Genomic DNA, 230686 nt, shown 5'->3' with positions numbered 1-230686 from the left:
CAGCATCTGTTGGGAGAAGAGCGATACCTGGGCGCTGGACCGGGTGCTGAACGAGCTGGGATATCAGCGTAATATCGCCCTGAGCCTGCCAGGATTCGAGCAATCCATGTTTATGGCCGCCCAGCCGGATCACACGCTGCTGGCAACGGCCCCCTTCTACTGCCAGCACTACAATCAGCAGCACGGCCTGAAGCTGGTGACGCGCCCCGTCCCGCTGGAAGAGAGCCTGCTGCAAAAGATTGCCGTCCCTTTTACCCTGCTGTGGCATAAGCGTAACGGCCATAATCCTAAAATCGTCTGGCTGACGTCGATGATAAGGCAGCTGTACGGCGAAACCTTCAAGGCCCAGGTACAGCGGGAATAAGCCGATAAATTCGTGAACGAGCAGGCTATTGCGTCTAAGGAAATGTAAATGTTCTGCTCCGGGGCTTTTCAGCGCCGCTTTTCCGCATTAAAACCTCAGTAGTTTACGCGATAATGAGGTTATCGTTTTACACGTCTGACCATTAATCATGGAGAGAAATAATGGCAACGCACTTTGCAAGAGGGATCTTTAACGACGGGCAGCTCATTTCGGTACGCCTGCCCGCATCCTGCCATAACGACGCGCGCCGCATGCCGTCACATCGCCGCACCCGCTTCCTCGCTTCGCGCGCGCTGCTCGCTGAACTGATGAGCATGCTGTACGGCGTCAGCGAACTGCCGGATATCATCACCCGCCCGGATGGCAAACCGGTGTTCCGCGACAGCGACCAGCCGCGTTTTTCTATTGCCTACGCCGGAAATATCGTCGGCGTGGCGCTTTGCACCGAGGGCGAATGCGGCCTCGATATGGAGCTACAGCGCGCGATGCGCAGCTTCCATAGTCCGAAAACGCCCGATAGCTACCCGTTCAGCAATAACGAAACGCTGTGGATAAACAACCAGAGCGACCCTGACGAGGCGCGCGCTCAGCTGGCGACGCTGCGCCAGAGCATCCTGAAGCTCACCGGCGATGTGCATAACGATTGCGCGCAGAACCTGCAGCTGCTGCCGGGTTCGGGACGTCTGCGCACCACCCGCGTTCAGCAGATCGAGGCGATTTGCGACGCCGAAGATGTGCTGGTGTGGTCGATAGCCGCCAGTCCCTCGATAGAGAAGCTAAAATTCTGGGAATTTGACGCCCAGCGCGGCTGGCGAAGCCTGCCGGATATGAACGCCCGCGCCAATGCGCCCGCCGGCTGTCTGATGCGTTTTACCAGCTTACCTGCAGAAAAAGCCCTTATACTCAACCAGGCCGTGTCCTGCGATGAAAAGGAGTAATCATGTCTGAAGCACTGAAAGTTGTTACGTTACTGGGAAGCCTGCGCAAAGGTTCATTTAACGGTATGGTCGCCCGTACCCTGCCGAAGGTAGCGCCTGCCGGCATGCACGTATCGCCGCTGCCGTCGATTGCCGATATTCCGCTGTACGATGCGGACATCCAGCAGGAGGAGGGATTTCCGCAAAGCGTTGAGGCCCTCGCGGCGCAGATTCGCGACGCCGACGGCGTGGTCATCGTTACGCCGGAGTATAACTATTCGGTGCCTGGCGGCCTGAAGAACGCCATCGACTGGCTGTCGCGTCTGCCAAACCAGCCGCTTTCCGGTAAGCCGGTGCTGATTCAGACCAGCTCAATGGGCGCAATCGGCGGTGCCCGCTGCCAGTATCACCTGCGCCAGATCCTCGTGTTCCTGGATGCGATGGTAATGAACAAGCCGGAGTTTATGGGCGGTGTGATTCAGAATAAGGTCGACCCGCAGTCGGGTGAAGTGATTGACCAGAGCACGCTGGATCATCTGGCCGGTCAGCTGACCGCATTTGGCGAGTATATTCAGCGGGTGAAAGCATAAGCCTGAGCGGCCTGTTGCCCTCACCCTAACCCTCTCCCGACCGGGAGAGGGCGCTTGATACGTACGGCTTTAGTGTGCGTCGATAAACACAATCTTCAGCACAAACAGCAGCGCTACGACGATAACGCACGGGCTGAGGTCGCGGAAACGACCGGTACCGATTTTCATCACGCAGTAAGAGATAAAGCCCAGCGCAATCCCTTCGGTGATCGAGAAGCTGAACGGCATCATCACCGCGGTGATAAACGCCGGAACGGCCTCCGTCAGGTCTTCCCACTTCACGCGGGCCAGGCTTGAGGTCATCAGCACGCCGACGTAAATCAGCGCGCCTGCGGCCGCATACGGCGGCACCATACCGGCCAGCGGCGAAAGGAAGATAACCAGCAGGAACAGCAGGCCAACGACCACCGCGGTCAGACCGGTACGCCCGCCCACAGACACCCCGGAGGACGATTCAATATACGCGGTAACAGAAGAGGTGCCGATAAAAGAACCGGCAACCGAGGAGATACTGTCGACAAACAGCGCCTGCTTCATGCGCGGGAATTTGCCTTTCTCGTCGGTCAGGCCCGCTTTATCGGTCACGCCGATCAGAGTGCCGGAGGAGTCAAAGAGGTTAACCAGCATAAAGGAGAAAATCACGCCCGCAAGGCCGATATTCAGGGAACCCGCGAGATCGACATGGCCGATTACCGAGGTAACGTCCGGCGGCGTGGAAACAATCCCGGTGTAATGAACATCGCCCAGCATCCAGCCCAGCAGCGTGGTGACCACAATAGAAACCAGCACCGCCGCATGAATGTTGCGGGAGGCCAGAATCGCGATGATAAAGAAGCCCAGTACGCCCAGCAGCACGCTGTGAGACGTCAGGTTGCCAATGGTCACCAGCGTGTCTTTGTTCGCCACGATGACCCCGGCGTTTTTCAGCCCCATCATGCCGATAAACAGGCCGATCCCGCTGGTAATCCCCACGCGCAGGCTCATCGGGATATTGGCGATCATCCAGTAGCGGACGCGGAAAATCGTCAGCAGCAGCAGGCCGATGGCGCCCCAGAAAATCGCGCCCATACCAATCTGCCACGGCAGGCCCATTGCGCCGACCACGACGAAGGCGAAGAAAGCGTTAAGGCCCATTGCTGGCGCCAGCGCAACCGGCAGATTAGCAAAAAGACCCATCAAAATGCTGCCAAATGCGGCGATAAGACAGGTTGTCACGAAAACCGCGCTGGTATCCATGCCTGCCGCGCCCAGAATCTGCGGGTTAACGAAGACGATATAAACCATCGTCAGGAACGTAGTAAAACCGGCGATCACTTCGGTGCGTGCCGAGGTGCCGTGGTCGCGCAGTTTAAACACGCGCTCAAGCAGTCCCTGACCCGAAGCCTGGGTTGTGTGTTGTTGGCTCATCATCTGGTTCCAAACAAAGGAGGGGAAAATTCGTCGCTATCCTATACCAAAATGCGACAATAGGGGTGCCTGAGACACATTTTTTTTCATTGAATTTGCTTATACGGCAACGATTGCGTCAGGCGAAATGCGGTGAGTAAACGTTAAACTTGTTAAGACAGGAAACGGCATGTCCAGTATTGAGGCGGTATTTTTCGACTGCGACGGAACGCTCGTCGACAGCGAGGTTATCTGTTCGCGTGCCTATGTGCACATGTTCCAGGAGTTCGGCATTACGCTTGAACTCGACGAAATATTTAAGCGTTTCAAAGGGGTAAAACTCTACGAAATCATTGATACCATCAATGAGGAATACGGCGTCAACCTGCAAAAAGCCCGCCTTGAGCCGGTCTATCGCGCCGAAGTGGCGCGCCTGTTCGATACCGAACTTGAGGTGATTGCCGGCGCGAATGCGCTGCTGAACGCCATGACGGTGCCGATGTGCGTGGTGTCGAACGGGCCGGTGAGCAAAATGGAGCATTCGCTAGGAAAAACCGGCATGTTGCACCATTTTCCGCAGACGCTGTTCAGCGGCTACGACATTCAGCGCTGGAAGCCCGACCCGGCACTGATGTTCCATGCGGCGACAGCGATGAACGTGAACGTTGAAAACTGCATTCTGGTGGATGATTCAACGGCAGGCGCGCAGTCAGGCATTGCGGCAGGGATGGAGGTGTTCTATTTCTGTGCCGATCCGCACAACCGGCCGATCGATCATCCAAAAGTGACGACCTTTACCGATCTGGCGCAGCTGCCGGAGCTGTGGAAGGCGCGCGGGTGGGATATCACGCGTTAGTCTGTCAGGGCGGGTAAGCGTAAGCGCTACCCGCCACAAACGTCACTCGGTGGGATCTTTATCCGCCAGCAGTTTGTCCAGCTCATCGCCGTTGACGTGACGGAAGTCCTGGCCTTTGACGAAGTAGAAGATATATTCGCAGATATTCTGGCAGCGGTCGCCGATACGCTCGATTGAACGGGCGCAGAACAGCGCAGTCAGCACGCTTGGGATCGTACGGGAGTCTTCCATCATGTAGGTCATCAGCTGACGCACAATGCCTTCATACTCCTGATCCACCTTCTTATCTTCGCGATAAATACGCACCGCTTCATCAAGATCCATACGCGCAAACGCATCCAGCACGTCGTGCAGCATCTGGACGGTATGACGGCCCAGCGATTCCAGGCTCACCAGCAGAGGCTGGTGCTGCTGAGAGAACTTCTCCAGCGCCGTACGGCAGATTTTGTCCGCCACGTCGCCGATACGCTCCAGTTCAGCGATGGTTTTGATAATCGCCATCACCAGACGCAGGTCGCTCGCCGTAGGCTGACGCTTGGCGATGATGCGCACACAGGCTTCATCGATCGCTACTTCCATCATGTTGACCTGTTTGTCGCCGTCGATGACGCGTTTCGCCAGTTCACTGTCCTGGTTATGCATGGCGGTGATCGCATCGGATAACTGCTGTTCCACCAGCCCGCCCATGGTCATCACCTGGGTGCGAATATGCTCCAGTTCTGCGTTGAACTGGCCGGAAATATGCTTATTAAGGTTAAGGCTGTCCATCATTAACTCCAAATCAACCGTAGCGGCCAGTAATATAGTCTTCAGTCTGCTTCTTAGCGGGCTTGGTAAACAGATCGTCTGTATTGCTGAACTCAATCAGCTCGCCAAGATACATAAACGCCGTATGGTCGGAGCAACGGGCAGCCTGCTGCATGTTGTGCGTAACGATAACGACGGTGTAATCCTCTTTGAGCTCGGTGATCAGCTCTTCGATACGACCGGTCGAGATAGGGTCAAGCGCTGAACACGGCTCATCGAGCAACAGCACTTCCGGGCGAATCGCAATACCGCGCGCGATGCACAGACGCTGCTGCTGACCACCGGAGAGAGAATACCCGCTCTGGTGCAGCTTATCTTTGGTTTCGTTCCATAATGCGGCCTTGGTCAAGGCCCACTGCACGCGCTCGTCCATATCGGCGCGGGAGAGCTTCTCAAACAGACGCACGCCAAAAGCGATATTGTCGTAAATGGACATCGGGAACGGCGTCGGTTTCTGGAAGACCATACCGACTTTCGCGCGCAGCAGAGCGATATCCTGGGTATTGGTGAGGATGTTGTCGCCATCCAGCAGGATTTCACCTTCAGCACGCTGCTCCGGGTACAGTTCGAACATTTTGTTGAACGTACGCAGCAGAGTGGATTTACCGCAGCCAGACGGGCCGATAAACGCCGTCACCTGGTTTTTCGCGATATTCAGGTTGATGTTCTTCAGGGCATGGAATTTACCATAGTAGAAGTTCAAATCACGAACCGAAATTTTACCTGGGCCGCTATTCGCCATACTCATCTCAATCTCTTCCTCATTCGACGCCGCTATCGCCGCGCCGTAAAAATTAACCGTGTTTACGTTTCGCGAAAATCACGCGAGCCAGAATGTTCAGCAACAGGACGCAAAGGGTAATGATCAGCACCCCGGCCCATGCCAGCTGCTGCCACTCAGCAAACGGGCTCATTGCAAATTTGAAAATGGTCACCGGCAGGTTGGCAATCGGCTGCATCATGTCGGTGCTCCAGAACTGGTTCGACAGCGCGGTAAACAGCAGCGGCGCGGTTTCGCCCGCAATACGCGCGACGGCCAGCAGCACCCCGGTCATGATGCCGGATATCGACGCTTTCAGCGTAATCGCGGAGATCATCTTCCACTTCGGCGTACCCAGCGCGTAGGCCGCCTCGCGCAGGCTGTCCGGCACCAGCTTCAGCATGTTCTCGGTGGTACGAATAACGATAGGCACCTGCAGCAGCGCCAGCGCGATCACGCCCGCCCAGCCGGAGAAATGCTCCATCTGCATGACCACGATGGTGTAAACAAACAGACCGACAACGATGGACGGCGCAGACAGCAGAATATCGTTGATAAAACGGATAACTTCCGCCAGCCAGGATTTACGACCGTACTCCGCCAGGTAAACGCCCGCCAGAATCCCCAGCGGCGTACCGAAAACCGTCGACCACAGGATTAACAGGCCGCTACCGGCCAGGGCGTTCGCCAGACCGCCGCCCGCGGTGTTTGGCGGCGGCGTCATTTCGGTAAACAGCGCCAGCGACATACCGTCGATGCCGCGTACAACGGTAGAAAACAGGATCCACACCAGCCAGAACAGACCGAACGCCATGGTCGCCATTGAGAGCGTCAGCGCGATACGGTTTTTGGTACGGCGCCGTGCCTGCATTTTGCGGCGGGATTCCGCCAGTTCAGCCGTCGTTTGCATTTCAAGAGTCGCCATTAACGTGCCCCCTCGTTTTTCGCGAGGCGCAGGATCATCAGTTTAGAAATCGCCAGGACGATAAAGGTGATCACGAACAGGATTAAGCCCAGTTCCATCAGCGCCGCAACGTGGAGGCCTGATTCAGCTTCGGCAAACTCGTTGGCCAGCGCCGAGGTAATGCTGTTGCCCGGCATATACAGCGAGGCGCTGTCGAGCTGGTAGGTATTACCGATGATAAAGGTGACCGCCATGGTTTCACCCAGCGCGCGGCCAAGGCCGAGCATCACGCCGCCAATCACGCCGTTTTTAGTAAACGGCAGCACGATGCGCCAGATAACTTCCCAGGTGGTGCAGCCGATGCCGTAGGCCGACTCTTTCATCATCACCGGGGTTTGTTCGAACACGTCGCGCATAACGGCGGCGATGTACGGAATGATCATAATGGCGAGGATCACGCCAGCGGCCAGCAGGCCGATACCAAACGCCGGGCCGGAGAACAGGGTGCCAACAATCGGAATGGCCGACAGCACATTCCCGACCGGTTCCTGAAAATAGGTGGCAAACAGCGGAGCAAAAATAAACAGGCCCCACATGCCGTAAACGATGCTCGGAATGGCCGCCAGCAGCTCAATCGCAATACCCAGCGGACGTTTCAGCCAGTTTGGCGCCAGCTCCGTCAAAAACAGCGCAATGCCGAAACTCACCGGAACGGCGATCAGCAGAGCAATCAATGAGGTCACCAGAGTACCGTAGATAGGTACCAGCGCACCGTAGATATCATTCGGCGCATCCCACTCTTTCGTCCACAGGAAGGAGAAACCGAACTTCTGGATGCTAGGCCAGGAGGAGAAAATCAGGGAGACGATAATGCCGCCGAGCATAAATAGCACAATCAGCGCAGCCAGTTTTACCAGCGCGCCGAAAAGGAGGTCGCCCTTTTTGCTCGGGGGATTAAATGCAGGCTTGATTGCCGCCATAAATTACTCTTCAGTTAAGACGTTTCACGAAATTGACAGATAGCATGACTGCTACCCGTCATTTTCGTCAATATTTCCAATTAGTACAGCGCTTTACCGCTGCTGTCTTTCACGTTGGTCTTCCATGCTGCGCGAACCTGCTCAATCACGCTTTCCGGCAGGGTAGCGTAGTCCAGCGCATTCGCTTCTTTACCGCCTTTTTTGTAGGCCCAGTCAAAGAATTTCAGCACTTCAGCGCCCTGCTCAGGTTTCTTCTGCTCTTTGTGCACCAGAATGAAGGTGGTGGAGGTGATTGGCCACACGTCCGCGCCTTTCTGGTTGGTCAGGTCCTGAGCGAAGGATTTGTTCCAGTCAGCGCCTTTCGCCGCGTTGGAGAAGCTCGTTTCGGTCGGGCTAACGTCGGCGCCATCAGCAGACTTCAGCTTGGTGTAGGTCAGGTTGTTCTGCTTCGCGTAAGCATATTCAACGTAGCCGATGGAACCCGGCAGACGCTGTACGAACGCCGCGATACCGTCGTTACCTTTGCCGCCCAGACCGGTCGGCCAGTTAACGGTAGAGCCAGCGCCGATTTTGGACTTCCACTCTTCGTTTACTTTAGCCAGGTAGCTGGTGAACACGAAAGAGGTACCAGAACCGTCAGCGCGACGAACAACGGCGATGTTCTGAGAAGGCAGCTTCTTGCCCGGGTTCAGCTTAACAATCGCTTCGTCGTCCCACTTTTTAATTTTGCCCAGGTAGATATCGCCCAGGGTTTTACCGTCGAGCACCAGCTCACCGGATTTGAAGCCAGGCAGGTTCACCGCCAGCACCACGCCGCCAATCACGGTCGGGAACTGGAACAGGCCTTCCTGGGAGAGCTTATCGTCGCTCAGCGGAGCATCAGACGCGCCGAAGTCAACGGTATTTGCTGTAATTTGTTTAACGCCACCGGAGGAGCCGATACCCTGATAGTTAACCTTGTTGCCGGTTTCTTTCTGGTAGGTATCCGCCCATTTGGCATACACCGGCGCAGGGAACGTTGCACCAGCGCCAGTCAGGCTTGCTTCTGCAAATGCAGAGAAAGCGCTCATCGATAAGGTCGCGGCGACAACAGTTGCGACAGTGGTACGCATAACTTTCATAATGTCTCCTGCAAGAATTCGTAAATCGTTGTTTAAGTGGCTACGGTGAGCAAAATAGGACAAACAGGTGACAGTTAAATGTACGAATTATGACAGTTTTATGACAATCGAAGAGTGCGATATAACTCATTGATTTATAATGATGCGCATACATTGCACTGTCATTATTTTGTCATATTGCATGAAAGATAGTCTGGTACAGAATAGCTAAAATGACAACGGCTGCCTGAGACAACCGTTGCGTATAGACGTTAATCAGTTTGAAAACTCAATAACCAAAGTGGCCCAGGCATCAAACGTGTTGGGGGTTGGCTTGTTTCCCGTGAGGCTTGCCGGTGCGGAGTAAAACGTAACGCTGCCATTCGTATTACCCACAAGGCTGATCGCTGACATGTCCGCGGGCATTAATGAACTCCCATCAACGCGAACGGGGCTTCCATCTCGATCGTAGATTTTGACGCCAACATCGGGGTTGCTGGTGGTTACCATGGACGCATCCGCGCTCGGAGCCTGGGCAACAAACGAAGCGTTAATCTTTGCCGTGTTGCGCACCTCCGACATTCCAGTACAGGATACCGCTACATCCGTTTTTATCTTTCTTCCTGATACAACGGCGCCTGGCGTTGAGGAAAACTCGCTGGCATAAATTTTACCTAAGTCGATATCAATAACTTGCCCCTGGTTTATTTCACAATTTTGCGGGGCAATAAGCTGTCCTTTAATCGTAACTTTTGAAACCGGTGTTGTGCGGGGAAAGTCATCGGACATTCCGGCATAAAGCCACGCTACTTCAGTTTGCGGGATATCTATCGTCCCCATAACCGGATGACGAAGATAAAAAGAGAGTTTAGCTGAACGACCGGAATCCAGGTTAATAGTACTACCGTCATTACCCGCACCGCACGTATGTGAAGGACTAGTTGACTGGTTTGATAAATGATCAAAAGGTATTGCTGCATACTGATTATTTATAATAAAAACCTTCACACCAACAGAAAGCGTTTCAGATCCAGATGTATCTTTTAATATATAGTAATTTAACCCACCCATAGCGCGATCGAGAATGAGTCCAGGTGCTGGATCGCCAATATAGTAAATAGGATAAAAAGTGGTATCTGAATAAGGTGGTTGTCCGCCATGCTGATCGTCGCAATGACACCGCACCGGATAGGTTCCCGTCGTGTTCGTTAACGCATCTACCACGGTATAGCCCGTCTGATTATTTGCCGACGAAATGGTTATTGGTCCAAATGATAAGTTTAACATGTGCGTTGACCCATCCGAATTATGACAAACGCCATCGCCTGCGGCGAAGCAGTCGTAGCAAAAAAACAGCATAATTAGCCCTGACAATATTTTTTTCATTCTCTATTCCTTTAGCGACAAGATGCTGGTGTCTGAATTAGCCCATCTTTTAATTGTTTTTCATCCAGACGGTATGAAACATGGCATGTTTTTGCGCTACTTTCTCCCCAACGCAAAGAGAGTGTTCCTTCGATTGGCATACCAGAAAGATACAAATCGCCGTTATCTCCCACAATGCCCGTTACGGTGCCCGATTCAAGCTCAGCGGACGCCATCGCACCAAAAGGTACGGAGGCTCCATCAGGCAGATGCACATTAAACAGCACACGATAGCCAACGTGGGTGACAAATTCCGCTCTCACCACCGCGCCTCGCGTAGGTACAATATTCACTACGCTGTTTTCCAGCTCGACGTTGGCTTTTTCAAAGTAATCGCTGCTGATGGACACCCGGTTCTCATCATACGGCGTCATTTGCGTTTTTACCGTATAGCCGCGCCAGTCGGTGGAAACCCCCGTCGCGTTGTCGATCCCCATCCCTTCTGCGCCAGGCGCTTTAATCAGCGCGACCGTTTCCCCCAACTGCTGCGAGAAGGTCACACCATCCGCATGTACCAGAACACCGCCCTTCACGCCGTAATTCAGACGCTGCGAACCTCGGCTGTAATCATACGAACCATTCACCGAGCCATAGGTTCCGTCATAGCTCAGCCCGGCGCTGCCGCTGTAGGTATCCTCCGGCGAACTTATCCACGATTCCTGAAGGTTGTAGCTCAGATTATGCCCCTCCAGCAGCGTACCGTTCAGACCCGCCTGCATGGTGCTTTCGTTGTGATTGTTTTGCGTTAATGAATAGTTCACATAGCTGTTTTCCATCCACCCGGATAACGGGATAGACACGGACAACATGAAAATCTGTTCGCCGTCATAATTACTATCATCATGATTATTATGGCCATAATAGCCGGAGCTATGGTTGATAGAATCGGTATAGTTCCAGGAGATATTCCACGAAATCCGGTGCCAGTAATTGCTGTAGCCTAACTGCACCAGGCGTTCAACCTCATCCGTTTTCCAGTATTGCTGACGACTGACCGTCAGATAGAGGTTTCCCCAACCATTGCCAAAGGATTGCGTCCAGGTTCCCTCGAGCCGGCTGCGGCGGTTACCGCTAATCCAGAAATCGCTGGCGTCATCCTGCCGCTGCGCCCACTCGTTCATGCTGTAGTAGCCCTGCGTCGAGTAGCGATAGCCTACCAGGCGGAAATTGGTGTCCGTTTCATCAAAACGCTTAGAGTAGAGAAAGCGATAGGATTGCCCGCTTTCATCATCACCGTCGTCAAAACGGGCCCGTGCATGCGTGACGTCAAAAGAAATGGCGCCAATATCCCCTAAATCCTTCCCCATCCCCAGCGCAAGGGAATCATAATCTTCTGCCGCCTGTACGCCGCCATATACCGTCATCCCCCACGGCAGGCCATGCAGGATCTGCGCCTGCAGCACATTTGGCGTGAAGTGATCCTGATTACGCAACTCACCGACGCTGATATCAACGTCCGTCTGCCCTTCACGCTTTAATATCGCCAGCGACGCATACGGCTGGGTAAAGTGCTGCTCGCTGCCGTCCTCTTCCTTAATAGTGACATCCAGATCGCCACCCGAATTGGTGGTATTCATGTCCGTTATCGCAAACGCGCCTTGCGGCACAGCGGACTGATAAATGACGTAGCCATTTTGCTTAATAATGACCGTGGCATTGGTTCTGGCTACCCCACGCACCACCGGCGCAAAACCATTCTGACTGCTGGGGAGCATGTCATCATCGGTATACAAACGGGCGCCACGGATTTGCGTGCTATCGAAAACGTCGCTGGCCGTCCAGGTATCACCCAGCATGACCTGGCTGCGCAGCACGGCGATATCGCGCTGGACATAGGAGCTTATTGAGTGGTAATCCGTTCGGCCATCAGAGTGGTTGAGCGTACTGTAATTACGTAAACGCCAGGCGCCAAGGTTGAAACCGTTCTGCAGGTTCAGGTAGTAATAGTCGCTCTCATCGTAGTCCGATTTGACCGTATGCGTCCCGGAGAGATCGTAATTCATCATCAGCGCGGTGATCCCTTCATCCCAACGCGAAGGGGGGATGGTGTCGCGCGCGGCGATATCCAGATATATCTGTGGAACAGAAAGCGCTAGCGTCAGTTTATCCGCATCCAGCGTCCAGACGGCGCCGTCAATTAAAGGTACCGGGTTGATGCAGGCTTTATCATCGACATTTTCCAGCGTTTTTAGCGCATCCACTTTTACGCCAAAACTTTTCAGCGTCTCCTTTACCTCCGTAAAGCAGGGATGCAGTTCGCCATCAGGTTTATCCTGTACAAAGGTGACCATCCGCCGATCCAGCAGTTTGCCGTTAATATAAAGATCCACCTTATATTCACCGGCCGGCAACGTATTCGTCCTGTTGAACTGACGAATATCAATATTCATCGGGTGATCGATTTCCAGCAACGCCGGGTTAAATACGCTGTCGCGAGCATGAGCATTAGACCCGACGCCCAGCGCAACGCCTGACGCCAGCGCCAGAGCAAGACGTACCTGTGTCATGTATTACGTCCTTACCGTCACAGGGACAATGTCAGCGGCGCGCTGACGGCGCCATAGTCATTAATAAAACGCCAGACCAGCTTATGCCCCGCCACTCCGACCGGGAGCGGTAACGTCAGCGTTTCAAATGGACGAACCATATTGAGTGCGATGTCTTTACCATCCACGCTGATGTCCATCACGTTGATATGAACAGGCGTGGGGTTTTCAACCACCAGCTGATTTCCCTGCCGACGCCATTTCACCTTCGGGGCAGCACCTTCCGGGATAATTTTTATCGACGCCGGGCGCCAGAACAGCTTAATACGGGTTTTAATTGCGATTTCGAGCGTGCTGGAATCTGTTTTCGTACTGGCCGGGGGGATATTTTTTACATTCAGCCAGAATACGGATTCCCGATCCTGCGGTAAGTCACCCTGGGTTTTAATAATACGCAGGATTTTTTCCTGCCCTGGTTCCAGACGAGAAACCGGAGGAATAGCCGTAAACGGTGGTTTCACGCTATCTGTTTTATTAAAAGGGTCAATCCATACCTGAATCAGATAAGGAATTTTCACCTCTTTATTAAACACCGAGATAGTCGCATCAGATTTGTCACTGGCATAAATTAATCGAGTGCCGCCAATAACAATCCCGGCATTCACCATTGATGAATAAAAAAACCACAGTGCAACAATTAAACTGCTTAACAGACGCCAGACCATAGAGATCATCCCTGCTGAATTTTCTAAAAAGAACCTGTTTATTATGCTGGAATTACGGCAAAACAACGCCTTACCCCAAAAGGTAAACAGGTTCTCGTTTCACAGAAAAATAATGGGGATTATTTTTGATACTCGACGGTAAACTGGGAATCGGCGTTACCGGTACCGGCAGTGACCTGAGCTGTCGTCTGAATATAGCGGGCGATAAATTTCAAATCAGCGCCATGCGATGTTGGATCAATATCAGTCCACGCGGAATCATTATACAGCTTAACAATGCTATTATCGCTCTTGTTATGGATACGAATAGCCACACCGCTTGCTGCAATTGCGGACGGCTGGTCACCGGTATAATCACCCGGTGTACCGGTTTCCATTGGGTTGCCGATAGCCAGATCGCCCGCGCTGTTGTTGTCTTCAGTACCATCAAAGCGGATAGCCGCTTTGGTATAGGTATCCGGACAGTTTTGCAGGCTGATCGTAAAGTCTTTTGAAGACGCTTCGCTGGTCACCCCAGTAAACGCCGTTTTGTTCACTTTCCCTAAATCAACGTTTTGCTCCTGAGTGGCTGGCGTCACTTCACAGGTGCTATCAATAATCTCCCCGCGAAAATGAACGGTACCATCAGCGGCCAGTACCTGACCCACGGTTAACAATGAGGAAAGCGCCAACGCACCGGTAATTAAATTACGTTTCATTAAACAACTCCATTAATTATTAAGGTAAATCCTTTCTTTTTATACATATCAAAGATGTATAAAAAGCCACGCTAACGATGCAACGTAGCGCGTAGGGAATATTACATTAGGAGAATAGAGTTAAATATTATTTATACTTAAATACAAAGAAATAAAAACTTAAAAACCATCAATAGAGTAGCGCTTAATAATATTATTAAGCGAAAAACAAAAGCAACCATGTTATTTTATTTTCAAGAATCGTGGTTATAAATACAATACCAACGACTATATTGCAATAATATTAATTGATTTTAAGACTCTGTTTAGTCACAAACAGTAACAAGAAAAAGGGCTGCCAAATGGCAGCCCTTACCGTACAACGGCAAATGTTATTCAACCGTCACCGATTTCGCCAGGTTACGCGGCTGGTCAACGTCGGTACCTTTGATCAGCGCCACGTGATAGGCCAGCAGCTGCAGCGGAACGGTGTAGAAGATAGGCGCAATAGCCTCTTCCACATGCGGCATCTCAATGATGTGCATGTTGTCGCTGCCGGAGAAGCCGGCATCGCGATCGGCAAAGACATACAGATGACCGCCGCGGGCGCGAACTTCTTCGATGTTGGATTTCAGTTTTTCCAGCAGCTCGTTGTTCGGCGCCACCACGATAACCGGCATATCGGCGTCAATCAGCGCCAGCGGGCCGTGCTTCAGCTCGCCAGCGGCATAGGCTTCCGCGTGAATGTAGGAAATCTCTTTAAGCTTCAGCGCGCCTTCCAGGGCGATCGGGTACTGATCGCCGCGGCCAAGGAACAGCGCGTGATGCTTGTCGGAGAAATCTTCAGCAAGCTGCTCAATGCGTTTGTCCTGCGACAGCATCTGTTCGATACGGCTCGGCAGCGCCTGCAGGCCCTGGACGATATCCTGCTCAATGGCGGCATCCAGCCCTTTCAGCTGCGACAGCTTCGCCACCAGCATCAGCAGAACGGTCAGCTGGGTGGTAAACGCTTTGGTGGAAGCTACGCCGATTTCGGTTCCCGCTTTGGTCATCAGCGCGAGATCAGACTCACGCACCAGCGAGGAGCCTGGCACGTTGCAAATCGCCAGCGAGCCGAGGTAGCCCAGCTCTTTAGACAGGCGCAGCGCCGCCAGCGTATCCGCCGTCTCACCCGATTGCGACAAGGTGATCATCAGGCTGTTGCGACGTACGGCGGACTTGCGATAGCGGAACTCGGAGGCGATTTCGACATCGCACGGCACTCCGGCCAGCGCCTCAAACCAGTAACGGGAAACCATACCGGAGTTATAGGACGTACCGCAGGCGACAATCTGGATATGCTCAACCTTCGCGAGCATATCATTGGCATTCGCCCCCAGCTCGCTGAGATCCACCTGGCCGTGGCTGATGCGCCCGGTCAGGGTGTTTTTAATCGCGTTCGGCTGCTCGTAAATCTCTTTTTGCATGTAGTGGCGGTAGATGCCTTTATCACCCGCGTCGTACTGCAGATTGGACTCGATATCCTGACGCTGTACCTGCGCGCCGGATTTATCAAAGACGGTGACCGAACGGCGGGTCACCTCCGCGATATCACCCTCTTCGAGGAAGATAAAGCGACGGGTTACCGGCAGCAAAGCCAGCTGATCGGAGGCGATAAAGTTCTCGCCCATGCCAAGACCGATAACCAGCGGGCTACCGGAGCGGGCCGCCAGCAGAGTGCCAGGGTCGCGGGTATCCATGATAACCGTGCCGTAGGCGCCGCGCAGCTGCGGGATCGCGCGCAGTACCGCTTCACGCAGCGTACCGCCCTGTTCCAGCTCCCAGTGCACCAGGTGAGCAATCACCTCGGTATCGGTTTCCGACACAAAAACGTAGCCGCGAGACGCCAGCATGTCGCGCAGCGGCTCATGGTTTTCGATAATGCCGTTGTGAACCACAACGATGTGTTCTGACACGTGAGGGTGCGCGTTGCCTTCGGACGGTTCTCCGTGCGTCGCCCAGCGCGTATGCGCAATACCGGTACCGCCATGCAGCGGATGTTCTTCCGCCGCCTGAGCCAGCATCTGCACTTTTCCGAGACGACGCAGGCGCGTCATATGCCCTGCGCTATCAACGACGGCCAGTCCCGCAGAGTCATAGCCACGGTATTCCAGACGACGAAGACCTTCGAGAAGGATTTCAGCAATATCACGCTGCGCGACTGCGCCAACAATTCCACACATAGTTAAATTTCCTGAATATGGCGTTATGCCATGCGTTGTCGCCGACCTGTATTTGCCCTTTTCCGGGCGCCCCGAGCCTTGTAGAGAGTGGGGTTATTTTTATGGGTACTGCTTGTGGGGGGAGGATTATATTATCCCCTCACCCCGGCCCTCTTCCCAGTGGGGAGAGGGTTAATCCGTTACTTTTTCTTCACCGGACGCAGCCAGCCCTGCTTATGGGTCTGCGGCACGCGGCTTAATACCAGCTCATTATCGGCGATATCGCGCGTCACCGTCGTCCCTGCGGCAATGGTTGCGCCTTTACCGACGCGGACCGGCGCCACCAGCTGGGTATCGGAACCGACAAACACGTCATCGCCGATAATGGTTTTGAATTTATTCGCACCATCGTAGTTGCAGGTGATCGTCCCGGCGCCGATATTCACGTTGTCGCCAATTTCCGCATCGCCCAGATAGCTCAGATGGCCCGCTTTAGAGCCCTTACCCAGACGCGCTTTTTTCATCTCGACGAAGTTGCCGACGTGCGCCCCTTCCAGCAGCTGTGCGCCAGGACGCAGGCGGGCAAACGGGCCGATCGTGCACGCGGCGTCAAGCTGCGCGTCCTCAACGACCGAATACGGGCTGATTTCACAATCATCGCCAATGACGCTGTTTTTAATCACGCAGCCAGCGCCGATTTTGACGCGATTGCCGAGCGTAACGTGACCTTCAAGAATAACGTTAGTATCAATTTCCACATCGCGCCCGTGAGAGAGGACGCCGCGGAGATCAAAACGTGAGGGATCGCGCAGCATCACGCCCGCCAGCAGCAGCTTTTCAGCCTGCTCGCTCTGGTAGACGCGCTCAAGATGGGAGAGCTGCAGGCGGTTGTTAACGCCTTCCACTTCACTCAGACGGTCAGGATGCACGGCGGCGATTTCGCGGCCTTCCTGATACGCCATGGCGATAATATCGGTGATATAAAACTCGCCCTGGGCATTATTGTTGTTGAGCTGCGCCAGCCAGCGTTTTAAATCCGCCCCGCCGGCAATCAGAATACCGGTGTTGATCTCTTTAATCTGCAGCTGCGCCTGCGACGCGTCTTTCTGCTCAACAATGCCGTTGACGCTGCCGTTTTCGCGCGTTATGCGGCCATAGCCGGTCGGGTCATCCAGCTTCACCGTCAGCAGCCCGATGCCGCCCTGCGGCTTTGCATCGCGCAGCCGCTTGAGCGTTGCAACGGAGATAAGCGGCACGTCGCCGTACAGCATCATGATGTCTTCGTCGTCGGCGAAGTACGGCGCCGCCTGCTGCATCGCATGGCCGGTACCCAACTGTTCAGCCTGAAGCACCCAGTTAAGCTTATCTTCACGCAGCGTTTGCTGAAGCAGCTCGCCGCCGTGGCCATACACCAGATGCACCTGTGCTGCGCCTAAATGTTTCGCAGCATCAATGACATGCTGAACCATCGGCTTTCCTGCCAAGGTGTGCAGCACTTTCGGAAGATCGGAATACATGCGGGTACCTTTGCCAGCGGCAAGGATAACCACGCTCATCGCACTGTTTGACATACGCATCCTGACGGTAGTTTGAGTGGGAAGTAAAAACCTTTCGCGTTGAAAATTCTACATATTTTGCATCATGAAATGGAATGTAGGAAAAACGCTCAACGCCCGGGCATAAATCGGCTTAATCCGGCTATTTTCAGTCATCGTAAACCGATTTGTCCCGCAATAAATGCCGGTAATCTGAAGTTTAGCGGCTATGCTTCTGCTTTCGCTGTTTTTTTGTCATCTGAATAAAGCCTGCGCGCAGGGCATAAAAAAAGCCAGTCTGGAAACCAGACTGGCTTTTGTGCTTTCAAGCCGGTGTTACATCGCTTTTTTGGTCAACTCGATAACGCGCAGTTTCGCGATAGCTTTGGCCAGTTCCGCAGATGCCTGAGCGTAATCCACGTCGCCGTGAGAGCTCTTAATGTGCTCTTCCGCTTTACGCTTCGATTCCAGGGCTCGCGCTTCGTCGAGATCCTGACCACGAATCGCGGTATCAGCCAGAACGGTCACGGTGCCAGGCTGCACTTCAATAATGCCGCCGGACAGATAGATAAACTCTTCATGACCGAACTGTTTAACGATGCGGATCATACCAGGCTTAATGGCGGTGAGCAGCGGGGCGTGACCCGGGTAAATACCCAGTTCACCTTCGCTACCCGTTACCTGGATTTTCTCGACCAGACCAGAGAACATCTGTTGCTCTGCGCTGACGACATCCAGGTGGTAAGTCATTGCCATATCACCCTCCGATTAAGGCGTTAAAGTTTTTTGGCTTTTTCCACAGCTTCGTCGATGGAACCAACCATGTAGAACGCCTGCTCCGGCAGGTGATCGTATTCGCCGTCCATGATGCCCTTAAAGCCACGGATGGTGTCTTTCAGCGCGACGAATTTACCCGGAGAACCGGTAAAGACTTCTGCTACGAAGAACGGCTGGGACAGGAAGCGCTGGATCTTACGCGCGCGTGCTACCACCAGTTTATCTTCTTCAGACAGTTCATCCATACCCAGGATGGCGATAATGTCTTTCAGTTCCTGATAACGCTGCAGGATGGACTGAACGCCACGCGCGGTGTCGTAGTGTTCCTGACCAACAACCAGCGGATCCAGCTGACGGCTGGTGGAATCCAGCGGGTCAACGGCCGGGTAGATACCCAGGGACGCGATCTGACGGCTCAGTACCACGGTTGCGTCAAGGTGCGCAAAGGTGGTTGCTGGTGACGGGTCAGTCAAGTCATCCGCAGGTACGTATACCGCCTGAACGGAGGTGATAGAACCGGTTTTGGTGGAGGTGATACGTTCCTGCAGAACGCCCATCTCTTCCGCCAGCGTCGGCTGGTAACCTACCGCTGAAGGCATACGGCCCAGCAGTGCGGATACTTCTGTACCGGCCAGGGTGTAACGATAGATGTTGTCGACGAACAGCAGAACGTCACGACCTTCGTCACGGAATTTCTCAGCCATGGTCAGGCCGGTCAGCGCAACGCGCAGACGGTTTCCCGGCGGCTCGTTCATCTGGCCATACACCAGGGATACTTTATCGATAACGTTGGAGTCGGTCATTTCGTGGTAGAAGTCGTTACCCTCACGAGTACGTTCACCCACGCCCGCAAACACAGAGTAACCGGAGTGCTCGATCGCGATGTTACGAATCAGCTCCATCATGTTTACGGTTTTACCTACGCCCGCACCACCGAACAGACCGACTTTACCGCCCTTCGCGAACGGACAAATCAGGTCCATAACTTTGATGCCGGTTTCCAGCAGTTCCTGAGAGTTGGAAAGCTCTTCATAGGACGGCGCTGCGCGGTGAATCGCCCAACGCTCTTCTTCGCCGATTTCGCCTTTCATGTCGACCGGTTCACCCAGTACGTTCATGATACGACCCAGCGTTGCTTTACCTACCGGGACTTCGATCGGGTGTTCGAGGTCGTTTACTACCAGACCGCGACGCAGACCGTCGGAGGAACCCATCGCGATGGTACGTACGATACCACCACCGAGCTGCTGCTGAACTTCCAGCACCAGGCGCTCTTTACCATTCTGAACCTCAAGAGCATCGTACACGCGCGGTACGGCATCCTGAGGGAATTCGACGTCCACTACGGCGCCGATTACCTGGACAATTTTTCCAGTAGCCATCTTGAATCCTCTACGAATTAACCTGGTTATACCGCGGATGCACCACCGACGATTTCGGTGAGTTCCTGAGTAATGCTGGCCTGACGAGCTTTGTTGTATACCAACTGCAGCTCTTTAATCAGGCTGCCGCCATTGTCGGTTGCGGCTTTCATCGCCACCATACGTGCGGCCTGCTCGCTGGCCAGGTTTTCTACCACGCCCTGATAAACCTGAGATTCGACGTAACGACGCAGCAGGGTGTCCAGCAGCGGTTTCGGATCGGGTTCATATAGGTAATCCCAGGCTTTGTGCTTCAACTCTTCATCTTCTGATACCGGCAGCGGCAGCATTTGAGTGATGGTCGGAACCTGAGTCATGGTGTTAATAAATTTGTTGCTGACAACGTAAAGCTTGTCCAGACGACCTTCATCGTAGGCCTGCAACATCACTTTTACCGGGCCGATCAGTTCGGACAGGGAAGGGTTGTCCCCCATACCGGTTACCTGAGCGACCACGTTGCCGCCAACGGAACTGAAGAAAGAGACGCCTTTAGAGCCGATCATTGCGAGTTCGCACTGAACGCCTTTATCGGACCACGCTTTCATATCCGCCAACAGCTTTTTGAACAGGTTGGTGTTCAAGCCACCGCACAGACCACGGTCAGTCGACACTACCAGGTAGCCCACGCGTTTTACGTCGCGTTCTTCCAGGTAAGGGTGCTTATATTCCAGATTACCGCTGGCAAGGTGACCAATCACTTTGCGCATGGTCTCTGCATAAGGACGGCTGGCCGCCATGCGATCCTGCGATTTACGCATTTTGGAAGCGGCGACCATCTCCATCGCTTTAGTGATCTTCTGCGTGTTCTGGACGCTTGCGATCTTACTACGTATCTCTTTTGCGCCGGCCATGAGCTTCTCCTCAATGCCTCGCGGCCCACCCTAAGGCAGACCGCCAGACGTTACCAGGACTGGGTTGCTTTGAAGGAATCGAGGATGCCTTTCAGCTTGCCTTCGATTTCGTCGTTATAGCCACCGGACTGGTTGATCTCTTGCATCAGCGGAGCATGGTCACGGTCAACGTAAGCCATCAGAGCGGCTTCAAAGCTACCGATTTTCGCCAGTTCAACATCCGCCAGGTAACCACGTTCAGCTGCGAACAGAACCAGAGACTGATGCGCAACGGACATCGGCGCATACTGTTTCTGCTTCAGCAGTTCGGTCACTTTCTGACCGTGATCGAGCTGTTTACGGGTTGCATCGTCAAGGTCGGATGCAAACTGGGAGAACGCCGCCAGTTCACGATACTGCGCCAGCGCGGTACGAATACCACCGGACAGTTTCTTCATGATCTTGGTCTGGGCTGCGCCACCAACACGGGATACGGAGATACCCGGGTTAACCGCCGGACGAATACCGGAGTTGAACAGGCTGGTTTCCAGGAAGATCTGACCATCGGTAATGGAGATTACGTTGGTCGGAACGAACGCGGAAACGTCACCTGCCTGCGTTTCGATAATCGGCAGCGCGGTCAGAGAACCGGTCTGACCTTTCACTTCACCTTTGGTGAAGGCTTCGACGTATTCGGCGTTAACACGCGCAGCACGCTCCAGCAGACGAGAGTGGAGGTAGAATACGTCGCCCGGGAATGCTTCACGTCCTGGCGGACGACGGAGCAGCAGGGAGATCTGACGGTATGCAACAGCCTGTTTGGACAGGTCATCGTAAACGATCAGCGCATCTTCGCCGCGGTCGCGGAAGTATTCGCCCATTGAGCAACCCGCGTATGCCGCGAGGTACTGCAGCGCAGCGGATTCAGACGCGGTAGCCACCACAACGATGGTGTTAGCCAGCGCGCCGTGCTCTTCCAGCTTACGAACCACGTTCGCGATAGTAGACGCTTTCTGACCGATAGCGACGTACACGCACTTAATGCCGGAGTCGCGCTGGTTGATGATGGCGTCGATAGCCAGAGCGGTTTTACCGGTCTGACGGTCGCCGATGATCAGTTCACGCTGACCACGACCGATTGGGATCATGGCGTCAACGGATTTATAACCGGTCTGAACCGGCTGATCGACGGACTGACGTTCGATTACGCCCGGCGCGATAACTTCGATTGGGGAGAAGCCGTCGTGCTCAACCGGACCTTTACCGTCGATTGGCGCACCCAGGGTGTTCACCACGCGTCCCAGCAGGCCGCGGCCAACCGGAACTTCAAGAATACGGCCAGTACACTTCACCTTCATGCCTTCGGCGAGGTCAGCGTACGGACCCATCACCACCGCACCCACGGAGTCGCGCTCCAGGTTCAGTGCGATAGCGTAACGGTTACCCGGCAGGGAGATCATTTCACCCTGCATACAATCGGCCAGGCCGTGAATGCGGATAACACCGTCACTTACAGAAACAATAGTACCTTCGTTGTGCGCTTCGCTCACAACATTGAACTGAGCAATGCGCTGCTTGATCAGTTCGCTGATTTCGGTGGAATTCAGTTGCATGCTCCAGTCCCCTTAAGACTGCAAGACGTCTGCAAGGCGCTCAAGACGGCCGCGTACGCTGCCATCAATGACCATATCACCCGCTCGGATGATAACGCCCGCCATTACAGACTTATCGATATTGCAATTCAGCTTCACTTTGCGTGACAGACGTTTTTCCATCGCGGCGGTGATTTTCGAAAGCTGTTCTTCACTCAGCTGGGTCGAAGACGTTACGTCAACTTCCACGGTAGCCTCGCTAAGGGCACGTAAGTGCGCAAACTGCTCAAGAACATCCGGGAGCACTCTCAGACGACCATTTTCCGCCATCACCCGAATCAGGTTCTGGCCGTTGGTATCCAGTTGCTCACCGCATACGGCGATGAACGACTCAGCAAGCGTTTCTGGCGCCAGCGCGCCGGAGAGAAGCTCGGCCATTTGGTCGTTCTTCGTCACCTCGGCGGCAAACGCCAGCATATTCTGCCAGCGGTCGACGTTCTGGTGTTCGACGGCAAAGTCAAAAGCTGCTTTGGCGTAGGGGCGAGCTACCGTAACAAATTCAGACATCGGCCCCTCCCTCCTTACAGTTCAGCGACAAGTTTATCCACGATGTCGCTGTTAGCAGCTTCATCCACGGAACGTTCGATGATCTTCTCGGCACCAGCAACAGCCAGAATCGCGACCTGCTTACGCAGCTCTTCGCGAGCACGTTTACGCTCGGCATCAATTTCTGCCTGTGCTTGCGCAACGATTTTGCTACGTTCCTGTTCTGCTTCCGCTTTGGCTTCGTCCAGGATCTGAGAGCGACGTTTGTTCGCCTGCTCAATGATTACCTGGGCTTCCGCTTTCGCTTTTTTCAGCTGGTCGGTCGCGTTGGCCTGTGCAAGGTCCAAATCTTTCTTAGCGCGTTCAGCAGAAGCAAGGCCGTCAGAAATCTCTTTTTGACGCTTTTCAATGGCTGCCATTAACGGCGGCCATACATACTTCATGCAGAACCAGACAAAGATAACAAACGCGATGGCCTGGCCGAGGATTGTTGCGTTCATGTTCACAGCACAATACCTCTTAAAATTAACAACTGTGGCTTAGGTTTATTCCGCGCAACTTACTACGCGACAGCAAACATCACGTACAGACCCAGACCTACAGCGATCATCGGGATAGCATCCACCAGACCCATAACGATAAAGAACTGAGTACGCAGCAGAGGAATCAGATCCGGCTGACGCGCTGCGCCTTCCAGGAATTTACCCCCGAGGATGCCGATACCGATCGCAGCACCGATTGCCGCCAGACCCATCATCACAGCGGCAGCCATGTACAGCAGATCCATATTCAGGTTTTCCATGACAGTCTCCAGTTTGTTTCAGTTAAAACGTAGTAGTGTTGGTAAAGAATCAATGCTCTTCAGACGCCATCGACAGATAGACAATCGTCAGAACCATGAAGATAAAGGCTTGCAGCGTAATGATCAGGATGTGGAAAATGGCCCATGGCACATTAAGAATCCACTGTGACCACCACGGCAGAAGGCCCGCGATCAGAATGAAAATCAGCTCACCCGCATACATGTTGCCGAACAGTCGCAGACCGAGAGAAATCGGTTTGGACAGCAGGCTGACGCCTTCCAGAATTAAGTTAACCGGAATGAACGCCCAGTGGTTGAATGGCTGCAAGGTCAGCTCTTTCACAAAGCCGCTTACGCCTTTCATTTTGATACTGTAGAAAAGAATCAGGATAAATACGCCCAGCGCCATAGACAGGGTGATGTTCACGTCGGCAGACGGCACCACGCGCAGTGCAGGCAGACCGAAAATGTGCTCACCGATGTATGGAATCAGGTCGATAGGCAGCAGGTCCATCAGGTTCATCAGGAAGACCCAAACAAACACGGTCAGGGCCAGTGGAGCAATCAGCTTGCTCTTGCCATGGTACATGTCTTTCACGCTGCCATGGACAAAGCCGATGATCATTTCGATGAACGTCTGGAATTTCCCTGGAACACCGCTGGTCGCTCTTTTAGCAACACCGCGGAACATGGCCAGGAACAGAAGACCCAAAACCACCGAGAAGAACATGGAGTCGATGTTGATCGTCCAGAAGGTGGCCGGGGGGTTATGCGGATCCACCAGCGAGAATGTACGCAGGTCCAGCTGAAGGTTGTTCAGGTGGTGACCTATGTAATCCTGCGGCGTCATATTTTCTGAAGCCATGATGCCTTTTACCCTTTGTTGTTGATTACAGCTGGCGCCAGAACTTGTACCACCAGCACCAAAACCCACGTCACAATCAGCGGCACAAAGGCCGCTTTGACAACCGCCAGCGCCATCACCAGGAGGGCAAAGGTCAGCAACACCTTAAACACTTCGCCGAACGCGAAGGACCAGGCCACGCGGCCTTTGGCAGGTGTATGCGCCTGATGACGCCAGGCAAAAATCATAAACAACATATTTGGCACTACGACCGCCAAACCTCCGCACGCGGCGGAAACGCCCCAGAAGGGGTCTTTGAGGCAAAACAGCAGTCCACTTGCTATTACTGCCAGAAACTGAATGAACAGAAGCTTACGAGCAACGTTTCTACTCAAGAGCGACACAGACATCACGTTTTTACTCCTGCTCCCTTCGAGGTATGCCGCGTGTCGTATAAAACGTTCTTTAAGGCTCAGAGTCAAGCATCAAAAAGCGGACAAATTATACGGTGACGCCTCGTTAATTCAAACAATAAGTAGCGAAAAGGTGAATAAATGTTTAAATATTTTTCGGGACCACGGTTCTCACACTTTTACTGAAAGTGTGAACGATCAGTCAAAACTGCAAACAACGCGAAAACACCAACTTTAAAGCGTGCATCCGATCACAAAAAAAACATTTTGGTGTTTATCGAAATGACGCATATAAATAATTCCTGGTTTTCATCATTCTGAAATTTATAACAAATTTTCCGAACTATTTTTAAAACAGCCCAATACAAGACAAAAACCATTCATTGACATTTATAATAAAATTTTAACAACTATGTGCTGTACCCCAGACAGACTTTTAGCATGCTGATATTTTCATGGTTGACTATTCCTTGTGTTAACAAAAAATGACTAGTTAACAAAAAGCAAAAAAGCAGTAAGTACGAGGTTAAATACAACCTGACGCATCGCTGCTTTTATCGTCAGATTTTAACACTTAATCACAGGGCTAAAATTCACATTTTTTGATAAAAATTAAATTTTGGTTGGTTTAATCATCACCAGATGACGCTCGCCTTCCAGCCGCGGAACCCGAAGTTTTACTATCTGTTCAACCGTATATCCCGCGGGGAGCATCGCTATCTCGTCATCCGGCAGCTGCCCCTTCAGCGCATAGAAGCGGCCGTTTTCTCCCGGAAGGTGGTGGCACCAGCTCACCATATCATTGAGCGAAGCGAACGCCCGGCTAATCACGCCGTCGAACGGAGGCTGCGCAGGAAAGTCTTCTACGCGGCTTTGTACCGGCGTCACGTTTTCCAGCTTAAGCTCGTGCTGCACCTGACGCAGAAAGCGTACGCGCTTGCCCAGGCTATCCAGCAGCGTAAAGTGCGCCTCTGGACGAACGACAGACAGCGGAATCCCCGGTAGCCCAGGTCCAGTCCCTACGTCGATAAAACGTTCACCCTGCAGGTGCGGCGCCACCACGATGCTGTCGAGGATATGGCGGATTAACATCTCGTTAGGGTCGCGTACGGAAGTGAGGTTGTACGCTTTGTTCCATTTGTTCAGCATATCGACATACGCCACCAGCTGATTTTTCTGGTGATCGGTGAGCGAAATACCTGCTTCATCCAGCAGACGAGAAAGTGTGTTGAGCACGGTGAATACCTGTTCGAAATGTTGTAGAGCGGGTAAGCAAAGCGCTACCCGCCAAAATGGTACTGATAGCCTGACGTTACGCGCTGCGGCGCAGCATACCCTGTTTTTTCAGCCAGACCAGCAAAATTGAAATCGCCGCCGGCGTGATCCCGGAGATGCGGGACGCCTGGCCGATGGATGACGGTTTGTGATCGTTCAGTTTGGCGATCACCTCGTTAGATAAGCCCGTCACCTGGCGGTAGTCCAGGGTTGCCGGCAGCAGCGTGTTTTCATTGCGCTGCTGTTTTTCGATCTCATCCTGCTGGCGCGCAATATACCCTTCGTATTTAACCTGGATCTCAACCTGCTCAGCCGCCTGCACGTCCTCAAGGCCCGGCGCGAACGGTGAAAGCTGCACCAATTGTTCGTAGGTCATCTCCGGGCGACGCAGCAGATCTTCGCCGCTGGCCTCGCGGGATAACGGCGCGGTCAGGTGAGCATTCACTTCCGCCGCCGCCTCAGCGGATGGCGTCACCCAGGCCGATTTCAGACGCTGACGTTCGCGCTCGATGCTTTCCAGCTTCTCGTTGAAGCGCGCCCAGCGAGCATCGTCAACCAGACCAAGCTCGCGCCCCATTGCCGTCAGGCGCAGATCGGCGTTGTCTTCGCGCAGCATCAGGCGGTATTCCGCACGCGAGGTGAACATGCGGTACGGCTCTTTGGTGCCGAGCGTACACAGATCGTCCACCAGCACGCCGAGATAGGCCTGAGCGCGCGATGGCGCCCACCCCTCTTTTTCGGCAGAGAAGCGCGCGGCGTTCAGACCGGCCAACAGCCCCTGAGCGGCGGCCTCTTCGTAGCCGGTAGTGCCGTTGATCTGTCCGGCGAAGAACAGACCGTGGATAAATTTGCTCTCAAGCGTTGGCTTCAGGTCGCGCGGATCGAAGAAGTCGTATTCGATAGCATAGCCTGGGCGAACGATTCGCGCGTTTTCCATGCCCTGCATGGAGCGAACAATTTGCATCTGCACGTCAAACGGCAGGCTGGTGGAGATGCCGTTCGGATAAATTTCGTTAGAGGTCAGCCCTTCAGGCTCAAGGAAAATCTGATGCTGGTTGCGATCGGCAAAGCGCATCACCTTGTCTTCGATAGACGGGCAGTAGCGCGGGCCGATCCCTTCGATCACCCCGGCGTACATCGGGCTGCGATCGAGGTTATTGCGGATCACATCGTGCGTTTTTTCATTGGTGTGCGTGATGTAGCACGGAACCTGCCGCGGGTGCTGCGCGGCATTGCCCATAAACGAGAACACCGGCAGCGGGGTATCGCCATGCTGCTGGGCCAGCACACTGAAATCGATAGTCCGGGCGTCAATGCGCGGCGGCGTACCGGTCTTCAGACGGCTGACGCGCAGCGGCAGCTCGCGCAAACGGCGGGACAGGGAGATGGACGGCGGATCGCCTGCGCGACCGCCGCTGTAGTTATCCAGCCCAATATGGATTTTGCCGTCAAGGAAGGTCCCCACGGTGAGCACCACGGCTTTCGCACGGAATTTAAGCCCCATCTGGGTTACCGCGCCAACGACGCGATCGTTTTCGACGATCAGATCCTCAACCGCCTGTTGGAAAATCATCAGGTTCGGCTGGTTTTCCAGCGCGGTGCGCACCGCCTGGCGGTAGAGCACACGATCGGCCTGTGCGCGAGTAGCGCGAACCGCCGGACCTTTGCTCGCGTTTAGTATCCTAAACTGGATGCCTGCCTGGTCGATAGCGGTTGCCATCAGGCCGCCAAGCGCATCCACTTCTTTCACCAGGTGTCCTTTCCCAATACCGCCGATCGCCGGGTTGCAGCTCATCTGCCCGAGCGTGTCGATATTGTGTGTCAAAAGCAGGGTCTGTTGCCCCATACGTGCTGCGGCCATCGCGGCCTCAGTACCTGCATGACCCCCGCCAATGATGATGACGTCAAAAGGATCCTGATAAAACATGTGGTCTGCCTCGCATAACGCGGTATGAAAAATGGATTGAAGCCCGGGTCGTGGATTCTACTCAACTTTGCGCGTCGGAGAAAGCACCCGGGATCCTGGGTATTTAAAAGAAGATCTTTTTATATAGAGATCTGTTCTATTGTGATCTCTTATTAGGATCGACCTTTGCTGTGGATAAGTGGGATCCTGCTTTTAGGATCAAACGCTTAAGGAGGATCACATTCTGTGAATGATCGGTGATCCTGGTCCGTATAAGCTGGGATCAGAATGAAGGGTTATACACAACTCAAAAACTAGCCAAACCTTATTAATTGGATAACTACCGGTTGATCCAAGCTTTTAACCAGAGTTATCCACAGTTGATCGCACGATCTTTACACTTCTCAGAGCAAATTTTTCCAGGATCCGAGCCAGATTTCCGCCGGATCTTCCGGAATGTCGTGTTCCAGGATGTTGATTCTGAGCATTTCGCCGAGCTGTTTTGCGCCGCAGGCCTTCAGTGCATCGTCGATTTTCTCGATGGCGCCGCAAAAGGTGTCGTATTCCCGGCTGCCAATACCCACTGCGCCAAAGCGCACGGCGGACAGGTCCGGTTTTTCTTCCTTTATAGCATCGTAGAACGGCTGCAGATTGTCCGGGATATCTCCTGCACCGTGGGTGGAGCAGATAACCAGCCAGATCCCTTCTTTATTAAGATCGTCAAGCAGCGGTCCGTGCAGGGTCTGCGTCGTAAAACCCGCATCTTCCAGCTTTTCCGCCAGATGCTCCGCTACATATTCGGCGCCGCCCAGGGTGCTGCCGCTGATAAGGGTTATATCTGCCATGATCGTCCACTCAACCACTCTGAGTGGCGTATTGTACGCTGTGTGCGAGCTGGGATCTACCTGTGGAAAGATGTGGGATTAAAAAGCCCGATCACGGGCGGATGGTGCGCATGATCGGGTTCTGTAGGGAGATCAGCGTCTCGGTGGACTGAATTTCATCGATTGTTTGGATCTTGTTGATAAGTACCTGCTGCAGCGCGTCGATAGAGCGACACATCACCTTAATAAAGATGCTGTAGTGGCCGGTGGTGTAGTAGGCCTCGGTTACCTCATCGAGACTTTCCAGTTTCGCCAGCGCGGAGGGATAGTCTTTGGCGCTTTTCAGGATAATGCCGATGAAGCAGCAGACATCGTAGCCCAGCTGCTTCGGGCTCACGTCGATACGCGCGCCGGTGATAATACCGGCCTGCTTCATTTTTTCTACCCGGACGTGAATCGTGCCGGGGCTGACGCCAAACTGCTTCGCCAGTTCGGCATAAGCGGTACGGGCGTTGGCCATCAGCGCCTCAAGAATGCCGCGGTCCAGATTGTCGATCTGATAATTTTCCATCGCTTTTTCTTATGAAGATTAATGATTCTCTCTATTTTAGCGCTTCGTATTGATGAATTAAAAGTGAAGTGGGCTTTTTATTGTTTGATTATTGAATTGGTTGCCAGTTTTGTTGCTTAATCAATGGCACAGGACGCAGGAGTATAAATATGAAAACCGCTTATATCGCAAAACAACGCCAGATCAGTTTCGTTAAATCCCATTTTTCCCGCCAGCTTGAAGAGAAGCTTGGCCTGATTGAAGTCCAGGCGCCGATCTTAAGCCGCGTAGGAGACGGGACGCAGGATAACCTTTCTGGCTGCGAAAAAGCGGTGCAGGTTAAAGTGAAAACACTGCCTGACGCCCAGTTCGAAGTGGTTCACTCACTGGCGAAATGGAAGCGTCAAACCCTGGGACAACACGACTTCAGCGCGGGCGAAGGGCTGTACACGCACATGAAGGCCCTTCGCCCCGATGAAGACCGACTTTCCGCCATCCATTCCGTATACGTCGACCAGTGGGACTGGGAGCGCGTGATGGGTGACGGCGAACGCCATACCGGTACGCTGAAAGCCACCGTAGAGTCGATTTACGCGGGGATCAAAGCGACCGAAGCGGCGGTCAGCCAGGAATTCGGCCTGACGCCGTTCCTGCCTGAGACGATCCACTTTGTTCACAGCCAGGAGCTGCTGAGCCGCTTCCCGGATCTTGACGCCAAAGGCCGCGAGCGCGCGATCGCGAAAGAGCTGGGCGCCGTTTTCCTGGTCGGGATCGGCGGCAAGCTGTCGGACGGTAAGCGCCACGACGTGCGCGCGCCGGATTATGACGACTGGAGCACCATCGGCGAACGTGAGTTTGCCGGGCTCAACGGCGATATTCTGGTGTGGAACCCGGTTCTGGAAGATGCCTTCGAACTCTCATCTATGGGGATCCGCGTGGATGCCGATGCGTTAAAACGTCAGTTAGCGCTCACTGGGGACGAAGACCGTCTGCAGCTCGAATGGCACCAGGCGCTGCTCAGAGGTGAAATGCCGCAGACCATCGGCGGCGGTATCGGCCAGTCTCGTTTAACGATGCTGCTGCTGCAGCTGTCGCATATCGGCCAGGTGCAGTGCGGCGTCTGGCCGCAGCAGGTACGCGAAAGCGTTGGTTCGCTGCTGTAATTAGCGCTGCCAGCGGCGGATAAGACGGCTGCGTAACCCGGTGTCGAAGCGCCAGATATGATCGAAGATGCGCATGATGCCGGGTTTGCCGTGCGCTGACATCGCCACCGCATGAAAGCGGTGCTGGTGATGGCGCTGCAGTTCCCCCACCTTACTCACGACGTCGTCCGGCAGCCGCTGGGCGATAAAATCGGAAATGACCACCGCATCGGCGTCGTGCCACTCCGGGCTTTGCAGCCGTTCGATAATGGCGCGAAAGCAGCTGGCGATATCCGTACCGCCACGAAAGCGCTGGCTTAAGAAGCGGATCGCCTGCTCAATGCCGTGCGGCCCCGTCAGCTCGTAGCGCACCACTTCGCTGGAGAAAAGCATAATAAAGCAGCGCCGGTTGTCGGCGAGGGCAACCCGCATCAGCGCCAGGCAGAAGGCCTTGGCGCACTGCTCGTTAAAACCGCCCATTGAGCCTGAGGTATCTACGCAGACGATAAACGGCCCGCGCGGCTGTTCATCAACATCCTGGTGCACCACCGGGCGTTCGCTGATTTTCTCCCGCCAGGCGTCGCCGTGCAGCCGGTAGGTGAGCAGCTGTTTTTCCACCAGCCGGCGGTAAAACTCATATTCCAGTTCGGTAATGCCGAGGGTTGCCAGCTCCGGCGGCAGCAGGCGCAGGATATCGTCGCTTCGCTGCAGGCCGTCCACCTGTTCCGGCACCGTGGCCGGTTCCCGCACCAGCGTACGGAAGGTTTCCATCGGCGCGTCTTTCTTCGGTACCGATTTTGCCTCTCTGGAGCGGCCGAGCTGCTCCGCCAGCTTCATCAGTTCGGGCTGCTGGCTGAGGAAATCGCCGTATTTAACGATAAGCTGCCAGTCGCCACGCCTGAGCTGGCCCGCGCTCATATCCCACAACCGCCCGGCGGCGTTCTCGTTTTCGACCAGAATAGGCTCCAGCTGACCGCTAAGCGTCATCCTCTCCTGCACTTCGCTGAGCAGTTGTTCGCGCTCTTCTTCCAGCAGCTGCTGGTTAAGCGTGGTGGCCTGCACCACGAGGCTTAACCGCCAGCGCTGCAAAAACAGCGTATGCATGGCGGCGGTGAAGGTGGCGTTGTCGTCCACCAGCTGCTGCGCCTGGGCGGCAAACGGCGAGTGGACCTGATGCAGCAGCGCCAGAATTTGCGGCAGCTGCACGATAAACTGGGTGGTCGACAGCGCCTGAGCGCGCTGGAAGCAGGCGACCTCCTCGCTCAGCTCCTGAGGCACCGGAACCTCTTTGAGCCGTCGCCGGAGCCCCTCCCGCCAGCGGGGAATATCTTCTGAGATGGCATTTTTCAGCCGCGGAAATTTTTCAAAGAACACGGCCAGCTGCGGGGAAGCCAGCAGGGCCAGGATCATCTCTTCGATCAATCCCTCCTCGCTGACCGCCAGCATCACATTGAGCGTGTCCAGAGTGAGCATTATTGTCGCGCCTGTTTGATCTGTGCGCCCACGTCCTGCAGGCTTGCCTCAATACGACCTAACCAGTCGCCCTGAATAAACAGGCACTTTTGCTGTTCGCTAAAGCGGTTGTGCTGCTGGTGCCACTCTTCTTCGAGCGCGTCCAGCTGCTGTTTTATCTCGGCGGGCATGCTGCCAGACGATGAGCTTCCCGGCAGCGACAGGCGGGAGCCCTGCAGGCTGACGTCCCTGACCACCAGGTGCTGGCCGCCGTCGACGTCCATATTCAGCACCTGCGCAAAACCGATGCCGTTGAGCTTGCCGCGGATCTCGCCGCCTTTTTCCAGCCAGTTTGCCAGCGGCTGGCGCTCAATAGTGATGTGCACAACGTTCATATCGTGCAGCCTGAGCGGCTGTTGCAGGAGCAGGGTCAGCGTAGCATCCTGCAGGTCCGCCGGTAGCTCATAGTGCGGTTTGCGGCTGAACATTCCTCCGAGCTTAGTCACTTTCAGCGCTGTTTTATCGCTTTGCTGCTGCTGAAGCTGCAGCCGGCGCTGGGTAATGGCGCCCAGGCGGGTGAGCATGGCCTGCTGCTGCCAGGCGTGCCCGGTCATCAATATGTCTATCTGCTGCTGCATCAGATTCATGCTCTGCGCATCGTGCCACAGGCAGTCTTTCAGCAGGATCAAATCCACGGGCGCAATGGCGTCGCGTCCGCTAAAGAAGGCGCTGGCCTGCAGCAGGCGGATCGCTTTTTTCCAGCGACGGTCTGACACATAGGGGGCGTTGGGAAGCGTATCCAGCTGCTGACGCAGCTGATAGATAAGCTCAAAGACGCTGTCGGTGAGCTTCACGGCGCCGATTTGCGTCTGCCACTGGTAAAACTCTTCGTCGGTCACCTGGAGGCTTTCCGGCACCGGGTTGCTGGTCTCATCCTGCTGGCTTATCAGCATCGACCGAAAATTCCCCTTCTCCTGGACCTTGTCCAGCCACAGGCGAATGAGCATACGGTCATACAGCGCTTCAAGGCTGCTGTCGGCTTCCGGTAATTCATTGGAGGCCGCCACCAGCAGGCGCATCGGGATTTTCGCTTCGCTGGCGCCGTTGCGGAAGTGGCGTTCGTTGATGGCGGTAAGCAGGGTGTTAAGGATAGCCGGGCCCGCTTTCCAGATTTCGTCAAGAAAAACGATTTCGGCCTCTGGCAAATACCCCTGGGTCAGACGCTCATAGCGCCCTTCATCTTTTAACGCCTGAATGGAGAGAGGACCGAAAACTTCTTCAGGGGTGGAAAAGCGGGTCATCAGATATTCAAAGGCGCGGGCGTGCCGGAAGGCGAATTTTAAGCGGCGGGCGATAAGGCTTTTCGCGATGCCGGGCGGCCCGAGGAGAAAAACGCTCTCGCCGCTGAGCGCCGCCAGCAGACAGAGCCGGATGGTGTGGCTACGCTCGAAAACGCCCTTTTCCAGCGCGCCGCTGAGCCGGGAAATTCTTTCTGCTAATAAATGTGATTGCGCCATAATAGAGTGGTATCCCTCCGCTTTTTATCCAGCTATCAAGCGATTATAGCCGCTAGTACAGGACGGGTAATAGAGCGGGGAGTGCCGGAATTTTCTTTGAGCCAGGTTAATTTGCATTGAGTTAGGGGTACGATTTCGCATTTAATCGTGCATACTGTGCGCTTTTTGTGGGCCAAGGGACTAAGCACACATTTGTTTTATAATGTTTTATAAACGAAAGACTAGTCTATGAGCACTGATAATAAGCAATCGTTGCCGGCGATAACCCTCGCGGCAATTGGCGTGGTTTACGGCGATATCGGGACCAGCCCACTGTATACGCTTCGTGAATGTTTGTCCGGCCAGTTCGGTTTTGGTGTTGAACGTGATGCGGTGTTTGGGTTTCTGTCACTGATTTTCTGGCTGCTGATTTTTACCGTTTCCATCAAGTACATTACCTTCGTGATGCGCGCGGATAACGCCGGGGAAGGCGGGATCCTGACGCTGATGTCGCTGGCGGGTCGCAACACGTCGGCGAAGATGACCTCGGTGCTGGTGATCCTCGGGCTTATCGGCGGCAGCTTCTTCTATGGCGAGGTGGTTATCACCCCGGCCATTTCGGTCATGTCGGCGATAGAGGGGCTCGAAATTATCGCGCCGCAGCTCGACAGCTGGATAGTGCCGATATCTATCTTCGTCCTCACGCTGCTGTTCGCCATCCAGAAGCACGGTACCGGCATTGTGGGGAAATTGTTTGCCCCAATCATGCTTATCTGGTTCCTGCTGCTGGCGGTGCTGGGCGCGCGGGGCATCATCGCTAACCCGGAAGTACTGCAGGCGCTGAACCCTTACTGGGCAGTCCACTTTTTCCTCGAGTACAAAACGGTTTCCTTTATCGCGTTAGGCGCGGTAGTGCTGTCCATTACCGGTGTGGAAGCGCTGTATGCGGATATGGGCCATTTCGGCAAGCTGCCGATTCGCGTCGCCTGGTTTACGGTGGTGCTACCGTCGCTGGCGCTTAACTATTTTGGCCAGGGCGCGCTGCTGCTGAAAAATCCGGAAGCGATTAAGAACCCGTTCTTCTTACTGGCGCCGGAATGGGCGCTGATCCCGATGCTTATCATCGCCACCCTGGCGACGGTTATCGCGTCGCAGGCGGTTATCTCCGGCGTATTCTCCCTGACCCGTCAGGCGGTTCGTCTGGGCTATCTGTCGCCAATGCGCATCATTCATACGTCGGAAATGGAGTCCGGGCAGATCTACATTCCGTTCGTTAACTGGATGCTGTACGTGGCGGTCGTCATCGTTATCGTGAGCTTTGAGCACTCCAGCAACCTGGCGGCGGCATACGGTATTGCGGTGACGGGGACGATGGTGCTGACCTCCATTCTTTCTACAACGGTGGCGTTCAGAAACTGGCACTGGAACAAGTATCTTGTGGGATGCATCCTTGTCGCTTTCCTGTTCGTCGATGTACCGCTGTTCTCGGCGAACCTCGATAAGCTGTTCTCCGGCGGCTGGCTGCCGCTGAGCCTGGGTCTGGTGATGTTCATTATCATGACCACCTGGAAAAGCGAGCGCTTCCGCCTGCTGCGTCGTATGCATGAGCACGGTAACTCACTGGAGGCGATGATCGCCTCGCTGGAGAAATCGCCGCCGGTGCGCGTGCCGGGAACCGCTGTGTATATGTCCCGCGCCCTGAACGTGATTCCATTCGCCATGCTGCATAACCTGAAGCACAACAAGGTGCTGCATGAGCGCGTGATCCTGCTGACCCTGCGTACGGAAGATGCCCCTTATGTGCATAACGTCCGCCGCGTGCAGATTGAGCAGCTGTCGCCGTCGTTCTGGCGCGTGGTGGCAAGCTACGGATGGCGTGAGACGCCAAACGTGGAAGAGGTCTTCCACCGCTGTGGGCTGGAGGGGCTGAGCTGTCGGATGATGGAGACATCGTTCTTTATGTCCCACGAGTCGTTAATCATCGGCGACAGACCGTGGTATCTGCGCCTGCGCGGCAAGCTGTATCTGATTCTGCAGCGTAACGCCCTGCGCGCGCCTGACCAGTTTGAGATCCCGCCTAACCGCGTGATTGAGCTGGGAACGCAGGTCGAGATTTAATCTCCTCTGCGGAGTGAGAGCGCAAACAAAAAAACGGTAACCTCCTGGTTACCGTTTTACATTTACCTTCCCCGCATTTCACTTAGCGAAACGTTTCGACGTTGATCACAATTCTGTTACGTCATGATGGTTTTCTGAGCACTCTTACGGCTACACTTATTTCAGCGAAACGTTTCGCTAGTGGAGCAGAAAGATGAAGAAAGGTGCGGTACTTAATTCTGAAATTTCCTCGGTCATATCCCGTCTTGGGCATACCGATACGCTGGTGGTGTGTGATGCAGGTTTACCCGTTCCTCACAGCACGCAGCGTATTGATATGGCGCTAACCCAGGGGGTGCCTTCATTTATGCAGGTGCTGGACGTGGTAACCGCGGAAATGCAGGTTGAGGCGGCCATTCTCGCAGCGGAAATCAAACAACATAATCCGCAGCTTCACGAAACGTTGCTCAGCCATATTGAGCAACTGCAACAACACCAGGGAAATACCATAGAAATTCGTTACACCACCCATGAGCAGTTCAAAAAACAAACCGCAGACAGTCAGGCGGTAATTCGCAGCGGGGAGTGTTCCCCGTATGCGAATATCATTCTCTGTGCTGGCGTCACGTTCTGAGGCCATCATGGACGCATTACTGCAGCTTAAAGGCATCGACAAATCATTCCCGGGCGTAAAAGCCCTTTCCGGCGCGTCGCTGAATGTCTATCCGGGGCGCGTAATGGCGCTGGTGGGCGAGAACGGCGCCGGTAAATCCACCATGATGAAAGTGCTGACCGGCATCTATACCCGCGATGCCGGTTCGCTGCTGTGGCTGGGAAAAGACACCACCTTCACCGGCCCGAAGTCGTCGCAGGAAGCCGGGATCGGCATTATTCACCAGGAGCTGAACCTGATCCCGCAGCTCACGATTGCGGAGAATATCTTCCTCGGCCGCGAATTCGTTAACCGCTTCGGCAAAATCGACTGGAAAACCATGTACGCCGAAGCCGACAGGCTGCTGGCGAAGCTGAACCTGCGCTTTAAAAGCGACAGGCTGGTGGGGGAACTGTCGATCGGCGACCAGCAGATGGTGGAAATCGCCAAGGTGCTGAGCTTCGAGTCGAAGGTCATCATTATGGACGAGCCGACCGACGCGCTCACCGATACCGAAACCGAATCGCTGTTCCGCGTTATCCGCGAGCTGAAATCGCAGGGGCGCGGCATCGTCTATATTTCCCACCGTATGAAAGAGATCTTCGAGATTTGCGACGATGTGACGGTCTTCCGCGACGGACAGTTTATCGCCGAGCGTGAAGTGGCATCGCTTACCGAAGATTCGCTGATTGAAATGATGGTGGGTCGTAAGCTTGAAGATCAGTATCCGCATCTCGATAAAGCGGTGGGCGATGTTCGCCTGAAGGTGGATAACCTGTGCGGCCCGGGGGTAGAAAACGTCAGCTTTACCCTGCGAGAAGGCGAGATTCTCGGCGTATCTGGCCTGATGGGCGCGGGGCGCACGGAGCTGATGAAGGTGCTGTACGGCGCGCTGCCGCGCGCCAGCGGCTACGTTACGCTGGATGGCCATGAGGTGGTGACCCGTTCTCCGCAGGATGGTCTCGCCAATGGCATCGTCTATATCTCTGAAGACCGCAAGCGCGACGGCCTGGTGCTGGGCATGTCGGTAAAAGAGAACATGTCCCTGACCGCGCTGCGCTACTTCAGCCGCAGCGGCGGAAGCCTGAAGCACAAAGATGAACAGCAGGCGGTGAGCGATTTTATCCGTCTGTTTAACGTTAAAACGCCCTCAATGGAACAGGCGATTGGCCTGCTTTCCGGAGGCAATCAGCAGAAAGTGGCGATTGCCCGCGGTCTGATGACCCGGCCAAAAGTGCTGATCCTTGATGAGCCGACCCGCGGCGTCGACGTTGGGGCGAAAAAAGAGATTTATCAGCTGATTAACCAGTTTAAAGCTGACGGCCTGAGCATAATTCTCGTCTCGTCTGAGATGCCGGAAGTGCTGGGCATGAGCGATCGCATCATCGTGATGCACGAAGGGCATCTCAGCGGTGAATTCACACGCGAGCAGGCCACTCAGGAAGTATTGATGGCTGCCGCTGTGGGCAAGCTTAATCGTGTGAATCAGGAGTAAAAAAGATGACTACCCAGGCTGCTACTGGTCGCCGTTATTTCACTAAAGCATGGCTGATGGAGCAAAAATCGCTGATTGCCCTGCTGGTGCTGATTGCGATTGTTTCGACCATGAGTCCGAACTTTTTTACCGTCAACAACCTGTTCAATATCCTGCAGCAAACCTCCGTTAACGCCATTATGGCGGTGGGAATGACGCTGGTCATTTTGACCTCGGGGATCGATCTGTCCGTCGGTTCTCTGCTGGCGCTGACCGGCGCGGTAGCTGCATCCATTGTCGGCGTTGAGGTGAATGCGCTGGTCGCTGTTGCTGCCGCCCTCGCATTAGGAGCGGCCATTGGCGCCGTGACCGGCGTGATTGTCGCGAAGGGGCGCGTTCAGGCGTTTATCGCCACCCTGGTGATGATGCTGCTGCTGCGCGGCGTCACCATGGTGTACACCAACGGCAGCCCGGTGAATACCGGCTTTACCGATAATGCCGATCTGTTTGGCTGGTTTGGTATCGGCCGCCCGCTGGGTATCCCGACGCCGGTGTGGATCATGGCGATTGTCTTCCTGGCGGCATGGTACATGCTGCACCATACTCGTCTCGGCCGCTATATTTATGCGCTGGGCGGTAACGAAGCGGCGACGCGCCTGTCCGGTATTAGCGTCAACAAAGTGAAAATTATCGTTTATTCGCTGTGCGGTTTGCTGGCGTCGCTGGCGGGCATCATTGAGGTGGCGCGCCTCTCCTCGGCGCAGCCAACGGCGGGTACCGGCTATGAGCTGGACGCTATCGCGGCGGTGGTGCTTGGCGGCACCAGCCTTGCGGGGGGTAAAGGTCGCATTGTTGGGACGTTGATCGGCGCACTGATTCTTGGTTTCCTGAATAATGGTTTGAATTTGTTAGGTGTTTCCTCCTATTACCAGATGATCGTCAAAGCGGTGGTGATTTTGCTGGCGGTGCTGGTAGACAACAAAAAGCAGTAACTGACGACACTACAGGACATCTCTGATATGAACATGAAAAAACTGGCTACCCTGGTCTCTGCTGTTGCGTTGAGCGCAACCGTAAGCGCAAATGCGATGGCGAAAGACACCATTGCGCTGGTCATCTCTACCCTGAATAACCCGTTTTTCGTTTCCCTGAAGGACGGCGCGCAGAAAGAAGCGGACAAACTGGGCTATAACCTGGTGGTGCTGGATTCCCAGAACAACCCGGCGAAAGAGCTGGCAAACGTTCAGGACTTAACCGTTCGCGGTACCAAAATTCTGCTGATCAACCCGACCGATTCCGACGCGGTAGGTAACGCCGTTAAGATGGCGAACCAGGCGAAGATCCCGGTGATTACGCTTGACCGCGTCGCCGCTAAAGGCGAAGTGGTAAGCCACATTGCGTCTGACAACGTGCTGGGCGGTAAAATTGCGGGCGACTACATCGCTAAAAAAGCCGGTGAAGGCGCCAAAGTTATCGAACTGCAGGGCATCGCCGGAACGTCTGCGGCACGCGAGCGTGGCGAAGGCTTCCAGCAGGCCGTTGCGGCGCACAAATTTAACGTACTGGCCAGCCAGCCGGCAGACTTCGACCGTACTAAAGGTCTGAACGTCATGCAGAACCTGCTGACCGCGCATCCGGACGTGCAGGCCGTATTCGCCCAAAACGATGAAATGGCGCTGGGTGCGCTGCGCGCGCTGCAGACGGCAGGTAAATCCGATGTGATGGTTGTCGGATTTGACGGCACGCCGGATGGTGAAAAAGCGGTAAATGATGGCAAACTGGCGGCGACCGTTGCCCAGTTGCCGGAGCAGATTGGCGCGAAAGGCGTTGAAACTGCGGATAAGGTACTGAAAGGCGAGAAGGTTCAGGCCAAGTATCCGGTTGACCTGAAGCTGGTCATCAAGCAGTAACTCGCGATTCAGATCTGATAAGGTCTGAGGGACAACGTAAAAAAGAAAAGCAGGGCATGCGCCACCGGAGCTCACTTCGGTGGCGCACTTTACGGACTGACTTAACATGAAAAACACAGGCAATCTCGTCGTCCTTGGCAGTATCAATGCCGATCACATTCTCAACCTTGATGCTTTCCCGACACCCGGCGAAACCGTCACCGGGCACCATTATCAGGTCGCGTTCGGCGGTAAAGGCGCAAACCAGGCCGTCGCGGCCGGGCGCAGCGGCGCGAAGATTGCGTTTATCGCCTGTACCGGTGATGACGACATCGGCGAGCGTATCCGCAAGCAGCTCGCCTGCGACAACATTGACGTTGCGCCAGTGCGGGCGGTGAAAGACGAATCGACCGGCGTTGCGCTGATTTTCGTCAACGCGGAAGGGGAGAATGTTATCGGCATTCATGCCGGCGCAAACGCGGCGCTCTTACCCGCGCAAGTGGCCGACGAGCAGGCGCGCATCGCCAGCGCCGATGCGCTGTTAATGCAGCTGGAATCTCCGCTGGAAAGCGTCATGGCGGCGGCGAAAATCGCCCACCAGAACAAGACGACCGTGGTGCTTAACCCGGCCCCGGCCCGTGCGTTGCCGGATGAACTGCTGGCGCTGGTGGATATCATCACGCCAAACGAAACCGAAGCAGAAAAGCTGACGGGCATTCGGGTGACGAACGATGACGACGCGGCGAAAGCGGCGCAGGCGCTGCATGCCAAGGGTATCGACAGCGTGATTATTACGCTCGGCAGCCGCGGCGTGTGGGCCAGCCAGCAGGGCAAAGGCCAGCGCGTTGCAGGTTTTCGCGTAAAAGCGGTTGATACTATCGCCGCCGGTGATACCTTCAACGGCGCGCTGATGACCGCATTACTGGAAGATAAACCGTTGCCAGAGGCGCTGCGTTTTGCCCATGCGGCGGCGGCAATCGCCGTGACCCGCAAAGGGGCGCAGCCCTCCGTTCCATGGCGCGAAGAGATTGATGAATTCTTACGTCAGCAGAGGTAATGCTTGGCTACCATGAAGGATGTAGCCCGCGAAGCGGGCGTTTCCACTTCAACCGTTTCTCACGTCATTAATAAAGACCGTTTTGTCAGCGAGGCTATCACTGACAAAGTGCAGGCGGCGATCAAAAGCCTCAACTATGCGCCGTCCGCGCTGGCGCGCAGCCTCAAGCTCAACCAGACCCGCACAATCGGCATGCTGATCACCGCCAGTACCAACCCGTTTTATTCCGAACTGGTGCGCGGCGTTGAGCGCAGCTGCTTTGAACGCGGCTACAGCCTGGTGCTATGCAACACCGAAGGCGATGAGCAGCGAATGAACCGTAACCTTGAGACGCTGATGCAAAAACGCGTCGATGGTTTACTGCTGCTGTGCACCGAAACCCATCAGCCGTCGCAGGAAATTATGCAGCGCTATCCGTCGATTCCGACGGTGATGATGGACTGGGCGCCGTTTGACGGCGACAGCGATCTGATTCAGGACAATTCCCTGCTGGGCGGTGATATGGCGACCCAGTATTTAATCGACCAGGGATATACCCGCATTGCCTGCATCGCCGGTCCGCTGGATAAAACCCCGGCCCGTCTGCGGCTGGAAGGCTATCAGGCGGCGATGCAGCGCTGCGCCCTGCCGATCGCGCAGGGCTACATTATCACCAGCGATTTTGAATTCGGCGGCGGGTTTACCGCGATGCAGACGCTGCTTGCGCTTCCCGAGCCGCCTCATGCGGTTTTTGTCGGTAACGACGCCATGGCCGTGGGCGCCTACCAGGCGCTGTATCAGGCCGGTTTGCGGATCCCGCAGGATATGGCGGTTATTGGCTATGATGATATTGAGCTCGCCCGCTATATGACGCCGCCGCTGACGACCATCCATCAGCCGAAGGATGAGCTGGGAGAGCTGGCCATCGATGTGCTTATCCATCGGATGGCGCAGCCCGGGCAGAAGCAGCAGCGTGTACAGCTAACGCCCGAGCTGGTGGTGAGAGGTTCCGCTTAGCGTTTGTGCCGCTCCTTAATCATGTTGCGGCCATCCTTTGGCTTCAGCAGCATAAACATCACAGCCGACACAATGGTGATCGCCCCCATCGTAATAAAGGTGTAGTGGAACTGCTCAACGGTGTTCGTACCGTCGATGCCTTCGTAGAAGCGCAGCACCGCCGCGCTGATTGCCACGCCAAGGCTGATGGACAGCTGCTGCGTTACCGCCAGCACGCTGTTGCCGCTGCTGGCGTTTTCGTCCGTCAGGTCGGCAAGGGTAATGGTGTTCATCGAGGTAAACTGCGTCGACATCGCCATCCCCAGCACAAACAGCGGCAGGATTAGCATCCAGACCGGCATCGACGGCGTCTGCAGCGAGAACTGCGCAATCATCAGCCCGATAAACAGGGTGATCCCAACCAGCGTTTTCCGGTAACCGAACCAGTTAAGAACCTGCGTCACCGTCGATTTGGCGATAATCGAACCGACGGCGGTCGGCGCCATCATGCAGCCGGCAATAATCGCCGGATACCCAAAACCGACCTGCAGCATCAGCGGCATCAGGAAGGGAACGCAGCCGGTTCCCAGACGGGTGGCCAGGTTACCGGCAATACCGACGGAAAAGGTGCGTGTTCTGAACAGCGGCAGCGCGATAAGCGGGGTGGGATGGCGGCGCGCGTGGAAAATGTAGGCTGCCAGCAGCGTCAGGCTGATGGCGACGATAGCCAGCGCAAGCCAGGTTGATACGATTTTTTCCCCGAACAGCTCAACGCCGCTGGAAAACAGCACCAGGCTTAAGCCAAACAGCAGAAAACCGGTCGTATCAAAACGGCGACGAGGGGTAGTGAAATTCGGCATATATTTACGCGCGTAAATCAGCCCGGCCACGCCAATCGGAATGTTGATGAGGAAAATCCAGTGCCAGGTTGCCCAGGTGACCAGGATGCCGCCGAGTACCGGGCCCAGTATCGGACCGACGAGTCCTGGCATCGTTACAAAATTGAGTACCGGCAGCAGCTCGCTTCGCGGATAGGCGCGTAATAAGGCCAGGCGGGCAACCGGCATCATCATGGCGCCGCCAATGCCCTGAATCACGCGAAAGACGACCAGCTCCAGCAGAGAATTAGACAGGGCGCAGGCAAGGGAGCCGAGCGTAAACAGGCTCACGGCAACCATAAAGACGCGGCGGGTGCCGAAGCGATCCGCCAGCCAGCCGCTCACCGGGATCAGCATTGCGACCGTCAGGGTATAGCTGATAATGGCGGACTGCATGGCCAGCGGCGAACGGTTCAGGCTCTGCGCAATGGCTGGTAGCGCGGTATTAAGGATGGTGGCATCCAGCGCCTGCATAAAGAAAGCCATCGCGGCGATCCACGGCAGACCGGCCATACTGCGTGCTTTTTTTTCTGTCATCCCGTGCTCTTTATTCCTTAGCTGGCGTTTGGCGCAAGCAGCAGCGCCTGGCACGCGGCGTATGCGCGGGGGCCATCGCTCTCCTGTATCGCATCCACAATGGCCTGATGGAGCTCCAGTTTGACCACGTCATTTTGGGTGATGGCGGCAAAGTAGGTCTGATAAACGGAGTGAAACAGCGAGGCGAAGGAGGTCAAAAACGGATTGGCGCTCATTTCGTAAATCTGTTCATGCCAGGCCATGTCGACTTCAATCCAGCGCGGGCGGTTGAAGACTCTCTTCAACTGCACCATTTCTTCCATCAACGTGTTGAGCTGCGCTTTTTGCTCCGCGCTGCCAAACGTCGCCGCCAGCATACAGGCCTGCGGCTCGAGGCTGCTGCGCATAACGAGAAAATGCTGCACAACATCTTCAAAGTTATCTTCGGTCAGCCACCAGGAGAGCAGCTCTTTATCCAGGAAGTTCCAGTCGCTGCGGGGCATCACCCGGGTGCCGATACGTGGGCGCGGTAAGACCATACCTTTCGCGGTTAATGTCTTCACCGCTTCGCGAACGGCGGTGCGGCTCACGCCGAACTGCTCACCTAACTCTATTTCTCCGGGGAGAATGCTTTCCGGCGGATATTCCCCGGTTAATATTTTCTGAGCCAGCTTCTCCGCCAGAACCCAGGATATGTTTTTTTGAGCTGCAAGCTGCTGCGCGCTTAAGGACATAAATGTCATTCCTTTCTTTATTTTCCATTTCTAGTATGCCACTCAGCGCGGTTTTGCGGTGTTTAAAACAGCAGATAGCGCAATTAATGGTACTTTCCGGGCTGTTTTGGTGAAAAAAAACACGAACGGTAAAATTTTTCAAATTTCCTCTTGTCACTTCAGAATTACTCCCTATAATGCGCCTCCACTGACACGGAACAACGGCATACAGGCCGCCGGGTCAGCGGGGTTCTCCGGCGAAAGCCAGCGGGAACGCCGCAGAGAAAAGTAAAAATAAATGCTTGACTCTGAAGCGGGAAAGCGTAATATGCACACCCCGCGCCGCAGCGAAAAACAACGCGGCACTGCTCTTTAACAATTTATCAGACAATCTGTGTGGGCACTCAAAGTGACATGGATTCTTAATGTCCTCGGACACTAAATGAATACCAAGTCTCTGGAGTGAACACGTAATTCATTACGAAGTTTAATTCTAAGAGCATCAAACTTTTAAATTGAAGAGTTTGATCATGGCTCAGATTGAACGCTGGCGGCAGGCCTAACACATGCAAGTCGAGCGGTAGCACAGAGAGCTTGCTCTCGGGTGACGAGCGGCGGACGGGTGAGTAATGTCTGGGAAACTGCCTGATGGAGGGGGATAACTACTGGAAACGGTAGCTAATACCGCATAACGTCGCAAGACCAAAGTGGGGGACCTTCGGGCCTCATGCCATCAGATGTGCCCAGATGGGATTAGCTAGTAGGTGGGGTAACGGCTCACCTAGGCGACGATCCCTAGCTGGTCTGAGAGGATGACCAGCCACACTGGAACTGAGACACGGTCCAGACTCCTACGGGAGGCAGCAGTGGGGAATATTGCACAATGGGCGCAAGCCTGATGCAGCCATGCCGCGTGTATGAAGAAGGCCTTCGGGTTGTAAAGTACTTTCAGCGAGGAGGAAGGCATTGTGGTTAATAACCGCAGTGATTGACGTTACTCGCAGAAGAAGCACCGGCTAACTCCGTGCCAGCAGCCGCGGTAATACGGAGGGTGCAAGCGTTAATCGGAATTACTGGGCGTAAAGCGCACGCAGGCGGTCTGTCAAGTCGGATGTGAAATCCCCGGGCTCAACCTGGGAACTGCATTCGAAACTGGCAGGCTTGAGTCTCGTAGAGGGGGGTAGAATTCCAGGTGTAGCGGTGAAATGCGTAGAGATCTGGAGGAATACCGGTGGCGAAGGCGGCCCCCTGGACGAAGACTGACGCTCAGGTGCGAAAGCGTGGGGAGCAAACAGGATTAGATACCCTGGTAGTCCACGCCGTAAACGATGTCTATTTGGAGGTTGTTCCCTTGAGGAGTGGCTTCCGGAGCTAACGCGTTAAAATAGACCGCCTGGGGAGTACGGCCGCAAGGTTAAAACTCAAATGAATTGACGGGGGCCCGCACAAGCGGTGGAGCATGTGGTTTAATTCGATGCAACGCGAAGAACCTTACCTGGTCTTGACATCCACGGAATTTGGCAGAGATGCCTTAGTGCCTTCGGGAACCGTGAGACAGGTGCTGCATGGCTGTCGTCAGCTCGTGTTGTGAAATGTTGGGTTAAGTCCCGCAACGAGCGCAACCCTTATCCTTTGTTGCCAGCGGTTAGGCCGGGAACTCAAAGGAGACTGCCAGTGATAAACTGGAGGAAGGTGGGGATGACGTCAAGTCATCATGGCCCTTACGACCAGGGCTACACACGTGCTACAATGGCATATACAAAGAGAAGCGACCTCGCGAGAGCAAGCGGACCTCATAAAGTATGTCGTAGTCCGGATTGGAGTCTGCAACTCGACTCCATGAAGTCGGAATCGCTAGTAATCGTGAATCAGAATGTCACGGTGAATACGTTCCCGGGCCTTGTACACACCGCCCGTCACACCATGGGAGTGGGTTGCAAAAGAAGTAGGTAGCTTAACCTTCGGGAGGGCGCTTACCACTTTGTGATTCATGACTGGGGTGAAGTCGTAACAAGGTAACCGTAGGGGAACCTGCGGTTGGATCACCTCCTTACCTTAAAGAACCTGCCTTTGTAGTGCTCACACAGATTAGTCTGATGAAAAGTAAAAAAGCAAGGCGTCTTGCCGAAGCAGACTTCAGTGTCCCCTTCGTCTAGAGGCCCAGGACACCGCCCTTTCACGGCGGTAACAGGGGTTCGAATCCCCTAGGGGACGCCACTTGCTGGTTGTGTGAGTGAAAGTCGCCTGCCTCAGTATCTCAAAACTGACTTCCGAGTCATGTTTGAGATATTTGCTCTTTAAAAATCTGGATCAAGCTGAAAATTGAAACGACACATCTTTAATGGTGTGTTCGAGTCTCTCAAATTATCGCAAACCGGTGATGAATCGAAAGAAACATCTTCGGGTTGTGAGGTTAAGCGACTAAGCGTACACGGTGGATGCCCTGGCAGTCAGAGGCGATGAAGGACGTGCTAATCTGCGAAAAGCGCCGGCGAGGTGATATGAACCTTTGACCCGGCGATGTCCGAATGGGGAAACCCAGTGTGTTTCGACACACTATCATTAACTGAATCCATAGGTTAATGAGGCGAACCGGGGGAACTGAAACATCTAAGTACCCCGAGGAAAAGAAATCAACCGAGATTCCCCCAGTAGCGGCGAGCGAACGGGGAGGAGCCCAGAGTCTGAATCAGCGCGTGTGTTAGTGGAACGGTCTGGAAAGTCCGGCGATACAGGGTGACAGCCCCGTACACGAAAATGCACACGCTGTGAACTCGAAGAGTAGGGCGGGACACGTGGTATCCTGTCTGAATATGGGGGGACCATCCTCCAAGGCTAAATACTCCTGACTGACCGATAGTGAACCAGTACCGTGAGGGAAAGGCGAAAAGAACCCCGGCGAGGGGAGTGAAAAAGAACCTGAAACCGTGTACGTACAAGCAGTGGGAGCCTCTTTAATGGGGTGACTGCGTACCTTTTGTATAATGGGTCAGCGACTTATATTCTGTAGCAAGGTTAACCGAATAGGGGAGCCGAAGGGAAACCGAGTCTTAACTGGGCGTTAAGTTGCAGGGTATAGACCCGAAACCCGGTGATCTAGCCATGGGCAGGTTGAAGGTTGGGTAACACTAACTGGAGGACCGAACCGACTAATGTTGAAAAATTAGCGGATGACTTGTGGCTGGGGGTGAAAGGCCAATCAAACCGGGAGATAGCTGGTTCTCCCCGAAAGCTATTTAGGTAGCGCCTCGTGAACTCATCTTCGGGGGTAGAGCACTGTTTCGGCTAGGGGGTCATCCCGACTTACCAACCCGATGCAAACTGCGAATACCGAAGAATGTTATCACGGGAGACACACGGCGGGTGCTAACGTCCGTCGTGAAGAGGGAAACAACCCAGACCGCCAGCTAAGGTCCCAAAGTCATGGTTAAGTGGGAAACGATGTGGGAAGGCACAGACAGCCAGGATGTTGGCTTAGAAGCAGCCATCATTTAAAGAAAGCGTAATAGCTCACTGGTCGAGTCGGCCTGCGCGGAAGATGTAACGGGGCTAAACCATGCACCGAAGCTGCGGCAGCGACGCTTAGGCGTTGTTGGGTAGGGGAGCGTTCTGTAAGCCGTTGAAGGTGTGCTGTGAGGCATGCTGGAGGTATCAGAAGTGCGAATGCTGACATAAGTAACGATAAAGCGGGTGAAAAGCCCGCTCGCCGGAAGACCAAGGGTTCCTGTCCAACGTTAATCGGGGCAGGGTGAGTCGACCCCTAAGGCGAGGCCGAAAGGCGTAGTCGATGGGAAACAGGTTAATATTCCTGTACTTGGTGTTACTGCGAAGGGGGACGGAGAAGGCTATGTCATCCGGGCGACGGTCGTCCCGGTTTAAGCGTGTAGGTGTGTGTTCCAGGCAAATCCGGAGCACTTTAACACTGAGGCGTGATGACGAGGCACTACGGTGCTGAAGTGACAGATGCCCTGCTTCCAGGAAAAGCCTCTAAGCATCAGGTAACACGAAATCGTACCCCAAACCGACACAGGTGGTCAGGTAGAGAATACCAAGGCGCTTGAGAGAACTCGGGTGAAGGAACTAGGCAAAATGGTAGCCGTAACTTCGGGAGAAGGCACGCTGATATGTAGGTGAAGCCCCTGCGGGTGGAGCTGAAATCAGTCGAAGATACCAGCTGGCTGCAACTGTTTATTAAAAACACAGCACTGTGCAAACACGAAAGTGGACGTATACGGTGTGACGCCTGCCCGGTGCCGGAAGGTTAATTGATGGGGTTATCCGTAAGGAGAAGCTCTTGATCGAAGCCCCGGTAAACGGCGGCCGTAACTATAACGGTCCTAAGGTAGCGAAATTCCTTGTCGGGTAAGTTCCGACCTGCACGAATGGCGTAATGATGGCCAGGCTGTCTCCACCCGAGACTCAGTGAAATTGAACTCGCTGTGAAGATGCAGTGTACCCGCGGCAAGACGGAAAGACCCCGTGAACCTTTACTATAGCTTGACACTGAACATTGAGCCTTGATGTGTAGGATAGGTGGGAGGCTTTGAAGTGTGGACGCCAGTCTGCATGGAGCCAACCTTGAAATACCACCCTTTAATGTTTGATGTTCTAACGTGGACCCGTAATCCGGGTTGCGGACAGTGTCTGGTGGGTAGTTTGACTGGGGCGGTCTCCTCCCAAAGAGTAACGGAGGAGCACGAAGGTTGGCTAATCCTGGTCGGACATCAGGAGGTTAGTGCAATGGCATAAGCCAGCTTGACTGCGAGCGTGACGGCGCGAGCAGGTGCGAAAGCAGGTCATAGTGATCCGGTGGTTCTGAATGGAAGGGCCATCGCTCAACGGATAAAAGGTACTCCGGGGATAACAGGCTGATACCGCCCAAGAGTTCATATCGACGGCGGTGTTTGGCACCTCGATGTCGGCTCATCACATCCTGGGGCTGAAGTAGGTCCCAAGGGTATGGCTGTTCGCCATTTAAAGTGGTACGCGAGCTGGGTTTAGAACGTCGTGAGACAGTTCGGTCCCTATCTGCCGTGGGCGCTGGAGAATTGAGGGGGGCTGCTCCTAGTACGAGAGGACCGGAGTGGACGCATCACTGGTGTTCGGGTTGTCATGCCAATGGCATTGCCCGGTAGCTAAATGCGGAAGAGATAAGTGCTGAAAGCATCTAAGCACGAAACTTGCCCCGAGATGAGTTCTCCCTGAGACTTTAAGTCTCCTGAAGGAACGTTGAAGACGACGACGTTGATAGGCCGGGTGTGTAAGCGCAGCGATGCGTTGAGCTAACCGGTACTAATGAACCGTGAGGCTTAACCTTACAACGCCGAAGATGTTTTGGCGGATTTGAGATGATTTTCAGCCTGATACAGATAACAGAATTTGCCTGGCGGCAACAGCGCGGTGGTCCCACCTGACCCCATGCCGAACTCAGAAGTGAAACGCCGTAGCGCCGATGGTAGTGTGGGGTCTCCCCATGTGAGAGTAGGGAACTGCCAGGCATCAATTAAAATGAAAGGCTCAGTCGGAAGACTGGGCCTTTTGTTTTACGTGTTGCTTGTCGGTGAGCGCTCTCCTGAGTAGGACAAATCCGCCGGGAGCGGATTTGCACAGCACGGAGTGCTGCCCGCAGGGTGCCGGGCAGGAAGCCCGGCATACAACTGCCAGGCATCAATCAAGTGAAGAGCCCATCCTGACGGATGGGCTTTTTGCGTTTTTGTCCTTTTCTTGCGAAAAAGAGCATCAGGCCGTATTTGCTGCGGCGATCCACGTTTTAATAAACAACGCGATAGCGGCAGGATTGTTGAGATCCAGTACCGGCACGCTCAACGGTAAAGCAATGTCGCTGGCGACGGCGATGACGTGCGCATCAAGCGTCAGTTCTTCGATGCGATGACCCGTACCCGATCGGAACAGCAGGATCTTGGGCACCGCTTCGTGTTTAAACCCTTCTACCAGCACCAAATCTAACGTCGATGGATCCAGACGGCTTACCAGGTAATGCAAATCCAGTTCATTTTCTTCCGGCGTTTCCGTCATCAACGCCCAGCGCTGCGCGCTGGCCACAATAGTTTGTGCGGCGCCTGCTTTACGCAGCTCGTAGCTGTCTTTCCCGGGAATATCGACGTCCATATTATGGTGGGTGTGTTTAATTAACCCCGGGCGAATACCCTGCGCACATAGCAGCGGGATCAGGGCTTTCAGCAGCGTTGTTTTGCCTGTACCGCTCCAGGCCGCTACGGCTAACAGTGGGATCACGACTTCTCCTGCATATGCTGTAAATCGCCCAGCGTATTCACATTAATAAAGGCATCATGGTTGTCGCTAAAATCAACCGGATGCCCACCGGCCTTTCGCATAAAAACCATTACCCGACGTTCGCCCTGCGTAAGATACTCCAGCAGCTGCGGTATGATACTGCGGTTAACCAGCGCAATGGCCGGGTGATCGCGCTCGCCGTCATGGGCCCATACCACCGGTGCTGCGTCCTTTTGCTGCCAAAAGCGTTCGGCCAGCGTAGCGGGAATAAACGGGGTGTCGCAGGGGCAAAACAGGAACCATTCGCCATCGGCCTGCTGCATGACGGAGAGCATTCCCGCCAGCGGGCCTGGATAGTTTGCCACGCTGTCCGGATAGACGGCGAAACCGCTCTCCCGGTAGATAGCAAGATGTCGGTTGGCGCTAATGGCGAGTTGTCCTACCTGCTTTTGCAGAGCATCAGCGACATGGCGCCATAACGGTTTCCCATTAAGCGGCTGTAATCCTTTATCTTTACCTCCCATGCGCGTCGCCCGGCCGCCAGCCAGTATCACCCCGGTAATTGCCCGATCCTGATTCACCAATATCGCCTCTTTTATTGTGGGTTTGACCCTGTTAACGTGTGCCTATCAAGCGTAAGGAGCATGACAATGAAATGTAAACGTCTTAACGAAGTGATTGAACTCCTCCAGACGGCCTGGCAGAAAGAGCCAGATCTGAATCTTATGCAATTTTTGCAGAAACTGGCGAAGGAGTCAGGTTTTGACGGTGAACTGACCGACCTTTCTGACGATATCCTGATCTACCATCTTAAGATGCGTGATTCCGCGAAAGATGCGGCGATCCCTGGCATTCAGAAAGACTATGAAGAGGATTTCAAAACCGCGCTGCTGCGCGCACGCGGCGTAATTAAAGAGTAAAAGCTTGTAAGCGGCGCAACCGAAATCGTCGTGAAATGATATCCTGAATCATTCGTAGTAATTTCCGGATAATCGGATGAACGACAAGGCTTTTACTTTCCAGACATTACACCCGGATACCATCATGGATGCGCTGTTTGAGCAGGGGATCCGGGTGGATTCGGGGTTGACCCCGCTTAACAGCTATGAAAACCGCGTCTGGCAGTTTCAGGATGAAGACAGGCGTCGTTTCGTGGTGAAGTTCTACCGCCCACAGCGCTGGTCAGCCGAACAAATCAACGAAGAACACCAGTTCGCTCTTGAGCTGCAGGCGGATGGCGTACCTGTTGCCGCTCCCGTGGTTTTCAATAACCAGACGCTGCTCTCTCATCAGGGCTTCTTTTTCGCGGTCTTCCCAAGCGTCGGCGGTCGTCAGTTTGAGCCGGATAATCTCGATCAAATGGAGTGGGTGGGGCGCTACCTGGGCCGTCTGCATCAGACCGGGCGTAAAAAAAACTTTGTTGCGCGTCCGGGTATTGGGGTGAAGGAGTATCTGCTTGAACCTCGCCATGTGTTTGAAAACACATCGCTTATTCCATCATCCCTTAAAGGTGAGCTTCTTGCCGCAGTAGATAAACTGATCGACGCGGTGATGGGGCTGTGGCACAACCGCTTTACCCCTCTGCGTCTGCACGGTGACTGCCATGCCGGGAATATTCTGTGGCGTGACGGTCCGCTGTTTGTCGATCTGGACGACGCGCGTAACGGTCCGGCGGTTCAGGATCTGTGGATGTTGCTGCATGGCGATAACGCCGAGCGCCGCATGCAGCTCGATATCATTCTTGAAGCCTATGAAGAGTTCAGTACCTTCGACACCGCTGAGCTAGCCTTCATCGAACCGTTGCGCGCCATGCGGATGGTGTATTACCTGGCGTGGTTAATCCGCCGTTGGGATGACCCTGCGTTTCCGGTGAACTTCCCCTGGCTTGCCGAGGAAGATAGCTGGCGCAACCAAATAAAAATGTTTTTGGAACAAGCACGGGTTCTTCAGGAACCTCCGTTACAATTAACGCCAATGTATTAACTGACATATTCAGGAGAGAGTTGACCATGAAGAAAATTTGGCTGGCGCTGGCAGGAATGATTCTGGCATTCAGCGCATCGGCTGCGCAGATCACCGATGGTAAGGAATATACCACCCTTGATAAGCCGGTTGCCGGTGAACCACAGGTGCTTGAGTTCTTCTCATTTTATTGCCCGCACTGCTACCAGTTTGAGGAAGTGCTGCACGTTTCCGATACGGTGAAGAAAAAGCTGCCGGAAGGCACCAAAATGACCAAATACCACGTGGAGTTCCTGGGACCGTTGGGTAAAGACCTGACTCAGGCCTGGGCAGTGGCAATGGCGCTGGGCGTGGAAGACCAGATCACGGCGCCGATGTTTGAAGCTGTGCAGAAAACACAAACCGTTCAGACCGTTGCCGATATTCGCCAGGTCTTTGTTAACGCCGGCGTGAAAGGTGAAGACTACGACGCGGCCTGGAACAGTTTCGTAGTGAAATCGCTGGTCGCGCAGCAGGAAAAAGCGGCAGCCGATCTGCAGCTGCAGGGCGTGCCGGCCATGTTTGTTAACGGTAAATACCAGCTGAACCCGCAGGGTATGGACACCAGCAACATGGACGCTTTCGTTCAGCAATATGCTGATACCGTGAAGCAACTGGTTGAGAAAAAATAAAAAAACGCCGGTCACTGACCGGCGTTTTCATTTCTGGTATCTGCTTTTCAGGCTCGCTTTTTCTCCGCCGCCCGTCCCGCTTTAATGTCTTCAATCAGCACATCTTTATCGTTCCACAGGACGTTCAGCCACTGCTGGAATCCGCGCTTAAAGTTCTTATCGTTGACGTAATCGCCGTGCAGCTCATCGTTGACGGACACCAGGTTGATGCGCACCACAATGCGCGTCAGTTTACCGCTCAGCATGTCATAAAACGGAGTCTTGTCGTTTTCCGGGTAGCACAGCGTGACGTCCAGCAGCTTATCGAACTGGGTACCCAGCACGTTTAGCGCCATCGCAATACCCGCCGCTTTTGGCGGCAGCAGGTTTTTGAACGGGGAACGCGTCTGGCGGCGCTTTTCTTCGGTAAAGCGGGAGCCTTCGACAAAGTTAACGATAGTCGTCGGATGCGCGCGAAACTTCTCGCAGGAGCGACGGGTGGTTTCGACATCTTTTCCGCGACGTTCCGGGTGGCGGATAAGGTAGCCGCGGGAATAGCGGCGCATAAACGGCATATCCAGCGCCCAACATGCCAGGCCGATGAAAGGCACCCAGGCAAGCTGTTGCTTCAGAAAGTACTTATTCATTGGGATATGTTTACGGAACAGTACGCACAGCACCACGATGTCTGCCCAGCTGTGATGGTTGCATATCAGCAGGTACCAGTTCTTTTTATTGAGTCCTTCCAGCCCTTCAACATCCCACTGTAGCCGCGGGTTCAGGCGCAGCAGTACCGCAAGCCCGGCGCACCAGCAGTACATCATCAGATTGCAGAAGACGGAGATTGAGCGCCAGACCGCAGGAACGGGCAGCAGCAGCTTAATGATCCCGGCGATAATAATCGGCACCGAACAGATCACGGTGACTACAATGGTAAGAGCGATACTCAGCAGAAGCGTTATCGCAGCGAGCAATCTCGACATAATCAATTTATTCAGATAGTTAATTGTAAATTGTGCGTGCTTTACGGGCGCAAGGCGCTGATTTTATCAGAAAACGCGTCAAATGACGGGTCATACCAGAATAGAAAAATAGACATTGTGAATATCCACATAGCACAAAATGTCGACACGAAGGTAAAAGATGATATTGATGTTTTATAACACAATGAAATATAAGAAAAATGAAATCTAAAAGATCTTTCCGTTATTAGCATTTACTCGCCGGAATAAATCTATACACAAACTTATCCACAGGTGCTTTTTGCGAGAGATCCAGAGGATCTGTAAATCTTTTGCCGCAATAATGGTGAAAAATTCATGTTTTACCTCCGTCTGTGGCATTCTTTAACCCTAATCTGATAAACAGGCACGGAAATTATGGTTCAGATCCAAGAAAATCCCCTCATCCTGGTTGATGGCTCCTCCTATCTCTACCGCGCGTATCACGCGTTTCCTCCGCTGACCAACAGCGCCGGGGAACCGACGGGAGCGATGTACGGCGTGTTGAATATGCTGCGCAGCCTCATCCTGCAGTATCAGCCTACCCATGCGGCGGTAGTGTTTGATGCCAAGGGGAAAACCTTCCGTGATGAACTGTTTGAACATTACAAATCCCACCGTCCTCCGATGCCGGACGATCTTCGCGCGCAGATTGAACCGCTGCACGCGATGGTCAGAGCGATGGGGCTACCGCTGCTGGCCGTTTCCGGCGTGGAAGCGGACGACGTTATCGGTACGCTGGCGCGGGAAGCGGAAAAGGTCGGCCGCCCGGTGCTTATCAGCACGGGCGATAAAGACATGGCGCAGCTGGTGACGCCGGGTATTACCCTGATTAACACCATGACCAACACCGTGCTTGGGCCGGATGAGGTGGTGACCAAATACGGCGTACCGCCGGAGCTTATCATCGATTTCCTCGCACTGATGGGCGACTCGTCGGACAACATTCCTGGCGTGCCTGGCGTCGGTGAGAAAACGGCGCAGGCGCTGCTGCAGGGGCTTGGCGGTCTTGATGTTCTGTATGCGCAGCCGGAGAAAATCGCTGAGCTGAGCTTCCGCGGCGCGAAAACGATGGCCGCGAAGCTTGAGCAAAACAAAGAGGTCGCCTACCTCTCCTACCAGCTCGCCACCATCAAAACCGATGTTGCTCTGGAGCAGAGCTGCGAGCAGCTTGAAGTGCAGCCGCCAGCCGCCGACACGCTGGTGGAGCTGTTTAAAAAGTATGAGTTTAAGCGCTGGACGACGGACGTTGAGAGCGGTAAATGGCTGCAGGCGAAAGGCGGCAAACCCGCGGCGAAACCTGTGGCCGCGCCGGTTGTGGAAGAAGACGCGGAAGAGGTCGTTTCCGCGCTGTCGGCGGAGCACTACGTCACCGTTCTCGATGAGGAGACGCTGAAAAGCTGGATCGAGAAGCTGAAAAAGGCGCCGCTGTTTGCGTTTGATACGGAAACGGATAGCCTCGACAACCACTCCGCCAACATGGTGGGGCTGTCGTTCGCCTGCGAGCCGGGCGTTGCGGCCTACGTGCCTGTCGCGCATGACTATATCGGCGCGCCGGAGCAAATTTCCCGTGAGCGGGCGCTGGAGCTGCTTAAGCCCCTGCTGGAAGATGAAAAGGCGCTGAAGGTCGGGCAAAACCTGAAGTATGATCGCGGTATCCTGGCGAATTACGGTATTGAGCTGCGCGGGATTGCCTGGGACACCATGCTGGAGTCCTATACGCTGGATAGCGTCGCCGGTCGTCATGACATGGACAGCCTTTCCGAGCGCTGGCTGAAGCATAAAACCATCACCTTCGAAGAGATTGCCGGTAAGGGTAAGAACCAGCTGACCTTCAACCAAATCGATCTTGAGCAGGCCGGGCGCTATGCGGCGGAAGATGCCGACGTCACTCTGCAGCTGCATCTGAAGATGTGGCCGAAGCTGCAAAAGCGCGAAGGTCCTCTCAACGTTTTCCGCAATATCGAAATGCCGCTGGTGCCGGTGCTCTCCCGTATCGAACGTAACGGCGTGAAAATCGATCCGCAGGTGCTGCAAAAGCACTCGGAGGAGATTACCCTGCGCCTGGCGGAGCTTGAGCAAAAAGCGCATGACATTGCCGGCGAGCCGTTTAACCTCTCGTCGACCAAGCAGCTGCAGACCATTCTCTTTGAGAAGCAGGGGATTAAACCGCTGAAGAAAACCCCTGGCGGCGCGCCGTCGACGTCGGAAGAGGTGCTGGAAGAGCTGGCGCTGGACTACCCGCTGCCAAAAGTCATTCTGGAGTATCGCGGGCTGGCGAAGCTGAAATCGACCTACACCGATAAGCTGCCGCTGATGATTAACCCGAAAACCGGCCGTGTACATACGTCTTATCACCAGGCGGTTACCGCAACGGGACGTCTGTCGTCGACCGACCCGAACCTGCAGAACATTCCGGTTCGCAATGAAGAAGGGCGCCGCATCCGCCAGGCGTTTATCGCTCCGGAAGACTATCTCATCGTTTCTGCGGACTACTCGCAAATTGAACTGCGCATCATGGCGCATCTGTCACGCGACAAAGGGCTGCTGAAGGCGTTTGCGGAAGGCAAAGATATCCACCGCGCGACGGCGGCGGAAGTGTTTGGGCTACCGCTGGAAAGCGTTTCCGCGGAACAGCGCCGCAGCGCGAAAGCGATAAACTTCGGTTTGATCTACGGCATGAGCGCGTTTGGCTTGTCCCGCCAGCTCAATATTCCACGCAAAGAGTCGCAGAAATACATGGATCTCTACTTCGAGCGCTATCCTGGCGTGCTGGAGTATATGGAGCGCACCCGGGCGCAGGCAAAAGAGCAGGGGTATGTCGAGACGCTCGAGGGCCGTCGCCTGTACCTGCCGGATATCAAGTCCAGCAACGCCGCGCGCCGCGCCGCGGCAGAGCGTGCTGCGATTAACGCGCCGATGCAGGGTACCGCCGCAGATATCATTAAGCGGGCGATGATCGCCGTTGATGCCTGGCTGCAAGAGGAGCAGCCGCGCGTGCGGATGATCATGCAGGTACACGATGAACTGGTGTTCGAAGTGCATAAGGACGCGCTGGACGCGGTCTCGAAAAAGATCCATGAGCTGATGGAAAGCAGCATGGCGCTTGACGTGCCGTTGCTGGTGGAAGTGGGGAGCGGTGATAACTGGGATCAAGCGCACTAACCGTACGAAGAACGTCGCGTGCTTTTGTAACTAAGCAACATAACTTATCGCTTTTTGTGATGGCTATTAGATTTTGCTATGTAAAGAGTGAAAAAAAACTACAAAAAGTACTTTGTACGCTGAGAAAAAAAGAGTAGAGTTGTTCGCGTAGGGTACAGAGGTAAGATGTTCTATCTTTCAGACCTTTTACTTCACGTAATCGGATTTGGCTGAATATTTTAGCCGCCCCAGTCAGTAATGACTGGGGCGTTTTTTATTGTGGCAAAAAAAAGCGCGGACTGTGCCGCGCCTGAGATTATGCTTCCGCCTCTTCCTGCGGAGGGATCTCGCTGAACCACGTATCCAGCTTCTCGCGCAGCTTATCCACACCCTGCTTCTTCAGCGATGAAAACGCTTCAACCTGCACATCGCCGTTAAACGCGGTGGCGGCTTCACGCACCATATTCAGCTGGGCTTTACGCGCGCCGCTGGCGAGCTTATCGGCTTTGGTCAGCAGAACCAGTACCTGAATACCGCTGTCGACGGCCCATTCGATCATCTGCTGATCGAGGTCCTTCAGCGGATGGCGAATGTCCATTAATACCACCAGGCCCTTCAGGCACAGGCGTTTTTCCAGGTATTCGCCCAGCGCGCGCTGCCATTTGCGCTTCATTTCTTCCGGCACTTCCGCGTAGCCATAGCCCGGGAGGTCGACAAGACGCTTACCGTCGGCGACTTCAAACAGGTTAATGAGCTGAGTACGGCCCGGCGTTTTTGAGGTGCGCGCCAGGCTTTTCTGGTTGGTCAGCGTATTCAGCGCGCTGGATTTTCCTGCGTTGGAGCGGCCGGCGAACGCCACTTCAATACCGCTGTCGGCAGGCAAGTGGCGAATATCAGGCGCACTGGTGACAAAATGCGTCTGTTGGTAATTCCAGTTAGTCAAAGGGTCGTCTCCATGAAATCGGATAATGTCAGGGATTATACCTGAACATTGGCAAAAGGCGCCTTTCCGCATCGTTTCGCCTGTAAGTTATAACCTTGCTCCGTGTAAGACATTTGCCATCTGGACTATGCGAACTTTCAGAGAAATTGCAGGCGACATTTTTTGTGATTTAAGTTAAATCAATGGCTTATTTGTGAGCACAATTCTGAATTTGCATTTCTTTATCCCGTAATGGCTTGTGAGTTTAGCGTAAAACGGTAAAGTAGCACCCACAGGCGAGGATGCCGGAAGGAACACCGACTCAGGATGAGGGTCAGGAACGCCAGGAGGCGAAGACACAGGAGTTGCCAGGGAGGCAGGCGTCCGGAGACGTTTTTTTAGGGAAATGGAGTACGACACGGAGCGTTCAGCGCCAAGGGATAACAGGGTGTGTTGTAGGGCTACAGGGATTGTCAGACCCGTAATGGGTTGTGAGTCAGGAAAAAAGGCGACAGATTGCTCTGTCGCCTTTTTTCTTTGCCTGCTTTCTGCTAGATTCCGCCTCAATTCTATACTGAACTAAAGCAATCACCTTAAGACCCAATATCATGAAAAAACCAACATCCGCACCACGCAGCAAGGCCCCTGGCAAAGCTCGCCGTAAGACGCGTGAAGAGCTGAACCAGGAAGGGCGCGACCGCAAGCGTCAGAAAAAGCACCGCGGTCATCAGCCAGGCAGCCGCGCGAACGGCGATGTGGCTGGCGCAGGTAATAAGCAGGGCCAGAAGAAAGATCCGCGTATTGGCAGCAAAACCCCTATTCCTCTGGGCGTCACTGACAGCCCGGTAACCAGGCCGCAAAAACCGAAGAGTGAGAAACCTATGCTTTCACCGCAGGCTGAACTGGAGTTGCTGGAGAATGATGAGCGCCTGGATGCGCTGCTGGAACGTCTGGAAGAGGGTGAAGCCCTCAGCGCAGAAGACCAATCCTGGGTTGACGCCAAACTCGACCGTATTGATGAGCTGATGCAGCAGCTGGGTCTTTCCTATGACGATGACGAAGACGACGAAGAAGAGAACGCGCGCCAGGACGATCTGATGCGGCTGCTGAAAGGCGGAAACTAACGTTTGCACTCAGTCGGTTTACCCGTCCTGCTTATAACCCTTCTGGTTATGTGTTATCTGGGATGGTTATTCGTTAAACTACGACGGTTGTCGCGGCGTCAAAAATGGCTGCGCAACCGGTTAGTGACCCGAACCGGGGCCACACCGGCACGCCGTCGTCGTTCGCGATACCATCGGAAGGAGTAAGCATGTCTGAGCAGCTAATCGACTGGGATTTGGCCCTAATCCAGAAATATAACTATTCCGGGCCGCGCTATACCTCATACCCCACCGCGCTGGAGTTTTCGCCAGACTTTGGCGACGCGGCGTTCCAGCTGGCGGTCTCCCGCTATCCTGAACGATCGCTGTCGTTATATGTCCATATCCCGTTTTGCCACAAGCTCTGCTACTTCTGCGGCTGCAATAAAATCGTGACCCGCCAGCAGCATAAAGCCGATCGGTATCTGGACGTGCTGGAGCAGGAGATTCTGCACCGCGCACCGCTGTTTAATGGCCGCCACGTCAGCCAGCTGCACTGGGGCGGCGGTACGCCGACTTACCTGAATAAAGCGCAAATCAGCCGCCTGATGCGGCTGCTGCGCGAGAATTTCCACTTCCGCGATGACGCGGAGATCTCCATTGAGGTCGATCCGCGCGAAATCGAGCTGGACGTGCTCGATTGCCTGCGTCAGGAAGGTTTCAACCGTTTAAGCATGGGCGTGCAGGACTTCAACAAAGAGGTTCAGCGCCTGGTGAACCGCGAGCAGGATGAGGACTTTATCTTCGCCCTGCTGAACCACGCGCGGGAGATTGGCTTTACTTCGACCAACATCGACCTGATTTACGGCCTGCCGAAGCAAACGCCGGAAAGCTTTGCCTTTACCTTAAGCCGCGTCGCCGAGCTGAACCCGGATCGCCTGAGCGTGTTCAACTATGCGCATCTGCCAACGCTGTTTGCCGCGCAGCGTAAAATCAAAGATGCGGACCTGCCGTCCGCGCAGCAAAAGCTGGATATCCTGCAGGAGACCATCGCCTCTCTGACGCACGCGGGCTATCAGTTTATCGGGATGGATCACTTCGCGCGCCCGGATGACGAACTGGCGGTAGCGCAACGACAGGGCGTACTGCATCGTAATTTCCAGGGGTATACCACCCAGGGGGATACCGATCTGCTTGGCCTTGGCGTCTCCGCCATCAGCATGATTGGCGACAGCTATGCGCAGAACCAGAAAGAGCTGAAGCTGTACTATCAGCAGGTGGAAGACACCGGCAATGCGCTGTGGCGCGGCATTGCGCTTACCCGCGATGACTGCATTCGTCGCGATGTGATTAAGGCGCTTATCTGCAACTTCCGCCTCAATGTCACGGCCGTCGAAGCGCAGTGGGGTCTGACGTTTGCGGACTATTTTGCTGAAGACCTGAAGCTGCTGGCGCCGCTGGCGAAGGACGGGCTGGTGGACGTTGACGAGAAAGGGATTCAGGTGACGGCGAAAGGGCGGCTGCTCATTCGCAACATTTGTATGTGCTTTGACGCCTATCTGCGCCAGAAAGCGCGAATGCAGCAGTTCTCTCGCGTCATCTAGCTGCGCTGCCGGAGGCGCTAACGTTTACCGTTGATAAACGAAGCGCCATCCGACACATCTTTAGCTAAATAAGCCGACCAGCGCGGCGCACAGCACCGCTGCGATGGCCGTATGCGGTGTCGCGCTGTCGACCGCACCGCTTGATACTGCATTCATTAATGATTCCAGCATGATGACCCCCTGATCTTTCGGGCAAGATCATACTGAACGCAAGAGAACAGTAAAGTACAAAATAGCAGCAATTTGCGCTAATCGAGGTGTCTTTACATTCCCCCGCGGTTTACTCCATTCCCAGCTCTTTAAGCTTACGCGTCAGGGTGTTGCGACCCCAGCCCAGCAGACGAGCCGCTTCCTGTTTATGGCCCTGGGTATGGCGCAGGGCCGTCGTCAACAGCGTACGCTCCATCTCCGGTTGCGCCTCCGAGAGCAGGTTTTGATGACCGGAACGCAGCGCCCGGTCAGCCCACTGCGCCAGCAGCGTGGCCCAGCTGTCCGGCAGCGCGTTCGTCGGGCTGTCTGGCGCGGTGTTTTCAAACAGCTCGGCGGGCAGATCCTGAATCAGCACCTCCTGGCCTGCGGCCATCACCGTTAACCAGCGGCAGGTATTTTCCAGCTGCCGCACGTTGCCCGGCCATGCGAGGCGCGTGAGCGCCGCTTCGGTTTCCGGATGCAGCAGCTTGGCTTCAACGCCCAGCTCGCGGGCGGCGATTTGCAGGAAATGGCGCGCCAGGCGGGGAATATCCTCCCGACGCTCGCGCAGCGGCGGCAGATGCACGCGGATCACGTTCAGGCGATGGAACAGGTCCTCGCGGAACTTCCCTTCCTGAACCCGCTGCTCCAGGTTCTGGTGGGTCGCCGCGATAATACGCACATCCACCTTCACCGGCGCATAGCCGCCGACGCGGTAAAACTGGCCGTCGGCCAGCACGCGCAGCAGACGCGTCTGCACATCCAGCGGCATGTCGCCAATTTCATCGAGAAACAGCGTGCCGCCGTCGGCCTGTTCGAAGCGCCCCTGACGAATGGTGTTCGCCCCGGTAAATGCGCCTTTCTCATGGCCAAACAGCTCTGATTCAATCAAGTCTTTGGGGATGGCCGCCATATTCAGCGCGATAAACGGCGCTTTGGCGCGCGGGCTATGGCGATGCAGCGCGTGGGCGACCAGCTCTTTCCCCGTCCCTGACTCGCCGTTGATCAGCACGCTGATGGACGAGCGCGACAGGCGGCCGATGATCCGAAAGACGTCCTGCATGGTCGGCGCTTCGCCGATGATATCGGTCGTCGGGCCGTTTACCGGCACGTTGCGCGGCTGCTGCTGTTCCTGATAGTGGCTGATGGCGCGTTCGACCAGCGCCACGGCTTCGTCGATATCGAACGGTTTTGGCAGGTAATCAAACGCGCCCTGCTGGTAGGCGCTCACCGCCGCGTCGAGATCCGAATGGGCGGTCATTATGATGACCGGCAGCATCGGATGGCGCTGTTTGATCTGCTTCAGCAGGGCCAGGCCGTCCATCCCCGGCATACGAATGTCCGACAGCAGTACGTCCGGCGTTTTGCTGGCCAGCGCATCAAGGACCTCGTTGCCGTTTTCAAAGGTTGTACAGCTTAGGCCGGCACCGGAGAGGGCGCGTTCAAGCACCCAGCGAATGGAGCTGTCGTCATCAACGATCCAGACTATCCCTCGTTGCATACATTAACCCTCTATTTCCGAATGGGCAGGTAAACCGAAAACTCGGTATGACCCGGCCAACTGGTAAATTCAATTTTGCCGGAGTGTTGATCGATTAAGCTGCGGGCGATAGACAACCCCAGCCCGGTGCCGCCTTCGCGTCCGCTGACCATCGGATAAAACAGCGTATCCTGGAGATGCGGCGGAATGCCCGGCCCGTTGTCTTCAACGTCGATGCGGGCGGCAAGGCGGTAGCGCACGCCGTGCAGCGTAAGCTGAAAGGCGGTACGGGTACGCAGGATGATTTCACCGCCGTCGGGGCCAAGCGCCTGCAGCGCGTTGCGCACGATGTTCAGCAGCACCTGCTCAATCTGATCCGGGTCGTGGGGCAGCTCCGGCAGGCTGGGATCGTAATCCCGTACCAGGGTGACGTTAGCCGGCAGCTCCATGGAGACCAGTTTGACCACCCGCTCCGCCACTTTGTGAATGCTCTCGCTGACGTGCATACCCGGATGCTGCGGGCCGAGGAGCCGGTCGACCAGATTGCGCAGGCGGTCAGCCTGCTCGATGATGACGTTGGTGTATTCCATCAGCGATGGGTCGGGCAGCGCTTTACTCAGCAGCTGCGCCGCGCCGCGAAGGCCGCCAAGGGGATTTTTAATTTCATGCGCCAGACCGCGCACCAGATCGCGCGCCGCGACCTGCTGGGCGTGCTGAAGCTGCTCCTGGCTCAGACGGCGCTGGTTATCCATTGGCGCCATTTCAAGCAGGATCAGGCCGTCGGGCAGGCGCTGTGCGGTCACGGAAAGAATGTGCGAGCGGCCGTCGATAACCAGCGTTACTTCGTTATCGGTGAAGCCCTGGCCGGCGTGCAGGCTTTCATGCATCAGGCCGATGTTCAGCGAGAAGTAGCTCAGCAGCTCCGGCAGCGGGGAGCCGAAAAGTTTTCGTGAACTTTGCGCCAGCAGCTGCTGGGCGGCCGGGTTGGCGTAATGCACCGCCAGGTCATCATCGACCAGTAAGATGCTGTTGATTAACGCGTTAAGGATCTGCCCAGCATCGGGCAGCACGCCTGTTGCCATAAAGCAGTCCTCCGGAACGGTGTGCACTAATTTAGTGCATTATAGCTTTTTACGGGGAAAAAGCGCGCGAGATCAGATTGTTGCTGGTGAAAAAAGCCCATCCGAAGATGGGCTGAAAGTTTCCACGGCAACTAAAAATCCTCTGCATCCTTCCTGCCGCAGCCAGGCCGCCGCAGGAGGTTTGCTGAGTATTACTACGTAAACTTAAACGCTGTAGTACAGCTCAAACTCTACCGGGTGCGGCGTCATGCGTACGCGGTCGTTTTCTTCGATACGCAGAGCGATGTAGGCGTCAATCGCTTCATCGGTAAATACGCCGCCTGCTTTCAGGAACTCGCGGTCCAGATCCAGCTCGTGGAGCGCTTCTTCCAGAGAACCAGCAACCTGCGGGATTTCTTTCGCTTCTTCCGGCGGCAGGTCGTACAGGTTTTTGTCCATTGCTTCGCCCGGGTGGATCTTGTTCTTGATACCGTCGAGACCGGCCATCAGCAGTGCGGCAAAGCACAGGTACGGGTTAGCTGCCGGGTCCGGGAAGCGCACTTCGATACGGCGCGCTTTCGGGCTTGCAACCACCGGAATACGGATGGATGCGGAACGGTTACGGGCAGAGTAGGCCAGCATGACCGGCGCTTCGTAACCCGGGACCAGACGCTTATAGGAGTTGGTGGTCGGGTTCGCCAGGGCGTTGATGGCTTTTGCGTGTTTGATAACGCCGCCGATGTAGTACAGCGCCATTTCAGACAGGCCTGCGTATTTGTCGCCGGAGAACAGGTTAGCGCCGTTCTTGGCCAGAGACATGTGGCAGTGCATACCGGAGCCGTTGTCGCCAAACATCGGTTTCGGCATGAAGGTTGCGGTTTTGCCGAAGCGATGCGCAACGTTGTGAACCACATATTTGTAGATCTGAATTTCGTCCGCTTTCTTGGTCATAGTGTTGAAGCGGGTAGCCACTTCGTTCTGACCTGCGGTAGCCACTTCGTGGTGGTGTGCTTCAACAACCAGGCCCATCTCTTCCATCACCAGGCACATGGTAGAGCGCAGATCCTGAGAGGAGTCTACCGGCGGAACCGGGAAGTAGCCGCCTTTCACGGCCGGGCGGTGACCTTTGTTACCACCTTCGTATTTGGTGGAGGTGTTCCACGCGCCTTCGATATCGTCGATAGCCACGTGAGAACCGGAGATAGAGCTGCCGAAGCGCACGTCGTCGAACAGGAAGAATTCCGGCTCTGGCCCGAACAGCACGGTATCCGCGATGCCGGTTGCGCGCAGGTATTCTTCAGCGCGTTTAGCGATGGAGCGCGGGTCGCGGTCATAGCCCTGCAGCGTGCCTGGTTCGAGGATATCGCAACGGATGATCAGGGTCGGTTCTTCGAAGAACGGGTCCAGTACCGCTGTGGTTGCGTCCGGCATCAGAACCATGTCGGATTCGTTGATACCTTTCCAGCCGCCAATCGAGGAGCCGTCAAACATTTTGCCTTCTTCAAAGAATTCGGCATTTACCTGATGAGCAGGGATAGTGACGTGCTGTTCTTTACCTTTAGTATCGGTGAAGCGCAGATCGACAAACTTCACTTCATGCTCGTTCAGCATCGTCAAAACGTGTTCAGCGGACATACTTAAACTCTCCCGGATTGGTCATTGTCGTCGTGGTAACGAAAACATTCTTGCTACGTAAAAGTGGCGTGGTTGCCCTGAAAAAGATAAAGCGAAATCTGTGCCAACTTTTAAATTCACCTAAAAAGGCGTTATCATGCGCACCATAGTGCAAAAGGTGTGCCCCATGATGGATATAATGCACCAAAATAGTGCTTCAATGTGAATATTGAGCACCGTTTTGGTGCAATTTGCCTTATGGCGCTCTTTTGGCTCTGCGTGAAAGCGATCACAAAGCAACTCTGCAATACTTGTTTGCGGAGGATGTTTGTGATCCTGTTTTTTAGCGCGCTTAATCCGTGTACAATAACGCGCTATTTCTAATGCCTGAGGCAAAGTTGTGATCGAAAATCTGCGTAATATCGCCATCATCGCGCACGTTGACCATGGTAAGACGACCCTGGTTGATAAGCTGCTACAGCAATCCGGTACGTTCGACGCACGTACTGAAGCACAAGAACGCGTGATGGACTCCAACGATTTGGAGAAAGAGCGTGGGATTACTATCCTCGCGAAAAACACCGCTATCCAATGGAATGATTACCGTATCAACATCGTTGATACCCCGGGGCACGCCGACTTCGGTGGCGAAGTTGAACGTGTTATGTCCATGGTCGATTCCGTGCTGCTGGTGGTTGATGCCTTTGACGGCCCGATGCCGCAGACGCGCTTCGTCACCAAGAAAGCTTTTGCCCACGGTCTGAAGCCGATTGTCGTTATCAACAAAGTTGACCGTCCTGGCGCGCGTCCTGACTGGGTTGTCGACCAGGTATTCGACCTGTTCGTTAACCTCGACGCAACCGACGAGCAGCTGGACTTCCCTATCGTTTATGCGTCCGCGCTGAACGGTATTGCGGGTCTGGATCACGAAGATATGGCGGAAGATATGACCCCGCTGTATCAGGCGATCGTCGATCGCGTACCGGCGCCGAACGTTGACCTCGATGGCCCGCTTCAGATGCAAATCTCCCAGCTGGACTACAACAACTACGTTGGCGTCATCGGCATTGGCCGCATCAAGCGCGGTAAAGTGAAGCCGAACCAGCAGGTCACTATCGTTGATAGCGAAGGCAAAACCCGTAACGGTAAAGTCGGTAAAGTGCTGACCCACCTGGGTCTGGAGCGTATCGATAGCGACGTTGCGGAAGCGGGCGATATCATCGCGATTACCGGTCTGGGCGAGCTGAACATCTCTGACACCATCTGCGATACGCAGAATGTTGAAGCGCTGCCGGCGCTGTCTGTTGATGAACCGACCGTATCCATGTTCTTCTGCGTTAACACCTCTCCGTTCTGTGGTAAAGAAGGTAAGTACGTTACCTCCCGTCAGATCCTTGACCGCCTGAACAAAGAGCTGGTGCACAACGTGGCGCTGCGCGTTGAAGAAACTCCGGATGCTGACGCATTCCGCGTTTCCGGTCGTGGTGAGCTGCACCTGTCTGTTCTTATCGAGAACATGCGTCGTGAAGGTTTCGAAATGGCGGTTTCCCGTCCGAAAGTTATCTTCCGCGAAATCGACGGCCGCAAACAAGAGCCGTTCGAGAACGTAACGCTGGACGTTGAAGAGCAGCATCAGGGCTCCGTCATGCAGGCGCTGGGCGAGCGTAAAGGCGACCTGAAAAACATGAATCCGGACGGCAAAGGCCGCGTACGTCTTGACTACGTGATCCCAAGCCGTGGTCTGATTGGCTTCCGTTCCGAGTTCATGACCATGACTTCCGGTACCGGTCTGCTGTACTCCACCTTCAGCCACTACGACGATGTTCGTGCGGGCGATGTTGGCCAGCGTCAGAACGGCGTACTGATCTCCAACGGTCAGGGTAAAGCGGTAGCGTTCGCCCTGTTCAGCCTGCAGGATCGCGGTAAGCTGTTCCTCGGCCACGGCGCTGAAGTTTACGAAGGCCAGATCATCGGTATTCACAGCCGTTCTAACGACCTGACCGTAAACTGCCTGACCGGTAAGAAACTGACCAACATGCGTGCGTCCGGTACTGACGAAGCAACGGTTCTGGTTCCGCCGGTTAAAATGACCCTCGAGCAGGCGCTGGAGTTCATCGATGACGACGAACTGGTGGAAGTCACCCCGACCTCTATCCGTATTCGTAAACGTCATCTGACCGAGAACGATCGTAAACGCGCTATGCGTGGTGCTAAAGAAGAGTAAGACACGCTTCTTACCCACCGAAACCCTGCCTCGTGAGGCAGGGTTTTTTTTTGCCCTTTCCCGCCTCTAAGAGAGCTTTGTCACATTTATCCCCAAAGCCTGAGTCAGGCGTTGCTTTCCATTTTGGCCGCGGAGTAAGATGAACCATCTGGTTTAAACCAAATGGATTGAACGATGGACAAGAACCAATCAACCGTTGAGAACGCAAAAGAAAAATTAGACCGTTGGTTAGAAGAGGGCATCACCGCGGCAGGCGGCAAGCTCCCGTCGGAAAGAGAGCTGGGCGAACTGCTGGGCATTAAGCGCATGACGCTGCGTCAGGCGCTGTTGAATCTGGAATCCGAATCCAAAATCTTCCGTAAGGATCGTAAAGGGTGGTTTGTCGCTCAGCCCCGCTTTAACTATAGCCCTGAGCTTTCCGCAAGCTTTCAGCGCGCCGCGCTGGAGCAGGGACGTGAACCTTCCTGGGGCTTTATTGAAAAAAGCCGCGTATCGCAATTTCCGAAAGCCGCAGAGCCCCTGCTCGACGCGGCGCCGTCGGATGCGCTCTATCGCATTACCGGCTGGGGCGCGCTGGAAGGACACAAAGTGTTTTATCACGAGACGTTTATTAACCCCTGCGTCGCCCCCGGTTTTATCGAACAGCTCGAAAACCAGTCGTTCTCCAGCGTGTGGGAGAATGCGTATAACAAAGATGTGGTAATTAAAAAACTTGCCTTTAAGCCAGTGAGAATGTCAGGAGACATCAGTAAATTTATTGGTGGCTCGTCGGGTATGCCAGCCATTCTGATAGAAAAACATCGCGCGGATAGCCATGGCAATATCGTACAAATAGACATTGAATATTGGCGCTTTGAGGCCGTCGATCTCTTTATTAACTTGTAGGTATGTTATGGTCACGAAAGATAATGCTGAGAAAATACTTTCTCGCGTCGATACCCTTCCGCTGTATCTGCACGCGTATGCGTATCATCTGAATATGCGTCTCGAACGGATATTACCCGGTGATTTATTAGATATCGCTTATGAAAACCAGCTGCGCGGCGTAAAAATACATGTACTCGACGGTGAAAATTATTCACTGGGGAATATGAATGACGATGCGCTGGCGAACTTTGCCGATAAAGCGCGCCGTCTGTCTCTGGATGTGCATATCGAAACCAGCGCGTCGGATAAAGACACCCTCGATCAGGCGGTACGGATTGCCTTAAAAACGGGCGCCTCTTCCGTCAGGTTTTATCCGCGTTATGAAGGGCATTTGCAGGAGGTGATGGCGAAAATCGCGCAGGACATCCGCTATCTTAAAGCGCAGTATCAGCACTGCGGCCTGACCTTCACCATGGAGCAGCATGAAGATCTGCAAAGCCATGAGCTGGTGGCGCTGATTGAGCAAAGCGATATGCCCGAGCTGTCTTTGCTGTTTGACTTCGCCAATATGATTAACGCCAATGAGCAGCCGCTGGCCGCGCTGGAGGTGATGTCTCCCCGAATTACCCAGGTGCATATCAAAGACGCGCTGATGGTGCCGGAAAAAGGCGGACTGGGCCATAAAGCCTGCGTTTCCGGGCAGGGAGATATGCCGTTTAAAGCGCTGCTGACGTCGCTTATCTGTTTAGGAGACGACAAACCGCAGGTTGTCGCCTATGGCCTGGAAGAAGAGGTCGACTATTATGCGCCGGCGTTTCGTTTTGACGACGAAGGCGATAACCCGTGGATCCCGTGGCGCCAGATGAGCGAAACGCCGCTGCCGGAAGAGTCGCTGCTCGACGCTCGTCTGCAGCAGGAAAAACAGGATGCGGTGCAGCAAATACATTTTGTCCGGGACGTTCTTCAGCAAATAAAAGCCGAGGCTGACTATATTTTAAATCGCTAACACCGATACGCTTATTCTAATAAACCCATTCGCTATGAATGGCCAGGATTCTGTTGCCTTTTAAAAGACAATGGCGCTTATGCCATTAGGGGATACTATGCTCACAAAAAAGAAATGGGCGCTCTTTAGCTTATTAACACTGTGCGGCGGCACCATTTATAAACTGCCATCGCTAAAAGACGCTTTTTATATACCGATGCAGGAATACTTTCATTTGACCAATGGTCAGATTGGTAATGCAATGTCGGTGAACTCCTTTGTTACGACCATTGGTTTTTTTCTGTCGATCTATTTTGCCGACAAGCTGCCGCGTCGATATACGATGTCGGTCTCGCTGATTGCCACCGGGCTGCTGGGGATTTACTTAACCACCATGCCGGGATACTGGGGGATCCTCTTTGTCTGGGCGCTGTTTGGCGTGACCTGCGACATGCTGAACTGGCCTATCCTGCTAAAATCCGTCAGTCGCCTGGGCAACAGCGAGCAGCAGGGGCGCCTGTTTGGCTTTTTTGAAACGGGTCGCGGCATTGTCGATACCATTGTGGCGTTTTCCGCTCTTGCCGTCTTCGCCTGGTTCGGCAGCGGTCTGTTAGGGTTTAAAGCCGGTATCTGGTTTTACTCGGCGATCGTCATTTGCGTCGGCATCATTATTTTCTTTGTGATGAAAGAAACCGATGCCGCAGAGCCGGTAGATGTCAGCGAAAAACGCGACGCGCAAAGCAATACCAGTATGACGTCGGTGCTGAAGGATAAAACCATTTGGCTCATTGCATTTAACGTATTCTTTGTTTATGCAGTGTACTGCGGCTTAACCTTCTTTATCCCTTTCCTGAATAATATCTACCTGCTGCCGGTCGCGCTGGTGGGCGCATACGGCATTATTAACCAGTACTGCCTGAAGATGATCGGCGGACCGGTTGGGGGGCTGATATCGGACAAGATCCTGAAATCCCCAAGTAAGTATCTCTGCTACACCTTTATGGTCAGTTTTGTTGCGCTGCTGGTGCTTATTATGCTCCCGCACGAAAGTATGCCGGTCTATTTGGGGATGGCGTGTACGCTAGGTTTTGGAGCCATTGTTTTTACCCAGCGCGCCGTGTTCTTCGCGCCGATTGGCGAAGCGAAAATATCGGAAAACCACACCGGTGCGGCAATGGCGCTGGGCAGTTTTATCGGCTATGCGCCGGCGATGTTCTGCTTTAGCCTGTATGGCTACATTCTGGATTTGAACCCGGGACTGCTCGGCTACAAGATTGTTTTCGGCATCATGGCCTGCTTCGCGTTTTGTGGCGCCATCGTGTCTGTGCTGCTTGTTAAACGTATCAACCACACCAAAAAGGTGCTGAAGGCGGCCGAAGCCTGACCCATCAACCTGAAAAACATCGCCGCTGAGATGCGCCCCTGGCGTCATGGGGACATTTCAGCGGCTTTTTTTTGATGTAAATCGATAAAAAGAAAAATAAATAGCCAGCGCGTTTTTGTTAATTATTCTGGGTTAATATAAGAAATGTCTTCAGCATTATTTCACCTCAATATTATCCGTCACCTAACCATATGATAGATAAGGCGTAATTGTTTTATCTTAAAACCATAATAAGAAGATTATATATTTTTTAAGATTATCTAACCTGAATATAAGGTGCGGGATAAGAACATAGGGTTTCTCAGTCATACCATTCATATTGACACATTCATTTGGCGAATGTTTTAATCTCATCACCATAAAAGCAATATTAATAACCGCTCATTATCATTTCATTTTTATGCAAATGAACGGTCAGCTTTTGTCATTAAATTTTATAACCAGAGATACGTCATTTTACAGGTAGTTGAGTGTCGAACCTAATGGATACGGTGATCCTATGAAACAAAACTGTCATAATAAAGGTGGCTTAGGGCTACCCCATAAATTAGCGCTGTGTATTGCCAGCGCCCTTGCGATGGGCGGTATGAGCCACCCCGCTATCGCCGCTGGCTGCAGCTATACGACGCTCGCACAATTCTATTGTGATGATACCACTATTTATTATGCCGGAAATCCGCTGGCCGGTGGCTCACGAGATTATACGACGTTTGATGAAGTACTAATAAACACCTCGCAGAATGGCACAACGGCGCCATTACAGGGATGGGGGGTTTATGTTGATTCTATCGGTTATAAATTTAAAAACCTTACGATTAATACCACGGGCGAATCTGCCGATGGCGTTCATTCAAAAAATGCCGGTGGACGACTCGAAGCGGAAAATATTACCGTGAAGGCCACGGGTGCCAGCGCAGACGGTATTAATATCGGTCGTGAGTTAACGGCGGCCTACTCAATTGTTGAGGTTAGCAATAACGTTGCGATTGACGTAGAAAATGGCATGGGGTTACGCGCTAACTCATCCGCCAGTAATGACAACGGGCAGTCCTCTATTATTATTCATGGCGACGCGAATATTGTTACCCGCGGGGCTGGTGGCGTTAATACGGGATATGGCATTTATGCCGGGAAAGATCCCGCGCACCTGTTAGGTACGCCGCGCGGCACGGCGGATATCACTATTGGCGGCACGGCCACCGTGGCGACCTCTGGCAATAACGCGTACGCGGTTTATGCCGGGCGAAAAGGCACCATTAACCTGAACAATGTCGATTTGTCGACCTCCGGGTCCGGTGCGTCTGCCATCTATGCTAACTCAAATAGTGATCCCGCAGTGGTTAACCTTGGCGGAAATGCCCGCATCCGTGTCGCCCAAAGCAGCGGTAATGCACTGTATGCCTACTCTTCTTCGAGCGTCATTCGCTCCTGGGATGGCGTGACCAACAGCCGTGCTTCCGGGGTTTATGATATTGAAGGCAACCTGCTGGCCTCTTATGGCGGCGTCATCGACCTGCAGATGGAAAACGGCAGTCGCCTCGTCGGGAAAGCGGAATCTTCCCAGACTAACCCCACAGCATCCCAGCACAGCACCATCAACATGGTGATGAAGGGGGCGCAAAGCCTGTGGGAAATGACCGGGAGCTCTGTTGTCTCCACGCTGAACCTGGATCAGGCAACGCTCAAGTTCAGCGACACGGGCGTATCGGCGAACGATCAAACTACTTTCAAAAAGCTCACCGTGGCGGGCGATTACATAGGTACTGGCGCGCTGATGGTGATGAATACCGTCCTGGGCGACGACAGCTCGCTGACGGATAAGCTGGTTGTTAAAGGGAATACGAGCGGCGATACGCGAATCAGCATCAATAACATCGGTGGTGCCGGGGATTTAACGATTAATGGTATTGAGATAGTGACGGTCGACGGCAACTCCGACGGCGTCTTCACAAAAGAGGGGCGTATCGTTGCCGGCGGCTATGACTATGACGTGGTGAAGAAAGCCAGTAACTGGTACCTCACCAGCCAGCTTTCACCAACCGAGCCAGATCCTGAACCAACGCCAGATCCGGCCCCGGCACCTGCCCCTGCCCCATCACCTGGCGGCAAGCACCAGTACCGCCCGGAGTTTGGCAGCTATCTGGCCAACAACTATGCCGCCAATACGCTCTTCCTGACCCGGCTGCATGACCGCTTAGGGGAGACGCAGTACACCGACTGGCTGACCGGCGAACAAAAGGTGACCAGCCTGTGGATGCGCAATGAAGGCGGGCATACCCGCTTTACCGATGCGAGCAGTCAGCTGAAAACGCAGGCTAACCGCTATGTGCTGCAAATGGGTGGCGATCTGGCGCAGTGGAGCACCGACGGCCTCGATCGCTGGCATATCGGCGCGATGGCCGGGTATGCCAACCAGAAGAGCCAGACCCGCAACACCTATAACGGCTACCATTCTCGCGGCCAAATTTCCGGCTACAGCGCAGGGCTTTACGCAACCTGGTACGGGAATGACGCCGATAAGCGTGGCGCTTATGTCGACGCCTGGGCGCTCTACAACTGGTTTGATAACACCGTGAACGGCGAAAACCTTGCCTCCGAGAAGTATAAGTCTGACGGTATTACCGCCTCTGTCGAGAGCGGGTACAGCTTCTTGCTGAGCGAGGGTGAGCAGGTAAGCTACTGGCTGCAGCCAAAGGCGCAGCTGATATGGATGGATGTTACTGCCGATACGCACCGGGAGAAAAATGGCGCCCGCGTCAGGGATGAAACCTCAGGGAACCTGATGAGCCGACTGGGGGTCCGCGCCTGGCTGAAAGGGCACAGCACGGCTGACGATAGCCGCCAGCGCGATTTCCAGCCGTTTGTCGAAGTAAACTGGATCCATAATAGCCAAAGTCAGACCGTAAAAATGGGTAACATTCGGGATGAGATTCGCGGTACGAAAAATATTGGTGAGTTAAAAATTGGCGTTGAAGGTCAGCTCAATCAACGACTGCAGGTCTGGGGTAACGTTGCGCAACAGGTCGGCGATAATAGCTACAGCGATACCTCCGCAATGTTAGGTGTGAAATATAGCTTCTGATTTTTACTATTTATTTGAATAAACTAAAAAGGGCGCCTTGGCGCCCTTTCTTATTTACAGGGTAGTGTTGATTATTTTATAGATATGCAGGCCGATCTTTTTTTCGAGTCTTTGCTTATGTACGTAAACTGCTTTTATGTTGATATTGCATTCGGCTGAAACCTGGGGGGCTGATTTTCCATCAAGAATGCATTTTAGAATGGTGAACTCTACATGATTTAGGATGGGGGTCTTTTTGTCGTAAAGCGTCATGCCGCTAAATATTCGCCGCATCTTGGTGTTAAGTAAGTCATGTTTATCATCGTTATAAATAACTGCACGAATCCGGTCACTTTCCTTGAGCCAGTAGTTGGCGAGGGCCCGCATGCGGTTATCAGCAATCAGAATAATATTTACATTAGCATTTGAAAGGTTGTTAATCCATTGATTACTTAGGAAATTTCTAAGGTTTGGTAGGGAAAAGTCAACAAAAACAAAGCCTCTGGTTAAAAGGTTATGGTGGTGTTTTAATATTCGCTCAGCAACACCTTTGCGAAAATAAATGTTTTTTTCAGGCCATACAGAAAAGCTCGCGCTATCACAATAATGAGAGCGTAGAGTATGCTCTGGCGCTAATTGACAATGGCATTCACAGCTGATGCAGTGAAGCGTCGCATCTGTTTTTGATAACATATCAATCAGTCCTTTCATTATACTATAGCGGAATATTCCATTGGCAGCAGCAGCTGTCAATATTTCTCAGATTGCTTGTCATCTACGCTTCTTTTCTTGAAGTGAGTATTTTGTTAGATTTTCTGTATGATGATGAAAAATAAATTCTGCGATTAACCGTATAGAGTGTTAAGAGTAATGGTTTTTTCCAGCGATAGGATGTTCAATCGCTGCGTTCAGATATTCTAGCAAAAAAAGCAAGAAAACAAAAAAATAAATATAGCACAAATAGCTAAAGCTTAATCAGGCGCAGGGTGAGCGCATGAATAAATAAACAAAGTAAATATTGTCGCACTATTTTAAAACGAATAACACCTGTTTTATCGGCCATTTTGGGGTAGCGGCAGCGGCGGTTTTTCGGCAGCCAGGCCGCGAAAAATTTAACATCCGATCGCTGAGGGAATGCATAGTCAAACCTTTCCTTTCCCGCTACAGTTAATCTTCCATGGCGCAAAAGGAGAGGATCATGCTCTATATCTTTGATTTAGGTAATGTGATTGTCGACATTGACTTCAACCGTGTACTGGGAACATGGAGCGATTTTACGCGTGTGCCGCTGGCGACGCTGACGCAAAAATTTGCCATGAGCGACGTTTTTCACCAGCACGAGCGCGGGGAGCTGAGCGATGAAGCCTTTGCCGCCGCGTTTTCGCAGGAGATGGGGCTGCCGCTGAGCTATGAGCAGTTTGCGCACGGCTGGCAGGCGGTGTTTGTCGCGCTGCGGCCTGAGGTCATCGCCATCATGCACAAGCTGCGGGAACAAGGACACCGCGTCGTGGTGCTGTCCAACACCAATAACCTGCATACCACCTTCTGGCCTGATGAATACCCTGAAGTGCGCGCGGCGGCCGACCATATGTACCTTTCCCAGGAGATGGGGATGCGCAAGCCGGAAGTGCGTATCTACCAAAAAGTCCTCGACGCCGAAGGTTTTTCTGCCGAAGAGACGGTCTTTTTCGACGATAACGCCGATAATATAGCTGGAGCGAATCAATTAGGTATCACCAGTATTCTGGTGACAGGGAAGGACGTCATTCCCGGCTACTTTGCAAAGCAGTTATGTTAAACACACTGTGTCAGAAAATTAAGCACTACACCCTGCCGCTGGTAGCATGGCTTAAGCTGCTCTGGCGGCGTATTGATGAAGACCAAATGACGACGCTGGCAGGCAACCTTGCCTATGTGTCGCTCCTCTCCTTAGTGCCGCTGGTTGCCGTGGTGTTCGCCCTTTTTGCGGCGTTTCCGATGTTTTCAGATGTCAGCGCCACGCTGCGACACTTTGTTTTTACCAACTTCATGCCGGCGACCGGCGACGTCATTCAGCGCTATATTGAGCAGTTCGTTGCTAACTCCAGCAAAATGACCGCCGTTGGCGCCTGCGGGCTGATCGTTACCGCGCTGCTGCTGATGCACGCCATCGACAGCGCGCTCAATACCATCTGGCGCAGCCACCGGACCCGCCCGCACGTCTATTCCTTTGCGGTGTACTGGATGATCCTGACGCTGGGCCCGCTGCTGGCCGGGGCGAGCCTGGCGATCAGCTCCTATTTGCTCTCTTTGCGCTGGGCAAGCGAGCTCAATGGCGTGATTGATAACACGCTGCGCATTTTTCCGCTGCTGCTGTCGTGGATCAGCTTCTGGCTGCTCTATAGCGTGGTGCCGACAACCCGGGTACCCAACCGTGACGCGGTGATTGGCGCGTTTTTCGCCGCAGCGCTGTTTGAATTAGGCAAGAAGGGGTTTGCCCTCTACATCACGATGTTTCCGTCGTATCAGCTTATTTATGGCGTCATTGCCGTCGTGCCCATTCTGTTCGTTTGGGTCTACTGGACCTGGTGTATCGTCTTGCTTGGCGCCGAAATAACTGTCACTCTCGGGGAATACCGCAAACTTAAACAAGCCGCAGAACAAGAAGAAGACGAAGAACCATGATTGCATTAATTCAGCGCGTAACCCGTGCCAGCGTCACCGTGGAGGGTGAGGTGACGGGTGAAATTGGCTCAGGACTTTTGGTGTTGTTAGGTGTCGAAAAGGATGATGACGAGCAGAAAGCCAACCGCTTGTGCGAGCGGGTGCTGGGCTACCGTATCTTCAGCGATGCCGACGGAAAAATGAATCTGAATGTCCAGCAGTCGGGCGGCAGCGTGCTGGTGGTATCGCAGTTTACTCTGGCGGCGGATACCGAGCGCGGCATGCGTCCGGGCTTCTCTAAGGGGGCGACGCCGGATCGCGCAGAAGCGTTGTATGACTATTTTGTTGAGCGCTGCCGCCAGCAAGAGATGAACACGCAAACCGGAAGATTCGCTGCGGATATGCAGGTGTCTCTGGTGAACGATGGGCCAGTTACCTTCTGGCTGCAGGTGTAAGTATGAACCAGCTTCCTGGTTGGGCGTGGGTAACCAAAGAGAGTACAGCTATGTATCACCTTCGTGTACCGCAAACAAAAGAAGAGTTAGAGCGCTATTATCAATTCCGTTGGGAAATGCTGCGTAAACCGCTGCACCAGCCCAAGGGCTCTGAGCGCGATGCCTGGGACGCGATGGCGCACCATCAGATGGTGGTGGATGAGGAGGGCAATCTGGTGGCGGTCGGTCGTCTGTACATCAATGCCGACAACGAAGCCTCCATCCGCTTTATGGCCGTGCATCCTTCCGTGCAGGATAAAGGTCTGGGTACGCTAATGGCGATGACGCTCGAGTCCGTTGCCCGCCAGGAAGGGGTGAAGCGCGTCACCTGTAGCGCCCGTGAGGATACCGTTGAGTTCTTCGCCAAGCTCGGTTTTGTTAATCAGGGAGAGATAACCACGCCGCAGACCACCCCGGTGCGCCATTTTTTGATGATCAAACCAGTCGCCTCGCTGGATGACATTTTGCATCGCGGCGACTGGTGCGGGCAGCTTCAGCAGGCGTGGTATCAGCACATTCCGCTCAGTGAAAAAATGGGCGTACGTATTCAGCAGTACACAGGGCAGAAATTTATTACCACCATGCCGGAAATCGGCAATCAGAATCCGCACCACACCCTGTTCGCCGGCAGCCTGTTTTCTCTTGCCACCCTTACCGGCTGGGGCCTTATCTGGCTGATGCTGCGTGAGCGCCATCTCGGCGGCACGATAATCCTCGCTGATGCTCATATCCGCTACAGCAGGCCGATCAGCGGTAAGCCGACGGCAATTGCCGATCTCGGTTCGCTGAGCGGCGATCTCGACAGGCTGGCCCGGGGACGCAAAGCGCGCGTTCAGCTTCAGGTCGAACTGTTCGGCGACGACACCTCCGGCGCCATCTTTGAGGGGATCTACATCGTACTGCCCGCGCGGCCGTTTGGCCCGCTGGAAGAGGGCGGTAACGAGGAAGAATAACGCCTGACGGGATTTCTGGATTGTCGATCGCAAAAGCTCATGTTGCCTTTACATTCCGCTTTATCCACAAATTAAGAAGGTGTAATTTGCCTAAAAATTAATCTGTAGTGATATACTGGAGTGATATATGAGCCACGTGGTGGACCTTGATATGGGCAGGATTCTGATCGATTTGTCGGACGACGTCATTCAACGGCTGGATAACCTTAAACAGTTGAGAAACCAGCCGCGCGCCGAGTTATTGCGTGAGGCCATTGAGCAATATCTCGATAAACAAAGCTCCACGGTGATTCGGGAGGCTCTTGGTTTATGGGGAAATCAGGAAGAGGATGGGCTTGAATACGAACGCAAGCTTCGTGAGGAGTGGTGATCATGGAGCATATGGCAGTATTTGATACCAATATTCTCATCGACCTTTTCAACAATCGCATAGAGGCTGCGGATGCCATTGATAGCACAGCGACACATCGGGCAATAAGCCTCATCACCTGGATGGAAGTGTTGGTTGGCGCTCGTAAGTACGGTCAGGAAGCCAAAACGGCGGCCGTAATGAGCGCGTTTGAGATTATCGATGTTTCGCGTGAGATTGCAGAACGCAGTGTATTACTTCGTGTAAAACACGGGATGAAGCTTCCGGATGCCATCATTCTGGCTACCGCGCAAAGTAAAAACTGCCAACTTATCTCTCGTAATACGAAAGATTTTGCGGGTATCTCAGGGGTAGTTTCACCCTATCAGCTGTAAGCCGGGCAGCAAACGCCGCCCGACATAGCGTCAGTAAGCGCTACTCCCCTTCGCCCGGGAACAGGAACGGGTTGAGCGAGCTGCGTGCAAAGCCTTCCTGCTCCATACGCGCGTCGAGCACCAGCGAGGCGAGGTCATCGGCCACGGCTTCAACGTTCGGGTCCTTTTCCTGATAGAGGATCTTCAGGTAGGTGCCGCAGTCGCCGCAGCTTTCGGCTTTCACCGCCGCCTGCTCGTTATCCAGCGACCAGTAGTGCAAATCGCGGCTCTGCTCGCAGTTGCTGCATTTGACGCGCACCACGTGCCATTCGGATTCGCACAGGTTGCAGTGCAGGTAGCGCAGCCCCTGCGTTGTGCCAATCTGCACCACGCTTGAGACCGGCATGGAGCCGCATACCGGGCAGTGCTGGCGGTGTTCGCCATACTCCGCGCGGGCTTTACCGGGGATAAGGTTTGCCATCTGCGCCCAGTACAGCGAGAGCGCCGCCCAGATAAACGGAGCCTTGTCGCTGCTGACGGCGGCAAAGTTAGAGGCAAACAGCGCGCTCGCCATCTGTTCCAGCTCCTGGTCGGAGGCTTTTTCCAGATTCTCGATAACCGCCAGCGCCGGGCCGCTCATTTCCGGCTTCAGCTCGGCGATCATCGAGCGCAGCAGGGTGCGCCAGTGCTTGTCGCGCGGCAGGGTATGAATATCCAGCGGCGGTTTCTCCTGCGCCGCGGCCTCTTTGAGGCGAGCGGTGAGGTCCATCTGCAGCGGGTGGTCGTACAGCACCACCTCCTGCGCATGGGCGATAAGCGCGGCGAAGCGCAGATAGTCGCCCAGCGGGTTGCTCTCCGCCAGCTCGCGCAGGCGCTCTGCACGACGGTGATAGAGATTTTTCAGGCTGGGGAATAATAACGGCGGAATTGCTTCCGCCGTGCGTTTCTCGCTATTTCCCAGTTCATCTTGCGGGATTATGCGAATACTCATTCAGTCGTTTTTTCCGTTGTCTTGCGAACTTCACGGTACCAGCGCGGGTGGTGCTTCTTCGCCCACGATTTGGTAACCCAACCTTCCACCATGGCGGTGATGGTGCCTTTCACCCACAGGGCGGCGTAAATATGCACCATGATAACCACAATTAGCGCGACTGCGGCAAATGAATGCAGCATCAGGGCTAAACGGATCACCGGAATGGAGAAAGCAGGCGCGAAATACGGACGCCAGATAATGATACCGCTCACCAGCAGCAGCACCAGGAAGATAATCGCCGCCCAGAAGACGCACTTCTGGCCGAAATTATAGCGCCCGGTGTCACCCACTTCCTCGTTGACGACGATCTTACGAATATTCTTCGCCCAAAAGATATCATCCCGATTGATTAGGTTGTGGTGCCAGTAACGGAAAAACATGATGATGAAGGAAGCAAACATCACCACGCCGACGAACGGATGCAGAATGCGCGCCAGCTGCGGCGTGCCGAGAATATGCATCAGCCAGTTGAAGGACGGGAAGAAAAAGCCCAGCCCGCTCACCGACGCCAGCACGAAGCAGAAGGCGGTGACCCAGTGGTTGATACGCTCCGGCGCCGTATAGCGCACGATGGTGTCACGTCGTTTCATTTACGCTTCTCCTCTTCACCGTCATCGTCTTCCTCATCCGCACGGTTCGGACCGACACCGACGTAGTGGAAGATACTGGCCGCGAAGGTAGCGGCAAAGCCGATCGCCGCCAGCGGTTTCCAGACGCCTTTCCAGAACTTCACGGTTTCGCTGATCGCCGGGTTTTCCGGCAGGCCGTGGTACAGGTTCGGCTTGTCGGCGTGATGCAGCACGTACATGACGTGGGTACCGCCGACGCCCGCCGGATCGTACAGCCCCGCGTTGTCATAACCGCGGGTTTTCAGCTCCGCCACGCGCTCGCCCGCCAGCGTTTTCATATCCTCTTTAGAGCCAAAGTGGATAGCGCCGGTTGGGCAGGTTTTCACGCAGGCCGGTTCCTGGCCCACGTTCACGCGGTCGACGCACAGCGTACATTTGTAGACGCGGTTGTCTTCCGGGTTAAGGCGCGGCACGTTGAACGGGCAGCCGGCGATGCAGTAGCCACAGCCGATGCACTGCTCGGACTGAAAGTCGACGATGCCGTTGGCATACTGAATGATAGCCCCTTCCGACGGGCAGGCCTTCAGGCAGCCCGGATCGGCGCAGTGCATGCAGCCATCCTTACGGATAAGCCACTCCAGTTTGTCGTTCTGCTCGACTTCCGAGAAACGCATCACCGTCCAGGACTTGGCGGTCAGGTCCGCCGGGTTGTCATACACCCCGACGTTATGTCCCACCTCGTCACGGATGTCGTTCCACTCAGAACAGGCCACCTGACAGGCTTTACAGCCAATACAGGTCGTCACGTCGATGAGCTTCGCCACTTCTTCCTGGTGATCCCGCGCCTGAGGCGCGGGGGTAAAACCGTTAGTCGCGGAACGACGGATAATGTCTTGCGATTGATAAGCCATAAGTCGTCTCCGTTACACCTTTTCCACGTTCACGAGGAAGGATTTGAACTCCGGCGTCTGCGTGTTGGCATCACCGACGAACGGCGTCAGCGTGTTGGCGATAAAGCCTTTACGCGCCACCCCTTCATAGCCCCAGTGGATTGGGATCCCGATGGTATCCACTTCCTTATCGTGGACCTTCAGCGTGCGGATACGCTTGGTCACCACCGCTTTGGCCTTGATATAGCCGCGGTTAGAGGAGACCTTCACGGTGTCGCCGTGGGCGATGCCGAGCTTGTTGGCAAGCTTTTCGCCAATCTCGACAAACTGCTCCGGCTGCGCAATCGCGTTCAGCAGCGCATGCTTGGTCCAGTAGTGGAAGTGTTCCGTCAGGCGGTAGGTGGTACCGACATACGGGAACTTGTCCGCGGTACCCAACGCTTCCTTATCGCCTTTAAAGATACGGGCGGCAGGGTTCGACACCACGTTCGGGTGCAGCGGGTTCGTGCCGATCGGCGTTTCAAACGGCTCGTAGTGTTCCGGGAACGGCCCTTCCGCCATCTTATCGATAGCAAACAGGCGCCCCATCCCTTCCGGCTGCATGATGAACGGCCCAACGTCGGTGCCAGGCGCGGCCGCGCTGTAGTCCGGAATATCGACGCCGCCCCATTTGGCGCCGTCCCATTTCAGCAGCTGACGTTTCGGATCCCACGGTTTGCCCTGCGGGTCCGCCGAGGCGCGGTTGTACAGGATGCGGCGGTTCAGCGGCCACGCCCACGCCCAGCCGAGCGTATTGCCAAGGCCCGACGGGTCGGCGTTATCGCGTTTGGCCATCTGGTTGCCGTCCGGCGTCCAGCTGCCGGCGAAAATCCAGCAGCCGCTGGAGGTGGTGCCGTCGTCGCGCAGTTGAGCAAACGAGCTGAGCTGCTGGCCTTTCTTCACGATGACCGCGCCGGTAGCCGGGTCGGTAATGTCGGCAAGCGCTTTACCGTTGCTCTCCATCGCCACTTCTTCCGATGCAGGCTCATCCGGCGTGGAGTAGTTCCACGTCATATTGAGAACCGGCTCCGGCGTCGGGCCGCCTTCGGTAGCGTACATCTCGCGCAGGCGCATGAAGATGCCTGCCAGGATTTCGCCATCGGTTTTGGCGATCCCCGGGGCGTCGGCGCCCTTCCAGTGCCACTGTAGCCAGCGGCCGGAGTTAACGATAGAGCCGTTCTCTTCGGCGAAGCAGGTTGACGGCAGGCGGAACACTTCGGTCTGAATCTTCGATGAATCCACATCATTCGATTCGCCGTGGTTTTGCCAGAACGTCGAGGTCTCGGTGTTCAGCGGATCGATGATCACCAGAAACTTCAGCTTCGATAGCGAGTCGATAATTTTGTGTTTGTTCGGGAAAGAGGCCACCGGGTTAAAGCCCTGGCAGAGATAGCCATTTACTTTGCCCTGGTTCATCATCTCGAAATATTGCAGAACGTCGTAACCCTTGTCCCACTTCGGCAGCCAGTCAAAGCCCCAGTTGTTCTCCTTGGTGGCCTTATCGCCGAAGAACGCCTTCATCATTGAGACGAAGAACTTCGGATAGTTGCCCCAGTAGTTGACCTGGCCGTCCAGCAGCGGTTTTGGCGTATTGGCCGTCAGGTAGGTCTGGAGATCGGTCTGTTTTTCGCTTGGCAGCGTCATGTAGCCAGGTAGGCTTTGCGACAGCAGGCCGAGGTCGGTCAGGCCCTGAATGTTGGAGTGGCCGCGCAGGGCGTTTACACCGCCGCCCGCCATGCCCATATTGCCGAGCAGCAGCTGGATCATCGCCATGGTGCGGATGTTCTGGGCGCCGATGGAGTGCTGCGTCCAGCCGAGCGCGTACAGGAACGACGCCGTTTTGTCATGGGCGCTGGTTTCTGCGATGTATTCGCAGACTTTCAGGAAGTCAGCCTTCGGCGTACCGCAGATGGTTTCCACCATTTCCGGCGTATAGCGGGAAACGTGCTGCTTCAGCAGGTTCCACACGCAGCGCGGATGGGTGAGCGTGGTATCGCGCTTCGCGTGACCGTTCTCATCCAGTTCATAGTTCCAGCTGGTTTTATCGTACTTGCGTTTTTCCGCGTCGTAGCCGGAGAACAGGCCGTCTTCGAAGGCATAATCCTCACGCACGATAAGGCTGGCGTTGGTGTAGGCCTCGGTGTATTCGCGGTTAATTTTCTCATTGTTCAGCAGATACAGAATCACCCCGGAGAGGAAGGTAATGTCGGTACCCGAGCGAATCGGCGCATAGAAATCCGCGACCGATGCCGTACGCGTAAAGCGGGGATCGATAACGATAAGCTTCGCGCCGTTGTGAATTTTGGCTTCCATCGCCCAGCGGAACCCGACCGGATGCGCTTCCGCGGCGTTACCGCCCATCACCACAATGAGGTTGGCGTTCTTAATATCCACCCAGTGGTTGGTCATCGCACCGCGACCAAATGTTGGAGCAAGACTTGCTACCGTTGGTCCGTGTCAGACACGCGCCTGGTTGTCGACCGCGAGCATACCCAGCGCGCGGGAGAACTTCTGGGTCAGATAACCGGTTTCATTACTGGATGCCGATGCGCACAGCATACCGGTGGAGAGCCAGCGGTTAACGGTGGTGCCTTCGGCATTTGTGGCGATAAAGTTGGCGTCGCGGTCGGCTTTCATCAGCTTAGCGATACGATCGAACGCGTCGTCCCAGCTGATTTGCTGCCATTTGTCTGAGCCCGGAGCGCGATATTCAGGGAATTTCAGGCGGCTTTCGGAATGGATAAAGTCCACCAGACCGGCCCCTTTCGGGCAGAGCGCACCACGGTTGACCGGATGATCCGGATCGCCTTCGATATGGAAGATAGATGCTTTGGCGTTTTTCGCTCCATCGCCGAGGCTGTACATCAACAGCCCACAACCGACAGAACAGTACGTGCAGGTGTTACGGGTTTCGCGGGTACGCAGCAGCTTATACTGCCGCGTTTCCGCTAGCGCTGCGCCAGGGGCAAAACCCAGCGCCGCTACCGTGGTGCCTGCCATACCGCCAGCGCAGATCTTAAAGAACTGCCTTCTGCTGACCTGCATGGTTCGCTCCTTGTTTCGACATTGCTTATGTAGTTTTACTTTGCGGTTGGCACCGCAAAGGTTCAGAATTGGGGTAATTTCCCTCATTCCCGGAGGGGTATGTATCAGAATACCACATTGTGTGTATGCCTGTTCCAATACGGTTAAATCAAAGTGAACAATATCCATTCCAAACAAGTCAAAAATGTGACTAATGTCACCGGATTGCGCCAGGTTTCGCTCTGGCGGCGCCAGGATTTACAGCACGCTCAGCCAGACGAGTTAGCTGAGGAAGTCCCGGTGGCGCTGGTTTACAACGGTATCTCGCACGTCGTGATGATGGCGACGCCGAAGGATCTGGAGCTGTTCGCCGTTGGTTTTTCCTTATCCGAAGGGATTATAGAAAATCGACGTGAAATTTTTGGGATGGATGTTATTTCGGCCTGTAACGGATTTGAGGTGCAAATCGAGCTTTCCAGCCGCCGCTTTATGGCGTTAAAAGAGCGCCGTCGCGCGCTGGCCGGGCGTACCGGCTGCGGCGTATGCGGCGTTGAGCAGCTCAATGATATCGGCCGGCCCGTTGCGCCGTTGCCCTTTACGCAGACCTTCTCCCTTCATCATCTTGACGTGGCGCTGGAGCACCTTAACGACGTGCAGCCTATCGGACGCTTAAGCGGCTGCACGCACGCAGCGGCCTGGGTGATGCCGTCGGGCAGGCTGGCGGGAGGGCACGAGGATGTCGGGCGCCACGTGGCGCTGGATAAACTGCTGGGCCGCCGCGCGGGCGAAAGCGACGTCTGGCAGCACGGCGCCGCGCTGGTCTCCAGTCGCGCCAGCTATGAAATGGTGCAAAAGGCCGCCATGTGCGGTGTTGAAATTCTGTTTGCCGTCTCGGCGGCGACCACGCTGGCGGTAGAGGTTGCCGAGCGCTGCAACCTGACGCTGGTGGGCTTCTGTAAGCCGGGAAGGGCCACGATTTATACCCATCCCCAGCGTTTGTTGAGTGTGTAATTTTTAGTCAAAAAATTTGAAAGATGATAGCAAATCCTTCCGCTATCTGTTGTCGGTGTTCAGGGCTACTATTTATCACATCAAGGCACGTCGCCTTACACAGACAACTTAATTGAAGGGTTTATATCATGAAAAGCATCAAAACTTTTGTCGCAGTTATCGCTCTTGCTACCACTTTCGGTTCTTTCGCTGCACAGACCGTGACCGCAACGTCCACCACCATTGACGGCGCAGAAGCGAAAATCGCCGCTCAGGCGCAGGAAGCAGGTGCGGCCTCCTACAAAATCACCCAGGCTTTCACCGGTAACCGCGTTCACATGACCGCAGAACTGAGCAAATAAAGCCAATCAGCCGTACTGTCGAAAGAGCGCCCTCGGGCGCTTTTTTTGTTTATGGCAGCCCGGCCAGGCGCAGTAGCGCCGTGACCACTGCGGCGGCGGCGATAACGATAATCAGCGGGACTTTTTTCCAGGCGAGGATCACGGCGACAGCCACGCCAATCACCCGCGCCATACCGGCAAAATGGCTGCCTTCGAAGAAGGTGGTCGCCAGCGCGACGGCAAACAGTAGCGTCGTGGCGCCGTCGTTGAGCATGGCCTGCGAGCGTTCGGAAAGCGCCAGACGGTTACCCAGCTTCGCCCCGCCAAACCGCATCAGGTACGTCCCGGCTGACAGAATAGCGATGCCGACGATAATCCATAGGGTGTTGCCCATTATTTTTTCCTCGCAAAAACGCCGAGCAGCGACAGCAGAACCGGTACGCCTGCCGGTGTGAAAGGCACAGAAGCCAGTGAAACAGCCGCACCCGTAACGGCGCGAACCAGCGTCGTGCGGTTTTTAAACGCCGGGATCACCAGCGCCAGCAGGATAGCCGGGAACACGGCGTCGAGACCGATGGTTTCCGGCGACGGCAGCAGCTTACCGACCGCCGCGCCGAGCAGCGCGCCTGCCGGCCAGAGGATGGCCACGCCCAGTCCGCACAGCCAGTAGGCGGCCTTGCGCTGTTCGGGGGTTTTTTGCGACAGGCCGAACACCACGCTTTCATCGTTCATGATATGACAGCCAAGGAAGCTGGCGCCGCGTTTACCGACCAGATCGCGCACCGTGACGCCAAACGGTACGTGACGGGCGTTGACCAGTAACCCTGCCGCCGCCGCGGCCAGCGGATTGCCGCCGCTGGCGATAATACCGATGAACATAAACTCGGATGCGCCTGCCAGCACAAAGATGGACAGCACAAACGGCACCCACAGTGGAAAACCGTAGGCGATCGCCAGCGAACCGTAGGACATACCGACGACGCCGACAGCCAGACAAACTAAAAATATCGCTTTTATCGTGTCGCCTTTGAGGCAGGAGAAGTGGTGTTTCATACTATTTTAGCCATATCGAACGAGTATCCATTATAATGAACGCATCAGTATCGTTTATCAAGATGAACGATTCGTTCGATTTATAAAACAGAGGCCGTTTATGACGCAGCCAATTAGCGTGATCGCCAAAAGTCTGGTGCGAGAACGCATGCGGACCGGACTTTCACTGGCGGAAATCGCCCGCCGTGCCGGGATTGCAAAATCCACGCTCTCGCAGCTTGAATCCGGGAATGGTAATCCTAGCCTGGAAACGCTCTGGTCGTTATGCGTGGCGCTGGATATTCCTTTTGCGCGACTGCTGGAGCCGCAGCTGCCGACCACCCAGGTGATTCGTCGCGGCGAGGGCACCAAAGTGGTGGCCGAGCAGGCGAACTATCAGGCGATACTGCTTGCCGCCTGCCCGCCGGGCGCGCGACGCGATATCTACCTGCTGCTGACGCAGCCGGGCGCCGACCGAATTTCGCAGCCGCACCCGCCGGGGTCGGTGGAGCACATTATCGTCACGCAGGGGCGGGCGATGGTCGGCCTGACCAGCGCGCCGGAGGAGTTAGGCGAAGGGGATTACATCTGCTACCCGGCCGATCGCGAGCACGTGTTTAAGGCGCTGGAGCCAGATACCCAGGCGATTCTGGTCGCGGAGCAGAACTGATCCTTCGCCCCGACGTCCTGCGCCGGGGCGAAGGGGGCGTCACGGCAGATAAAACACCGGCTTCAGCTCGCGGCTGACCGGGCTGCTGTCGGCGTTGGCGGGCATCACTTCCGTCATATACCGCCACCAGCGCTGGCAGACTTCGGTGCTGGCGATCGCGTTCCAGCGCTCCTCTGACTCGATTTCCACCGTGGCGAACAGCAGGCTGCGGGCGGCGTCGAGGTAAATGGCGTAGCGGTGCGCGCCGTGCGACTTCAGCACCGCCTCCAGCTCTGGCCAGATGGGGTTGTGGCGACGCTCATACTCGCGATGGGCGTCAGGATTTACCTGCATCACAAACGCTTTGCGGATCATACTGCCTCCGGGGATATCCTTAATGGTAGAGGTCTAGCGCCGACTGCAGCGGCGTCACGCTGAAGCGCTGCGCCAGCGCAATCAGCGCCTGTCGGCTGATAGTCTGCTGCATTCCGCCCATGGAATAGACTTTCACCAGCACATCGGCGGATTTCTCGGCGGTGTCGATAAGGCCAAAGGCATCGTCAAGCGTCGGGCCGCTGCCGAACACGCCGTGAAACGGCCACAGCACCAGAGAATGTTGCTGCATTTCAGTCGCGGTGGACTGGCCTATCTCGTCGGTGCCCGGCACCATCCATGGCAGAATGCCGACGCCATCCGGGAAGACCACCAGGCATTCGGTACTGCCCTCCCACAGCTTGCGGGTGAAGAGGTCGCGGTTGTTTTCCAGTACATAGGTCAACGCAATCAGGTTGGTGGCGTGACAGTGCATGATCGCGCGGTCCTTGCCGCCGGTGGCCCTGATGCGCGCGCAGTGGGAGAGCAGGTGCGCCGGCAGTTCGGACGTCGGCACCGCGTCGTCGGTGAGTCCCCAAAGAATGTGGTAGCCCGCGCCGTCGCTGTCGATCTTTATCACGCCGATGTTTGCCGCCGGGTCGAGCTGCACGTTGCGGAAAAATTTGCCGGAGCCGGTCACGATAAACGGCGTATTGGCAAGCTGCGGCATCGGCTGGCTCAGCGCGATATAGCGCGGTTTTTCGGAAAAATCGGCGCTAAACGGCGCGATATCCGCCTCATCCAGCCGCAGCGTCAGGTTGCCGCCGTTGCGCTCGTCCCAGCCTTTCAGCCAGGCGTCAGAGGTGGCTTTAATCATCCCCTGGACGAACCAGGAATGGGTGATAGTCTGCATCATGTTGTGCTTCCTGTGAAAATGCCGGGTGGCGCTGCGCTGACCCGGCCTACTCTGTACCTGTAGGCCCGGCAAGCAAAGCGCCGCCGGGCGATGGTGTTTACTTACGATTGGCCAGAACGTCTTTCTCATACGCGCGCACGTTGTCCAGCCACTGGCGGCCTGCCGGAACATCGTGACGCTGGCAGTACATCTCCCAGACCGCCTGCCACGGCAGCGATTTTTGCTCCTCCAGCAGCGCCAGACGCCCGGTGTAATCGCCGTCCCGCTCCCGCTGACGCAGCTCGTCGGTAGGCTCCAGCAGGGCGCGCAGCAGCGCTTTTTTCATGTTGCGGGTACCGATAATCCATGCCGCGATGCGGTTGATGGAGGCATCGAAGAAGTCGAGGCCAATATGCACGCGGTCAAACAGGTCGTGGCGGATGATTTCGCTCGCGATGGCCTGGGTTTCATCATCCAGCAGGACGACGTGATCGCTGTCCCAGCGCACCGGGCGGCTGACGTGCAGCAGCAGGCGCGGCACAAACAGCATGGCGGCCGAGATTTTGTCGGAGATGACCTCCGTCGGATGGAAGTGGCCCGCATCCAGGCACAGCGCGGTCTGGCGGCTGGTGGCGTAGCCCATATAGAACTCGTTGGAGCCGACGGTGTAGCTCTCCGCGCCGATACCAAACAGCTTGCTCTCGACGGCGTCGATATGATGCGCCGGGTTCAGTTTTTCGCTCATCACGTCATCCAGCGCGTCCAGCAGGCGCTTACGCGGCGCAAAGCGGTCGACGGTGAGGTCCTTCATACCGTCCGGGATCCAGATATTCATCACCGACGGCGTGCCCAACTGCTCGCCGAACCAGGCGGAGACGCGGCGGCTGGCCTTGCAGTGGTCAATCCAGAACTGGCGGATCTCGTCGTTAGCATGCGAGAGGGTAAAACCGTCGGCGCTCAGCGGATGCGAGAAGCAGGAGGGATTAAAGTCCAGCCCCAGCCCGTGGGTTTTCGCCCATGACACCCAGTTTTTAAAGTGCTCCGGCTTAATATCGTTGCGCGCGACCGGCGCGTCGGATTCCAGATAAATGGCGTGCAGATTCAGACGTTTGGGGCCAGGGATCAGGCTCATCGCCTGCTCGAGATCGGCGCGCAACTCAGCGGCGTTACGCGCTTTCCCTGGATAGTTGCCGGTGGCCTGAATCCCGCCGGTGAGCGAACCTTGCGGGTTTTCAAATCCGGCGACGTCATCGCCCTGCCAGCAGTGCATCGATACCGGTACGCGGTCAAGCTGGCGCAGCGCGGCCTCGACGTCAACGCCTGTTGCGGCATAGCGCTGTTTCGCCAGTTCCCAGGCCTGTTCAAGTTGAGTGGTCATGCGCAAAGCTCCTTTGTCGGTTGTGGCCGAAACTGCGCGGCGCGGCGGGCAATTTCGCTTTTGGGATTCGGGGTCCAGGCGGTCAGCGCGTGGGTGTCGCGGACCACCTGGCGGAATTCATCAACGTCATTCAGTTCGTCAAGCGTCATCAGCTGCACGCCGATATTGCCGAGGGTGGAAGCTTCCACCGGCCCTGACACGACCGTCACGCCGCAGGCATCGGCGCACAGCTGGTTCAGCAGTTGGTTCTGGCTGCCACCGCCGACAATATGCAGCCGGGAGAACGGTTGGCCATGCAGTTCGGCCAGCTCCTGCAGGACGCGGGCATACAGCAGCGCCAGGCTGTCAAAGATGCAGCGAGCCAGCTCCGCCGGGCGTTCTGGCGCAGGTTGATGGCTTTCCCGGCAGGCGGCCTGAATTTCGGCGCTCATATTGGCCGGGTTGATAAAGCGGTCGTGATTGGGGTGAATGACAAAGCGGCATACCGGCACGGCGTCAGCGTCGGCGAGCAGGGCGGAAAGATCGCTGATGTTCTGCTCTTTCAGCACCCGCTGCAGCAGCCACAGCCCCATAATGTTTTTCAGCACCCGATAGCGGCCTTCCGCACCGCCTTCGTTGGTGATGTTGTTCGTCAGCGCCCGCTCGCAGACCTGCGGCGTTTTGCTTTCAAAACCCATCAGCGACCAGGTGCCGGATGACAGCCAGGCGGCGTGGCGGTCGGCCAGCGGCGCGGCAATGACGGCGCTGGCGGTATCGTGGCTGGCGACGGCCACCACGGGAATGCGGTTGCCCTGCGGGCAAATCCAGTGACCGATCACATTGCCCGGATGGGCTGGCGTTCCCAGCCAGCGGGAGGGGACGCCCGCCCAGGCGAGCAAATCCTCATCCCAGGTATCGGTGTGGATATTGACCATCTGGGTGGTCGTGGCGTTGGTGTACTCCCAGTTCATCGCGCCGGTCAGGCGGTAGCTGAAGTAATCCGGCATAAGCAGCGCATGAGCCACCCGATCCACCCATTCCGGTTGTTGCTCTACCAGCGCCCGAAACTGATACAGCGTATTGAAGGGTAAAAACTGGATGCCGCTGCGGCGGTAGATCTCCGCGCGGCCAACCTGCGTTTGCGCCTGTTGCATCACGCCCTGGGTGCGGCGGTCGCGGTAGGAAACCGCGGGTCCCACCCGCTCGCCGTGCCGGTCGAGCAGCACGTAATCCACGCCCCAGGTATCAATACCGATGCTGTCGATAAGGATGCCGTCGTTGCAGACCTTTTGCAGGCCGCAGCGAATCTCCGCTTCCAGGCGGTCGACATCCCAGCAATCCACGCCGTCAACATGCTGCAATGTATTGGTGAAACGGTGAACTTCACGGGTATTCAGCGTCCGCTGTTCGCGGTCATAGCGGGCCAGCATCACGCGTCCGCTGGATGCGCCTAAATCGACAGCCACACAATGGCGAAAAGTCATGGCAGGAGTCCTTCTGATAGTCAGTACGGACAGTCTAAAAAGCGCGGGAGCGAGTCACCTTCTCGTCACTGACAGTCGAAAATGACGGCTGGCAAGAAAGCAAAGATGAACGTGAGAAAGCTCACAATTCCCCGTCATCATGCCGTTTCATGGGGATGTGATGCTGCGCGCATTTCCTGATTTTTCCTGTCGTTTCTTGAAAAACAGGCAGGGTTTGCGCGCTTTATTGCTGAAATTTGAAGGTGAGGTTGATAACGGACCATTACTATTTTGACACTATTTCTCACTGGTGGAGGCCGTTATGACCATACTGCACAGCGTGGATTTTTTTCCGTCAGAGTTCGCCCCCATTGCGATAGAGCCGCGTCTTCCTCAGATCGCGTTTCCTGAGCACCATCATGATTTCCATGAAATTGTGATTGTTGAGCACGGTACCGGCATCCACGTGTTTAACGGCCAGCCCTATACCATCAGCGGCGGGACGGTCTGTTTTGTCCGCGACAGCGACCGGCATCTGTATGAACACACCGATAACCTGTGCCTGACCAATGTGCTGTACCGCGCGCCGGACGCCTTCCAGTTTCTTGCCGGGATGCAAAAGCTGTTGCCGCAGGAGCAGGATGGCGTCTGGCCGTCGCACTGGCGAGTGAGCCAGACGGCGCTGCAGCAGGTGCGAGGCGTCGTGCAGCAGATGGAGCGGTTTGATGACTGCGGCGATGTGCATACCATCGCCCAGCGCGAAATCCTGTTTATGCAGCTGCTGCTGGTGCTGCGTAAAAGCAGCCTGGCGGCGGAAATGACCGATAACGACGCCCGGCTAAACCATCTGATTGCCTGGCTTGAGGATCATTTCGCCGAGGAGGTGTGCTGGGAGCGCGTGGCGGCGCGGTTTTCGCTTTCGTTGCGCACTCTGCACCGCCAGCTTAAGCAGCACACCGGCCTGACGCCGCAGCGCTACCTCAACCGCGTGCGGTTGACCAAAGCGCGGCACCTGCTGCGCCACAGCGATGAGAGCGTTACCGATATCGCCTTTCGCTGCGGTTTCGGCGACAGTAACCACTTTTCGACTCTTTTTCGCCGGGAGTTTAGCTGGTCGCCGCGCGACATCCGCCAGGGACGCGACACGCAGCTACAGTAACGCGAGGAAAATCACCGTTTTGGGGCCGTAAAACGGCTAATAATGACAGGCTATTCGCCGTTGGGGTTACGCTGTGACCGGTCAGTTCATTCTTCGTAAAGCCGATTTTTTCACTTCACCGCGCCAGGCGGTGGCGGTGGCCGATCGCTATCCGCAGAATGTCTTTGCGGAGCATACCCACGAGTTTTGCGAGCTGGTGCTGGTATGGCGCGGCAACGGCTTACATCTTCTTAACGACCGTCCTTATCGCATTACCCGCGGCGATCTGTTCTACATTCGCGCCGAAGACAAGCACTCCTACGCGTCGGTCAACGGTCTGGCGCTGCAAAATATTATCTACTGTCCGGACCGGCTGCGGCTTAACGTCGACTGGTCGGCGCATATCCCGGGGTTGTTTGGGACGCCGTGGATGCCCCACTGGCGCATCGGCAGCAGTGGGATGGCCCAGGCGCGGCAGGTGATCGCCCTGCTGGAGCAGGAGAGCAACAAGGATGAGCCGCTGGCCCACGAGATGGCGGAGCTGCTGTTCGCCCAGCTGGCGGCGACGCTGCGCCGCCACCGCTTCGCCACGGACAACCAGGCCGCCACCCAGAGCGAAGCGCTGCTCGACAAGCTCATCACCGCGCTGGCGGGCAGCCTCAATCGCACCTTTACGCTGGATCTCTTTTGCGCCGAACAGGCGTGCAGCGAGCGCGCCCTGCGCCAGCAGTTTCGCAGCCAGACCGGCATGACCGTCAATCACTATCTGCGCCAGCTGCGCATTTGCCATGCGCAGTATCTGCTGCAGCATTCAGAGCTGCTGATCGGCGACATCGCCAACCGGTGCGGGTTTGAGGACAGCAATTACTTTTCGGTGGTGTTTAACCGCGAGGTGGGGATGACGCCAGGGCAGTGGCGTCATCGTCATCGAACGATGGCGAGATCAGTTCGCCATACCGAGGCCGACAATATTGGCGGCGATAATAATCACCACGCAGCCAAGGCTTAGCACGCCCACCGGACGACGACCCGCATTGTTCCACTCTTTGAGCACCAGCCCCACCAGGCCGCCGCACAGCACGTAGAAGCTCATATGCAGCATCCAGCTCATATAGTCATATTGCGCCGGGATGCGGGCGTGACCCCAGGCATAAAAGAAGAACTGCAGATACCACATCAGGCCGCCGAGCGCGGAGAGCAAAATATTGCTGATGATGAGCGGCTTTGCCAGCGAGAAGTCGGCTTTTATCGACAGATTCGGCATTTTTGCCAGACGAATGACGCAAAAGCCGAGGTTGACCAGCGCGCCGCCGCCCATGATCACCACATAGCTGGGTAACGCGACATACAGCGGATCGACGCCAAGCGCCGCCGCCGCTTCGTGCATCGGTTTCGCGGCATTCATGGCGAATGACATTCCTGCGGAAAAAATGCCGCACATAACGGCCAGTAGCAGCCCTTTTTTCAGATTGAACTCTTCCGCTCTGATCCCCATTTTGCGTTCTTTGAGCTGTCCGGCGCGGGTGACGATTCCGACGCCAATCAGCGCAACCAGAACGCCGAGCAGCGTCATCCGGCCGCCTTCGGTATTGATCAGAACATCAAAGTTGCCGTTGATAATCGGCGTCATCAGCGTACCGACGATAAGCGTAATGCCAATGGCGATGCCGATCCCCATCGACATGCCGAGATAGCGCATGGTGAGGCCATAGTTGATATTGCCTACGCCCCACATGGCGCCGAACAGGAATACCGGCAGCAGCGTCGAGGCGTTAAACGAACCGTAGTAGGCCCAAAAATCCGGGAGCAGCATGGCGCTGATAGCCCAGGGAAGAATGAGCCAGGAGACCACGCCGCCTACCGACCACATCGTTTCCCAGGACCAGTGTTTCACTTTCTTGAAAGGGGCATAGAAACAGGCGGCACTGGCTGCGCCTATCAAATGCCAGAAAATGCCCATCGTAATCGCGTGATTCATAGTTTTTATCCTCATCGTTTCAGGTCGATGAATCTTTCATCTGACGTGATGAGTGTAAAAATTCGTCAGCAGGTTAACCTTCCGGCGGTTGCCGCGTAAGCGAAATGACTGGCAAAAAGCCCGTAAATGCATTGAGCCGGCTCACAAAATTGCCGTTGATGCAGACCGTGAAACCCCCATGAAAACTACGGCATTGATAAGCATTTTCAATATCATTTAATTAACTATAATGAACCAACTGCTTACGCGGCGTTAACACCCAGCCGCCCGATAACAATGGAGATGATTATGAGTTATACACTGCCATCCCTGCCGTATGCGTACGATGCTCTGGAGCCGCACTTCGACAAGCAGACGATGGAAATCCATCACACCAAACACCATCAGGCCTATATCAACAACGCCAACGCCGCGCTGGAAAGCCTGCCGGAGTTCGCCAGCCTCTCTGCTGAAGCGCTGATCGCGCAGCTGGATAAGCTGCCGGCGGACAAGAAAACCGTGCTGCGCAACAACGCGGGCGGCCATGCTAACCACAGCCTGTTCTGGAAAGGCCTGAAAACTGGCACCACCCTGCAGGGCGACCTGAAGGCCGCTATCGAGCGCGATTTCGGCTCCGTGGACAGCTTCAAAGCGGAGTTTGAAAAAGCGGCCGCGACCCGTTTCGGCTCCGGCTGGGCGTGGCTGGTACTGAAAGGCGACAAGCTGGCCGTCGTCTCCACGGCGAACCAGGACTCTCCGCTGATGGGCGAGGCGATTTCCGGCGCATCCGGCTTCCCGATTCTGGGCCTCGACGTCTGGGAGCATGCCTACTACCTGAAATTCCAGAACCGTCGCCCGGACTACATTAAAGCGTTCTGGGACGTCGTGAACTGGGACGAAGCGGCAGCGCGTTTCGCCGCGAAAAAATAAGGCTGCCCGGCGCTAAGCCACTGCTCTGCGGCAATCCCCGAACCCTGCTGACGTCAGCAGGGTTTTTTTATGCCTTCTGCGTGCCGGATGTGACCTGGATCAACAATGAAAACATTGATTCTATAAATATGAAATAGAGTTTTAATTTGTACGTAAGATCACTGTTCTCATGGCCTGTTGCGACTATTGTTTTCTGCAGTGATGCAGATGAAACGCTGTTTTGTTATTGACAGAAAAATACAAAATTCAGCTTATACAATAAGTTATTATGGTGGTGGGAATGCAAATCAAACGTGCAATTGAAAAAATCCCCGGCGGTATGATGCTGGTGCCGCTGTTTCTTGGCGCGCTGTGCCATACCTTTTCGCCGGGCGCGGGCAAGTATTTTGGCTCCTTTACCAACGGCATGATCACCGGAACGGTGCCGATTCTGGCGGTCTGGTTTTTCTGCATGGGGGCGTCTATCAAGCTCAGCGCCACCGGCACCGTGCTGCGTAAGTCCGGAACCCTGGTGGTCACTAAAATTGCGGTGGCATGGGTGGTGGCGGCCGTTGCATCGCGCATTATTCCGGAACATGGCGTAGAGGCCGGTTTCTTCGCCGGACTGTCGACGCTGGCGCTGGTGGCCTGCATGGACATGACCAACGGCGGTCTGTATGCCTCCATCATGCAGCAGTACGGCACGAAAGAAGAGGCCGGAGCGTTTGTGCTGATGTCCCTGGAGTCCGGCCCGCTGATGACGATGATCATCCTGGGCACCGCCGGAATCGCCTCATTCGAGCCGCACGTGTTCGTCGGCGCGGTGCTGCCGTTCCTGATTGGCTTCCTGCTCGGCAACCTCGACCCGGAGCTGCGCGAGTTCTTCGGCAAAGCGGTGCAGACGCTGATTCCGTTCTTTGCCTTCGCGCTGGGCAACACCATTGATTTAAGCGTGATCGCCCAGACCGGCCTGCTGGGGATCCTGCTTGGCCTGGCGGTGATTGTCGTGACCGGTATCCCGCTGATTATCGCCGACAAGCTGATCGGCGGCGGCGACGGTACGGCGGGCATTGCCGCGTCCAGCTCCGCCGGGGCGGCGGTGGCCACGCCGGTGCTGATTGCCGAAATGGTGCCGGCCTTTAAACCGATGGCACCGGCGGCGACCTCGCTGGTGGCGACATCGGTTATCGTTACCTCGATTCTGGTGCCGATAATCACCTCCATCTGGTCACGCAAAGTGAAATCCGCAGCGGTCGGGATAGACGTGCGGCATACGGTAAAATAGCGCCGGCCAGCGATAAAAAAGCCTCACAATGTGTAATGCCGATCAGTTAAGCAAAATAATGAATTTTTATTCATTATTTTGCTTTAAAAGTCCCCCTATGAAAACGCAGTGGAATCGTTCCGTTCACTGAGCCTCCTCTGCTTCCTGTCGGTTTCACTGCGGTGAACGTGTAAAGGGCGTTCGCCGCCACGCCCTTTACAATCCCGGCTCCCGGCAAAGAAAACCGCCGCTCCGCGGTACCCTCGACTTATTGCGTCTGGCTTTCGGGTCGGGTACGACGTCACATCCCTGTGCCGCGCACCCTCCGCCCGCTCCCGGCGGGCGGCCCCGGCCAGTCGCAAACGTCTCGGCGGTTTTCAGCCGGACCTCCCGTTCCCTCCGGCTTCTTCTTCGCCTGCATGGGGCACGGGTGTTGAGTCCCCGCTGAAATCGGCGAACCGGAGACCGGATGACAAGGTCTGGACGCCAGGGAAGGCGGCCAGAGGCGACATGAGACAGGATGTCGAATGGAGCCGACCGCAGGTAGACGGTCGGGAGGTGAGCGTAGTGCGAAGCACCGATTTCGTCGCGGGGCCACGGGGATTGGCAAGGGGGCCGTGGTGGCCCCCTTGTCCCGTTCACAGGATGTGAAGCCTCAGCGTCTGCAGGTCATCAGGTGAACGGAACAACCTGCAGTGCTTAACCGACAAGCATTACCTCACAATGTGAGGCTTTTTGCGTTTTATCGGATGCCGAACTGGCGGTCAACCTGCTGCACCTGCTCTGGGCTCAGCGCGCTGCCCGCGTTGCGCGATGTCGGGGTGCAGTAGCCGAACTTGCGCGATACGACGGTTTTGATGGTGGTGACGAAGTCATCGCCAATGGCATAGATGGCCATATAGCGGCCAATATCGCGCTGGGCGTGGGTCAGCGCGTGCTGATCGCCCTGTTGCCAGGCTTCCCGCGCTTTGACGAACAGCTCCGGCATTACGTTGTTCAGACCGGAAATGACGCCCGCGCCGCCCGCCATCAGGTTGGGAATAAAGTACTCGTCATAGCCTGACAGCACCGCGAAATCCGGACGGATATCCTGGGTGGCGAGGATGATGCTGCGGGTGTGGGACTGGCAGTCCACGGTGTCCTTAATGCCCGCAAAGTGCGGGAACTCGGCGGCAAGCGTCGCGGCGATGTCCGGCGTAATATCGCACCCGGTACGGGCCGGGAAGTTGTAGGCGAACCATTTTCCCTCCAGCCGCTCGCCAACGTGACGAAAATAGCTCAGCACCTGGCCTGCGGTCTGGCCGTAGTAGTAAGGCGGCAGCACCATCACCGCGTCATATCCCGCCTGTCTGGCCTCCTTAGCCATCAGCAGCACGTCGCTAAAGCAGGTGGATGACACGTTGGCGACCATCGCCAGCGGCGACATGGCCCGCGCCTTGCGGATGAGCGTAATACGTTCCTCCAGCGACAGCGAGGCGAACTCGCCGATGCTACCCATCAGCAGAATGACGTCGATGCGGGCCTCGGTCAGCCGCGCAAGATGCTGCGCCAGACCGTCAAAATCAATGCCGCCTTCACTGTCCATGGGGGTAATCGAGGGACACCATACGCCGGTAAAACGAAGAGGACTGGTCACGTCGTTAACTCCTTATAATGAAATGGTGTTTTATTTTCATTAATGGATACCATGAATATCGCAGCGGCAGGTTTACGCATGTCGCATTTTGCGCAGTTTGTATGCAAAAATAGAGTGAATGACGTCGATGCCAGGGGAGGGAAGATGCATTATCCGGTTGAAGTATTTACGGGCCGCGTACGCGAATATACGGGCAGCAGGCCAAGCGCTATCGGCAAAGTTCAGGTGGACGGCGAGCTGACGCTGACCGATGCCGGTCTGGCTGGCGATGAGCAGGCGGAAAAAGCCTGGCACGGCGGCCCCGATCGGGCGCTGTGCCACTACCCGCGGGAGCACTATGCGGACTGGGCGCGCGAATTTCCTGAGCAGGCCGACCTCTTTTTCGCCCCGGCGTTTGGCGAGAATCTGTCCACCGAAGGGCTGACGGAGAAAAATGTCTATATCGGCGATATTTTTCGCTGGGGCGGCGCGCTGATTCAGGTAACCCAGCCGCGCTCGCCGTGCTTTAAGCTCAACTATCATTTCGGCATCAGCGATATATCGTCGTTGATGCAAAACAGCGGGCGGGTGGGCTGGCTGTACCGGGTGATTGCCGGCGGGCCGGTGTCCAGCGAACAGCCGCTGGAGCTGGCGTCGCGCCTGAGCGATGTGTCGGTCTATGAGGCGGCGGCCATTGCCTGGCATATGCCGTTTGATGACGATCGGTACCACCGTCTGCTGTCGGCAGCGGGGCTGTCGGTGAGCTGGGCGCGTACCATGCAAAAGCGGCGGATAAGCGGAGTGATTGAGGATAATTCGCGGCGGCTGTGGGGGAAATAACGGCCATCGCCTTAACCCTCTCCTTTGCCGGAGAGGGTTAAGAGGGCGCTACGAACGCTTGTACAGCGGCAGCCAGATGGTTAACCGCAGACCGCCCAGCGGGCTGTCGTCGGCTTTCACCCAGCCGCGGTGCTGCTGAACGGCGGTTTCGACAATCGCCAGGCCCAGCCCGGTGCCGCCGGATTCGCGATCGCGGGCCTCGTCGGTCCGGTAGAACGGACGGAAAATCTGCTCCCTGTCTTCCGGACTTACGCCAGGACCGTCGTCATCGACGTTAACGGTTATACCGTCTTTATCTACCGAGAAGCTGACCGAGATTTTGGTGTGCGAGTAGCGTAGGGCGTTGCGCACGATGTTCTCCAGCGCGCTCTCCAGGGCGTTCGGGTTGCCGTACAGCGGCCATGGCCCCGGCGGGTACTCCACGGTGAACGATTTACCCATCTGTTCAGCCTCAAACGCGGCGTTGTCCAGCACCTCGTTCCAGATCTGGTTGGCTTTTATCGTTTCGCTGACCAGCGCGTTTTTCGCCTGATTGCGCGACATCACCAGCAGATCGTTGATCATGCTGTCCAGACGATGGGCTTCGGTCTCGATTCGCTCCAGCTCTTTGCTCTCGCCGGCCCGGCGACGCAGCAGGGCGGTGCCCAGCTGCAGGCGCGTAAGCGGCGTGCGCAGCTCGTGAGAGATATCCGACAGCAGACGCTGCTGCGAGGTCATCATCCGCTCCAGCGCCGTCACCATCTGGTTGAAGCTCGCGCCCGCGGCGAGAAACTCCTGCGGCCCGGCCTCTAGTTCAGGATGCTGACGCAGGTTGCCCTGAGCGACTTCATCGGCGGCATTCTTCAGCTTGCGCGCCGGTTTCGCCAGGCTCCACGCCAGCCAGAGCAGCAGCGGAGAACTGACCAGCATCGTGACGATCAGCAGCAGCAGAGGGCGGTCAAACAGCAGGTTGATAAAATCGGATTGCGACGTGCTCGCCGGACGAATCAGGTACAGCTGGTAGTTGTCTTCCCCATCGCGAACGGAAAACGGCCCGACCATTTCCACCCGGCCGTAGCGTTTTTTCTGCGGATGATCCGAGTTATCGGACTGGCCGATAAAGTTACGAATGATCTGCATTTCGTTGCGTTCTGCGCCGATCACGCGGCCTTCGCTGGTCACCAGCAGCAGGCGTTGCCCCGGCGGCGCCCACTTATCGATGGCGCGGAACAGGCGACGCCACCACATCAAATCGTTGGGTGGGTCGTTCGCCAGCTCAGCTTCAACGTGTTGTTCAATCATCAGCCCCTGACGCTGTTCGCTGTCCAGAAGCTCGGTCATCTGGCGCGAATCAAGCTTCGGCAGCATCAGCACCAGCATCAGCACCAGTGCCAGGGTTAACCAGAAAATGGCAAAGATGCGTGCTGTCAAACTTCCTATCATGAAGCGGACACCATCAGATAACCGCGGCCGCGCAGGGTTTTAAACCAGGGATGACCATCTTTCCGCTCCGGCAGCTTACGGCGCAGGTTGGAGATGTGCATGTCGATAGCGCGATCAAACGGCGTCAGGCGCTTGCCCAGCACTTCCTGGCTCAGGTGTTCGCGGGAAACCACCTGGCCGAGATGCTGCGCCAGCAGGTACAGCAGCGTGAACTCGGTGCCGGTTAGCTCAAGCGTGGTGCCGTCGAAGCTGGCTTCCTGGCGGCCCGGGTTGAGGCTCAGGGCGTCGACTTCCAGCGTCGGCGAACCGGTTTCGGTATTTTGCTGCTGCTCGCTCCAGTGAGAACGGCGCAGAATGGCGCGAATACGCGCGACCAGCTCGCGATCGTTAAACGGTTTTGGCAAATAGTCGTCCGCGCCCAGCTCAAGGCCGAGGACGCGATCCAGTTCGCTGCCGCGCGCGGTCAGCATAATTACCGGCGTCTGGTGTGTCTGGCGAAGCTCTTTAAGCGTATCAATACCGTTTTTCTTCGGCATCATCACGTCGAGCAAAAGCAGGTCAATGCTGTCATCAAGAAGCGCCAGCGCCTGCTCCCCGTCATGGGCAACGAGCACGTTAAAGCCTTCCATATCAAGCAATTCCTTCAACAGGGAGGTGAGCTCCCGGTCATCATCAACTAACAGGATTTTATTCATTGATTAAATACCTCCGAGGCAGAAATTACGTCATCAAGGCTCGTTAATCCATGGCTTTACGTTGTTTTACACCCCCTGACGCATGTTTGCAGCCTGAATCGTAGACTGTCTCTCGTTGAATCGCGACACAAAAGTTTTTGGGAGCAAGTGATGCGCAAAGTTACCGCTGCCGTCATGGCCTCAACACTGGCGCTCACTGCGTATTGCCAGGCTGCTGAAGTCGTCACCGGCGTTAACTGGCAACCCACCGAAGTGGATATGCAGCGCAGCAGCCAGAGCCATATGTTTGACGGCATAAGTTTAACCGAACATCAGCGCCAACAGATGCGGGATCTTATGCAACGTGCGCGGCACGACCAACCGCCTGTTGATGTTAGCGAAATGGAGACAATGCACCGCCTTGTCACCGCAGATAAATTTGATGAAACTGCTGTCCGCGCTCAGGCAGAAAAAATGGCGCAGGAGATGGTTGCCCGCCAGGTTGAAATGGCGAGAGTGCGCAACCAGATGTATCGCCTGTTAACGCCCGAGCAGCAAGCGGTTTTGAACGAGAAGCACCAGCAACGAATGGATCAGTTGCGTGAGGTCGCACGGATGCAGCAAGACTCAACCAGCACCTTATTGAGTAGTAGCAGTACCCGACGTACCCAGTAACAAACCCTGTTTTCCTTGCCATAGACACCATCCCTGTCTTCCCCCACATGATGTGGGGGTTTTTTTTGCCCGCAATTTCCTGCTATCGAATTCCGCTATACTACCCGCAGATGACAGCAGGAGTGTTTATGATTCAATCTTATGGCCGTCTGGTCAGCCGCGCGGCCATCGCGGCGACGGTGATGGCGTCTTCGTTACTGGTGATCAAAATTTTTGCGTGGTGGTACACCGGGTCGGTCAGTATTCTGGCGGCGCTGGTGGACTCGCTGGTGGATATTGCGGCCTCGTTGACCAACCTGCTGGTGGTGCGCTACTCGTTACAGCCAGCCGATGAAGATCATACCTTTGGTCACGGCAAGGCGGAGTCGCTGGCGGCGCTGGCGCAAAGCATGTTTATTTCCGGTTCGGCGCTGTTTTTGTTCCTCACGGGGATCCTGCACCTGATTACGCCCCAGCCGATGAACGAGCCCGGCGTCGGGATGATAGTGACGGTGGTCGCGCTGATCTGCACTCTGGTGCTGGTGACGTTTCAGCGCTGGGTGGTGCATAAGACGCAAAGCCAGGCGGTGCGCGCCGATATGCTCCATTATCAGTCCGATGTTATGATGAACGGCGCTATTCTGGTGGCGTTGGGGCTCTCCTGGTACGGCTGGCATCGCGCGGACGCACTGTTTGCTCTGGGGATTGGCGTCTATATTTTATATAGTGCATTACGCATGGGTTACGAAGCGGTGCAATCGTTGCTGGATCGCGCACTACCGGATGAGGAACGCCAGCAAATCATCAACATCGTGACCGGCTGGCCAGGCGTGCGCGGCGCGCATGACCTTCGAACGCGGCAGTCAGGGCCGACCCGCTTTATTCAGATTCATTTGGAAATGGAAGATAACCTGCCGTTGGTGCAAGCGCATCTTGTGGCCGAGCAGGTAGAACAGGCAATATTGCTGCGCTTTCCGGGATCTGATGTCATTATCCATCAGGATCCGTGCTCGGTGGTGCCGCAGGGGCGGCAGGGCTTTTTGGACTTTCGTAATTCGTTGTAAAAATGTGGACCGGTCGGGCTTTTTTTGGATAAATTACCGCCAGTTAGCCTGACCTGAATCAATTCAGCACGAAGCGCTTGATATACTATTTGTACTTATACGTATCGTTCACTCCCGGTGGGGAGCGCTTCGGGCAAACAGACTCTATATTTGCATTCCTAAGTTCAGAGGTAGTCATGATTAAGAAAATCGGTGTGTTGACAAGCGGCGGTGATGCCCCGGGTATGAACGCAGCAATCCGTGGCGTTGTACGCGCAGCGCTTTCGGAAGGTCTGGAAGTTTTTGGTATCTATGATGGCTACCTCGGTCTGTATGAAGATCGTATGGTGCAGCTCGACCGCTACAGCGTGTCCGACATGATCAACCGCGGCGGCACCTTCCTGGGCTCTGCGCGTTTCCCGGAATTCCGCGACGAAAAAGTTCGCGCTGTGGCTATCGAAAACATGAAAAAGCGCGGCCTGGACGCGCTGGTGGTTATCGGCGGTGACGGTTCCTATATGGGCGCCAAGCGCCTGACCGAAATGGGCTTCCCGTGCGTTGGCCTGCCGGGCACTATCGATAACGACATCAAGGGCACCGACTACACCATCGGCTTCTTCACCGCGCTGGGTACCGTCGTGGAAGCGATTGACCGTCTGCGCGACACCTCTTCTTCTCACCAGCGTATCTCCATCGTTGAAGTGATGGGCCGCTACTGCGGCGACCTGACCCTGGCGGCGGCCATTGCGGGCGGCTGTGAGTTCGTCGTGGTGCCTGAAGTCGAGTTCAGCCGTGAAGATCTGGTCGCTGAAATCAAAGCCGGTATTGCGAAAGGGAAAAAACACGCGATCGTCGCTATCACAGAGCACATCTGCGACGTTGACGAGCTGGCGAAGTACATCGAAACCGAAACCAAGCGTGAAACCCGCGCGACCGTTCTCGGCCACATCCAGCGCGGCGGTTCTCCGTGCCCGTACGACCGTATTCTGGCGTCCCGCATGGGCGCGTACGCTATCGACCTGCTGCTGCAGGGCCACGGCGGCCGCTGCGTCGGCATCCAGAACGAGAAACTGGTGCACCATGACATCATCGACGCTATCGAAAACATGAAGCGTCCGTTCAAGACCGACTGGCTGGACTGCGCGAAAAAGCTGTACTGATTGGCGCGAAGATGAAAAAAAAGCCTTCTCAGCGAGAAGGCTTTTTTATTGGACGATCATTCGATATCGAGCGGGTCTTCCGACAGGATGATGCCGGTGTTGTCGGCATAGAGATGATCGCCGGAGAAGAAGGTCACGCCGCCGAAGTTGACGCGGACGTCGCTCTCGCCAATCCCTTCGCCAGCCGCGCCGACCGGGATCGCAGCCAGCGCCTGAATGCCGAGATCCAGCTCTTCTAAATCGTCGACCTGACGCACCGCGCCGTAGACGACAATGCCTTCCCATTCGTTCTGCACCGCGAGGCGGGCGAGGTCGGCGTCGATAAGCGCGCGACGAACAGAACCCCCGCCGTCCACCAGCAGGATACGGCCACGGCCGTTCTGTTCGAGCATATCGTACAGCAACCCGTTATCTTCGAAACATTTCACCGTGATGATTTGTCCACCAAACGACGACCGTCCACCAAAGTTGGAGAACAGGGGTTCCACGACGTTGACATCTTCCTGGTAGATGTCGCAAAGCTCGGAGGTATCGTATTTCATAGGCTTAACGTTCAGTTGCTGCGAGTGTTTTCAGTATATCGCGCTATCGCGGTTGTTGGCAAAATCATCAATTGTTAATTGATATTTGTCAGTTAACTCGCCAGACGGCTCAGCACAATCCCCACGACAAACAGCAGGTTAGTCAATAAGGCTCCTTTTACCGTGCGCTCAAGCATCGGCGGCATATCGGTCGGGTCGAGGTGCGTCAGCACAAAACGCGCCTGTTTAACCAGCAGCGGTGCGGCGAGAAGGAACAGCCATCCCCACAGGCTGTGCAGCGTCAGCAGGTTAAACAGCGCCAGACACAGCAGCGACCCCATCAGCAGGCATGCGTGATAACGACGGGCATTCACCGGGCCCAGGCGTACCGCCAGCGTGTTCTTGCCGTTTTCGCGGTCGCTGTTGATATCCCGCAGGTTGTTGATGTTCAGCACCGCGGTCGCCAGCAGGCCGCAGGCGGTCGCGGGCAGGAACATGGCCGGAACGATATTGTGCGCCTGCAGATACCAGCTCCCCATCACGCTGAGCCAGCCGAAAAAAATCAGCACCGAAATATCGCCAAGACCGATATAGCCATACGGACGGGTGCCGACGGTATAGGTGATGGCGGCGATAATCGACAGCCCGCCCAGCACCAGAAAACCGATAAAGTCGCCCACGTTCTGCCAGGACGCCGCCAGCAGCGACAGACCGGACAGGCAGATCAGCGCCACGGTGACCACCAGCGCACGCTTCATCTGCGCCTGGGTGATCGCGCCTTTCTGCATGCCGCGCAGCGGGCCGATACGGTCAGGCTTATCGCTGCCTTTTACCGCGTCGCCATAGTCGTTCGCCAGGTTGGAGAGGATCTGCAGTAGCCCGGCCGTGATAAGCGCCAGCAGCGCCACCAGCGGGTCGAAATGTCCCTGCCACCAGGCAAGCGCGGTGCCGACAACGATAGCGGCAAACGCCAGAGGTAATGTCTTGGGGCGCAGGCTTTCCAGCCACGCCTGAGTACGGCTGATATCAGTCATAGTTATTTAGCCAATAAAAATGGGGGCTATAGCCCCCATCAACAGTGATGAAAATGCAGTAACCGCGATTATAGGATAAAACGGCTCAGATCTTCATCTGCCACCAGCGCATCAAGATGCTTACTAACATATTCCGCATCAATGGTAATGCTCTGACCGTTCAGGTCGCTGGCGTCGTAAGAGATATCTTCCATCAGGCGTTCCAGGACGGTATGCAGACGACGGGCGCCGATGTTCTCGGTCGTTTCGTTCACCTGCCATGCCGCTTCGGCAATGCGCTTGATGCCGCTTTCGGTAAAGCTGATGTCCACGCCTTCGGTCGCCATCAGCGCTTTGTACTGCACGGTGACCGATGCGTTCGGCTCGGTCAGAATGCGTTCAAAGTCCTGGGTCGTCAGCGCCTTCAGCTCCACGCGGATCGGCAGACGGCCCTGCAGCTCCGGGATCAGATCCGACGGGCTGGCGACCTGGAACGCGCCGGAAGCGATAAACAGAATGTGGTCGGTTTTCACCATCCCGTGCTTGGTGGAGACAGTACAGCCTTCCACCAGCGGCAGCAGGTCGCGCTGTACGCCTTCGCGGGAAACGTCCGGGCCGGAGGTATTGCCGCCGCGCTTACAGATTTTGTCGATTTCGTCGATAAACACGATACCGTGCTGCTCAACGGCTTCGATCGCGTCCTGCTTCAGCTCTTCCGGGTTCACCAGCTTTGCCGCTTCTTCTTCAATCAGCAGCTTCAGGGCGTCTTTGATTTTGAGCTTGCGAGGCTTCTGCTTCTGGCCGCCCAGGTTCTGGAACATCGACTGCAGCTGGCTGGTCATCTCTTCCATGCCCGGAGGTGACATGATTTCAACACCCATCGGCGCCGCCGCGAGGTTGATTTCGATTTCTTTATCGTCCAGCTGACCTTCGCGCAGTTTTTTACGAAACGCCTGGCGCGCCGCCGACGGCTCCTGCGCCTGCTCGGTCTGGCCCCAGTTGTTTTTCGCCGGTGGGATCAGCACGTCGAGAATGCGCTCTTCCGCCAGTTCTTCCGCGCGGTAGCGGTTTTTCTCGATGGACTGCATGCGCACCATTTTAATGGCGGAGTCGGTCAGATCGCGGATGATGGAGTCAACTTCTTTCCCCACATAGCCCACTTCGGTGAACTTGGTGGCTTCTACCTTGATGAACGGCGCGTTGGCAAGCTTCGCCAGACGACGGGCGATTTCGGTTTTACCCACGCCGGTGGGGCCGATCATCAGAATGTTTTTCGGGGTGACTTCGTGGCGCAGCTCCTCGTTGAGCTGCATGCGGCGCCAGCGGTTACGCAGCGCGATAGCCACAGAACGCTTGGCGGCGTCCTGACCGATAATATGTTTGTCCAGTTCGCTGACAATTTCGCGTGGGGTCATTTCAGACATGGGAGATCCTTACGCTTTGGAGGTCAATTCTTCGATGGTGTGGAAGTGGTTGGTATAAATGCAAATATCGCCTGCAATATCCAACGCTTTCACCGCGATATCACGGGCGCTCATCTCGGTGTTTTCCAGCAGGGCGCGCGCTGCAGCCTGCGCATACGGGCCGCCGGAACCGATGGCGATCAAATCATTTTCTGGCTGCACTACATCGCCGTTGCCGGTGATGATAAGCGAGGCGTTTTCATCCGCGACGGCAAGCAGGGCTTCCAGCTTGCGCAGCATACGGTCGGTACGCCAGTCTTTCGCCAGCTCAACGGCGGCTTTCACCAGGTGGCCCTGATGCATTTCCAGCTTACGCTCAAACAGTTCAAACAGCGTGAAGGCGTCCGCGGTGCCCCCGGCAAAGCCAGCGATCACTTTGTCGTTATACAAACGACGCACTTTTTTCACGTTGCCTTTCATGACGGTATTGCCAAGCGTAGCCTGACCATCACCGGCGATGACTACATGACCGTTACGGCGAACACTTACTATTGTTGTCACGAAGGACCCCCTGGTACAAAGCAGAATAGGGGCCCCGCACAGCGTACGGGGCAGAATGCAATTATAGATGGGGGGGATTTTGGGGGTTTCAACCCCCGGCGGCGAGACGAATGCAGTTTGTGTGACCTGCCAGCTTCAGGCGGGAAATTGTGCCGTCGGCGGTGTCTTTGCCTTTCATCGGGCCGATCACCACGCGGTTCCAGCCGTTATTGGTCGTAATACGGGAATCGAAGCCTTCGAACGCCAGCTGCGCGCGAACGGTTTCCGCCTGATCCGCGCCTTTAAACGACCCGCACTGCACCAGCCAGCGGCGGTCGTCTTTTTTCTCCGCCGCGGCTTTCGCCGGTTCAGGTTCGCGCGTTATCGGCGCGGCCTGCTGCGCTTTTGGCTGTTGCGCCGTGGTGTGCGCAGGCGTTTGCAGCAGATCCTGATACGGCTGCTGCGACGCGGCCGTTTGCTTCGGCGGCGTCTGGTGCGTCGGCTGGCTTTGCGCCGTGCGCGTTTGCTGCTGCGGCTGCTGATACGGCTGTTCCGTCACCCGCGGCTGGGTGCGCGGCTGCTGTACCGGCTGCGTCTGCGTCCATTGTTGCTGTTGCTGCTGTACCGGCTGTGTCTGCGCCCACTGCTGCTGTTGCGCTTGCTGTGCCATCCGCTGACGCTGCAGCGTTTGCTGGCGCTGCGCTGGCGTCTGTTCGTTCCACGGCACCTCGGTGAGCTGCGTCGGCTGCTGGCGCATATCGGCCTGCATCTGAGCCAGCAGCTGGCGCTGTTCGTCCGTTAGCTGATCGGCATTCTTCACTTCGCCGCCTGCGGAGGGTTCCGTCGGCGCGCGCACGCCCGGCTGGCGGCTTTCCAGCTCTTTAATGTAGCGCCAGCGCTCTTCCGGTTTCGGCGGTAGTCCATTACCCGTAACCTGGCGGCCCTGCAGGGCATCCGCCTCTTCTTTCTTGTGATGGGTAATAAAGTACAGGCCACCGATAAAGGCTACCAGCACGGCCGCGGCAATCGCGACCATGGCCGGTGAAACTGCGGGAAAACTGCTTTGCTTTTTCCGTGAGCTTCGTGAAGGGCTCTTTTTGCGCCGCGAAGGAGCCGGTTGGCTGCTGCGGCGTACATAATCTCGTTGTGCCACTATCGTTTCGCTGTATTTATTCGTTCGTCAGCCCGTCATGTTACTTAAGCGACGGAGCTTTGACCAGAAGCGCTAGTCTTAAAGGTATTTAATTTAGGTCATATTTTTCGCGTACTGCCGCGAACCACCAGCTCACAGTCGAGCAACCGCGAACCGCTGCTGACGGTCTGACCGCTCAGCTGGTCAAGCAACAGGAGCATCGCTTCGCGACCGATGTCGAAACGCGGCTGCGACACGGTGGTCAGCGGCGGATCGCAGAACTCGGCCAGCGAAATGTTATCAAAGCCGACAAGCGACAGATCTTCCGGCACCTTCAGTCCCCGGCGTTTCGCCAGCGACAGCGCGCCGAGCGCCATAATATCGCTATGGCAGAAAATAGCGGTCGGCGGCTGCGGCAGCGCCAGCAGCTGCTCCAGGGCGCTGGCGCCCGCTTCGAAGGTGAAGTCGCCGCGGGCGATATAGTGCGGATCGACGGTAATCCCGCAGCGGCGCAGCGCCTGCACGTAGCCCTGCAGGCGGTAGTGGCACAGCGGCATCTCTTCCGGCCCGGCGATACAGCCGATGCGCTGGTGCCCCAGCTCATGCAGATAGTTGACGGCGTCAAAGGCGGCGGTGAGGTTGTCGATATGCACCGTCGGCAGCTCAAGCTCCGGCGCAAACTCGTTGGCCATCACCATCGGCGGCAGATTACGCTGCTCTTCAATACTGGCGTCAAACGGCAGACGCGAGCCCAGCAGCAGCATACCGTCGATCTGCTTGGTGATGATAAGGTCGATAAAGGTCTTTTCCTGCTGGTTCTGATGGGCGCAGTCGCCGATCAATACCAGGTAGCCATGGCTGGCGGCGGTGATTTCGATTCCGCGGATGATTTCGCTAAAAAAGGGATCGCAAATATCCGGAACAATCACCAGGATGGTGCGCGATTCATTACGTTTCATGTTCCGCCCGAGCGACTGCGGCAGATAACCCACTTCCAGCGCGGCTTTTTCGACTTTATTACGTGTCGCCTGGGATACCTTGTCGGGGTTCATTAACGCTCGGGATACGGTTGCCGTAGAGACATTCGCCTTCAGGGCAACATCCTTCATGGTTGCCGCAACCACTTCATTTTTGGGCTTCACCTGGGTTCTCCTCGCAGACGGGAACAGAGACTTCCGCTGTCTCTGATATCAGTCTCTTTTTTTATCAGATAGTCAGGTCGGGGAGTTACAGAATTTTCATGAAAATTGTGACGGAAGTTGAATTTTTCGATCCGCTTCGCAGTGTGACGCGTTAACCCTCTATCGGATCGACATCTAATACCCATTTTACCTTGCGCGACGCAGGTAAGGTATTGACCAGCGCCATCGTCCCGCTGACTACGTGCTGTAGTCGCAGACGCGACGGATGTTGCAGGACAATCTGCCAGCGCCAGCGGCCGCCGCGCTTTGGCGCCAGTGCGGGTACCGGGCCCAGCAGCCACAGCTTGTCATCGGCCAGCGGGCTGGCCTGCAGGAGGTTGCGCAGCTGCTGAAGGAACAGCGGCGCCTGCTGGTTATCGTGGTCTTCCGCGCGGATCAGCACGTGGCTGGTCCACGGCGGCAGCTGCAGCGTCTGGCGCTCGGCCAGCGCCTGTTGGGCAAACTCATCGTACCCTTTGTACAGCAGCGTTTGCAGCAGCGGATGCTCCGGGTGATGCGTTTGCAGCACCACTTCGCCCTGCTTGCCGGCGCGTCCGGCGCGCCCGGAGACCTGGGTGTAGAGCTGGGCGAAACGCTCCGCCGAGCGGAAGTCGGCCGAGAACAGCGCGCCGTCGACATCCAGCAGCGCCACCAGCGTGACGTCGGGAAAGTGGTGCCCTTTTGCCAGCATCTGGGTGCCGATAAGAATGCGCGCGCCGCCGCGATGAACGTCGGCAAGATACTGCTCCAGCGCGCCCTTACGGCTGGTGGTGTCCCTGTCGATACGGGAAATCGGCGCCTCCGGGAACAGCGGCCTGAGCGCCTCTTCAAGCTGCTCGGTGCCCAGCCCGACCGGAACCAGATGGGTGGAGCCGCAGGAAGGGCACTGGCGCGGCACCGGCCGCTGGCTGTCGCAGTGGTGGCAGCGCAGGTGGCGCTGCGCCTGGTGCAGCGTGTAGTAGTGGTCGCAGCGCGGGCATTCGGCGATCCACCCGCAGTCGTGGCACAGCAGCGCCGGGGCGAAACCGCGGCGGTTCAGAAACAGAATGACCTGGTTATCCGCCTGCAGATGCTGGCGCATCCGGTGAATTAAGGCGGGAGATAACCCCGCCTGCAGCTGCTGACCTTTCAGATCCAGCACGTGCTGCACGGCCGGACGCGCGTTACCGGCGCGTTTGCTCAGCTTCAGCTTGCGGTATTTACCCTGACGGACGTTGTGCAGGGTTTCCAGCGCGGGCGTCGCCGAACCGAGGATCACCGGAATCTGCTCGCTGTGGGCGCGCCAGACGGCAAGGTCGCGGGCGTGGTAGCGCCAGCCTTCCTGTTGCTTATAGGAGCTGTCGTGCTCCTCATCAATGACGATAACGCCGAGGTTGTTAAACGGCGTAAACAGGGCCGAGCGGGTGCCGATGACGATCGCCGCCTCGCCGTTTTTGGCCTTCAGCCAGGCCGACAGGCGCTCGCTGTCGTTGAGGGCGGAGTGCAGCACCTCGACCGGCGCGTTGAAGCGCTCGCGAAAACGGGCGATGGTCTGCGGCGTCAGGCCGATTTCCGGCACCATGACCAGCGCCTGCTTGCCCTGGGCCAGCACGTTTTCCAGCACGCTGAGGTAGACTTCCGTTTTCCCTGAGCCGGTCACACCGTCCAGCAGCCAGGCGGAAAAGCTGTCAGCATGGCTGTGGATCGCGCCGACCGCGGTGGCCTGCTCGGTATTCAGCCGTAGCCGCTCACCGGAAAGCGTATAGCCGTCGCGCCAGTCGGTAATAGCCGGAGCGGCGCTTGCCATGTCGCAGTAGCCTTTTTTCCGCAGCCCCTGCAGGGCGGCCTCGTTAAACTCAAGCTCCGCGACCTGATGGCGCCAGATATTGCCCTGGCGCAGCGCCGCCAGCGCCTGCTGCTGTTTATGAGAACGCTTCAGGCTGTTGATATCCACCGCCTGGCCCTGCTCGGTCGCGAACCAGTACCACAGCGGCGCGGCGCTGGCGGGTTTGCCCTGCCGTAGCAGAATGGGCAGCGCGTGGAACAGCACATCGCCAATTGGGTGATGGTAGTACTCCGCCGCCCACAGCAGCATGCGCCATACCGCCGGGGTATAGACCGGCTCGTCGTCCAGCACCTCGATGACCGGTTTGAGATCGCTCAGCGGCAGTTCGCTCTTGTCGCCGCTCGCCACGACGACCCCAACGCGCTCCTGCTGTTTGCCGAACGGCACCCGCACCCGGCACCCGGCCTTGACGCTGACGCCTTCAGGCAACAGATAATCAAAGGTGCGGGCAAGCGGAACGGGCAGGGCTACATGGGCTACGGGCATCGGCGCTTCCTGGCTTGAAATTCGGTGAGACAGTATACACATTGTGATGATCGGTGGCGGATCAGTTTGCATACGGTGGTTAAATTCTGTATGATTCGCCGCCTTTGATGCGCTATCTGCGCGGCAAAAAATCCTAATATCAACTTCGCGTGGTGTCTGGCGTTAGGGCCGGAAGAGCGACGCGGCCTTAAACTGAGGTTTCCCATGAAAAAAGGTATTCACCCGAATTATGTAGAAATTACTGCAACCTGTTCTTGCGGTAATGTCATCAAAACCCACTCTACCGTGGGTCACGACCTGAACCTGGACGTGTGCGGCAAATGCCACCCGTTCTTCACTGGTAAGCAGCGTGTTGTTGATACCGGTGGTCGTGTTGAGCGTTTCAACAAACGCTTCAGCATCCCGGGCAGCAAATAAGTTACCCGAGAAAAAGGCGCCGCGAGGCGCCTTTTTTGCATCTGTGGATCAGTATTCCCACGTTTCCGGATCGATCCCCAGCTCGCGCATGATCGCTTTGGCTTCTTCAGGGATTTCATCGCTGCGCTCTTTGCGCAGATCGTCATCGTTCGGTAACGGTTGGCCGGTAAACGCATGCAGGAACGCTTCGCACAGCAGCTCGCTATTAGTCGCGTGACGCAGGTTATTCACCTGACGACGGGTGCGTTCATCAGTGAGGATCTTTAACACCTTCAGAGGAATGGAAACCGTAATTTTTTTTACTTGTTCACTCTTCTTACCGTGCTCAGCGTATGGGCTGATATATTCGCCGCTCCATTCAGCCATGAGATACCTTAATCCTCTTCGTCATTAATAAAGGGTCAGAACCTGGGGTTCGGACATAAACGCGCGTAGTTTACCGTAGAGGCGCGACCCTGACACGGGGAAAGCGTCCGCAGATGTGCGCTAATGCATATAATTTTAACGGCTATTGGCCGATTGCTCAATCTATACGCAAAGAAGTTTAGATGTCCAGATGTATTGACGTCCATTGTCGCAGTGGTTACTCTGTGGCCTGACTCTTTATCGACCATGCCAGGAACGATTCACTATGACGCGTAAACAGGCCACCATCGCAGTGCGTAGCGGGTTAAATGACGACGAACAGTATGGCTGCGTTGTCCCGCCAATTCATCTTTCCAGCACCTATAATTTTACCGGTTTTAACGAGCCTCGCGCCCACGACTACTCGCGTCGCGGCAACCCGACGCGCGACGTCGTGCAGCGCGCGCTGGCGGAACTGGAAGGAGGCGCAGGCGCGGTGTTGACCAATACCGGCATGTCGGCTATTCATCTGGTCACCACCGTTTTTCTCAAGCCCGGCGACCTGTTGGTGGCGCCGCACGACTGCTACGGCGGCAGCTATCGCCTGTTTGATAGCCTTGCCCGGCGCGGCTGCTATCGCGTGCTGTTCGTCGATCAGGGCGATGAGCAGGCGCTGTGCGCGGCACTGGCGGAGAAACCGAAGCTGGTTTTAGTCGAAAGCCCAAGTAACCCATTGTTGCGCGTCGTTGATATTGCGAAAATCTGTCGCCTGGCGCGCGACGCGGGGGCGGTGAGCGTTGTGGATAACACCTTCCTGAGCCCGGCGCTGCAAAATCCGCTGGCGCTGGGGGCCAATCTGGTGCTGCACTCGTGCACCAAATACCTGAACGGCCACTCCGATGTGGTCGCCGGGGTGGTGATCGCCAAAGAGGAAGAGACCGTCACCGAGCTGGCATGGTGGGCGAATAATATCGGCGTCACCGGCAGCGCGTTCGACAGCTACCTGCTGCTGCGTGGCTTGCGTACGCTGTCGCCGCGCATGGAGGTGGCGCAACGCAACGCGCAGGCGATTGTCGATTTCCTCAGGCAGCAGCCGCTGGTGAAAAAGCTGTACCACCCGTCGCTGCCGGAAAACCAGGGGCACGAAATTGCCGCCCGCCAGCAAAAAGGGTTCGGCGCGATGCTCAGCTTTGAGCTGGATGGCGACGAACAAACGCTTCGCCGCTTTTTAAGCGGGCTGTCGCTGTTTACACTGGCGGAATCGCTGGGCGGGGTGGAGAGCCTGATCTCCCATGCCGCCACCATGACCCACGCGGGCATGGCGCCGGAAGCCCGCGCGGCGGCCGGTATTTCTGAGACGCTGTTACGTATCTCAACCGGTATTGAAGATTGTGAAGATTTGATTGCCGACCTGGAAAATGGGTTCCGGGCAGCAAAAGAGGGGTAACCATGAGTGTGATAGCGCAGGCAGGGGCGAAGGGTCGTCAGCTGCATAAGTTTGGTGGCAGTAGTCTGGCGGATGTGAAATGTTACCTGCGCGTGGCAGGTATTATGGCTGAGCACTCGCAGCCCGACGATATGATGGTCGTTTCCGCCGCCGGCAGCACCACCAACCAGCTGATCAACTGGCTGAAGCTCAGCCAGACCGACAGGCTCTCTGCGCATCAGGTTCAACAGGCGCTGCGCCGCTACCAGGTCGAGCTGATGACCGGCCTGCTGCCGCCGGACGTCGCCGACGGCATGGTGGCCCAGTTTATCCACGATCTCGAACGCCTGGCGGTGCTGCTCGATAGCGGCATCACCGACGCGGTGTATTCCGAAGTCGTCGGCCACGGCGAAGTGTGGTCCGCGCGCCTGATGGCTGCCGTACTGGAGCAGCAGGGGCTGGCGGCCGCCTGGCTCGACGCCCGCGAGTTTCTGCGCGCGGAACGCGCCGCGCAGCCGCAGGTGGATGAGGGGCTCTCTTATCCGCTTTTGCAGCAGCTGCTGGCGCAGCATCCGCACAAGCGTCTGGTGGTCACCGGGTTTATCAGCCGCAATAACGCCGGGGAAACCGTCCTGCTGGGCCGTAACGGCTCTGACTACTCCGCCACCCAGGTGGGCGCGCTGGCGGGGGTGTCCCGCGTGACTATCTGGAGCGACGTCGCCGGGGTATACAGCGCTGACCCGCGCAAAGTGAAGGATGCCTGCCTGCTGCCGCTGCTGCGTCTTGACGAAGCCAGCGAGCTGGCGCGTCTGGCGGCGCCGGTGCTGCATGCCCGTACGCTGCAGCCGGTCTCCGGCAGCGATATCGACCTGCAGCTGCGCTGTAGCTATACGCCGGATCAGGGCTCCACCCGCATTGAGCGCGTGCTGGCTTCCGGCACCGGGGCGCGTATCGTCACCAGCCACGACGATATCTGCCTGATTGAATTCGAAGTCCCGGCGAGCCAGGATTTTAAGCTGGCGCACAAAGAGATCGACCTGATTCTTAAGCGCGCCCAGGTGCGCCCGCTGGCGGTGGGCGTGCATAACGACCGCCATCTGCTGCAGTTTTGCTATACCGCCGAAGTGGCCGACAGCGCGCTGAAGCTGCTGGATGAAGCCGGGCTTCCCGGCGAGCTGCGTTTGCGTCAGGGTCTGGCGCTGGTCGCGATGGTTGGAGCGGGCGTGACCCGCAACCCGCTGCACTGCCACCGTTTCTGGCAGCAGCTGAAAGGCCAGCCGGTGGAGTTTACCTGGCAGTCGGAAGAGGGCATCAGCCTGGTGGCGGTGCTGCGTACCGGGCCGACGGAGAGCCTGATTCAGGGGCTCCACCAGTCGCTGTTCCGCGCGGAGAAGCGCATCGGCCTGATGCTGTTCGGCAAGGGCAATATCGGCTCCCGCTGGCTGGAGCTGTTCGCCCGCGAGCAGATCACGCTCTCTGCCCGTACCGGCTTTGAGTTCGTGCTGGCCGGGGTGGTCGACAGCCGCCGCAGCCTGCTGAGCTACGAAGGTCTCGACGCCAGCCGGGCGCTGGCCTTCTTTGACGATGAGGCCGTTGAGCAGGACGAAGAGTCGCTGTTCCTGTGGATGCGCGCCCATCCGTATGACGATCTGGTGGTGCTGGACGTTACCGCCAGCCCGCAGCTGGCCGATCAGTATCTCGATTTCGCCAGCCACGGTTTCCACGTGATCAGCGCTAACAAGCTGGCGGGCGCCAGCACCAGCGATAAGTACCGCCGCATCCACGACGCGTTTGAGAAAACTGGTCGTCACTGGCTGTATAACGCCACCGTCGGCGCCGGGCTGCCGGTCAACTTTACGGTGCGCGATCTGCGCGACAGCGGCGATACGATCCTCGCCATCAGCGGAATTTTCTCCGGCACCCTGTCATGGCTGTTCCTGCAGTTTGACGGTACCGTCCCGTTCACCGATCTGGTGGATCAGGCCTGGCAGCAGGGGCTGACGGAGCCGGATCCGCGCGTTGATCTTTCCGGCAAAGACGTGATGCGCAAGCTGGTGATCCTCGCCCGTGAAGCGGGTTACGACATCGAGCCGGACCAGGTGCGCGTTGAGTCGCTGGTGCCGTCGCACTGCGAGGAAGGGTCGATTGACCACTTCTTTGAAAACGGCGACGAGCTGAACGAGCAGATGGTGCAGCGCCTCGAAGCCGCCCGCGAAATGGGGCTGGTGCTGCGCTACGTGGCGCGGTTCGACGCCAACGGCAAGGCGCGCGTCGGCGTTGAGGCGGTGCGTCCTGAACACCCGCTCGCCGCGCTGCTGCCGTGCGACAACGTGTTTGCCATCGAGAGCCGCTGGTATCGCGATAACCCGCTGGTGATCCGCGGGCCTGGCGCGGGCCGCGACGTTACCGCCGGGGCGATTCAGTCCGACATCAATCGTCTGGCGCAGCTGCTGTAATTACTCCTTCGGGTTCGCCGCAAAGACCTCTTTTGCGGCGAACAGCCCGTTCAGCGCGGCTGGAAAACCGGCATATACCGCCATCTGCATGATCACCTCGACAATTTCCTCCTGCGTCAATCCCACGTTCAGCGCAGCAGCAAGATGCACCTTCAGCTGCGGCGCGGCATTGCCCAGTGCGGTTAAGGCCGCGACGGTCGCAATTTCCCGATCGCGCAAATTCATCCCTGGCCGGGAATAGATATCACCAAAAGGAAATTCGATCAGGTAACGGGCGAAGTCTGGTGCGATATCCTGCAGGCTCTTGACGACCCCGTCCCCTCCTTGACCATCGACCTGTTGCAGCATCTTCTGACCCGTAATAAAGCGTTCTGAATGCATGGCGTTTTCCTCATTTGTCTGTGGTATGGCATGAGGATAGGGGGTACAGAACGGTGTGGATAATACCGTTTTTGTGATACCTTTTTGGTATGACAACATCACGACTCCATTCGCTGGATATTCGGCTGCTGCGCTACTTTGCGGTGGTGGCGGAAGAAAACAATATGACCCGCGCGGCGCAGCGGCTCTTTATGTCACAGCCGCCGCTGAGCCGTCATATTCGCCAGCTTGAAGAACGCCTGGGGATGACGCTTTTTGAGCGCCATACGCGTGGGCTTACGCTGACGGCGGAAGGACAGCGAGTGCTGGAGACGGTCCGTCCTCTGCTGGCGCTACAGGATAAAACCTATGCCGCGCTGAACCAGCTGGCGGAAACCGGCGCGCAGTCGCTGCGTCTGGGGTTGAGTACCGCGTTTGAGCAAGGTGTTTTTGTCTCGCTGGAAGCGCAGCTTAACGCCCGTGTGGAGAGACTGCATATTGCGCGCCATGGCTCTCCCGATCTGGTTCGTCTGCTGCGAAAGGGAAAACTCGACGCCGCGCTGGTGGCGCTGCCGCTTGAGACGGCAGAACTGGCGGTGACGCCGCTCGGCTGGCAGGAACCGTTAGTCGCGGCGCTCCCTTCTGCCTGGCCGGAAGCCGACACGCCGTCCCTCTCCTTAAATGCGCTTAGCGATCGGCCGCTTTTCTGGTTCAAACGCGAACGTAATCCGGCCTTTTTTGACTTCACCCGGCAACATTTCCGCCGTGCCGGTTTTTCTCCGGTTTACCTGGAGGAGCCTCTGGAGCATGACGTACTGCTCGCGCGCATTGCCCACGGCGACGGCCTGAGCCTGCTACCGGCTTCGTTTGCCGCTATTCAGCGTCAGGGCGTTGTGTTCCGTCAGCTGGATGACCCGGCGCTGTCGGTAAGCATGGGGGTAGTGATGAGCATTGAGAGCGAAACACGGCTGCAGTGGCTCAGGGCCTTACTGGGACAAACCTTCGCCGTTGCGCTAAAAGGCGCCGACGCGCCGCGATAACTTTTATGCATAGTCGCTAATAAATCGGCATTTTTTACTTAAACATCATGCTGATAGTGTGTTCCTGTCGAGGGTAAATAAGCAGGAGCAGCAATGAAGCACACCATTGGCATACTGGGCGGCATGGGGCCTGCGGCAACGGCCGACATGCTGGAAAAATTTGTCGCGCTGCGCCGCGCCAGCTGCGATCAGCAGCATATCCCGCTGATTGTCAGCTCCATTCCCGATATTCCCGATCGTACGGCCTGTTTATTATCCGGCGGCCCGTCGCCTTTTCACTCTCTCGAGCAGTACCTGCATATGCTGGAAGCGGCAGGGGCGGAGTGCATTGTGATCCCCTGCAATACGGCCCATTACTGGTTTGAGGATTTGCAGGCGGTGGCGAAGGTGGAGATGATCAGTATCCTCGACGCCACGCTGAACGCCATTCCCGACGGAGTTTCCTGCGTCGGGCTGCTGGCGACCGATGCGACGCTGGCGGCCAGGCTGTATCAGGATAAAGCTGCGGCGCGGGGGATGACGCTGATTCAGCCCGAGCGCGAGGAGCAGGCGCAGGTGATGCAGGCCATTTATGCGCTGAAACGCGGTGATAAGACCGCGGCCGAAGCGCTGCTGCTGCCGCAGATACGCCAGCTGGCCGCCCGCGGCGCTCAGGCGATAATTATGGGCTGTACCGAAATACCGCTGATTGTGGCCGGGCACGAGGATGCATTCAGCTGCCGGTTTGTTGACTCCACGGCGTCCCTGGTGCGTGCGGCGATCCGCTGGTATGAGTCCTGGCCGGATACCCGCGCGGCGTGCGCATTACCGCAGTATGCGCACGCCTGATTCGGTCTATGGCGCGGCGTGCTGTTGACGTAAATCGCGCCAGAAAATTTCGGCGACCTGGCTCATTCGGGTATTCATACGGTAAGCATAGGCCTCAATCGGAATGATCAGCTCGTCGTCGTTGAGTACCACCAGCTGCCCACGGCGGATTTCCTCTTCAATGGCATACTCCGGCAGCCAGGCGACGCCGCAGCCGTCCATTGCCACGCGTTTTAGCAGCTCGCTCATGGATGAAACAAAAAAGGTGCTGAAGCTCAGCTGCGTGTGACGCGTGAGCGTGCGGTTGATAAGCCTCCCCATATACGAGTTACGGCTGTAGTTGAGCAGAGGAAAATGCGGCTGATCCAGGGTGTAGCGCGGTTTTCCCCGCGCGTCGCTGGCGCATACCGGAAACAGGCGCGATTCAAACAGGCGGATATGGTCGAACGGCGGCTGCAGCAGGTTCTCGTCGTAATAGGAAAAGATAAAGTCGCTCTGACCTTCGCGCAGCATATCCACGGCCTGGTCCACGTCGATGGCTTCAACGGAATAGGTGAAATGCGTCGGCATCTGTTTGACGATGGACGGCAGCAGGCCGAGCGACAGCGAATGGGCCGCCGCCAGCTTGATTTTACGCAGCGCAAAATCGCTGCCGCCGCGCAGTTCGGTCAGGTTGCTTTCCAGCTGCTGCAGCAAATGGCGGACCTGGGAGTGAAAGATTTTTCCCTGCTCGGTGAACTGCAGCGGGGAGACCTGGCGGTTGAATAACTCCACCCCTACCGCGTGTTCCAGCGAGCGAATGCGTCGGCTGAAGGCCGGCTGCGAGACGTTACGAAGAATGGCCGCCTGGGAAAAATTTCGGCATTTCTCCAGGGTCAGAAAATCATAAAGCCATTTTGTTTCAATGTTATGCAAGCCTGCTCCACTGATGTCCATAAGGGTCTGCTCTGTTAGCCGTCCATAAGGGCATTCTACGACCATTCGGACGGCTGACAATCTTTCAGACCGATTCAAAGGTGCCTTTTACGCAGGCTTTCCCGTCCTCAACCATCCGTTTCCCGCGGGCGAAAACCTGTTCAATCCGCAGTTCCGGCGTCAGCACCAGCAGGTCGGCATCGTAGCCTGGCGCAATTTCCCCTTTTGTCGACAGGCCAAGAAACGCCGCCACGCTGGTGGTGAGCGGGCGCAGCGCATCCGTCAGGGTAAAGCCGTGGCGCTGTACCAGCATTTGCAGCGTTTCCAGCAGGCTGGCAAAACCGGCCACACCGATACCGGTCAGATTACCCGCGGTATCAAACAGCGGCTGGCTGCCGTTGCCGTCGGAGCTGAGCGTAATCCGGGCAAGCGGCACGCCGGCGCTGACTGCCCGGGCGATACCGTCTGCAGGCGTCACCGGGCTGGGAATGCCGCTGGTGATATCCATTACGCCGCCCCGATGCGCAAACGCGATCGCCTGCTCGAATAGCGCCTCGCTGCGGTTAACATGGGTCGGGAGCAGTTTGCCGATGGGAACATCGCTGTTTTCCAGAATATCGTACAGCGGCTGCAGCCCCTTTTTGCTGCTGCCCATATGGAACACGCTGACGCCGGGCTTACCGCCGAGCAGCCCGCCCACCCGCGATTCAGCGGCCATGCTGGCCAGGCGCCAGGCGTCCGGTGCGCTGGAACGGTGATCGGAGACTGCGCACTTCACGCCGAGCACGCGGTCGAGAAGCGCCACGTCTTTCTCCACCGAGCCGGTTATCGTCGGCGAGGGGACGTGATACGCGCCGGTCAGCATCCAGGCGGTGATCCCTTCTTCGTTCAGCGCCCGGGTTTTCGCCAGCAGCGATTCGGGATGGCGGGTGACGGCGTCTGTGCCAAGCAGGCCGACCACCGTGGTGATCCCGGCTTCCGTCAGGCGGCTTAACGTCACTTCCGGCGTGCGCGTCGTCGGCCCCGCTTCGCCGCCGCCGCCGATCAGATGGACGTGCTGATCGATAAAGCCGGGGCACAGCACGCGACCGTGCAGCGGAATCAGGGCGCAGTCCGGTACGGTATCCGGCGGAATATGGCTATCGACGGCGATAATTTTGCCGTTGGCGACCAGTACGTCGCACGTTCCCCGGTCTTCTGGCGCGAACAGCTGCGCGCCCTGCAGCAGCTGAAACTGCGCTGCGGATAAATCAGGCATGGTGACTCCTTTCTAAACAATAAGCTGCATAACCCAGATAGACAGCAGCGCGTTGATGGCGCAAACGGCGATGATGTGCGGGTAATATCGGGCGTTCACTTCGGCGGTCCCCAGACAGCGGCCCACGTTCTGCACCGGGTTGCCCATCAGGTAGATAGCAGGCAGCAGAACGGTAACGTCATGACCGTTCAGCGCCCCTGCGGCCAGCAGGCTTGCCGAGACGCCCACCGCGCCGCCCATACTCATCAGCGAGGCCAGCAGAACCGTTGCCGCTTCGCCGGGCAGCCCCCACAGCGCCATGACGGGCTGACAGATGTGGCCTACCCAGTCGAGCAGGCCGGTGATTTTCAGCGCCTGGATAATGACGAACGCCATAACGACGTTAGGCAGCAGGTTGGTGGTGGCGATCGTAAAGCCGCGACGCGCGCCATCGATAAACATGTCCATGACGTTTTTGCGTACCTGAGTCGTCATGATGTGGCTCCTTGCGTTGGGGTACGGCGTTCTTCCAGGCTTATCCACAGACGAAGCAGGTTGGCGCCGATAAATTTAAACACCAGAATCACCGCCAGCGGCACAATGACCGAGGTGCCAAGGAAGGCGAACACCGCCACGCCGGAGGAGAAATAGTTGGTGATGATGGCGCTGCCGCTGGTCTGGTACGCCGCGAAAATGACTTTATCCCGCTCGGTAATCTCACCCTCCTGCGCCAGCTCTTTGGTCATACCGGCGGCGGCGTCGGTGTTTTGCAGGTTGGCGATCAGCGCTAATGAGCAAATTCCCGGGATACCCAACAGCGGCTTGAGCACCGGGGTCATCAGCTGCTGCGCCGCGCGCAGGCCGCCAAGGCCATCGGTAATGGCGATGATGCCAAGCGACAGGATGACCGACGGCGCAAGCTCAAGGGCGAACAGAAAGCCATCTTTCGCCCCCGCGCCGCCGGTGCCGCGAAACGTCAGGGCCGCCTTATCCAGGCCGTTGGTGATGTGGCCAAATGAGCCATTTAACACCGTAAAATCAAAGACCCGCCACCAGCCTTCGCTGCCGGAGAAAACCCCGGAAAAGAAGATGATAGTGAGGAAAAAAGAGAGATACCCTTTCAGGCCGACCCGCTCTGTGTCCAGCGGCATGGCCGCGTTTTCTCCTTGTTGCGCCATAGCATTCCCCGTGATGATTTTTAATATGTTGTGTCGTGTCGCTGTCAGCATGGGTGTTTAATTACCCAAAACAGAATGACCTTATCAGTCGTATGGGTATTGGGAAAATGCAAGTATGTATCGCGCTATGCGTTTCTTGCATAGCGCAGGGCGCGCATGCGGGAGGGGCGGATCATGAACTTTTTTCATCTTCGCTGAATATTCCTCATCCTCATTGCTGTTTTTTCAGTTGACGGCGGTCGCCTTTTCCGTCATTTTTACATCTGGACGTCTAAACGTATAGAAGTTCGAAAAACAACACACCATGACACGCGAAAGATAGAGGTACGGTATGAGCTTTTTTCACGCCAACCAGCGGGAAGCCCTGAATCAGAGCCTGGCCGAGTTAGATGGCCAGATTAACGTTTCCTTTGAGTTTTTCCCGCCGCGCACCAGTGAAATGGAGCAGACCCTGTGGGCCTCTATCGACAGACTGAGCAGCCTGAAGCCCAAATTTGTCTCCGTGACCTACGGCGCGAACTCCGGCGAGCGCGACCGCACTCACAGCATCATCAAAGGGATCAAAGAGCGTACGGGCCTGGAAGCGGCGCCGCACCTGACCTGTATTGACGCTACCCGCGACGAGCTGCGCGCCATCGCTCAGGACTACTGGAACAACGGCATCCGCCATATCGTGGCGCTGCGCGGCGATTTACCGCCAGGCAGCGGCAAGCCGGACATGTATGCCGCCGATCTGGTGACGCTGCTCAAAGAGGTGGGGGATTTCGATATTTCCGTGGCCGCCTACCCGGAAGTTCACCCGGAGGCGAAAAGCGCGCAGGCGGATCTGCTGAACCTGAAGCGCAAGATTGATGCCGGGGCTAACCGCGCCATCACCCAGTTTTTCTTTGACGTTGAAAGCTACCTGCGCTTTCGCGACCGCTGCGCCGCGACCGGTATTGATGTCGAAATCGTCCCCGGTATTCTGCCGGTCTCAAACTTTAAGCAGGCGAAGAAGTTTGCCGACATGACCAACGTGCGTATTCCGGCCTGGATGGCGAAAATGTTTGACGGTCTGGATGATGATGCGGAAACCCGCAAGCTGGTCGGCGCGAATATCGCCATGGATATGGTGAAAATTCTCAGCCGCGAAGGGGTGAAAGATTTCCACTTTTATACCCTGAACCGCGCCGAAATGAGCTACGCTATTTGCCACACGCTGGGCGTGCGTCCGGCCGTATAATTTCCGTTTCCCTTCTTTAACCCGCTGCGGCAATATCGCGCGGCGGGTTTATTCTCCCCACGCCGTTATTATTGCAATAATAATTATTGCGTTTGCGATAAGTCTGTTTCTCTCCCCGTGATATTATTAAATTCATTTTTTAACGCCGCGAATTTTGTTTCTTAAGTTAAATAATGTTGGTTTTTTAGTCTTATTGTGATTATGTATTGCCAGTTATAAACGGTCGGACACATAATTCGCTGTGCGATCGGCAATATTACAGCAATGGTAAATCAGGGATGAAGCGTCACTTAATTAAATATGGCCTTATTTTAGGGGGGCTTGGGTTTATTTTTCCCGTTAGCGCCGCGCCATTATCGCCAGCCGATCGGGACAGTATTCAGCAACAGCAGCAGCAGTTACTCGAACAAAACCAGCGCCAGCGCGACGAGCTGGAAAGAAGCACATTGCTGCCTCGTCTCCCGTCCGCCAGACCCGCCGAACCGGCTAAAGGCCCCTGCTTTACGGTATCCCGCATTGAGCTTGACGGCGCCACGCGGATGAGCCCGCGCGAGCAGCAGCGGGTGACCGCGCCGTGGCGAAACCAGTGTCTCGATATTGCGCGCCTCAATGACCTGACGAATCAGATATCGGACTGGTATATCAGCCGCGGCTATATCACCAGCCGGGCGTTTTTAACCGAGCAGGATCTTTCTGGCGGTACGCTGCATATTGCGGTACTGGAAGGAAAACTCCAGAAAATACATCTTGAGGGCGTTCCGGCCCGCACGCTGAAAATGGTATTCCCCGGGCTTGAGGGCAAGATCCTTAATCTGCGGGATATTGAACAGGGTATGGAGCAGATCAACCGGATACGTAAGACGCCGGTGGAAATAGAAATTCAGCCCGGCGACGGCCAGGGCTGGTCCATTGTGAATCTTACGGCTAAACCTGAATTTCCGTTAAGTGCATCGCTGAGCTTTGATAATAGCGGGCAAAAGGTTACCGGCGTCGGGCAAATTAGCGGGTCGCTGGTCGCGAATAATTTACTGGGGCTGGCGGACCAGTGGTTCGTCAGCGGCGGGCGCAGCAGCGATTTCTCTACCGCGAAGGATGCGCAGAATTTCGCGGCGGGGGTCAGCGTACCCTGGGGATACAGCCTGTTCGACTACAGCTGCAGCTGGAATAACTATCTCGCCACCATCGACAACAACGGCTGGTTATGGCGTTCGGGCGGCGATACCCAGACGCAGCGCGTGAATTTTTCCCATGTCCTGTTCCGTAACGGCGATATCAAAACCGGGATGTCGCTTGGCGTAAACCAGCGTATCACCCGCAACTACCTTAACGACGTGAGGCTTGAAAGCAGCAGCCGGACGCTGACCAGCCTGCTGTTTGGCCTTAATCACACGCAAAAAATGCTTGGCGGGGTCGCCACCTTTAACCCGACGTTCAGCCGCGGCGTGCCGTGGCTCGGGGCGCAAAATGACGACGGTAACCCCGGCGACCTGCCGAAAGCGCAGTTTCGCAAATGGAGCCTGAACGCCAGCTTCCAGCGCCCGCTGACGGAGACGCTGTGGTGGCTGACCAGCGCCTACGGCCAGTGGTCGCCGGACCGCCTGTACGGCAGCGAACGGGTGACCCTTGGCGGCGAGAGCTCGGTGCGCGGCTTTAAGGAGCAGAGCATCTCCGGCGATAACGGCGGCTACTGGCGCAACGAGCTCAACTGGGCCCTGTTTACCCTGCCGGTGATAGGCCAGATCAGCAGCGTGGCGGCGCTGGACGGCGGCTGGCTGCAGTCCGACCCACTCGACAGCCGGTCATCGGGAACGCTGTGGGGCGCCGCCGTGGGGGTCAGCACGGCGAACCGCTGGGTTTCAACGCAATTTACCGTCGGGACGCCGCTCGCGTATTGGCCGCGACCTGACGATCGCCAGCGTTCAGGACCGGGCGAAATACGACAGTAAATCGACATCATCGGGTGTAAACCTGAGCGTCTGCGTGCCGCCATTCTGTTTTGGCAACGTTGTTGAGGGCAGCGCAAATGCCAGTGCGGAGAAACTGAACAACAACTACCAGTCGGTCAAGGATCAGAGCGGTATCTATGCCGGCAGTGGTGGTTTTGATATTACGGTTGGTCAGCATACTCAACTGGATGGCGCCGTGCTCGCGTCGGAGGCTTCGGCGGATAAAAACCGGCTTGATACCGGAACGCTGGGCTGGAAAAACCTGGATAACCTTTCTGAATGGAGCGGTAAACAGGCAGGCGTGACGGCCACAAATACCGGTATGCCGACCACCGGCCTGGGGCAGGCTACCGGGGATGAGCGCGGCACGACGCACAGTGCGGTTGCCGATGGTACGATCATCATTCGTGATAAGGACCGTCAGCAGCAGGATATTGCCGGGCTCAGCCGTGACACGGCGAATGCGAACCACAGCGTGAAGGACGGGTTTGACGCTGGTAAGGTGAAGGATAAGCTGGAGATCCAGAAGGAAGCGACCGCGCTGGGCATTCAGGCCGCAAACGCTTACAAGGCCGCGATGGAGCATGAGGCCGCGGAGAAGAATGCGGCGCTGAAGGATGAAATCAGCAGGGAGCATCCGGGCGCAACGGAAGAAGCGCTTAATGCAGCCGTGAAGAACGACAGCCGCTACATAGATGCTGAGAAGGAGTATGGGCCCGGGAGTGATTTCTGGCGTGCGACATCCGGGGCAACGGGCCTGATTGCGGGCATCCTGGGGGGCAACATTGAAGGTGGTGTTGCCGCAGGTGTTGCGCCGTATATGGCGAAGCTGGTGAAGGATGCCTCGGGGGGCAATAAGGTTGCCCGCGTGGCGTTGCATGGTATTGTGTCGGCAGCGCTGGCGCAGGCGCAGGGAGGAAACGCGCTGTCTGCGGCGGCAGGCGGAATGATGTCTGCAGCGGTGATGGATGAGAACCTGGCCGACGCGTTTTTTGGTAAGAAAGTGGATGAGCTGAACGGCGAAGAACGGCAGTTTATCAGCAACCTTGCCACGGTAGTGGGTGCCGTGGCAGGCGGTAGCGTGGGTGGAGATACGTTCTCGGCAGCCAGTGGCGCGAATGCGGCGCGGGTGGAGGTTGAGAATAACTCGCTCAGTGGAGACAAGTCCCGAGAATCCGTTAAGCAGAGCGCGGAGTACTGGAAAGATCAGGTTCGGGATAAGCTGGGTAAAGGCACAACATCTGCCATAGCGAACGGCATTATCAATGCGGTTGCGGATACCGGAGACTCAGCGCTGGGATCCGCTGACTATGTCGCGGATGCAGCAATGGCGCTGGCATCGTGTGCTGCCGGGGATAGTTACTGCAATAAGGCTTTAAGCGATCTGGCTGGCAAGAATCAGACAGTGGCTGACAGTGTTAAGGCTCTGATGAAAAGCGATACTTGGTCGAGTGTTGCAAGTACTCTGACAGGGGCGTGGGACGGGGATCAGGCCGCGCTGGAAGCTACTGGTGGAATACTGGCAAGTGTTATATTGCCGGGCAAGAAAGTTCCGAGCGGTATTGCAGATACTGGAAAATTATCGGCTGAAAAAGAAGCCTTAAGAAAAATTGCTCAGAACTCGAAAAACAGTACTGATTTAAGTGTTAAACCATTTGGAACAGTATTGCAACAGCAAGCGGTGAAGAAAATTGATAACCTTGCATCTCAGTTTAATAACCCGGCCGTACATCCAAAAGACTTTCAGTTAAATATTAATGGGAAAACGATGGTTACGGATCCAGAACTAAGTTTAGGTGCGCCTGTATTTAAGGGGGCCACTGATGCTGATGTCATGACTTACTTTAAGCAGCTTACAGGATCAGAAAATATGCCATCGGCTAAGGTTGTTCCCGGAAAAGGTAATGTGTACTCAGTAAAAATTACAGAAGGACCGTCTGCTGGTAGTACTGTAACATTGAGGGATTTTTCAACATCAGCGCAACAGACTGGTGCTAAATGGACTATAGATTTGATGACTCCATCGATAAATGGCGGAAGAAGGGTGGAGGTTAAATTTAAACAATGAAAGATATTAATGAAATATGCTCGTTGGTTATTAAAAGTTCTTATGGCCTATCAATGGGGGCTATATGGCAACATATCAGTGTTGAATGTGCTGACCTTTCTGATAATTACTCCTTCAGAAAGAAAGTGTTTTTTTGTATATTGACTAGACTATTAAATGAGAAAAAAATCAAATTAGCGGTGAATGGTGTTTTTTTATCGGGTACTGTTGAGCAACAAGTACAGATAGTACAAGCAGCTTGGCCACCATATCCATGTGAAGATGAAGATGATGATTTAGATGAGTATGGCATGTGGTTTTTGGTTAAAGCCCCTGCCGGAGTGGTATGGTTATCACCCGATGGTAAAGAGTTATGGACCTAAAATAATGTCTATCCCGCCCACAGTTGGCGGGATTTTTTTGCCTGCGAGCATTACCTACGAATTTATTGCCATCACCAGCCCGCCCACGCATCACCACATTTCTTTGCAAACGGAGGGACAGGGTATGTTTTGTTGAACCGCCACGTTGTGGCCGTCCTCCAAAACGCCGGTCAGTAACAGGTCAGGGCACGGCCCCGACACCCAGCCAGAATTACTGCAATGTAATGCAAGTCAGTGCAACTTAATGAAATTACGAAAGAGTCTGGCAAAAATTAGTGCAATGGAATGCAATATAGTGCAAATCTTTTATTTGCCAGTTAATCCAAGAGGCACGTTACCGACTGTATACAGTCGCGCGCCAAAGTGTCCCCCTTTGAAACCCGCTGACGCCTCGCGATGCTCGTTGTCCAACGCTTCACGCTGTCAGATTAAAATCTGTCAGCGTGAAGCGTTAGCATTAATCAGAGTGGTGTAAAAGTGATGTAATTATGACGTAGTGGGCGTTCACCTGGTGTAATAGTCACGCAATAGTGATGTATTTTTGATGTACAGGTATGGTTCCGCTGGATGACGCAGCAGAACCTGATACTGGCAAACCCGGCGGCAGACCTTGAGCTGCCCAGGCTGGAGAAACGCCTGCCGCGCTATATCCTGAGCGTTGAAGAAGTGGAGCAGGTGCTGGCGTTGCCGGACCTGAGCACTGCGGCAGGTGTCCGGGATCGGGCGCTGATGGAGGTACTGTGGTCAACGGGGATACGGCGCAGTGAAGCTGCCGGTCTGGAAGTGTTCAGCGTGGATGCGACCCGCCGCACCCTGACCATCGTACAGGGTAAGGGTAAACAGGACAGAGTGGTTCCGGTGGGCGAGCGTGCACTGTGGTGGGTACAGCGTTACCTGCACCACGTCCGGCCGCAGTTGCTGATCAATCCGCACTGTAAGGCGCTGTTCGTGGCGCTGGATGGTGTGGAGGGACTGGGGCCAAACGGCATCACCAATACCGTCAGCCACTGGATGAAAGCCTCCGGGCTGGTTGCGCACGGCAGTTGCCACCTGTTCCGGCATGCGATGGCGACGCAGATGCTGGAGAACGGAGCCGACCTGCGGTGGATACAGGCGATGCTGGGGCACCGTAGTGTGGAGAGCACGCAGATATATACTCAGGTGTCAGTGCGGGCGTTGCAGGCGGTTCATGCCACGACCCACCCGGCAGAGCGTGAAGTACACATCCGGGATGACAATACAGAGGATGAGCATCATAATGACAACACAAATGACACCACGTGAGGTTATGACGATGAGCAGTACTATCCACTTCCGTATCGACGAAGAAACCAAACGGCTGGCAATGCAGGCTGCAGAGCGCCAGCAGATGAGCCTGACGGAGCTGATGCGGCAGCGTGCCGAAGAGCTGGCCGCCGAAGAGCGCCGGCATCAGAACAGCGAGCATGAAGGCTGGCTGGAAGCACAGATAGCGCAGGCGTTCAGCCGTTATGACGCGGGCGAAGGAGAGTACATCAGCAACGACGAAATGGAAAACCGGATGAAGGCGCTGAAACAACGGGCCACGCGGGGTACACTGTGACGGTCAGTGTTGAATGGGAAAAACGCGCACAGCATGACAGGGAGAACATCTTCCTGTACCTGAACCGGGAAGCCGGCGCACTGGTCGCCATCGCAGCCGATGAGCGGCTGGCAGGCATGGCGGCCATCCTTGCAGAAAACCCGCTTGCCGGGGTGAAAGCCGGGCGTTCAGCGCGTCAGCGTAAGCTTGTGGTGCCTCACTTCCCGTTCATCATCGTCTATGCTACCGAAAATAAGAACGTGCGCATCCTGCGCGTGCTTCATACCTCCCGCAAGATAGCAGGCCGCTACAGCCAGAGCTGAGTCTGAACAGCATATTATCCCGCTGACTCCCGCATAATCCCTTAATAACCTAATCAGCCACTTACAGACGCTTATGAGGCGTGTGTCGTGGCATCACGTCTACATACTGATATGATGGTGGGGTAGCAGACCAGATGTCACGGCCGGGCGGTAGCGTCTGCGGGGCCAAAAACGCTTAACAGCGCAAAAAGTTGGCGGGCAGGAAGTACAGCAGGAAAAATAGGTTGTAAGTCACGGAAAGGACAGGGAAAAACTGTCATCGTTACGGGAATGTGCACCGGATCGAGTTGTTGTTGAGAATAATTTCCTCTCTGGTGATATGTATGCGCTCGACAGAAAAGTGAAGGCAGCGAAAGAGAAAGGTGAAGATATAGAACCTATTCTGGAAGATGCCCGGAAGCAGTCCCAAAAAGACAGGGATAAAATGGAGGCTTCTTGTAAAGCCAACCCTGATACTTGTGGGTTCTCGCGTGATGCGGCTAATGATGCTCAAAGTGAAATACTGGAGAATGGCCCATTCCTGAATATAGATCCCGATGTAGCAAAACTGGTTGCTCAGGAAACAGCGAAAGACAATGCGGTTATCAGTCAGAATACGAGCGAGTTTGGCAAAGGGCTAGTTGTTGCTTCAGAAGGATTGTCAATCATTGCGGGTATGGGTACCAGTGCTGCGTTAAATGTGCTGAAGACCGGCGGGGCAATCAGAGATCCGAAAACAGGCTCTACAGTCACTGTATATCGGGTTGAAGGTGTCCCTAACACACGCGTTCTGATCGGTGAAAAAGGCCAAGTCACCATAACAGGTGAAACAACCTTATATTTGAATTTTGGCGATAAAGCTCGCGCACAAGAATTTTTGCAAAAACGTATTTCGCAAAACATGGAAGGTGCTACAGTAAAAACATTTGAAGTCCCTAAATCCACTTTAAATGATTTGCGAAAAAATGCAGTATCTGAATCAGAGGTTAAGCTTTATCCAAACAAGCCAATCGTTGCCGACCCTACAAAAGCACCCGACCAGTATGGGATAAGGCCAGATCAGATAAAAGATCTACAAGATAAAATTATTCAAGGAACCGGAAAAGATGCCAGTAAACGCTAATGTTATAACCGAGATTATTCGGGAACGAGAGCGGCTTACAAACGCTCCTTCGCTATCTGATGAACCAACGGGTATTGGCACTGTAAGATTTGTTGTTTCCTGCGAATCAAATGCTGAAAACATTTTATCTCTTGCTAAAAATGTGCTAAAAACAGTTGATGATGCTTATGATTCCGACTGGCCTGATTTAGCGTCATGGAAAAAGATTCTACCTAAAATTTTTGTAGATAACTGCGAACCTGAAATATCAAAAAGAGATATGGATCACCGAATAGCTTACAGGAAATCATTGCCTTGGGAAGAACAACAAAGGCTAATGATTAATGAGAGGTGGTCACTTGATAACTGGTTATATTGGCTAGAGCCGGAAAATAGAACATGGTTTTGGTGGGATGCTGTTTTACTGGAAGAACCTATCAGAGACACTCACTTCATTGTTGCCGTAGTTGTATTGGAATGGCCATTTCCTTGGGGAGCGTTGAAATGGTTGTTTAAAGCTTGTGGAGCTTTGGATGTAGTCTCTGAAGATGATTTATAGTTGAGAATAATGCGCTGGCTGTTCCTGCTCCGGTGCCTGCGCCGGGATTACCTGTTGGCCCCGGTGATAAAGTGAAGCAGGATGCGGACAAGAAGATAGCATCCGGGCTTCAGGGTGTGGTAGCTGATGCCACAGACTGGCTGGATAAAGCCACACAGTGTATGTTCGGGCGGGTATGTTCTTCCGAATATGACTCTAAATCACCAACGAATACCGGCGGTGATCAGATTGCTGAGCAGGGGCCAACAAATACAGGTGGAAATCAGCTATTTGACCAATATGGTAATCCAACCCACACTGGCAACACAGAGAACAGCGATACATCATTAAGCAATACCGGCAACACTGACGGTGCTATTGATACTGGTGGGAACACAACCACAACACCGATTGCCGATCAGAATAAGGACGATCTGGCTTATCTGGCGGGTGGTTATGAACCAAACAAAGATGCTGTTGGTAATATGGGTGAGTTCTTTAAACAGTCTGGTTTTGGGACCGATATTAAAGATAATGCTCAGAAAAGCAGCCAGCAATATCAAGGACAAAGCGTTTATAAAGCAACAGATGATGTTGGCGATTACATTAGAAAAGGTGATCAATTTTACCTAGATGGTCAGCATAAAGACCATCTTGAAGTATTTGATAAACGAGGGAACTTTAAAGCTGTTCTGAATCTTGATGGCTCGATCAATAGAGAGAAAACACAAGCTGCAACGGGGCGGAAATTGAAATGAATCAGAAAAATGATCTTAATGTTATTAAATACAGCATCATTGATTTCGCTCATACTCAAAACCTTTCTGCCAGCAATTTGCAGGACGAGTGGCAAAGCAATTATCAAAGCGATTGGAATGAAAATCTGAGAAAAGATATGCACTCTCTGTGCCTCGAAATGGAATTATTTCAAAAAGCTTTGTTGGAAGAAGATCGAACAACCCAAATTGCAGCACTGGTTGTGGCTAGAGTAAGAGCTATGAATTTACGTAATTTTTTCGATGATATGTTTGAGGATATAGAGAAAATGGCTGGGTCAGAAGAGTTTCTTTGGCCAAAAATTCCCGAAGGCTACGAAATTCCTAAACATTATAATGACCCGAAGAAATAAAAAACTCGGCCTCCTTCAGCCAGCACCATAGCAAGCTTCCGGAGGGCGCTAGACATAACGCAAATTATGCGCGGGTCGTGGTTCTGAGCTGCGCATAATCTCCTGCATTATGGCGTGCGCCCCAGCGGCGGGGTTCGGTGTTGGCCGGAAGACTCTGAGGGCCAAAAACGCACGTCGGGACAAAATGCCCGTGTGGTAAAAGCACGTCAGCGAAAATGGGTTGTAACCTGTGGAAAGTACTGGGAAAACACCTCTACAACCCCGATAAGGACGTCGGAGTTAGTTGTTGTTGAGAATAACTCGCTCAGTGTGCCGGACAACAAATCACGTGCTCAGGAAATGACACAATGTCAGGGTAATGCTACCTGCGAAAATGCTGTTGTTGATAAGTACAAGAAAATTAGTGCTGAACAGCATGAAAGCGTGGTTAATTGCAAAGGTGCGCAGGAGTGTGTAGATAAGGCAAATGAGGTCGGCAAATTACAGACTGATTATGCTAACCGTACCAATGAGTTACTGGAAAAAGCGCGTGTTAATGGTGGACTAAGCCCGGAAGATCAGAACGAGTTATCTATTCTTCAGGTGACGACTATCCAGCTTGAAGCAGACCGGACTGCAGCCATCCACAATGCTCTGACGTCAGGTGACTCGCCGGAAGCCAGACAGTTGGCGATCAACTCGCTGGCTCAGGTTGTCGGCACCAGTGCAGCAGGTATTGCTGCAGGAGTGGGTAAAGCAGGTAACAAAGGAAGCGCTATTCCTGTATCTGAACCAGTTACAGCCAATAATGGTTTAGTTTACAAGTCAAATCCTAAACATACATTAGGGCAACAAGGCAATAGGCCTAATGCTGGTATTGAGCCCAAGAACTCACTTAGTCTCTTTGAACAATCAATTCCAAGTACAAAACAATACCAAAATAAGGAAGTTAGATTTGCTGTTGATAGTGATGGGAACATACATCGGTTTGAGGGCACTAATGGTCAATATCACTGGAATGGTAGCACTGGAGACAAAAATGCACTGGCAAGCGATCAAATACCAAGCGCTGTTCAAAAACAACTAGGGGTAAAAATAAAATGATTTACGGTGATCCCTTTTATTTCGCACTTCAATTCGATGTGGTCAATGCTTGGAATACTGCCGGCGATATATGGAAAAATGGACTGTTTTCGCTATATATCAATGGGGGTAAAGTTTTTGATATTGTTGATGTTTTTGAACTAAAGACAACATTCAGCTTTTATTCTAAGGCCCCTATCGACGATTTAAATGTTAATGATTCGGGTGTTGAGGCTGTCGTTCTTTATAAAAATGCCAGGGATTACTTTATCGGTGATGGTGAGATGCTAATTGATGGTTTATTTGACATGACATGCACAGCAATGGGCGATAACGGTTGTTACCTTTATTTTATCAAAACGAGTAATGGCGATAGATTAGTATGGAGTACTGACCGTGGGGAAAAAATTAACGAGACAACACTTCCACAAGGAACAATACAAAGTGTAATCAATCAATTACAGAGAGAAATTTTATAAATTAAACTCATCTTCCGCTCACTTTGAAAAGTGGACTAAGAGGACAGACTGTTACTACAGGGCGGTAGCTTGTCTAGGTGGAAAACGCGCGTCGGGGTAAAATGTTCTGCTCGCAGAAGCACAACAGCAAAAATTTTCTATAATCCACTGAAAAAATTTAGAAAATAACTCCACAAACCCGGTGTGCGTGTCGGAGTTAGTTGTTGTTGAGAATAACTCGCTGAGTAAACTTGCCCTTGAAGGATGTGCGATAGCGGCACCGTGCCGGACAAAAGTTGCCGAGCAGTTGCTGGAAATTGGGGTAAAAGCGGGCATTACCGGGATTGTTGCGAAGGAAATAGCGGACAAGATCTCTGCAGATGAGCTGGATCATTTGATCACCCTGAAAATGATGGGCAATGATGATATTACCAGCAAGTATCTGGGGCTGCTGGAAGGTAAGTATGGCCCTTCCAATACGGGCGGTGAGCAGATTGCAGACTCCGGTCCAACAGATACAGGTGGAAACCAGACCGCTACCGGGAACACTCCATCGCATACGGGGAACAATAAGCCTTCTGGTCAGGGTTCGACAAATACCGGAAACACGGAAGGTTTACCGAATACTGGCGGTAATACCACGGTTACACCGATTACGGAAGGACCGAATAAAGATGATTTTATCTATATGTCTGATGGACATATGTTGGGGGCTAATGGAGTTAAAGTCCCAAGTAAAACCATCTGGAAAGGTGAAGGGAAAGAGCGTATTGACGTAGAGAATCCAAATCCCGGGCAAAGACCTGGGCAGGTGCATTATCAGGATAACAAAAACAATAAATATTATTACAATCCTAATAGTAATGATTTTTATAGTTTTGATGCTTCAAAGAACAAAATTCCCGCACCTTCTTCAGTAAATAAACTGCTTGAAGACCCTAAGTTTAAACAGGCCATTGATAAAGGCATGAAGCAGTATTTGGGGGAAAAATGATTTTCATAAATAAAAGCTTTAAAGATAACATTCTGAGCAAGGTGCATAAATTATCTTCTATACCGATAGAACTGTCATTATTGATTGATGATGGTTTTATCGTACACAATAATGGCTGTGTTTTTTTTAAAGCTAAACAACCTCTCGATGTTGATAATGGGAATTTTTTTGATAAAACAGAAGAAGAGTGTTTTTATAACGAATTAAGAATTAGTGCTTATACTGACGATGATATTGTATCTGTTGCAATCTCTGTATCAGAGATGATTACTATGAAATTGCAAACAACAATGCCATTGAAAAAATTTGAAGTAATAACTATTTTTGATGATTTTGATGATGAAATGGATGCAGTAATTAAATTTCATACCTTAAGAAAAGAGGAGGTTATGTACATTGACATTCAACATATTGATGAATATCAACAACCTCTTTATATAAGTAGAACGCAGTAATCTTAGAGTTGAATAAATAGACATTTTTTCGCTCCGCAATTTTTTTAGGTAATATCTAAATCCATCCCGGCAGGCTATTTTACAATAGCCTGCTTCTTACCTCAAAATCCCCACACCCCACGCAAAATGAAATTTTTGCTGATTAGTATTTAAAATCAGTGCATTATTTTTTTAAAATTGCAAAATGAAATTTTTTAATGTGTCAATCAGAGTCGTCCACGACTCTTTGGCGACTCGTCGGCGAGTTGCTGTAGAGTCACTCATGACTATCTGCATAAAAATCATGATATTGTAAAATGAGGAGTCGTCAGAAGAGTCGCATATTTTAAGGTGATGACTCCCCGGTGACTCGCCAGAAGAGTCGCCGGACGACTCTCCAAAACTGAATGTTCAGCGTGTCTGAGAGACTGGAAAAATACTATCACTGACCCCCTCACGTTGTTCACCGCCCAGTGCTTCAGGCGGGGCAATGCAACTTAAAGAAAATTAGTGCAATTTAAATAAATTTAATGCAATCAAACTAACCGGCAATACAATTTAATGAAACTTAATGCAATTTAGTTCAACTTAATGAGTCATCCCTGCTGTCAGCAAGAAATAGAGAGGCACGTTACCGACTGTATACAGTCGCGCGCCAAAGGGTTCCCCTTTGAAACCTGCTGACGCCTCGCGATGCTCGTTGCCCAACGCTTCACACAGCCAGATTAAAATCTGTCAGCGCTCACCGTTCGTATTAATCAGAGTGATGTAAAAGTGATGTGATTGTGATGTAATGGCGTTCACCTGGTGTAATAGTGATGCAGTAGTGGTGTATTTTTGATGTAAAAGTGATGTATTACATCATGCAAGCATGATGGCCGTCATTATCGACGCAATTTTATTCCCGGCCGCCCTTAACCTGCGTAAAGATGTCAGCTTATCGCCTGTTTTTTTCTCAATTATCCGCTATACACCTAACGCAGTGTGATAAATTGCACTAAAGCAATGATAACTAATGGAATATTGTTGAGCATAACTCGCTGGGTTGTTCCCCAACCACATGTGTAAATAGTCTTGGTGACGATCTCATGCGCGGTGGCGGTATGGGCGGTGGCACCGCAGGCGGTGCTGCGGGCGCGGGTCTTGGCACCATTATTGCCGGGATGTTTGGTAGCGATGATTCGAAATCACCAACCGATACCGGCGGTGATCAGATTGCTGACCAGGGGCCAACAAATACAGGTGGAAATCAGCTATTTGACCAATATGGTAATCCAACCCACACTGGCAACACAGAGAACAGCGATACATCATTAAGCAATACCGGCAACACTAACGGTGCTATTGATACTGGTGGGAACACAACTACAACACCGATTGCTGATCAGAATAAGGATGATCTGGCTTATTTATCTGGTGATAGTAACTATGTACCGAGTCCCAAACATGCGCCTGGTGGATGGGGGACTCCTATGGATTTAAGTGATTCTCAAGCTCAAGATGTTTTAAACAATTCAATCCAGGGCGGAAAGCAAAAATATGGATTGAGTGATGGGAAATTGTATGAGTTCCAACCTGATAACGCTGGAGGATGGCATGGATATCCTGTCCCAGGCACAGAAGTCCCACCTAAAGTATTACGTGAATTTCTTGCTCGCGGTGATATCAGTAAAGCAGAGTACAATAAAATGATTAAAGGAAAATAGTCATGAATAAACTGCGTATCAAGTTAATCGAAGGTTCGTTACTGGATGAATTTCAAGTTGTTGATATTTCAGTTATAAGCTATACAGGTGCGATATCTATCTTTCAGGGGAAAGTAAATCTATCCGAGCTACTTGATTGGTTCAAAGAAAATGAGCATGAGATCAAGTCGTCAGATTTACCAATAGATAGGGGAAATGGAGGGTCATTAGCTAGAAAAATACGTGACTTTTATGAAAGTGTAGATACGGAAAATGATGAAGTTGTTGACTCAATGTTTGATTACCGCTCCCATCACTGCCTCCGGTTTGCAGTACGCGGCACCCTTATTCCTGAGATTTATATTGGGAAGTCAGGACATAACTATGAAATATCAATGTCTGGTAATGATGGAGAATGGGGGTATTTTATTGATATAGAAGATTTTTTTAATCAATTCAAAAATTAGGGTAATAACGGCCATGTTGCAGGGATTTTTTACCTGTCAGTTAACGGGGCGCAAAGTGTACGTCGGGGGTTCGTCGCCCGTGCATCAGAATGCACAGGCAAAAAGTGGTTGTAACTGACTGAGTGGGATAGGAAAAAAAAGTAAGACGCAGAGACTCACGTCAGAGTGAGTTGTTGTTGAGAACAACCATCTTAGCCCTGATAAGCAAAAAAGTCGCAGTGAGGAACTGGCGGCCTGTGGTAATGACAGTAGTTGTAAATCTGGTGTCCGTGAGAACTACGCTAAAGAGTACGATAAGGTTCAGGAGCGGATAAACACCTGTTCGACGGCTGCGGAGTGCGTGGCTGTTGCGAAGGAAATGAAGCAATGGCAGGCAGAAAGCAGAGCCAGAAGTGATGAACTGGCAGCTAAAGCCCGAAATGACGGGATTGATTCGCTGACCCCGGCAGAGAAGCAGGAATGGATAAATCTGCGAGGCGCACAGTCAAACTTTGACGGCTCAATCAACACACTGGTTTATCGTGCGCAAATGTTTGGTGGGTCAGAGGAAACATCAACTGAGCTTGCTAACATCTTTGGTCATGCCGCTATCGCCAATGCGGCAGGAGCGGCTGCGGGGATTGCGAAAGGTAAATCTGGGGGCCAGTCCAATAACAGAATAGAAACTACACTTAAAACTGAGAAGAATTGGGAAAGCGCACGCAATAAGGCGTTGGATATTGTCGGAAATTTAGGTGCTGATTCAAAACCAGTCATTGGAAGGCTTGAAGTCAGTGCTGGTAATGGAAAAATTATTGGTCGTCAGTCGAGTGATGGTAAAGTTGGCTGGCGTGTTGACTATGATCCAGAAAAAGGAACCCATATCAATATATGGGATTATTCGCAAGGGAAAGGTCCAGGGAAAGCCATTAAACAGGTGATTCCATTTGATGGTAATGAAAAGGCCTTTGAGACAATATTGAAACAGTTAAATAGGTAGGTTTCATGACTTTGTTCGATGAATGTAAAGAAGCGCTTAGTGCTGATTTTAATATTGTTGCCCCCGAAGGGTTAATGGAGGTAATGGATATATTTAATAAATATCCATTGCATAATGGAAATATTTTATGGTCATCAGTTGATTTTAAAGATTATGATACGGCGGATGCGCTGTTGGATGAGGATATACTAGGGACAGCAAGTGCATTTGTTATTGCTGATGATGCGTCCATTCCAGTTTTCAGAACGAATTTTAACTTGGTTTTAGAAAACATTTATGATGTGATGGCTATTTGTCCAAAAATCTTCATATTTAACGATGATGTAATTCTTCACCCTTTATTCCCTACTGATATGATTAGGTTGGGTGTTAGAGTGAAAAGTAACTGAGTAATTGATGTTGAGAATAACTATCTTAGCGTGTCTGAAAAGACAGAGCTTGAGATAGCAACACAGATTCTCCAGAACAGCAAAGACCCAAAAGAGCGCGAGAAAGCGCAACAGAAATATGACGCTCTGCGCGAGAAAGACATTACCAGTGATAAGGAAGTTATTGATGCCTGCGGTAATGGCAATGCGGGAAGTTCTGCTTGTGCCGGCGCAAGATTGAAAGTTATTGCGTCAAAATGTAAGTATCCCAGAAAACAGCGCCAGGCTAAACTGGCGTATCCGGTCTTTTCCACTTTACCGGGGGCATATCAGCCATGAAAAAGATCCGCTATATTGCAGCGTAACTAAATGCCGCCCAAGAAATCAGGTTTATCCACGCCGGAAGGTTGAGATCCGCAGGATGAAAAATGTACTAAATAGCATATGGCATAGTGAATAATGAATTTGCGTTAAGCTTTATTTTTTATCCGCATCTCAGCAATGCCTGCTACTAATATTGGTATTTAAGTTAAATTTTATTGTAAATTTTTAAGTGCTATGGTTATGTGTATGGGATTATAAATAGCCAGTCAGCACACCCTCAGTTGAATGAGTGTTCAATATTGATATGCCATGGATGAGGATGCGCTATTCAAACGCCTCCTGAACGCGGCGTGATATAGTGTTGTCTTTCCACTGCGTTCCTTTCCGTTTAATTGGTCTGGCTAAGGTGTTGGCGCGAGCCAATCCCGGTCTTAACTCTTTTATAAACATTGTTTCTCAAATGAATGACGAAGGATATGTCATGAAGTGCACATATATTGCTCTTGCATTTGCCTTAAGTATGGTAAATGCCGCCAACGCTGAATCTCTCCCGGAAAGTTTACTCCATTGCGACAGCCGTTTCTTCAGCGAACTCTATGCTCAACAACACACGCTGCGTCAAGTTTCGCCGATGGCTGCCGATAACGATCATCATGCCTGGTTTATTTTACCGGGTAATAAGAGCGATACGGTTTGGTTTACCTATCCGATAAAAGCGGGAGCATTGTCGATTATCGGTTATACCGCCCAGGCAAGCGACCTGGAGGAGATGGGGAAATATTACTACTGGGGGCTGGTATTCAGCGAATCGCGCGAAGCGGTGATGGCGGCATTGCCGGGGGCGAACTGGCAGAAAGCGGGTGAGGAATACTTCTCAAATCCGTTGATTAAACGCTCCTCTGACGCTGACTGGCAGCCTAATACCGGGGCCGCCAGCGGCATTGCGCCTGCGAAAGGAAGCGTAGAAAAATTGGCTATGCTGAGTGAAATCAACGGGAAAAGCACGCTGTTGTGCTCGGTGCAGGGCAGCGTGACGGCGGCTGATTTAAAACCGATTCGGCCTGACCTGCAGGGACAGAAAAAATGATGAAGCCCTTTGTTCTGTGCCTGACGCTAGCACTACTGACGGGATGCAGCAGTCTGAATCAACCCAAAAAACCGACGCCTGGCCCCCGTCCGGACGGGATTGTCATCTTGCTTAACGATCCTTCGGGCAACGTGTATACCGATTTACGCACCGTTTCCACCTGGCAGGGCAATCCCCATCTACGGCGATTCTATCTCATCAGCAATTATAACGAGCCGCGGCGTGTACGTGATAACCCCCCGGTCTATATCGCAAGTTCCAGAGTCATTAATGTCGTGAACTGCGATACGCACCAGCGGGCAGTATTTGAACGAATCTACTTCTCTGATTACTGGGGGGAAGGTGAGGCGATAGCGAAACGTGGCGCTGTTGGGCAATGGGAGTCTTATCCCGAAGAGTCGCTTATCGGCATCGTTGCAGGGATGACGTGCCAGATAAAACCTGAGCGTCTGAAACCCGAGCCGGCAAAGGATACCAGACCCACCCTGTTGGGTGGATTTGACGCGTGATGGTGTTGTTCCCGGGGGCGACCCCGAATGTCTTCAATCTCAAGGAGTGAAAGTGAAATCAAGTATTATTGTCACCGTGGTGGCGTCAGCGGTTATGTTAAGCGGTTGTGCCAAAGTTAAGCCTGAGACCGTTCAGGCGGCGAATGGCAGTTCAGTAAAGGTTTTATCCATTGGCGCTCAGGCTGACCTGAATAACAATCGTATTCCCGATGCGCATTTGCGTGAGGTGAATCCGTCTCATTTTGCAACAGGCATGGGTATTGCTGTGCTGGGGGCGTTGACCGGAAATATAAACAGCGGTGATTTCGACAAAGAAAACTACAAAGGATCAGCAGTCGATACGTTGCCTAACCCAACGAAAACCTATTTTGTTCCCAAAGCCAAACAAAGCCTCAAGCGCTGGCTGGATGAAAATGGCAAAGGTAATACATACAAGCAGGAGCTCAGCATCGGCTATGCCACCTGGGCATTAATTTACAGAGATATGGGTACGGACAACTCCGTATATCAACTGAAGTATAAAGTCTTATTCTATAAGCGGCCGGAGAGTGGAAATGCGTTCTCTGCCTATACGGTGGCGGAGTGCGCGCCGGTACCGGTTGAAGCGCCATTAAGCGAATGGCATGCTGATAATTACAAAAAAGTCACGGTTGAAACCAATAAATATATGGATGCCTGTTTGCTTGAATTTAATAACCAGATTCCCCGCTTGCTGAAATAATCATTTTTTCGACCATGAATACGCTCTTACCACATGCAAAATGTCGCGGTGGTAAGTCGTAAAACAGAAACGCAGTGATGATCTTCAACAATCAGAGCCGCGATTTTAAAATAAAATATCATGCTTCCTCATCTCCACTCCCCCTCGTTACACCAAAACTAAGGTTGCGCTACATCAAAACCAGAGGAATGGACTATCGAATCCGTGGGTATTTTCAACTATAACTTATCAGCAGGGGTGTATATCTTAACGGTATTACTGTGAAGGGAGCATATAGATGAGCACGCAAGACAATGTTAATGCAGGAAAATGTCCTTTTCATCAGGGCAGCCATGATGAAAGCGCCGGCGCTGGCACTAGCAGTAGCGACTGGTGGCCGAAACAACTCCGCGTCGATCTTCTGAACCAGCACTCCAACCGTTCGAACCCGCTGGGTGAAGACTTCAACTACCGCAAAGAATTTAGCAAGTTAGATTACTCCGCACTCAAAGGCGACATCCGCGCGCTGTTAACGGAATCTCAATCCTGGTGGCCCGCAGACTGGGGCAACTATGCCGGTCTTTTCATCCGCATGGCCTGGCACGGCGCAGGCACCTACCGCTCTGTAGACGGTCGCGGCGGCGCCGGGCGCGGTCAGCAGCGTTTTGCGCCACTGAACTCCTGGCCGGATAACGTCAGCCTCGATAAAGCGCGTCGCCTGCTGTGGCCGATTAAGCAAAAATACGGACAGAAAATCTCCTGGGCCGACCTGTTTATCCTTGCCGGTAACGTGGCGCTGGAAAACGCCGGGTTCCGTACGTTCGGCTTTGGCGCCGGGCGTGAGGATGTCTGGGAGCCGGATCTCGATGTGAACTGGGGCGATGAAAAAGCCTGGCTGGCCCACCGTGACCCGGAAGCGCTGGCGAAACGTCCGCTGGCCGCCACCGAAATGGGGCTGATTTACGTGAACCCGGAAGGGCCGAACGCCAGCGGCGAACCGCTGTCTGCCGCCGCGGCGATCCGCGCGACCTTCGGCAACATGGGCATGGACGACGAAGAGACCGTGGCGCTGATCGCCGGTGGTCACACGCTGGGTAAAACCCACGGCGCAGCGTCAGCCTCTCACGTCGGGGCAGACCCGGAAGCCGCACCGCTGGAGGCGCAGGGCCTCGGCTGGGCGAACAGCTACGGCAGCGGCGCAGGCCCGGATGCCATCACCTCCGGCCTGGAAGTGGTGTGGACGCAAACCCCGACCCAGTGGAGCAACTACTTCTTCGAGAACCTGTTCAAATATGAGTGGGTGCAGACGCGCAGCCCGGCGGGCGCTATTCAGTTTGAAGCGGTAGATGCCCCGGAAATCATTCCCGATCCGTTCGATCCGTCGAAAAAACGTAAACCGACGATGCTGGTGACCGACCTGACGCTGCGCTTCGACCCCGGGTTCGAGAAAATCTCCCGCAAGTTCCTTAACGACCCGCAGGCCTTCAACGAAGCCTTCGCCCGCGCCTGGTTTAAACTGACGCACCGCGATATGGGGCCAAAAGCGCGCTACATCGGCCCGGAAGTGCCAAAAGAAGATCTGATCTGGCAGGACCCGCTGCCGCAGCCGGTGTTTAATCCGACGCCGTCAGACATCAACAGCCTGAAAACGGCGATTGCCGCCTCTGGCCTGTCGGTGAGCGAGCTGGTTTCAGTGGCCTGGGCCTCAGCGTCAACCTTCCGCGGCGGCGATAAGCGCGGCGGCGCGAACGGCGCGCGTCTGGCGCTGGCGCCGCAGCGTGACTGGGATGTGAACGCCATGGCGGTGCGCGTGCTGCCGGAACTGGAAGCTATCCAGAAAGCGTCTGGTAAAGCGTCGCTGGCCGACGTTATCGTGCTGGCAGGCGTTGTCGGTATCGAACAGGCGGCGAAAGCGGCGGGGGCGAACATCAATGTACCGTTTACGCCGGGCCGCGTTGATGCGCGTCAGGACCAGACGGACATCGCCATGTTTGACCTGCTCAGACCGGTGGCGGATGGTTTTCGCAACTACCGCGGCGGCTCCGATAACACCGCCAGCACCGAATCGCTGTTAATCGATAAGGCGCAGCAGCTGACGCTGACCGCGCCGGAACTGACGGTACTGGTGGGCGGCCTGCGCGTGCTGGGCACCAACTTTGACGGCAGCCAGCATGGCGTGTTTACCGACAACGTGGGCGTGCTGAGCAATGATTTCTTCGTGAATCTGCTCGATATGCGCACCGAATGGAAAGCCACCGATGCCTCTGCCGAGCTGTTCGAAGGCAGCGACCGTCAAAGCGGCGAGGTGAAATACACCGCGACCCGCGCCGACCTGGTCTTCGGCTCCAACGCCGTGCTGCGCGCGCTGGCGGAGGTGTACGCCAGCGCCGATGCGCGCGACAAATTCGTGAAGGATTTCGTCGCCGCATGGGTGAAAGTGATGAACCTGGACCGTTTTGACCTGCAGTAAGCGTCACGTCGCATAATCTGTTCTGACCGCAGCGGCTGTTAAACCCAGCCGCTGTTCTTTTTTTGCGAGTATAGTGTTCGCAGGCAAAGGTCATTCACTTCACTGGATATCTCATGGCGGTCTCAGGCAAGAGCAACCCACTGGCCATCGGTGGTCTTATCGTTCTTACGCTCATCTGGAGCTACAGCTGGATTGCGATGAAGCAGGTCACGCTCTACATCGGCGCGTTCGACTTCACCGCATTACGCTGCATTTTTGGCGCGCTGTTATTGTTCATCGTGCTTCTCCTGCGCGGTCGCGGCCTGCGCCCGACGCCGTTTGGCTTTACCCTGGCCATTGCGCTGCTGCAGACCTGCGGTATGGTTGGGCTGGCGCAGTGGGCGCTGGTCAGCGGCGGGGCGGGGAAGGTGGCGATTTTGAGCTACACCATGCCGTTTTGGGTGGTGATTCTGGCGGCGCTGTTTCTCGGCGAGCGGATGCGACGCCTGCAGTATGCGGCGATCGTCGTGGCGGCGGTTGGGCTGCTGCTGGTGCTGCAGCCCTGGCAGCTGGATTTTTCTTCGATGAAAAGTGCGCTGCTGGCCATTCTGTCCGGCATCAGCTGGGGCGCCAGCGCGATTATCGCCAAGCGCATGTATGCCCGTCATCCGCGTGTGGATTTGCTGGCGCTGACTGCCTGGCAGATGTTGTATGCCGCGCTGGTTATGAGCGTGGTGGCGCTGCTGGTGCCGCAGCGGAGCATCGACTGGCAGCCGGGCGTGTTCTGGGCGCTGGGCTATAGCGCGATTCTGGCGACGGCGCTGGCATGGAGCCTGTGGCTGTTCGTGCTGCGCAACCTGCCCGCCAGTATCGCCAGCCTGAGTACGCTGGCGGTGCCGGTCTGCGGCGTGCTGTTTTCCTGGTGGCTGCTCGGGGAGAACCCCGGCCCGGTGGAGGGCGGCGGCATTGTGCTGATCGTGCTGGCGCTGGCGCTCGTCAGCCTGAAAAAGCGCGAGGCGCAGGTGCGCAAGGTGACGACGTCCGCGTAAAGACCTGCTCCCCCCGGCAAAACGTGGTATTGACCTGGTAATCGTCCTCCAGTATCACGATGTCGGCGTCAAAGCCCCGCGCCAGCCGGCCTTTGCGGTGGTCCAGCCCCAGCAGGCGCGCCGGGTTGAGGGTGCAGGATTTTAGCGCCGCGCCGAACGGCACCATCGCCCCTTCCACCATATTGTACAGCCCGCGGTTCAGCTGCAGCGTGCTGCCGACCAGTACGCCGTTCTCGCGCCGCGTGGCGCCGTCTTCCCCGAGGATCATCGGTTCGCCGCCGAACAGGTAGCGCCCCGGCGGGCAGCCTTTCGCTTTCATCGAATCGCTGATCATGATGACGTCATTGTCATTCTTCACCCGGTACAGGTGCGATGCCGACACCAGGCTGACAAAAATCCCGTCGGCGATAACTTCACCGTACAGGCCGTCCAGCCGCAGCGCCGCCCCCAGCAGGCCGGGCTCGCGGTTAACGTATTTCGCCATGCCGTTGTAGACATGAGTGACGTTTTTCGCGCCGTTGGCAACGGCGGCCAGCGCCTGCTCAAAGGTGGCGTCCGAGTGGCCCATATTGACCACAATGCCCTTTTGCGCGCAGTAGCGGGTGAGGGCGAAACTGGCGTCTTCTTCAGGGGCCAGCGTGATGGCGACAATGCGCCCCCGGGCCGCCTGTTCGAACGCCTGGAAGTCGCGCAGGCTGGCGGGGCGGATCTGTTTCTCCGGCTGCGCTCCCCGGTATTTCTGGCTCAAAAACGGCCCTTCGAGATGGATGCCGAGCATTTCCGCGCCCGCACAGCCCTCGTCCATCACCCGGGCGATGTTGTTAAGCGCCGCCAGCAGCGTGGCGTCTTCATCGGTGACCGTGGTCGGGCAGAATGCGGTTACGCCCTCAGCGGGCAGACTGGCCGCCCAGCGTCGCAGGCCGTCCGGGTCATTTTCGTTGGCGTCGTAATCCCAGGCGCCGTGGGCATGGGTGTCTATCAGCCCGGGAATAAGACGTCGCGCGCCATAGTCAATATCCGCATCTGAGCCGGTACCGGGTGTGACGTCACAGATTTTCCCGTCTTCAATGGTGATTTGCGCCGGATAAAACCCGCCGCCTGCCCACACTCGCTCGCTCTGGATCTTCATACTGTTACCTCTTCGCGGTTATCAGCGATGCTGCCTCGCTGTCGCAAATCAGCGTGACATTTGAGTGCAGCAGTAAAAACGACGCCGGAAACAGCGGGTCGATGCGGGTGCAGTCGTGGAGCTGTTTCATGACGGCGGCCTTCGAGTGACCGCTGGCGATAAGCACAATCGCTTTACTGCGCAGGATGGTGCCTATACCCAGTGTAATCGCCTGACGCGGAACATCCGCCTGACGACTAAAAAAGCGGGCGTTAGCCGCGATGGTCTCATCGTTGAGATCGATGACATGACAGACCGGGCTGTGGGTGGACTGGGGTTCATTAAAGCCGATATGTCCGTCATGCCCGATGCCGAGCACCGTGATATCGAAATCGCCGTGGTTCTGAATGGCGCGCTCGTAGCGGTCGCATTCCGCGCTGAGCGAGTCGGCCAGTACGTCGGGCACGAAAGTGTTGGCGGTAGGGATCCCGACGTGTTGATAAAAATGGTGCGCCAAAAATCGGTAATAGCTTTGCGGGTCATCCTTCGCCAGCGCAATGTACTCATCAATGTTAAACGAGAAGGCGCGGGAAAAATCCGCCGCGCCGACGCGCGCCAGATGGCACATCTCCGCTAGCATACCCACCGGAGTGCCGCCGGTGGGCAGCGCCATCACCAGTTCAGGTTTTTCGTGCAGCGCGCGGACGACATACTGCGCCGCCAGCGCGCTCATTTCGTCGTAAGTCTCGGTTATCGTTATGTTCAGCATGGGGTTCCTTAACCGCCGAAGGTGGCTTTCAGGCCAATCTCTTCGGCATACTGTTTAATCTGTTCGGTCATCTCGCGCGAACAGGCGGGGATATCGTTGAGCAGGTACGGCGTGCCGAGCTTCTGGTATTTGCCGATGCCATAGATGTGGTACTCGAGGATATCCACCTGCTGCACGGCGTTGCCGAGGCTGCGGATAAAATCGAGACGTCTGCGGATATCTTCCGGCTGATCGTTGCGCGTCGGGACGATCACCATTCTGGCAAGGATCGGTTTGCCCATCGCGGCGATCTCTTTGGCATTGGCGAGGATCTGCCGGTTATCGACACCGGTGCAGCTCAGGTGGATATCGGCATCGAACGCTTTGAAGTCGTAGGAGACCAGATCCACCGCTTCAACCAGTGGGCGCAGTTTTTCCCAACGCAGATGACCGGCGGTGTCGAGGCAGACGTGAACGCCTTCGGCTCTCAGTCGTGCGGCAGTTTCCCGGACGAAATCCGCCTGCAGCGCTGGTTCGCCGCCGGAGAAGGTCACGCCGCCCTGGCTTGCGTCATAAAATGCCTTGTCGCGCAGTAGTCGCTCCGCCAGCGCCTGCGAACTCATCGCCTCGCCGACCTGCTCGTAAGCGTCGTATGGACAGAGCGGCACCATCTCCAGCAGGTTGTCGCACTGCTTGCGGTCAATGTTCACCCCCTCGCCGGGCGCGGCGAGGGTGATGGCGCCGTGCGCCGCCTGCACGCAGGTGCCGCACTGGCGGCAGCGCTCCTTAAACCAGAAGACGTTAATGCCAGGCCTGATGGTTTCCGGGTTGGCGCACCACTGGCAGCGCAGGTTGCACTGCTGCATAAAAACGGTGCTGCGGATCCCGGGGCCATCCTTGGTGGAGTAACGCTGGATGCGGGAAATCAGGCCTGTTTTCATCGTGCCTCCCGGCCTTACCAGCTCAGCTCGGTGCGGGCGATAATGGCGTCCTGCGCTTCCGGCATCAGCGTGGAGAACAACGCGCAGTAACCCGCGACGCGCACCATCAGGTTCGGGTAGTCTTCCGGGTGCGCTTTCGCCGCCCGCAGTACGTCCGAATCGATAATGTTGAACTGGTTATGGAAGATATTCTTCACCCGGCTGGCTTCCATGAAGGCGGTGAATTTTTCCAGGTTATCTTCCCCTTCCAGTGCGCTCGGCGTGAACTTCATGTTCAGCAGCTGGCCGCCAGCGATTTTCTGGTTTGGCAGCTTCGCCACGGAGTTGATCACCGCCGTCGGCCCCTCTTTATCCGCCCCCAGGCACGGCGATGCGCCTTCATTCAGCGGCAGGGTCGCCAGGCGACCATCCGGCGTGGCGCCCACGTCGAAGCCGTTCGGCACGTAGGAGGTGATGTTGGAGGTCGACATGGTATAGCCGCAGCCTTTCGGCCCCTGGCCGTAGCGGTCAGTTTTGTACTTCGGCAGCAGCTTCAGGTAGGACTCGAACACGTCGGCAACAATGTTATCCACATAGTCGATATCGTTGCCAAACTTCGGCGCGTTGCGGCACAGCTTGCGCACGCGCGCGCCTTCGATACCGTCGAAGTTGCTGTCCATGGCGTCGCGCAGTTGTTTGAGCGTCAGTGTCTGGTCATCGAACACCAGCTTTTTCACCGCCGCCAGGCTGTCGCCAACCACCGAAGGCCCGATGTTGGAGGAACTGACAAAATCGTACTCCGCGCCGCCGTTCTTCAGTGTTTTGCCGCGCTCCAGCGAGCAGTTGATGGTGGCGGAGGCGAACGCGTCGGCATCATGGTGCTTCAGCGCGCGGTCGCACACCCTATCGCAGTCGACGGCCAGGTCGGAATAGAACTCCAGCAGTTGGTTCCACGCAGCCCACACGTCGTCATAGGATTCGTAGTTGATGTCGCGGCCTGCTTTACCGTTCACTTTCACCAACTGTACGCCGGTTGCCGGGTCGCAGCCGTTGTTCATCACCAGTTCAAGGATCTTGCCGAAGTTAACGTAGGTCATACCGGTGGCACGGTGGCCCCAGCGGCCCGGGATGGCGGTTTCCACGCAGCCCATCGAGGCGTATTCGCGCGCTACCTCTTCGCTTAAGCCGAGCGTCATCATCGCCGGGATCACCACTTCGTCGCAGAAGATGGACGGCATACCAAAGCCTTTACGGATAAGCCGGGCCGAGTCTTTCATCAGCGCGTGCGGCGTACCTTTCCAGAAACGTACGCTCAGGTTCGGTTCCGGCAAGCCGGTCAGCGCCATCGCTTCAAGCGACAGATATGAGAGGTCGTTAGTGCCGTCGGTGCCATCCGGCTTCATGCCGCCCACCATCAGGTTGGAGTAGAGCGGGTAGCCGCCGCTGTATTGGGTGTGGCCCCACGGACGCACCTTGTTGAGGCTGTTGGTCATGATGAAGAAGTGCGTCAGGATTTCCAGCGCCTTCTCTTTGGTGATTTTGCCTGCGTTGATATCGGCTTCGTAGAACGGCCAGACATACTGGTCGAAGCGGCCAAAGGAAAACGAGTGGCCGTTGCTTTCAATCATCATCAGCAGGTGGGTGAGGTAGACGGTTTCCACCGCTTCGTAGAAGCTTTGCGCTTTGCCTTCCATCAGGTGGGCAAACATGTCGCTCATCGCCAGCAGTTCGTCGCGGCGTTTGGCATCGGCGGTATTCCCGGCTTCTTCTTTGGCGAGCGCCGAGAAGCGTTTGCAGTAGTTCAGCGCCGCTTCCATGGTGATGATCACGGCCTGGTAGAAGTCTTTCTGCTCGTCGCTGAGGTCGGCGTCTTCCGCCAGATGCTGCTTCGCGATGTCGCGCATGCCGCTGTAGCCCACTTCCAGCACGAAATCGTGGTTAGGAATGATGTGGCCATCGCCGGACATGCTGATGCCGCCGCGGTGCAGAACACCCTGTTTTTCCGCCAGCCGGTTGATGTTCGGCAGGTTGGCCAGCACCTCGTCCTGGTGGGTTTTGCCTTGCCAGTAATCCTGCAATACGCGCAGACGCGCTTTGGTTTCTTCCGACACCTGGAAGCTGTCGCCGGAACGTTTGTCGAATTCGTCCAGTTCGTCGATAACCCAGTTAAAGGAGAATTCCGGGAACACCGGGGCGGCAAAGTTGCGGCTGGCCTGGTTGCCGACGATCAGCATCTCCGGTTCGATGTAAAGGGTCATCTTGTCCAGAATGTCGGCGAGCGCCAGCGCGCGGCGCAGCACAATGGATTTGCCCTCTGAGCGCTTAAAGGATTCGGTGATGATTTCGGCGCGCTCCGGGCACAGTGTCGCCACGCGGTGGAACATCTGATCCTGCTTACGAGCGATTCTGGCGAAGTCACAATCGTCGTTGGTCGGTTGGAAGCTGAGTAATCCGTTCATAAAGACCTCAATTCGGGAAGGGTTTTGCCCATTCCACGCCTGAGGTGTGCGATTGTCAATCACTTAATGATCTATTTTGTTCTTTTAATCACAAAAGAATCCAAATAGAACATTTAAATCGCACAAAAACGCACAAGCGCCTGTGGTCAGGCGCGCGGCATTACGCATCGTCGTCGGCAAGCAGCAGTTGGACGTTGTGCGCATTCAACTGAGTGAGGGTGTCTTCGGGAAGGCCTGCCTGGCTAATGACGGTATCAAAGTCCGCCAGGCGCGCATGACCGGCGAGAAAGGTCTGACCGAACTTGCTCTTATCCGCCAGCAGAATTTTTTGCCGCCCGGCGCGGGCAAGGGCCTGCTTGACGTGGGCGTCGGTGATTTTCGGCACCGTCAGCTCGCCCTGGGCGTTAATTCCCTGGGTGCTGAGAAACACTTTGTCGGCATGGAGATTATTGAAGAAGTCCGCAGTACTGAACGAGATCATCCCCTGGGTGTCGTCTTCATATTCACCGGGCGCCACCATCAACGTAATGTTCTTGCGCCCTTTGAGCAGGTTGATGACCGGCACCGAATTAGTGATCACCATGATTTTCTTATCAAACAGGAACTGGGCAAACGCCAGCAGTGTGGTGCCGCAGTCGATAACAATCGTGTCGCCATCGTCCACCAGTTCGGCGGCTTTTTGGCCGATCAGGTGCTTATCATCCACCATCTGCCCGGATTTCAGCTGGAAGCTGGGTTCGACGCTGGCGCCGCTGGTCAGATAAGCGCCGCCGTAAGTGGTTTTGACGATACCTTGCTTTTCAAAAAAAGAGAGGTCGCGGCGGATGGTCATTTTGGTGACGCCGAACTTCTCCGCCAGTTCGTTAACAACAACTTTCTTGTCCTGCTGCAGAATAGCGTAAATGCTCATTCTTCTGTCTGATGATTGCATGGTCGCGCGTCGTCCAGGGAAAAACGCACTATAAAACACATCTTTCTGGTGAGCAATGGGCGATGGAACGAACAGGAAGGAACACTCCCGACCTGCGTCGGGAGCGTCGTGTGGGTTATTCCCACGCTTGCAGGAAGCGCTGGCCGTACTGGTCGGCGACCAGCAGCGCGGCGTACACCTGATCCTGCGTGGCGCCGCCGGGCATATTGTGGATGGTTTCACCTTCTGCGCAGGCGGCCTGCGCGACGGCGCGCATTTTGGCGGGGATGTCCTCTTTGATATCCAGCTGCGCGAGCGTGAGTGGCAGCCCCACGCGATGACACAGCACCGCCACGGTTTCAATTTCGTCTATCGGCGCGTTTTCCAGCACCAGCTGCGTCAGGGTGCCGAAGGCGACCTTTTCGCCGTGATAGAAATGGTGGGCGTCAGGAATGGCGGTCAGGCCGTTATGAATGGCGTGCGCCGCCGCCAGCCCGCCGCTTTCGAAACCGACGCCGCTCAGGTAAGTGTTAGCTTCAACGACGCGTTCAAGCGCCGGGGTGACCACATGCTGTTCTGCCGCCAGCATCGCTTTTTCCCCTTGCTCAATCAACGTGTTGTAGCACAGCTCGGCCAGCGCCAGCGCGGCCTGGGTACACTGCCCGCCCGCCATAGTGATGGCGCCGCTGCGCGAGCAGGCGCGGGCTTCGAACCAGGTCGCCATCGCGTCGCCGATCCCCGCCGCCAGTAGCCGCGCTGGCGCACCAGCCACGACGCGGGTGTCGACGATAACCATGTTGGGGTTGTGCGGCAGCATCAGGTAGCGGTCAAACTCGCCGTTGTCGGTGTAGATGACCGACAGCGCGCTGCACGGCGCATCGGTTGAAGCAATGGTCGGGGCGATGGCCACCGGCACATCCAGGTAAAAGGCGAGGGCTTTGGCGGTATCCAGCGTTTTGCCGCCGCCGATGCCAAGCACCGCGCTGCATTTCGCCCGGGTAGCGATATCGCGCAGTCGGTCGATTTCGTTTTGCGAACACTCGCCGCCGAACGGGGTAATCTCCAGCGCCAGACCGGCCTGGCTGATGCTGCTGCGTATTGTTTCTTCGGCAAAGCCGAGGACAAACTTATCGCCAACGACGAGCCAGCGCTCTGCGATAGGTTTGAGATAGTCACCGAGACGGGTGAGTGCGTCTGCACCCTGGATATATTTGCCTGGCGATTGAATGATTCTGTCCATCATCACTCCTTAGAGGTTGAGGTTGCCAAATGCGTGGTTCCAGTCCTGCTCAAACTTCTCTATTGCCGACTCTACCGCAGGGGTGCCGAGCATTTGTTGCGCTACGTCTAACGGAAGGGTGATCGCTTCACATCCGGCGAGCAGACAATCCAGCGCCTGGCGCGGCGTTTTGAAACTTGCCGCCAGCACCTTGCTGTGCGGCGCGTGCAGTTCCAGCAGGGTTTGCAGTTCCTGCACCATACGAATGCCGTCGCCGCCCTGGGCGTCAACGCGGTTAACGTACGGGGCGACATAGTCCGCTCCGGCAAGCGCCGCCAGCAACCCCTGGGCGGCGCTGTAGACCGCAGTGCCTAACGTCGGGATTTCTTCTTTTTTCAGCAGTTTGATGGCGGCGAGCCCCTCGGCGGTCACCGGAATTTTCACCACAATACCCGGGACGGCGTTGCGCAGACGTCTGGCCTCCGCCACCATACCCTGCGCATCGCGGCTCATGGTCTGGGCAAACAGCGTACCCGACGGACCGACGGCCTGCTGCAAGCGCGGCAGCACGTCCCAGATGGCGGTTTTGCCTGCGGCGATAATGCTGGGGTTAGTGGTGACACCCGCCAGCGGCCAGATGCGCGCCAGGCGTTCAACTTCCGCGACGTTCGCGGTATCCAGATACAGTTCCATGGTGTTTCCTCGTCAATTACAGTTCCAGTTCGCGTTGCAGCAGGGCGGCGATAGCCTCGGCGGAGGCGGCATTGACCAGCGCGCTGCGGAATTCTTCGTGCATAATGCGCCGGGCCAGCCGGGAGAAGATGCGCATATGCTGATCGCCCGCGGCATGTTTGTTGAGGGTCAGCATGATGATGAACTGCGCCTCTTCATCACCCCAGCGTACAGGGGTCGCCAGGCGGGCGACGCTGATGGTGGATTGTTCGATATGTTCCGATTTGCTGTGCGGAATGGCGAAGCCGAACCCCAGGCTGGTGGAAAATACGGCTTCACGCGCCCACAGGTCAGCTTCCAGCTTACGGGGATAACGGCATCGTCCGGCCAGCAGCAGGTTGTCGGTCATCCCTTTCATGACCTCCTCTTTGCTCTGCCAGTCGTTATCCAGCGAGATGCAGGCAGGCGTGATGAGCGGGGCGTCCTGCAGCGTCATGCGGAATTGCGCCAGCAGGTGTTCGACTTCAAGCGAGGTCCGGCACGCCATCGCCTGGTTGAGAAGCTGCCGACAGGCGCGGGTGTCGAGCCCGGCAAGCCGCGCTTTCGTCGCCGGAATCGCCGGGGCGCTCATGCTGATTTCATCAAGCCCAAGCCCGACCAGCAGCGGTAATACGGAGCCTTTCGCGCCCAGCTCGCCGCACAGTCCTATCCATTTCCCCTGGCGGTGCACGGCCTGTACGGCGTAGTCGAGTGCGCGCAGAAACGCCGGGTTCAGGCTGTTGTAGTGGCGGGTCACTTTGGCGTTATCGCGATCGACAGCCAGCAGGTACTGCGTCAGGTCGTTACTGCCGATGCTGAAAAAGTCTATTTCCTCACAGCACTGATCGATGATGAACATCACCGACGGCACTTCCAGCATAATCCCCAACGGAATACGCTCATCAAAGGGGATATGCGCGCTACGCAGCTGTTGCTTCGCATCGGCGAGCTTCTCTTTCACCCACAGGATCTCTTCCATAGAGGAGATCATCGGGATCATTATCTTCAGGCTGCCGTGGGCGGAGGCCCGCAGAATGGCCCGCAACTGCGTGGTAAAAAGTGTGGAATACTCCTCATAGATGCGCACGGCGCGGTAGCCGAGGAACGGATTGTTTTCCGCCGGGATATTCAGGTAGTCCACGGGCTTATCGCCGCCGATATCCATGGTGCGCACGATAATGCTGCGGCCCTGCGCCGGAAGCAACGCCTGGCAAAACAGGTTGTACAGCTCGTCTTCTGACGGCGCGCTGGCGCGGTCCATGTAGAGCATCTCGGTACGAAACAGGCCCACCGCCTCCGCGCCGTTGCTGAAGGCCGGTCCGGCTTCTACAGCGTGGGCGATATTGGCGGCGACCTCCAGGCGAAGCCCGTCCGCCGTCCGCGCTTCCTGCGACAGCCAGACCTGCTGTTGCTCGCGTAATGCATCCTGCACCCGCGCCTCCTGCCGATAGTAGCGATCGAGCGCGTTGGTGGGCTCCACGACGACCACGCCTGCGCTGGCGTCCAGCCAGACGCGCTGGTGATGCCAGCGGCTGAGCGTTTCGGTATCGACGCCGACCAGCGTAGGGATGTTAAACGAACGCGCCAGAATGACTGTGTGCGAGGTGGTGCCACCGTTTTTCAGCAGCAGCCCCTTGAGCTGTGTTTTATCCAGTTCCAGGAACTGGCTCGGGGTCAGTTCGTCCGCCATACAAATGGAGGGTTGGGTCAGCTGCCCCGGTGCCGGGAAGCGCGCGTCGCCGTAAATTTGCTGCAACAGCTGAAAACAGACGTCGCGTACGTCCAGCGCGCGCTCCTGCAGGTAGCTGCTGCTGGAGCGGCTGAATTCATCGGTAAAATGGCTGGCGCTGCGCACGATTGCCGCTGCGCTGCTTAGCCCGCTGTCGATACCTGCCAGCACATGCTGACGCAGGGTGTCGTCGGTCGCCAGAGAGCGGTGGGCCTCCAGAATGGCCTGCGTGGCGCCGTCGCTGTCGAGCAGGCGCAGCCCCAGATTTTTCACCAGCATCGCCAGGCCGTGTTCCAGCGCGGCGGTCTCTTCCTCGCGGCTGAGCGGCGCGGGCAGGTCGCTCAGCGCGTTGAGATCGAGCGAGGTTAAGGGAGCCAGCATGCCGCCAGCGCTGCCGCTGCTGACGGGACGAGCACGAAACAGCGTGGGGTTGAGGCGGGTTAAGGATTCCGGGAGCGGGTCAAGCGTGGCGTCGGCAAGGGGAGCCAACGGCGCGTCGCAGTGGGGAAATTCATCGCGTAGCCAGGCGCTGAGATGCTGACAGGCATCCGCTTCATCCGGCCCGGCGATCAGCAGCTGGCAGGCATCGCCGACCAGCGTGTCGGTGCCGATGAGCGCCAGCGCGCTTTTGGCGTTGCCGCGTCTGTCGCTACGCAGGTTATGCCACTCGATCGAGGAACGGAATGTGTTGCACTGCGTCTCGACATGGCTGGCGGGGCGCGCATGCACGCCGTTGGGTAGCTCACAGATGAATTCCACAACCTGGGCCATCGCGTTTCTCCTTCGTTCAAAATGCACTGCGCACAGCATAAGAGGGAGAAAAGCGAGCGGGCTATCTGACATTTCTGCGAAAAACTGGACAAATGTAATCTCCCGGTAAAAGTGGGATTCTGCTCACAAATGCCAGCGAGGTGGGATTTTTTCCGCAGTACATGAACTCTTTGAGAGCGATCGCATTTTTCTTCATACCTTACAAAAATCCAGTAAATGGCCTTTTTGTCCACTGTCTGTCGCCGCGCCGATTGCCTATTGTTTTCCACATCATCGTTATGGATATGGGCTAATGAGCCCGGGAGCGGCAAATGAAAGAAATGGTGCAGATCCTGAAAAACACCCGTCAGCATTTAATGACCGGTGTGTCGCATATGATTCCGTTCGTGGTGGCCGGGGGTATTTTGCTGGCGGTGTCCGTCATGCTCTATGGCAAAGGCGCTGTCCCGGATGCGGCGACCGATCCTAACCTCAAGAAGCTGTTTGATCTCGGCGTTGCGGGCCTGACGCTGATGGTGCCCTTTCTCGCCGCGTATATCGGCTACTCCATTGCCGAGCGTTCCGCATTAGCGCCTTGCGCCATCGGCGCCTGGGTGGGTAATAGCTTCGGCGCAGGCTTTTTCGGCGCCATTATCGCCGGGATTATTGGCGGCATTATCGTCTTCTACCTCAAACGTATCCCGGTACCTAAAGTACTGCGCTCGGTGATGCCTATCTTCGTTATCCCTATCGTCGGCACTTTTGTCACGGCAGGCATCATGATGTGGGGGTTAGGTGAGCCGGTCGGCGCGCTGACACATAGCCTGACGCAGTGGCTGCAGGGTATGCAGCAGGGCAGCATTGTCGTGCTGGCCGTCATTATGGGGCTGATGCTGGCGTTCGATATGGGCGGCCCGGTCAACAAGGTCGCGTATGCCTTTATGCTCATCTGCGTGGCGCAGGGGGTGTATACCGTTGTGGCAATCGCCGCGGTGGCGATCTGCGTGCCGCCGCTAGGGCTGGGGCTGGCGACGCTTATCAACCGCGCCAACTTTTCCGCCGAAGAGCGCGAAGCGGGTAAAGCCGCGCTGGTGATGGGCTGCGTTGGCGTAACCGAAGGTGCAATTCCCTTTGCCGCCGCCGACCCGCTGCGCGTGATTCCTTCCATCATGGTCGGTTCGGCCTGCGGCGCAGTGACGGCGGCGCTGGTGGGCGCGCAGTGCTACGCCGGTTGGGGTGGGCTGATTGTGCTGCCCGTGGTCGACGGCAAGCTGGGCTATATCGCGGCGGTGGCCGTTGGCGCGGTGGTGACGGCGGTGAGCGTCAACGTGCTGAAAAGCCTGGCGCGTAAGCAGCATAAGCCGGTCGACAGCAAAGAAGACGACCTGGATCTGGATTTCGAAATTAACTAAACGAGGTTGAATATGACGACAATTATTGCAGTAACCGCGTGTCCGTCCGGCGTAGCGCATACCTATATGGCGGCAGAAGCGCTGGAAAGTGCGGCAAAAGCCAAAGGCTGGCAGGTCAAAGTTGAGACCCAGGGGTCTATCGGCCTTGAGAATGAGCTGACGGCGGAAGATGTCGCGGCGGCGGATATGGTGATCCTGACCAAAGACATCGGTATCAAGTTCGAAGAGCGCTTTCAGGGGAAAACCATAGTGCGCGTCAATATCAGCGATGCGGTAAAGCGCGCCGACGCCATTATGAACAAAATTGAAGCCCATCTGGCGCAAACCGCCTGACGCCAGCCCGCCCGCAGGGGCGGGTACGTTTGACGCATAAGGAGTGCCCCATGACGAATCGTATCCAGCGCCTGAAAGACGCTCTGTTTGCCCATCCTCGCGAGATCTCTCTCGAACGCGCCCTGCTGTACACCGAAAGCCATCGCCAGACGGAAGGCGAGCCGGTCATGCTGCGGCGGGCGAAGGCGACGGCGCATATTCTTGACCATGTAGAAATCGCGATTCGTGATGAGGAGCTGATCGCCGGTAACCGGACGGTGAAACCGCGCGCCGGAATTATGTCGCCTGAGATGGACCCGTACTGGTTGCTTAAGGAGCTGGACGCCTTCCCAACGCGCCCGCAGGACCGTTTCGCCATCAGCGAAGACGATAAGCGGATTTACCGCGATACGCTTTTTCCCTACTGGGAAAAACGGTCAATGAAGGATTTTATTAACGGTCGGATGTCAGACGAGGTCAAAGCCGCGGTCAATACGCAGATTTTTAGCATCAACCAGACGGACAAGGGTCAGGGACATATCATCATTGATTATCCGCGGCTGCTGGAAAACGGGCTCGGGGCGCTGGTGGCGCAGCTGCAGGCGCATTGCCGGGATGCACCGGATAACGTGTTCTACCAGGCGGCGCTGCTGCTGCTGGAAGCCTCGCAGCGGCATATTTTACGCTATGCACGTCTTGCCGAGGCGCTGGCGCAGCAGTGCGCGGACGGCCAACGTCGCGAAGAGCTTCTCGCCATTGCCGGGATTTCCCGGCATAACGCGCAGCATAAGCCGCAGACGTTCTGGCAGGCCTGTCAGCTATTCTGGTACATGAACGTGATTCTGCAGTACGAGTCGAACGCCAGCTCATTGTCCCTTGGGCGCTTTGACCAGTATATGCTGCCCTTCTGGCAGGCTTCGTTAACCCAGGGGGAGAGTCCTGACGTCCTGCATGAGCTGCTCGCGTCGCTGTGGGTAAAATGCAATGACGTGGTGCTGCTGCGTTCAACCAGCAGCGCGCGCTATTTTGCGGGTTTCCCCACCGGTTATACCGCACTGCTTGGCGGACTGACGGAGAACGGGCGCAGCGCGGTGAACGTGCTCTCCTTTGCCTGTCTTGACGCGTATCAGAGCGTCAGGCTGCCGCAGCCGAATCTCGGGGTGCGGGTCAATGATCTGATTGACGGTTTGTTTCTGCGCAAAACGGCAGAAACCATCCGTATGGGCACCGGTATTCCGCAAATCTTTAATGATGAGGTGGTGGTTCCGGCGTTTCTGAACCGCGGTGTGTCGCTGGAGGATGCGCGCGATTATGCCGTTGTTGGCTGCGTGGAGCTGTCGATTCCGGGGAAAACCTACGGGTTGCACGATATCGCCATGTTTAACCTGCTGAAGGTGATGGAGATCGTGCTGCACGAAAATGAAGGGAATGCGGCGCTGACGTGGGAAAGCCTGTTGGCGCAGATCCGCAGCAAAATCAGCCATTACATTGCGCTGATGGTCGAGGGTAGCAATATCTGCGATATCGGCCATCGCGACTGGGCGCCGGTGCCGCTGCTGTCTTCGTTTATCAGCGACTGCCTGCAGCACGGCAAAGAGATTACCGACGGCGGCGCGCGCTACAACTTCTCCGGCGTGCAGGGAATTGGTATTGCGAATCTCAGTGACTCCCTGCATGCGCTGAAGGGGATGGTGTTTGAGCAGCAGCGCTTAGGTTTTGACGACCTGTTGGCGGAGTTAAAGACGAACTTTGCGACGCCGGAAGGGCAAAGGATTCGCGCCCGCTTGATTAACCGCTTTGAAAAATACGGTAATGATATTGATGCCGTCGATGACATCAGCGCCGATCTGCTGCGTTATTACTGCAAAGAGGTGGAGAAATACCGCAATCCGCGCAACGGGCAGTTTACGCCGGGCTCCTATACCGTATCGGCGCACGTGCCGCTGGGAGCGGTAGTTGGCGCGACGCCGGATGGCCGTCTGGCCGGTGAGCAGCTGGCCGATGGCGGTCTTTCGCCGATGCTCGGACAGGATGCCCAGGGGCCAACCGCGGTGCTGAAATCGGTCAGCAAGCTGGATAACTATCTGTTGTCCAACGGAACGCTGCTGAATGTGAAATTTACGCCCGCCACGCTTGAGGGCGAAGCGGGCCTGCATAAGCTGGCGGATTTCCTGCGCGCGTTTACCCGGCTTAAGTTACAGCATATCCAGTTTAACGTGGTGAACGCCGATACGCTGCGGGAAGCGCAGTCGCGACCGCAGGATTTCGCCGGGCTGGTGGTGCGCGTGGCGGGTTACAGCGCCTTCTTTGTCGAGCTGTCGAAGGAGATACAGGATGACATTATCCGCCGCACCGCGCATCAGCTGTGAGGTGCTGGAGACGCGCGCTGATGTGGCGCGTATTTTCAATATTCAGCGCTACTCTTTGAATGATGGGCGCGGTATTCGGACGGTGGTGTTTTTTAAAGGCTGCCCGCATCGCTGTCCGTGGTGCGCGAACCCGGAATCGCTTTCACCCCATATTCATACCGTACGGCGGGAGAGCAAGTGCCTGCACTGCGCACCTTGTTTGCGCGATGCCAATGAGTGTCCGTCCGGCGCCTTCGAGAATATCGGGCGCGATGTGACGCTGGATGCGCTGGTTCAGGAGGTGATGAAAGATGACGTTTTCTTTCGCGCTTCCGGCGGCGGCGTGACCCTCTCCGGCGGCGAAGTGCTGATGCAGGCGCCGTTTGCCGCGCGCTTTTTGGCGCGCCTGCGCCAGCTGGGCGTGCATACGGCGATGGAGACCGCTGGCGATGCGCCGCTGTCGCGTTTGCTTCCGGTAGCGAACCAGTGCGACGAGGTGTTGTTCGATTTAAAAATCATGGATGCCCGTCAGGCAAAGCTGGTCCTGAACCTTAACCTGCCGAGAGTGCTGGCGAATTTTCGTCATCTTGCGGCGTCAGGGATCTGCGTCATTCCGCGCATTCCGCTGATCCCGGGCTATACCTTAAGTCAGGAAAATTTACAGCGCGTGTTGGCGTTTTTACAGCCGACAGGCGTGACCGTCCTGCATCTGTTGCCGTTTCACGCGTACGGTGAGCCAAAGTACCGGCTTCTGGGGAGGGACTGGGCGATGAAGGGGATTCCCGCGCCTTCCGCTGATGAGGTGGGGGCGTTGCGACAGCGTGCGGAGCAGGCGGGGTTCCAGGTCACGGTGGGAGGCTAATATGACGGCGACAGGCGGACGGTTTCTGGTGGCGGTAACGGCGTGTGTGAGTGGCGTGGCGCATACCTATATGGCGGCGGAGCGGCTGGAGAAGTTGTGTCAGCAGGAAAAATGGACCATCAAAGTGGAAACTCAGGGGGCGCTGGGCATTGAAAATGCGTTAAGCGCAGAGGATATTCGTCGCGCAGACGCGGTGCTGTTGATTACCGATATTGATCTGGCGGGTGCTGAGCGGTTTACGCAAAGCCGGTATGTGCAATCGGGGATTTATGTCTTTCTGCGCGATCCGCAGAAGGTGATGAGCGCAGTGCGTAAGCTGCTGTCGGCGCCGCAGCGCACGCATATCATTCTGTCGCCGTAAGCTGGCTGTGGTACTGGCGGCGATACTCGGATGGCGAGCGGTCCGTATTTTTGCGAAACAGTCGGCAAAAATAGTTGCTGTCGGGAAAACCACAGGCATGCGCCACTTCTTTCACTTTCATATCGTAACCCTTCAATAAGGCTTTTGCCTTTTCCAGCCGGACGTAGTTCAGATATTCGTTAAAACCCAGCGCGCAGCTTTTATTAAACAGATGCGAGAGGTAATTCGGGGAAATATAGAAGGCCTGCGCGACCGATTCCCGGCTCAGCGCGTCGGCATAATGGGTATCAATATGGTCGCGGATGGCCTCGAACAGCGCCTGGCTGCGGGAGGCGGTCTGGATATGGCTGTTGAGTAAATCGGTACAGTGACTGAGTAAGCTCAGGGTGATAAGCCGTGTCGTTTGGCTTTCCTGCTGCTGCATGTGCGCTTCACTGAGCGCCTGTAATAAAAACGATCCCACCCGAGGCCCTCGGCGGGCTACATGGCGTTTCGCCAGGTTTTGCAACGCCACGCCGTCCCAGCGCTGGATGCTAAATCCCAGCTGCTGTTTTCCGAACAGAATACTGAGCGTCGTTGCCGGCAGACGCCAGTCCGGGCAGTTCCAGCTTCCGGCAGGGACAAACAGAACGTCGTGCTGCTGAAGCATTAACGCGCCGTCGGTGATGCCGCCTTCAAGGACGACCTCAATGCGAGGAAAATCAACCTGAAAAGCCATTTCGGGTACGGGCGCGCTGGCGCTGGCGAAATGCACCTGGCGCAGCGGTGATGCGCCGTTTATCAGATCCGTCAGAATGTGGGTAATATCGTGATGCATGGCGTGAATACCGAGGTAATGCCCGGCGGCGCTTGCCGGGCCTGCATGAAGCCCTGAACAGGCCGGGCAAGCGCAAGCGCCGCCCGGCACAACCGATTAGCCGGTGTTACGCATCCCCGCCGCAACGCCTGCAATCGTCACCATCAGCGCCTGTTCAACGCGTGGGTCCGGCGCCTCGCCTGCTTCTTCCGCCTGGCGCGAACGGTGCAGCAGTTCGGCCTGCAGCACGTTCAGCGGGTCGGTGTAGATGTTACGCAGCTGGATGGATTCGGCAATCCACGGCAGGTCGGCCATCAGGTGGGAGTCGTTGGCGATATCCAGCACCACTTTGATGTCGCCCTCAAGCAGCTTGCGCAGCTCAGCGCCGAGCGGCCACAGCGCTTTGGTCACCAGACGCTGATCGTAGTATTCCGCCAGCCACAGGTCGGCTTTAGAGAACACCATCTCCAGCATGCCCAGGCGGGTGGAGAAGAACGGCCAGTCGCGGCACATGGTTTCCAGTTCGCTCTGCTTACCGCCGGCCACCACCTGCTGCAGCGCCGCGCCCGCGCCCAGCCAGGCCGGCAGCATCAGGCGGTTCTGGGTCCAGGCGAAGATCCACGGAATGGCGCGCAGGGACTCGACGCCGCCGGTCGGACGGCGTTTGGCCGGCCGTGAGCCCAGCGGCAGTTTACCCAGCTCCTGCTCCGGCGTGGCGGAACGGAAATAGGGGACGAAATCTTTGTTTTCACGGACATAGCCGCGGTACATCTTGCAGGAGACGTCCGACAGCTCGTTCATGATATGGCGCCATTCGGCTTTCGGCTCCGGCGGCGGCAGCAGGTTGGCTTCCAGAATCGCGCTGGTATACAGCGACAGGCTGCTGATGGTGACTTCCGGCAGGCCGTACTTGAAGCGGATCATCTCGCCCTGCTCGGTAACGCGCAGGCCGCCTTTCAGGCTTCCCGGCGGCTGTGAGAGCAGCGCCGCGTGCGCAGGCGCGCCGCCGCGGCCGATAGATCCGCCGCGGCCGTGGAACAGCGTCAGCTCGATACCGGCTTTTTCGCAGGTTTTGATCAGCGCGTCCTGCGCCTGGTACTGCGCCCAGGAGGCGGCCATCACGCCCGCGTCTTTCGCCGAGTCGGAGTAGCCAATCATCACCATCTGCTTGCCCTGGATGAAGCCGCGATACCAGTCGATGTTCAGCAGCTGCGTCATCACGTCGTTGGCGTTGTTGAGGTCGTCCAGGGTTTCAAACAGCGGGGCGACCGGCAGCGCGAAGCCGATACCGGCCTCTTTCAGCAGCAGGTGTACCGCCAGCACGTCGGACGGCGTTTTGGCCATGGAAATCACATAAGCGGCGATGGAGCCCTTTGGCGCTTCGGCAATGACTTTGCAGGTGTCGAGGACCTCGCGGGTCTCGTCGCTCGGTTCCCACTGGCGCGGGAGCAGCGGGCGCTTGGAGTTCAGTTCGCGGATCAGGAAGGCCTGCTTGTCGGCTTCCGACCAGCTTTCGTAGTCGCCGATGCCGAGGTAGCGGGTCAGTTCGCCCAGCGCTTCGGTGTGACGGGTGCTTTCCTGACGGATGTCGATACGTACCAGCGGTACGCCGAAACACTTCACGCGGCGAAGGGTGTCCAGCAGCTCGCCGTTGGCGATGATGCCCATCCCGCAGGCCTGCAGGGATTTATAGCAGGCGTACAGCGGTTCCCAGAGCTGTTCGTTTTGCGTCAGCAGACCGGCCGGTTTTGGCAGCTTCTCGCCCTTGAGGCGCGCTTCCAGCCAGGTCTGAGTCGCCATCAGCTGGCTGCGCAGGTTTTTCATCAGGTGGCGATACGGCTCCTGCTCGCCTTCCGCGCCGGCCAGGGCGCGCAGCTCCGGAGTCGCTTCCACCATCGACAGCTCGGAAATCAGCACCTGGACGTCTTTCAGGAACAGATCGGTGGCCTTCCAGCGGCTTAGCAGCAGCACATGGCGGGTAATGTCAGCGGTTACGTTCGGGTTGCCGTCGCGGTCGCCGCCCATCCAGGAGGTGAAGCGAACCGGGACGAAATCCACCGGCAGGCGGTAGCCCAGATTCGCTTCCAGCTGTTCGTTCAGCTCGCGCAGGTAGTTCGGCACGCCTTCCCACAGGCTGTTTTCCACCACCGCAAAGCCCCACTTGGCTTCATCAACCGGGCTTGGGCGGAGCTTACGAATTTCATCGGTATGCCAGGACTGCGCGATCAGCTGGCGCAGACGGCGCATCAGCTGGTGGCGTTCGTAGTCGGCAATGTCTTTGTTATCCAGCTGCTTTAGGCAGCTGTTCACTTCCACCATTTTGTGGATAAGCGTCCGGCGGGTGATCTCCGTCGGGTGCGCGGTCAGCACCAGCTCCAGGGACAGAGACTCAACCGCTTTTTTGATGGTAGCGTCGTTGAGTTCGGGTTGGTCTTTCAGTTTTCGCAGCGTACGCGCGATCACTTCAGGGTTGCTGGCCGCTTCGCCGTTCGGTGAAATGCTGTGATACTGCTCGGCGGTGTTGGCCAGATTCAGAAACTGGCTGAACGCGCGCGCGACCGGCAGCAGCTCATCGTTGGACAGATTTTGCAACGTGGTGAGCAGCTCCTGGCGGTTTGCTTCGTTACCGGCTCGAGAGGATTTCGACAGCTTACGGATGGTTTCTACACGATCAAGAATGTTCTCGCCAAGTGCGTCCTTGATGGTTTCACCAAGCACCTTACCGAGCATACTGACATTACTGCGCAAAGCGGAATATTGTTCGTTCATATTACCCAGACACCCTACCTGTATTATTTTCGCCTTACTTTATAAAGCCACGTAAAAACCCCTGCGTCAATTGCGGCGAAATCGCTTCAGCAAACGAATAAATGTCGACAATTTGCGAAATTTAATTCGCGAAGCGCCAGATAAGCGCTGCTTATGGATATGTGATGGAGATCGCACCGTTTTCCCCTCTCCCTGTGGAAGAGGGGTTGTCATTAGTGCCAGCAGAAGTGATGGACGACCTGGGTAATCAGCTCGCGGGTCGGTTTGATAAACCGCGTTTCCAGATATTCATCAGGCTGGTGCGCCTGGTTGATGGAGCCGGGGCCCAGCACCAGCGTCGGGCATAAGGTCTGGATATAAGGAGCCTCGGTGCAGTAGTTCACCACTTCGGTATGGGTGTTGAGCAGCTTTTCCACTACCTGCACCAGCTGGTGATCCGGCGGGCATTCGTAGCCCGGGATCGGCGGATGCAGCTCCGATACCGTCAGGCGGCCCGGCCACTTCTCGCTGACCGGCGCCAGCGCGTCGTTCAGCAGCCCGTTGAGGTCGTCAAGCGTCATACCCGGCAGCGGGCGGATGTCCATATGCAGCTCGCAGCAGGCGCAGATGCGGTTGGCGGCATCGCCGCCGTGAATGCTGCCGAGGTTGAGCGTCGGCCAGGGCACCGCGAAGGCGTCATAGCGATAGCGCTCTTTGAGCGTATCGCGCAGGTGCATGATGTGGCCAATCGCGTCGTGCATCAGCTCGATGGCGTTGACGCCGCGCGCCGGGTCGCTGGAGTGTCCGGATTGCCCCAGTACGCGAATCGCGCTGGAAATATGGCCTTTGTGCGCCCGCACCGGCTGCAGCGAGGTCGGTTCGCCGATGATGGCGCAGTCCGGGCGCAGGGTGGTGGATTCGGCGAAATAGCGCGCGCCCGCCATGCTGGTCTCTTCATCGGCGGTCGCCAGGATGTAGAGCGGCTTCTTAAGCGTCGTCACATCGACGTCACGCAGCGCGTCAAGAATAAAGGCGAAAAAGCCTTTCATATCCGCCGTGCCGAGACCGTAGAGCTTGTTGTCGTGTTCGGTCAGGGTAAAGGGATCGCGGGTCCAGCGCCCATCGTCAAAGGGGACGGTATCGGTGTGTCCGGTCAGCAGCAGGCCGCCGCTGCCCTGGCCGGTGCTGGCCAGCAGGTTAAACTTATGGCGCGTGCCGGGGACGGGTTGGATCTCAACGTTGAACCCCAGCGTCGCGAACCAGTCTGCCAGCAAATTGATTAAAGCTTCATTACTCTGATCGAGGGATTCTTCCGTGGCGCTGATGGACGGTGTGGCGATCAATGCGCGATAAATCTCGATAAACGGCGGTAAATTGTTTTTCATTGTTGACACACCTCAGGTCATGATAGTATCAATATTCATGCAGTATTTGTGAATAAAAATACATTATCGTTGAGCATAAAGGAACCCGATGTTGAATACGCTGATTGTAGGCGCCAGCGGTTATGCAGGCGCGGAGCTGGTGAGCTACATAAATCGTCATCCGCATATGAACATAACCGCTTTGACAGTCTCAGCGCAAAGCAATGATGCCGGAAAGTTAATTTCTGAGCTTCATCCGCAACTGAAGGGCATTGTCGATCTCCCTCTGCAGCCGATGTCCGACATTCGGGCGTTCTGCGGCGGCGTCGACGTGGTGTTCCTGGCGACCGCGCATGAGGTCAGCCACGATCTGGCGCCGCAGTTTCTTGAAGCGGGCTGCGTGGTGTTCGATCTTTCCGGCGCGTTTCGCGTCAACGATGCGGCGTTTTACCCGCGCTATTACGGCTTCACTCATCAGCACCCGCAGCTGCTGGAGCAGGCGGTCTACGGGCTGGCGGAGTGGAGCGGCGACAAGCTTAAAGAAGCGAACCTCATCGCCGTTCCGGGCTGCTATCCGACGGCGGCGCAGCTGTCGCTGAAACCGCTGATCGACGCCGGGCTGCTGGATCTCACCCAGTGGCCGGTGATTAACGCGACCAGCGGCGTGAGCGGCGCCGGGCGTAAAGCCGCGCTCTCTAACAGCTTCTGCGAAGTGAGCCTGCAGCCGTACGGCGTGTTCAACCATCGTCATCATCCGGAAATTACGACCCACCTGGGCGCGGAGGTGATTTTTACGCCGCATCTGGGTAATTTTAAGCGGGGGATTCTGGAAACCATTACCTGCCGTCTGCAGCCGGGCGTCGCCCGCGAGCAGGTGGCGGACGTCTTCCGTCAGGCCTATGCCGACAAGCCGCTGGTGCGCCTGTACGACAATGGCGTTCCGGCGCTGAAAAACGTGGTCGGCCTGCCGTTTTGCGATATCGGTTTTGCCGTACAGGGCGAGCATCTGATCGTGGTAGCGGCCGAAGATAACCTGCTGAAAGGCGCGGCGGCGCAGGCGGTGCAGTGTGCCAACATTCGTTTCGGCTTCGCTGAAACGCAGTCTCTTCTTTAATGGATAACAGCGTGATGAATAATCCTTTAATTATCAAACTCGGCGGCGTGCTGCTGGACAGTGAAGAAGCGCTGGAGCGCCTGTTTACCGCGCTGGTGAACTATCGCGCCGGGCATCAGCGTCCGCTGGTGATCGTCCACGGCGGCGGCTGCGTGGTGGATGAGCTGATGAAAAAGCTCAACCTACCGGTGAACAAGAAAAACGGCCTGCGGGTGACCCCCGCCGACCAGATCGACATTATTACCGGCGCGCTGGCGGGTACGGCGAACAAAACCTTGCTGGCCTGGGCGACAAAGCACAAGATTGCGTCTGTCGGCCTGTATCTCGGTGACGGCGGCAGCGTGAAGGTGAGCCCGCTTGATGAAGAACTGGGCCACGTCGGCCAGGCGCAGCCGGGCTCTCCGGCGCTGATTAACCTGCTGCTGGAAGGCGGGTTCCTGCCGGTGGTCAGCTCTATCGGCGTGACCGCTGAGGGACAGCTGATGAACGTGAACGCGGACCAGGCGGCCACGGCGCTGGCGGCAACGCTGGGCGCGGATCTGATCCTGCTCTCCGACGTGAGCGGCATTCTGGACGGCAAAGGCCAGCGCATTGCGGAAATGACCGCGGCGAAAGCCGAGCAGCTGATTGACCAGGGCATTATCACCGACGGGATGATCGTCAAGGTGAATGCGGCGCTGGACGCCGCCCGCGCGCTGGGCCGCCCGGTGGATATCGCCTCATGGCGCCACGCGGAGCAGCTGCCGGCGCTGTTTAACGGCACGCCGATCGGCACGCGTATTCTGGCGTAATCGATTTATTGTTTTGTAGGCCCGGTAAGCGTAGCGCCGCCGGGCAATGAAATTCAAAGATATTAAGGAAGCAGGCTATGGCACTTTGGGGTGGGCGTTTTACTCAGGCAGCGGATCAACGGTTCAAACAGTTCAATGACTCTTTGCGCTTTGACTATCGCCTGGCGGAGCAGGATATCGTTGGCTCTGTGGCCTGGTCCAAAGCGCTGGTGACGGTCGGCGTCCTGACGGCTGACGAACAGCGCCAGCTGGAAGAGGCGCTGGGCAACCTGCTGGAAGAGGTGCGGGCGAACCCGCAGCAAATCCTCGACAGCGATGCCGAAGACATTCACAGCTGGGTGGAAGGCAAGCTTATCGATAAAGTCGGCCAGCTGGGTAAAAAGCTGCATACCGGGCGCAGCCGTAACGACCAGGTGGCGACCGACCTCAAGCTGTGGTGCAAAGACACCGTGGCGGAGCTGCTGGCGGCAAACCGCCAGCTGCAGGGCGCGCTGGTGGAAACCGCGCAGCACAATCAGGACGCGGTGATGCCGGGCTATACGCACCTGCAGCGCGCGCAGCCGGTGACGTTCGCTCACTGGTGCCTGGCCTATGTCGACATGCTGGCGCGCGATGAAAGCCGCCTGCAGGATACCCTGAAGCGTCTTGACGTCAGCCCGCTGGGCAGCGGCGCGCTGGCGGGGACCGCCTATGAGATTGACCGTGAACAGCTGGCGGGGTGGCTGGGTTTTGCCTCGGCGACCCGCAACAGCCTGGACAGCGTTTCCGACCGTGATCATGTGCTTGAGCTGCTGTCCGATGCGTCTATCGGCATGGTGCACCTCTCCCGTTTCGCCGAAGATCTTATCTTCTTTAACTCCGGGGAAGCCGGTTTTGTTGAGCTGTCCGACCGCGTGACCTCCGGTTCATCGCTGATGCCGCAGAAGAAAAACCCGGATGCGCTGGAGCTGATTCGCGGCAAATGCGGCCGCGTGCAGGGCGCGCTGACCGGCATGATGATGACCCTGAAAGGTCTGCCGCTGGCCTATAACAAGGACATGCAGGAAGACAAAGAGGGGCTGTTCGACGCGCTGGATACCTGGCTTGACTGCCTGCATATGGCGGCGCTGGTGCTGGACGGCATTCAGGTGAAGCGTCCGCGCTGCCAGGAAGCGGCGCAGCAGGGCTACGCCAACGCGACCGAGCTGGCGGACTACCTGGTGGCGAAAGGCGTGCCGTTCCGTGAGGCTCACCATATTGTCGGCGAAGCGGTGGTCGAAGCGATTCGTCAGGGGAAACCGCTGGAAGGGCTGTCGCTTGGCGATCTGCAAAAATTCAGCGCGGTGATTGGCGACGACGTGTATCCGATACTGTCGCTGCAGTCGTGCCTTGATAAGCGCGCGGCAAAAGGCGGCGTGTCGCCGAAGCAGGTCGCGCAGGCGATTGCGGATGCGAAAAACCGTCTGGTTTGACGATGCTGCGGTGTGATGCCCTCACCCCAACCCCTCTCCCACGAGGAGAGGGATAGGGTGAGGGGAAAAATAGACAGCCTGGTTTATCACCGGGCTTTTTTACGCAAAAAAAAGCGGACCACGGGGTCCGCAAAAGTTCACGTTGGCTTTAGTTGTTTCGGGTATGAGAGAAACTCTCAGAACGCGGCTGGACTTCAGGGGTTAAATGAGATTCCGCCTTGTTTCTGTGGACTATTATTGTACAGAATGCTTGATAGGGATAATCGTTCATTGCTATGCTATCTATCGCCGCGAACTATCGTGGCGATGGAGGATGAATAATGAATATTCGTGATCTTGAATACCTGGTGGCGCTCGCCGAACACCGTCATTTTCGCCGTGCGGCGGATTCCTGTCACGTCAGCCAACCGACGCTGAGCGGCCAGATCCGCAAACTGGAAGATGAGCTTGGCGTGATGTTGCTGGAGCGCACCAGCCGTAAAGTGCTGTTCACCCAGGCAGGCCTTTTGCTGGTGGACCAGGCGCGGACCGTGCTGCGCGAGGTCAAAGTGCTCAAGGAAATGGCAAGCCAGCAGGGAGAGACCATGTCGGGTCCGCTGCACATCGGCTTGATCCCAACCGTTGGCCCCTACCTCTTGCCGCACATCATTCCACTGTTGCACCAGTCTTTCCCGAAACTGGAAATGTATCTGCACGAAGCGCAAACGCATCAGCTGCTGGCGCAGCTGGACAGCGGTAAGCTCGACTGCGCCATTCTGGCGCTGGTGAAGGAAAGTGAAGCGTTCATTGAGGTGCCGCTGTTTGATGAGCCGATGATGCTGGCTATCTACGAAGACCATCCGTGGGCGAACCGCGACCGGGTGCCGATGTCCGACCTGGCGGGTGAAAAACTGCTGATGCTGGAAGACGGCCACTGCCTGCGTGACCAGGCGATGGGCTTCTGCTTTGAAGCGGGGGCGGATGAAGATACCCATTTCCGCGCGACCAGCCTTGAAACGCTGCGCAATATGGTGGCGGCGGGTAGCGGAATTACGCTGCTGCCGGCGTTGGCGGTGCCGCCGGAGCGCAAGCGCGACGGCGTTATCTACCTGCCGTGCATCAAGCCGGAACCGCGGCGCACCGTTGGGCTGGTGTATCGCCCGGGTTCGCCGCTGCGCAGCCGCTATGAGCAGCTAGCGGAGGCCATCCGCGGTACAATGGATGGCCATTTTGACAGCCCGTTAAAACAGGCGGTTTAAGCCGTTTAACGCGGCCACACGGTAGGCTTCCGCCATCGTGGGGTAGTTGAAGGTGGTGTTAACGAAGTACTCAATGGTGTTACCACCACCTTTTTGCTCCATGATAGCCTGGCCGATGTGAATGATTTCGGCGGCGCGCTCGCCAAAGCAGTGGATGCCGAGGATCTCTTTTGTTTCCCGATGGAACAGGATCTTCAGCGTGCCCACGTTCATTCCGACGATCTGCGCCCGCGCCAGGTGTTTAAACTGCGCGCGACCCACCTCGTACGGCACCTTCATGGCTGTCAGCTGCTGCTCGGTTTTCCCCACGGAGCTGATTTCCGGAATGGTGTAAATCCCGGTCGGAATATCTTCAATCAGGTGAGCCGTCGCTTCGCCTTTGATCATTGCCTGCGCGGCGATACGACCCTGGTCATAGGCCGCCGAGGCCAGGCTCGGGTAGCCGATGACGTCGCCCACGGCATAAATATGCGGGATGGCCGTCTGGTACATGCTGTTCACTTTCAGCTGCCCGCGGCTGTCGGTCTGCAGACTGATGTTTTCCAGCGCCAGGCTATCGGTGTTGCCGGTACGGCCGTTGGCGTACAGCAGGCAGTCGGCCTTCAGCTTTTTGCCGGACTTGAGGTGCATGATCACGCCGTCGTCCATACCCTCAATCTTCTCGTACTCTTCGTTGTGGCGAATCACCACGCCGCTGTTCCAGAAGTGGTAGGAGAGCGAGTCTGACATTTCCTGATCGAGAAACGCCAGCAGGCGATCGCGGGTGTTGATCAGATCCACCTTGACCTCCATCCCACGGAAGATCGACGCATATTCACAGCCGATCACCCCGGCGCCGTAGATGATCACGTGGCGCGGTTCGTGGTGCAGGCTGAGGATAGAGTCGCTGTCGTAAATACGCGGATGGGTGAAATCGACATCGACCGGGTGGTAGGGGCGCGATCCGCAGGCGATGACGAACTTGTCGGCGGTCAGCGTTTCGACCGAGCCGTCGTGGCACTCCAGCGCGATGGTATGTTCATCCACGAAGCGCGCGTTACCCTGCAGAATGTCGCAGTGGTTGCGCTCGTAGAAACCCTGGCGCATGCGCGTTTGCTGGTTAATGACGCTGTCGGCGTGGTTCAGGATATCGGCGAAAGAGGAACGAAGAAGACGGGAGTGGTCGCTGTAGAGTGGGTTTTGGTTGAATTCAATAATACGGCTAACGGCGTGGCGGAGGGCTTTCGACGGGATAGTGCCCCAGTGGGTGCAACCGCCTCCGACGTTGTGGTAGCGCTCAATAACGGCTATCCGCGCTCCCTGTTTCACCAGCCCCATCGCAGCGCCTTCGCCGCCCGGGCCTGAACCGATCACAATTGCATCATAATCCCAGGAATGTGCCATGGTATTACTCACCTGTTCTTATACATAAAATAAACACAATGGTAACATTCACCCGCCTTTAACCCAATAATCATTGTGCGTTTTTGCTGCGGCACAGCACAAACCGCCCGTAAACAATCATTCACAATCCGGCGTAAACCCATTACTTTTAATCTCTGGTATAGTGCCAGACAAGGCATATGGAAGGATTCAGACATCGTGATGGGCGTAAGAGCGCAACAAAAAGAAAAGACCCGGCGTTCGCTGGTGGAAGCGGCATTCAGTCAGCTGAGCGCGGAACGCAGCTTTGCAAGCCTGAGTCTGCGCGAGGTAGCGCGCGAGGCGGGTATTGCGCCGACCTCCTTTTATCGCCATTTCCGCGATGTGGATGAGCTGGGGCTGACCATGGTGGACGAGAGCGGCCTGATGCTTCGTCAGCTGATGCGTCAGGCGCGTCAGCGTATCGCCAAAGGCGGCAGCGTTATTCGCACCTCGGTGTCTACCTTTATGGAGTTCATCGGCAACAATCCGAACGCCTTTCGTCTGCTGCTGCGGGAGCGTTCCGGAACGTCTGCGGCGTTTCGTGCCGCCGTCGCCCGCGAAATTCAGCATTTTATTGCGGAACTTGCCGACTATCTTGAAATCGAAAACCATATGCCGCGCGCTTTCACGGAAGCGCAAGCCGAAGCCATGGTTACCATTGTCTTCAGCGCAGGCGCAGAGGCGCTGGATATCGGCCCTGAACAGCGCCGGCAGCTGGAAGAACGGCTGGTGCTGCAGCTGCGGATGATCTCCAAAGGCGCCTATTACTGGTACCGCCGTGAACAAGAGAAAATGACACATCACTCCGAGTAAGGTGAAGGACGAGCAATGAAACAGTCAGGTCAAGATAGAGGTACGCTGTTGCTGGCGCTTATCGCTGGTTTAACCATTAATGGCACGTTTGCGGCACTGTTCAGCTCGATTGTGCCATTCTCCGTTTTCCCCATTATCGCGCTGGTGTTGACGGTGTACTGTCTGCATCAACGCTACCAGAACCGCACGATGCCGGTAGGTTTACCGGGGCTTGCCGCGGCATGCTTTATCCTCGGCATTCTGCTCTACAGCACCGTGGTGCGGGCGGAATACCCGGATATCGGCTCCAACTTCTTCCCGGCGGTGCTGTCCGTGGCGATGGTGTTCTGGATTGCGTACCGCATGCGTAACCGGAAAAACGAGATGCCGGAGTAATACCGGTTCAGAGACGAGACAGGCTGCCGGGCAGCCTGTTTTGCTATCTGCGCCGCCAGAAGCGCCGCTGTTGTTCAAGCCTCTGCCAGACAGGCATTACGCCTGCCCATCCTGATTCCGCCTGCGTCAGGCTTGCGCCAATCATCCAGCCCATCGCCCGCTGTGTGGCCATATCCGCCGCCCGGGAGAGCGCGGTTTCCGTAAACAGGGTTTTCAGGGTCGCCGCATCGTTGAGATCGCCAAAGACGGTTTGCAGCTTTTTCAGGGTGTCGAGAAAGGGCGCTGTGCGTTTGACGGGATACAGGGAGGCGAAAACCTCGGCGGGATAGCGCAGCTTCTTGAGATCTTTGCGCAGCTCGTGGCGCTCTTCCCGGGTCAGCGACGCGAGCCGGTCGGCGTGGAGGAGGACCTTTTGCCAGCGTTTGTCCAGCGCGTACCTCGCAAGCTCCCTGACCGGCATCGCCAGCCGCCGGGTTTGCCCGATGTCGAACGGGTCAAGCCAGCCGCGCTGTTCAATGAAGCGGTCAACGTCGGCGAGAAAGTGCGGGACGCGCTCGTCGACCAGTATCTGGCGCAGATGCTCGCGCTGTTCGTGCGCCAGCGCCTGCAGACGTTCGGCAAGCGCCTGAAAACAAGGTTCTTCGGGATGCCGCTGGCGCTCCCGCGCCACCAGGTCGCCGGCGATGACGTCAAGATCCCTGAGGCTTCCGACCTCCTGACCGAGCCAGCGCGCTTCATCGCCGAGGCGCTGCATTTCCCGGCATCGTAGTACAGGGCGAAAAACGGAAAAAACGCTGCGCAGGCGGCGCAGGCCGATGCGCAGCTGGTGCGGCCCTTCGGGATCGTCGCTCTGGAGCACAACGGAAATATTCGCGGCGATCTGGGCAAGGCATTCACGCAGTACGTCGCGTGCCGCCCGCTCTGCGCTCTGGTCTGCGCGGAGCGCGACGTCTTTTGCATTGCGGGGTGTTAGCGCCAGCCCGGTCAGGGTTGCCGTCGTGTCGTCGGTGGGGGCAGGTAGCTCAGTGGCATGGAGGTGACGCTTTTGCTTCATGGTGCCGGGTCCGTAACAAGTCACCTCCAATTATCGCTCATGGCGGCGGATTCGGTATCCGCGCGCCTGCTTTTTTTACCCTTTGCGCGTGAGCAGCACGCCGCACTCCATGTGATGCGTGTACGGGAACTGATCGAACAGCGCGAGGCGTTCAACCCTGTGCGTCTGGCTCAGCGTTTCGAGGTTTTTGCACAGCGTTTCCGGGTTGCAGGAGATGTACAGGATACGCGGGTAGGCCTGCACCATTTTTTCCGTTTCGCCGTCCAGCCCGCTGCGTGGCGGGTCGACGAAAATCGTCTCGCACTGGTAGCTTTGCAAATCGATGCCCTGCAGGCGGTTGAACTGCCGTACGCCGTTCATCGCCTGGGTGAACTCTTCTGCCGACATGCGAATAATTTGCACGTTATCAATATGGTTCGCCGCGATGTTGTACTGCGCGGAGGCCACCGACGGCTTGGCGATTTCGGTCGCCAGCACGCGGGTAAAGTTACGCGCCAGCGCCAGGGAAAAGTTGCCGTTACCGCAGTACAGCTCCAGCAGGTCGCCCGTGGCGCCCGTGGTGACGTCCTGCGCCCACTCCAGCATCTGAATATTCATGGCGGCATTCGGCTGGGTGAAGCTGTTTTCCACCTGGCGATAGATCATTTCGCGCCCACCGACCGGCAGCCGCTCGTCGATGTAGTCCCGATCGAGAGCGATTTTGGTCTTCGTCGCGCGGCCAATCAGCTGGACGTTGAGGTTTGCGGCCCGCAGCGCATCGCGCAGGCGCGTGGCGGCGGACTGCCATTCGTCGCCCAGCGCTTTGTGATAGAGCAGGGAGACAATCGCCTGATTGCTCATCGTGGTGAGATAATCCACCTGAAACAGCTTGTGACGCAGCACCGGCTCGTCTTTGACCCCGGCAATCACCGCCTTCATCAGCACGTTAATCAGCTGGCTGGCGGCCGGAAAGCTGTCGACGCGGATGCGCTGTTTGGTCGCCTGGTCGAAGATGATGTGGTAAAGGTCGTCGCCCTCGTGCCAGAGACGAAATTCCGCACGCATGCGGTAGTGGCTGACCGGTGAGCGGAACACCTCAGGAACGGGCGCGGCAAAAGGCGTCATCATGCTTTGCAGGCGGACGACTTTTTCCGCCAGCTGCGCTTCGTACTGCTCTGTCGGGAGGTGTTCGGGGGTCATGATGCTTCCTGAGTGATAAAGAATTACGCGGGGATTGTAGGGATTGTTCAGGGGATGTCCAGACTTTATGAGCAATAGCTGTCTGGACATCTATACGTGTCTAATTGTAGCATTCTGTTTCCGGTCTCCCAGGAGTGAAAAGGGAATCCAGTGCAAATCTGGAGCTGACGCGCAGCGGTAAAGACTGGCGGGATGATAAGTTGCAGACACTGCTTTGGAAGAGTGGGAAGTCTTCATCCATAACACGCCACCCAGCCCGAAGACCTGCCGGATTACGTCGCAATGGATTTTCATCATCGCGTGCTACTGATGAAACCGGCGGCATCCTTCTTATATTGTGGATGCTTTTACAATGATTAAAAAAGCTTCGCTGCTGACGGCGCTCTCCGTCACAGCGTTTTCTGGCTGGGCGCAGGACAGCGGCTCAGACACGATGGTAGTAACGGCAAATCGCGTTGAACAACCCATCAATACCGTCCTGGCCCCCGTGAGCGTGGTGACGCGTCAGGATATCGATCGCTGGCAGTCAACCTCCGTGGTTGACGTGATGCGTCGGTTACCGGGGGTCGATGTGGCGCAGTACGGCGGTCTCGGGCAGCAGTCATCCCTGTTCATCCGCGGTACTAACTCCAGCCATGTGCTGATTCTGGTCAACGGCATTCGCCTGAACCAGGCGGGCGTAAGCGGATCTTCCGATTTAAGCCAGTTCCCGATTTCTCTGGTGCAGCGTATCGAATACATCCGTGGGCCGCGCTCAGCGGTGTATGGCTCTGACGCGATTGGCGGCGTCGTCAATATTATTACGACCCGCGATCGGGACGGCACGACGTTAAACGCGGGCATCGGGACATACGGCTATCAGAGCTACGGCGGCAGCACGCAGCAGACGCTGGGCGGCAATACGCGCGTGACCGTGGCCGGGGATTACACCTACACCAAAGGGTTTGACGTGGTGGCGGAAGGGAATACCGGCGGGGTCGCCCAGCCGGATCGCGACGGCTTCATGAGCAAAACGCTGTATGGCTCCATTGAGCATGATTTTTCCGAACAGTGGGGCGCGTTTGTGCGCGGCTACGGCTACGACAACCGTACGGCGTACGATGGCAGCGTCTTTACGCCGGGCGTTCTGGTGGATACCCGTCAGCTGTACAGCCAGACCTGGGATGCGGGCCTGCGCTATAACAACGATATTTTCCATTCGCAGCTGACCTCCAGCTATAGCCATAGCAAAGATTACAACTATGACCCGAACCTGGGGCGCTACGACTCCACGGCGACGCTCGATGACGTCAAACAGTACAACCTGCAGTGGGCGAACTCGGTAGAGGTTGGCCACGGCAACATCGGCGCGGGCGTGGACTGGCAGAAGCAGAGCACGGAGCCTGGCACGAGCTATGTGACCGACGCCTATGATATCCGTAATACCGGCCTGTACATGACGGCGCTGCAAAAGCTGGGGGATTTCACCCTGGAGGGCGCAGCCCGCAGCGATGACAACTCGCAGTTCGGCCAGCACGGTACGTGGCAGAGCAGCGCCGCCTGGGAGTTTATCGACGGCTACCGTTTTGTCGCCTCCTATGGCACGGCCTTTAAAGCGCCGAACCTGGGGCAGCTGTACGGCTTCTACGGCAACGAGAATCTGAAGCCGGAGGAGAGCAAGCAGTGGGAAGGCGCGTTTGAGGGGCTGACGGCGGGCGTGACCTGGCGTGTGTCGGGTTATCGTAACGACATCGATAATCTGATCGACTACAATACCGACCTGCAGAAGTACTACAACGTCGGTCAGGCGCGCATTAAAGGTATTGAAGCCACCGCGTCGTTTGATACCGGCCCGCTGACGCATAATATTGGCTATGATTATGTCGATGCGCGCGATGCGAAGACGAACGAACTGCTCGATCGCCGGGCGAAGCAGCAGGTGAAATACCAGCTCGACTGGCAGGTGTATGACTTCGACTGGAGCATGACTTACCACTACCTGGGCACGCGCTATGATACGGATTACAGTACTTATCCGAGCCAAAAGGTAAAAATGGGCGGCGTCAGCCTGTGGGATGTGGCGGTGTCATATCCGATCACCTCTCACCTGACAGTTCGTGGTAAAATCGCCAACCTGTTCGATAAAGACTACGAGACAGTTTATGGCTATCACACTGCAGGACGAGAATACAACTTGTCGGGCAGCTATACCTTCTGATCCACGTCCCACCGTGCTGGTGTTTGACTCCGGCGTCGGTGGGCTGTCGGTTTATGATGAGATCCGGCATCTCTTGCCGGATCTGCATTACATCTACGCTTTCGATAACGTCGCGTTTCCGTACGGCGAAAAAAGCGAGTCGTTCATCGTTGAACGCGTCGTTGAGATCGTCACCGCCGTTCAGGCGCGCTACCCGCTGGCGCTGGCGGTAATCGCCTGCAATACCGCAAGTACCGTCTCCCTTCCCGCGCTGCGCGAAAAGTTCGCCTTCCCGGTCGTGGGCGTTGTTCCGGCGATTAAACCGGCCGCTCGGCTGACTGCCAACGGCATTGTCGGCCTGCTGGCGACTCGCGGCACGGTAAAGCGTCCTTATACCCGCGAGCTTATCGATCGCTTTGCCAATGAGTGTCGGATAGAAATGCTGGGGTCGGCGGAGCTGGTGGAGCTGGCGGAAGCGAAGCTGCACGGCGAGCCGGTCCCGCTGGAAGAGCTGCGCCGCATTCTTCGCCCCTGGCTGCGAATGCCGGAGCCGCCGGATACCGTTGTGCTGGGCTGCACCCACTTTCCGCTATTACAGGAAGAGTTGCTCGCGGTATTGCCGGAAGGTACGCGGCTGGTGGATTCCGGCGCGGCGATTGCGCGTCGTACGGCCTGGCTGCTGGAGCATGAGGCGCCAGATGCTAAATCTGCGGATGCCAATATCGCTTTCTGTATGGCACTGACGGCGGAAACTGAACAACTTTTCCCCGTTTTACGTCGCTACGGGTTTGAAACGCTCGAAAAACTGACGGTTTAGGGGCGTTTTGAGCAAAAAAGAGACGGTTGAAAAGTTTTTTGAAAACAGGGCTTGTCAACGTCTCAGAACTCCCTATAATGCGCCTCCACTGACACGGAACAACGGCATACAGGCCGCCGGGTCAGCGGGGTTCTCCGGTGAAAGCCAGCGGGAACGCCGCAGAGAAAAGCAAAAATAAATGCTTGACTCTGAAGCGGGAAAGCGTAATATGCACACCCCGCGCCGCAGCGAAAAACAGTGCGGCACTGCTCTTTAACAATTTATCAGACAATCTGTGTGGGCACTCAAAGTGACATGGATTCTTAATGTCCTCGGACACTAAATGAATACCAAGTCTCTGGAGTGAACACGTAATTCATTACGAAGTTTAATTCTAAGAGCATCAAACTTTTAAATTGAAGAGTTTGATCATGGCTCAGATTGAACGCTGGCGGCAGGCCTAACACATGCAAGTCGAGCGGTAGCACAGAGAGCTTGCTCTCGGGTGACGAGCGGCGGACGGGTGAGTAATGTCTGGGAAACTGCCTGATGGAGGGGGATAACTACTGGAAACGGTAGCTAATACCGCATAACGTCGCAAGACCAAAGTGGGGGACCTTCGGGCCTCATGCCATCAGATGTGCCCAGATGGGATTAGCTAGTAGGTGGGGTAACGGCTCACCTAGGCGACGATCCCTAGCTGGTCTGAGAGGATGACCAGCCACACTGGAACTGAGACACGGTCCAGACTCCTACGGGAGGCAGCAGTGGGGAATATTGCACAATGGGCGCAAGCCTGATGCAGCCATGCCGCGTGTATGAAGAAGGCCTTCGGGTTGTAAAGTACTTTCAGCGAGGAGGAAGGCATTGTGGTTAATAACCACAGTGATTGACGTTACTCGCAGAAGAAGCACCGGCTAACTCCGTGCCAGCAGCCGCGGTAATACGGAGGGTGCAAGCGTTAATCGGAATTACTGGGCGTAAAGCGCACGCAGGCGGTCTGTCAAGTCGGATGTGAAATCCCCGGGCTCAACCTGGGAACTGCATTCGAAACTGGCAGGCTTGAGTCTCGTAGAGGGGGGTAGAATTCCAGGTGTAGCGGTGAAATGCGTAGAGATCTGGAGGAATACCGGTGGCGAAGGCGGCCCCCTGGACGAAGACTGACGCTCAGGTGCGAAAGCGTGGGGAGCAAACAGGATTAGATACCCTGGTAGTCCACGCCGTAAACGATGTCTATTTGGAGGTTGTTCCCTTGAGGAGTGGCTTCCGGAGCTAACGCGTTAAATAGACCGCCTGGGGAGTACGGCCGCAAGGTTAAAACTCAAATGAATTGACGGGGGCCCGCACAAGCGGTGGAGCATGTGGTTTAATTCGATGCAACGCGAAGAACCTTACCTGGTCTTGACATCCACGGAATTCGGCAGAGATGCCTTAGTGCCTTCGGGAACCGTGAGACAGGTGCTGCATGGCTGTCGTCAGCTCGTGTTGTGAAATGTTGGGTTAAGTCCCGCAACGAGCGCAACCCTTATCCTTTGTTGCCAGCGGTTAGGCCGGGAACTCAAAGGAGACTGCCAGTGATAAACTGGAGGAAGGTGGGGATGACGTCAAGTCATCATGGCCCTTACGACCAGGGCTACACACGTGCTACAATGGCATATACAAAGAGAAGCGACCTCGCGAGAGCAAGCGGACCTCATAAAGTATGTCGTAGTCCGGATTGGAGTCTGCAACTCGACTCCATGAAGTCGGAATCGCTAGTAATCGTGAATCAGAATGTCACGGTGAATACGTTCCCGGGCCTTGTACACACCGCCCGTCACACCATGGGAGTGGGTTGCAAAAGAAGTAGGTAGCTTAACCTTCGGGAGGGCGCTTACCACTTTGTGATTCATGACTGGGGTGAAGTCGTAACAAGGTAACCGTAGGGGAACCTGCGGTTGGATCACCTCCTTACCTTAAAGAACCTGCCTTTGTAGTGTCCACACAGATTGTCTGATGAAAAATGAGCAGTAAAAAATCTCTGCAGGCTTGTAGCTCAGGTGGTTAGAGCGCACCCCTGATAAGGGTGAGGTCGGTGGTTCAAGTCCACTCAGGCCTACCAAATTTGCGATGCAAATTTGATGAGGTTTTAACTACGATGGGGCTATAGCTCAGCTGGGAGAGCGCCTGCTTTGCACGCAGGAGGTCTGCGGTTCGATCCCGCATAGCTCCACCATCTTTACTGCGACACAAGAAAACTTCAGAGTGAACCTGAAAAGGTGCACTGCGAAGTTTTGCTCTTTAAAAATCTGGATCAAGCTGAAAATTGAAACGACACATCTTTAATGGTGTGTTCGAGTCTCTCAAATTTTCGCAATTTGATGATGAATCGAAAGAAACATCTTCGGGTTGTGAGGTTAAGCGACTAAGCGTACACGGTGGATGCCCTGGCAGTCAGAGGCGATGAAGGACGTGCTAATCTGCGAAAAGCGCCGGCGAGGTGATATGAACCTTTGACCCGGCGATGTCCGAATGGGGAAACCCAGTGTGATCCGTCACACTATCATTAACTGAATCCATAGGTTAATGAGGCGAACCGGGGGAACTGAAACATCTAAGTACCCCGAGGAAAAGAAATCAACCGAGATTCCCCCAGTAGCGGCGAGCGAACGGGGAGGAGCCCAGAGTCTGAATCAGCGCGTGTGTTAGTGGAACGGTCTGGAAAGTCCGGCGATACAGGGTGACAGCCCCGTACACGAAAATGCACACGTTGTGAACTCGAAGAGTAGGGCGGGACACGTGGTATCCTGTCTGAATATGGGGGGACCATCCTCCAAGGCTAAATACTCCTGACTGACCGATAGTGAACCAGTACCGTGAGGGAAAGGCGAAAAGAACCCCGGCGAGGGGAGTGAAAAAGAACCTGAAACCGTGTACGTACAAGCAGTGGGAGCCTCTTAATGGGGTGACTGCGTACCTTTTGTATAATGGGTCAGCGACTTATATTCTGTAGCAAGGTTAACCGAATAGGGGAGCCGAAGGGAAACCGAGTCTTAACTGGGCGTTAAGTTGCAGGGTATAGACCCGAAACCCGGTGATCTAGCCATGGGCAGGTTGAAGGTTGGGTAACACTAACTGGAGGACCGAACCGACTAATGTTGAAAAATTAGCGGATGACTTGTGGCTGGGGGTGAAAGGCCAATCAAACCGGGAGATAGCTGGTTCTCCCCGAAAGCTATTTAGGTAGCGCCTCGTGAATTCATCTTCGGGGGTAGAGCACTGTTTCGGCTAGGGGGTCATCCCGACTTACCAACCCGATGCAAACTGCGAATACCGAAGAATGTTATCACGGGAGACACACGGCGGGTGCTAACGTCCGTCGTGAAGAGGGAAACAACCCAGACCGCCAGCTAAGGTCCCAAAGTCATGGTTAAGTGGGAAACGATGTGGGAAGGCACAGACAGCCAGGATGTTGGCTTAGAAGCAGCCATCATTTAAAGAAAGCGTAATAGCTCACTGGTCGAGTCGGCCTGCGCGGAAGATGTAACGGGGCTAAACCATGCACCGAAGCTGCGGCAGCGACACTATGTGTTGTTGGGTAGGGGAGCGTTCTGTAAGCCGTTGAAGGTGTGCTGTGAGGCATGCTGGAGGTATCAGAAGTGCGAATGCTGACATAAGTAACGATAAAGCGGGTGAAAAGCCCGCTCGCCGGAAGACCAAGGGTTCCTGTCCAACGTTAATCGGGGCAGGGTGAGTCGACCCCTAAGGCGAGGCCGAAAGGCGTAGTCGATGGGAAACAGGTTAATATTCCTGTACTTGGTGTTACTGCGAAGGGGGGACGGAGAAGGCTATGTCATCCGGGCGACGGTCGTCCCGGTTTAAGCGTGTAGGTGTGTGTTCCAGGCAAATCCGGAGCACTTCAACACTGAGGCGTGATGACGAGGCACTACGGTGCTGAAGTGACAGATGCCCTGCTTCCAGGAAAAGCCTCTAAGCATCAGGTAACACGAAATCGTACCCCAAACCGACACAGGTGGTCAGGTAGAGAATACCAAGGCGCTTGAGAGAACTCGGGTGAAGGAACTAGGCAAAATGGTGCCGTAACTTCGGGAGAAGGCACGCTGATATGTAGGTGAAGCCCCTGCGGGTGGAGCTGAAATCAGTCGAAGATACCAGCTGGCTGCAACTGTTTATTAAAAACACAGCACTGTGCAAACACGAAAGTGGACGTATACGGTGTGACGCCTGCCCGGTGCCGGAAGGTTAATTGATGGGGTTATCCGTAAGGAGAAGCTCTTGATCGAAGCCCCGGTAAACGGCGGCCGTAACTATAACGGTCCTAAGGTAGCGAAATTCCTTGTCGGGTAAGTTCCGACCTGCACGAATGGCGTAATGATGGCCAGGCTGTCTCCACCCGAGACTCAGTGAAATTGAACTCGCTGTGAAGATGCAGTGTACCCGCGGCAAGACGGAAAGACCCCGTGAACCTTTACTATAGCTTGACACTGAACATTGAGCCTTGATGTGTAGGATAGGTGGGAGGCTTTGAAGTGTGGACGCCAGTCTGCATGGAGCCAACCTTGAAATACCACCCTTTAATGTTTGATGTTCTAACGTGGACCCGTGATCCGGGTTGCGGACAGTGTCTGGTGGGTAGTTTGACTGGGGCGGTCTCCTCCCAAAGAGTAACGGAGGAGCACGAAGGTTGGCTAATCCTGGTCGGACATCAGGAGGTTAGTGCAATGGCATAAGCCAGCTTGACTGCGAGCGTGACGGCGCGAGCAGGTGCGAAAGCAGGTCATAGTGATCCGGTGGTTCTGAATGGAAGGGCCATCGCTCAACGGATAAAAGGTACTCCGGGGATAACAGGCTGATACCGCCCAAGAGTTCATATCGACGGCGGTGTTTGGCACCTCGATGTCGGCTCATCACATCCTGGGGCTGAAGTAGGTCCCAAGGGTATGGCTGTTCGCCATTTAAAGTGGTACGCGAGCTGGGTTTAGAACGTCGTGAGACAGTTCGGTCCCTATCTGCCGTGGGCGCTGGAGAATTGAGGGGGGCTGCTCCTAGTACGAGAGGACCGGAGTGGACGCATCACTGGTGTTCGGGTTGTCATGCCAATGGCATTGCCCGGTAGCTAAATGCGGAAGAGATAAGTGCTGAAAGCATCTAAGCACGAAACTTGCCCCGAGATGAGTTCTCCCTGAGACTTTAAGTCTCCTGAAGGAACGTTGAAGACGACGACGTTGATAGGCCGGGTGTGTAAGCGCAGCGATGCGTTGAGCTAACCGGTACTAATGAACCGTGAGGCTTAACCTTACAACGCCGAAGATGTTTTGGCGGATTTGAGATGATTTTCAGCCTGATACAGATAACAGAATTTGCCTGGCGGCAACAGCGCGGTGGTCCCACCTGACCCCATGCCGAACTCAGAAGTGAAACGCCGTAGCGCCGATGGTAGTGTGGGGTCTCCCCATGTGAGAGTAGGGAACTGCCAGGCATCAATTAAAGAATGCGACCACAATAGCGTTGTGGGCGGTTCGACAGTTAAGCAGTAAACCGGGGTGACAACCGGTAGCAGTAAAACAGTTTCGGTGGAGCGGTAGTTCAGTCGGTTAGAATACCTGCCTGTCACGCAGGGGGTCGCGGGTTCGAGTCCCGTCCGTTCCGCCACCCTATTTAGGGGCGTAGTTCAATTGGTAGAGCACCGGTCTCCAAAACCGGGTGTTGGGGGTTCGAGTCCCTCCGCCCCTGCCAGAAATCATCCTTAGCGAAAGCTAAGGATTTTTTTTATCTGTTGTTTCCCCTCCGATTGCCCCCTTTTTGCACTATCGGGCATCCATGCCCGCCATGCTATGCGAAAATACTGGTCTTCAGGATCTCGCGAATCTGCGTCTGTTTGTCGCTATTTTGCAGCCAAATGGCATATAACGGACGCGAAAGCGTGCTGCTGTCAGAAACCGTATGAATCCCTTCCTGCGTTCTGGCCCAGCTCACCGGCAGCCAGGAGCATCCCTCTAACGCGGACAGCTGCTGCTTAGCCAGTACGGCAGAGCTGGTCGTCAGCATCGGCACATCATCTGCAGCCAGCAGCTCCGTTTCATGCTGCTGAAAGTCAGGCCCCCACTCCAGACGCAGGTAGTTCAGGTCCGCCTTCAGGCTCGATGGCGAAGCGCAGTAGAGCGCCAGGGTAAAATGACCCAGCAGCAGGCTGCTGAATTCGTCCATTTTGGGCGCTTCGGTCGTGATCAGGAGATCCAGCTGCCGTTCGTGCAGCTGCTTTACCAGCGACTGGCGCTGCGCAATGCGCGCCTCGAACTGCATCGTGGTATGGGCCTGATACAGCTGCCCAAGCCAGCTATTGAGCATACACTCCCAAAGTGAGGCGCTGGCGCCTATTGAAAACTCGTTATGCTGCGAGGTCTGCGACACCTCTTTACGGGCCGCCTGCCAGGTATTCATCAGGGTTTCGGCATAGGGCAGGAGCTTTTCCCCGGCGGCAGTCAGGCGGATATTATTGCGATGGCGGGTGAATAAGTTCACGCCAAGCTGGTTTTCAAGCTGACGAATACGAAAGCTGACGGCTGATTGCGTCAGATACAGGGCTTCCGCAGCGCGCCCGAAGTGCCGCGTTCGACTGACTTCGAGAAAAGTTTTTAACAATTCCGTATCCACTGCCTTCTCCACAAAATTATTTGTCGTATTGATTTAAATGTTTTGTTTTACACTCTGTCAAGCGTAACTAATACTCCGCGCCATAAATAGCTCGGCCAAAGAATTAGGAGCGTGTAGGATGGCGGAAAGCTTTACGACGACTAATCGTTTTTTCGACAATAAAAATTATCCGCGCGGGTTCTCTCGTCATGGTGACTTCACCATCAAAGAGGCACAACTTTTAGAGCGTCATGGTTATGCTTTCAATGAGCTGGATCTGGGCAAGCGCGACCCTGCAACCGAAGATGAAAAACAGTTTGTTGCAGTGTGCCGCGGTGAGCGTGAGCCAGTAACGGAAGCGGAACGCGTGTGGATCAAATACATGGCGCGCATCAAGCGTCCGAAGCGTTTCCATACCCTGTCAGGCGGCAAGCCGCAGATGGAAGGCGCTGAGGACTACACCGAAAGCGACGATTAATAGAAAAGGGGCTGCGGCCCCTTTTTTACACCAGCCGTTTTTGCAGATGAATTAACAGCCTCTCAATGGCCCGGTAGCTCAGGGCTTCCTGCAAATGCTCCCGTCCGATATGCTCCGCCTGCGCAAGGTCCGCAATGGTGCGCGACACTTTGAGCAGCCGCTGCCATCCCCGAATGGATAATCCCAGTTTCACCAGTACCTGTTCCAGCCATACGCTGTCTTCGTCACGCAGCCGGCAGCAGCGTTTAATTCCGGCGCTATCCAGCGCGGCATTAAGTTTATGCTGTCGGCGGTGCTGGCAGGCCTGCGCGGCAAGAACGCGGGCTTTTACGGCGGCGCTATCTTCACTCCTGACCGGCGGCTGGCTCAACAGCCCCGGCGGCGGCAGCGGGATCTCCAGCGATAAATCAAACCGGTCGAGAAACGGCCCCGACAAACGCGCCAGATAGCGCAGCGTTTGCTCCGGCGTGCAGCGGTTATGGTTCCCCTGATAGTGTCCCGTCGGGCTGGGATTCATCGCGGCGATGAGCTGAAAGCGGGCCGGGTAGGTTATCTTTGCCCGCGTGCGCGAGATATGAATCTGGCCGGATTCAATCGGCTCTCTTAACGCATCCAGCACCCGTCGCTCAAATTCGGGGAGCTCATCGAGAAATAAGATGCCGTTATGCGCCAGCGAGATCTCCCCAGGGGCAGGAATTGCTCCTCCGCCGACCATGGCGACCAGCGACGCGCTGTGGTGTGGCGAACGAAACGGCCTTCTGCGCCATTGTTTCTCGATATGGACGGTATGAACCAGACTTTGTATTGCCGCGCTTTCCAGCGCCTCCTGATTGCTCAGAGGCGGTAAGATCCCGGCAAGGCGGCTTGCCAGCATCGTCTTCCCCGTTCCGGGAGGGCCGATAAGCAAAAGATTGTGCCCGCCCGCGGCGGTTATCTCCAGCGCGCGCTTTCCCTGCTCCTGACCGATAACGTCGCTGAGATCGGCGCATTCCGCCTCTGCCGGATGCGGCGGCGGCTCGGGCTGGCGAAGAGGCTGTTTCCCTTCGAGAAAGCCGCATACCTCCTGAAGATGTCCGGCAATAAAGCAGTCGGCACCGCCGATAAGCCCCACCTCCGACGCGTTGTCTTCGGCGAGGATTATCTGTCTGCCGGCGTTGATGGCTTCCATGGCGCTGGATATGGCGCCTGTAACACCGCGCAGGGCCCCTGTAAGCGCCAGTTCGCCAACCAGCTCATACTGGCTTAGCTTTGCGGCGTTAAGCTGCTCTGACGCCGTCAGAAGCGCAATAGCGATAGGTAAATCATATCGCCCTCCCTCTTTCGGCAGATCGGCGGGGGCAAGGTTAATGGTTATCTTCTTCGCCGGAAATTCGTAGCCGCTGGTGAGAATCGCGCTGCGTACCCGATCCCTTGCTTCTTTCACAGTGGTTTCCGGCAGCCCCACCATGGTTAACCCCGGCAGCCCGTTGCTGATATGAACCTCTACGGTAATGAGCGGCGCATGAACGCCGAGCGCGGCGCGCGTATAAACAATAGCCAGTGACATAGTCCCCCCTTACCGGGCAGAGTATGGCGCGAGCGTGAGAATATTTGACCTGTTAATGGTGGGTTTTACGTGGCGTATTCCGCTATTTTTCGTTGTTTTCACCGCAATACGCTAAAAATGGAAGCTCGATAGACGATTTGTATGGCGGTCGCTTTTGCTATGATGGGTGAATTTTTTTCATTTTCCATATTTCTGATAAAAAACAACTATTTTTAGCAATGCCGTTAACCCGATCGGCAATAGCGTCATAAAAAAATGTTGTGTTTATTGTGATGTCTGTGGTAACTCTTTAGGTATTCCTTCGAACAAGATGCAAAAAGAACTGAAAATGACAGCCCTTCTACGAGTGATTAGCCTGGTCGTGATTAGCGTGGTGGTGATTATTATCCCACCGTGCGGGGCTGCACTTGGACGAGGAAAGGCTTAGAAAACAAGCCTTAACGAACTAAGACCCCCGCACCGAAAGGTCCGGGGGTTTTTTTATGACCTAAAAACATCAATGAGGAGCAGACGATGCGATGCAGCACAAAATTCTGTTTCTCCCGATTGGCGGCGGGGAACTGACTATGAATGGGGCACAGTGGGTGGTACATGCGTTGCGGGCGCAGGGAGTCGAGACGGTATTCGGCTATCCGGGCGGCGCGATTATGCCGATTTACGATGCGTTGTATGACGGCGGCGTGGAACACCTGCTATGTCGGCACGAGCAGGGCGCTGCGATGGCGGCGATCGGCTATGCCCGCGCCACGGGGAAAACCGGCGTATGCATGGCGACGTCCGGACCGGGCGCCACCAACCTGATCACCGGCCTTGCCGATGCGCTGCTCGATTCCGTTCCGGTTGTCGCGATCACCGGCCAGGTAGCCTCGCCGTTCATCGGTACCGACGCTTTCCAGGAAGTGGACGTTCTCGGTTTGTCGCTGGCCTGCACCAAGCACAGCTTTCTGGTGCAGTCGCTGGAGGAGCTGCCCCGCGTGATGGCGGAGGCGTTCCAGGTGGCGAACTCAGGCCGCCCTGGCCCGGTACTGGTTGATATACCGAAAGATATCCAGGTCGCTGTCGGCGAGCTGGAGCCGCACTTCTCCACCGTTGAAAGCGCTGATGTTTTCCCGCATGACGATGTACAAGAGGCTCGCCAGATGCTGGCGCAGGCGCACAAGCCGATGCTGTATGTCGGTGGCGGCGTGGGCATGGCGCAGGCGGTGCCTGCGCTGCGCGAATTTATCGCGGTAACGCAAATGCCGGCTACCTGCACGCTGAAGGGGCTGGGGGCCGTCGAGGCGGACTACCCGTATTATCTGGGCATGCTGGGTATGCACGGCACGAAAGCGGCGAACCTGGCGGTGCAGGAGTGCGATTTGCTCATTGCCGTCGGCGCCCGTTTTGACGACCGCGTAACCGGCAAGCTGAACACCTTCGCGCCCAATGCCAGCGTTATCCATATGGATATCGACCCGGCCGAGCTGAACAAACTGCGTCAGGCGCATGTCGCGCTGCAGGGCGATTTGAATGCGCTGCTGCCAGCGCTGCAGCAGCCGCTGGCCGTTGATGAATGGCGCCAGCATACGGCGGCAATGCGCGCTGAGCATGCCTGGCGCTACGATCACCCGGGCGACGCTATCTATGCGCCGCTGCTGTTAAAGCAGCTGTCGGACCGTAAACCGGCGGACAGCGTCGTCACTACCGACGTCGGCCAGCATCAGATGTGGTCGGCCCAGCACATGACATGGAACCGTCCGGAAAACTTTATTACCTCCAGCGGATTGGGCACCATGGGCTTCGGCCTGCCTGCGGCGGTCGGCGCGCAGGTGGCGCGTCCGAACGATACCGTGATCTGCATCTCCGGTGACGGTTCGTTCATGATGAACGTCCAGGAGCTGGGCACCGTCAAACGAAAACAGCTGCCGTTGAAAATCGTCTTACTGGATAACCAGCGATTAGGGATGGTGCGCCAGTGGCAGCAGCTGTTTTTCCAGGAACGCTATAGCGAAACCACCCTGACCGATAACCCCGATTTCCTCACGCTGGCCAGCGCCTTTGGCATCCCGGGCCAGCACATCACCCGTAAAGACCAGGTTGAAGCGGCACTCGACGCAATGTTGTCCAGCGAAGGGCCGTACCTGCTTCATGTCTCAATCGATGAGCTTGAGAACGTCTGGCCGTTGGTGCCGCCTGGCGCCAGTAATGCACAAATGCTGGAGAAATTATCATGATGCAACATCAGGTCGCCGTACAGGCGCGCTTCAACCCGGAAACCTTAGAACGCGTCCTGCGCGTGGTCCGCCACCGCGGTTTTCAGATTTGCTCCATGAATATGGAGACCGCCGCCGATGCGCAGAACATAAATATTGAATTGACCGTTGCCAGTCCTCGCCCAGTCGAATTACTGTTTAGCCAGTTATGCAAACTGGTCGACGTCGCCCGGGTTGATATCCAGCAGCGCGCCACATCATCGCAATCACAACAAATCCGCGCCTGAGCGCAAAAGGAAGAAAAATGACGACGAAAAAAGCTGATTACATCTGGTTCAATGGTGAGATGGTTCGCTGGGAGGACGCCAAGGTCCACGTGATGTCCCACGCGCTGCATTACGGTACCTCGGTCTTTGAAGGTATCCGCTGCTACGACTCACACAAAGGGCCAGTGGTGTTCCGCCATCGCGAGCACATACAGCGTCTGCGTGATTCAGCCAAAATCTATCGTTTCCCGGTCTCTCAGAGCGTTGATGAACTGATGGAAGCCTGCCGCGAAGTGATTCGCAAAAACAACCTGACCAGCGCCTATATTCGTCCGCTGGTCTTCGTCGGCGATGTCGGTATGGGCGTGAACCCGCCTGCGGGATATACCACCGATGTGATCATCGCCGCCTTCCCGTGGGGCGCGTATCTGGGCGCGGAAGCGCTGGATCAGGGCATTGATGCGATGGTGTCCTCCTGGAACCGCGCGGCGCCGAACACCATCCCGACGGCGGCAAAAGCGGGCGGTAACTATCTTTCTTCTCTGCTGGTCGGCAGCGAAGCGCGCCGTCACGGCTATCAGGAAGGTATCGCGCTGGACGTGAACGGCTATCTTTCTGAAGGCGCAGGCGAAAACCTGTTTGAGGTGAAAGACGGCATCCTGTTCACGCCGCCGTTTACCTCCTCCGCGCTGCCGGGCATTACCCGCGACGCCATTATTAAGCTGGCGAAAGACCTCGGCATCGAGGTGCGCGAGCAGGTGCTGTCCCGCGAGTCCCTGTACCTGGCGGATGAAGTGTTTATGTCCGGCACCGCAGCGGAAATTACCCCGGTGCGCAGCGTTGACGGCATCCAGGTGGGCGAAGGCCGCTGCGGTCCGCTCACGAAACGTATTCAGCAAGCCTTCTTCGGCCTCTTCACCGGCGAAACCGAAGACAAATGGGGTTGGTTGGACCAGGTTAATCACTAAGTATAAATATGGGACGGCACGCACCGTCCCATTTAATAGCCAGACGGGAGTAAATCAAGCATGCCTAAGTATCGTTCCGCCACCACCACCCATGGCCGTAATATGGCGGGTGCCCGCGCGCTGTGGCGCGCCACCGGGATGACCGACGCCGATTTTGGTAAGCCGATTATCGCCGTGGTGAACTCGTTTACCCAGTTCGTACCGGGCCACGTGCACCTGCGCGATCTCGGTAAGCTGGTTGCCGGGCAAATTGAAGCCGCCGGCGGCGTGGCGAAAGAGTTCAATACCATCGCCGTGGATGACGGTATCGCGATGGGTCACGGGGGCATGCTTTATTCACTGCCGTCGCGCGAGCTTATCGCCGACTCGGTAGAGTACATGGTCAACGCCCACTGCGCTGACGCCATGGTGTGCATCTCCAACTGCGACAAAATCACCCCGGGGATGCTGATGGCCTCCCTGCGCCTGAACATTCCGGTGATCTTCGTTTCCGGCGGCCCGATGGAAGCGGGTAAAACCAGGCTGTCCGACAAAATCATCAAGCTCGACCTGGTCGACGCGATGATTCAGGGCGCTGACCCGAAAGTTTCCGATGCGCAAAGCGACCAGGTTGAGCGCTCCGCGTGCCCGACCTGCGGTTCCTGCTCCGGCATGTTCACCGCCAACTCCATGAACTGCCTGACCGAAGCGCTGGGTCTGTCTCAGCCGGGCAACGGTTCGCTGCTGGCAACCCACGCCGATCGTAAGCAGCTGTTTATCAACGCCGGTCAGCGCATCGTTGAGCTGACTAAACGTTACTACGAACAGGACGACGCTTCCGCACTGCCGCGCAATATCGCCAGCAAAGCGGCGTTTGAAAACGCCATGACCCTGGACATCGCCATGGGTGGCTCCACCAACACCGTTCTGCACCTGCTGGCGGCCGCGCAGGAGGCCGAAATCGACTTCACCATGAGCGATATCGACAAGCTGTCCCGCAAGGTGCCGCAGCTGTGTAAAGTCGCGCCGAGCACCCAGAAGTACCATATGGAAGACGTCCACCGCGCGGGCGGCGTGATCGGCATTCTCGGCGAGCTGGACAGAGCCGGGCTGCTGAACCGCGACGTGAAAAACGTGCTGGGCCTGACGCTGCCGCAGGCGCTGGAGCAGTATGACGTGATGCTGACCAAAGACGATGCGGTGAAGAACATGTTCCGCGCGGGTCCGGCGGGCATTCGCACCACCCAGGCATTCTCGCAGGATTGCCGCTGGGAGACGCTGGATGACGATCGCGCCGAAGGCTGTATCCGCTCTCTGGAGCACGCCTACAGTAAAGACGGCGGCCTGGCGGTACTGTACGGCAACTTCGCGGAAAACGGCTGCATCGTGAAAACGGCGGGGGTGGATGACAGTATCCTGAAGTTTACCGGCCCGGCGAAAGTGTATGAAAGCCAGGATGATGCCGTAGAGGCTATCCTCGGCGGTAAAGTCGTGGAAGGCGACGTAGTGGTGATTCGCTACGAAGGGCCGAAAGGCGGGCCGGGGATGCAGGAAATGCTCTACCCGACCAGCTTCCTGAAGTCCATGGGGCTTGGCAAAGCCTGCGCGCTTATCACCGACGGTCGTTTCTCCGGCGGAACCTCCGGCCTGTCCATCGGCCACGTTTCGCCGGAAGCGGCAAGCGGCGGCAACATCGGCCTGATTGAAGACGGCGACATGATTGCCATCGACATCCCGAACCGCGGCATCCAGCTGCAGGTGAGCGACCAGACGCTGGCGGCGCGCCGTGAGGCCCAGCTGGCGCGCGGCGAGAAAGCCTGGACGCCAAAAGACAGGCAGCGCGAAGTCTCCTTCGCCCTGCGCGCCTATGCGAGCCTTGCCACCAGCGCGGATAAAGGCGCGGTGCGCGATAAATCCAAACTCGGGGGTTAATCATGGCCGAGTCACAACCGCTATCCGCCGCCCCTGAGGGGGCGGAATATCTCCGGGCCGTGCTGCGCGCCCCGGTGTACGAAGCCGCGCAGGTCACGCCGCTGCAAAAGATGGAAAAGCTTTCGTCGCGCCTTGATAACGTGATTCTGGTGAAGCGTGAGGACCGTCAGCCGGTACACAGCTTCAAGCTGCGCGGCGCCTACGCCATGATGGCGGGGCTGACGCCGGAGCAAAAAGCGCACGGCGTGATCACCGCATCGGCGGGTAACCACGCACAGGGAGTTGCGTTCTCCTCTGCGCGCCTGGGCGTGAAGGCGCTGATCGTAATGCCAACCGCAACCGCCGACATCAAAGTGGATGCGGTGCGCGGTTTTGGTGGCGAAGTGCTGCTCCACGGGGCGAACTTTGACGAAGCGAAAGCCAAAGCGATTGAACTCTCGCAGCAGCAGGGTTTTACCTGGGTGCCGCCGTTCGATCACCCGATGGTGATCGCCGGTCAGGGCACGCTGGCGCTGGAGCTGCTGCAGCAGGATGCCCACATCGACCGCGTGTTTGTGCCGGTCGGCGGCGGCGGTCTGGCGGCGGGCGTGGCGGTGCTGATCAAACAGCTGATGCCGCAGATCAAAGTGATCGCCGTCGAAGCGGAAGATTCCGCCTGCCTGAAAGCCGCGCTGGAGGCCGGACATCCGGTGGACCTGCCTCGCGTCGGGTTGTTTGCCGAGGGCGTGGCGGTGAAGCGCATCGGCGATGAGACGTTCCGTCTGTGCCAGGAGTATCTCGACGATATCGTTACCGTCGATAGCGACGCAATCTGCGCGGCGATGAAAGATCTGTTCGAGGACGTGCGTGCGGTGGCGGAGCCTTCCGGGGCGCTGGCGCTGGCGGGGATGAAAAAATACATCGCCCAGCATAGCATCCGCGGCGAGCGCCTGGCCCATGTGCTTTCCGGCGCTAACGTGAACTTCCACGGCCTGCGCTACGTTTCCGAACGCTGCGAGCTGGGCGAACAGCGCGAAGCGCTGCTGGCGGTCACCATTCCGGAAGAGAAGGGCAGCTTCCTGAAGTTTTGCCAGCTGCTGGGCGGGCGTTCGGTGACGGAGTTTAACTACCGCTTTGCCGATGCCAAAAATGCCTGCATCTTTGTCGGCGTCCGCTTAAGCCGTGGGCTGGAAGAGCGTAAAGAGATCCTCCAGATGCTGCACAACGGCGGCTATAGCGTGGTGGATCTCTCCGATGACGAGATGGCGAAGCTGCACGTACGCTACATGGTCGGCGGGCGTCCGTCCAAACCGCTGCAGGAGCGGCTGTACAGCTTTGAGTTTCCGGAGTCTCCAGGCGCGCTGCTTAAATTTCTGCACACGCTGGGCACCCACTGGAATATTTCACTGTTCCACTACCGCAGCCACGGCACCGACTATGGTCGCGTTCTGGCGGCGTTCGAACTGGGCGAGCACGAGCCTGATTTCGAAACGCGGCTGAATGAGCTGGGCTACGATTGCCACGATGAAACCCATAACCCGGCGTTCAGGTTTTTCCTCGCGGGCTAGCGACTGCGTGCGCGCTTTTCTCTAATGGCGTTATCAGGAAACTCTGATAGCGCCATTTTTTTATCCTCAATGGCTGTTTCGGCTAAATATGTGACGCGTTTCATAATAAAACGCTCACCATGTTGAGCCTGCCGCTGCACATCTTTTGTGGGCAATGTTTGTCGCCGTCAGCCGGTGACTGAATTACCCTAGGCAATAGTTAATTATGGCGGTCAGCGAGGATATTCGAATGAGCTCGAATATAAATTATGCCGAGGATGAAAGCGTACAGGACTGCGGTTATTTTCCCCCTCAACTTATTTTTCTGGATAAGGCCTACGTAAATACCGCCGCGTTTTTTTCTGCGGTATTTCGTGAGTTAAGCGCGGGTGGGTATGTCCGCGAGACGTTTCTTCAGGCCATCATTGAACGAGAAAACGCGTATCCTACCGGGCTGCCGACGCTGCCCGTAGCGATAGCGCTTCCCCATACCGACCCGCAGCATGTCGTCAGGCCGTTTATTTCCGTGACGCGTCTGAGCCAGCCGCTCGCCTGGCATGAAATGGGCAATGATGAACATATCCTCCAGGTTCACTTCATTGTTTTACTTGGTTTTGTCGATCACAGCAGCCACCTGATGGTGCTACAGAAACTGATGGATTGTCTGGCCGACGAGCAGGCTATTCAGCGGCTATGCGACATCGCGGAGGTTGATGATTTTCTCTGTACTCTCAAATCAATACTGCAATTAGAGAAGGATGAATAAGATGAAAAAAATCATTGTTGCCTGCGGCAGCGGCGTCGCCACGTCGCAGACGGTTGCCAGTAAAGTGTCGCGTCTCCTGAAGGAGCGCAATCAGACGCACATTAAGGTTGAGGTCGTCGATTTAAAATCGCTGGATAGCCATATTAAGGACAGCGCGGCTTATATCGCGATCACCAAAGTGGATAAGCAATATCCCATTCCGGTAATTAACGGTATTGCATTTCTGACGGGAATGGGGATGGAACAGGAATTACAGAAGGTGATTGATGCCTGTAAATGAGGCATAGCGCTTTAATTCTTATAACTATTTTTAGTGGAGAAGTGCTATGGACTTTCTTGGCGTAATTATTAATTACATCCTCACGTTAGGCGCGCCGGTTTTTGTACCGTTCATTATGCTGCTGGCCGGGCTGGCGGTACGGATGAAATTTCGCGATGCGGCGTCGGCGGCGATCACGCTGGGGGTGGCGTTCGTCGGGATGAGCATGCTGATCGGCTTTATGGTCGATGCGATCGGCATCGCGGCGCAAACCATGATGAAGCGAACCGGCCTCGAGCTGAGTATTGTTGACGGCGGCTGGACGACGATGGCCAATATTTCCTGGGCGTGGCCGTACGCGTTCGCCATGTTCCCGCTGCAGGTTGGCGTCAACATCGTGATGCTGATGCTGAACAAAACCAACACGTTCAACGCTGACCTGTGGAACGTCTGGGGCAAAATCTTTACGGCTTTTATCGTGGTGAGCGTCACCACGCCGCTGTTCGGGCCAGCCTGGAGCCTGGCGCTGGCGTTTCTGATCGCCGCCTTCCAGATTGTGATGGAGCTTAACGCGGGGGATATTCATCAGCATCGCATCGAGAAGCTGACCGGCATTCCCGGCGTGACCTGTACCCACCGCATGGTGTTCTTTGGCGCGATTTACTATCCGTTCGATCTGCTGCTGCGCAAAATTCCGGTCTGTAATAAGCCGATGGACGCCACGGCGCTGCGGGCGAAGGTAGGGGTGTTTGCCGAAAACCATATCATCGGTTTTATCCTTGGGATCCTCTTTGGCATTATCGCGGGCTATAGCGTGGCGAAAACCCTGATGCTGGGCGTACAGGCTGCCACCGCGCTGGTGCTGTTCCCGATGATTTCGAAGCTCTTTATGCAGGCGCTGTCGCCGATTTCCGAAGCGATTAGCGATTACATGAATAAGCGGTTCTCCGGGCGCAGGCTGTTCGTCGGTATCGACTGGCCGTTTATGGGCGGCGCCAGCGAAATCTGGTTTGCGATTATCGTCGCCATTCCCTTCACCCTTATCTGGGCTATCGTGCTGCCGGGAAATAAAATTCTGCCCTTTGCCGGCATTATCAACATTTCGCTGATTGTTCCGGCGTATCTGGTCACCCGCGGCAATACCCTGCGGATGGTCATCCTGAGCATTATCGGCGTGCCGTTCTTCCTGTTCGTCGGCACCCAGTTCGCGCCGATGATTACCGAGCTTGGGCAGGCGACGAAAGCCATCAGCATCCCGGCCGGACAGCTGATTTCCAACAGCTCCATTGACGCGCCGGTCTTTACCTACGCCTTCTCATTTCTGTTTAAGTTTCTGCAGGGCAACGTCGTCCCGCTGCTGTTCGCCATTTTCTGGGCCTGCGGCTACTTCTTCTATTCCCGCGAGCTGCGCCGGGAAAGCGAGCGGGCACAGCAGGAGGCATTGCAGCAAGAGAACGCGCATCAGGCGTAATGTGAACGTCTGGCGGCAGGCGCCGCCGCCAGATTTTTGAGCACAGGAGAGTCAGTATGGCCGTGGACAAACGCGTGGTTGCAGTGCTGGACGCCATTGTTAATGACCCTGGCATCACCGGCACCAAGCTGGAGGAGCGGTTTCGCCTGACGCGCAAGCAGCTGAGCTATACGCTGCAAAAGGTTAATGACTATCTTGAGTCGAACCATTTCGATCGTATCAGCCGCCTGAAGACCGGGAAACTGCACATCTCGCGCCACGTGATTGAACATTTCCGCCAGCACCAGACGGCGGAGGCGCGTAACCGCTATCTGTTTTCCGAAGAGGAGCGCGGGCAGATGGTTGTCTTCATGCTGTTGACCCGCAGCGAGCGGCTTTCGCTGCTGCACCTCTCCTCTTCGCTCGGCGTCAGCCAGAACACCATTATCAACGATCTGAAAAAGGTGCGGGCGGAGGCGGCAAGGTTCGGGCTGGAAATCAGCTACGACCGGGGCAACGGCTACCATATTCTGGGCGAAGAGCTGGAAAAACGGTATCTGTTGCTCAACTGCCTGCGGCGGGTGCTGGAGATCCCCGTCGCCAAAAGCATCATTTCACAATATAACAACGTGATGAGCGAGCACCTTGAAAAGGTCGGGAACGTCTTCAGCGAGATCGAGCGGCGGTTTAAAATTCAGTTCACCGACCGGCAGCTGCAGGAGCTTATCTATTTTATTTGCTTTATTTTGCATCGCATCGCCTGCGGGAAATACCTGGTTAATCTCCCGGAAAGCTATGCCGATATTGCCAGCAGCAGGGATTTCTCTCTGATTCAGAGCGTTATCAGCAAAATTGATATTCACATACAGAATGAGCTTATTTTCCTGACCGCGTTAATCCAGAGCTCGAATATCCAGAGTATTGCCGATAAGTACTTTCATCTGGACGCTATTCTGCTGGAAAGCGTCTGCGCCGTTGTGGACAGCTTCGAGAAAATAAGCTGCGTCACCATTAAGGAAAAAAGCGAGCTTATCGAAAAGATTTACCAGCACTGGAAACCGGCCTACTACCGTATTCGCTACCATCTCGCCAATACCAGCAGCGTTTACGAGCTGGTGGTTAAGGAGTTCAGCCATTTGCACGAAATGGTGCGGCGTGCGGCGGCGCCGTTTGAACAGCTGCTGCATTGTGAAATTCCTGATGAGGAGATGGCGTTTCTGACCGTGCTGTTTGGCGGCTGGTTGACCCGCGAGGGCGTTATTCATCAGGTCAAACTGCAAAAGACGGCGCTGGTGGTGTGTGAAAATAGCGCCACGATTTCAACCTATCTTTTCCTGACGCTACAGGTGCTGTTCCCTGAACTCTATTTCTCCTCTGTAATGTCGCGCCGGGAATTTGAACGCTATAGCGGGCACTACGACGTGGTGTTTTCCACTACGCACCTGAGCACCAGTAAAATGGTTTTTGTGGTGAACCCGTCCGCCAGCAGCATTCATAAGAGCACCTTTCGCCATCATGTGATCGGCGCTTTGCAGGGCGTCGACCCCAATATTATTCAAATTGAGCAGCTGCTGCTGATTTTCGAACGCTTCGGCAATATTACCGATCACAAAGGATTGCAGCGCGCGCTGGCGCATTATATCTACGATGAAAACCATGCCGCCTGCCCGCAGAACCGCGTGGAGCCCGCCGCGCCTTCGCTGGCTGAACTGCTCGGCGAGACGCACGTCCGGCTGGCGGCAGAGCTACCGGCCAGCTGGCAGGAGGCGATTAGCGACGCCTCATCATCGCTGCTGTGCGATGCCGTGATTGAGCCTCGCTACGTTCGCATCATGACTGACAAAATTAGCGAAGAACAGCCGTGGATTATGCTGGCGGAGGGGGTAATCATCGCCCATGCCGGTATCGATGACGGCGCCGCCGACACCGGTATGGCGCTACTTCGCCTGCCAGAAAAAATGGATTTTGCCGGGTATATGCAGGCCGATATTGTGATCGTGCTGGCGACTCATAATCCGCAAAAACACCTGAAAGCGCTGGCGCAATTAAATGAATTTCTCGAGTTTCATGATGGCGGAAATTGCATCCGTCAGGCCCGAAATAAAACGGAGTTACTTAACGCAATAGCTATTCATCGGTAATCCGCGCGCATTACTGCGCGCTCCCTTTATTAGCAACGTCATCTGTCGGTAATGATTGCCGCGGTAGCGCTCGTCCTTACAACCAACACAGGATAATGCTTATGTTAGAGATTCAGAAAAAACAGGTCGTCGACATGGCCAGGACCGCGCAGCAGTGGGGGCTGTGTAAACATAAAGCCGGGAATTCCAGCGTGCGCGACAAAGAGAGCGGGCTTATCCTGGTGACGCCGACCACGGTGGATAAAATGCACCTGACGCCGCGCGATATTGTAGTGATGGACGTCGAGGCCAACGTTATCGAAAGCGAGGCCGGTTTACGGCCGACCAGCGAATGCCTGATGCACATCGAGATCTATAAAGCCCGCCCGGATATTTTTGCCGTTTCCCATACCCACTCCCTGTACGCGACCTCTTTCGCGGTGCTGAATAAGCCGATTCCGGCGGTGGTCTATGAATGCGCGATCCTCAATCTGCTGGACGGCGTGATCCCGGTCGCGCCCTACGGTCGCCCGGGGACTCCGGCCCTGTCCAACAGCGTCATCGAGCCCATCAGACGCGCGGACGCCATTCTGATGGAAAAGCATGGCGCCATCGGCGTGGATAAAGACCCCTATGAGGCGGTGCTGAAATCGGCCTATCTCGAAGAAATGGCGCAAATCTATTACCACGCGCTGGTGATTAACGGCGGCAAGGAGCCTGCGTCATTTACGCCGGACGAGCTGCAGCGCTGGCAGTACCCGTCGCAAATTCGGTTTTCCCGTTAATGCGTCCTGTCCCGCCGCTGCCTGCTCGGGGGCGGGATCTTCACGGAGAGAAAAGATGAAAAAGTTTATTAACCAGGCGGATGACTTCATTCCTGAGATGCTGGCGGGTATTTATCTGGCCCATCCTGACGCGCTGCGCTGCGTGAATGACGACCCGCACTGCCTGGCGCGCGTTGGGGCCACGCCTGGCAAGGTGGCGATAGTCACCGGCGGCGGTTCCGGCCATCTGCCGCTGTTTCTGGGCTATGTCGGCGAAGGCATGCTGGACGGCTGCGCGGTCGGCGATGTTTTCCAGTCTCCCTCGCCGGAGCAGATTCTGGCGGTGACGCAGGCCGTCGATACCGGCGCGGGCGTGCTGTACCTCTACGGCAACTATAACGGCGACATCTTCAACTTTGACATGGCGGCGGAAATGGCGGAGATGGAGAGCGATATCCGCACGCGAACGGTCGTTGCCGCCGATGATTCGGCTGGCGCCGCGCCGTCGGGGGAAGGGAACGCATCCGCCCGCCGGGGCGTTGCCGGTATTTTTTTCGTCTACAAATGCGCGGGCGCGGCGGCCGCTAACGGGGGCTGCCTCGATACGGTGGCGCGGGTCGCGCAAAAAGCTGGCGATCGCGTCCGCACGCTGGGCGTGGCGCTTTCCCCTTGCATCGTACCGCGTATCGGCAAACCCGGTTTTCAGATTGGCGATGATGAGATGGAAATTGGGATGGGCATTCACGGCGAAAGCGGAATACGCCGGGGGCCGACGCTGCCCGCCCGCCAAATCGCGGACGAAATGATGTCCTGGCTGCTGGCGGATTCGCCGTGTCAGAGCGGTGATGAAGTGGCGGTGCTGATCAACGGCCTGGGGGCGACGCCGCTTGAGGAGCTGTACCTGATGTACCGCCATGTTCATCACACGCTGTCGCAGAGCGGGATCCGCGTTTTTCGGGTCTGGGTGGGCGAGTTCGCCACCGCGATGGAGATGGCAGGGATGTCCATCAGCCTGATGCCGGTGGACGAGGAGCTGAAGGCGCTGCTTGCCCGTGAGGCGAACACCCCGATGTTCAGGCAGTTTTCAGCCTGAGGAGGCGCGATGACTATCGATACGCACGGACTGCGCCGTCTGTTTGCCGGCTGGGCGCAGCTGATGACGGCCAGTAAGGATGTACTGACAGAGCTCGACAGCGTAGTAGGCGACGGCGATTTGGGGCTGACCATGAGCGACGGGTTCGCTGCCGCTTCGCAGTATGCGCAGCACAGCGATGAACGGGATCTCGGGCAATTTTTCTACCAGGCGGGCAAAACGATGGCCTCCGCGGTGCCTTCCACGATGGGCACGCTGATGGCGTCAGGGCTGATGCAGGCCGGTAAAGCGTTTAAAGGCCGTGAGTCCATGGCGCCCGACGAGATGGGAACCTTCTTTCAGGCCTGGTTTGATGGCGTACAGCAGCGCGGGAAGGCCCGGCCCGGAGAGAAAACGTTCCTGGATGGCCTGGCGCCAGCGGTTGCGGTACTGACGTCGTCTCAGGGTTCCCCTGCGGCCCTGGCGCGCGAAGCACTGCTGCAGGCGCAGCACGGCGTGCGGCAAACCACGACCATGGTCGCCCGGCACGGACGCGCCGCCATCCACGGCGAACGTTCGCGCGCTTTTGTTGATCCCGGGGCGATGGTGGCTCAACTGCTGGTTCAGGGGTATTTCAATTTCGTTCAGGAGAGGGAGCAGGAGCCGCTATGTTGAGAGAAGTCATCAGGGTCAGCAACCAGAGCGGGATTCACGCCCGGCCTGCGGGGGTGCTGGCGAAAGCCTGCGCGCAATACCAGTCGCGAATCGAGATGGTGTACAACGGCAAAACCATCAAGGGAAAGAGCATCATGAGCATTTTGGGCGCCGGGATTAAAGGTAAAGCATCGCTGGAGCTTATCTGCAGCGGCAGCGATGAGCAGGAGGCGATGGCGCAGCTTAAGCAGCTCTTCGCCGAGGGCTTTGGCTTTGATTAAACGCCCCGTCGCGGCGTGATGCCGGGGTTACTTTTTGATTTCCAGCACAATCTTCCAGAACGCATCAATCAGCGGCTCGTGCAGCCGCTTTTTCTGTACGCAGACGCCGAGCTCAAACGGCGTTTTCTCGTCGCTGCGCTCCAGAATCATTACGCGATTACGCACCGGTTCAGGACTGTTCTCCAGTACCACTTCCGGCAGCAGCGCTACGCCGCAGCCAAGGGCGACCATCGACACCATCGCCTCGTGGCCGCCGACCGTGGCGTAAATCGACGGGTTGCTTATCTTCTGACGGCGGAACCACAGCTCAATGCGGCGGCGTACCGGACCCTGATCGGCCATGATAAACGGCACCGTCGACCAGTCGGGCTTATCCTGCGTCACCTGAGTGCGCACCGGGCAGGGGAGCGCCGGGGCTATCAGCACCACCGCCAGGTTTTCCAGCATTGAAAACGCCACCGCGCCGGGCAGCGTCTCCGGCTTACCGGCGATCGCCAGGTCCGCTTCTCCCGTCACCACTTTCTCCATTGCATCCGCGGCGTCGCCGGTGGTGAGCTTGATTTCCACCGAGGGGTGCTCGGCGCGAAACCGGTCAAGGATTGGCGGCAGGTGGCTGTAGGCCGCGGTAACCGAGCAAAAGATATGCAGCTCGCCCGAGAGCGACGGCCCCTGCTGGTCGATCGTGTGCCGCAGCTGCTGGTACTGCAATAGTGTCTGCTGCGCGAAGGTGCGCAGCTCTTCGCCCGCTTCGGTGAGCGTCACGGTGCGGTTATCGCGAATAAACAGCGCCTGGCCGAGATCGTCTTCGAGCCGCTGAATCTGCCGCGAGAGCGTGGAGGGGCTGACGTGCATAGCGCGCGCGCTGCGGCCAAAGTGGCGGCTTTCCGTCAGATGTAAAAACATTTTCAGATCGCGTAAATCCATGAGACCGGCTCCACAGTTTCGTGTTGCGAATATTGCAACATAACGTTGTTAATATATCAATTTAAGCAACGCATTTCCTGACATATAGTGAATGTATTCTCCTTGCAAGACACGGCAAGCGAACCAAACAACAAGCACGACACAACATCACGGAGTATCACCATGGCTAACTACTTTAATACACTGAATCTGCGCCAGCAGCTGGCGCAGCTGGGTAAATGTCGCTTTATGGGCCGCGAAGAATTTGCCGACGGCGCAAGCTACCTTCAGGGTAAGAAAGTGGTCATCGTCGGCTGCGGCGCGCAGGGTCTGAACCAGGGTCTGAACATGCGCGACTCCGGTCTGGATATCTCTTACGCTCTGCGCAAAGAAGCGATTGCCGAGAAGCGCGCCTCCTGGCGTAAAGCCACCGAAAACGGCTTTAAAGTCGGTACCTATGAAGAGCTGATCCCGCAGGCGGACCTGGTGGTTAACCTGACGCCGGACAAACAGCACTCCGACGTTGTGCGTTCCGTGCAGCCGCTGATGAAAGACGGCGCGGCGCTGGGCTACTCCCACGGCTTCAACATCGTGGAAGTGGGCGAGCAGATCCGTAAAGACATCACCGTGGTGATGGTAGCGCCGAAGTGCCCGGGTACCGAAGTGCGCGAAGAGTACAAGCGTGGCTTTGGCGTACCGACGCTTATCGCGGTGCACCCGGAAAACGATCCAAAAGGCGAAGGCATGGCGATTGCCAAAGCCTGGGCCGCAGCCACCGGCGGCCACCGCGCGGGCGTGCTGGAATCTTCCTTTGTAGCGGAAGTGAAATCTGACCTGATGGGCGAGCAGACCATCCTGTGCGGTATGCTGCAGGCCGGTTCTCTGCTGTGCTTCGACAAGCTGGTTCAGGAAGGCGCTGACCCGGCGTATGCGGAAAAACTGATTCAGTTCGGCTGGGAGACCATCACCGAAGCGCTGAAGCAGGGCGGCATCACGCTGATGATGGACCGTCTGTCCAACCCGGCGAAACTGCGCGCTTACGCGCTGTCCGAGCAGCTGAAAGAAATTATGGCGCCGCTGTTCCAGAAGCACATGGACGACATCATCTCCGGCGAATTCTCCTCCGGCATGATGGCTGACTGGGCCAACGACGATAAGAAACTGCTGACCTGGCGTGAAGAGACCGGCAAAACCGCGTTCGAAACTGCGCCGCAGTTTGAAGGTAAAATCGGCGAGCAGGAGTACTTCGATAAAGGCGTGCTGATGATCGCGATGGTGAAAGCGGGCGTTGAGCTGGCGTTCGAAACCATGGTGGCATCCGGTATTATCGAAGAGTCCGCTTACTACGAATCGCTGCACGAGCTGCCGCTGATCGCCAACACCATCGCCCGTAAGCGTCTGTACGAAATGAACGTGGTTATCTCCGATACCGCAGAGTACGGCAACTACCTGTTCTCTTATGCCTGCGTGCCGCTGCTGAAATCCTTCATGACGGAAATTCAGCCGGGCGATCTGGGTAAAGCGATTGCTGAAGGCGCAGTAGATAACGCGCAGCTGCGTGATGTCAACGAAGCGATTCGCGGCCACGCGATCGAGCAGGTGGGTAAGAAGCTGCGCGGCTACATGACGGATATGAAGCGTATCGCGGTTGCGGGCTAAGCTGCTACATGCGGTGCCGGATGGCGGCGTAAACGTCTTATCCGGCCTACACAAAGTGTACGTATCGTAGGCCTGATAAGCGCAGCGCCATCAGGCAAAAACCCGGTGATCAGATTCACCGGGTTTTTTGTTAGTTCCGGTACAGCACCTTAATGATGTGGTAGCCGAACTGGGTGTGCAGCGGGCCGGTTGGCTCCAGCACCGGGCAGGAGAAGACCACTTTGTCGAACGCCGGAACCATCTGTCCCTGGCGGAATTCTCCCAAATGACCACCTTTCTTGCCTGACGGGCAGATAGAGTGCTTCTTCGCCAGCTTCTCGAAATCGCCACCGTTTTTAATCTGCTCCAGAAGATCCAGTGCCAGTTTCTCTTCCTTCACCAGAATGTGCAGTGCTGCTGCTGTTTTTGCCATGATCGTGCCTTGAATGGGATAGATTAAGGCCGCAATAGTAGCATGCGTTATCGGCGATATAACACTGCGGCCTTTTTTCCATTACGGGACAGATGTCCCGACGGGATCATGGAACCGGGAGGTACGCAGCAGTTTTACCCGGCGTAGCGTCGGCGCCCGGGACGCCCGTCCTGTCTTTGCGAACGTGGAGCGAGATATCATGAACATGATGAAAAAAGCTGAATTTTCAGACGACTGGCTGACAGGGCTTCGGCGCGTGGTGAGCGATCCGACGCTGTACGCGCTCCTGAAAAATTGTCCGCTGGAGATAATGCAGCGCTGGGCCTTTGAGGATATTCCTCGCGGCGCGGCGATTTGTCGGCAGGGCGATATCTGCCAGCGCTTTTCGCTGATCGTCGCCGGCGAGGTGGATGTCTTTTTTGAGGCCGACGATGGCCGCCGCTACCGCCAGGCCCGTTACGGCAAAGGCGACATGCTGGGCGAGCTGGAAATTTTCGACTCGCGAAACTACATCTGCTCCGTCGTTGCCGTCAGCAATACGCAGCTGCTGAGCCTGTCGCAGGCGCATTTTGAACGCTGGCTGACGCTGGATAATCATTTTAACCAGCGCATGCTGCGGTTTTTCAGCCAGCAGTATTACCAGCTGTCAAAAAAAGCCAGCAGCGACAGCCTTTACTCTCTGCATCAGCGGGTATGCCAGGCGCTCTGGCTGCGGTATGAACAGCAGGGAACGGCGACTTTTTTGCTGGATAAGCAGAATTTGAGTCAAGAATTTGCGGCCACGACGCGCAGTATCAACCGCATTTTGCACGATCTGAAAACGCTGCGAATTATTGATTCCGACGGCGAGCGGATCGTGCTGTTAGCCCCTGAAAAGCTGAAGCAGGAGGCTGAAACCTAAAGACCACCACGATTGAGAAGGAGGGGATGATGTCGCTTCAGCCACATATTCGACTGGATTCACCGATGACGGGGGCGAGATACGCCTTACTGCCAGGTGACCCGCAGCGGGTGGATCGTGTCGCTCGCTTTCTTGATGACCCGGAGCCTTTAGGGCAGAACCGCGAGTTTCGCGCGCTGCGCGGCTGGTATCAGGGTACGGAAATTCTGGTGCTGTCGACGGGGATTGGCGGGCCGTCTACGGCTATCGCCGTGGAGGAGCTGCGCCAGATTGGCGTAAAAACGCTGATCCGCATCGGCAGCTGCGGCGCGTTGCAGGATAACCTGGCGCTGGGCGATGTGATTATCGCCAACGGCGCGGTGACCGATGACGGTACCAGCCGTACCTACGCCCCGGCAGGCTACCCGGCCTGCGCCGATCCGCAGCTGACCTGGACGCTGATGCAGCAGGCGGCGCAGATGCGGATTCCGGCGACCTGCGGTCTCGTCCGCAGCCACGATAGCTTTTATACCGACCGCGAGGCGGCGCTGGACGCGGAGTGGTCGGCGCGTGGTATTCTCGGCGCGGATATGGAAAGCGCGCCGCTGATGGTGGTTGGCGCGCTGCGCGGGCTGCGTACGGCATCATTGCTGAATGTGGTGGTGGCGCACAACGGGTGCCTGGACAGCAGTATCAACGACTATGTACAACAAGAGACGCTGTGCCAGAAGGGCGAAGAACGACAGATAGCTCTGGCGCTGCGGGCGATTCATTCTGACAGCCAGCAAGGAGTGCAGTAATGGACTTTTTTAGCATTAACAACGTGATGGTCACCATTCCCCTCGGGCAGGGCGGCTATGCGCTGTCGTGGATTGAGGCCATTGGCACCGTATTCGGCCTGCTGTGCATCTGGTGCGCCAGCCGGGAAAAGATAGTCAATTACCTGTTTGGTCTGATTAACGTCACGCTGTTTGCGGCGATTTTTTTCCAGATCCAGCTCTACGCCAGCCTGCTTTTGCAGGTGTTCTTCTTCGCGGCCAACATTTACGGCTGGTACGCATGGAGCCGGCAGACCGAGAACAATGAAGCCGCGCTGAAGGTTCGCTGGCTCTCGCGTCAGCAGACGCTGGCGCTGGGCGCGGTTTGCGTCGTCGCCATTGTGCTAATGACGCTGTTTATCGACCCGGTATTCGCGATGCTGACCCGCATTATGCTGGCGGTGCTGCACGCGGTCGGCATTCAGGTTGCGATGCCTGACCTGCAGCCGGATGCGTTCCCGTTCTGGGATTCCACCATGCTGGTGCTCTCCATTGTGGCGATGGTGCTGATGACCCGTAAATACGTGGAAAACTGGCTGCTGTGGGTAGTTATCGACGTGATTAGCGTGGTTATCTACGCCATTCAGGGCGTGTACGCGATGTCGCTGGAATATGTCCTGCTGACGGCGATCGCGGTGATGGGCTCCTGGAGCTGGATCGTCAGCGCCAGGCGCAATGGCTACGCGCCGCTTGCCGCCCGCGCTTCCTGAACCCACATTTCCAGGCTGCCTGAAAGGGCGGCCTGCTGCACGCCCGCCTTCAGTTTCTGCTACAATCCTCCCCCCGTTCGAAGATTGAGCAATACAGCCATGCGTTTAAACCCCGGACAACAACATGCCGTCGAATTCGTCACCGGACCCTGCCTGGTGCTGGCGGGAGCTGGCTCGGGAAAAACCCGTGTAATCACCAATAAAATCGCCCATCTGATCCGCGGCTGCGGCTATCAGGCGCGCCATATCGCCGCCGTCACCTTCACCAACAAGGCCGCGCGCGAGATGAAAGAGCGCGTGGCGCAGACGCTGGGGCGCCAGGAGGCGCGCGGGCTGATGATTTCCACCTTCCATACCCTGGGCCTGGAAATTATCAAACGTGAATTTGCCGCGCTGGGGATGAAGTCAAACTTCTCGTTGTTTGACGACACCGACCAGACGGCGCTGCTCAAAGAGCTGACGGAAGGGCTGATTGACGATGATAAAGTCGTCCTGCAGCAGCTGATCTCGACGATCTCGAACTGGAAAAACGATCTGAAAACCCCGGCGCAGGCCGCCGCTGGGGCTCTCGGCGAGCGCGATCGCATTTTTGCCCACTGCTATGGGCTGTATGATGCGCACCTGAAAGCCTGCAACGTACTGGACTTCGACGATCTCATTTTGCTGCCGACGCTGCTGCTGCAGCGCAATGACGAGGTGCGTGAGCGCTGGCAGAACAAAATCCGTTATCTGCTGGTGGATGAATATCAGGATACCAACACCAGCCAGTACGAGCTGGTGAAGCAGCTGGTCGGCAGCCGCGCCCGTTTTACCGTGGTGGGCGATGACGACCAGTCGATTTACTCCTGGCGCGGCGCGCGGCCGCAAAACCTGGTGCTGCTAAGCCAGGATTTCCCGGCGCTGCAGGTGATTAAGCTGGAGCAGAACTACCGCTCGTCCGGGCGCATTCTGAAAGCGGCGAATATTCTGATCGCCAATAATCCGCACGTGTTTGAAAAGAAACTTTTTTCCGAGCTGGGCTACGGCGTGGAGCTCAAGGTGCTGAGCGCCAACCATGAAGAGCATGAGGCCGAGCGGGTGGCCGGGGAGCTTATCGCGCACCACTTTATCAACAAGACCCAGTACAAGGACTACGCGATCCTGTATCGCGGGAACCACCAGTCCCGGGTATTTGAAAAGCTGCTGATGCAAAACCGCATTCCGTACCGTATTTCGGGCGGCACCTCGTTTTTCTCGCGCCCGGAAATTAAGGATCTGCTGGCCTACCTGCGGATACTGACCAACCCGGACGACGACAGCGCATTTTTGCGTATCGTGAACACGCCGAAACGCGAGATTGGCCCGGCAACGCTGCAAAAGCTGGGTGAATGGGCCACCACCCGCAACAAGAGCCTGTTTTCCGCCAGCTTCGATATGGGGCTAAACCAGACGCTGACCGGGCGCGGCTATGAGTCGCTGACCCGCTTCACGCAGTGGCTGGGCGAGGTTCAGCGGCTGTCCGAGCGGGAGCCTATTGCGGCGGTGCGCGACCTTATCCACGGTATCGACTATGAGTCCTGGCTGTTTGAGACCTCGCCAAGCCCCAAAGCCGCGGAAATGCGGATGAAAAACGTCAACACGCTGTTCGGCTGGATGACGGAGATGCTGGAGGGCAGCGAGCTGGAGGAGCCGATGACCCTGACGCAGGTCGTCACCCGCTTTACCCTGCGCGACATGATGGAGCGAGGGGAGAGCGATGAGGAGCTGGACCAGGTGCAGCTCATGACGCTGCACGCCTCGAAAGGCCTGGAGTTTCCGTATGTCTATCTGGTGGGAATGGAAGAGGGGCTGTTGCCGCATCAGAGCAGCATCGATGAAGATAACGTCGATGAAGAGCGCCGCCTGGCCTACGTGGGCATCACCCGCGCGCAGAAGGAGCTGACCTTTACCTTGTGCAAAGAGCGTCGCCAGTACGGCGAGCTGGTGCGCCCGGAACCGAGCCGTTTCCTGCTGGAGCTGCCGCAGGACGATCTTATCTGGGAGCAGGCGCGGAAAGTGGTGACCCCGGAGGAGCGCATGCACAAAGGGCAGGCCAACGTCGCCAATATTCGCGCGATGCTGGCGAGGGCAAAAGAGAAGTAAACGCGGTTATCTCCCTCAGGCAGAGGGGGCGGCGATGTCCAGCGGCCAGTGAACGTAGCTTTGCCACTGGCTTTCCTGCTCGACCATCTCGGTGCCGAGCGGGTGTTCCTCCAGCCAGCCTTGCGGCAGCTGCATCGTCAGCGTTTCGCCGCGGGCGCTGAGCGAAACCTCGGGCAGCAAATCGTCGCGGCGGCGGCTGGCGAAGAGGATTGCCAGACGCAGCAGCCGACAAAGATGTTCCGCCACCCTCGGCGGCACGGCGTTTTGCTGATGCAGCGACGGCAGATCGATGGTGTTGGTCTGATTGAGCACCAGCGTGGCCAGCAGCTTTTTCTGCGCCGGAGTAAAGCCCGGCAGATCGAGATTTTTGACCAGATAGGCCGCGTGCTGCGGCGCGTATTTAAAATCAACGCTAAGGCCGATTTCATGCAGATGGCAGGCGCTGAGCAGCAGCTCGCGGCTTAGCGGCTCCAGCTCCCACTGCTCGCCCACCTGATCGGCGAAATGCGACGCCAGCTGCGCAACGCGCTGCGCCTGCTCGGTATCCACCATAAAGCGTCGCTGAATATTGCGCAGCGTACGGCGGCGGATATCCTGATCGACCGCCAGATGCAGCATGCCGTAGACCAGACCTTCCCGCAGCGCGCCGCCCGCGAGGGTCATGCACTGGATGTTGAGTTCGGTGAAGATGGCGATAAGAATCGCCAGCCCGCTGGGGAAAACCAGCGCGCGTTCAAGCGTCAGTCCCTGAATTTCGAGCTCTTCGAGGCGTCCGCACTGGATGGCGCGCTGCTTAAGCTGCTGCAGCTTGGCGAGGGTGATCCGCTCGTCCATGCCCTGCGCCATCATAATTTCCTGTAGCGCCTGTACGGTGCCGGATGCGCCGACGCAAACCTTCCAGCCATGGCGACGAAGCTCGTCGGCGACCGGGCGCAGCACATCGCGCGCCGCCTGTTCGGCGGTATCGAAATGCGTTTGCTCAAGATTGCGATCGGAGAAGTAGCGTTCAAGCCAGGTGACGCAGCCCATCGACAGGCTGAACAGCGACGTGGTTTGCGCGCCGGTGCCGGTGACCAGCTCGGTGCTGGCGCCGCCGATATCCACCACCAGACGACGATCGTCGCCGCCCGTGGTATGCGCCACGCCCTGGTAAATCAGCCGCGCTTCTTCTTCGCCGCTGATAACCTGTACCGGACAGCCCAGAATCTCCTGCGCTTTCGCGATGAACGCCTGGGCGTTGACGGCAAGGCGCAAGGTGGCGGTCGCTACGACGCGAATTTGCGCCTGGGGGATGTCCTGCAGACGTTCGGCAAACAGGCGCAGGCACTGCCAGCCGCGCTCCATCGCTTCCGGCGCCAGTACGTTATCGCGAGATAACCCGGCGGCCAGGCGCACTTTGCGCTTAATTCTGGTGAGGGTCTGAATGCTCCCCGCCACTTCGCGCACAACCAGCATATGAAAACTATTGGAACCGAGATCGATAGCTGCATAAAGCGAAGAGGCGGTGCTGAGCATAGCGTATTTAACCCGAACGACGACGGTTACGCGGCGCGCCGGTGCGGCGCGGACCATTACCCGGGCGCGTACGCGTCAGGCGGAACGGCTTCGGCAGATCCGTCATCAGCGCGTCCGGATTGTACTTGCTTACCGGAATCGAGTGGCCGATATAGGTCTCGATAGCCGGCAGGTTCAGCGCGTACTCTTCACAGGCGAGGCTGACAGAGTGGCCGCTGGCGCCAGCGCGTCCGGTACGGCCGATGCGGTGAACGTAATCTTCGCAGTCGTCCGGCAGGTCGTAGTTAAAGACGTGGGTCACGGCCGGAATATGCAGGCCGCGAGCGGCGACGTCGGTGGCGACGAGGATATCAAGATCGCCACGGGTGAACTCCTCCAGAATGCGCAGGCGTTTTTTCTGCGCCACGTCGCCGGTCAGCAGGCCGACGCGGTGGCCGTCCGCAGCCAGATGGCCCCAGATATCTTCGCAGCGGTGCTTGGTGTTAGCGAAGATAATGGCGCGATCCGGCCACTCTTCCTCCAGCAGCGTTTGCAGCAGGCGCATTTTCTCGTCGTTAGACGGATAGAAAAGCTCTTCTTTAATGCGGTGGCCGGTTTTCTGTTCCGGTTCCACTTCGACGTACTCGGCGTTGTTCATCTGCTCGAACGCCAGTTCGCGTACGCGGTAGGAGAGCGTAGCGGAAAACAGCATGTTCAGGCGCTGATTGGCCGGCGGCATGCGGCGGAACAGCCAGCGAATATCTTTGATAAAGCCGAGATCGTACATGCGATCGGCTTCGTCCAGCACCACGACCTGAATCGCGCCCAGGTTAATATGGTTTTGTCTGGCGTAATCAATGAGACGACCGGTTGTGCCGATCAAAATATCGACACCGTTTTCCAGCACTTTCAGCTGCTTATCGTAGCCGTCGCCGCCGTAGGCGAGGCCCAGCTTCAGGCCGCTGGCGCTTGCCAGGGGTTCAGCATCCGCGTGGATCTGCACCGCCAGCTCGCGGGTTGGCGCCATGATCAGCGCGCGCGGTTGGTTCACCTGGCGATTTTCCATCGCCGGATGAGAGAGGAGATAATGAAACGTTGACGTCAGGAACGCCATCGTTTTGCCAGTACCGGTTTGCGCCTGACCCGCAACGTCACGGCCTGCCAGCGTCAGCGGCAGAGCCAATGCCTGAATGGGCGTGCAATTATGAAAGCCTTTCTTTTCAAGGGCTTCAATCACCGTTGGGTGCAGGGCGAAGTCGGAAAACTTCTGTTCTGTTAAATGTGTTTTGCTCATAGTGTGGTAGAATATCAGCTTACTATTGCATTAAGAAAGCGTATCCGGTGAAATAACGTCAACCTTTCGTTGGCTAAAGCAACATCAACGAGGCGTTGATTGTTGATTAATGCTACACCAACACACCAGGCTTATTCCTGCGGAGTTAACTATGAGCGATAAAATTATTCACCTGACTGACGACAGTTTTGACACGGACGTACTCAAGGCTGACGGGCTGACCCTCGTCGATTTCTGGGCAGAGTGGTGCGGTCCGTGCAAAATGATCGCCCCGATTCTGGATGAAATCGCCGAAGAGTTCGACGGTAAACTGACCGTGGCCAAACTGAACATCGACCAGAACCCGGGTACCGCGCCGAAATACGGCATCCGCGGCATTCCAACCCTGCTGCTGTTCAAACAGGGCGAAGTCGTCGCGACCAAAGTGGGCGCGCTGTCCAAAGGTCAGCTGAAAGAGTTCCTGGAAGCTAACCTCGCCTGAGGATAGCCTCAATATTGCGGCGTCCACGGTTCCGAAAATAGAGGGATTGCTGGACGCCTGCGATAAGTCGTGCTAAGTTAACGTTGACTTCGTTTTAAACATACCTAATGTAGTTTGAATCTGGTTTTACCCAGGCTTCCCGTATCACTCGCGTGAGGCTTAAAGATTTCAGGCTTATCGCTTATTCCGTCTCGTCGTTTCAGTTCTGTGTTTTTTCCTTTGACCAGGCCGCGTACAGACATGAGTTGAAAGCCGTAAACAGGCATGGATGACCCTGCCATACCATTCACAACATACGTTCGAGATTTACCCCTCACACCACTATGAATCTTACCGAATTAAAGAATACGCCGGTTTCTGAGCTGATCACTCTCGGCGAAAATATGGGGCTAGAAAACCTGGCCCGTATGCGCAAACAGGACATTATTTTTGCCATCCTGAAGCAGCACGCGAAGAGTGGCGAAGATATCTTTGGCGATGGTGTGCTGGAGATTCTGCAGGATGGATTTGGTTTCCTCCGCTCCGCAGACAGCTCCTACCTCGCCGGCCCTGACGACATCTACGTATCCCCCAGCCAAATCCGCCGTTTCAACCTCCGCACTGGTGACACCATTTCAGGTAAGATTCGTCCGCCGAAAGAGGGTGAACGCTACTTTGCGCTGTTGAAAGTTAACGAGGTTAACTACGACAAACCGGAAAACGCGCGTAACAAGATCCTGTTCGAGAACTTAACGCCGCTGCACGCGAATTCTCGTCTGCGTATGGAGCGTGGCAACGGGTCGACCGAAGATTTGACCGCGCGCGTTCTGGATCTGGCATCGCCAATCGGCCGCGGCCAGCGTGGCCTGATCGTCGCGCCGCCGAAAGCCGGTAAAACCATGCTGCTGCAGAACATCGCGCAGAGCATCGCTTACAACCATCCGGACTGCGTGCTGATGGTGCTGCTGATCGACGAACGTCCGGAAGAAGTTACCGAGATGCAGCGTCTGGTCAAAGGCGAAGTGGTTGCTTCTACCTTCGACGAACCGGCATCCCGTCACGTTCAGGTCGCGGAAATGGTTATCGAGAAGGCGAAGCGTCTGGTTGAGCACAAGAAAGACGTTATCATTCTGCTCGACTCCATCACCCGTCTGGCGCGCGCTTACAACACCGTGGTGCCGGCTTCCGGTAAAGTTCTGACCGGTGGTGTGGACGCCAACGCCCTGCATCGTCCGAAGCGTTTCTTCGGTGCGGCGCGTAACGTCGAAGAGGGCGGCAGCCTGACCATCATCGCAACGGCGCTTATCGATACCGGTTCCAAAATGGACGAAGTTATCTACGAAGAATTTAAAGGTACAGGCAACATGGAGCTGCACCTGTCTCGTAAGATTGCTGAAAAACGCGTCTTCCCGGCTATCGACTACAACCGTTCCGGCACCCGTAAAGAAGAGCTGCTCACCACTCAGGAAGAGCTGCAGAAAATGTGGATCCTGCGCAAAATCATCCATCCGATGGGTGAAATCGATGCGATGGAGTTCCTCATTAACAAACTGGCGATGACCAAAACCAACGACGACTTCTTCGATATGATGAAACGTTCGTAAAAACCGCCGGTTAGAAAACGCCACGCACCTTTCTGCGTGGCGTTTTCGTTTATTTCATACGTGATGTGAATGTAATAACGAAAGAAGCACGGTGCTAAATTTTGCACAACGCAAGCGGCCATGGCGTTTTCTGATTAAGAAACAGATAAATCCACCTATTTCTCCCCTGTATTCCTCTTCAGGAGAAGCGCTTTCGTGAGTATACTTTCGCTATTAATTTTCGCAGAGAGCACGAATTGTGAATTTACTGACAGCGGGTGCTGATCTGATCAGTATTTTTCTATTCACAACCTTATTCCTTTTTTTTGCACGTAAAGCGGCTAAAAAGGTGGGTTTAGTGGATAAACCCAACTACCGTAAACGCCATCAGGGGATGATTCCGCTGGTGGGAGGGATCTCCGTTTACGCCGGGATATGCTTCACCTTCGGTATTATCGATCACTACATCCCTCACGCCGCGCTGTATCTCTCCTGCGCCGGCGTCCTGGTGCTGGTCGGGGCGCTCGACGATCGCTACGATATCAGCGTGAAAATTCGCGCCGCCGTTCAGGCGGTCGTCGGTATCGTGATGATGGTCGTCGGCAAACTGTACCTCAGCAGCCTCGGCTATATTTTCGGCTCGTGGGAGCTGGTTCTGGGGCCGTTTGGCTATTTCCTGACGCTGTTCGCCGTGTGGGCCGCGATTAACGCGTTCAACATGGTCGACGGCATTGATGGCCTGCTGGGCGGGCTCTCCTGCGTCTCATTCGCCGCCATGGGGATCATCCTGTGGTTCGACGGTCAGAGCAATCTCGCGATGTGGTGTTTTGCCATGATCGCCGCCATCGTTCCCTATATTATGCTTAATCTCGGCGTGCTTGGCCGTCGCTATAAGGTGTTTATGGGCGATGCCGGCAGTACGCTTATTGGCTTTACGGTCATCTGGATCCTGATGGAAACCACCCAGGGCGTAACGCACCCGATAAGCCCGGTCACCGCGCTGTGGATCATCGCGATTCCGCTGATGGACATGGTGGCGATTATGTTCCGCCGTCTGCGCAAAGGCATGAGCCCCTTCTCGCCGGACCGCCAGCACATTCATCATCTGATCATGCGCGCCGGGTTTACTTCCCGCCAGGCGTTTGTGCTGATTACGCTGGCGGCTGCGCTGCTGGCGGGAATTGGCGTGGCCGGTGAATATACGCACGTTATTCCTGAATGGGTCATGCTGATCCTGTTTTTCTTTGCCTTTTTCCTGTACGGATACTGCATTAAACGCGCATGGAAAGTGGCGCGGTTTATCAAACGCCTGAAGCGCAGAATTCGCCGAAACAGCGGTAAGACGCCAAAATTAACCAAGTAAAACTGGAAGAACGATGACTCAACCATTACCGGATGCACACTCAGCAAACGCTGAAAATGAGCTGGATATTCGCGGTCTGTTTCGTACGTTATGGGCGGGAAAACGCTGGATAGTGGGGATGGCGCTGCTGTTTGCGCTGGTGGTGCTCGTCTATACCTTTTTCGCCCGCCAGGAGTGGAGCGCGACGGCAATTACCGACCGTCCGACGGTCAACATGCTAGGGGGATATTATTCCCAGCAGCAGTTCATCCGTAATCTGGATAACAAAATTAACCAGGCCGCCGCCGAGCCGCCAACGGTGATGGACGAGGCCTACAAGGAGTTCATCATGCAGCTGGCGTCATGGGATACCCGCCGCGACTTCTGGCTGCAAACGGATTACTACAAGCAGCGTATGTCGGGAAATGCAAGAGCGGATGCGGCGCTGCTGGATGAGCTGATAAGCGATATTCTGTACACCCCAGGCGATGCGGCGAAAAGCGTCAGCGACAGCGTGAAGCTGGTGGCGGAGACCGCGCCGGATGCGAATAACCTGCTGCGTCAATACGTGGCGTTCGCCAGCCAGCGCGCTGCGGGCCATCTTAACGAAGAGCTGAAGGGCGCATGGGCGGCGCGCACGACCCAGCTGAAGGCACAGGTGAAACGCCAGGAGGCGGTAGCGCAGGCGATTTTTAACCGTCGGGTGCACAGCGTTGAGGAAGCGCTGAAGGTCGCGCAGCAGCACAATCTGTCGCGCAGCGCGACCGATGTGCCCGCCGAAGAGTTACCGGATTCTGAGCTTTTCCTGTTAGGGCGGCCTATGCTACAGGCGCGGCTGGAAAATCTGCAGGCAGTAGGGCCGGCGTTTGACCTCGATTACGATCAAAACCGCGCCATGCTGACGACGCTGAACGTGGGGCCGACGCTGGACCCGCGTTTTCAGACCTATCGCTATTTGCGTACCCCTGAGGAACCTGTAAAACGCGACAGCCCTCGCCGTACGTTCCTGATGGTGATGTGGGGCATTGTGGGTGGGCTCATTGGCGCCGGCGTCGCGTTGGCACGTCGCCGTGAGTACTAGTGTATTCCCCATGATGAGGGGGCGTTTGCCTTTATCATCTAATCGAAGAGAAGCGATGTGAAAGTACTTACCGTATTTGGCACTCGGCCAGAGGCCATCAAAATGGCGCCTCTGGTTCATGCGTTAGCAAAGGATCCTCACTTTGAGGCAAAAGTATGCGTAACCGCGCAGCATCGGGAGATGCTCGATCAGGTGTTGAAGCTGTTTGCCATTGTGCCGGACTATGATCTCAACATCATGAGCCCAGGCCAGGGGCTGACGGAAATTACCTGCAAGATCCTGCAGGGGCTTAAACCGGTGCTGGAGTCCTTCCAGCCGGACGTTGTTCTGGTTCATGGCGATACCACCACGACCATGGCGGCAAGCCTGGCGGCGTTTTATCAGCGTATTCCGGTCGGCCACGTTGAGGCGGGTTTACGTACCGGCAACCTCTACTCGCCCTGGCCGGAAGAGGCTAACCGTACGCTCACGGGGCACCTGGCGGCGTGGCACTTTGCGCCGACGACCACCTCGCGTGACAACCTGCTGCGGGAAAACATCCCGGAACAGCGGATTGTGGTCACCGGCAATACGGTCATCGACGCGCTGTTCTGGGTGCGCGACAGCGTGCTGAGCGAGGCATCGCAGCGTGCAGAGATGGCGGTGCGCTATCCGTTTCTCAATAACGGTAAAAAGACGATTCTGGTCACCGGCCACCGTCGGGAAAGTTTCGGCAGCGGCTTTGAGCATATTTGCCAGGCGCTGGCGACGCTCGCCACGACCCATCCTGATGTACAGGTCGTCTACCCGGTGCATCTCAACCCGAACGTCAGCGAACCGGTGAACCGTATTCTGGGCCATGTGGATAACGTGATTCTGATTGAGCCGCAGGACTATCTGCCGTTTGTCTGGCTGATGAACCACGCCTGGCTTATCCTCACCGACTCCGGCGGCATCCAGGAAGAGGCGCCGTCGCTCGGCAAGCCGGTTCTGGTGATGCGCGAGACCACCGAGCGTCCGGAGGCCATCGATGCCGGGACGGTACGGCTGGTGGGTACCGATACGCAACGCATTGTTGACGAAGTAACGCGTTTACTTCGCGACGACAAGGAATACCAGGCGATGAGCCGCGCCCATAACCCTTATGGCGACGGACTGGCCTGCGCACGCATTTTGTCAGCACTTAAAAATAATCAGGTAACGTTATGAGTTTTTCGACCATCTCTGTGATTGGCCTGGGCTACATCGGGCTGCCAACCGCGGTAGCGTTCGCATCACGGCATAAACAGGTGGTGGGTGTAGATATCAATCAGCACGCGGTAGACACCATTAACCGTGGTGAAATCCATATTGTTGAACCGGAGCTTGATAAGGCGGTGAAAGCCGCGGTGACCGGCGGGTATTTGACCGCCAGCACCACGCCGGTTGAAGCGGATGCATGGCTGATTGCCGTACCGACGCCGTTTAAGGGCAATCACGAACCGGATATGGTTTACGTTGAAGCTGCCGCAAAATCGATAGCGCCGGTACTGAAAAAGGGCGCGCTGGTGATCCTCGAATCCACGTCGCCGGTTGGCGCAACGGAGCAGATGGCGCAATGGCTGGCGGAAATCCGTCCGGACCTGACGTTCCCGCAGCAGGCAGGGGAGCAGGCCGATGTGAATATCGCCTACTGCCCGGAGCGCGTTCTGCCGGGTCAGGTGATGGTCGAACTCATTAAGAACGATCGGGTCATTGGCGGCATGACGCCCGCCTGCTCGGCGCGTGCCAGCGAGCTGTATAACATTTTTCTGGAAGGCGAATGCGTTATCACCAACGCGCGTACGGCGGAAATGTGCAAGCTCACGGAAAACAGCTTTCGCGACGTCAATATCGCGTTTGCCAATGAGCTGTCGCTGATTTGCGCCGATCAGGGCATTAACGTGTGGGAGCTGATTCGCCTCGCCAACCGCCACCCGCGCGTCAACATTCTGCAGCCAGGCCCGGGCGTCGGCGGCCACTGCATCGCGGTCGACCCGTGGTTTATCGTGGCGCAAAACCCTGAGCAGGCGCAGCTGATTCGCACCGCGCGCGAGGTGAACGATCATAAGCCGCACTGGGTGATTAACCAGGTGAAATCCGCCGTGGCGGACAGCCTGACGGCCAGCGGCAAGCGGGCCAGCGAGCTGACCATCGCCTGCTTCGGCCTGTCCTTTAAGCCTAACATTGACGATTTACGCGAAAGCCCGGCGATGGAAATTGCCGAGCAGATTGCGCGCTGGCACAGCGGGACGACTCAGGTGGTCGAACCTAACGTTCACCGCCTGCCGGCAAAACTGGAGGGGCTGTGCGCGTTCGTTTCTCTAGAAGAAGCGCTGCGCTCAGCCGATGTGCTGGTCATGCTGGTGGACCATAAAGAGTTTAAGGCCGTCAGCGGAAGCCGCGTAGAGCAGGCGTTCATTGTCGATACCAAGGGAGTATGGCGTTGAACAACAGCGTTTTCGCCGGAGCGACGTCATGCATATTCACGCAACGATTGAACCACTGAGCTGGGAAAACCAGTTCTTTGCGATTAACAGCAGCATCCTGCGTTTCGCCGAGCATGCCCCGGCGGTAACACCCGAGGCGCTGGCGCCCTGGGGCCGGGTGCAGGCCAAAATCGCCGCCTCGCAGGTGGCGCTGCTTGATGCGCTCCAGCATCTCGGGTTTCAGCTGGTCGAGGGGGAAGCCGATCTGGCTTTGCCGGTCAGGGAGCGCGGCGACACGCGGGCGGAGGTGGCGACGGAGCGGGATATTCCGCGGCTGCGCGAGCTTGCCGCCCGGGCCTTTGCGCTAAGCCGTTTTCGCGCGCCATGGTATGCCGATGACGCCAGCGGGCGTTTCTACGCACAGTGGATTGAAAATGCGGTACGCGGCACCTTTGATAATGAGTGCCTGGTGTTTCGCGATGCGACGGGCGATATCGCCGCTTTTGTGTCGATGCGGCAGCTGGCGTCCGGCGAGGCGCGTATCGGTCTGCTGGCCGGGCGCGGCGCGGGCGAAGCGCTGATGAATGCGGCGACGGGCTGGGCGCACCGGCGAGGGCTTTCGACGCTGCGCGTGGCGACCCAGATGGGCAACACCGCGGCGCTTAAACGTTACATTCAAAGCGGGGCGAATATCGTCAGCACCGCTTACTGGCTATACAGGTGACATAATGATCCCCTTTAACGCACCGCCGGTGGTAGGCACCGAACTCGACTATATGCAGTCTGCCATGGGCAGCGGCAAGCTCTGCGGCGACGGCGGGTTTACGCGCCGCTGCCAGCAGTGGATGGAGCAACGCTTCGGCAGCGCCAAGGTGCTGCTGACGCCGTCCTGTACCGCCTCGCTGGAAATGGCGGCGCTGCTACTGAACATTCAGCCCGGCGATGAAGTGATCATGCCGAGCTACACCTTTGTTTCCACCGCCAATGCGTTTGTTCTGCGCGGGGCGAAGATTGTGTTTGTCGACATTCGCCGCGATACCATGAACATCGATGAAACGCTGATTGAAGCGGCGATCACCGACAAAACCCGGGTCATTGTGCCGGTACACTACGCGGGCGTGGCCTGCGATATGGACGCCATTATGGCGATCGCCGATAAGCACAACCTGTTTGTGGTGGAAGATGCCGCGCAGGGCGTCATGTCGACTTACAAAGGGCGAGCGCTGGGCACCATCGGCCACATCGGCTGCTATAGCTTCCACGAGACCAAAAACTACACCGCGGGCGGCGAAGGCGGCGCGACGCTGATTAACGATCGCGCGCTGGTGGAGCGTGCGGAAGTGATCCGTGAAAAAGGCACCAACCGCAGCCAGTTCTTCCGCGGGCAGGTCGACAAATACACCTGGCGCGATATCGGCTCCAGCTATCTGATGGCGGATCTGCAGGCGGCATACCTGTGGGCGCAGCTGGAAGCCGCGGACCGGATTAACCAACAGCGCCTGACGCTGTGGAATACCTATTATCAGGCGCTGAAGCCGCTGGCGGATGCCGGGCGCATTGAGCTGCCGACCATCCCGGCGGACTGCGAGCACAATGCCCATATGTTCTACATCAAGCTGCGCGACAACGACGATCGCAGTGCGCTGATTAACTGGCTGAAAGAGGCGGAGATTCTGGCGGTGTTCCACTATATCCCGCTGCATGCGTCTCCGGCGGGGGCAACCTTCGGTCATTTCCACGGCGAAGACCGCTACACGACGCAGGAAAGTGAGCGCCTGCTTCGCCTGCCGCTGTTCTATAACCTGTCGCCGGTGAACCAGCGTACGGTAATCAATTCGCTGCTGAGCTATTTCTCCTGATATGTCGCTGGCTAAAGCTTCAGTGTGGACGGCTGCGTCCACGCTGGTCAAAATTGGCGCTGGCCTGCTGGTCGTAAAACTGCTGGCGGTCTCATTTGGTCCGGCGGGCGTCGGCCAGGCGGGTAACTTCCGTCAGCTGGTCACCGTGCTCGGCGTGCTGGCCGGGGCCGGTATCTTCAACGGCGTCACCAAGTTCGTCGCCCAGTACCACGACTCGCCGGAGCGCCTGCGCGGCGTGGTCGGAACCGCGTCGGCGATGGTGCTTGGCTTTTCGACCCTGCTGGCGCTGATCTTCGTGCTGGCGGCGGCGCCCATCAGCCAGGGGCTGTTCGGCCATACCCACTATCAGGGGCTGGTGCGGCTGGTGGCGCTGGTGCAAATGGGGATCGCCTGGGCGAACCTGCTGCTGGCGCTGCTGAAGGGATTTCGCGATGCGTCGGGAAACGCGCTGGTGCTGATTGCCGGCAGCGTTATCGGCGTGGCGGCGTATCTTCTCTGCTACCGTCTTGGCGGCTATGAAGGCGCGCTGCTCGGGCTGGCGCTGGTGCCGGCGCTGACGGTGATTCCGGCGGCGCTGATGCTGGCGAAGCGTAAGGTGATTCCGTGGGCGTACCTGAGGCTTCGCTGGGACGGCTGGATTGCGGGCCAGTTGGGTAAATTTACCCTGATGGCGCTGATGACCTCCGTGACGCTGCCGGTGGCCTACGTGATGATGCGAAACCTGCTGGCGGCGCATTACAGCTGGGATGAAGTCGGGATCTGGCAGGGGGTAAGCAGTATCTCTGACGCCTATCTGCAGTTTATCACCGCTTCGTTCAGCGTCTATTTGCTGCCCACGCTGTCGCGATTAACCGCCAAAGCCGATATCACCCGCGAGATTGCGAAATCGCTCAGGTTTGTCCTGCCCGCGGTGGCGGCCGCCAGCCTGACGGTATGGCTGCTGCGCGATTTCGCCATCTGGCTGCTGTTCACCGCAAAATTTACCGCCATGCGCGACCTCTTCGCCTGGCAGCTAGTTGGGGATGTGCTGAAAGTGGGCGCTTACGTTTATGGCTATCTGGTTATCGCCAAAGCGTCGCTGCGCTTCTATATTTTGACTGAAATCAGCCAGTTCGCGCTGCTGACGGCGTTTTCGCACTGGCTTATCCCCGCGCACGGCGCCGTTGGCGCCGCGCAGGCCTATATGGCGACCTACATTGTTTATTTCACGCTCTGTAGCGGCGTGTTTTTGATCTGGCGTAAACGGGCATGACTGCACTGATACATGTACTGGGATCGGATATCCCGCACCACAACCGCACCGTCCTGCGGTTTTTTAATGATGAGCTGGCGGCCTCCGGCGAGCACGCCCGGCAGTTCATGGTTGTGGGTAAGGAAAATGGACTTGGCGCCGCGAATCCGCAGCTGTCTTTAACGTTCTGGGAGAGCAAAAAGGCGCTGGCGCAGGCGGTCATCGCCAAAGCGAAGGCCGACCGCTCGCAGCGTTTTTTCTTCCACGGCCAGTTCAATACCGGCCTGTGGCTGGCGCTGCTGCTGGGCGGTATTAAACCCGAACAGTTCAACTGGCATATCTGGGGCGCGGATCTTTACGAGGTCTCCCGCGGTCTGAAATTTCGCCTGTTTTATCCGCTGCGCCGCCTGGCGCAGGGGCGGGCGGGCTGCGTCTTCGCCACCCGGGGCGATCTGACCCTGTTTGCCCGCCTGCACCCGAAGGTGCGCGGCGAACTGCTCTATTTCCCGACGCGGATGGACCCGGCGCTGAATACGGCGGCGCAGCCCGACCATCGCGACGGTAAGATGACCATTCTGGTCGGCAATTCCGGCGATCGCAGCAATGACCATATCGCCGCGCTGAAGGCGATTCATCAGCAGTTTGGCGATACCGTTACCGTAGTCGTGCCGATGGGATATCCGGCGAACAACGACGCGTATATCAACGAGGTGCGCCAGGCCGCGCAGGCGCTATTTTCCCCGGAAAACCTGCAAATCCTCAGCGAAAATCTGGCGTTCGAGGCGTATCTGGCGCTGCTGCGCCGCTGCTCCCTCGGCTATTTCCTGTTCCCTCGCCAGCAGGGGATCGGTACGCTGTGCCTGCTGATTCAGATGGGGATCCCCTGCGTGCTCAACCGCGACAACCCGTTCTGGCAGGATATGGTGGAGCAGCATATTCCCGTTTTGTTTACTTCTGATACGCTTAATGAAGCCGTGGTGCGTGAAGCGCAGCGCCAGCTGGCCTGTGTGGATAAAAGCCAGATCGCTTTTTTCCGCCCGAACTATCTGAGACCCTGGCATCGCGCGCTGCGCGTTGCGGCAGGAGAGGCATTATGAGCCTGATGGCGTTTACGGGTCTGTTTGCGGTGTGGCTGCTGGCGTCGCTGTTTATCGCGACGTTAACCTGGTTCGAGTTCCGGCGCGTGCGTTTTAACTTCAACGTCTTCTTTTCACTGCTGTTCTTATTGACGTTCTTTTTCGGCTTCCCGCTGTCGATGACGCTGGTGTTCCGTTTTGACGTCGGGGTCGCGCCGCCGGATATTTTGCTGCAGGCGCTGCTCTCCGCCGTCTGCTTTTACGCGGTCTACTACGTGGCCTACAAAACGCGGCTGCGCCCGGCGTCCGGGCAAACGGCCCGCCGCCCGCTGTTTACCATGAACAGGGTGGAAACCAACCTGATGTGGTTTATGCTGGCGTTTATCGCGCTGCTCTGCGTCAGCGTTTTCTTTATGCGCAACGGGTTCCTGCTGTTTAAGCTGCACTCCTACAGCCAGATCTTCTCCAGCGACGTCTCCGGCGTGGCGCTTAAGCGCTTTTTCTACTTTTTCATTCCGGCGATGCTGGTGGTTTACTTTCTGCGTCAGGACTATAAGGCGTGGCTGTTTTTCCTTGTGAGCACCGTGGCGTTTGGCCTGCTGACCTACGTCATTGTCGGCGGCACGCGCGCCAACATTATTATCGCCTTCGCCATCTTTCTGTTTATCGGCATTATCCGCGGCTGGATCTCGCTATGGATGCTGGCAGCGGCCGGTGTGCTGGGCATTGTGGGCATGTTCTGGCTGGCGCTAAAACGCTATGGCCTTAACGTCAGCGGCGATGAGGCGTTTTATACCTTCCTGTACCTGACGCGGGATACCTTTTCGCCCTGGGAAAACCTGGCGCTGCTGCTGCAAAATTACGACAAGATCGATTTTCAGGGGCTGGCGCCGATCGTGCGTGATTTCTACGTCTTTATTCCCGGCTGGCTGTGGCCGGACCGTCCTGGGATGGTGCTGAATACCGCTAACTACTTCACCTGGGAGGTGCTTAACAACCACTCCGGGCTGGCGATTTCACCGACGCTTATCGGTTCGCTGCTGGTGATGGGCGGCGTCTGGTTTATTCCCCTCGGCGCCGTGACGGTAGGGCTTATCATTAAATGGTTTGACTGGTTGTATACTTTAGGTAACCAGGAAACGAATCGCTATAAGGCGGCGGTTCTGCACAGTTTCTGCTTCGGCGCTATCTTCAATATGATTGTTCTGGCGCGCGAAGGGCTGGATTCGTTTGTATCGCGCGTGGTCTTCTTTTTGGTGATATTTGGCCTCTGTCTGCTGATGGCCAAACTGCTGTACTGGCTGCTCGACAGCGCCGGGCTGGTTCACAAGCGGGAATCCGGGGCCTCAAGGACGCTGTCGCAAGTCTGACTAAGGATAATAATGACTGACAATACTTCTGCGCCGTTGTATGACCTGCGTGGCCTGAGATTAATCGGCTGGCGGGATATGCAGCATGCGCTGGACTACCTTTGCGCGGGCGGCACGATGAAACACGGCACGCTGGTCGCCATCAACGCCGAAAAAATACTGACTATTGAAGATAATGCGGAAGTCAGGCAGCTCATCGACGCCGCGGAATTTAAATACGCCGATGGGATAAGCGTCGTGCGTTCGGTGCGTAAAAAGTATCCTGAGGCTAATGTTTCCCGCGTCGCCGGAGCCGATCTCTGGGAGGCATTGATGGCGCGCGCCGGCGCTGACGGCACCCCGGTATTTTTGGTGGGCGGCAAACCGGAGGTGCTTGCGCAAACCGCGCAAAAGCTGCGGGCGCAGTGGAACGTCAATCTCGTCGGCAGCCAGGACGGTTTTTTTACACCGCAGGAGCGGCAGGCGGTGTTTGAGCGTATCCGCGACAGCGGCGCGAAAATCATCACCGTGGCGATGGGTTCGCCTAAGCAGGAAATCTTCATGCGCGACTGCCGCGCGGTCCATCCCCAGGCGCTGTATATGGGCGTGGGCGGCACCTATGACGTCTTCACCGGCCATGTGAAGCGGGCGCCGAAAGTCTGGCAGGACCTGGGGCTCGAATGGCTGTACCGTCTGGTGTCGCAGCCCAGCCGTATTACCCGCCAGGTTCGTCTGTTACGCTACCTTGGCTGGCACTACACCGGCCGTCTTTAATTTCTTTTTTGCAGCGCAATATGCTATTTGCGCTGCAACCTACCTGCAACAACTGCTGCATTCTTGTGCAATACATTCATTTTTTTAACGCATCGTTTGCCATTTTATAGATTTTAAGAAACCATTTGCCCACTCATTGCAGCGCTGCGGCGCTTTTTGCGCCAGTCGTCAACGCAGACGACCGGTATCGCGTGGACTGCGATGGCAACATCTATACCCATAACAATAACCGGCAAAGACCGGAACTGTAGCAAACACAACCGAGGATTTATGGCAGAGAAAAAACCAGAGCTTCAGCGTGGGCTGGAAGCTCGTCATATCGAACTTATTGCCCTTGGCGGTACGATCGGCGTCGGCCTGTTTATGGGCTCCGCCAGTACGCTAAAATGGGCGGGGCCGTCCGTACTGCTGGCGTATATCATCGCCGGACTGTTCGTCTTCTTCATCATGCGTTCAATGGGCGAAATGCTGTTCCTGGAGCCTGTTACCGGCTCCTTCGCCGTGTACGCGCACCGCTATATGAGCCCGTTCTTTGGCTACCTCACCGCATGGTCGTACTGGTTTATGTGGATGGCGGTAGGCATTTCGGAAATTACCGCGATTGGCGTTTATGTCCAGTTCTGGTTCCCGGAAATGGCGCAATGGATACCCGCGCTGATCGCCGTCGGGCTGGTGGCCGTCGCGAACCTCGCCGCCGTGCGCCTGTACGGTGAAATCGAGTTCTGGTTCGCGATGATCAAAGTCACCACCATTATCGTGATGATCATCGTTGGCCTGGGCGTGATTTTCTTCGGCTTCGGCAACGGCGGTCAGTCGATAGGCTTTAGCAATCTGACGGAACACGGCGGCTTCTTCGCGGGCGGCTGGAAAGGCTTTCTGACGGCGCTGTGCATCGTGGTGGCGTCTTACCAGGGGGTTGAGCTTATCGGCATCACTGCCGGTGAGGCGAAAAACCCGCAGGTCACGCTGCGCAGCGCGGTAGGCAAAGTGCTGTGGCGTATCCTGATTTTCTACGTGGGCGCGATTTTCGTCATCGTCACTATCTTCCCGTGGAATGAGATTGGCAGCAACGGCAGCCCGTTCGTCCTGACGTTTGCTAAAATCGGGATTACCGCGGCGGCGGGGATCATCAACTTTGTGGTGCTGACGGCCGCGCTTTCCGGCTGCAACAGCGGCATGTACAGCTGCGGGCGTATGCTGTACGCGCTGTCGAAGAACCGCCAGCTCCCGTCATCGGTCGGCAAAGTGTCCCGCGCAGGCGTACCGGTCGCCGGGGTGGCTATCTCTATCGCCATTCTGCTGGTGGGCTCATGCCTGAACTACATTATCCCGAACCCGCAGCGCGTGTTCGTGTATGTGTACAGCGCCAGCGTGCTGCCGGGCATGGTGCCGTGGTTCGTTATCCTGATTAGCCAGCTGCGTTTTCGTCAGGCGCATAAAAAAGCGATCGCCAGTCATCCGTTCCGCTCCGTGCTGTTCCCGTGGGCGAACTATTTGACGATGGCGTTTCTGCTTTGCGTTCTGGTCGGGATGTATTTTAATGAGGATACCCGCATGTCGCTGTTTGTCGGGGTCATCTTCCTTGCTGCCGTGACGGCGGGATACAAGCTTTTTGGCCTGGGTCGCCATGCCGTCACCCAGAAGGTGGAGGAATAAGCGACAAAATGCGCAAAGCATAACCAAACACGCATTTTCTTTAAAAAAGCACTAGACAGCGGGGCGTGACGTCCGTATTATCCACCCCCGCAACGGCGCTAAGCGCCCGTAGCTCAGCTGGATAGAGCGCTGCCCTCCGGAGGCAGAGGTCTCAGGTTCGAATCCTGTCGGGCGCGCCATTTTGTCCCGGCGCTTGAGCTGCGGTGGTCTGCGAAGTCGGCAGGGCCGCGTGAAAGAATACAGTGGTGGCTATAGCTCAGTTGGTAGAGCCCTGGATTGTGATTCCAGTTGTCGTGGGTTCGAATCCCATTAGCCACCCCATTATTTAGAGTTGTGAAATGCGAAGGTGGCGGAATTGGTAGACGCGCTAGCTTCAGGTGTTAGTGTTCTTACGGACGTGGGGGTTCAAGTCCCCCCCCTCGCACCACGGCTCAAAGAATTGAACTAAAAATTCAAAAAAGCAGTACATCGGCGAGTAGCGCAGCTTGGTAGCGCAACTGGTTTGGGACCAGTGGGTCGGAGGTTCGAATCCTCTCTCGCCGACCAATTTTGAACCCCGCTTCGGCGGGGTTTTTTGTTTTCTCCCCGTTTTTTTCGTCGCCAGATAGCGACATCGCCTTTATTCCTAAAAACAACAATATCCCTGGATTCAGGGGTGCAACCTGCGCAACCAATGTGCGATAATAACCAGGTAGATGCTCATTCCATCTCTTATGTTCGCTTTCAGGCCTCATAAACTCAGGAATGATGCAGAGCCGTTTACGGTGCTTATCGTCCACTGACAGATGTCGCTTCGGCCTCATCAGACACCATGGACATAACGTTGAGTGAAGCACCATTTGTTGTCAAAACAGACCTGTTTTAACGCCTGCTCTTGAGCAGGCGTTTTTTTATGGGTTATTCCCGGTAGCGGGCCAGCAGCAGGGCGACTAGTGCGAACGTCGTCGCGCAGACCATATAGAGCGTCTGTATCGCGCCAAACCGTGCGGTCAGCAGTACGGTGATTCCGGTGGCCAGGGCTGCGCTGAGGGTTTGCCAGCGTCCGGTTCTGGCGCTGGCCGATGAAACCTCTGCCGCGGAGAAGTGGTGCAGTACGCTGAAGGTGCCGAGCGCGAACACGACGTTGGAGGCCAGGTGCGCAATAAAGATAAGCAGCAGCGCGGCGCTTGCCGCACCTCTGGTCAACGGAAGCGTGCCATAGGCGCCGAGGAAAATCAGCAGACAGCCGAGCAGTAACCGGTTACGTTTTGCGTATCCCGCCAGGCGATCGCCGTTGAGCAGCAGAGGCCCAAACAGCTGCCCCAGGCTGCGGCTGAACAGCAGCGGCAGCGCGAGGCCGGCCGCCCCGCCGGGGTTAAGCTGCTGTGCCAGCGCGGGCAATAGCGCCATGGCCGGAGAGCCGACCGCCGCCAGCGCGGGAAGCAGCAGCAGACTACGCTTTTGTACCGTACTGAGCGTCGCCCATGCCAGCCCCCTGTTTACAGGCACCGCGGCGGCCGATGCCTTGCCCTCCGGAAACCGTCTGCAGGCTAGCCACAGCAATCCCAATGAGAGCAGAAAGCTCAACGCATCAATGCCCAGCAGCGCAAAGGGCGAAACACGGCCGAAAAGCAGCACGCCGATACCCGTGCCGAGCAGCACCTGCGAAGCGAAAATCAGGCTCTCCATGGCGGTAGCTGCTGGCAGCTCGTCATTTCGCAACCCGTGTTTGAAGATGAGCGCCAGCGCAGGCCAGGTGATGCCGCCCAGCAGCGCCTCAACGGATTGCACCATCAAAAGCGCAGGGATGCTCTGATACTGCAGTCCGAACCAGGGAATCAGCAGGGCCAGCATCCCGGCGGCTTCGGCCGCCATCAGCACCGACAGCGGCGTAGCCCTGCGGCACAGCGTTTCCCCAAGCAGGCTGCCGATAAATCCTGGCACCGTGGCAAGAAGCCAGGCGAGGGTGAGCAACGCAGGGGACGCCTGCCACTGCAGAAGCTGGCCGAACACCACAACTTGCGTCAGACCATTGCCTAATGACGACCAGATAAATGCCGCCGCCAGCAGCCGCAGCCAGGCATAGCAGCGCAACGCGCGTAACAGCGCGAACAGCAAAAAATTCATGAGAGATTATCTCCAGCAATAACATACCCACGCGCGGCGCGCGTAATGGAAAAACAATGGGGGTGCTGGAGATAGCGTTACATTGGCGGGTAAGTATCCGTATTCGAAGTGAAAAATAAACCTAGCAGGGGAAGATAAAAAAAGAAAGGGGCCCTTATGGCCCCTTCATGTTACGCGGGTGGGTTGTTTTGCAGAGTCAGCAGCAGACCGTCGCGGCGCATCGCGGCGGCTTCTTCCGGCTGGTGCTGCCTGTCCAGCGCATCGGCAAGCCAGGCATAATCAAACGCGTCGGGACGCTGTTTCAGCGCCGCGCGGAAGGCGAGGGTCGCCTCCTGCCATTCGCCGTGTTTCATCAGCGATTGCCCAAGCGTGCTCCACAGCAGCGGGCGGTCGCCCACGGTTTTGAGCTGCTGGCGCAGCACTTTTTCCAGCTGCTCCGGATTGTTGGTTTTGAGACGCGGAATGGGCGCCAGCAGGCGATCGTCATAGTGGCGCTTCAGGCCGTCGATAACGATCTGCTGCGCGGTGTCATGATCGTCACACTCGATGAGATGTTCCGCCATGGCGACCTGCAGCGCGACGTCGTGGCGCGTTTTGCGGCTCTGGTTTTTCCACCAGTTACGCAGTCCTTCGCTGCCGTCGTTGGCTTGCGCCTGATCCATCAGCCCAATCCAGGCCTGCTGCTCCAGCGCCGCGCGCTGGGCGTCGTCGACAACATTAGCTTTGCCCATTGACGGGATGATATCGATAAGCGAGCTCCAGGCGCCAGTGCGGGTATAGGCCTGCTCGGCAAGACGCAGCACTTCCGGATGGCGCGGCGCTATCTCCAGCAGCTTATCGACGCCGTGGCGCGCCGCGTGATTTTCATTACGCGCCAGCTGCAGACGTACGCGGGTAATCTCGACCGGGATCAGGTCATTACCGGCAATTTCCGCCGCGCGCTCCAGATGCTGGTTGGCGCGCGCTTCGTCACCGCGCTGCTGCGCGGCTTCGGCGGCGAGCAGGTAGTTGACCACCGGCTGCTCGGCGTGGTCGGCATTTTTCGACATCAGCTTCTCGACCTGCTGATAGTCGCCTTCCGCCAGCTTCAGCAGCGCCTGTTCGGTCTGCTTACGCGCGCGACGACGCTTACGGCCGACAAACCAGCCGCGGGTGTGGGCGCCGGTACGCAAGAGACGGCGTAAGACCCACTCGATAGCGAAAAGAACGGCCATGGCGAGGATCATAACGATCGCCAGGCCGGTAACGCTGGTTTCAATGTTATAGGTGTCGGTCTGGATCAGCACATAGCCCTGGTGGCCCGCGATCATGGGGCCCACGACGATCCCGGCGATCAGCAGTGCAAAGAGCAACAATACTTTCAACATGCTCATTCTCCTTGCGGCGCGGCCGGCGCTTCAGATGGCGCAGGCGCCGGTGCGGCGGCCGTCGGCGCTGCCGCAGGCTGTGCCAGCAGGTTACGCACGCGGGTCTGCATCAGTTTTTCCAGAATTTGCTGGCTCTGCAGAGATTCCGGCACGTTCATGGTGATGCTCTGCTGGCTGAGCTTATCCACTTCATCCAGGAAGGCTTTCGTGGTGGCGTCCTCGGTGTCGTAGTAGGCGCGCACCCAGGTGGAGACGTTATCCAGCGCCTGTTTATAAGTTTCTTCCTGATGGCGAGGAACGGCCTGCGCCGCAACCAGCAGGCGGGAGCGGATATTTTCGCGCAGGTAGACGTCCTGATTCGGCGCCAGCAGGGGAACGGCGGTTTCATCGCGGCGGCGGATAGTGATAAAGCTATCCATAAAGTTCTGCCAGCTCTTTTGCAGGTTCACGCGCCATTCGCTAATGGAACTTGAAAGCTCGCTGCTGTCCGCATCCATCGGCGCGTCATCGTCGTTGTTGTCCGCCAGACGCAGATTATCAATCTGGTTCGACAGCTGATTGACCTTCAGGATAATACCGTCGTAATCCACCTGGGAGACCGCCGACAGGCTGGCGATATCGTCAGTGATGGCGCGACGGGCGTTGATAAGGCTGGGATCGTTCATGTCCGCCAGGCTGGCGTCGGCGCTTTTCAGCAGCGCGGCGGCGGTGGTGACGTCCTGATCGCTCCACAGCTTGCGCCCGGCCAGTTTGACCAGGAAGTCCGCCTGGGCGAGCAGCCAGGTTTTGGCATCGCTGCCGGAAATGGTGGCGACTTTCTGCTGGACCTCACCGAGCTGTTTGCTCAGGGCGTCCTGCTGGCGTTTGGCGTCGGCGAGCTGCTCCGCCTGCTGCTTAATCACGCCTTCCAGTTCGCTTTTCTGCGTTTCCTGCGCCTTTTGCAGGGCGGTGACCTGATTAACCAGCGCGTCGTTGGTGGTGGTTTGATTTACGCCCTGCTGTTTCACCAGGCCATACAGACCGACGCCCGCGGCCAGCGCAATCGCGATGGCGACCGCGCTCAGGACAAGGCTGGTTTTATTGCTGCCGTTCTTTTTCTCAGCATGTTCCTGCTGTGGCGAAGTGTCCACGGCTTCCCTGGTCTCTTCAACCACGGCGGAGTTGTCTTTTTGTTCCGTCATTATGGCTTCCAATTATGAGAGTTATCCATACCCGAATACGTTAGGGTATAGCACGCAGCAGCGCGTCGTTGTCGGCGCTATCAGCCACCTGAATATCCTTCCAGCCCAACTCGCGGGCCAGACGGGCGAGCCGTTCGCTGACGACCACCATTTTGCACTCCAGCAGCCAGCGTTCGCGATACCACGGGGGGATTAGCGACCAGAGCTGTTGTAACATTTCCCCGCTGGTCGTGACCAGCGTCGTCACCCCGCGCGACTGCCAGCGCATGGCTTCTTCTGCGCCGTCATAGTGTCGGGGAGTTCGTTGATAACATTCACAAAACGTCACATCGGCGCCGCGGGCGCTCAGCGTATCGCCCAGCAGCTCCCGTCCGCCGTTGCCGCGCAGAAT

The 230686-nt window shown here is 56.1% G+C and carries 203 protein-coding genes, 9 tRNA genes, 6 rRNA genes, 4 pseudogenes and 1 riboswitch (2 of these 223 only partly in view); of the genes and pseudogenes, 133 read left to right on the top strand and 89 right to left on the bottom strand.

Annotated features, from left to right (window positions below):
• The 3 genes from yidZ to ENTCL_RS22265 form a co-directional block, all read left to right on the top strand.
• Positions 1–364, top strand: partial view of an HTH-type transcriptional regulator YidZ gene (gene yidZ / locus ENTCL_RS22275; protein WP_013368375.1) — the 3' end only. The gene continues 617 nt to the left of window position 1, outside the view; only the last 364 of its 981 coding nucleotides appear in the window; its start codon lies off the left edge, out of view; it ends in the stop codon at positions 362–364.
• A 161-nt stretch (positions 365–525) separates the two neighbouring features.
• Positions 526–1302, top strand: coding sequence for a 4'-phosphopantetheinyl transferase family protein (locus ENTCL_RS22270; RefSeq protein ID WP_013368374.1), 777 nt, complete (start codon positions 526–528; stop codon positions 1300–1302).
• Between the two features lie 2 nt (positions 1303–1304).
• A complete protein-coding gene (locus ENTCL_RS22265) occupies positions 1305–1871 on the top strand; it encodes an NADPH-dependent FMN reductase (RefSeq protein ID WP_013368373.1) in 567 nt (188 codons plus the stop codon).
• A gap of 69 nt (positions 1872–1940) precedes the next feature.
• On the opposite strand, the gene ENTCL_RS22260 is transcribed toward ENTCL_RS22265, so the two are convergent.
• Positions 1941–3278: an NCS2 family permease gene (locus tag ENTCL_RS22260; protein ID WP_044612211.1), complete on the bottom strand. Its 1338-nt coding sequence runs from the start codon at positions 3276–3278 to the stop codon at positions 1941–1943.
• Between the two features lie 169 nt (positions 3279–3447).
• On the opposite strand from ENTCL_RS22260, the gene yieH reads away from it, so the two are divergent.
• Positions 3448–4113: a 6-phosphogluconate phosphatase gene (gene yieH / locus ENTCL_RS22255; protein WP_013368371.1), complete on the top strand. Its 666-nt coding sequence runs from the start codon at positions 3448–3450 to the stop codon at positions 4111–4113.
• A 42-nt stretch (positions 4114–4155) separates the two neighbouring features.
• On the opposite strand, the gene phoU is transcribed toward yieH, so the two are convergent.
• The 24 genes from phoU to asnC all read right to left on the bottom strand — a co-directional run bounded on the left by phoU (position 4156) and on the right by asnC (position 29514).
• Entirely contained in the window at positions 4156–4881 is a 726-nt protein-coding gene (gene phoU / locus ENTCL_RS22250; RefSeq protein ID WP_013368370.1) for a phosphate signaling complex protein PhoU, read from the bottom strand.
• Positions 4882–4894: 13 nt separating this feature from the next.
• Positions 4895–5668, bottom strand: coding sequence for a phosphate ABC transporter ATP-binding protein PstB (gene pstB / locus ENTCL_RS22245; protein ID WP_013368369.1), 774 nt, complete (start codon positions 5666–5668; stop codon positions 4895–4897).
• A gap of 46 nt (positions 5669–5714) precedes the next feature.
• Positions 5715–6605: a phosphate ABC transporter permease PstA gene (pstA, locus tag ENTCL_RS22240; RefSeq protein ID WP_013368368.1), complete on the bottom strand. Its 891-nt coding sequence runs from the start codon at positions 6603–6605 to the stop codon at positions 5715–5717.
• The gene (pstC, locus tag ENTCL_RS22235; RefSeq protein WP_013368367.1) at positions 6605–7564 is read right to left on the bottom strand and encodes a phosphate ABC transporter permease PstC; all 960 of its coding nucleotides are present in this window, start codon (positions 7562–7564) and stop codon (positions 6605–6607) included. Before pstC ends, pstA begins: the two co-directional genes overlap by 1 nt.
• 80 nt (positions 7565–7644) lie before the next feature.
• On the bottom strand, positions 7645–8685 hold the full coding sequence (gene pstS, locus ENTCL_RS22230; protein WP_013368366.1) for a phosphate ABC transporter substrate-binding protein PstS: 1041 nt from the start codon (positions 8683–8685) through the stop codon (positions 7645–7647).
• Positions 8686–8940: 255 nt separating this feature from the next.
• Complete coding sequence (locus ENTCL_RS22225; protein ID WP_013368365.1) at positions 8941–10050, bottom strand: fimbrial protein; 1110 nt, start codon at positions 10048–10050, stop codon at positions 8941–8943.
• 11 nt (positions 10051–10061) lie between these two features.
• Entirely contained in the window at positions 10062–12596 is a 2535-nt protein-coding gene (locus ENTCL_RS22220) for a fimbria/pilus outer membrane usher protein (protein ID WP_013368364.1), read from the bottom strand.
• Between the two features lie 17 nt (positions 12597–12613).
• On the bottom strand, positions 12614–13300 hold the full coding sequence (locus tag ENTCL_RS22215; protein WP_013368363.1) for a fimbrial chaperone: 687 nt from the start codon (positions 13298–13300) through the stop codon (positions 12614–12616).
• 119 nt (positions 13301–13419) lie between these two features.
• Complete coding sequence (locus ENTCL_RS22210; protein ID WP_013368362.1) at positions 13420–13998, bottom strand: chaperone-usher fimbrial major subunit; 579 nt, start codon at positions 13996–13998, stop codon at positions 13420–13422.
• A 371-nt stretch (positions 13999–14369) separates the two neighbouring features.
• Positions 14370–16199, bottom strand: a complete 1830-nt coding sequence (glmS, locus tag ENTCL_RS22205; RefSeq protein ID WP_013368361.1) for a glutamine--fructose-6-phosphate transaminase (isomerizing) — start codon at positions 16197–16199, stop codon at positions 14370–14372.
• Between the two features lie 179 nt (positions 16200–16378).
• Positions 16379–17749, bottom strand: a complete 1371-nt coding sequence (gene glmU, locus ENTCL_RS22200) for a bifunctional UDP-N-acetylglucosamine diphosphorylase/glucosamine-1-phosphate N-acetyltransferase GlmU (RefSeq protein ID WP_013368360.1) — start codon at positions 17747–17749, stop codon at positions 16379–16381.
• 300 nt (positions 17750–18049) lie between these two features.
• The gene (locus tag ENTCL_RS22195) at positions 18050–18469 is read right to left on the bottom strand and encodes a F0F1 ATP synthase subunit epsilon (protein ID WP_013368359.1); all 420 of its coding nucleotides are present in this window, start codon (positions 18467–18469) and stop codon (positions 18050–18052) included.
• A gap of 20 nt (positions 18470–18489) precedes the next feature.
• Positions 18490–19872 (bottom strand): F0F1 ATP synthase subunit beta, encoded by a 1383-nt coding sequence (gene atpD, locus ENTCL_RS22190; RefSeq protein ID WP_013368358.1) that lies wholly within the window; start codon positions 19870–19872, stop codon positions 18490–18492.
• A gap of 26 nt (positions 19873–19898) precedes the next feature.
• Positions 19899–20762 carry a F0F1 ATP synthase subunit gamma gene (gene atpG / locus ENTCL_RS22185; RefSeq protein ID WP_013368357.1) on the bottom strand — a complete coding sequence of 288 codons (864 nt, stop codon included), beginning with the start codon at positions 20760–20762 and terminating at the stop codon, positions 19899–19901.
• 50 nt (positions 20763–20812) lie between these two features.
• Positions 20813–22354, bottom strand: a complete 1542-nt coding sequence (gene atpA / locus ENTCL_RS22180; RefSeq protein ID WP_013368356.1) for a F0F1 ATP synthase subunit alpha — start codon at positions 22352–22354, stop codon at positions 20813–20815.
• Positions 22355–22366: 12 nt separating this feature from the next.
• Positions 22367–22900 (bottom strand): F0F1 ATP synthase subunit delta, encoded by a 534-nt coding sequence (gene atpH, locus ENTCL_RS22175; RefSeq protein ID WP_013368355.1) that lies wholly within the window; start codon positions 22898–22900, stop codon positions 22367–22369.
• A gap of 14 nt (positions 22901–22914) precedes the next feature.
• The gene (atpF, locus tag ENTCL_RS22170) at positions 22915–23385 is read right to left on the bottom strand and encodes a F0F1 ATP synthase subunit B (RefSeq protein WP_013368354.1); all 471 of its coding nucleotides are present in this window, start codon (positions 23383–23385) and stop codon (positions 22915–22917) included.
• A 56-nt stretch (positions 23386–23441) separates the two neighbouring features.
• On the bottom strand, positions 23442–23681 hold the full coding sequence (gene atpE, locus ENTCL_RS22165; RefSeq protein ID WP_000429386.1) for a F0F1 ATP synthase subunit C: 240 nt from the start codon (positions 23679–23681) through the stop codon (positions 23442–23444).
• Positions 23682–23730: 49 nt separating this feature from the next.
• Positions 23731–24546, bottom strand: a complete 816-nt coding sequence (gene atpB, locus ENTCL_RS22160; protein WP_013368353.1) for a F0F1 ATP synthase subunit A — start codon at positions 24544–24546, stop codon at positions 23731–23733.
• Positions 24547–24554: 8 nt separating this feature from the next.
• Positions 24555–24935: a F0F1 ATP synthase subunit I gene (gene atpI, locus ENTCL_RS22155; RefSeq protein ID WP_013368352.1), complete on the bottom strand. Its 381-nt coding sequence runs from the start codon at positions 24933–24935 to the stop codon at positions 24555–24557.
• Between the two features lie 615 nt (positions 24936–25550).
• On the bottom strand, positions 25551–26174 hold the full coding sequence (gene rsmG, locus ENTCL_RS22150; protein ID WP_013368351.1) for a 16S rRNA (guanine(527)-N(7))-methyltransferase RsmG: 624 nt from the start codon (positions 26172–26174) through the stop codon (positions 25551–25553).
• Between the two features lie 76 nt (positions 26175–26250).
• Positions 26251–28140, bottom strand: a complete 1890-nt coding sequence (mnmG, locus tag ENTCL_RS22145) for a tRNA uridine-5-carboxymethylaminomethyl(34) synthesis enzyme MnmG (RefSeq protein ID WP_013368350.1) — start codon at positions 28138–28140, stop codon at positions 26251–26253.
• Positions 28141–28523: 383 nt separating this feature from the next.
• Positions 28524–28964, bottom strand: coding sequence for an FMN-binding protein MioC (gene mioC, locus ENTCL_RS22140; protein ID WP_013368349.1), 441 nt, complete (start codon positions 28962–28964; stop codon positions 28524–28526).
• Positions 28965–29055: 91 nt separating this feature from the next.
• Positions 29056–29514: a transcriptional regulator AsnC gene (gene asnC / locus ENTCL_RS22135; RefSeq protein ID WP_013368348.1), complete on the bottom strand. Its 459-nt coding sequence runs from the start codon at positions 29512–29514 to the stop codon at positions 29056–29058.
• Between the two features lie 149 nt (positions 29515–29663).
• Here asnC and asnA point away from each other — a divergent pair, with 149 nt between their 5' ends.
• A complete protein-coding gene (gene asnA / locus ENTCL_RS22130) occupies positions 29664–30656 on the top strand; it encodes an aspartate--ammonia ligase (RefSeq protein WP_013368347.1) in 993 nt (330 codons plus the stop codon).
• Here asnA and viaA read toward each other — a convergent pair whose 3' ends face one another.
• Complete coding sequence (viaA, locus tag ENTCL_RS22125; protein WP_013368346.1) at positions 30657–32108, bottom strand: ATPase RavA stimulator ViaA; 1452 nt, start codon at positions 32106–32108, stop codon at positions 30657–30659.
• Positions 32108–33604: an ATPase RavA gene (gene ravA, locus ENTCL_RS22120; protein WP_013368345.1), complete on the bottom strand. Its 1497-nt coding sequence runs from the start codon at positions 33602–33604 to the stop codon at positions 32108–32110. Before ravA ends, viaA begins: the two co-directional genes overlap by 1 nt.
• Positions 33605–33832: 228 nt before the next feature.
• Between ravA and kup the strand changes: the two genes are divergently transcribed.
• From kup to rbsR, 7 genes are all read left to right on the top strand, one after another.
• Positions 33833–35701 carry a low affinity potassium transporter Kup gene (gene kup / locus ENTCL_RS22115; protein WP_013368344.1) on the top strand — a complete coding sequence of 623 codons (1869 nt, stop codon included), beginning with the start codon at positions 33833–33835 and terminating at the stop codon, positions 35699–35701.
• A 193-nt stretch (positions 35702–35894) separates the two neighbouring features.
• A complete protein-coding gene (gene rbsD, locus ENTCL_RS22110) occupies positions 35895–36314 on the top strand; it encodes a D-ribose pyranase (RefSeq protein WP_013368343.1) in 420 nt (139 codons plus the stop codon).
• A 7-nt stretch (positions 36315–36321) separates the two neighbouring features.
• Positions 36322–37827: a ribose ABC transporter ATP-binding protein RbsA gene (rbsA, locus tag ENTCL_RS22105; RefSeq protein WP_013368342.1), complete on the top strand. Its 1506-nt coding sequence runs from the start codon at positions 36322–36324 to the stop codon at positions 37825–37827.
• Between the two features lie 5 nt (positions 37828–37832).
• Complete coding sequence (gene rbsC, locus ENTCL_RS22100; protein ID WP_013368341.1) at positions 37833–38798, top strand: ribose ABC transporter permease; 966 nt, start codon at positions 37833–37835, stop codon at positions 38796–38798.
• Positions 38799–38825: 27 nt separating this feature from the next.
• A complete protein-coding gene (gene rbsB / locus ENTCL_RS22095) occupies positions 38826–39716 on the top strand; it encodes a ribose ABC transporter substrate-binding protein RbsB (RefSeq protein WP_013368340.1) in 891 nt (296 codons plus the stop codon).
• Between the two features lie 106 nt (positions 39717–39822).
• Positions 39823–40752 (top strand): ribokinase, encoded by a 930-nt coding sequence (gene rbsK, locus ENTCL_RS22090; protein ID WP_013368339.1) that lies wholly within the window; start codon positions 39823–39825, stop codon positions 40750–40752.
• Between the two features lie 12 nt (positions 40753–40764).
• Positions 40765–41748 (top strand): ribose operon transcriptional repressor RbsR, encoded by a 984-nt coding sequence (rbsR, locus tag ENTCL_RS22085; RefSeq protein WP_044612040.1) that lies wholly within the window; start codon positions 40765–40767, stop codon positions 41746–41748.
• Here the strand turns inward: rbsR and mdtD are convergent.
• Both mdtD and ENTCL_RS22075 read right to left on the bottom strand, forming a co-directional pair.
• Positions 41745–43142, bottom strand: coding sequence for a multidrug transporter subunit MdtD (gene mdtD, locus ENTCL_RS22080; RefSeq protein WP_013368337.1), 1398 nt, complete (start codon positions 43140–43142; stop codon positions 41745–41747). The genes rbsR and mdtD overlap by 4 nt on opposite strands.
• Before the next feature lie 17 nt (positions 43143–43159).
• Complete coding sequence (locus tag ENTCL_RS22075; RefSeq protein WP_013368336.1) at positions 43160–43855, bottom strand: FadR/GntR family transcriptional regulator; 696 nt, start codon at positions 43853–43855, stop codon at positions 43160–43162.
• Between the two features lie 491 nt (positions 43856–44346).
• On the opposite strand from ENTCL_RS22075, the gene ENTCL_RS22070 reads away from it, so the two are divergent.
• The 4 genes from ENTCL_RS22070 (at position 44347) to rrf (ENTCL_RS22055) (ending at position 49332) form a co-directional block, all read left to right on the top strand.
• Positions 44347–45887: ribosomal RNA gene (locus ENTCL_RS22070) — 16S ribosomal RNA — on the top strand.
• Between the two features lie 88 nt (positions 45888–45975).
• Positions 45976–46051, top strand: a tRNA-Glu gene (locus tag ENTCL_RS22065).
• Between the two features lie 194 nt (positions 46052–46245).
• Positions 46246–49151: ribosomal RNA gene (locus tag ENTCL_RS22060) — 23S ribosomal RNA — on the top strand.
• Positions 49152–49216: 65 nt separating this feature from the next.
• Positions 49217–49332: ribosomal RNA gene (gene rrf, locus ENTCL_RS22055) — 5S ribosomal RNA — on the top strand.
• The 16S, 23S and 5S rRNA genes sit together here with 1 tRNA gene alongside, the layout of an rRNA operon.
• Positions 49333–49573: 241 nt before the next feature.
• Here rrf (ENTCL_RS22055) and mobB read toward each other — a convergent pair.
• On the bottom strand, positions 49574–50089 hold the full coding sequence (gene mobB, locus ENTCL_RS22050) for a molybdopterin-guanine dinucleotide biosynthesis protein MobB (RefSeq protein ID WP_013368335.1): 516 nt from the start codon (positions 50087–50089) through the stop codon (positions 49574–49576).
• Complete coding sequence (gene mobA / locus ENTCL_RS22045) at positions 50086–50670, bottom strand: molybdenum cofactor guanylyltransferase MobA (protein ID WP_013368334.1); 585 nt, start codon at positions 50668–50670, stop codon at positions 50086–50088. Before mobA ends, mobB begins: the two co-directional genes overlap by 4 nt.
• 69 nt (positions 50671–50739) lie before the next feature.
• Here mobA and ENTCL_RS22040 point away from each other — a divergent pair, with 69 nt between their 5' ends.
• From ENTCL_RS22040 to dsbA, 3 genes are all read left to right on the top strand, one after another.
• On the top strand, positions 50740–51009 hold the full coding sequence (locus ENTCL_RS22040) for a YihD family protein (RefSeq protein ID WP_013368333.1): 270 nt from the start codon (positions 50740–50742) through the stop codon (positions 51007–51009).
• 76 nt (positions 51010–51085) lie between these two features.
• A complete protein-coding gene (locus ENTCL_RS22035; protein ID WP_013368332.1) occupies positions 51086–52072 on the top strand; it encodes a serine/threonine protein kinase in 987 nt (328 codons plus the stop codon).
• Between the two features lie 26 nt (positions 52073–52098).
• Complete coding sequence (gene dsbA, locus ENTCL_RS22030) at positions 52099–52722, top strand: thiol:disulfide interchange protein DsbA (protein WP_013368331.1); 624 nt, start codon at positions 52099–52101, stop codon at positions 52720–52722.
• Between the two features lie 47 nt (positions 52723–52769).
• On the opposite strand, the gene ENTCL_RS22025 is transcribed toward dsbA, so the two are convergent.
• Positions 52770–53684: an acyltransferase gene (locus tag ENTCL_RS22025; protein ID WP_013368330.1), complete on the bottom strand. Its 915-nt coding sequence runs from the start codon at positions 53682–53684 to the stop codon at positions 52770–52772.
• Positions 53685–54080: 396 nt separating this feature from the next.
• Between ENTCL_RS22025 and polA the strand changes: the two genes are divergently transcribed.
• Together polA and spfP are read left to right on the top strand one after the other, a co-directional pair.
• Positions 54081–56867 (top strand): DNA polymerase I, encoded by a 2787-nt coding sequence (polA, locus tag ENTCL_RS22020; RefSeq protein WP_013368329.1) that lies wholly within the window; start codon positions 54081–54083, stop codon positions 56865–56867.
• A gap of 165 nt (positions 56868–57032) precedes the next feature.
• Positions 57033–57080 carry a small protein SpfP gene (spfP, locus tag ENTCL_RS24230; protein ID WP_071892919.1) on the top strand — a complete coding sequence of 16 codons (48 nt, stop codon included), beginning with the start codon at positions 57033–57035 and terminating at the stop codon, positions 57078–57080.
• An 82-nt stretch (positions 57081–57162) separates the two neighbouring features.
• Here spfP and yihA read toward each other — a convergent pair whose 3' ends face one another.
• A complete protein-coding gene (gene yihA, locus ENTCL_RS22015; RefSeq protein ID WP_013368328.1) occupies positions 57163–57789 on the bottom strand; it encodes a ribosome biogenesis GTP-binding protein YihA/YsxC in 627 nt (208 codons plus the stop codon).
• 281 nt (positions 57790–58070) lie between these two features.
• On the opposite strand from yihA, the pseudogene ENTCL_RS24080 reads away from it, so the two are divergent.
• The 3 genes and pseudogenes from ENTCL_RS24080 to hemN form a co-directional block, all read left to right on the top strand.
• Positions 58071–58161: pseudogene (locus ENTCL_RS24080) on the top strand (hypothetical protein); the annotation flags it as partial.
• A gap of 215 nt (positions 58162–58376) precedes the next feature.
• On the top strand, positions 58377–58892 hold the full coding sequence (gene yihI, locus ENTCL_RS22010) for a Der GTPase-activating protein YihI (protein WP_013368327.1): 516 nt from the start codon (positions 58377–58379) through the stop codon (positions 58890–58892).
• Positions 58893–59080: 188 nt separating this feature from the next.
• On the top strand, positions 59081–60454 hold the full coding sequence (gene hemN / locus ENTCL_RS22005) for an oxygen-independent coproporphyrinogen III oxidase (RefSeq protein WP_013368326.1): 1374 nt from the start codon (positions 59081–59083) through the stop codon (positions 60452–60454).
• 60 nt (positions 60455–60514) lie between these two features.
• On the opposite strand, the gene ENTCL_RS23845 is transcribed toward hemN, so the two are convergent.
• The 4 genes from ENTCL_RS23845 to glnA form a co-directional block, all read right to left on the bottom strand.
• Positions 60515–60625: a YshB family small membrane protein gene (locus tag ENTCL_RS23845; RefSeq protein ID WP_013368325.1), complete on the bottom strand. Its 111-nt coding sequence runs from the start codon at positions 60623–60625 to the stop codon at positions 60515–60517.
• 109 nt (positions 60626–60734) lie between these two features.
• Complete coding sequence (gene glnG, locus ENTCL_RS22000; protein ID WP_013368324.1) at positions 60735–62144, bottom strand: nitrogen regulation protein NR(I); 1410 nt, start codon at positions 62142–62144, stop codon at positions 60735–60737.
• 11 nt (positions 62145–62155) lie between these two features.
• Positions 62156–63205 (bottom strand): nitrogen regulation protein NR(II), encoded by a 1050-nt coding sequence (glnL, locus tag ENTCL_RS21995; protein ID WP_013368323.1) that lies wholly within the window; start codon positions 63203–63205, stop codon positions 62156–62158.
• A gap of 204 nt (positions 63206–63409) precedes the next feature.
• Positions 63410–64819, bottom strand: coding sequence for a glutamate--ammonia ligase (glnA, locus tag ENTCL_RS21990; protein WP_013368322.1), 1410 nt, complete (start codon positions 64817–64819; stop codon positions 63410–63412).
• Positions 64820–65198: 379 nt separating this feature from the next.
• Between glnA and typA the strand changes: the two genes are divergently transcribed.
• The 5 genes from typA (at position 65199) to ENTCL_RS21965 (ending at position 73340) form a co-directional block, all read left to right on the top strand.
• Positions 65199–67022: a ribosome-dependent GTPase TypA gene (gene typA / locus ENTCL_RS21985; protein WP_013368321.1), complete on the top strand. Its 1824-nt coding sequence runs from the start codon at positions 65199–65201 to the stop codon at positions 67020–67022.
• A gap of 174 nt (positions 67023–67196) precedes the next feature.
• Positions 67197–67907 (top strand): GntR family transcriptional regulator, encoded by a 711-nt coding sequence (locus ENTCL_RS21980; protein ID WP_013368320.1) that lies wholly within the window; start codon positions 67197–67199, stop codon positions 67905–67907.
• A gap of 7 nt (positions 67908–67914) precedes the next feature.
• Complete coding sequence (locus ENTCL_RS21975) at positions 67915–68895, top strand: sugar phosphate isomerase/epimerase family protein (protein WP_013368319.1); 981 nt, start codon at positions 67915–67917, stop codon at positions 68893–68895.
• Positions 68896–68992: 97 nt separating this feature from the next.
• Complete coding sequence (locus ENTCL_RS21970; RefSeq protein ID WP_013368318.1) at positions 68993–70258, top strand: MFS transporter; 1266 nt, start codon at positions 68993–68995, stop codon at positions 70256–70258.
• Between the two features lie 499 nt (positions 70259–70757).
• Positions 70758–73340, top strand: coding sequence for an autotransporter outer membrane beta-barrel domain-containing protein (locus ENTCL_RS21965; RefSeq protein WP_013368317.1), 2583 nt, complete (start codon positions 70758–70760; stop codon positions 73338–73340).
• Positions 73341–73394: 54 nt separating this feature from the next.
• On the opposite strand, the gene ENTCL_RS23365 is transcribed toward ENTCL_RS21965, so the two are convergent.
• Complete coding sequence (locus ENTCL_RS23365) at positions 73395–74030, bottom strand: LuxR C-terminal-related transcriptional regulator (protein ID WP_077264284.1); 636 nt, start codon at positions 74028–74030, stop codon at positions 73395–73397.
• 487 nt (positions 74031–74517) lie between these two features.
• Between ENTCL_RS23365 and yihX the strand changes: the two genes are divergently transcribed.
• The 6 genes from yihX (at position 74518) to ENTCL_RS21930 (ending at position 78153) form a co-directional block, all read left to right on the top strand.
• Positions 74518–75117, top strand: coding sequence for a glucose-1-phosphatase (gene yihX / locus ENTCL_RS21955; protein ID WP_013368315.1), 600 nt, complete (start codon positions 74518–74520; stop codon positions 75115–75117).
• Positions 75111–75983, top strand: a complete 873-nt coding sequence (locus ENTCL_RS21950; protein WP_013368314.1) for a virulence factor BrkB family protein — start codon at positions 75111–75113, stop codon at positions 75981–75983. Before yihX ends, ENTCL_RS21950 begins: the two co-directional genes overlap by 7 nt.
• On the top strand, positions 75980–76417 hold the full coding sequence (dtd, locus tag ENTCL_RS21945) for a D-aminoacyl-tRNA deacylase (protein ID WP_013368313.1): 438 nt from the start codon (positions 75980–75982) through the stop codon (positions 76415–76417). The genes ENTCL_RS21950 and dtd overlap by 4 nt, the downstream gene beginning before the upstream one ends.
• Before the next feature lie 50 nt (positions 76418–76467).
• Positions 76468–77409 (top strand): fatty acid biosynthesis protein FabY, encoded by a 942-nt coding sequence (gene fabY / locus ENTCL_RS21940; RefSeq protein ID WP_013368312.1) that lies wholly within the window; start codon positions 76468–76470, stop codon positions 77407–77409.
• 127 nt (positions 77410–77536) lie between these two features.
• Positions 77537–77779, top strand: a complete 243-nt coding sequence (locus tag ENTCL_RS21935; protein WP_013368311.1) for a ribbon-helix-helix protein, CopG family — start codon at positions 77537–77539, stop codon at positions 77777–77779.
• A 2-nt stretch (positions 77780–77781) separates the two neighbouring features.
• On the top strand, positions 77782–78153 hold the full coding sequence (locus tag ENTCL_RS21930; protein WP_013368310.1) for a type II toxin-antitoxin system VapC family toxin: 372 nt from the start codon (positions 77782–77784) through the stop codon (positions 78151–78153).
• 40 nt (positions 78154–78193) lie between these two features.
• Here ENTCL_RS21930 and fdhE read toward each other — a convergent pair whose 3' ends face one another.
• The 4 genes from fdhE to fdnG are packed head-to-tail and all read right to left on the bottom strand — an operon-like array spanning position 78194 to position 83708.
• On the bottom strand, positions 78194–79123 hold the full coding sequence (gene fdhE, locus ENTCL_RS21925) for a formate dehydrogenase accessory protein FdhE (protein ID WP_013368309.1): 930 nt from the start codon (positions 79121–79123) through the stop codon (positions 78194–78196).
• Positions 79120–79755 carry a formate dehydrogenase cytochrome b556 subunit gene (gene fdoI, locus ENTCL_RS21920; protein ID WP_013368308.1) on the bottom strand — a complete coding sequence of 212 codons (636 nt, stop codon included), beginning with the start codon at positions 79753–79755 and terminating at the stop codon, positions 79120–79122. Before fdoI ends, fdhE begins: the two co-directional genes overlap by 4 nt.
• Positions 79752–80645 carry a formate dehydrogenase subunit beta gene (fdxH, locus tag ENTCL_RS21915; protein WP_013368307.1) on the bottom strand — a complete coding sequence of 298 codons (894 nt, stop codon included), beginning with the start codon at positions 80643–80645 and terminating at the stop codon, positions 79752–79754. The genes fdoI and fdxH overlap by 4 nt, the downstream gene beginning before the upstream one ends.
• Positions 80646–80657: 12 nt before the next feature.
• Complete coding sequence (gene fdnG, locus ENTCL_RS21910) at positions 80658–83708, bottom strand: formate dehydrogenase-N subunit alpha (protein ID WP_157865568.1); 3051 nt, start codon at positions 83706–83708, stop codon at positions 80658–80660.
• A 153-nt stretch (positions 83709–83861) separates the two neighbouring features.
• On the opposite strand from fdnG, the gene fdhD reads away from it, so the two are divergent.
• Together fdhD and ENTCL_RS21895 are read left to right on the top strand one after the other, a co-directional pair.
• Complete coding sequence (fdhD, locus tag ENTCL_RS21900; RefSeq protein ID WP_013368304.1) at positions 83862–84698, top strand: formate dehydrogenase accessory sulfurtransferase FdhD; 837 nt, start codon at positions 83862–83864, stop codon at positions 84696–84698.
• Between the two features lie 128 nt (positions 84699–84826).
• Entirely contained in the window at positions 84827–85039 is a 213-nt protein-coding gene (locus tag ENTCL_RS21895) for a YdgH/BhsA/McbA-like domain containing protein (protein WP_013368303.1), read from the top strand.
• 49 nt (positions 85040–85088) lie between these two features.
• Here ENTCL_RS21895 and ENTCL_RS21890 read toward each other — a convergent pair whose 3' ends face one another.
• Together ENTCL_RS21890 and ENTCL_RS21885 are read right to left on the bottom strand one after the other, a co-directional pair.
• Positions 85089–85412, bottom strand: coding sequence for an AzlD domain-containing protein (locus ENTCL_RS21890; RefSeq protein ID WP_013368302.1), 324 nt, complete (start codon positions 85410–85412; stop codon positions 85089–85091).
• On the bottom strand, positions 85412–86071 hold the full coding sequence (locus ENTCL_RS21885) for an AzlC family ABC transporter permease (RefSeq protein WP_013368301.1): 660 nt from the start codon (positions 86069–86071) through the stop codon (positions 85412–85414). Before ENTCL_RS21885 ends, ENTCL_RS21890 begins: the two co-directional genes overlap by 1 nt.
• 100 nt (positions 86072–86171) lie before the next feature.
• Between ENTCL_RS21885 and ENTCL_RS21880 the strand changes: the two genes are divergently transcribed.
• Complete coding sequence (locus tag ENTCL_RS21880; RefSeq protein ID WP_013368300.1) at positions 86172–86720, top strand: helix-turn-helix domain-containing protein; 549 nt, start codon at positions 86172–86174, stop codon at positions 86718–86720.
• A 39-nt stretch (positions 86721–86759) separates the two neighbouring features.
• Here ENTCL_RS21880 and rhaM read toward each other — a convergent pair whose 3' ends face one another.
• The 4 genes from rhaM to rhaB all read right to left on the bottom strand — a co-directional run bounded on the left by rhaM (position 86760) and on the right by rhaB (position 90747).
• Complete coding sequence (rhaM, locus tag ENTCL_RS21875; RefSeq protein WP_013368299.1) at positions 86760–87074, bottom strand: L-rhamnose mutarotase; 315 nt, start codon at positions 87072–87074, stop codon at positions 86760–86762.
• 19 nt (positions 87075–87093) lie between these two features.
• Positions 87094–87924, bottom strand: coding sequence for a rhamnulose-1-phosphate aldolase (gene rhaD / locus ENTCL_RS21870; protein ID WP_044612208.1), 831 nt, complete (start codon positions 87922–87924; stop codon positions 87094–87096).
• Positions 87925–88024: 100 nt separating this feature from the next.
• Positions 88025–89284 (bottom strand): L-rhamnose isomerase, encoded by a 1260-nt coding sequence (locus ENTCL_RS21865; RefSeq protein ID WP_013368297.1) that lies wholly within the window; start codon positions 89282–89284, stop codon positions 88025–88027.
• Positions 89281–90747 carry a rhamnulokinase gene (gene rhaB / locus ENTCL_RS21860; protein WP_013368296.1) on the bottom strand — a complete coding sequence of 489 codons (1467 nt, stop codon included), beginning with the start codon at positions 90745–90747 and terminating at the stop codon, positions 89281–89283. Before rhaB ends, ENTCL_RS21865 begins: the two co-directional genes overlap by 4 nt.
• Positions 90748–91048: 301 nt before the next feature.
• Between rhaB and rhaS the strand changes: the two genes are divergently transcribed.
• Both rhaS and rhaR read left to right on the top strand, forming a co-directional pair.
• On the top strand, positions 91049–91885 hold the full coding sequence (rhaS, locus tag ENTCL_RS21855) for an HTH-type transcriptional activator RhaS (protein WP_013368295.1): 837 nt from the start codon (positions 91049–91051) through the stop codon (positions 91883–91885).
• Between the two features lie 73 nt (positions 91886–91958).
• Entirely contained in the window at positions 91959–92873 is a 915-nt protein-coding gene (rhaR, locus tag ENTCL_RS21850; RefSeq protein WP_013368294.1) for an HTH-type transcriptional activator RhaR, read from the top strand.
• Here the strand turns inward: rhaR and rhaT are convergent.
• On the bottom strand, positions 92808–93842 hold the full coding sequence (gene rhaT, locus ENTCL_RS21845; protein WP_013368293.1) for an L-rhamnose/proton symporter RhaT: 1035 nt from the start codon (positions 93840–93842) through the stop codon (positions 92808–92810). The genes rhaR and rhaT overlap by 66 nt on opposite strands.
• Positions 93843–94130: 288 nt before the next feature.
• Here rhaT and sodA point away from each other — a divergent pair, with 288 nt between their 5' ends.
• Complete coding sequence (gene sodA / locus ENTCL_RS21840) at positions 94131–94751, top strand: superoxide dismutase [Mn] (protein WP_013368292.1); 621 nt, start codon at positions 94131–94133, stop codon at positions 94749–94751.
• 280 nt (positions 94752–95031) lie between these two features.
• On the top strand, positions 95032–96015 hold the full coding sequence (kdgT, locus tag ENTCL_RS21835) for a 2-keto-3-deoxygluconate transporter (RefSeq protein ID WP_013368291.1): 984 nt from the start codon (positions 95032–95034) through the stop codon (positions 96013–96015).
• Between the two features lie 721 nt (positions 96016–96736).
• Here kdgT and ENTCL_RS21830 read toward each other — a convergent pair.
• Positions 96737–97630: a dihydrodipicolinate synthase family protein gene (locus ENTCL_RS21830; protein ID WP_013368290.1), complete on the bottom strand. Its 894-nt coding sequence runs from the start codon at positions 97628–97630 to the stop codon at positions 96737–96739.
• Positions 97631–97774: 144 nt separating this feature from the next.
• Here ENTCL_RS21830 and yiiM point away from each other — a divergent pair, with 144 nt between their 5' ends.
• Positions 97775–98449: a 6-hydroxyaminopurine reductase gene (yiiM, locus tag ENTCL_RS21825; RefSeq protein WP_013368289.1), complete on the top strand. Its 675-nt coding sequence runs from the start codon at positions 97775–97777 to the stop codon at positions 98447–98449.
• A gap of 48 nt (positions 98450–98497) precedes the next feature.
• Here yiiM and cpxA read toward each other — a convergent pair whose 3' ends face one another.
• Positions 98498–99871 carry an envelope stress sensor histidine kinase CpxA gene (gene cpxA / locus ENTCL_RS21820; protein WP_013368288.1) on the bottom strand — a complete coding sequence of 458 codons (1374 nt, stop codon included), beginning with the start codon at positions 99869–99871 and terminating at the stop codon, positions 98498–98500.
• Positions 99868–100566: an envelope stress response regulator transcription factor CpxR gene (gene cpxR / locus ENTCL_RS21815; RefSeq protein WP_013368287.1), complete on the bottom strand. Its 699-nt coding sequence runs from the start codon at positions 100564–100566 to the stop codon at positions 99868–99870. Before cpxR ends, cpxA begins: the two co-directional genes overlap by 4 nt.
• A gap of 150 nt (positions 100567–100716) precedes the next feature.
• Here cpxR and cpxP point away from each other — a divergent pair, with 150 nt between their 5' ends.
• The 3 genes from cpxP (at position 100717) to pfkA (ending at position 103402) form a co-directional block, all read left to right on the top strand.
• The gene (gene cpxP / locus ENTCL_RS21810) at positions 100717–101220 is read left to right on the top strand and encodes a cell-envelope stress modulator CpxP (protein WP_013368286.1); all 504 of its coding nucleotides are present in this window, start codon (positions 100717–100719) and stop codon (positions 101218–101220) included.
• Positions 101221–101348: 128 nt separating this feature from the next.
• Entirely contained in the window at positions 101349–102263 is a 915-nt protein-coding gene (gene fieF, locus ENTCL_RS21805) for a CDF family cation-efflux transporter FieF (protein WP_013368285.1), read from the top strand.
• Positions 102264–102439: 176 nt separating this feature from the next.
• Complete coding sequence (gene pfkA, locus ENTCL_RS21800; RefSeq protein WP_013368284.1) at positions 102440–103402, top strand: 6-phosphofructokinase; 963 nt, start codon at positions 102440–102442, stop codon at positions 103400–103402.
• 56 nt (positions 103403–103458) lie between these two features.
• On the opposite strand, the gene rraA is transcribed toward pfkA, so the two are convergent.
• From rraA to priA, 7 genes are all read right to left on the bottom strand, one after another.
• Positions 103459–103944: a ribonuclease E activity regulator RraA gene (gene rraA, locus ENTCL_RS21795; protein ID WP_013368283.1), complete on the bottom strand. Its 486-nt coding sequence runs from the start codon at positions 103942–103944 to the stop codon at positions 103459–103461.
• Positions 103945–104036: 92 nt separating this feature from the next.
• Positions 104037–104963 (bottom strand): 1,4-dihydroxy-2-naphthoate polyprenyltransferase, encoded by a 927-nt coding sequence (gene menA, locus ENTCL_RS21790; RefSeq protein WP_157865618.1) that lies wholly within the window; start codon positions 104961–104963, stop codon positions 104037–104039.
• A 62-nt stretch (positions 104964–105025) separates the two neighbouring features.
• The gene (gene hslU / locus ENTCL_RS21785; protein WP_013368281.1) at positions 105026–106360 is read right to left on the bottom strand and encodes an HslU--HslV peptidase ATPase subunit; all 1335 of its coding nucleotides are present in this window, start codon (positions 106358–106360) and stop codon (positions 105026–105028) included.
• Between the two features lie 9 nt (positions 106361–106369).
• Entirely contained in the window at positions 106370–106900 is a 531-nt protein-coding gene (gene hslV / locus ENTCL_RS21780) for an ATP-dependent protease subunit HslV (protein WP_013368280.1), read from the bottom strand.
• Positions 106901–106988: 88 nt separating this feature from the next.
• Complete coding sequence (ftsN, locus tag ENTCL_RS21775) at positions 106989–108032, bottom strand: cell division protein FtsN (protein ID WP_071841438.1); 1044 nt, start codon at positions 108030–108032, stop codon at positions 106989–106991.
• 98 nt (positions 108033–108130) lie between these two features.
• Positions 108131–109153 (bottom strand): DNA-binding transcriptional regulator CytR, encoded by a 1023-nt coding sequence (gene cytR / locus ENTCL_RS21770; protein WP_013368278.1) that lies wholly within the window; start codon positions 109151–109153, stop codon positions 108131–108133.
• A gap of 151 nt (positions 109154–109304) precedes the next feature.
• Entirely contained in the window at positions 109305–111503 is a 2199-nt protein-coding gene (priA, locus tag ENTCL_RS21765; protein ID WP_013368277.1) for a primosomal protein N', read from the bottom strand.
• 204 nt (positions 111504–111707) lie between these two features.
• Between priA and rpmE the strand changes: the two genes are divergently transcribed.
• Entirely contained in the window at positions 111708–111920 is a 213-nt protein-coding gene (gene rpmE / locus ENTCL_RS21760; protein ID WP_000715284.1) for a 50S ribosomal protein L31, read from the top strand.
• 48 nt (positions 111921–111968) lie between these two features.
• Here the strand turns inward: rpmE and metJ are convergent, their stop codons facing one another.
• Entirely contained in the window at positions 111969–112286 is a 318-nt protein-coding gene (gene metJ, locus ENTCL_RS21755; protein ID WP_013368276.1) for a met regulon transcriptional regulator MetJ, read from the bottom strand.
• 265 nt (positions 112287–112551) lie between these two features.
• Here metJ and metB point away from each other — a divergent pair, with 265 nt between their 5' ends.
• Together metB and ENTCL_RS21745 are read left to right on the top strand one after the other, a co-directional pair.
• Positions 112552–113712 (top strand): cystathionine gamma-synthase, encoded by a 1161-nt coding sequence (gene metB, locus ENTCL_RS21750; RefSeq protein ID WP_013368275.1) that lies wholly within the window; start codon positions 112552–112554, stop codon positions 113710–113712.
• Positions 113713–113714: 2 nt separating this feature from the next.
• Positions 113715–116147 carry a bifunctional aspartate kinase/homoserine dehydrogenase II gene (locus ENTCL_RS21745; RefSeq protein ID WP_013368274.1) on the top strand — a complete coding sequence of 811 codons (2433 nt, stop codon included), beginning with the start codon at positions 113715–113717 and terminating at the stop codon, positions 116145–116147.
• Here the strand turns inward: ENTCL_RS21745 and ENTCL_RS21740 are convergent, their stop codons facing one another.
• Positions 116148–116528, bottom strand: a complete 381-nt coding sequence (locus ENTCL_RS21740; protein WP_013368273.1) for a carboxymuconolactone decarboxylase family protein — start codon at positions 116526–116528, stop codon at positions 116148–116150.
• An 89-nt stretch (positions 116529–116617) separates the two neighbouring features.
• Between ENTCL_RS21740 and ENTCL_RS21735 the strand changes: the two genes are divergently transcribed.
• Positions 116618–117547, top strand: a complete 930-nt coding sequence (locus tag ENTCL_RS21735) for a LysR family transcriptional regulator (RefSeq protein WP_013368272.1) — start codon at positions 116618–116620, stop codon at positions 117545–117547.
• A 93-nt stretch (positions 117548–117640) separates the two neighbouring features.
• Complete coding sequence (gene cuyB, locus ENTCL_RS21730) at positions 117641–118375, top strand: cysteate racemase (RefSeq protein WP_013368271.1); 735 nt, start codon at positions 117641–117643, stop codon at positions 118373–118375.
• Between the two features lie 6 nt (positions 118376–118381).
• Here the strand turns inward: cuyB and hypT are convergent, their stop codons facing one another.
• The 4 genes from hypT to ENTCL_RS21710 form a co-directional block, all read right to left on the bottom strand.
• A complete protein-coding gene (gene hypT / locus ENTCL_RS21725) occupies positions 118382–119290 on the bottom strand; it encodes a hypochlorite stress DNA-binding transcriptional regulator HypT (protein ID WP_013368270.1) in 909 nt (302 codons plus the stop codon).
• 64 nt (positions 119291–119354) lie between these two features.
• Complete coding sequence (gene iadA, locus ENTCL_RS21720; protein WP_013368269.1) at positions 119355–120527, bottom strand: beta-aspartyl-peptidase; 1173 nt, start codon at positions 120525–120527, stop codon at positions 119355–119357.
• A gap of 12 nt (positions 120528–120539) precedes the next feature.
• Positions 120540–121001, bottom strand: a complete 462-nt coding sequence (locus ENTCL_RS21715) for a YjiG family protein (protein WP_013368268.1) — start codon at positions 120999–121001, stop codon at positions 120540–120542.
• Positions 120998–121684: a nucleoside recognition domain-containing protein gene (locus tag ENTCL_RS21710; protein ID WP_013368267.1), complete on the bottom strand. Its 687-nt coding sequence runs from the start codon at positions 121682–121684 to the stop codon at positions 120998–121000. The genes ENTCL_RS21715 and ENTCL_RS21710 overlap by 4 nt, the downstream gene beginning before the upstream one ends.
• Positions 121685–122015: 331 nt before the next feature.
• Here ENTCL_RS21710 and metF point away from each other — a divergent pair, with 331 nt between their 5' ends.
• From metF to ENTCL_RS21600, 25 genes and pseudogenes are all read left to right on the top strand, one after another.
• Entirely contained in the window at positions 122016–122906 is an 891-nt protein-coding gene (metF, locus tag ENTCL_RS21705; protein ID WP_013368266.1) for a methylenetetrahydrofolate reductase, read from the top strand.
• A 278-nt stretch (positions 122907–123184) separates the two neighbouring features.
• The gene (locus ENTCL_RS21700) at positions 123185–124852 is read left to right on the top strand and encodes a ShlB/FhaC/HecB family hemolysin secretion/activation protein (protein ID WP_013368265.1); all 1668 of its coding nucleotides are present in this window, start codon (positions 123185–123187) and stop codon (positions 124850–124852) included.
• A gap of 34 nt (positions 124853–124886) precedes the next feature.
• Positions 124887–126920 (top strand): VENN motif pre-toxin domain-containing protein, encoded by a 2034-nt coding sequence (locus tag ENTCL_RS21695; protein WP_013368264.1) that lies wholly within the window; start codon positions 124887–124889, stop codon positions 126918–126920.
• Positions 126917–127282, top strand: a complete 366-nt coding sequence (locus ENTCL_RS23355) for a DUF596 domain-containing protein (protein WP_071841437.1) — start codon at positions 126917–126919, stop codon at positions 127280–127282. Before ENTCL_RS21695 ends, ENTCL_RS23355 begins: the two co-directional genes overlap by 4 nt.
• A 546-nt stretch (positions 127283–127828) precedes the next feature.
• Positions 127829–128566 (top strand): annotated as a pseudogene (gene xerC / locus ENTCL_RS23535) (site-specific tyrosine recombinase XerC); the annotation flags it as partial.
• Between the two features lie 10 nt (positions 128567–128576).
• Positions 128577–128864, top strand: coding sequence for a DNA-damage-inducible protein J (locus ENTCL_RS23925; RefSeq protein ID WP_013368261.1), 288 nt, complete (start codon positions 128577–128579; stop codon positions 128862–128864).
• A complete protein-coding gene (locus ENTCL_RS21680; RefSeq protein ID WP_013368260.1) occupies positions 128861–129166 on the top strand; it encodes a type II toxin-antitoxin system RelE/ParE family toxin in 306 nt (101 codons plus the stop codon). The genes ENTCL_RS23925 and ENTCL_RS21680 overlap by 4 nt, the downstream gene beginning before the upstream one ends.
• A 319-nt stretch (positions 129167–129485) precedes the next feature.
• Complete coding sequence (locus ENTCL_RS21675; protein WP_044612039.1) at positions 129486–130268, top strand: hypothetical protein; 783 nt, start codon at positions 129486–129488, stop codon at positions 130266–130268.
• A complete protein-coding gene (locus ENTCL_RS23840) occupies positions 130252–130806 on the top strand; it encodes a hypothetical protein (protein ID WP_013368258.1) in 555 nt (184 codons plus the stop codon). The genes ENTCL_RS21675 and ENTCL_RS23840 overlap by 17 nt, the downstream gene beginning before the upstream one ends.
• A gap of 71 nt (positions 130807–130877) precedes the next feature.
• Entirely contained in the window at positions 130878–131543 is a 666-nt protein-coding gene (locus ENTCL_RS24010) for a hypothetical protein (RefSeq protein ID WP_238981777.1), read from the top strand.
• A complete protein-coding gene (locus ENTCL_RS21660) occupies positions 131540–131914 on the top strand; it encodes a DUF6853 family protein (RefSeq protein WP_013368256.1) in 375 nt (124 codons plus the stop codon). Before ENTCL_RS24010 ends, ENTCL_RS21660 begins: the two co-directional genes overlap by 4 nt.
• 192 nt (positions 131915–132106) lie before the next feature.
• The gene (locus ENTCL_RS24005; protein ID WP_157865567.1) at positions 132107–132997 is read left to right on the top strand and encodes a hemolysin/hemagglutinin-like protein HecA precursor; all 891 of its coding nucleotides are present in this window, start codon (positions 132107–132109) and stop codon (positions 132995–132997) included.
• A complete protein-coding gene (locus tag ENTCL_RS21650) occupies positions 132994–133455 on the top strand; it encodes an immunity 42 family protein (protein ID WP_013368254.1) in 462 nt (153 codons plus the stop codon). Before ENTCL_RS24005 ends, ENTCL_RS21650 begins: the two co-directional genes overlap by 4 nt.
• A 187-nt stretch (positions 133456–133642) precedes the next feature.
• A complete protein-coding gene (locus tag ENTCL_RS23915) occupies positions 133643–134428 on the top strand; it encodes a hypothetical protein (RefSeq protein WP_044612038.1) in 786 nt (261 codons plus the stop codon).
• Positions 134425–134883, top strand: coding sequence for a hypothetical protein (locus ENTCL_RS21640; RefSeq protein WP_013368252.1), 459 nt, complete (start codon positions 134425–134427; stop codon positions 134881–134883). The genes ENTCL_RS23915 and ENTCL_RS21640 overlap by 4 nt, the downstream gene beginning before the upstream one ends.
• 1082 nt (positions 134884–135965) lie before the next feature.
• Entirely contained in the window at positions 135966–136568 is a 603-nt protein-coding gene (locus ENTCL_RS23910; RefSeq protein WP_203415270.1) for an SHOCT domain-containing protein, read from the top strand.
• A gap of 2 nt (positions 136569–136570) precedes the next feature.
• Complete coding sequence (locus ENTCL_RS21635; RefSeq protein WP_013368250.1) at positions 136571–137014, top strand: hypothetical protein; 444 nt, start codon at positions 136571–136573, stop codon at positions 137012–137014.
• 598 nt (positions 137015–137612) lie between these two features.
• Positions 137613–137993 (top strand): annotated as a pseudogene (locus ENTCL_RS24215) (hypothetical protein); the annotation flags it as partial.
• A gap of 5 nt (positions 137994–137998) precedes the next feature.
• Positions 137999–138382 (top strand): CDI toxin immunity protein, encoded by a 384-nt coding sequence (locus tag ENTCL_RS21625; protein ID WP_013368249.1) that lies wholly within the window; start codon positions 137999–138001, stop codon positions 138380–138382.
• A 9-nt stretch (positions 138383–138391) separates the two neighbouring features.
• Positions 138392–138628 (top strand): annotated as a pseudogene (locus ENTCL_RS23340) (DUF6862 domain-containing protein); the annotation flags it as partial.
• 415 nt (positions 138629–139043) lie between these two features.
• On the top strand, positions 139044–139772 hold the full coding sequence (locus ENTCL_RS21620) for a hypothetical protein (protein WP_238981775.1): 729 nt from the start codon (positions 139044–139046) through the stop codon (positions 139770–139772).
• Complete coding sequence (locus ENTCL_RS23335) at positions 139769–140281, top strand: surface-adhesin E family protein (RefSeq protein WP_013368246.1); 513 nt, start codon at positions 139769–139771, stop codon at positions 140279–140281. The genes ENTCL_RS21620 and ENTCL_RS23335 overlap by 4 nt, the downstream gene beginning before the upstream one ends.
• 52 nt (positions 140282–140333) lie before the next feature.
• Positions 140334–141002, top strand: coding sequence for a hypothetical protein (locus ENTCL_RS21610; RefSeq protein ID WP_013368245.1), 669 nt, complete (start codon positions 140334–140336; stop codon positions 141000–141002).
• 277 nt (positions 141003–141279) lie between these two features.
• Entirely contained in the window at positions 141280–143451 is a 2172-nt protein-coding gene (gene katG / locus ENTCL_RS21605; protein WP_013368244.1) for a catalase/peroxidase HPI, read from the top strand.
• Between the two features lie 113 nt (positions 143452–143564).
• A complete protein-coding gene (locus ENTCL_RS21600; RefSeq protein WP_013368243.1) occupies positions 143565–144479 on the top strand; it encodes a DMT family transporter in 915 nt (304 codons plus the stop codon).
• Here ENTCL_RS21600 and nagA read toward each other — a convergent pair.
• The 8 genes from nagA to ptsP all read right to left on the bottom strand — a co-directional run bounded on the left by nagA (position 144427) and on the right by ptsP (position 155054).
• Entirely contained in the window at positions 144427–145608 is a 1182-nt protein-coding gene (nagA, locus tag ENTCL_RS21595; protein WP_013368242.1) for an N-acetylglucosamine-6-phosphate deacetylase, read from the bottom strand. The genes ENTCL_RS21600 and nagA overlap by 53 nt on opposite strands.
• 4 nt (positions 145609–145612) lie before the next feature.
• Positions 145613–146356, bottom strand: a complete 744-nt coding sequence (gene nagB, locus ENTCL_RS21590) for a glucosamine-6-phosphate deaminase (protein ID WP_013368241.1) — start codon at positions 146354–146356, stop codon at positions 145613–145615.
• Between the two features lie 8 nt (positions 146357–146364).
• A complete protein-coding gene (locus tag ENTCL_RS21585) occupies positions 146365–147276 on the bottom strand; it encodes a glycyl-radical enzyme activating protein (RefSeq protein WP_013368240.1) in 912 nt (303 codons plus the stop codon).
• A 14-nt stretch (positions 147277–147290) separates the two neighbouring features.
• The gene (locus tag ENTCL_RS21580; RefSeq protein WP_013368239.1) at positions 147291–149714 is read right to left on the bottom strand and encodes a glycyl radical protein; all 2424 of its coding nucleotides are present in this window, start codon (positions 149712–149714) and stop codon (positions 147291–147293) included.
• A gap of 160 nt (positions 149715–149874) precedes the next feature.
• Positions 149875–150624 (bottom strand): DeoR/GlpR family DNA-binding transcription regulator, encoded by a 750-nt coding sequence (locus ENTCL_RS21575; protein WP_044612037.1) that lies wholly within the window; start codon positions 150622–150624, stop codon positions 149875–149877.
• A 136-nt stretch (positions 150625–150760) separates the two neighbouring features.
• On the bottom strand, positions 150761–151864 hold the full coding sequence (gldA, locus tag ENTCL_RS21570) for a bifunctional L-1,2-propanediol dehydrogenase/glycerol dehydrogenase (RefSeq protein ID WP_013368237.1): 1104 nt from the start codon (positions 151862–151864) through the stop codon (positions 150761–150763).
• 9 nt (positions 151865–151873) lie between these two features.
• Entirely contained in the window at positions 151874–152536 is a 663-nt protein-coding gene (gene fsa / locus ENTCL_RS21565; protein WP_013368236.1) for a fructose-6-phosphate aldolase, read from the bottom strand.
• Positions 152537–152552: 16 nt separating this feature from the next.
• Positions 152553–155054: a phosphoenolpyruvate--protein phosphotransferase gene (ptsP, locus tag ENTCL_RS21560; protein ID WP_013368235.1), complete on the bottom strand. Its 2502-nt coding sequence runs from the start codon at positions 155052–155054 to the stop codon at positions 152553–152555.
• Between the two features lie 311 nt (positions 155055–155365).
• Here ptsP and ENTCL_RS21555 point away from each other — a divergent pair, with 311 nt between their 5' ends.
• Genes ENTCL_RS21555 through ENTCL_RS21535 form a run of 5 tightly spaced genes read left to right on the top strand, consistent with a single transcriptional unit; the run spans position 155366 to position 160328 of the window.
• Positions 155366–156445: a PTS fructose transporter subunit EIIC gene (locus tag ENTCL_RS21555; RefSeq protein ID WP_013368234.1), complete on the top strand. Its 1080-nt coding sequence runs from the start codon at positions 155366–155368 to the stop codon at positions 156443–156445.
• A gap of 12 nt (positions 156446–156457) precedes the next feature.
• Positions 156458–156778 (top strand): PTS fructose-like transporter subunit IIB, encoded by a 321-nt coding sequence (locus ENTCL_RS21550; RefSeq protein WP_013368233.1) that lies wholly within the window; start codon positions 156458–156460, stop codon positions 156776–156778.
• Positions 156779–156828: 50 nt separating this feature from the next.
• Complete coding sequence (locus ENTCL_RS21545) at positions 156829–159126, top strand: formate C-acetyltransferase (RefSeq protein WP_013368232.1); 2298 nt, start codon at positions 156829–156831, stop codon at positions 159124–159126.
• Positions 159092–159967, top strand: a complete 876-nt coding sequence (locus tag ENTCL_RS21540) for a [formate-C-acetyltransferase]-activating enzyme (RefSeq protein WP_013368231.1) — start codon at positions 159092–159094, stop codon at positions 159965–159967. Before ENTCL_RS21545 ends, ENTCL_RS21540 begins: the two co-directional genes overlap by 35 nt.
• A gap of 1 nt (position 159968) precedes the next feature.
• Positions 159969–160328 (top strand): PTS fructose-like transporter subunit IIB, encoded by a 360-nt coding sequence (locus ENTCL_RS21535; RefSeq protein ID WP_013368230.1) that lies wholly within the window; start codon positions 159969–159971, stop codon positions 160326–160328.
• Here the strand turns inward: ENTCL_RS21535 and ENTCL_RS21530 are convergent.
• The 3 genes from ENTCL_RS21530 to argE form a co-directional block, all read right to left on the bottom strand.
• Positions 160312–161145, bottom strand: coding sequence for a helix-turn-helix transcriptional regulator (locus ENTCL_RS21530; protein WP_013368229.1), 834 nt, complete (start codon positions 161143–161145; stop codon positions 160312–160314). The genes ENTCL_RS21535 and ENTCL_RS21530 overlap by 17 nt on opposite strands.
• A gap of 96 nt (positions 161146–161241) precedes the next feature.
• Positions 161242–163893 carry a phosphoenolpyruvate carboxylase gene (ppc, locus tag ENTCL_RS21525; RefSeq protein WP_013368228.1) on the bottom strand — a complete coding sequence of 884 codons (2652 nt, stop codon included), beginning with the start codon at positions 163891–163893 and terminating at the stop codon, positions 161242–161244.
• Between the two features lie 212 nt (positions 163894–164105).
• Positions 164106–165257: an acetylornithine deacetylase gene (gene argE / locus ENTCL_RS21520; RefSeq protein ID WP_013368227.1), complete on the bottom strand. Its 1152-nt coding sequence runs from the start codon at positions 165255–165257 to the stop codon at positions 164106–164108.
• An 88-nt stretch (positions 165258–165345) separates the two neighbouring features.
• Here argE and argC point away from each other — a divergent pair, with 88 nt between their 5' ends.
• The 4 genes from argC to oxyR all read left to right on the top strand — a co-directional run bounded on the left by argC (position 165346) and on the right by oxyR (position 169830).
• Positions 165346–166350, top strand: coding sequence for an N-acetyl-gamma-glutamyl-phosphate reductase (gene argC, locus ENTCL_RS21515; RefSeq protein WP_013368226.1), 1005 nt, complete (start codon positions 165346–165348; stop codon positions 166348–166350).
• 14 nt (positions 166351–166364) lie between these two features.
• Entirely contained in the window at positions 166365–167141 is a 777-nt protein-coding gene (gene argB / locus ENTCL_RS21510) for an acetylglutamate kinase (protein WP_013368225.1), read from the top strand.
• Between the two features lie 77 nt (positions 167142–167218).
• Positions 167219–168592, top strand: coding sequence for an argininosuccinate lyase (argH, locus tag ENTCL_RS21505; protein WP_013368224.1), 1374 nt, complete (start codon positions 167219–167221; stop codon positions 168590–168592).
• A gap of 320 nt (positions 168593–168912) precedes the next feature.
• Complete coding sequence (gene oxyR / locus ENTCL_RS21500; protein ID WP_013368223.1) at positions 168913–169830, top strand: DNA-binding transcriptional regulator OxyR; 918 nt, start codon at positions 168913–168915, stop codon at positions 169828–169830.
• On the opposite strand, the gene sthA is transcribed toward oxyR, so the two are convergent.
• Positions 169813–171213: a Si-specific NAD(P)(+) transhydrogenase gene (sthA, locus tag ENTCL_RS21495; RefSeq protein WP_013368222.1), complete on the bottom strand. Its 1401-nt coding sequence runs from the start codon at positions 171211–171213 to the stop codon at positions 169813–169815. The two genes, oxyR and sthA, sit on opposite strands and share 18 nt — an antisense overlap.
• Positions 171214–171411: 198 nt before the next feature.
• Between sthA and fabR the strand changes: the two genes are divergently transcribed.
• The gene (gene fabR / locus ENTCL_RS21490) at positions 171412–172047 is read left to right on the top strand and encodes an HTH-type transcriptional repressor FabR (RefSeq protein ID WP_013368221.1); all 636 of its coding nucleotides are present in this window, start codon (positions 171412–171414) and stop codon (positions 172045–172047) included.
• Between the two features lie 15 nt (positions 172048–172062).
• Positions 172063–172422 carry a YijD family membrane protein gene (locus tag ENTCL_RS21485; RefSeq protein ID WP_013368220.1) on the top strand — a complete coding sequence of 120 codons (360 nt, stop codon included), beginning with the start codon at positions 172063–172065 and terminating at the stop codon, positions 172420–172422.
• 43 nt (positions 172423–172465) lie between these two features.
• On the opposite strand, the gene ENTCL_RS21480 is transcribed toward ENTCL_RS21485, so the two are convergent.
• Together ENTCL_RS21480 and trmA are read right to left on the bottom strand one after the other, a co-directional pair.
• Entirely contained in the window at positions 172466–173476 is a 1011-nt protein-coding gene (locus ENTCL_RS21480) for a CHAD domain-containing protein (RefSeq protein ID WP_013368219.1), read from the bottom strand.
• A gap of 75 nt (positions 173477–173551) precedes the next feature.
• Complete coding sequence (trmA, locus tag ENTCL_RS21475) at positions 173552–174655, bottom strand: tRNA (uridine(54)-C5)-methyltransferase TrmA (RefSeq protein WP_013368218.1); 1104 nt, start codon at positions 174653–174655, stop codon at positions 173552–173554.
• 104 nt (positions 174656–174759) lie between these two features.
• Positions 174760–174941, top strand: a riboswitch (cobalamin riboswitch).
• 66 nt (positions 174942–175007) lie between these two features.
• On the opposite strand from trmA, the gene btuB reads away from it, so the two are divergent.
• The 9 genes from btuB to ENTCL_RS21430 all read left to right on the top strand — a co-directional run bounded on the left by btuB (position 175008) and on the right by ENTCL_RS21430 (position 183363).
• The gene (btuB, locus tag ENTCL_RS21470; protein WP_013368217.1) at positions 175008–176852 is read left to right on the top strand and encodes a TonB-dependent vitamin B12 receptor BtuB; all 1845 of its coding nucleotides are present in this window, start codon (positions 175008–175010) and stop codon (positions 176850–176852) included.
• Entirely contained in the window at positions 176797–177648 is an 852-nt protein-coding gene (gene murI, locus ENTCL_RS21465; protein ID WP_013368216.1) for a glutamate racemase, read from the top strand. The genes btuB and murI overlap by 56 nt, the downstream gene beginning before the upstream one ends.
• 392 nt (positions 177649–178040) lie before the next feature.
• Positions 178041–179580, top strand: a 16S ribosomal RNA gene (locus ENTCL_RS21460).
• A gap of 71 nt (positions 179581–179651) precedes the next feature.
• A tRNA-Ile gene (locus ENTCL_RS21455) sits at positions 179652–179728 on the top strand.
• Positions 179729–179766: 38 nt separating this feature from the next.
• A tRNA-Ala gene (locus ENTCL_RS21450) sits at positions 179767–179842 on the top strand.
• A 179-nt stretch (positions 179843–180021) separates the two neighbouring features.
• Positions 180022–182925: ribosomal RNA gene (locus tag ENTCL_RS21445) — 23S ribosomal RNA — on the top strand.
• A gap of 65 nt (positions 182926–182990) precedes the next feature.
• Positions 182991–183106 (top strand): 5S ribosomal RNA (rrf, locus tag ENTCL_RS21440).
• Between the two features lie 96 nt (positions 183107–183202).
• Positions 183203–183279: transfer RNA gene (locus ENTCL_RS21435), tRNA-Asp, on the top strand.
• A gap of 8 nt (positions 183280–183287) precedes the next feature.
• Positions 183288–183363: transfer RNA gene (locus ENTCL_RS21430), tRNA-Trp, on the top strand.
• A 96-nt stretch (positions 183364–183459) separates the two neighbouring features.
• Here ENTCL_RS21430 and hdfR read toward each other — a convergent pair.
• Positions 183460–184293 (bottom strand): HTH-type transcriptional regulator HdfR, encoded by an 834-nt coding sequence (gene hdfR, locus ENTCL_RS21425; RefSeq protein ID WP_162098844.1) that lies wholly within the window; start codon positions 184291–184293, stop codon positions 183460–183462.
• Positions 184294–184399: 106 nt separating this feature from the next.
• On the opposite strand from hdfR, the gene ENTCL_RS21420 reads away from it, so the two are divergent.
• Positions 184400–184738, top strand: a complete 339-nt coding sequence (locus ENTCL_RS21420) for a MaoP family protein (protein WP_013368214.1) — start codon at positions 184400–184402, stop codon at positions 184736–184738.
• A 25-nt stretch (positions 184739–184763) separates the two neighbouring features.
• On the opposite strand, the gene ENTCL_RS21415 is transcribed toward ENTCL_RS21420, so the two are convergent.
• On the bottom strand, positions 184764–186284 hold the full coding sequence (locus ENTCL_RS21415) for a YifB family Mg chelatase-like AAA ATPase (protein ID WP_013368213.1): 1521 nt from the start codon (positions 186282–186284) through the stop codon (positions 184764–184766).
• A gap of 328 nt (positions 186285–186612) precedes the next feature.
• Here ENTCL_RS21415 and ilvL point away from each other — a divergent pair, with 328 nt between their 5' ends.
• The 14 genes from ilvL to ENTCL_RS21350 all read left to right on the top strand — a co-directional run bounded on the left by ilvL (position 186613) and on the right by ENTCL_RS21350 (position 200513).
• On the top strand, positions 186613–186711 hold the full coding sequence (gene ilvL, locus ENTCL_RS23320) for an ilv operon leader peptide (RefSeq protein ID WP_001311244.1): 99 nt from the start codon (positions 186613–186615) through the stop codon (positions 186709–186711).
• A 139-nt stretch (positions 186712–186850) separates the two neighbouring features.
• Positions 186851–188497: an acetolactate synthase 2 catalytic subunit gene (ilvG, locus tag ENTCL_RS21410; RefSeq protein ID WP_013368212.1), complete on the top strand. Its 1647-nt coding sequence runs from the start codon at positions 186851–186853 to the stop codon at positions 188495–188497.
• On the top strand, positions 188494–188763 hold the full coding sequence (gene ilvM / locus ENTCL_RS21405; protein WP_013368211.1) for an acetolactate synthase 2 small subunit: 270 nt from the start codon (positions 188494–188496) through the stop codon (positions 188761–188763). The genes ilvG and ilvM overlap by 4 nt, the downstream gene beginning before the upstream one ends.
• A 17-nt stretch (positions 188764–188780) precedes the next feature.
• A complete protein-coding gene (gene ilvE, locus ENTCL_RS21400) occupies positions 188781–189710 on the top strand; it encodes a branched-chain-amino-acid transaminase (protein WP_013368210.1) in 930 nt (309 codons plus the stop codon).
• Positions 189711–189770: 60 nt separating this feature from the next.
• A complete protein-coding gene (gene ilvD, locus ENTCL_RS21395; RefSeq protein WP_013368209.1) occupies positions 189771–191621 on the top strand; it encodes a dihydroxy-acid dehydratase in 1851 nt (616 codons plus the stop codon).
• Positions 191622–191623: 2 nt separating this feature from the next.
• On the top strand, positions 191624–193168 hold the full coding sequence (gene ilvA, locus ENTCL_RS21390; protein ID WP_013368208.1) for a threonine ammonia-lyase, biosynthetic: 1545 nt from the start codon (positions 191624–191626) through the stop codon (positions 193166–193168).
• Between the two features lie 229 nt (positions 193169–193397).
• Positions 193398–193913 (top strand): PTS sugar transporter subunit IIA, encoded by a 516-nt coding sequence (locus tag ENTCL_RS21385; RefSeq protein ID WP_013368207.1) that lies wholly within the window; start codon positions 193398–193400, stop codon positions 193911–193913.
• A 1-nt stretch (position 193914) separates the two neighbouring features.
• Positions 193915–194193 (top strand): PTS sugar transporter subunit IIB, encoded by a 279-nt coding sequence (locus ENTCL_RS21380; RefSeq protein WP_013368206.1) that lies wholly within the window; start codon positions 193915–193917, stop codon positions 194191–194193.
• Positions 194194–194239: 46 nt separating this feature from the next.
• Positions 194240–195643 carry a PTS galactitol transporter subunit IIC gene (locus ENTCL_RS21375; RefSeq protein WP_013368205.1) on the top strand — a complete coding sequence of 468 codons (1404 nt, stop codon included), beginning with the start codon at positions 194240–194242 and terminating at the stop codon, positions 195641–195643.
• Between the two features lie 56 nt (positions 195644–195699).
• Positions 195700–197763, top strand: coding sequence for a BglG family transcription antiterminator (locus tag ENTCL_RS21370; protein ID WP_013368204.1), 2064 nt, complete (start codon positions 195700–195702; stop codon positions 197761–197763).
• A 101-nt stretch (positions 197764–197864) separates the two neighbouring features.
• On the top strand, positions 197865–198527 hold the full coding sequence (locus ENTCL_RS21365) for a class II aldolase/adducin family protein (RefSeq protein WP_013368203.1): 663 nt from the start codon (positions 197865–197867) through the stop codon (positions 198525–198527).
• Between the two features lie 55 nt (positions 198528–198582).
• The gene (locus ENTCL_RS21360) at positions 198583–199599 is read left to right on the top strand and encodes a dihydroxyacetone kinase subunit DhaK (protein WP_013368202.1); all 1017 of its coding nucleotides are present in this window, start codon (positions 198583–198585) and stop codon (positions 199597–199599) included.
• Between the two features lie 9 nt (positions 199600–199608).
• Positions 199609–200253: a dihydroxyacetone kinase family protein gene (locus ENTCL_RS21355; RefSeq protein ID WP_013368201.1), complete on the top strand. Its 645-nt coding sequence runs from the start codon at positions 199609–199611 to the stop codon at positions 200251–200253.
• Entirely contained in the window at positions 200247–200513 is a 267-nt protein-coding gene (locus ENTCL_RS21350) for an HPr family phosphocarrier protein (protein WP_013368200.1), read from the top strand. The genes ENTCL_RS21355 and ENTCL_RS21350 overlap by 7 nt, the downstream gene beginning before the upstream one ends.
• Positions 200514–200540: 27 nt before the next feature.
• Here the strand turns inward: ENTCL_RS21350 and ilvY are convergent, their stop codons facing one another.
• Positions 200541–201470: an HTH-type transcriptional activator IlvY gene (gene ilvY / locus ENTCL_RS21345; RefSeq protein WP_238981832.1), complete on the bottom strand. Its 930-nt coding sequence runs from the start codon at positions 201468–201470 to the stop codon at positions 200541–200543.
• Positions 201471–201599: 129 nt separating this feature from the next.
• Between ilvY and ilvC the strand changes: the two genes are divergently transcribed.
• Positions 201600–203075: a ketol-acid reductoisomerase gene (gene ilvC, locus ENTCL_RS21340; RefSeq protein WP_013368198.1), complete on the top strand. Its 1476-nt coding sequence runs from the start codon at positions 201600–201602 to the stop codon at positions 203073–203075.
• A gap of 130 nt (positions 203076–203205) precedes the next feature.
• Here the strand turns inward: ilvC and ppiC are convergent, their stop codons facing one another.
• Positions 203206–203487, bottom strand: coding sequence for a peptidylprolyl isomerase PpiC (gene ppiC, locus ENTCL_RS21335; protein WP_001140255.1), 282 nt, complete (start codon positions 203485–203487; stop codon positions 203206–203208).
• Positions 203488–203686: 199 nt separating this feature from the next.
• On the opposite strand from ppiC, the gene ENTCL_RS21330 reads away from it, so the two are divergent.
• The 4 genes from ENTCL_RS21330 to rep all read left to right on the top strand — a co-directional run bounded on the left by ENTCL_RS21330 (position 203687) and on the right by rep (position 208016).
• Entirely contained in the window at positions 203687–204388 is a 702-nt protein-coding gene (locus tag ENTCL_RS21330; protein WP_013368197.1) for a Crp/Fnr family transcriptional regulator, read from the top strand.
• 29 nt (positions 204389–204417) lie between these two features.
• On the top strand, positions 204418–205167 hold the full coding sequence (locus ENTCL_RS21325; RefSeq protein ID WP_013368196.1) for a nucleoside phosphorylase: 750 nt from the start codon (positions 204418–204420) through the stop codon (positions 205165–205167).
• Positions 205167–205895 (top strand): nicotinamide riboside transporter PnuC, encoded by a 729-nt coding sequence (gene pnuC, locus ENTCL_RS21320; protein WP_013368195.1) that lies wholly within the window; start codon positions 205167–205169, stop codon positions 205893–205895. Before ENTCL_RS21325 ends, pnuC begins: the two co-directional genes overlap by 1 nt.
• Positions 205896–205994: 99 nt before the next feature.
• On the top strand, positions 205995–208016 hold the full coding sequence (gene rep / locus ENTCL_RS21315) for a DNA helicase Rep (RefSeq protein WP_013368194.1): 2022 nt from the start codon (positions 205995–205997) through the stop codon (positions 208014–208016).
• Positions 208017–208031: 15 nt separating this feature from the next.
• Here the strand turns inward: rep and gppA are convergent, their stop codons facing one another.
• Both gppA and rhlB read right to left on the bottom strand, forming a co-directional pair.
• On the bottom strand, positions 208032–209531 hold the full coding sequence (gene gppA, locus ENTCL_RS21310; RefSeq protein WP_013368193.1) for a guanosine-5'-triphosphate,3'-diphosphate diphosphatase: 1500 nt from the start codon (positions 209529–209531) through the stop codon (positions 208032–208034).
• Between the two features lie 7 nt (positions 209532–209538).
• Positions 209539–210804, bottom strand: coding sequence for an ATP-dependent RNA helicase RhlB (rhlB, locus tag ENTCL_RS21305; protein ID WP_013368192.1), 1266 nt, complete (start codon positions 210802–210804; stop codon positions 209539–209541).
• A 151-nt stretch (positions 210805–210955) separates the two neighbouring features.
• Here rhlB and trxA point away from each other — a divergent pair, with 151 nt between their 5' ends.
• The 17 genes from trxA (at position 210956) to ENTCL_RS21220 (ending at position 226187) form a co-directional block, all read left to right on the top strand.
• Positions 210956–211285, top strand: a complete 330-nt coding sequence (gene trxA, locus ENTCL_RS21300) for a thioredoxin TrxA (RefSeq protein WP_013368191.1) — start codon at positions 210956–210958, stop codon at positions 211283–211285.
• A gap of 323 nt (positions 211286–211608) precedes the next feature.
• On the top strand, positions 211609–212868 hold the full coding sequence (rho, locus tag ENTCL_RS21295) for a transcription termination factor Rho (protein ID WP_002437993.1): 1260 nt from the start codon (positions 211609–211611) through the stop codon (positions 212866–212868).
• 238 nt (positions 212869–213106) lie between these two features.
• A complete protein-coding gene (wecA, locus tag ENTCL_RS21290; protein WP_013368190.1) occupies positions 213107–214210 on the top strand; it encodes a UDP-N-acetylglucosamine--undecaprenyl-phosphate N-acetylglucosaminephosphotransferase in 1104 nt (367 codons plus the stop codon).
• A 13-nt stretch (positions 214211–214223) separates the two neighbouring features.
• Positions 214224–215270 (top strand): ECA polysaccharide chain length modulation protein, encoded by a 1047-nt coding sequence (gene wzzE, locus ENTCL_RS21285; protein ID WP_013368189.1) that lies wholly within the window; start codon positions 214224–214226, stop codon positions 215268–215270.
• A gap of 57 nt (positions 215271–215327) precedes the next feature.
• Entirely contained in the window at positions 215328–216458 is a 1131-nt protein-coding gene (gene wecB, locus ENTCL_RS21280) for a non-hydrolyzing UDP-N-acetylglucosamine 2-epimerase (protein WP_071841435.1), read from the top strand.
• Positions 216455–217717 (top strand): UDP-N-acetyl-D-mannosamine dehydrogenase, encoded by a 1263-nt coding sequence (wecC, locus tag ENTCL_RS21275; RefSeq protein ID WP_013368187.1) that lies wholly within the window; start codon positions 216455–216457, stop codon positions 217715–217717. The genes wecB and wecC overlap by 4 nt, the downstream gene beginning before the upstream one ends.
• Positions 217718–217745: 28 nt before the next feature.
• Positions 217746–218420: a dTDP-4-amino-4,6-dideoxy-D-galactose acyltransferase gene (gene rffC, locus ENTCL_RS21270; protein WP_013368186.1), complete on the top strand. Its 675-nt coding sequence runs from the start codon at positions 217746–217748 to the stop codon at positions 218418–218420.
• 4 nt (positions 218421–218424) lie between these two features.
• Positions 218425–219555 carry a dTDP-4-amino-4,6-dideoxygalactose transaminase gene (gene rffA / locus ENTCL_RS21265; protein ID WP_013368185.1) on the top strand — a complete coding sequence of 377 codons (1131 nt, stop codon included), beginning with the start codon at positions 218425–218427 and terminating at the stop codon, positions 219553–219555.
• A gap of 1 nt (position 219556) precedes the next feature.
• Positions 219557–220807 carry a lipid III flippase WzxE gene (gene wzxE, locus ENTCL_RS21260; protein ID WP_013368184.1) on the top strand — a complete coding sequence of 417 codons (1251 nt, stop codon included), beginning with the start codon at positions 219557–219559 and terminating at the stop codon, positions 220805–220807.
• Positions 220804–221883: a TDP-N-acetylfucosamine:lipid II N-acetylfucosaminyltransferase gene (locus ENTCL_RS21255; protein ID WP_013368183.1), complete on the top strand. Its 1080-nt coding sequence runs from the start codon at positions 220804–220806 to the stop codon at positions 221881–221883. Before wzxE ends, ENTCL_RS21255 begins: the two co-directional genes overlap by 4 nt.
• Entirely contained in the window at positions 221880–223232 is a 1353-nt protein-coding gene (wzyE, locus tag ENTCL_RS21250) for an ECA oligosaccharide polymerase (protein WP_013368182.1), read from the top strand. The genes ENTCL_RS21255 and wzyE overlap by 4 nt, the downstream gene beginning before the upstream one ends.
• Positions 223233–223244: 12 nt before the next feature.
• Positions 223245–223985, top strand: coding sequence for a lipopolysaccharide N-acetylmannosaminouronosyltransferase (gene wecG / locus ENTCL_RS21245; RefSeq protein ID WP_013368181.1), 741 nt, complete (start codon positions 223245–223247; stop codon positions 223983–223985).
• A 270-nt stretch (positions 223986–224255) separates the two neighbouring features.
• Positions 224256–225641 (top strand): bifunctional threonine/serine APC transporter ThrP, encoded by a 1386-nt coding sequence (gene thrP / locus ENTCL_RS21240; RefSeq protein ID WP_013368180.1) that lies wholly within the window; start codon positions 224256–224258, stop codon positions 225639–225641.
• 102 nt (positions 225642–225743) lie between these two features.
• Positions 225744–225820 (top strand) — tRNA-Arg (locus ENTCL_RS21235).
• Between the two features lie 66 nt (positions 225821–225886).
• Positions 225887–225962, top strand: a tRNA-His gene (locus ENTCL_RS21230).
• Positions 225963–225981: 19 nt separating this feature from the next.
• A tRNA-Leu gene (locus ENTCL_RS21225) sits at positions 225982–226068 on the top strand.
• 42 nt (positions 226069–226110) lie between these two features.
• Positions 226111–226187 (top strand) — tRNA-Pro (locus ENTCL_RS21220).
• 351 nt (positions 226188–226538) lie between these two features.
• On the opposite strand, the gene ENTCL_RS21215 is transcribed toward ENTCL_RS21220, so the two are convergent.
• From ENTCL_RS21215 to hemD, 4 genes are all read right to left on the bottom strand, one after another.
• Positions 226539–227747 (bottom strand): MFS transporter, encoded by a 1209-nt coding sequence (locus tag ENTCL_RS21215; protein ID WP_013368179.1) that lies wholly within the window; start codon positions 227745–227747, stop codon positions 226539–226541.
• A 170-nt stretch (positions 227748–227917) separates the two neighbouring features.
• A complete protein-coding gene (gene hemY / locus ENTCL_RS21210) occupies positions 227918–229114 on the bottom strand; it encodes a protoheme IX biogenesis protein HemY (protein ID WP_013368178.1) in 1197 nt (398 codons plus the stop codon).
• Positions 229115–229116: 2 nt separating this feature from the next.
• A complete protein-coding gene (hemX, locus tag ENTCL_RS21205) occupies positions 229117–230295 on the bottom strand; it encodes a uroporphyrinogen-III C-methyltransferase (RefSeq protein ID WP_013368177.1) in 1179 nt (392 codons plus the stop codon).
• 40 nt (positions 230296–230335) lie between these two features.
• Positions 230336–230686: the 3' portion of a uroporphyrinogen-III synthase gene (hemD, locus tag ENTCL_RS21200; RefSeq protein WP_013368176.1), read on the bottom strand. The gene runs 390 nt beyond the window's last position; the window shows 351 of its 741 coding nt (coding positions 391–741); its start codon lies off the right edge, out of view; its stop codon occupies positions 230336–230338.

This window comes from [Enterobacter] lignolyticus SCF1, from assembly GCF_000164865.1.
Lineage (GTDB): Bacteria > Pseudomonadota > Gammaproteobacteria > Enterobacterales > Enterobacteriaceae > Enterobacter_B > Enterobacter_B lignolyticus.
Note: the sequence above shows the minus strand (reverse complement) of the source record. Positions and strands in the feature narration are given on the sequence as shown.

Bases quoted from the DNA above. Each gene is read 5' to 3' on its own strand.
- rhaM (WP_013368299.1), bottom strand. From the start codon at position 87,074: ATGATCCGCAAAGCGTTTGTGATGCAGGTAAATCCTGACGCCCATCGC.
- ENTCL_RS22270 (WP_013368374.1), top strand. From the start codon at position 526: ATGGCAACGCACTTTGCAAGAGGGATCTTTAACGACGGGCAGCTCATT.
- dtd (WP_013368313.1), top strand. From the start codon at position 75,980: ATGATTGCATTAATTCAGCGCGTAACCCGTGCCAGCGTCACCGTGGAG.
- pstS (WP_013368366.1), bottom strand. From the start codon at position 8,685: ATGAAAGTTATGCGTACCACTGTCGCAACTGTTGTCGCCGCGACCTTA.
- ENTCL_RS21975 (WP_013368319.1), top strand. From the start codon at position 67,915: ATGGTCACGAAAGATAATGCTGAGAAAATACTTTCTCGCGTCGATACC.
- ENTCL_RS21540 (WP_013368231.1), top strand. From the start codon at position 159,092: ATGACATTATCCGCCGCACCGCGCATCAGCTGTGAGGTGCTGGAGACG.
- yihX (WP_013368315.1), top strand. From the start codon at position 74,518: ATGCTCTATATCTTTGATTTAGGTAATGTGATTGTCGACATTGACTTC.
- sthA (WP_013368222.1), bottom strand. From the start codon at position 171,213: ATGGCACATTCCTGGGATTATGATGCAATTGTGATCGGTTCAGGCCCG.
- ppc (WP_013368228.1), bottom strand. From the start codon at position 163,893: ATGAACGAACAATATTCCGCTTTGCGCAGTAATGTCAGTATGCTCGGT.
- atpG (WP_013368357.1), bottom strand. From the start codon at position 20,762: ATGGCCGGCGCAAAAGAGATACGTAGTAAGATCGCAAGCGTCCAGAAC.
- rhaT (WP_013368293.1), bottom strand. From the start codon at position 93,842: ATGAATCACGCGATTACGATGGGCATTTTCTGGCATTTGATAGGCGCA.
- argC (WP_013368226.1), top strand. From the start codon at position 165,346: ATGTTGAATACGCTGATTGTAGGCGCCAGCGGTTATGCAGGCGCGGAG.
- atpA (WP_013368356.1), bottom strand. From the start codon at position 22,354: ATGCAACTGAATTCCACCGAAATCAGCGAACTGATCAAGCAGCGCATT.
- ENTCL_RS21575 (WP_044612037.1), bottom strand. From the start codon at position 150,624: ATGAGCATTTACGCTATTCTGCAGCAGGACAAGAAAGTTGTTGTTAAC.
- rbsC (WP_013368341.1), top strand. From the start codon at position 37,833: ATGACTACCCAGGCTGCTACTGGTCGCCGTTATTTCACTAAAGCATGG.
- ENTCL_RS21420 (WP_013368214.1), top strand. From the start codon at position 184,400: ATGGCGGAAAGCTTTACGACGACTAATCGTTTTTTCGACAATAAAAAT.
- hemN (WP_013368326.1), top strand. From the start codon at position 59,081: ATGTCTGAGCAGCTAATCGACTGGGATTTGGCCCTAATCCAGAAATAT.
- rep (WP_013368194.1), top strand. From the start codon at position 205,995: ATGCGTTTAAACCCCGGACAACAACATGCCGTCGAATTCGTCACCGGA.
- ptsP (WP_013368235.1), bottom strand. From the start codon at position 155,054: ATGGCCCAGGTTGTGGAATTCATCTGTGAGCTACCCAACGGCGTGCAT.
- pstB (WP_013368369.1), bottom strand. From the start codon at position 5,668: ATGAGTATGGCGAATAGCGGCCCAGGTAAAATTTCGGTTCGTGATTTG.
- ENTCL_RS22210 (WP_013368362.1), bottom strand. From the start codon at position 13,998: ATGAAACGTAATTTAATTACCGGTGCGTTGGCGCTTTCCTCATTGTTA.
- ENTCL_RS21550 (WP_013368233.1), top strand. From the start codon at position 156,458: ATGACGACAATTATTGCAGTAACCGCGTGTCCGTCCGGCGTAGCGCAT.
- nagA (WP_013368242.1), bottom strand. From the start codon at position 145,608: ATGAAGATCCAGAGCGAGCGAGTGTGGGCAGGCGGCGGGTTTTATCCG.
- ENTCL_RS23355 (WP_071841437.1), top strand. From the start codon at position 126,917: ATGAAAGATATTAATGAAATATGCTCGTTGGTTATTAAAAGTTCTTAT.
- ilvE (WP_013368210.1), top strand. From the start codon at position 188,781: ATGACGACGAAAAAAGCTGATTACATCTGGTTCAATGGTGAGATGGTT.
- ENTCL_RS21370 (WP_013368204.1), top strand. From the start codon at position 195,700: ATGGCCGTGGACAAACGCGTGGTTGCAGTGCTGGACGCCATTGTTAAT.
- atpI (WP_013368352.1), bottom strand. From the start codon at position 24,935: ATGTCTGTGTCGCTCTTGAGTAGAAACGTTGCTCGTAAGCTTCTGTTC.
- thrP (WP_013368180.1), top strand. From the start codon at position 224,256: ATGGCAGAGAAAAAACCAGAGCTTCAGCGTGGGCTGGAAGCTCGTCAT.
- atpD (WP_013368358.1), bottom strand. From the start codon at position 19,872: ATGGCTACTGGAAAAATTGTCCAGGTAATCGGCGCCGTAGTGGACGTC.
- mdtD (WP_013368337.1), bottom strand. From the start codon at position 43,142: ATGACAGAAAAAAAAGCACGCAGTATGGCCGGTCTGCCGTGGATCGCC.
- mnmG (WP_013368350.1), bottom strand. From the start codon at position 28,140: ATGTTTTATCAGGATCCTTTTGACGTCATCATCATTGGCGGGGGTCAT.
- ENTCL_RS21970 (WP_013368318.1), top strand. From the start codon at position 68,993: ATGCTCACAAAAAAGAAATGGGCGCTCTTTAGCTTATTAACACTGTGC.
- ENTCL_RS21600 (WP_013368243.1), top strand. From the start codon at position 143,565: ATGGCGGTCTCAGGCAAGAGCAACCCACTGGCCATCGGTGGTCTTATC.
- ENTCL_RS21635 (WP_013368250.1), top strand. From the start codon at position 136,571: ATGAATAAACTGCGTATCAAGTTAATCGAAGGTTCGTTACTGGATGAA.
- glnG (WP_013368324.1), bottom strand. From the start codon at position 62,144: ATGCAACGAGGGATAGTCTGGATCGTTGATGACGACAGCTCCATTCGC.
- ENTCL_RS22075 (WP_013368336.1), bottom strand. From the start codon at position 43,855: ATGTCCTTAAGCGCGCAGCAGCTTGCAGCTCAAAAAAACATATCCTGG.
- sodA (WP_013368292.1), top strand. From the start codon at position 94,131: ATGAGTTATACACTGCCATCCCTGCCGTATGCGTACGATGCTCTGGAG.
- ENTCL_RS21880 (WP_013368300.1), top strand. From the start codon at position 86,172: ATGACGCAGCCAATTAGCGTGATCGCCAAAAGTCTGGTGCGAGAACGC.
- iadA (WP_013368269.1), bottom strand. From the start codon at position 120,527: ATGCCTGATTTATCCGCAGCGCAGTTTCAGCTGCTGCAGGGCGCGCAG.
- rffC (WP_013368186.1), top strand. From the start codon at position 217,746: ATGCATATTCACGCAACGATTGAACCACTGAGCTGGGAAAACCAGTTC.
- glmU (WP_013368360.1), bottom strand. From the start codon at position 17,749: ATGTCAAACAGTGCGATGAGCGTGGTTATCCTTGCCGCTGGCAAAGGT.
- ENTCL_RS21710 (WP_013368267.1), bottom strand. From the start codon at position 121,684: ATGGCGCAACAAGGAGAAAACGCGGCCATGCCGCTGGACACAGAGCGG.
- ENTCL_RS22225 (WP_013368365.1), bottom strand. From the start codon at position 10,050: ATGAAAAAAATATTGTCAGGGCTAATTATGCTGTTTTTTTGCTACGAC.
- wecG (WP_013368181.1), top strand. From the start codon at position 223,245: ATGACTGACAATACTTCTGCGCCGTTGTATGACCTGCGTGGCCTGAGA.
- fieF (WP_013368285.1), top strand. From the start codon at position 101,349: ATGATTCAATCTTATGGCCGTCTGGTCAGCCGCGCGGCCATCGCGGCG.
- ENTCL_RS21535 (WP_013368230.1), top strand. From the start codon at position 159,969: ATGACGGCGACAGGCGGACGGTTTCTGGTGGCGGTAACGGCGTGTGTG.
- trxA (WP_013368191.1), top strand. From the start codon at position 210,956: ATGAGCGATAAAATTATTCACCTGACTGACGACAGTTTTGACACGGAC.
- ENTCL_RS21365 (WP_013368203.1), top strand. From the start codon at position 197,865: ATGTTAGAGATTCAGAAAAAACAGGTCGTCGACATGGCCAGGACCGCG.
- wzzE (WP_013368189.1), top strand. From the start codon at position 214,224: ATGACTCAACCATTACCGGATGCACACTCAGCAAACGCTGAAAATGAG.
- viaA (WP_013368346.1), bottom strand. From the start codon at position 32,108: ATGCTCACTCTGGACACGCTCAATGTGATGCTGGCGGTCAGCGAGGAG.
- yieH (WP_013368371.1), top strand. From the start codon at position 3,448: ATGTCCAGTATTGAGGCGGTATTTTTCGACTGCGACGGAACGCTCGTC.
- ENTCL_RS21735 (WP_013368272.1), top strand. From the start codon at position 116,618: ATGACAACATCACGACTCCATTCGCTGGATATTCGGCTGCTGCGCTAC.
- atpH (WP_013368355.1), bottom strand. From the start codon at position 22,900: ATGTCTGAATTTGTTACGGTAGCTCGCCCCTACGCCAAAGCAGCTTTT.
- ENTCL_RS22035 (WP_013368332.1), top strand. From the start codon at position 51,086: ATGAACGACAAGGCTTTTACTTTCCAGACATTACACCCGGATACCATC.
- ENTCL_RS21895 (WP_013368303.1), top strand. From the start codon at position 84,827: ATGAAAAGCATCAAAACTTTTGTCGCAGTTATCGCTCTTGCTACCACT.
- fdhE (WP_013368309.1), bottom strand. From the start codon at position 79,123: ATGAGTATTCGCATAATCCCGCAAGATGAACTGGGAAATAGCGAGAAA.
- ravA (WP_013368345.1), bottom strand. From the start codon at position 33,604: ATGGCGCAATCACATTTATTAGCAGAAAGAATTTCCCGGCTCAGCGGC.
- hemY (WP_013368178.1), bottom strand. From the start codon at position 229,114: ATGTTGAAAGTATTGTTGCTCTTTGCACTGCTGATCGCCGGGATCGTC.
- ENTCL_RS21555 (WP_013368234.1), top strand. From the start codon at position 155,366: ATGAAAGAAATGGTGCAGATCCTGAAAAACACCCGTCAGCATTTAATG.
- polA (WP_013368329.1), top strand. From the start codon at position 54,081: ATGGTTCAGATCCAAGAAAATCCCCTCATCCTGGTTGATGGCTCCTCC.
- dsbA (WP_013368331.1), top strand. From the start codon at position 52,099: ATGAAGAAAATTTGGCTGGCGCTGGCAGGAATGATTCTGGCATTCAGC.
- ENTCL_RS21380 (WP_013368206.1), top strand. From the start codon at position 193,915: ATGAAAAAAATCATTGTTGCCTGCGGCAGCGGCGTCGCCACGTCGCAG.
- asnA (WP_013368347.1), top strand. From the start codon at position 29,664: ATGAAAACCGCTTATATCGCAAAACAACGCCAGATCAGTTTCGTTAAA.
- ENTCL_RS22195 (WP_013368359.1), bottom strand. From the start codon at position 18,469: ATGGCAATGACTTACCACCTGGATGTCGTCAGCGCAGAGCAACAGATG.
- ENTCL_RS21325 (WP_013368196.1), top strand. From the start codon at position 204,418: ATGTCGCTTCAGCCACATATTCGACTGGATTCACCGATGACGGGGGCG.
- rhaD (WP_044612208.1), bottom strand. From the start codon at position 87,924: ATGCAGACTATCACCCATTCCTGGTTCGTCCAGGGGATGATTAAAGCC.
- kup (WP_013368344.1), top strand. From the start codon at position 33,833: ATGAGCACTGATAATAAGCAATCGTTGCCGGCGATAACCCTCGCGGCA.
- gppA (WP_013368193.1), bottom strand. From the start codon at position 209,531: ATGCTCAGCACCGCCTCTTCGCTTTATGCAGCTATCGATCTCGGTTCC.
- ENTCL_RS21350 (WP_013368200.1), top strand. From the start codon at position 200,247: ATGTTGAGAGAAGTCATCAGGGTCAGCAACCAGAGCGGGATTCACGCC.
- ENTCL_RS23910 (WP_203415270.1), top strand. From the start codon at position 135,966: ATGGGCGGTGGCACCGCAGGCGGTGCTGCGGGCGCGGGTCTTGGCACC.
- fsa (WP_013368236.1), bottom strand. From the start codon at position 152,536: ATGGAACTGTATCTGGATACCGCGAACGTCGCGGAAGTTGAACGCCTG.
- ENTCL_RS21700 (WP_013368265.1), top strand. From the start codon at position 123,185: ATGAAGCGTCACTTAATTAAATATGGCCTTATTTTAGGGGGGCTTGGG.
- hslU (WP_013368281.1), bottom strand. From the start codon at position 106,360: ATGTCTGAAATGACCCCACGCGAAATTGTCAGCGAACTGGACAAACAT.
- glnA (WP_013368322.1), bottom strand. From the start codon at position 64,819: ATGTCCGCTGAACACGTTTTGACGATGCTGAACGAGCATGAAGTGAAG.
- ENTCL_RS21360 (WP_013368202.1), top strand. From the start codon at position 198,583: ATGAAAAAGTTTATTAACCAGGCGGATGACTTCATTCCTGAGATGCTG.
- kdgT (WP_013368291.1), top strand. From the start codon at position 95,032: ATGCAAATCAAACGTGCAATTGAAAAAATCCCCGGCGGTATGATGCTG.
- pfkA (WP_013368284.1), top strand. From the start codon at position 102,440: ATGATTAAGAAAATCGGTGTGTTGACAAGCGGCGGTGATGCCCCGGGT.
- hemX (WP_013368177.1), bottom strand. From the start codon at position 230,295: ATGACGGAACAAAAAGACAACTCCGCCGTGGTTGAAGAGACCAGGGAA.
- ilvA (WP_013368208.1), top strand. From the start codon at position 191,624: ATGGCCGAGTCACAACCGCTATCCGCCGCCCCTGAGGGGGCGGAATAT.
- fdoI (WP_013368308.1), bottom strand. From the start codon at position 79,755: ATGAAACGACGTGACACCATCGTGCGCTATACGGCGCCGGAGCGTATC.
- ENTCL_RS23845 (WP_013368325.1), bottom strand. From the start codon at position 60,625: ATGCTGGAATCATTAATGAATGCAGTATCAAGCGGTGCGGTCGACAGC.
- ENTCL_RS21485 (WP_013368220.1), top strand. From the start codon at position 172,063: ATGAAACAGTCAGGTCAAGATAGAGGTACGCTGTTGCTGGCGCTTATC.
- argB (WP_013368225.1), top strand. From the start codon at position 166,365: ATGAATAATCCTTTAATTATCAAACTCGGCGGCGTGCTGCTGGACAGT.
- ENTCL_RS21715 (WP_013368268.1), bottom strand. From the start codon at position 121,001: ATGACGACTCAGGTACGCAAAAACGTCATGGACATGTTTATCGATGGC.
- atpB (WP_013368353.1), bottom strand. From the start codon at position 24,546: ATGGCTTCAGAAAATATGACGCCGCAGGATTACATAGGTCACCACCTG.
- ENTCL_RS21355 (WP_013368201.1), top strand. From the start codon at position 199,609: ATGACTATCGATACGCACGGACTGCGCCGTCTGTTTGCCGGCTGGGCG.
- ilvD (WP_013368209.1), top strand. From the start codon at position 189,771: ATGCCTAAGTATCGTTCCGCCACCACCACCCATGGCCGTAATATGGCG.
- ENTCL_RS22025 (WP_013368330.1), bottom strand. From the start codon at position 53,684: ATGTCGAGATTGCTCGCTGCGATAACGCTTCTGCTGAGTATCGCTCTT.
- ilvC (WP_013368198.1), top strand. From the start codon at position 201,600: ATGGCTAACTACTTTAATACACTGAATCTGCGCCAGCAGCTGGCGCAG.
- rbsR (WP_044612040.1), top strand. From the start codon at position 40,765: ATGAAGGATGTAGCCCGCGAAGCGGGCGTTTCCACTTCAACCGTTTCT.
- fdxH (WP_013368307.1), bottom strand. From the start codon at position 80,645: ATGGCTTATCAATCGCAAGACATTATCCGTCGTTCCGCGACTAACGGT.
- ilvL (WP_001311244.1), top strand. From the start codon at position 186,613: ATGACAGCCCTTCTACGAGTGATTAGCCTGGTCGTGATTAGCGTGGTG.
- argH (WP_013368224.1), top strand. From the start codon at position 167,219: ATGGCACTTTGGGGTGGGCGTTTTACTCAGGCAGCGGATCAACGGTTC.
- metF (WP_013368266.1), top strand. From the start codon at position 122,016: ATGAGCTTTTTTCACGCCAACCAGCGGGAAGCCCTGAATCAGAGCCTG.
- ENTCL_RS21935 (WP_013368311.1), top strand. From the start codon at position 77,537: ATGAGCCACGTGGTGGACCTTGATATGGGCAGGATTCTGATCGATTTG.
- atpE (WP_000429386.1), bottom strand. From the start codon at position 23,681: ATGGAAAACCTGAATATGGATCTGCTGTACATGGCTGCCGCTGTGATG.
- ENTCL_RS21625 (WP_013368249.1), top strand. From the start codon at position 137,999: ATGACTTTGTTCGATGAATGTAAAGAAGCGCTTAGTGCTGATTTTAAT.
- argE (WP_013368227.1), bottom strand. From the start codon at position 165,257: ATGAAAAACAATTTACCGCCGTTTATCGAGATTTATCGCGCATTGATC.
- ENTCL_RS21745 (WP_013368274.1), top strand. From the start codon at position 113,715: ATGAGTGTGATAGCGCAGGCAGGGGCGAAGGGTCGTCAGCTGCATAAG.
- ENTCL_RS21375 (WP_013368205.1), top strand. From the start codon at position 194,240: ATGGACTTTCTTGGCGTAATTATTAATTACATCCTCACGTTAGGCGCG.
- trmA (WP_013368218.1), bottom strand. From the start codon at position 174,655: ATGACCCCCGAACACCTCCCGACAGAGCAGTACGAAGCGCAGCTGGCG.
- ENTCL_RS21545 (WP_013368232.1), top strand. From the start codon at position 156,829: ATGACGAATCGTATCCAGCGCCTGAAAGACGCTCTGTTTGCCCATCCT.
- rhlB (WP_013368192.1), bottom strand. From the start codon at position 210,804: ATGAGCAAAACACATTTAACAGAACAGAAGTTTTCCGACTTCGCCCTG.
- murI (WP_013368216.1), top strand. From the start codon at position 176,797: ATGGCTATCACACTGCAGGACGAGAATACAACTTGTCGGGCAGCTATA.
- cpxP (WP_013368286.1), top strand. From the start codon at position 100,717: ATGCGCAAAGTTACCGCTGCCGTCATGGCCTCAACACTGGCGCTCACT.
- asnC (WP_013368348.1), bottom strand. From the start codon at position 29,514: ATGGAAAATTATCAGATCGACAATCTGGACCGCGGCATTCTTGAGGCG.
- wzyE (WP_013368182.1), top strand. From the start codon at position 221,880: ATGAGCCTGATGGCGTTTACGGGTCTGTTTGCGGTGTGGCTGCTGGCG.
- pstA (WP_013368368.1), bottom strand. From the start codon at position 6,605: ATGGCGACTCTTGAAATGCAAACGACGGCTGAACTGGCGGAATCCCGC.
- ENTCL_RS21640 (WP_013368252.1), top strand. From the start codon at position 134,425: ATGATTTTCATAAATAAAAGCTTTAAAGATAACATTCTGAGCAAGGTG.
- ENTCL_RS21580 (WP_013368239.1), bottom strand. From the start codon at position 149,714: ATGAACGGATTACTCAGCTTCCAACCGACCAACGACGATTGTGACTTC.
- ENTCL_RS21965 (WP_013368317.1), top strand. From the start codon at position 70,758: ATGAAACAAAACTGTCATAATAAAGGTGGCTTAGGGCTACCCCATAAA.
- oxyR (WP_013368223.1), top strand. From the start codon at position 168,913: ATGAATATTCGTGATCTTGAATACCTGGTGGCGCTCGCCGAACACCGT.
- ENTCL_RS21980 (WP_013368320.1), top strand. From the start codon at position 67,197: ATGGACAAGAACCAATCAACCGTTGAGAACGCAAAAGAAAAATTAGAC.
- hypT (WP_013368270.1), bottom strand. From the start codon at position 119,290: ATGGACATCAGTGGAGCAGGCTTGCATAACATTGAAACAAAATGGCTT.
- ENTCL_RS22260 (WP_044612211.1), bottom strand. From the start codon at position 3,278: ATGAGCCAACAACACACAACCCAGGCTTCGGGTCAGGGACTGCTTGAG.
- ENTCL_RS21865 (WP_013368297.1), bottom strand. From the start codon at position 89,284: ATGACCACTCAACTTGAACAGGCCTGGGAACTGGCGAAACAGCGCTAT.
- ENTCL_RS21585 (WP_013368240.1), bottom strand. From the start codon at position 147,276: ATGAAAACAGGCCTGATTTCCCGCATCCAGCGTTACTCCACCAAGGAT.
- ENTCL_RS21215 (WP_013368179.1), bottom strand. From the start codon at position 227,747: ATGAATTTTTTGCTGTTCGCGCTGTTACGCGCGTTGCGCTGCTATGCC.
- ENTCL_RS23925 (WP_013368261.1), top strand. From the start codon at position 128,577: ATGAGCAGTACTATCCACTTCCGTATCGACGAAGAAACCAAACGGCTG.
- yiiM (WP_013368289.1), top strand. From the start codon at position 97,775: ATGCATTATCCGGTTGAAGTATTTACGGGCCGCGTACGCGAATATACG.
- rho (WP_002437993.1), top strand. From the start codon at position 211,609: ATGAATCTTACCGAATTAAAGAATACGCCGGTTTCTGAGCTGATCACT.
- rbsD (WP_013368343.1), top strand. From the start codon at position 35,895: ATGAAGAAAGGTGCGGTACTTAATTCTGAAATTTCCTCGGTCATATCC.
- ENTCL_RS21930 (WP_013368310.1), top strand. From the start codon at position 77,782: ATGGAGCATATGGCAGTATTTGATACCAATATTCTCATCGACCTTTTC.
- ENTCL_RS21885 (WP_013368301.1), bottom strand. From the start codon at position 86,071: ATGAAACACCACTTCTCCTGCCTCAAAGGCGACACGATAAAAGCGATA.
- rhaB (WP_013368296.1), bottom strand. From the start codon at position 90,747: ATGACTTTTCGCCATTGTGTGGCTGTCGATTTAGGCGCATCCAGCGGA.
- ENTCL_RS21480 (WP_013368219.1), bottom strand. From the start codon at position 173,476: ATGAAGCAAAAGCGTCACCTCCATGCCACTGAGCTACCTGCCCCCACC.
- cpxA (WP_013368288.1), bottom strand. From the start codon at position 99,871: ATGATAGGAAGTTTGACAGCACGCATCTTTGCCATTTTCTGGTTAACC.
- ENTCL_RS22265 (WP_013368373.1), top strand. From the start codon at position 1,305: ATGTCTGAAGCACTGAAAGTTGTTACGTTACTGGGAAGCCTGCGCAAA.
- ENTCL_RS21255 (WP_013368183.1), top strand. From the start codon at position 220,804: ATGACTGCACTGATACATGTACTGGGATCGGATATCCCGCACCACAAC.
- ENTCL_RS21330 (WP_013368197.1), top strand. From the start codon at position 203,687: ATGAACATGATGAAAAAAGCTGAATTTTCAGACGACTGGCTGACAGGG.
- fabY (WP_013368312.1), top strand. From the start codon at position 76,468: ATGTATCACCTTCGTGTACCGCAAACAAAAGAAGAGTTAGAGCGCTAT.
- gldA (WP_013368237.1), bottom strand. From the start codon at position 151,864: ATGGACAGAATCATTCAATCGCCAGGCAAATATATCCAGGGTGCAGAC.
- ENTCL_RS23335 (WP_013368246.1), top strand. From the start codon at position 139,769: ATGATGAAGCCCTTTGTTCTGTGCCTGACGCTAGCACTACTGACGGGA.
- rffA (WP_013368185.1), top strand. From the start codon at position 218,425: ATGATCCCCTTTAACGCACCGCCGGTGGTAGGCACCGAACTCGACTAT.
- metJ (WP_013368276.1), bottom strand. From the start codon at position 112,286: ATGGCTGAATGGAGCGGCGAATATATCAGCCCATACGCTGAGCACGGT.
- rpmE (WP_000715284.1), top strand. From the start codon at position 111,708: ATGAAAAAAGGTATTCACCCGAATTATGTAGAAATTACTGCAACCTGT.
- ENTCL_RS23840 (WP_013368258.1), top strand. From the start codon at position 130,252: ATGCCAGTAAACGCTAATGTTATAACCGAGATTATTCGGGAACGAGAG.
- ENTCL_RS21650 (WP_013368254.1), top strand. From the start codon at position 132,994: ATGATTTACGGTGATCCCTTTTATTTCGCACTTCAATTCGATGTGGTC.
- glmS (WP_013368361.1), bottom strand. From the start codon at position 16,199: ATGTGTGGAATTGTTGGCGCAGTCGCGCAGCGTGATATTGCTGAAATC.
- wzxE (WP_013368184.1), top strand. From the start codon at position 219,557: ATGTCGCTGGCTAAAGCTTCAGTGTGGACGGCTGCGTCCACGCTGGTC.
- cuyB (WP_013368271.1), top strand. From the start codon at position 117,641: ATGAAGCACACCATTGGCATACTGGGCGGCATGGGGCCTGCGGCAACG.
- katG (WP_013368244.1), top strand. From the start codon at position 141,280: ATGAGCACGCAAGACAATGTTAATGCAGGAAAATGTCCTTTTCATCAG.
- ENTCL_RS21950 (WP_013368314.1), top strand. From the start codon at position 75,111: ATGTTAAACACACTGTGTCAGAAAATTAAGCACTACACCCTGCCGCTG.
- pnuC (WP_013368195.1), top strand. From the start codon at position 205,167: ATGGACTTTTTTAGCATTAACAACGTGATGGTCACCATTCCCCTCGGG.
- ilvG (WP_013368212.1), top strand. From the start codon at position 186,851: ATGAATGGGGCACAGTGGGTGGTACATGCGTTGCGGGCGCAGGGAGTC.
- rbsA (WP_013368342.1), top strand. From the start codon at position 36,322: ATGGACGCATTACTGCAGCTTAAAGGCATCGACAAATCATTCCCGGGC.
- nagB (WP_013368241.1), bottom strand. From the start codon at position 146,356: ATGCTGAACATAACGATAACCGAGACTTACGACGAAATGAGCGCGCTG.
- mioC (WP_013368349.1), bottom strand. From the start codon at position 28,964: ATGGCAGATATAACCCTTATCAGCGGCAGCACCCTGGGCGGCGCCGAA.
- ilvM (WP_013368211.1), top strand. From the start codon at position 188,494: ATGATGCAACATCAGGTCGCCGTACAGGCGCGCTTCAACCCGGAAACC.
- ENTCL_RS23365 (WP_077264284.1), bottom strand. From the start codon at position 74,030: ATGAAAGGACTGATTGATATGTTATCAAAAACAGATGCGACGCTTCAC.
- ENTCL_RS21740 (WP_013368273.1), bottom strand. From the start codon at position 116,528: ATGCATTCAGAACGCTTTATTACGGGTCAGAAGATGCTGCAACAGGTC.
- rbsK (WP_013368339.1), top strand. From the start codon at position 39,823: ATGAAAAACACAGGCAATCTCGTCGTCCTTGGCAGTATCAATGCCGAT.
- ENTCL_RS22215 (WP_013368363.1), bottom strand. From the start codon at position 13,300: ATGGTCTGGCGTCTGTTAAGCAGTTTAATTGTTGCACTGTGGTTTTTT.
- cpxR (WP_013368287.1), bottom strand. From the start codon at position 100,566: ATGAATAAAATCCTGTTAGTTGATGATGACCGGGAGCTCACCTCCCTG.
- rhaS (WP_013368295.1), top strand. From the start codon at position 91,049: ATGACCATACTGCACAGCGTGGATTTTTTTCCGTCAGAGTTCGCCCCC.
- pstC (WP_013368367.1), bottom strand. From the start codon at position 7,564: ATGGCGGCAATCAAGCCTGCATTTAATCCCCCGAGCAAAAAGGGCGAC.
- yihI (WP_013368327.1), top strand. From the start codon at position 58,377: ATGAAAAAACCAACATCCGCACCACGCAGCAAGGCCCCTGGCAAAGCT.
- wecC (WP_013368187.1), top strand. From the start codon at position 216,455: ATGAGTTTTTCGACCATCTCTGTGATTGGCCTGGGCTACATCGGGCTG.
- btuB (WP_013368217.1), top strand. From the start codon at position 175,008: ATGATTAAAAAAGCTTCGCTGCTGACGGCGCTCTCCGTCACAGCGTTT.
- ENTCL_RS21890 (WP_013368302.1), bottom strand. From the start codon at position 85,412: ATGGGCAACACCCTATGGATTATCGTCGGCATCGCTATTCTGTCAGCC.
- ENTCL_RS22220 (WP_013368364.1), bottom strand. From the start codon at position 12,596: ATGACACAGGTACGTCTTGCTCTGGCGCTGGCGTCAGGCGTTGCGCTG.
- ENTCL_RS21385 (WP_013368207.1), top strand. From the start codon at position 193,398: ATGAGCTCGAATATAAATTATGCCGAGGATGAAAGCGTACAGGACTGC.
- phoU (WP_013368370.1), bottom strand. From the start codon at position 4,881: ATGGACAGCCTTAACCTTAATAAGCATATTTCCGGCCAGTTCAACGCA.
- ENTCL_RS21675 (WP_044612039.1), top strand. From the start codon at position 129,486: ATGTATGCGCTCGACAGAAAAGTGAAGGCAGCGAAAGAGAAAGGTGAA.
- ENTCL_RS21660 (WP_013368256.1), top strand. From the start codon at position 131,540: ATGAATCAGAAAAATGATCTTAATGTTATTAAATACAGCATCATTGAT.
- priA (WP_013368277.1), bottom strand. From the start codon at position 111,503: ATGCCCGTAGCCCATGTAGCCCTGCCCGTTCCGCTTGCCCGCACCTTT.
- ENTCL_RS22040 (WP_013368333.1), top strand. From the start codon at position 50,740: ATGAAATGTAAACGTCTTAACGAAGTGATTGAACTCCTCCAGACGGCC.
- ENTCL_RS21530 (WP_013368229.1), bottom strand. From the start codon at position 161,145: ATGCATCACGATATTACCCACATTCTGACGGATCTGATAAACGGCGCA.
- glnL (WP_013368323.1), bottom strand. From the start codon at position 63,205: ATGGCAACAGGCGTGCTGCCCGATGCTGGGCAGATCCTTAACGCGTTA.
- ENTCL_RS21415 (WP_013368213.1), bottom strand. From the start codon at position 186,284: ATGTCACTGGCTATTGTTTATACGCGCGCCGCGCTCGGCGTTCATGCG.
- metB (WP_013368275.1), top strand. From the start codon at position 112,552: ATGACGCGTAAACAGGCCACCATCGCAGTGCGTAGCGGGTTAAATGAC.
- rbsB (WP_013368340.1), top strand. From the start codon at position 38,826: ATGAACATGAAAAAACTGGCTACCCTGGTCTCTGCTGTTGCGTTGAGC.
- rraA (WP_013368283.1), bottom strand. From the start codon at position 103,944: ATGAAATACGATACCTCCGAGCTTTGCGACATCTACCAGGAAGATGTC.
- ppiC (WP_001140255.1), bottom strand. From the start codon at position 203,487: ATGGCAAAAACAGCAGCAGCACTGCACATTCTGGTGAAGGAAGAGAAA.